Below are 226,959 nucleotides of genomic sequence, written 5' to 3'. Positions count from 1 at the left end.
CGCTACGGTTGGTGATAAAATCGTGGTTGCTATCAAGTCGGCAATTCCTTCGGGCAATGCCAAGAAAGGTACTGTTAGCAAGGCTGTTATCGTGCGCGTGAAGAAAGAAATCCGTCGTAAGGACGGTTCTTACATCCGCTTCGACGATAACGCTGCTGTACTGCTCAACAACAACGACGAGCCCCGCGGCACGCGCATTTTCGGGCCGGTGGCACGTGAGCTGCGCGAGAAGCAGTTCATGAAAATCGTATCGCTGGCCCCTGAAGTAATCTAAGCTATGGCAACTAAAGCAAAAGCTCCGGCCGTGCACTTGCACGTGAAAACCGGTGACCTCGTGAAAGTTATTGCTGGCGACGAGCGCACCAAGACCGGCATCATCAAATCGGTAAACCGCTCTACGCAGCGTGTTATCGTAGAAGGCCTCAACCTGGTAACGAAGCATAATAAGCCGAGTGCCAAGAACCCCCAGGGTGGCATTACCAAAATCGAGAGCCCGATGCACGTATCCAACGTGAAGAAGGTTGATTCGGCCAACTCTTAATTCGTTACGATAATGGCTCGACTTAAAGATAAATATCAGAAAGAAGTAGTACCAGCGCTCCAGGAGAAATTCCAGTTCAAGAGTATCATGCAGGTACCGCGCATAACCAAAATCTGTATCAACCGGGGCATCGGTGCCGCTGTTGCTGACAAGAAATTGGTTGACAACGGGGTAGAGGAGTTGACGACCATTACTGGTCAAAAGGCTGTTCCTACCATCGCTAAGCGCTCGGTTTCGAACTTCAAACTCCGAGAAGGTATGCCCATTGGTGCGCGCGTTACGTTGCGCGGCGAGCGGATGTACGAATTCCTTGACCGTCTTTTGACGGTAGCTCTGCCCCGCGTGCGGGACTTCAAAGGCATCAACGACAAGGGATTCGACGGTCGGGGTAACTATACCCTCGGCGTGAAGGAGCAGATTATCTTTCCCGAGATTTCTATTGATAAAATCAAAGGCATCTCCGGTATGGATATCACCTTCGTAACGACTGCCGAAAACGATGAGCAGAGCTACGAGTTGCTCCGCGCTTTCGGTATGCCCTTCGCTAACGCTAAAAAGGAAGTTGAATAATGGCTAAAGAATCCATCAAAGCCCGGGCTCGCAAGCGCATTGCCCTGGTAGCCCGCTACGCCGATAAGCGTAAGGCTCTAAAAGCAGCAGGCGATTACCTTGGCCTCGACAAGTTGCCCCGCAACTCTTCGCCCGTGCGCCTGCACAACCGCGACATGATTGACGGCCGCCCCCGTGGCTACATGCGCAAGTTTGGCATCAGTCGCGTTCGCTTCCGCGAAATGGCGCTGGCTGGTAAGATTCCCGGCGTGACGAAGTCGAGTTGGTAGTATAAATTGTCTCTAACATCGAAAGCCCTCAACTCTTGGAGTTGGGGGCTTTTTGCTTTTACGTAACAGACAAGAATTTTATTAGCTGGTCCTCTTGCATAAGTACCGCGCTTGCTGCTACCTTTGCACCCCGAAAGAGAGTACCCGTGGGCTTGCCCACCCTATTTGGCAGGTTGCCGAAAGAAACCATGGGCTGGCTCCGAAAGCCGAGCCCAGTAGTCTTAACCGAGATTTCGTTGTACGGCAGTAGCTAGTGCGTCGAAATTTTCTTATCTTTGTGGTCCCGTAACAAGGACCTACTTAAACTAAATGAATACTGACCCGATTGCTGATTACCTGACCCGGTTGCGCAACGCCCTCAAGGCGAACCACCGGGTGGTGGAAATCCCGGCCAGCAACATCAAAAAGGAAATCACGAAAGTGCTCTATCACAAGGGCTACATTCAGAGCTACCGTTTTGATGATACTTCGGCCCAAGGTGTGATTAAAATCGCCTTGAAGTACAACCCCACTACGAAGGCTCCGGCTATTACCAAGCTGGACCGTGTGAGCACGCCCGGTCTGCGCCAGTATCGCGCTGCCGATAACCTGCCCCGCGTATTGAGTGGTTTGGGCATCGCCATCCTGTCGACCTCGAAAGGGGTAATGACTGAGAAGGAGGCTAAAAACGAGAACGTGGGCGGCGAGGTGCTGTGCTACGTGTACTAACCGCTAAGCCCTAGTATCTATATGTCCCGCATTGGCAAACTACCGATTGCACTGCCCGCCGGCGTGCAGGTATCGGTCGACAACGAGAACACCGTAACGGTGAAAGGCCCGAAAGGCACCTTGACCCAGGCTGTAGACCGCGATATTGCGGTAGCTACGGAAGACGGCAACGTAGTGGTAACCCGCCCTACGGAACAGAAGCGTCACAAAGCCATGCATGGCCTGTACCGCTCGCTAATCAATAACATGATTACCGGCGTTAACACCGGCTACGAGCATAAGCTTGAGTTGGTAGGTGTAGGCTATAAGGCTACCGTGTCAGGTAAGTCGCTGGAGCTTTCACTCGGCTACTCGCACAACGTGTACTTGGCAATGCCTCCCGAAGTACTGGCCACTGCCGTTACTGAAAAAGGTAAAAACCCCATTGTAACCCTGACCAGCATCGATAAGCAGCTTATCGGTCAGGTAGCCGCCAAAATCCGCTCGTTGCGGAAAGTAGAGCCTTACAAAGGCAAAGGTGTGCGCTTTGTGGGTGAGATTGTTCGTCGTAAAGCCGGCAAGACTGCCGCTAAAAAGTAATCTAGTATCATGGCTTTCGATAAAGCAACTCGCCGGAAGCGCATTCAGCGCATCATCCGCACGAAAGTGTCTGGTACTTCGGAGCGCCCGCGTCTGTCGGTGTTCCGTTCCAACACAGGTATCTACGCCCAGATTATTGACGACTCGGCTGGCCGCACGCTGGCTGCTGCTTCGTCGAAAAAGGTAACGGCAGAAGGCGGTAACGGTGTGGCTCTGGCCGCTGCCGTTGGCCGCGAAATCGCCGCCAAAGCACAAGAGGCTGGTATCACGAAAGTGGTGTTCGACCGCTCGGGCTATCTCTATCACGGCCGTATTAAATCACTAGCCGAAGGAGCTCGCGAAGGCGGCCTCAATTTCTAAGCATCATGGCAGAGTATACTAACAACAACCGTGGTGGCGCTCCTGGTGGAAACGACCGCGGTGGCAACAATCGAGGTGGTAACGACCGTCGTGGCAACGACCGCGGTGGCCGTGGCAACGATAACTCTGTTCAGGGTGAGTCGGACCTCAAAGAGAAAGTAGTAGCTATCAACCGTGTAGCCAAAGTGGTGAAAGGTGGTCGTCGCTTCAGCTTTTCGGCTATCGTAGTAGTAGGTGACGGCAAAGGCAACGTAGGCTACGGACTAGGCAAAGCCAACGAAGTAACCGACGCTATTGCTAAGGGCATCGACGATGCTAAAAAGAATGTAGTGAAGGTGCCGCTGTACAAGCACACCGTTCCGCATATCATGGAAGGCCGTTACGGTGGAGGTTTCGTACTGGTGCAGCCTGCTGCGGCTGGTACGGGTGTAATTGCTGGCGGTGCCATGCGTGCCGTGTTTGAATCGGCTGGTATTAAGGATGTACTGGCCAAGTCAAAAGGCTCTTCCAACCCTCACAACGTAGTAAAGGCTACCTTTGCTGCTTTGGCTAAAATGCGCGACCCGTTGCAAATTGCACAGGCTCGTGGTATTTCTCTCGCCCGCGTTTTTAACGGTTAATTTGACTATGCCACAGATTCAAGTAAAGCTCGTGCGCAGCGCCATTGACCGCCCCGAGCGTCAGAAGCGCACCGTGCAGGCCCTCGGCCTGAATAAAATGAACAGCACTGCAACCCACGAAGCCAATGCCAGCATTTTGGGCATGGTAGCTTCGGTGAAGCATCTGCTGGAAGTAACCGAACTGTAAGCGATTATCACAGTCATGAATCTTTCCAATCTAAAACCCGCCGCTGGCTCGACGCGCAATAATAAGCGCCTTGGCCGTGGTGAGGGCTCCGGTGGTGGTGGTACTGCTACCCGTGGTCACAAAGGTGCTAAGTCACGTTCGGGTTACTCGCGTAAGTCGGGCTTCGAAGGTGGCCAAATGCCTCTCCAGCGTCGTGTTCCAAAATTCGGTTTCACGAACATTAACCGCGTTGAGTTTAAGGGTATTAATCTCGACGTGCTTCAGGGGTTACTCGAAAAAGGCACGGTAACCGCTATGGACCAAGCTTACTTCGTAGGAGCTGGTTTGGCATCGAAGAATGCCAAAATTAAAATCCTCGGCCGTGGTGAACTCACTACCGCTCTGGAAGTACACGCTCACGCTTTCTCAAAATCAGCCGTTGAGGCTATTGAGAAAGCCGGTGGCAAGGTTGTTACGTTGTAACTACTAAACACGAGCAATGAATAAGTTTATCAACACGATAAAGAATATCTTTGCGATTGAGGATTTGCGTACGCGAATCCTCAATACGCTTTTTTTCATTGCTATCTACCGGCTAGGCTGCTACGTTGTGTTGCCTGGTGTTGACCCTACTCGTCTTAAGGCGGGTACCGGCGGCGTTTTCGGTATTTTAGATACCCTGCTGGGTGGAGCATTTAGCCATGCTTCCATTTTTGCGTTGGGCATAATGCCCTACATCTCTGCTTCTATTGTATTGCAGCTGCTAACTATTGCGGTTCCATACTTTCAGAAATTGCAGAAAGAAGGCGAATCAGGTCGGAAGAAAATCAACCAGTATACGCGGCTGCTGACCATCCCAATTGTGATGGCTCAATCAGTTGGTTTCTTAGCAACTATTAATGCTGAGGCTATTGTATCTCCTGGTACCTTCTTCACCATATCTACCATGCTCATCATCACGGCGGGAACGCTTTTCTGCATGTGGCTGGGTGAAAAGATTACAGACAAAGGCATTGGCAACGGCATTTCCATGATAATCATGATTGGAATCGTCTCACGTCTTCCAGGCGCCCTTATTGGTGAAGCAGCTGCCAAAGGCATCAATAAATCGTTGATTTTCCTGTTAGAATTGGTCGTACTCTTCTTGGTTGTAATGGCAGTTATCGTGCTTACACAGGCTGTTCGCCGAATTCCGGTGCAGTACGCAAAGCAGGTTGGCGGCACTACGCAATTAGATGCCCAGCGCCAGTTTATTCCGCTTAAGGTGAATGCTGCTGGTGTTATGCCTATCATATTCGCGCAGTCGCTGATGTTCGTTCCGAGCATTGCTGCTTCTGCTTGGGACAAGAACAGTGATTTAGCAGCTACAATTGCTTCGTATTTCTCGCCTGAGCACTGGGTGTACAATACAGTCTTTGCGTTGCTTATTGTTGTTTTCACATACTTCTATACTGCTATTAGCGTCAACCCCAACCAGATTGCGGACGACCTTAAGCGGAGTGGGGGATTTGTTCCTGGTGTTAAGCCTGGGCGTGATACTTCGGAATTTATTGATGAGATATTGACCCGTATCACTTTGCCTGGCGCTGTAGCTCTTGCGCTGATTGCTGTTTTTCCTACTGCAGCATTGTTACTAGGCGTAACTCGCCCACTATCATTGTTTTATGGGGGGACATCGCTTATTATTATGGTAGGTGTAGTACTTGATACACTCAATCAAATTGAGAGTTATCTGCTAATGCGTCATTACGATGGCATGATGAAATCGAACAAGTTGCGTAGTCGCACTACCGAGCCGGTAGCGCTGGCTTCATAAGTGACTAGATATGGCAACAGGTACTATTCAGTTCAAAACTGAAGAAGAAATAGATTTGATGCGTGCCGCAGGTCAACTGCTGGCGCGAGCGCATGGTGAAGTGGCTGCCATGGTTCGCGAAGGAGTTACTACGCGTCAGCTAGACCGGCGCGCCGAAGAATTCATTCGCGACCACGGTGCTACCCCCTCTTTTAAAGGCTATAATAATTTCCCTTACAGTTTGTGTTTAAGCCCCAACTCAGTTGTGGTACATGGATTCGCTACTGATGAACCATTGAAGAGCGGTGATATTTTATCGGTAGATGCTGGAGTCTTTCTTAACGGTTACCATGCTGATAGTGCTTATACTTATCCAATCGGGGAGGTATCGCAAGAAATTAGACAATTGCTGAAGGAAACGGAAGCCTCTTTGTACAAAGGAATTGAGCAAGCCATTAGTGGTAATCGTATTGGTGATATCAGTTTTGCTATTCAGAATCACGTAGCTACCAAAGGTTACGGTGTGGTTCGGGAGTTGGTAGGTCATGGTGTAGGAGCAAAGCTGCATGAGAAGCCTGAGGTGCCTAATTACGGTAAGCGAGGTTCCGGGCCGATGCTCCAAACTGGTATGACAATTGCCATCGAGCCGATGGTGACACTGGGTAAGAAAGATATTGTGCAAGAGAAAGATGGTTGGACTATTCGCACGCGCGATAAGAAGCCAGCCGCGCACTTTGAACACACAATTGTTGTTAGAAAAGATAAGGCAGAAATTCTGACCTCGTTTGAATACATAGAAAAAGCATTGCAGTAGCCCCTATGGCAAAACAAGCCTCCATCGAGCAGGACGGTACCATCCTCGAAGCCCTGTCCAACGCCATGTTCCGCGTGGAATTGGAAAACGGGCATCAGCTAATTGCCCACATCTCGGGTAAGATGCGGATGCACTACATCAAGATTCTGCCCGGCGACAAGGTGAAACTAGAGATGTCGCCCTATGACTTGTCAAAGGGACGCATCAAATATCGTTACAAGTAATTTTTTCGTTCTTTTCAAGGTCATGAAAGTAAAAACCTCGGTGAAGAAACGTAGCGTTGATTGCAAAATCATCCGTCGCAACGGCAAACTCTACGTTATCAACAAGAAGAATCCCCGCTTCAAACAGCGTCAGGGCTAAATCAATTTTCAGAAACCCGGAGCCTTGGGTACTGACTTAACGAACTTTTTGTCGCTGAGTCGCCTTCCAAGCCGTTGCCGGGCTTTCTGGTCCGCAAACATCATACAACCACTATGGCTCGTATCGCAGGGGTAGACATCCCGGACAACAAGCGCGGCGAAATCGCCCTGACTTACATTTTCGGCATTGGCCGGAGCAACTCGGTTAAAATTCTTGCTAAAGCTGGCATTGAAGCCAACAAAAAAGTAAAGGATTGGACTGAGGCTGAAGCTGGTGAGGTGCGTAGCATCATTGCCGCTGAGCATAAAACCGAAGGCGCACTGCGTTCGGAAATTCAGCTCAACATCAAGCGTCTGATGGATATTGGCTGCTATCGTGGTCTGCGTCACCGCAAAGGCCTGCCAGTGCGCGGCCAGCACACCAAAAACAACTCGCGTACCCGTAAGGGCAAGCGCAAGACTGTGGCTGGCAAGAAGAAAGCAACGAAATAATCAATAGCGGCAATCAGCCCTGAAGGGGACCAGGAGCTGTGAGGTTTAGATAGACCGAAAGGAAATTCAAATCTCACAACTCCTGATTCGCCAAAGGCGCTAACACCTGCCGTGTTTTAGCGATAACTAAATGGCACAAAAAAGAAAAGACAAAGCCAAAAAGCGGCTTGTCGTAGTAGAGCAGGTGGGCCAAGTCCACATTCGCGCTTCCTTCAATAATATTATCATCTCGGTAACCAATTCCAACGGCCAGGTTATTTCCTGGGCTTCTGCTGGTAAAATGGGTTTCCGCGGTTCTAAGAAAAACACTCCTTACGCGGCCCAGATGGCAGCTACGGATTGCGGCAAAGTAGCTCACGATTTGGGCATGCGCAAAGCCGAAATTTTTGTAAAGGGTCCGGGTGCTGGCCGTGAGTCGGCCATCCGCGCACTCGGTAACGTGGGCATTGAAGTGACGACCATTCGCGACGTGACGCCGCTGCCGCACAACGGCTGCCGCCCTCCTAAGCGTCGTCGCGTTTGATTTTTCACTTCTGTTAGCACTATCCCATGGCACGTTATACTGGCCCTACCGCCAAAATTGCCCGTCGCTTTTCGGAGCCGATTTTCGGTCCAAGCAAGGCACTCAACAAAAAGAATTACCCCCCTGGCCAGCACGGCCGCGGCCGCCGAAAGAAGCAGTCTGAGTACTCCGTGCAGTTGATGGAGAAGCAGAAAGTAAAGTACATGTACGGTGTGCTTGAAAAGCAGTTCGAGAACCTCTTCCATAAGGCCGCAGTATTGCCCGGTATCACCGGTGATAACCTGCTTGGCTTGTTGGAGTCGCGCCTTGACAATGTAGTGTACCGTTTGGGCATCGCTAGCACGCGTCGTGCTGCGCGCCAGTTGGTGTCGCATAAGCACATTACGGTGAACGGTGAGGTGGTAAATATCCCTTCGTACAAGCTGCGTGCTGGCGACCAAGTAGGTGTGCGTGAGAAGTCTAAGTCGCTTGAGGCTATTACTACCAACCTGACGGTGCGCAACTCGCGCCAGTTCTCATGGCTGGAGTGGGATGGTAAAGAGATGTTGGGTGTTTTCACCAACATGCCGTCGCGTGAGTTGATTCCGGAGAAAATCACGGAGCAGCTCATCGTCGAATTGTATTCGAAGTAATAATAGATTGGCACTTGGTGCGGCCCGGACATTGTTCGGGCCGCATTTGTGCTAAGCCGGTATCGCTGGAGTTAGCTTGTGAGAGCGCGGCCCAAGCGACACTAAACGAGCCTGCTTACGGTTCTATTTGGCTACCAAGTACTAAGCAAGCTTCGGGCTTGCTTTTCCCGTTACATAATTAACTGCCCCACATATGTCAATCTTAGCTTTTCAGATGCCGGAGAAAGTAGTGATGGAGAAATCCGACGACTTTACCGGAACGTTTGAATTCAAGCCTCTGGAGAAGGGCTACGGCGTTACGATTGGGAACGCGCTACGTCGCATTCTGCTTTCGTCGTTGGAGGGCTTCGCCATTACGTCGGTGCGCACGACTTCGGTGCTGCACGAATTTTCGACGATTGAAGGGGTGATTGAGGACATGTCCGAAATCATTCTGAACCTCAAGCAGGTGCGCTTCAAGAAAATCAGCGACGCCATCGAGGACAAGATTACGGTGCGTATCAGCGGGCAGGACACGTTCTCGGCTGGTGACATCGGCAAGTTTGCCGTGGGTTTCCAGATTCTGAATCCCAAAATGGTTATCTGCAACCTCGACCCCGCTAAGGAGTTGGAGTTTGAGTTCACCATTGCGCGTGGTCGTGGCTACGTACCGGCCGATGAGAACAAGCCGACCGACCAGGTTTTTGGTCAAATCGCGATTGATGCTATCTACACGCCCATTAAGAACGTAAAGTATAGCATTGAGAACACGCGCGTAGAGCAGAAGACTGACTATGAGCGTTTGCTTATCGAGATTCAAACTGACGGTTCAATTCATCCGGAAGAGGCGCTGAAAGGTGCCGCTAACATCCTGATTCAGCATTTCATGCTGTTCTCGGACAGCACGATACAGTTGAGCGGTAACCGCCCGGCCGTAGCTGAGCCGATTGATGAGGAGACGCTGGCCATGCGCAAGGTGCTGAAAACATCGCTCGGCGAGATGGATCTTTCGGTGCGGGCTTACAACTGCCTGAAGGCGGCCGATATCAAGACGCTGGGCGAGTTGGTACAACTCGACATGGCTGACATGATGAAATTCCGCAATTTCGGTAAGAAAAGCCTCACGGAGTTGGAGAACCTTGTGGAAGAAAAGGGTCTGCACTTCGGGATGGACCTCGGCAAATACCGCTTGGACGAAGACTAGAAAAGCCTATGTTACTGGCTGCTGAATTTCTCACTTGAGGAAATTGGTAGCCAGTAATTTTTTATAAACACCCTTTCAATAACCCGCCGCGCCCTAGGGATTAGGGTTCTAATGAGGTTCTCGCGACCCGCCGTGGTCCTGGTCCGCAAGCGTAGCATTTAACCAATTTGTCCGATGAGACACGGTAAGAAAATCAACCACTTGGGCCGTACTACCGCCCACCGTCACGCGATGCTATCGAACATGGCTTCGTCGCTGATTATGCATAAGCGCGTAACCACTACGGTTGCTAAAGCAAAGGCCTTGCGTAAGTACATTGAGCCCCTACTGACCAAGGCGAAGGACGATACGACGCACTCGCGCCGGACAGTATTCGCCACGCTGCAAAGCAAGGTGAGCCTGAAGGAGCTGTACGGCGAGATTGCTGGCCGTATTGCTAACCGCCCCGGTGGCTATACCCGCATTCTGAAGCTGAGCGCCACCCGCGCCGGTGACAATGCTGATATGTGCATTATTGAGTTGGTTGACTTCAACGAGACGATGCTCGAAGCCAAGAACGCCACGGAAGCTAAATCGACCACTACGCGCCGCTCGCGCCGCCGTGGTGGCAAGGCTGAAGGCGCTGATAACGAAGCTGTTACGTCGGCTGTCGAAGTTACTTCGGACGCTCCGGCTGCTACCACTACGCAGGAAGCTCCAGCTGATACTACTACGGAGACGTTGACTAACGGTGAAACCCGTGAGGAGGCTGCTAAAGCTGAGTAAGTTAGCTAAATTTGTGAGAGGGGGATGCGTCGCAAGGCGCATCCCCCTTTTTGCGTGAATAGTGGCTGGCAGTAGGGCATCTTTTGTAATGTTTGCTGCTGCTAGGGTAACTGTGGGATGCGTGAGAAGTATGTATGAGTACGCTTACTACCATGGCACCTACTACGTTGGCGGGTGATGGGCGGTTGATTAACGGTTGGTGGGCTAACCGGATTTTAGATTGATTACTAGCATGGAAGAGCAACGACGCTTGGCGGAAGCCAATAACAAGACTGCTGATTGGCGGAAGTTCGGCCCCTATCTGACTGAGCGGCAGTGGGGTACTGTGCGCGAAGATTACAGCCCTGATAGCAATGCCTGGGACTTTATCACCCACGACATGGCACGCTCCTACGCCTACCGGTGGGGCGAGGAAGGGCTGGCGGGCTTGAGCGACGACCAGCAGCGGCTGTGCTTCTCGGTGGGCTTGTGGAACGGCGTTGACGCGCAGCTGAAGGAGCGGCTGTTTGGCCTCACCAACGGGCAGGGCAACCACGGCGAGGACGTGAAGGAGCAGTACTACTACTTGGATAGTACGCCCACGCACTCGTATATGAAAATGCTGTATAAGTATCCGCAGCAGGCTTTTCCGTACGAAGATTTGGTGGCGCAGAATGCTGCACGCACGCGGCTGGAGCCAGAATACGAACTGCTGGATACCGGCATTTTTGACGAGAGCCGGTACTTTGACGTGTTTGTTGAGTATGCCAAGGCGGGGCCCGATGATATGCTGGTGCGCATTACGGCCCACAACCGGGGGCCGGAAGCAGCGACGCTACACGTGCTGCCGCAGCTGTGGTTTCGCAATACCTGGGCCTGGGGCTATGATGATAGGCGGCCTGAGCTGACTACCCCACAGGCAAACCTGGTGCAGGCTCAGCACGCGACTTTGGGTGAATATCAACTCTATTGCGACCAGGATACGGAGTTGCTATTCTGTGATAATGAAACGAATACAGACCTTTCGGATGAGCTTAATAAAGAGGATGCGTACTTCAAGGATGGTATTAACGATTACCTGGTAGCGGGCCGGCTAAAGGCCGTGAACCCAGCCCAGCGGGGAACTAAGGCCGCTGCGCATTATGTGCTGACTATTGCGCCGGGTGAGGCGCAGGTGGTGCGCGTGCGGCTGAGCCAGCCTACACACGAGGCCCCGTTTGTGGATTTCGACCAAGTATTTGGAGCTCGGCAGGAAGAGGCGGATGTATTTTATGACTGCGTGCAGGAAAGCGTGACGGAGCCTGATGCGCGGGCCGTGCAGCGCCAGGCATTTGCGGGAATGCTATGGAGCAAGCAGTACTACTACTACGATGTGAGCCAGTGGCTCGATGGTGACCCCAAGTGGCCGGCCCCGACTGGCCCGCGGCAGGAGGGCCGCAACTCGACCTGGCGGCACCTGCACAACGCGGACATTATCTCGATGCCCGACAAGTGGGAGTACCCGTGGTATGCGGCCTGGGACCTGGCTTTTCATTGCCTACCACTGGCCATGGTGGATGCCAGCTTTGCCAAGCAGCAGCTGCGCCTGCTGTGCCAGGATGGTTACCTGCACCCCAACGGGCAGATGCCGGCTTACGAGTGGAAGTTTGAGGACGTGAACGCGCCGGTGCATGCCTGGGCCACGTGGCGCGTGTACCAGATGGACCGTAAGCTCAACGGTGGTGTCGGGGACCACGCATTTTTGGAAGCCGTTTTTCAGAAGCTGGTAATGACGTTTACGTGGTGGGTAAATCGCAAGGACCGCGATGAACGCAACATCTTCGAGGGCGGCTTTTTGGGGATGGACAACATTGGGGTGTTTGACCGCTCGGCACCGCTGCCCACGGGCGGCAAGATTGAGCAGAGCGACGGCACCAGTTGGATGGCCATGTTTGCCCTCAACCTGATGCGGATGGCCTTGGAGCTGGCCAAAACCAACCCGGTGTACCAGGAAATGGCCAGTAAGTTCTTCGAGCACTTCCTGTACATCGCCCACGCTATGACGCTAGGCGGCGGCGGTAAATTTAACCTCTGGGATGAGCAAGACCAGTTTTACTACGACGTGCTGCACATGCCCGACGACTCGCGCACGCGCCTGCGCATTCGCTCGATGGTGGGGCTTATTCCGCTTTTTGCTGTGGAAGTGCTTGAAGATGAATTACTCGATGCGGTGCCCGAATTTACGGCGCGAGCGCGGTGGCTGGTGCAGCACCGGCCGCACCTGGCCGAGCTGATATCGCGCTGGCAGGAACCAGGTAAGGGTGCCCGCCACCTGCTGAGCCTGATGCGCCGCAGCCGCCTGCATAGTGTGCTCACCCGCATGCTCGACGAGACGGAGTTTCTCTCCGACTACGGCATTCGGTCGCTATCGCGCTACCATTTGGAGCATCCTTACGAGTACCACACCGAGGAGGCATCTTTCGAGGTGGCGTATCTGGCGGGAGAGTCGGACTCCGATATGTTTGGGGGCAACTCCAACTGGCGTGGGCCAGTATGGTTTCCGGTTAACTACTTGATAATAGAGTCGTTGCAGCGTTTTCATTCGTATTACGGCGACTCTTTCACAGTAGAATACCCAACCGGCTCGGGTAAGTTGCACAATTTGAGCCAGGTAGCCGACGCGCTATCTGAGCGCATGGCACGGCTGCTGCTGCGCAATGCCGAAGGGCTGCGGCCAGCCTTTGGCCAGGCCGGGCTGCTGCAAACCGACCCGCACTTCCGCGATTACCTGCTGTTTCACGAGTACTTCGACGGCGACACGGGCAACGGGCTGGGGGCCAGCCACCAAACCGGCTGGACCGGCCTAGTGGTGCGGCTGCTGCACCAGCACGATAAAACACTGGCTTAATAAGGCTAGTGCAACCTAGCGCCCGCACACATTGTCTGTTAGCTATGGTTGCTTGGGCGGGCAACCTTGCCCTTTGCGCCTTACCCAAGCCGAGTTTGCCTATGGAAGCCGTTGCGTATATCGACATCAATGCCCCGCTGGTGGAGCGGTGCCGCGTCAACGACCGCCAGGCGCAGGCCGAGCTGTATCGGCGCTACTCGAAGGCCATGTTCAACGCAGCCCTGCGCATTACCGGCGACCACGCTGAGGCGGAGGATGTGTTGCAGGAGTCTTTTCTGAGCGCGTTTCGCGAGCTGAGCGGGTACAAGGGCGACTCATCGTTTGGGGCCTGGCTCAAGCGCATTGTGGTGAATAAAAGCATTAACTGCCTGCGGCAAAGGCGCTTGCAGTTGGTGCCGCTCGAAGACTTCCACCAGGATGCGGCCCCGGCCGAAGTACTATCGACCCACGCCCACGAAGATGCTGAGGAGCAGCAGTACCGCGCCGATGTGCTGCGGCGCTGCATTCAGGAGTTGCCCGACGGCTACCGCGTGGTGCTGTCGCTATACCTGCTTGAGGGCTACGACCACCTGGAAATAGCTGGTATTCTGGGCATTACTGAATCTACCTCAAAATCACAGTATAGCCGGGCCCGCACGCGCCTGCGCGAGTTGGCTATGCAGCGTGGCTTAAGCTAAGTAAGTAGTTGACCTACAAGTAGTTCTTCTCTTTACTACCCTCGCTACCAGCTTTGTTCGCCGGGACACTCGTATTAGTCTCACGCTCAATGCGCTATTCCGCTTCACCGCGGACCTCTATCTATTATGAAACCTATTCATCGTCATTCACTAGAAGAATACGCGGAGCGGCATCGGGCCGACTTCGACCTGCACGAGCCCCGGCCCGAACTGTGGGCTGCCCTCGAAAAGCAACTGCACAGCGACAGCCCGGCCGAAGCGGAGACTCCCCGTATGAGCATTGCGCCCGCTACGTTTATTGCGCCGCTTACTACCGAAATCCCCCTGCCTGCCACTCGCCTGCCAAAAGCTGCGCGCTGGCAGCCCTACGGCATCGCCGCCGCGCTGGCGGCGCTGGTTATTGCCGCTGGCATGGGCGAGGCTTGGAAAACCAGGCATAGCCCCGCCGTAGCCACGGAGCAAAGTGCTATTACGAACACTGCTACCGCCGATGCGGCGCTCTACCTGGGCACCGATGCTACCGTGCTGGCCGCCAGCCAGGGTGGTACCACTGCTGACGTTCGCCTCGACACGGCGGTGCATGGTATGGAGCGCTACTACATCGCGCAGCTCACCGACCGCAAAACGCAGCTTGGCCAGCTGGCCCCGGCCGCCACGGCCGAATGGGCCCGCGAGCTGGTGGGGCTCGATTCAAGCTACCAGCAGCTTAAGCGCGAGCTGCCCCGCCACCCCCAGCCCGAAGTAGTACTCACGGCCATGAACCGCAACCTGCAAATCAGGCTCGATATCCTGGACCGGCAGCTGGAGCTGCACGGCAACGACCAAACGGCCCTGGCTGGCAACGGCGGGCTAAATGGCGAATACGTGCTGGCCGATAGCCGCGGTATTGCCGATAACATTGTTCGCCGGAATGCTCGCTAGCCGCTATCTGGTGCTGATGGGGGTGTTAGGCCTTGCGGGGCAGTGCCAGGTGGCACTTGGGCAAGCTGTGCCCGAGCACCTACCGGGGGTAACCTATTATGTGGCCCCGGTGGGCGGCAGCAGTCAGGATATCCCTGCCGCCCAGCCGCAGCCCAGCCAGGAGCAGGCCAACCCACCCATTGAGCAGCGGCGGCGCATCAGCCGCAGCTTTCAGGTGGCAAAAGTGGGGCAAGTATTTGCCCTTGATACCCGCTATGGCCACGTGCGCGTAAGCACTTGGAACAAGCCCGAAATGAAGGTAGAGGCCGAGCTAATTGCCCGCGCCGAAACCACCCTTGGCGCCGAGCAGCTGCTCGGCAGCCTGGGCGTGCAGTGGCTTGACTACGACGCCCGCACGGGCGGTGTGGCCGTGAACTCGCAGTTTGGCCCTGGGCTCAAGGGCAAGTGTAGCGGCGCGGGCTGCCGCTACGAAATCAACTACACCGTATGGCTGCCTAGTACCACGGCCCTGCGCGTTACTACTTCTTTTGCCGATGTAGTGGTGGTCGGCGATTGGCAGGGCCCGGCCCAATTCACTGTGAATTACGGCACGCTGCGCACCGGCCGCCTCAACGGCGCGGGCAACGTGGTGCGCATCGCCAACGGCGATGCCACGCTACCCTACGCCAAGCAGGCCAGCTTCGAGGCCGACTACGCCCGCCTGCGCCTCGATGCGGGCGAAGTGATTGAGCTGCGCACCAACTACTCGGACGTGGACATGGGCACCGTGCACGACCTAACGGTGAACAGCAAATACGGCGGCGTGGCCTTGGGCTCGGTGCACACCCTGCGGGGCTCGTCGGGCTATTCGCACTTCAGCGTGGGTAAGCTGAGCGATGGCCTGGATATGGCCGTGCGCTACTGCCCCGATTTTGAGGTGCGCGATATGGGCGCCAACTTCCGCCAGATAACCCTGGACGGCGGCTACAGTACCATCCGGCTGGGGTTTGCCGAGGCCACGCCAAGCTTCCGCTTCGATGTGAGTACCGAGCAGGGCCAGTTGCTGGTCGATAAAAAGCAGGTCCGTGTTATCTCCTCGGGCGAAAACAGCCAGGGCATTGCCGATGTGCTGGGCGTGTACGGCGGCCGGGTGCCGGCACCCGGCGCGGGCAACGTCAACATCAAGGTGCGCTACGGCACGGTGCGGTTCAGCAAGTAGCTCACTGTCTGTCAAGCTTACCCAAATGCCTGGCTGCCACTCCGGCGGCCGGGCGTTTCTTTGTGCAGTGCTAAAACCTATTTTGTTGCTGGGCCTGGGGCTACTGGCCAGCCCTGCCCACGCCCAAACCCACGCCGCTATGGTGCCTTCGTCTGCGCTTACTGCCTACGCCCTGCGCCTGAAGCCCGGCGACGACTTGCGCCAGCAGCTCACGGCCTTCGTGACCGCGCATCACCTCGAAGCCGGGGCCATGCTTACCTGCGTGGGTAGCCTCACCGAGGTGAGCCTGCGCCTCGCCAATCAGGAAAACGCCACCCACTACCACGGGCACTTCGAGATTGTGTCGCTCGTGGGCACGCTCTCGGCTACGGGCGGTGGGCACCTGCACCTGGCGGTGGCCGACAGTACCGGCCGTACTCTGGGCGGGCACCTGCTGGATGGCTGCCGCGTGTACACCACCGCCGAAATTGTGCTGGGCGCGCTGCCCGCGCTGCAATTTGTGCGCGAAACCGACCCCACCTTTGGCTACCAAGAGCTTGTGGTGAAGCCCGCGCCGGCCGCGGCCGCCAAAAAGCGCTAGCTTCGCCGGGCGCGGCTGGTCCTTTCCAGCGAGCGCCCTTTGTATGGCTTCTTTTCCCCTGCCGGTAGCCGATTCGCCGGCGGCCGCTGCCTTTCGCCGCCAGGTGCTGAGCCCGGCCAAGCTGCGGCTTTTTATGCTGCGCAAGCTGCCCATGGCCTGGCTGGCCGGCCTGCGCCTGCGGGCACTCACGCCTGAAGCGGCCACCGTTACGCTGCGGTATAAGTACCTCACGCAGAATCCCTTCCGAAGTATCTATTTTGCTTGCCTGGCTATGGCAGCCGAGCTGGCATCGGGTATTCAGGCCATGATGCAGGTGCAAAGCGGCGGCCCGGTGTCGATGCTGGTGGTGGGCCTCACAGCCGAATTCAGCAAAAAAGCTGTGGGTACCGTCGCCTTCACCTGCCCCGATGGGCTGGCCATTGCGCAGGCCGTGGCCGAAAGCCGCGCCACCGGCGAAGGCCGCATGGTAGTGTGCACCAGCACGGGCCTGGACGAAGCCGGCGACGTGGTAGCGGTCTTCAAAATCACGTGGTCATTCCGGGCAAAAATGAAGTAGCGCGAAGTTTTCACTTCGTGTGCGCGCGCAACGTGTACCCTCGCGTTAGGGTCGGCCTGTGTCACATGCGCGCACGAAGTGGAAACTTCGCGCTACTGCCGGCTTTCGGCCAGGTTTTCCTTGGTGAGCACGTCCACCATACCATCTTCGCTCACTACTACTACCAGGCAGGGGTAGGGTGAGCTTTCGACGTAGCGCACGGCCGAGTTGTAGCGGGCACCGCGGGTGCTGGTACCGTTGCCGGTGGCTTTGCCATCGAGAATGACGCCAATGGAGTAGCAATAGCCCTCAGGGTCAAGCAGTACTGCGCCGTCGATGCTGGTGATGAGCTGGGTGATGAGCGGCGTGAGCGGCACTGGCTCAATGAGCGTGCATTGCAGCTTGAGGCGGTCGGCCTCGGCCAGGGCCTCGGTGGTGATGACGAGCAGCGTGCCCTTGGGCTGCTTGCTGGCTTCGAGCACCACGTCCCAGAGGTGGGCCACCTTGTCGGCCTGGTGCACGTCGAAGGTGCGCTTGAGGTCGCGCTTGAAGCGGGTGCGGTTGAGGCGGGGGCGCGGCAGCGTGGGCAGGCCGTAGCGGGCGCGCAGCAGTACCTGCCCGGCGTGCGAAAACTCCCAGGCGTAGTGCGTCACGAAGTGAATGTCGAACAGGTCCTCGCGGCTGGCATCGTAGTGGCCCACCTGCCGGCCCAGGGCATATACTTTTTCGGCGTCGGCCAGCAAGTGCACGTCTTGGCTGGTCATTTCGAGCAGCTTGCGCACGGCGCGGTAGTCGCTGAGCTCGGTGGGGCAGGTGAGGGCAAATACTTCCTCCACATTGGGGTGGCCGCGCTGCACCAGCAGTAGCCGCCCAATGCCCTCGGCCCCCTCGTAGCGCAGGCTGGAGATGGTATTGAACGTAAAAAAAAGCTGCGCCATGCTGGGGTCGGCCCCCAGGGCGTGGGCCGGCGTGTCGAGCAGACTTTTGCCGGCGGCGCGCAGCAGCTCGTCCGTTTCGCGGGGCCGGAACAGGAAGCCTGCGCCCGGCTCGGGCTCATTCAACGATTTTATGCACTCCTCGTTGAAGCGGTACACGGCCCCCACCAGCAGCGAATTGGCTAGCGGCTTGCCATCGGTGTAAAAACGGTCGGGCTGCAACGACGGGTACGTGCGCAACGGTTTACGCTGCACCCGCAGCAGGGTAAAAACCAGGAAGCCGCCAATGCGCACCGGCCAGCCAGTAAAATGCTGATAATGAGCATTTTCCTCCAATTCATCCAGCGCCCGCTGCACCAACGCGCGAATACTGCGGTTTTCGTAGCGCTGGCGCAGCTGGGCAGGGTTGACGTCGGAGTCGGGCAGCAAGGCCGCGGGGCGCACGCCCACGGCAGGGCAGGTCAGGCCCTGGGCTACCAGGCCGGCAAACAGGTCGGCCGGCAGGCTGCTGGCCACGGGCTCCTGGCATACGAGTAGCTCGCTCGCATCGTCGAGGGGCAGGGCTAGCAACTGCACGTAGGGGTGCAGGTCATCGTCGAGGGCATCGAATAGCGCCTGCGCGATGCTCTGCGCCCCTTCGAGGTAGCGACGCTGGTGGTTCCAGATAAAATTGGGCGAGCCGGCAGCGGCCAGCGTCGGGACGGGGGTAGGGGAGAGCGTGAGCAGCATGGCAGAAAGGCGCGGAAGCGGAGGCCACGCACGCCACTATGCCACGCGCGAAGCTCTACAGTTGAAAGATAACCGGCAAGGTCATCTTTTGCTTTATCGGTTTGCCCTGATACAGGGCCGGCTCCCACTTGGGCGCGGTTTTAATCAGGCGCAGGGCCTCCTCGTCCAGCCCCGAGCCGTGCTTCTGAATCACGCGCGCATCGGTGAGCGAGCCATCGGGCTGCACGGTAAATTCCACCGGCACCTTGGCCTGGATGTGGCGCTTGCGGGCCAGGTCGGGGTATTTCTGGTTGGCGGTAATCCAGGTGAAGAACGCGGCGTTGCCGCCCACCGGCTGGGCCGATTTCTCGGGGCGAATGATGCCCGCGCCGTTGGGGGCCGTGCCCACTACCGAGGTGGTGCCGGGGGCGGCGGCTACCGCACCGGGGGGCAGGGGGGCAGCGGCCTTGCCGCTGCCGGGGGCCGGCACCTCCACCGTTTCGCCCGAGCCGGGGGCCAGCACAAAGCTCACGGGCACCGTCACGCGCTGGCGCACTAGTTGGCCGCGCTGGCGCGCGGGCGTCCACTTGGGGCCCGATTTGATAACGCGGATAGCCTCAGCGTCGAGCAGCGGGGCCACGGGCTGCTTCACCTCCACTTCGCCCACGCTGCCGCTTTTTTCCACGATGAAGTTGACCAGCACGGTGCCTTCCTGGTTGGCGCGCAGGGCGGCGGTGGGGTATTTCTGGTGGCTCTGCAAGTAGTCGGCGTAGGCGGCGGGGCCGCCTTTGGGCACGGCGGGCTGTTCCACGGCGTCGTATACCTGCTTGGAGTCGTTGCCGGGGTACTTGAGCTTAGCAGGTTTCTGGGCCAGCGCGGGGGTGGCGGCGGCCAAGGCCAGCAGTAGGGGAAGGAAGCGCGGATTAAACATAGATTAAAAATATAAAGTCGGCCTAACAATCGGCGGGGCTCTGGGGTAATGGGGCGAGGTGCGCCGCACACCGGCCCCCACTACCAGGCAAAGAACGCGCCGCCCAGCGCGGTTGGCCCGTTCTTTGGTCGAAAAGAATGGTCCGCTCATTTTCTCTTTATGTACGTTCGCAAAAACCTTCGCTTCAGTTTCGTTTGGAAAGAATACGGCTGGCGGCCTCTGCTCACTTTCGCGCTGTACGACGCATTCATTTGCCTGCTCTATGGCCCGCTTGATATTCACTGGCTCGATATTCCGTGGCAGCCGGTGGCCATGCTGGGTACGGCGGTGGCTTTTTACATCGGCTTTAAGAGCAACGGTTCCTACGCCCGCTTCTGGGAGGGCCGGCAGTTGTGGGGCTCCATCGTGAATACCTCGCGCATCTGGTCGCTTCAGGTGTTTGACTTCGTGCAGCCCGTGTCAGGCGAAATTCTGCCCACCCCGGCGGCCACCCACGAACTGCACCGCCGCCTGCTGTACCGGCAGCTGGCCTGGTGCAACGCCCTGCGCTTGCACCTGCGCCGCCAAACGGCTGAGCTGTGGGAAACCGACGTAGTGCCCTTCCTCACTGACCCCGACGACCGTGCCCTCAATACCAAGGCCAACCCGCCCACCCACCTGCTACGCCACCAAAGCAAGGAAGTGCTGGACCTGCACCAGAACGGCATGCTCACCGAGTACCGCCACGTGGCGCTCATGGATACCATCCAGGACCTCTTCAACGCGCAGGGGGCCTGCGAGCGCATTAAAAACACGCCCTTTCCGCGCCAGTACGCTTACTTCAGCTACGTATTCGTGTGGATTTTTGCGGCCTTGCTGCCCCTGGGTCTGGTTGAGGAATTTGACCACCGTATTGCGCTGGGGCCGTTCCACGTCTGGCTCATGGTGCCCTTTGCGGCCACGGTAAGCTGGGTGTTCAATACCATTGAGCTGGTAGGCCACAACAGCGAAAACCCTTTCGATAACCAGGACAACGATGTGTCGATGCTGGCCATTTGCCGCAGCATCGAGATTGACCTGCGCGAGCTGCTGGGCGAAACCGACTTGCCCCAGCCCCTGCAACCCGAGGAAGACGTCCTGTACTAGCCACTCCGTAAAATAAAACGAGCCCCTAAGCGTCAGCCAGGATTGCGGCGGTGGCCCCGAAGGGGCCGCCCCGCCCTGGCCGTACCTTTGCGGCTCGTTATTTTATTTTTAGGTGATGTATAGATACCCCCGGCCCATTTCCGCATTTGGCCGCTTCGTGTTGTTGATGCAGATGATGGTGACCCGGCCCGAGCGCCGCCAGGTGCTGTGGCAGCGCACCCTCGACGAGGCCGTAGAGATTGGGACTGATTCGGTGTTCATCGTGGGCTTGGTTTCGACCTTCATCGGGGCCGTAACCTGCGTGCAGATTGCCTACAACATGGTCAACCCCCTGGTACCCATGAGCACGGTGGGCTTCATGGTGCGCGAAATGACCATTCTGGAACTCGCGCCCACTATTATTTCCATCGTGCTGGCCGGCAAGGTGGGCTCGGCCATTGCGGGCGGGCTGGGTACCATGCGCATCACCGAGCAGATTTCGGCCATCGATGCCATGGGCATCAACTCGGCGTCGTACCTGGTACTGCCGCGCATTCTGGCGTCCATATTCGTATTTCCGCTGCTCGTTATCCTGGCCATGAACCTGAGCATCCTGGGTGGCTACATTGCCACGCAGCTGGCGGGCGTGATGCCGGGGGCCGACTACATCGAGGGCATTCGCTACTCCTTCAAGCCCTACACGGTGGTGTTTTCGCTCATTAAGTCGGTGGTATTTGCCTTTTTGGTATCGGCCATTTCCTCCTACAAAGGCTACACCCTGAAGGGTGGTGCCCTGGAAGTGGGCCGGGCCAGTACGGCCGCCGTTACTAATTCCATTATATCTATCTTACTAGCTGACTACACGTTGGCTACTATCTTACTCTAGCAATTAGCAGGTATCACTTACCAATTATCAGGCATAAACCGAGTGCTGCTGGCAACGTATTGGTGCCTAGTTGATTGATAATTGATGATTGTTAACTGATAATCGAAAATGCCCCTGCCCCGCGTGTCGCGCCGCGACCTGTCGTACTTCTTATTCAGCCAGCACTTTTCCGATGGGCTGCGTATCACGCTGGCCATTTTGCTGCCCGCCTTGCTGGGCGCGCAGTGGGGGCAGCTGGCCGAGGGCATCACCATCTCTACGGGGGCCGTATGCCTGAGCGTGACCGATACGCCCGGCCCGCTGAGCCACCGGCGCAACGGCCTGCTGGCGGCCCTGGTTCTGGTGTTTTTGGGCGCGCTGATTACGGGCGCGGTGGCCCCGTACCGGCTGGGGCTGGGCGTGGTGGTAGTGGGCCTGAGCTTCGTGCTTACTATGTTGCTGGTGTGGGGCGCACGCGCGGGGGCCGTGGGCTCGGCCACGCTGCTGGGCATGGTGCTCACGCTGGCCCACCCGCCGGTAGGCTGGCTGGCGGTGCTGCTGCACGCGGGGCTGCTGGCGCTGGGCGGCGTCTGGTACCTGCTGCTGGCGCTGGTGCAGGGCCGGGTGCAGCCCTACCGGGCGGCGCAGCAGGCGCTGGGCGAGTGCCTGCACGCCGTGGCGGGCTTTCTGACCCTCAAAGCCGCATTTTATAACCCCGCTACCAACCTCGACGACGACTATCGCCGCCTCGTGGCGCAGCAAGTAATAGTGAGCGACCGCCAGGAGGCCGTGCGCGACCTCATTTTCCGCACCCGCCAGATAGTAACTGAAAGCACGAGCGCGGGCCGCCGGCTGGTGCTCACCTTCACCGAAACGGTGGACCTCTACGAGCACATCACGGCGGGTTACTACGACTACGCGGCGCTGCGTACGGCCTTCGGCGATACGGGTATTCTGTATGAAATACAGGCCTTTATTGGCCGCCTCGCCACCGACCTCGACTACCTGGGCAGCGCTGTGCTCGCAAACCGCGCCTACGGCAGCCCGCCGCCCGACCGCCTGCCCGAACTCACGCGCCTGCAAGCGCGCATCAATGCCCTGCCCGCGCCCGACCCCGGTGCCGGCGTTAGTGCGCTGGTATTGAAGAAGATACTAGTGAACCTGCGCGACCTGCACCAGCGCGTAACTAGCATCCGGCGCTACTTCGATGAGGCCCAGGCCGCCGATACCGCGCCCGACCCCGGCCGCGTGGCCAGCCACACGCAGTTTGTGGCCCGCCAGGAGCTGGAATGGAGCGCCTTTGCCCAAAACCTGACGCTCAGCTCGTCGGTATTCCGGCATGCGGTGCGCATGGCCGTGGCCTGCACCGTGGCCTACGCCGTGGCCGAGCTGCTGTGGCACGGCCAGCACAACTACTGGATACTGATGACGGTTACGTTCATGCTCAAGCCCGGCTTTAGCCTCACCCGAGAGCGTAATATTCAGCGTATTAGCGGCACGCTGGTGGGCGGCGTGCTGGGGGTGCTCATCCTGTGGGCGGTGCCCAGCGGCGATGTGCGCTTCCTGTTTCTACTGGTATTTATGGTGGTGGCCTACTCGTTTCAGCGCATCAAATACCTGGTTACGGTGGTGTTTCTCACGGCCTACCTGCTCATTATGTTCAGCTTTCTGGGACTGAGCTACTTGGGCGTCATTCAGGAGCGCCTCACCGACACGGCGCTGGGCTGCGCCATTGCGCTGGCCACGGCCTACGTGCTGTTTCCGCGCTGGGAGGGCGACCAACTGCCCACCCTGCTGGCGGCCACCCTGCGTGCCAACCTAGCCTACCTGCGCCAGCTGGCCGACCGCCTGGCCGGCCGCGAAGTAGCGCCCACCACCTATCGCCTGCTGCGCAAAGACGTGTACGTGGCCTCGGCCAACCTGGCGGCGGCCTTCCAGCGCATGCTTTCGGAGCCGCGCCGCACCCGCCGCCATCCCACCGAGGTGCACGAGTTTGTGGTGCTCAACCACATTCTATCGGCCAATATCTCGGCCCTCACCACCACCTGGCAGGACGATACCACCCCCAACCCGGCCGTGCCACCCGACGGCCGCCGCCTGCTCACCAGCGCCCAGGCCGCCCTCAGCAAAAGCTTGGGCTTGCTGGCTGCCGCCCCGCCCACCCTGGCCCCGCCCGACCCCACGGCCCCTACCGTGCCCCTCCTGAATGGAGTGAGCGCTGATGCCCAGGTCGATACTGTAACCCCCGACCGCACCCTGGCCGAGCAGCTGGCCTTTTTGCAAAAAGTAAGCGCCGACCTCAGCCGGGTAACGGAATCTCTGGCTGCGTAAAATGTTGCCGTGGGGTAGGTGCCCATCTGGCCCTACCCCGCGGCGTAGAGGGCTGCGAGCGCTTGAAAACGCCGCCGGGAGTGGATAGCTAACCAAGGCTTGCAACTGCCGGGGCTCACTGCGGCGTTAACGTCGGGTTTAACCAGCCGGGCCAGCCGCCGTATTATCTTCGGCCAATTCCATCTTGCTTTCTTCATGCGCCACGTTGCCGACATTCCGTATCCGCAAGTCAAAATCACCCTGCTGGCCTGGAACGGCAAATACTTGCTCAAGCTGGAGCAGGGCCCCCTGGAGCAAACCTACAAGGTGGCCGACCTCGACCTGAGCGGCGTGGTCCCGCCCGACGTGGAGATTCGCCAAATCCTCGACGATGAGTTTCTGGCCGCCGCCGTGGCCCGCTTTCAGCTGATGCAGCAGGATATGCGCGCCGCCTTTGCGCGCCACGACTTGCGCTAGCTCCACCATTACCTTTGCCAACATGCTCAATTTGCGATTAGTACTGCTCGGAGGAGCCCTTTTTGCCAGCGCGCCCGCCTGGGCCCAAAGCTACCAGGTGCGCCAGGGCCAGCTGCCCTACGCGGGCCACACCCAAGCCAGCGTCAACGTGGTGGTCGACGGTACCGAGGACGAAACCCGCGACTTCCTGCAATCCTACATGAAGAGCAGCCAGCGCCTCTCGTTCAGGGGTGGCTTGGCCGGTTTGCTGGGTAAGAAGCCCGTGCTTGCGGCCAAGCAGGTGAGCGGCACGTCTATCGCCAGCCGGACCGTCGATATATACGCGGCCACCACGGCCCTCACCGACTCTACCACCGAAGTGGCGCTGTTTGGCGGGTTTGGCGATAAAGTAACCTCCACCTACTTCTCGCCCGACCTCACGCCCGCGCCTTTTAAGCAACTGGAGAGTATTCTGACGAAGTACGCGCCCGCCGCCCGCACCAATTTCTACCGCCAGCAGGTAGCCGATGCCGAAGCTAAAATCGCGGCCATCGACAAGGAAAAGGAGAAGCTGAACCGCCACGCCGACGCCACCCGCGCCAATACCGCCGCCAACCTCAAGCGCATCGAAGAGCTGCTGCGTCAGAACGAGGCCAATGCCATCACCCTAAGCCAAGACAGCGTGCAACTCGTCAACAACGGGTTGCTGCGCGAAGCCGGGGTGAAGCTGTTGGAGCGCCGCCGCACGCGCCTTTCCATCGTAACGCCCTAATTGTTAGTTACTTATTGCTTTAGCTATGAATCCGTCCGATGCCCATTCGTCGCTCGCCGCCCTGCGGCAGCTCAAAGAAATGCTGGACGCGGGCACCATTACCCCGCAAGAATTCGAAATCCTCAAGCGCCAGCTGATTTTTGGCCTGGAGCCTGCCCTGCCAATTTCCCAGGAGGATAATAGTTCGGATTCGGTATTACCACTGGATAATGAGCTGCCAGACAGCATTTTACCCGAAGCCCCCGCGCCCATCCCCGAAGCCACGATAGCCGCCTACGACACAATAGCCCCCAACCCCGCTGAATTGGCCGCGCCGCCTCCGGCCGCCGCGCCCGACTGGCTGGCCGCGCCCGCCGCGAGCGCCCCGCCTGCTGGCCCCGACCCGCGTTTTGCCGAGGAGAGCCGTAACCCGCTTAATTTGGTATTTATCATCGGCGGGGCCCTGGTGGTGCTGGGCCTCGTGCTCTACCTGTTTATGAGCCGCCCCGCCGCGCCCGATGAGCACCTCGCCAGCGCCAGCCAAACCGCCGCCGACTCTACGGCCGTTGCGCCCGAAGTGGGCCCCCAAGCCGACCAGATAACCCTGCCGCCCGCCGTTGCGCCCGAAACTATTCGCGTAGCCCCCGTGGCCCGGCCAGTTGTGCCCGCCGCGGCCAGCCAGTTTAAAGCCGATTCGGTAGCCGCCCCAGTAGTAGCCCCGCCGCCCGCCAAAGTGCCGGCGGCCGTGGTGCCTACCACTACTATATCCACCGATTCGGCCACTAAAGCACCCTGACTTTGCCGGTTATTCGCTGGGCTTTGCTAGTGGCCAGTTTCAGCGCCCTGGGGGCGCTCAGTAGCTGCCTCACGCTATTGCAGCCTGTGCATTAGTTTTCGGTCAAGGCGGCCGGGCCCGCCCCCGATTATGCCGATTCGGCTAATTGGGCGGCGCTGCCCGGCCACTGCAGTGCTGCCCAGCAACGCCCGCCCTGCCTGCCCGCCACCCCGCCCGATACGGTAGCCGATGTGTTTTACGTGCATCCCACCACCTATTTCTGGCGGTTGGGCTACTGGAATGCTCCGCTCCGCCTGCGCCGTTTGCAGCGCTATACGGCCCGTGCTTCCCTGCGCAACCAGGCCAGCCTGTTCTACGATGTGGGGCGGCTGTACGCCCCGCGCTACCGGCAGGCCACGCTCTACACCTTCTTCGCCACCGAAGACCCCAATGCTCAGCCTGCCCTCGACCTGGCTTATGCCGACGTGAAGGCGGCCTTTCACTATTACCTCGCGCACTACAACCACGGCCGGCCCTTCATTCTGGCTGGCCATAGCCAGGGCACTACCCACCTCACCCGCCTCCTGCACGAACTGGTCGATGATAACCCGCAGTTGCGCAAGCAGTTAGTGGCGGCCTACCTGGTCGGCCGCCTGGTAAAGCCCAACGAGTACCAGCACCTGCCCGCCCTGCGCGACTCGCTCCAAACCGGTGGTATAATTGGTTGGAACACTGCCGTGCGCGGCACCGACTACCAGCCCTACCACGGCTTGCTCGTCACCAACCCCCTCACCTGGACGCTCGACTCGGCCAACGCCCCCGCCAGCCTGAATAGGGGAGGCGTGCCCCTCAACTTCCGGCGCATCGACCCGCACGTTACCACTGCCCAGCCCTACCGCGGCGTACTCTGGGTCGATGACCCGCACCGTTCCGGCTACCGCCGCCTGCATATACCGGGCCGCAGAGAGTTACGCGTTTCCTTCCACATTGTCGATTATAATCTGTTCTACCTCAATGTGCGCCAGAATGCGCGGGCGCGGGTACGGGCGTGGCAACACCGCGAGACTGATAAACAATAACGCTCATATTCAAGCAGTTTAAGTAGCATGAAACAATTTTTATTACTGCTAAGCGTGAGCAGCCTTGCGCTTCCCGTCACTGCGCAGACGGTAGTATACCCCAAACTGAGCAAAACGCTTGATAGCCTGGCTTACGTAGACCAGTGGCCTATGCAGCAGATGTTTAAGCAGTTGCCTGATAGTGCTGGCCGCGACTTGGTGCAAGTAGAAAAAGACAATTTCGCCCGCCATCAGCCTATTCTGGAAATGATTATAAAGCAGACTGGCTACCCTGGATTTAAGCAGGTGGGTGAAAAAAGCTCCAACAACTTTTGGCTGCTGGTGCAGCACGCCGACGCCCACCCAGATTTTCAGCGCCAGATACTGAAGCTCATGCTGCCCGAGGTGAAGCGCAAAAACGCCAGTCCAGTGAATTACGCCTATCTGACCGACAGGGTAGCCATAAACGCAAACCAGCCGGAAGAATATGGAACGCAAGTAGAATACAAGGGGCCAGGACTTGGTAAAGCAGTTCCTAAGTCGTTGCGCGACCCCAAGAGCGTGAACAAGCGCCGGGCGGCAATTGGAATGGAGCCGCTAGAAAACTACTTGGGCATGATGAGTAAAATGCACGAGGAGATGAACACTCCCCACCCGGCCAACAATTGAGAGCGAAATCAACGGACGTAAAAAAGCCCGCTGGCGCATTGCCAGCGGGCTTTCCTATACTAGGGCGAAGCAGGCTACAAACTAAGCGCCGATTGCTACGCGCTTGAAGTCCGATACCGTCATGCCTTTCGACATTTTATCGAGCAACTGCGCGATGGTCAGCGAGTTATCCTTTACAAACTCCTGGTTCAGCAAGGTGTTCTCCTTGTAGAATTTGTTGAGCTTGCCCTGGGCGATTTTCTCCAGCATAGCCTCGGGCTTGCCTTCGGCACGCGCCTGCTCCTTGCCGATTTCAATTTCGCGCTCTACCGTGCCAGCGTCCACACCGTCTTTGTCAACGGCAACGGGCTTCATGGCAACGATTTGCATGGCTACGTCGCGGCCTACGGCGGCGATGTCGGCATCACCTACGTTCTTCAGGCCCACGAGTACGCCCTTCTTGTTATCCGAGTGGATGTACGAAGCTACTTTCTCAGCGGTGAGGGTGGTGTAGATGAGGTCAAGCTTCTCGCCGATTTTGCCGGTCAGCTCGGTAATGTGCTCCTGCACGGTGCGGCCGTCGGCCTCCGTAGCGGCCAGCAAGTCCTCCTTGGTGCCCACGTTGGTTTTCACCGCCGTGTCCAGGATTTGCTGCACCAGCGTGCGGAAGTCAGCTACTTTCGCTACCGACTCCGTTTCGCAAGCGAGGGCTACCAGCTTGCCGGTAGTGCCATCGGCGCTCACGTTTACCAGTACTAAGCCTTCCGACGTAGCGTTGTCGGCGCGCTTATCAGCAATTTTCTGGCCCTGCTTACGCAGAATGTCGCGAGCGGCTTCGAAATCGCCATCGGCTTCGGTCAGGGCTTTTTTGCAATCCATCATGCCTGCACCGGTCATGGTGCGAAGCTTATTTACATCTGCGGCGGTGATAGCGGCCATAGTAGTAGCGTGGACTCTGCGAGTCCGCGAGTTGGTGAGTGAATGGAATCTTTGAACTATGCAAACGCGGACTCACAGAGTCTGCGCTACTCTTAAAAAAGAAAAAGGGAACCGCCAAGCATTTGCCTCGACCGTTCCCTTTTTCGTCAAGCTTTGACAGCGAGCGGCTTAGGCTTCTTTGTCAGCCTCAGTCTTTTCAGCAATGGCCGCCTCATCGGCTTCCTTGCGGTCGGCATCCTCCTTGTCAACCTTACGCTCCGACAGGCCATCTTCGATAGCCTTGCCAATCACGTTGATGATGAGCTGGATAGACTTCGAGGCGTCGTCGTTGGCCGGAATTGGGAATTGTACCAAATCTGGGTTCGAGTTGGTATCGCAAATCGCAAACACCGGAATGCCCAATTTCTGCGCTTCTTTCACAGCAATGTGCTCGCGCTTCACGTCTACCACGAACAAGGCAGCGGGCAGGCGGCTCAACTCTGAGATACCACCCATCACACGCTCCAATTTGTCGCGCTCACGCGATAGCATCAGCTTCTCGCGCTTGGCCAGGGCGGCGTAGGCGGTGTTCTCTTTCACCATCTTGTCGATGGTGCTCATCTTCTTCAAGCTCTTGCGGATGGTGGCGAAGTTCGTCAGCATCCCGCCCAGCCAGCGGTCCGTTACGAAAGGCATCTTGAGGCGCACTGCCTCCGTCTGCACAATCTCCTGGGCCTGCTTTTTGGTGGCTACGAACATGATTTTGCGGCCGCTTTTCGCAATGTTGCGAATAGCATTCGACGCGTAATCCAGCGAAGCCAGAGTCTTGTTGAGGTCGATAATATGGATGCCGTTCTTCTCCATGAAGATGTACGGCGCCATTTTCGGGTCCCACTTGCGCGTAAGGTGACCAAAGTGGGCACCTGCGTCAAGCAGCTCTTTGTAGGTGGTGGACTGAGCCATAATAGTCTGCTTCGAATATTAGCGTTTGGAGAACTGGAACGAGCGACGTGCCTTGCGCTTGCCGAACTTCTTACGTTCAACCATGCGGGGGTCGCGGGTCATAAAGCCTTCCTTGCGAAGGGCCGACTTCACTTCCTCGTTGTCGCTTACCAAAGCTTTCGAGATGGCAAGGCGGATAGCCTCGGCCTGGCCGGCGATGCCGCCGCCCTTCACGTTCACTTTGATATCGTACTGGCCCACCTGCTCAAGGGTAGCCAAGGGCTGGTTCACGATGTTCTCCAACAATTCGTTGGCGAAGTAGGACTTCATGTCCCGGTCGTTGATAGTGATATTCCCTTGCCCGGCCTGCATGTAAATGCGGGCCACCGAGGTTTTTCTTCTACCAGAGGTGTTAGTAGCTGCCATTTAGTGGGAAAAATATGCGGCCGAAAGTGGCCGTAATACAATGATTTACAGGTTCTTCAGCTCGTACGGCTTGGGCTGCTGAGCTTCGTGCGGATGCTCGGTGCCAGTGTACACGTACATGTTGCGGTACTGGGCAGCGCCGAGGCGGTTGCCTTGCAACATGCCTTTCACGGCGTGCTCAATAGCCTTACGCGAATCGCGGTTCATCTGCTCGCGCAAGGTGCGCTGCTTCTGGCCGCCGGGGTAGCCCGAGTGGCTGATGTACAGCTTCTCGGTCATTTTCTTGCCCGTCACGTGCAGCTTGTCCGCGTTGATAACGATTACGTTATCGCCGCAGTCGGAGTTGGGGGTGAACGAAGGCTTGTGCTTGCCGCGCAACAGGTTGGCGATTTGGCTGCACACGCGGCCCAGCGGGGCCACGCTGGCGTCTACGATAACCCAGTTTTTCTGGGCGTTGGCCTTGTTGACGTGGGTCGTCTTGAAGCTCAGGTGGTCCATAGGGATGGTAAATATTTACCGGCTAAACAATTGACAATAACCCCCAAGCCGGTTGGGGCTGGGGAAAAACGGACACAAAGGTACCTTTTTTCTGCTACATTACCAAATGCGACCAACTGATTTCTAGTGAATCAACGGGTAGCGTGGGGAATTACTCACCTAACTCATCGGCTGATACGATGCAGTCGTACTCTTCACTAAACACGTATTCCCCGGCTTCCAGGGCCGTTACGTACTGCGTAACCCACTCCGTAAAAGAGGGTGCCAGCATAGGGCGCTCGGCATCATCGTGCCACATCCGAATTATTTGGCCGTGCGTGCCGCCCGGCGCGGGCGACAGGTCGAGGCAGCAGTGGTTGCCCGCTCCGTCATAGGTGAGGGGCAGCCAGCGTGGGTTCCACCAATCGGCGCGCACGCCCGGGGCCGGGGTTGAGGTAGCCCCTTCAAAATCACCGCCTTGCAGCAGGTCATTCCAGATGGTCCACTCGGCTAGCATACGAGGTACGGAGAGCAGTTCCTCGCCCATGAACAGGGCATTGTCAAGATTGCGCTGCCCGTTGTGCACGCGGTAGAAAGCCAGGAAATCGGCTGGTAGCTCCGCACCGATTGCCGTGGCCAACGTGCGCAGTTCGGCGTCGGTGGCGCCAGGATTTAGCTCGTCTATCAACTGCGGCGCATTCGCGGCCAACCAGGCTTCAAAACGAGTCCAAATGCTTGACATGGTTCGTGATAGCTGCGCGCAGGTTAGCGATACTGCGCCAGGGTTTCGACTAATACCCTAAAGTCTTTGGGGTACGGGGCGTCTACCTGAATGGCAACGCCATCAAGCCCCGTAAACTCCAGTTCCTTGGCGTGCAGCGCAAAACGCTTGATGAAGGGCTGCTCAGTTTCGCCGTCCTTCAGGTTGAATTTCTTCTTGAGCGTGGACAGAAAAAAGTCTTCGCCGCCGTAGAGGTGGTCGCCCACTATAGGCGCTTGCACATAGGCCAGGTGCAGGCGAATCTGGTGCATGCGGCCGGTTACGGGCTCGCATTGCACCAGCGAGTGGCGGGCGTAGGTATCGAGGGTGGTGAAGCGCGTTTCTGCGGGCTTGCCCTTGAAGGCTAAGCGGGCCTTGCCGCTCTTGGTGGTTTCGATATTACGCTCTACCACAAACTGTTCCAGCGGCGGGGCGCCCCAGGTTACGGCGTGGTACACCTTGCGCACCTCACGGTTTTCGAACTGCATCGACACGTGGCGGTAGGCCTCCGGGTTTTTGGCTATCACGAGCGCGCCGCTGGTGTCGCGGTCGAGGCGGTGGCCCACCTGGGCATCGTCGGCGTATTCGCGGGCCATGCGCAACAGGCTGGCGGCCACGCCAATGCGCTCGTCGAGCGTGGAGAGGTACGGGGGTTTGTTGACGACGATGTAATCGTCGTTCTCAAACAGGATAAGGTCTTTGAACTTAGGTGGCTTCATGCGGACCACAAAGGTAGCGGGTAGCGTAGGCTTTAGCTTGCGGGGCGTTGGGGGCCAGACTAGGAGCGGTTGGCAGGGCGGCGCGGTTTCGGCTGCTCGCTGGCGCTCGCTCGCAAGCTAAAGCTACTTTGCTTCTTTGGGCCTGGGGAGCTTGAATTCCATCGTAGTGCCCTCGTCGAGGATGCTCTTGATGGAAATGGTGGATTTATGCGCCTCCACAAGGTGCTTGCTGATGGCCAGGCCCAGCCCCGAGCCGCCGGCCGAGCGTGAGCGGCTCTTGTCGACCCGGTAGAAGCGCTCAAAAATGCGGGCCTGGTGCTCGGGCGCAATGCCCGCTCCGTTGTCGCGCACCGCCACGCGCACGCCGCCGCGGCCCGGCGTGAGGGCCACTACTACCTGGCCGTTTTGCTCACGCCCGTATTTTATTGCGTTGTCAATCAGGTTGATAAGTACCTGGCGGATACGGTTGCGGTCGGCCACTACGAATAGCTCCTCTCCAGCTAGGTGCGGCGGAAACAGCTCCAGGGTGGTCCCGCGCCGCTGGGCTTGTTGCTCCAGCAACTCAAACAGCTCCTGCACCAGCGCCACGAGGTCGAAGCGCTGGCGGCGCATGCGGATAACGCCCTTTTCGAGTTGCGAAATGGTAACCAGGTCCTGCACCAGGGCATCAAGGGCGTCGAGGCTAGCAGCGGCGCGCTGCAAAAACTTGCGGCGGGTGGCCGGGTCCATGCCCGTTTCCTCGTTGTCCTCCTCCTCATCCAGAATGGTGTGCACGAAGCCTTGGGCGGCGAAAAGTGGCGTTTTGAGCTCGTGCGACACATCGGCCAGGAACTCGCGGCGCAGGGCTTGCAGGCGCTTGAGCTCATCGAGCTCCTGCTGGCGGCGCTCGGCCATCTCTACTATCTCGTCGCCGATGCGGCGCAGGGGCTCGGGCCGAAACAAAAACTTGTTGCTCAGTTGTTTAAACTCCTTGCGCTTGATGTGCTCCAGGCGTGAGTAGATACCGTTTATCTCCCGAAAAATAAGGGCCTCAAACGACAAATACACCAGTAGAAAGCACGCCGCCACCGTGATGCCCGCCACCAGAAAAGCCTGGTGTGAGGGCAGCGTGGGTGCCACGTAGGCAAACGTGGTGAGCACCCCCGCCACCAGCATCGCAATGAGCACGGCAATGGTGCGGGAGGAGAGGGTCATGAGGCAAATCAGGTATGGAAGCAAAAAGGAAAGCGGAACGTCATGCTGAACGCAGTGAAGCATCTCGTGTGGATTGCTAAACTCATTTAGTTGAAGTTAGTAACCACGCTAGATGCTTCACTGCGTTCAGCATGACGTTCCGCTTTTGCAGCAGCTAGTTAGTCAGCATTAAACTTATAGCCCACACCCTTAATGGTTTGGATGTGGTGGTCGCCCACTTTTTCGCGCACTTTGCGCACGTGCACATCCACGGTGCGGGCCAGCACAAAGACGTCGTTGCCCCAGATGTTTTGCAGCAACTCGTCGCGGCTGAACACCTTGTGGGGGGCGGCGGCCAGGAAGGCGAGCAACTCGAACTCCTTCTTGGGGAGCGTGATTTTGCGGCCCTCCTGGTACACGGCGAAGGCGGTGCGGTCGATTCGCAGGCCGTTGATGTCGATGGCTTCTACAGCGGCGTGGGGGTCTTGGTCGCGGCGCACAATGGCGGCCAGGCGGCTCAGTAAGGCCCTGGGCTTGATGGGCTTAGCCAGGAAGTCGTCGGCCCCGGCTTCGAAGGCGGCTACTTCCGAAAACTCTTCGGCGCGGGCCGTGAGGAAGAGAATGTAGGTGTCTTTGAACTTGGGTTGCTCGCGCAGCAGGCGGCAGGTGGCAATGCCGTCGAGGTGGGGCATCATCACGTCGAGCAGGATGATGTCGGGGTTGAACTCCTGGGCGGCAGCCAGGGCCTGGCGGCCGTCGCCGGCCGAGGCGGTGAAGTAGCCTTCTTTTTTGAGATTGAACTCCAGCAGCTCCACGATGTCGGGGTCGTCGTCAACGACCAGAATCTTGTAGGCAGCGGATTTCGCTGGCGCTGACCGTTGGTTGGCGGGGGTTGCCACGGCGGGTAGGGCAGAAGGGGTAAGGACTTCCGCGGTGCAAAATTACCCGCTTCGGCGCGGCGGCCATGTTACGTTTGTGTGACGCCCTGGTTACCAACCAAATAATTAACAGTAGCCGGCGGTTAACCAGCTGTTAGGTAGTGAGTTATTTGGCCAAGTTGAGTCGGTATTTCAACCCCTCATACTTGTACATATCCACCTTCACGGAGCCCACAAACAGCTCGGCCTGGAAGAGCACCGGAATCTTGTTGCGGTCGTCGGAGAGGTAAACCTTGATGGCTTCCTCGCCCCGAAAAATGCGGTTGGGCGGCATTTTGGGCACTAGTTTCAGGGCATGCACCACGCCGGCTTTGGTCTGAATTACCTCGCGGCCCCGGAAGGTAACGTCCAGGTTAAAAGTGGCTTCGTCGAAGAAGCCGCCCATGTGAATGACCTCGCCCACCTTCATGTGGTCGTAGTTGAGGGTGCGCAGGTAGTAGAAGCCGCTCACCAGCTCCTGCACATTATTGGGCACCTTAAAGGTGTAGCGAATGGGCTCCTTGGTGTGGGTTTGCAGCACGTTTACCAGGTTGTGCTCCTGGTCGAAATCCACCACTTCCTTCTTGCGGTAGGTGCTCTCCTCAATGTCGCGCGAGGAGCGCAGGGGCAAAATGCTGGCCGTGTCGATGTAGGAGCGCCACTGGTCCTTGACGTGCAGAAAAAAGTCGACCGAGCCGATGGTGCGGCCGCTCACGGTGGCTTTGTAACAGGGGCGGTTGGCAATGTGCTCCAGGCTGCCGGAGGTTTCGACGGTGGCCTCGGCCGCGTTGAGCATGCCGTAGTGCACCTTGTAGCGAATGGTTTCGCCGGCCCGGAAGCTGGCGTTGGGCCAAAAGCGCACCGGCTCGGCCAGGCCGCGGGGCTGCGTCCAGGCGGCACTCAGTAGGAGAAGCGGAACAAGTAGCCAGCGGCGCATACACTAAAAACGAAGCGGGAGCAGGAACAGATTTACAAACAAAGTGCCAGCCTGTAAAACTACGGGGCAATGCCGCCGCCCACCGCCTTGGCCGGATAGAAAAAATGCCCCGCTACCAGGTGGCAGCGGGGCACTCGTGCTAGAGGCAGCCGGGAGGCTTACAGCGTGTCGTCGCCGTCCTCGGGGCCGCTCATGTCCACGGGGATAACGTCGGTATCGCCCTTGGCCATGTTGCGGATTTTGGCTTCGATTTCGTCGGCCAGCTCGGGGTTGTCGAGTAGCAGGGTTTTCACGGCCTCGCGGCCCTGGCCAATCTTGTTGGCGCCGTAGTTGAACCACGAGCCCGACTTGCCGATGATGCCCATGTCCACGCCCAGGTCCACGATTTCGCCGACTTTGCTGATACCCTGGCCGTAGATGATGTCAAACTCGACCACCTTGAAGGGCGGCGCTACTTTGTTTTTCACCACCTTCACCTTGGTGCGGTTGCCGGTTACGTTGTCCTTATCTTCCTTGATTTGGCCGATGCGACGGATGTCGAGGCGGACCGAAGCGTAGAATTTGAGGGCGTTACCGCCGGTCGTGGTTTCGGGCGAGCCGAACATCACACCAATTTTCTCGCGCAGCTGGTTGATGAAGATGCACAGGCAGTTGGTCTTGTTAATCGTGCCGGTGAGCTTGCGCAGGGCCTGGCTCATGAGGCGGGCGTGCAGGCCCACTTTCGAGTCGCCCATGTCGCCTTCGAGTTCGCCTTTGGGCACGAGGGCCGCCACGGAGTCGATAACGATGATGTCGATGGCGCCCGAGCTGATGAGCTGGTCGGCAATTTCGAGGGCTTGCTCGCCGTTATCGGGCTGCGCGATGAGGAGGTTGTCCACATCAATGCCCAGTTTCTTGGCGTAGGCGGGGTCAAAAGCGTGCTCGGCGTCGATGAAAGCCGCCGTGCCACCAGCCTTCTGGGCTTCGGCGATGGCGTGCATTGTCAGCGTCGTTTTACCGCTCGACTCGGGGCCGTAGATTTCGACCACGCGGCCGCGGGGCAGGCCGCCGATGCCGAGGGCAATATCCAGCGAGAGCGAGCCGGTGCTGATGGACGGCACGTCGTTCACTTTCTGGTCCGAAAGCTTCATCACGGTACCTTTGCCGAAGGCTTTGTCCAGCTTCTCCAGCGTGAGCATGAGCGCCTTTTTCTTCTCAGCGATGGGGTCGCCGCCGGTGGTTTTTTCGGCTTTCTCGGCCTTTTCTGGTTTTTCGGCTTTGGTTGCAAAGGCCATAGACGTGGGAGGGGGGGTTGAAAAGAAACTTTGGTTTGTAAAACTACGGTATTTCGGTTCGTCACACCAGCATAGAGTAGCAGCCGACTAGGCTAACTACCGTTCTGTTTTTCGGTGGCCATTTGTAACGCAACGGCCCCCGGTTTTGTGCCGAACAATGCGCAAATTTATGAGGAAATTTCTAAAAATTTTAGTTAGCGTTGGGGCTGTGTTGTTTACGGCCGCGCCAGCGTGGGCGCAACTCGATAATCGGGCGTTTACAGCGCCTGACCCTGGCAATGTGAAATACCGCACAATACTGTCAGACGATGTGGGGCAGGCCCCCAGAACCCTCACGGCGCAGGATACCATTGGAATCGCCGCCGCCTCGCTCGCCCGCAATTACCACCGGGCCGGTGACCTCCACCTCTCGCTAAATGCCTTTACTTTCTTCAAAGACAATGAGTATTTCAACGATATCGTCCAGGGCTACACGCTGTTTGGCACGCAGCTGAACCCACAGCTCGTCTATTACCCCACCAAAAACCTCCGCTTAGAAGCCGGCATTTTCCTGTGGAAAGACTTCGGGACCCCGCAGCTGCGGCAGGTCCGCCCCACCTACCGCGCCACCTGGACGCACGGCAGCAGCCAGTTCATTTTTGGTAATATCAAAGCCAATCTTAACCACGGCTACATCGAGCCGCTGTTCGATTTTGAGCGCGTAATGCTAAAGCCGTTGGAGGAAGGCTTGCAGTACCGGCTAAACACCAAGCGCGTGGCGCTGGACGTGTGGGTGGACTGGCTGCGGCAGGAATACGCGGGCGTGAGCTACCAGGAGCAGATTGCCGGCGGCTTCACCAGCAGCTTCCAACTAACCGGCGATAATAGCCCGGTGCAAGTGTCTATCCCCCTGCAATTTACGGCCCGGCACGAGGGCGGGCAGATTGATACGCTGCACAAGCCCATCCAAACGCTGTTCAACTACGCCAGCGGCGTGGTGGCGCGGGTGTCGCTGGGTGGCGGCACCTTTCGGGCGGTGCGGCTCAACGCCTACGGCCTGCTGTTCGACGACCACTCATTTGCCAATTACCGGCTGCCTTTCCAAAATGGTAACGCGCTGTATCTCAATGGCACGCTCGAAACCCGCTACCTGGATGTGATGCTGAGCTACTGGCAGGGGCACCAGTTTTTTGCGCCGCTGGGGGGCAACTACTACCAGTCTGTTGCCTCCCGCTACGGCACGCCGGGCTTCACCGATGCCGAGCGCCGGCTGCTGCTGGTGCGCCTGCTGCGCGACTTCCGCATTGCGGACGCGGCGGCTATTACGGTGCGCGTGGAGCCGGCGTATGACTTTAATAAGCAGCTACTTGACTTCTCGTTCGGCGTGTACCTGAATTTCCGGCAGGAGTGGCTGCTGGGGAATGTGGGCCGGCGCGTGCGCGTGGGGCAGTAGGGTGCGCGTAGGGTAAGCTTTAGCTTGCCAATCGTTGCTTACCAATAACGACAAGCAACGATTGGCAAGCTGAAGCTTACCCTACATTTTAATCCCCGGCGGACCAGTGCCGTACGAAATGCAAAATGGCTGGGGACGGTGGCTTGCTATCCCAGAAGCTAAACCGGAACCACGCGGGGGCCTCCGGCTGTACGGGTGTCTGCAAGGCAAAGCCCAGCGCCCGCGCCACCGCCTGGGCCCGCGCATTGTCGGCATAGCAGCGGATGAGCAGGCGCTGCGCCTCCACCTGCCGCCCAAAGCCAAAGCGGCACACGGCGGCCAGCGCCTCGCGGGCATAGCCCTGGCCCTCGGCTTCGGCAGCCAGGTAATAGCCTATTTCGGCCTGCCCGTGGCGCTGGGGCATCAGGCAGATATCACCCAGGTAATCAAGGGTTTCACGCAGCCAGATGCCCAGCACGTAGAAGCGGCCGGCCTGCCAGTCATCGGTAAAAGCGGCTAACTGGGCGGGCGCGGCGGCTTGGTTGGGCACGGCGCGCAGGCGGTCAGGAAACGAAGTTTTCAGGCGCTCCCGGCTCTGGTCGAGCACAGTGAAGAAGGCTGCCGCATCGGCTGGCTCGTAGGGGCGCAGCAGCAGGCGGGGAGTCTCAAGCACCATAAGTAAAAGATAATGAGGTAGTTATGAAAAAAGCTATTGCAATAAAAGTCTTTTCCATAACTGCCTCATTCGTAAGTAAATATGCTGGTTAAACGTATTGCCGCGGGCTGCCCAAGGCTTGCTGCGTGCGCATCACGTTCACCTGCCGGGCAGCCTCATTGAAAAACTCCAGCCGGCGAATCAGCATTTCCTTGGTGAATACGCGGCCCTCGGGCGTGCGCATGATGGACTGCTTATCGGCCAGCACACGCTGCATGGCAGCCAGCGTCTGGTCCTCGTGCTTCATAAACTGCTGCTGAAACTCGGCTAGGCGGGCCACGCCGGTGGCGGTGAGCGTGAAGTGCTCGCCCGCGCCCTGGTTCAGCACCTCGCACAGCACGTACACCTCAATGGGCAGGCTGGTTTCGAGGGACGTAGTGCGCAAGTCGAGGCCAGCGGCCAGGGCGTCGAGGATGATGCGCACGTTGCGCTCAAATTGCTGGTAGTATTCTTGGGCTTCCATTTTACTCAATTAGGGAAGGTAGCTCGTCATGCTGAGCCTGCGAAGCATCTCTACCGCAGTAGCAATCAGTTACTCTCGTGGTAGAGATGCTTCGCAGGCTCAGCATGACGGGCTATTTCGTTCTATAACAACTCTTTAATAATCTGCTCCACCGTCATGCCTTCGGCCTCGGCCTTGAAGTTGCGCACGAGGCGGTGGCGCAGGATGGGCAAAGCTACGGCGCGCACGTCCTCGATATCGGGCGAATACTTGCCGGTGAGCAGGGCGTTGCACTTGGCGGCCACAATGAGGTACTGGCTGGCGCGGGGGCCGGCGCCCCACTCCAGCAATTGCTGGGCGCGGGGGGCGGTGCGGGCCGTGTTGGGCCGGGTTTTGTGCACGAGGCCCACGGCGTATTCGACTACGTTGTCGGCCACGGGCACGCGGCGCACCAGGGCCTGATATGCCTGAATATCAGCTGAATGCAGTATCTTGTTCACCACCGGCTTACGGTCGGAAGTCGTGTTCTTGACGATGTTCAATTCCTCCTCGTAGCTGGGGTAGCCGAGCTGGATGTTAAACATGAAGCGGTCGAGCTGGGCCTCGGGCAGAGGGTAAGTGCCTTCCTGCTCAATGGGGTTTTGGGTGGCCAGCACGAAGAATGGGCGCGCCAGCGGGTAGCGCTGCCCGGCCACCGTTACGGCGTATTCCTGCATACTTTCGAGCAGGGCGGCCTGGGTTTTGGGCGGCGTGCGGTTGATTTCGTCAGCCAAGATGATGTTGGCGAAAATCGGCCCTTTCACAAATTGAAACTCGCGCTGTTGGGTCAGCGTCTCCGAGCCCACAATGTCGCTGGGCATCAGGTCGGGGGTGAACTGGATGCGGTTGAATGAGAGGTCGAGCGAGTCGGCAATGGTTTGGATGAGCAGCGTTTTGGCCAGGCCGGGCACGCCCACCAGCAGGCAGTGGCCCTGCGCAAACACGGCCGTGAGCACCAGCCGCACCACCTCGTCCTGTCCCACGATGACCTTGCCGATTTCCTGGCGTAGCTGCTGGTAGGCTTGCTTCAGCGCGTCGGCCGCTTCTTTATCGTTTTGAAATTGAGTCATTTGGTAGATAAAAACGACGATAAAACCCCAAAGGGCATATCACTAAATAGAACGTCATGCTGAACGCAGTGAAGCATCTCACCCGCGTCGTTGGATTACTAAACCAGCGGCGCGAGCGAGATGCTTCACTGCGTTCAGCATGACGTTCTCTTTGTTAAAAAATAGCTACTCCGCGCTGGCCGTGAGTACTTTACACTGCGTGTACTCGGGGGCTACCTCTAGGTACACGGTGCTGCGGTTTTTCTCATACCAGGCATCGAGGGCCTTGTTTTTCTTCTGGCTGAGGGCGGCCTGCGATATCTTCTGATAGTCGTCGAGCAGGTTGGCCTGGTGGGGCGGAATGTTGCTTTTGAGGTAGAGAATGCGCATGGCCTCCTTACCGTCGTCGGTGCGGTAGGGCATGGGCGGGGTGATGTGGCCCACCTTCATGGTGTCGATAATGAAGAAGATGGCCGGGTCGAGCTTGTCGAGGGGCATGCGCGAGCCACCGTCCTGGCGGTTGGCGAGCAGGCCGCCGTTGCCGCTGGTGCCCTTGTCGGTGCTGAAATCCTTAGCCGCTTTGGCAAAGGAAATGCTGTCCTTCAAAATCTGGGTGCGAATGCGGGTGAGCTTGGTGGCGGCCACGCTGGCGTCGGCGGTGCCGGTGGCGGGCTTCAGCAGAATGTGGCGCGTGGAGTACGAATCGCCCTTGCGCTCAATGAATTGGATGAGGTGAAAGCCGAACTGCGATTCCACAACCGGCGACATCTGGCCGGGCTCCAGCTTGCGGGAAGCGGCTTCGTACTCGGGTACCAGCTCGCCCTTTTTGAAGAAACCCAGGTAGCCGCCCTGCGCCCCTGAGCCGGGGTCTTGCGAGAACTGCTTGGCCAGGGTTTCGAAGCTTTCGCCGGCCAGAATGCGGCCGCGCAAGTCATTAAGTTGGGCAATGGCATCCTGCTTGGCCTTGTCGTTGACCTGCGCCGGAATCACAATCTGGCCCACTTCCACCTCGGTGGAGAAGTACGGAATGCTGTCCTTGGGCACTTTATCGAAGTAGTCCTTCACTTCACGGGGCGTCACGGCTACTTTGCCCGAAATCTGCTCCTGCATTTTTTGCTGCACCAGCTGGTCGTGCACTTGGCCACGCAGGTCCTCCTTGAGGGCGCGCACGGGCTTGTTGTACATTTCTTCCAGCTTCTTCTCCGAGCCCACCTGCTGCACGAAGTAATTCATGCGGCGGTCGAGCTCGCTACCTACCTGGGCATCAGTCACGGTGACGGAGTCAACCTCGGCGCGGGCAATCATTAACTTATTGAGCACCAGGCTCTGCAATATTTTGCAGCGCAGGTCGGGCGGCAGGGGCTTGCCCTGGGCGCGCGACTGCTCCTGGGCCATGATGCTCTCCACGTCGGAACGCAGGATAATCTGGTTATCCACCTTCACGATGATACCGTCGAGTATCTGCTGGCCGGTGGCGCGGCTGATGCCGAGCTGGGCGTGGCTGGTGTGCGGCAACGCCATAATAGCGCCGAGCACGAAGAAGGATAGGGAGGCTAGGCGCCGGGAGATACGTTGCATAAAATAGAGAGGCACGAAGACGGTAGAGGGTTGCCGCTCGCCCGGCAATAACGTGAGATGGCGGGTAGAAAATTCGGCCCGGGGCTGGGGATGCGCATTTATTTAGTGACCAGCTTGCTCACCTCGGCGTCGTTGACCTTCACCGGATACTGCTGGCGCAACTGCTCAATCCACTGCTTTTCGAGGTAGTTCTGGTAGTCGCTGGTGGCCTGGCCGCGGGCATCGCCGAGGGCCTTAGGGCCGGCGGCCAGGTTTTGCTGCACCACCACGGCGTAGTAGCGCCCGTCGCGCTGCATCTTGTAGGTGCCCACGGGCTGGGTGAGGTAGTCGTCCATCACCTTATTATCGCCCTTCTGAAAAATGCGCTGCTGAATCTGCACCGCCAGCGGGTTTTGCTGGTTTAGGTTGGTTTCCAGGGTGCTGGCCGAGTTGCTGGAGAAGGTCAGGCGCGTATCGCCGGTGGCCGTGGTGGCTGCGCCGGTGGTAGCGGCCACGAGGCGGCGGCGCTCCACCTTGCCGGTTTTGGCCAGGTAGTCGATGGCGGCGTCGGCGCGCTGGCGGGCCAGCGCCTTGCTTTCGCCCCGGCGAATGTGGCCAGCCACGGTTACTGCAAGGGCCGTGTCCTGGGCCATGCGCCGGGCCACGTCGTCGAGCACGGTCGAGCCGCCAGTGTTGGCTGGCGTGGCGGTGCCCAGCTGGAAGTGCACGAGCGCCGAGCCCGCCTTGCCCGCCACGGGGTAGCGGCCGGCCGGCAGGGCGCGCTGGGCCTTGGCCAGCAACTGCGGCGAAGCGGCCGAAATAACGGTGCCCTGCACCCGCTGTCCAAACTGGTAGTTGGCCTGATTGGCCATGAAGTACTTCTTGAGGCCAGCGGTATCCTCAATGGCCTTGCTCCATACCTTGCTGTCCATCAGCTGGAATAACAGGATACCGTCGCGGTATTCCTGCACCAGCATGCGGTAGTCTTCGTACTTGGTAGGAAGGCTGGCTTTTTCAAATTCGGTCAGGCTCTGGTCCACGTACTGGTCGTAGAGCTGCTGCATGGCAAAGGCAGGCTGCGCGGTGGGGCGCGGGCGCTGGTTTTGCTGCGCAAAAGCCAGGAAACCGGCCACCGGGTAGGGCTTGCCCATGATGGTGAAGAGCGGCAGCTTGTCGCCGCCGGCCTTTTTGGTGGCCTTCGAGGCCTTGCCCCCGCTGGCCGTCATGGTGGCGGGGTTGAACTTGTAGCGGCCTTTCAGCAAAGCCGTATCGGCCTGGGCAAACGCCAGGGCCTTGGCCGCCGGAATCTCCACAAACTGGTCTTCCTGGCGCACGCGCTTGAGGAAGGCGGCGCGATTCAGCTCCGAGCGCGAGTCTTTGGCAACCTTGCTTTTTAGCGTGGGCTCCATTGAGGCGAAGGCGGCAATCGGCTGTTTTTCAACGAGTTTGATGATGTGCCAGCCGTAGGGCGTTTGCACCGGGGCCGCAATGTCGCCGGGCTTTTGCAGCTTAAAGGCCACTTCCTCAAACGAGGGAATCATGCGGCCGGTGCCGAACGCAGGCAGCTCGCCGCCGTTGGGGGCCGAGCCGGCGTCTTCCGAAAACTGGGCCACGAGCTTGTTCCAGTTTTCGCCCTTGCGCAAGCGGGCGTACAGCTCGTTGATTTTTTTGTGGGCCGCCGCCGAGTCGGCCTTGGGGGCCTGGGGCGTTACGCGCACCATGAGGTGGGCCACCTTGATTTCGCCCTGCGCGGCGCGGCGGTCATTCACCTTGATAATGTGGTAGCCGAAGCGCGTGCGAATGGGCTGGCTCACCTGCCCCACCGGCGTGCGGTAAGCGGCCGACTCAAACGGGTACACCATCTGCATGGAGGTGAAGTAGCCGAGCTTGCCACCGTTTTCGGCCGCCGAGGGGTCTTCGCTGGTGCTGCGGGCCACGGTGCCGAAGTCTTCGCCGCCGGTTACGCGCTGGCGCAGGGCCACCACTTTCTGGTAGGCGGCCAGGGTATCGGCCGGGGCGGCGTCGGGGGCCACCCGAATGAGAATATGCGAGGCGTTGACCTCCTGGCTCATGCGGTCGTAGGCTTCGCGCACCAGCTGGTCGGTCACGCCCTTTTCGGTGAGGTAGGGCTGGGCTAGCTGCTGCCGGTAGCCATCGAGCTCGCGTCGGAAGGCCTGGGTGGTATCGAGGCCCTGCTTCTCGGCATCGAGCACCTTGAGGCGGAAGTTGGTGTAGAGCGTGAGGTAGTCCGTCACGCTGGCGCGGGTGCCGTAATCGGGGGCGGTGCCGTTGTTCTTCTTATAAACGTAGGCAAACTCGCGGGCCGGCACCCGGTAGGTGCCCAGCGTTTCGATGGCGGGGCCGCTGGCCACTGGTGCGGCCCCGGGGGCCGTGCCCAGCACCGAGCTGGCGGAGGTAGTCGAGGCGGTAGTCGGCTTGCTGGTTTGGCAGGCGGCCAGCTGGAGCAGCGTGGCAGCAGCGGCACCGGCCAACGGGAGGCGGGAGTGCATAGAGAAAAGGAAGGAACCGGCCCAGTTAAGGTTGCAAGGCAAAACGCAACGCTTCAGGCACAATGCTGGTACAATTTTACGAAGAAAAGACTGGTTGAGCGCTGAAGCCGGCGGATGGCCGAAGTAGGCTGGCAGCCAGGCTCCACGTTGGGAATGGCCTGCCAAGCGGGGCTGGCCTCAAAAAGCGCGGGCGGACGGCCGCCAGGCCGCCCGCCCGCGGCGGATGCAAGTGGTGGGCAAAAGCTCAGGAAGCAAGCGTTTTTCTCAAGTGGCACACGGTGTGCGAATTGCGCTCAAAAAACTCCACCTGGTCCATAATGCGCGATACCAGGGCCATGCCCATGCCGCCCTTGCGGCCCTGCTGAATGTAGGCGCGCAGGTCGGGGTTGGCTACTTTGCCCAGGGGCAGGAAGATGGTGCTGCCGTGGTCCTCAATCTCGATGTCGAGGTGATGGTCGGCCAGTACCAGCAGCAGGTCCAGAAACTGGTTGGCGTCCTCCCCGTTGGCATGGATAATGAAATTGGCCACCACCTCATCCACCGCCAGCACTACCTGATTCACTAGCAGCTCGCTACGGTGGGCCGCCAGCAAAAAGCTACGCACGAAGTCGCGAACCTGCTGAAGGTTCTGGCGCGAGCAGCTAATGCGTATCTGGTCTTGCATGGGAGAGATAGACGATGACTTTACGAAGTAAAAAGTGGGGATTGAAACTACGGATGCGGAGGCATCTGCAGTTTCCTTTCTCAACTTAATAACTCCTAATGTCCACTTGAATTAGGCGGTTTGGGCTTCCTGTTCGGTAGTTACGATGGTCATGAGCGAGTCGAGGCCCAGGATTTCAAATACGTTGAATACCTTTTCCTGCATATTGAAGAAAACCATTTTTACCTTGGCATCCTGCAAGCGCTGTAAATGTGAGATAAACACGCCCAGGCCTGCAGAAGAGATGTAGCTAAGTTTTTGGCAATCAATAAGAACTCTTTTATAATGGAGCAGCTCGGGCTTGTTGAGCTCGGTATCGAGCACAACGGCCGAAGAGGCGTCCAGCTCCCCATCGAGGAGCAGGGTGAGGGTAGTGTCGGCGGGTTGAGCGGTTACTTTCATAATAGGCCCCATACGGGGTAGCTAGGCCTGGGGTTGGGAGGCTTTGAACTTGATGACGAGCAGCGTCTGGTCGTCGTGCAGCGGCAGGCCCTTGCTAAATTCCTGCACATCGCGGCGGATGTGCTGGTTTATTTCCTCCGCCGATTGGTAAAACGACTCGCCCAGCATGCGGGCCAGGCGGTCTTCGCCATACTCATTACCGTCGCCGTCACGCGCCTCCGGAATGCCATCGGTGTAAATCACCATCACGTCGCCGGGGTTGTAGTCCCAAAACTGGTTTTTTACGTGGCGGCCGTAGCTGGCATTACGCAAAATGCCCAGGCCCAGGCCCTCACTCTGAAAATAGCTAACTTCCTCTTTAATAGAGTGATAGTAGAGCGTGTGGCAGTGCCCGGCGCGGGCAAAGCTGAAGCCACCTGCCTCATAATCAATAAGATAAAAAGAGGCCGTGATGAACGACGAGCGCTCCAGGCAGTGGGTGAGGGCCTCGTTGGCCAGCACCATAAAGCGGTGGGGGTCGGGGTAGCGGTCGCGGTCCTTCTTGGCCAGCGGATTGGGCTGCATGAGGGCGTGAAAAATCCCCTTCATCTGGGCCGTGTGGAAGGCCGCCGTCACACCCTTGCCCGACACATCGCCAATGAGCACGGCCAACTGCTGGCCCGGCAGGTGCAGGAAGTCGTAGAAATCGCCGCCCACCTCCTTGGCCGCCTGGGCGTAGGTGGCAATCTCAAACCAGTTGTCGGTAGGCAAGTGCTTGGGAATGAGGCGCTCCTGCACCAGTGCCGCAATGCGCAGCTCATCCTGTGCGCTCTGGCTGACGCGCGCCTCCTGGGCCAGTTGGAGGTTTTCGAGGCTGAGTACGGTTTGGGTGGTGAAGGTGTGCAGAATACTCAGGTCTTCGGGGTCGAAACCGGCCTGCTCTTTCTTGAGCAGCACCAATACGCCGTAATCGTGCGTGAGGCTGCGCAGAGGCAGCATGGCCATGGAGCCGTAGGGCTGGCTGAGGCCGGGCAGGCGCTGCGAGCGCGCCAGGTCATTATCAATGAGCTCGGTCTGATTTTCTGAGAGCAGCGTCACTAGCTGCTCCTTCAGAGCGGTCCGGTCGGCAAGCGTTAGCTCGTGCAGCAGCGGGGCGGGCAGCGGGCTAACCAGCTCGGTGGGTTGCAGCTGGGCATCGAGAAAGGCGGCATCGGCCCGGATGGTTTGCACGGCTGAGGTGAAAAGCGCCTGGTAGATTTCGGGAGCCGTTTGGCCGCGCTGAATAATCTGGCTGAGCTGCTGCAAGCTCAGAATCTCGGCCCGGCGCTGCTCATACACATCGGCAATGGGCAGATTGAAAAGCGTGACCAACAAGCCCGCCAGGGCATAGAATACCGCAAAAAAGGCCGTAAGCACCAGAAAGGCCTGCTGCGTGGGCGGGGCGATGATAACGGCGTCGGCCTGGGCCCCACGCAGGTAGAGTAAAAATACTGTTAAAAAGCCTAATAGGCTCAATTGCAGCATAATAGCCTGTGCCTTTTGCCCCTGGCTTAGGTAGGCCACCCAGCGCTGGTGCCCGCTCAGGTATATCCCAAAAAGGCCCAGCCCGGTAATTACGGCAATATGCAGAAAATCAGGCGTTTGCCATGCAAATAGCTGCAATAGCAGTACCATGCCCAGCAGCAGCTCAAACGCCAGCCATTCGCGTTGCAGCCGCGCGCTACCCCGAAAGCTCACCAGCGCCCGCCAGACGTAGAGCATTTGGGCAAGCAGCACGATAAACAGCGCCAGGCTGACGGTATAGCCCGCCGCGGCCGTGGCATTGCCGGGCAGCGGCAGCTTGCGTGCGGCCGCCAGCTGCACCAGGGCTTGCACGCTCACCAGCAAAATGGTGAGCACCAGCCCGCGCCAAAACAAGCGCTTGAGCAGGGGCAGAAAGCCGTGCCCCACCAAGGGCTTGGGCTGCATGCGGGCGTAGAGAAACACGCCGGCCGCAAAGCCACCCTGCGCCAGCAGCAGCAGCCACTGGGGCCAGTTGGCCGGCAGGCCAAGAACGGAGTGGCCCTGGCTGAGCGTGCCGAGCAGCAGCACCAGCCAGCAGCCAGCCGCCAAGATAATCAGCCAAGCTGCGTGGCGAAATAGGGGCATAGTAGGGTAATCGAAGGCAAGAACAATGCGAAGCGGCCTCCTTTCCCAATGCGCACTCCCCGGCCAGCCAAGACAAAGCACAAAACTACGCAGAAGCTTGCCAGGTCCGGCTTAGTCATTAAATAAGGCTCCTAAGCAGTTGTCCCTCAGTTCTGGATAGTAGTTGAGTGCTATTCAGAACTGAGGGACAACCGCGTGCGGTGGGGATTAGCGGCTCGAATAGTTGGGCGCTTCGCGGGTGATTTGCACGTCGTGGGGATGGCTTTCGCGCAGGCCGGCCCCGGTGATGCGCACAAACTGCGCCGCTTGCAGCGCCGCTAGGTCGGGGGCCCCTACGTAGCCCATGCCGGCGCGCAGGCCGCCCGCCATCTGGTACAGCACCTCGCTCACGCTGCCCTTGAAGGGCACGCGGCCCACAATGCCCTCCGGCACCAGCTTCTTTACGTCGTCTTCGGCATCCTGGAAGTAGCGGTCTTTTGAGCCGTCTTCCATGGCTTCTACCGAGCCCATGCCGCGGTAGGTCTTGTACTTGCGGCCTTCGTAGATAATGAGCTCACCGGGCGACTCCTCGGTGCCCGCCAGTAGCGAGCCTACCATAACGGCGGCGGCCCCACCGGCCAGCGCCTTCACGATGTCGCCCGAAAACTTGATGCCGCCATCGGCTACCACGGTAGCACCGGTGCCTTCTACGCCGCGCGCGGCCTCCAGCACTGCCGAGAGCTGCGGCACGCCGATGCCGGCAATAATGCGGGTGGTGCAGATGGAGCCGGGGCCCACGCCTACTTTCACTACCTCGGCCCCGGCGTCGGCCAGGGCGCGGGCGCCGGCGGCGGTAGCCACGTTGCCGGCCATAATATCGAGGTTCGGGTATGCTTGCTTCAGCATGCGCACGGCGTCGAGTACGCCCTTGCTGTGGCCGTGGGCGGTATCGATGCTGATGATATCGACGCCGGCCTCCACGAGGGCGGCCACGCGCTGAAGCAGGTCGGCGGTGACGCCCACGGCGGCCCCCACGCGCAGGCGGCCTTGGTTGTCTTTGCTGGCCTGGGGCGAGCGGCGGCGCTTGCGAATGTCCTTGTAGGTCATGAGGCCGGTGAGGCGGCCCTCGGCATCCACGAGGGGCAGCTTGTCTACCTTGCGGTCTTGCAGCATGTCTTCGGCCGCTTGCTGGTCGATGCCCGCGGGGGCAGTTACGAGGCGGTCGAGCGGCACCATCACGGTGGTAACGGGCGCGTTGAAATCCTTCTCGAAGCGCAGGTCGCGGCTGGTGAGAATGCCCACCAGGCGGCGGTCGGCCTCCACTACCGGAATGCCCCCAATGTTGTGCTTGCGCATCAGTTGGCGGGCATCGGCCAGGGTGGCGGTGGGCGGCAGCGTGAACGGGTCCTGAATGAGGGCCGACTCGCTACGCTTAACGCGGCGCACCTGCTCGGCCTGCTTGTGGATGCTCATATTCTTGTGCACAATGCCGAGGCCGCCGGCCTGGGCCAGCGCAATAGCCATGTCGGCCTCGGTCACGGTATCCATGGCGGCCGAGATGAGGGGCAGGTGCAACCGAATGCGGGGGGTGAGCTGGGTGCCAGGGTCGCAGTCGCGGGGTAGCACCTCCGAGTAAGCGGGTAGCAGCAGTACGTCGTCGTAGGTCAGGGCCTCGAAAACGATTTTTGGGGCGGCGTGGTCGGCCATAGCAACAGGGGGTTTAGGCAGAAAACCTTATTGCCAGACAAATATACGGCGTAGAATCACGACGGAGAGCCAAAATATCTCGACCAGCCCGCCATCGCTCTACGGGGCCGGGGCATTTAATAACCATGCGCGCACCGCCTCTTTTCTTTCACTTCATCAAATTATGATGATTCTTAATATATTACTCCGCCGCGTTTTGCCGCTTGTTGTGCTCGGCTCCCTCACGCTTAGCTCGTGCATAGTGCACGCCCGCGGCCACGGACCAAGAGGCCCGCGCGCTCATCGTGGCCCGTGGCCGCGGGCGTTACTAGCCAGGCCCGCAAAACCCTGTAAAATCCAAGCGCCGTTGCCTATTCAGGTAGCGGCGCTTGGATTTTAGGCCAAAAAAAAGACTCGTCCCAAATGGGGCGAGCCTTTCCAACAGGTTCCTTTTCCACAAGAAAACCAAACTTTTTGCCCGGGTAAGCCCGGTGCGATACTGGTGGCCCGAGCGCGGCACCAAGTGCCGCTGCCAGAGCCAGTTGAGTTGCTGTTTATCCAGGTAGCGGACAATCAGCTGCTTAACATTTACAATACAAAATTAACATTAAATGCTTGTAATGCCACCAAAAGAATCGCTCAGCACGCAAGTATTCTCGCTGAACGCACACCTGGGCCTACCGAATGGAAGAAATTAACCGGGCAGTTCGGCGCTTTCGCCCGTGGCGGAGCGGCCCAACGCCGACGAATAGTGCCGGTGCAACCAGCTGCTGAGGCCGCCAAGCCCCGGCATGAGTACGCGCTCGGTGATGTTGGCCTGGTCGAGCTTATCGCGCACTTCCCACTTGAGGCGGGCCGGAATGCGAATGCGGAAATACAGTTCGGGGCGCTGGGCCAACCAGGTGTGCAGCGTGGCATCGGGGGTGCTCATGAGCGAGAACAGCGCATACTGGTGCACAATGCGCGCATCGAGCGAGGGCGGCTCCAGGAAGAGCACAAACGGCTCGGGCTGGAGGCTGCCCAGGCTGCTCAGGCTGGGCACGGTGGGGGCCAACAGCTCGGTAGTGAACACGTTGGAGCCTTCGGTGGCCAGGGCATCGCGCAGGGCGGGGGGCAGGTGCTCGGCAGCCTTCACGTAGTTGAAGGCCCAGATAATGCCGTCTTGGTGGTAAGCGTGCAGGTCGTCGGTGGCGAAGTGCAGCGCCACGTAGGGCGAGTACGTCCAGTCGAGCAGGCGCGTGGGCAGGCCGTGGTGCTGGGCCAGGGCCAGCCAGTCCCACACGGTGGCGCCGGGCGGGGTGGTGGTGTCGCGGGCGTACTTGCGGAAATTGCGCAGCAAGTGGTGCTCCAGGGTGGCATACTGGCCACCCAGCCGCTGCAAGCTGGTGCTAAGTGTGTAGCCAAAGCTGCGCATGCCGCGGTATACAAACGGCGAGCGGTAGCGCCCCAGGCGGGCATCCCAGGTGTCGTGAAACAGTAGGTCTTGCAGGTGCTGCCAACTCTGGGCTTCGAAGTCGTTGGCGGCGGGCGGGGTAGCAGTGGGCATAAAGTGAAGGTACGGCCGGGGGTAGGGTGGCGGCTATATGCAGGCATCGTTCATGCGCACTCCGGTCGGCCGGCTTCGCCGGCGGACCGGAGTGCGTTGGCGCTAATTAAAAAAGACCGTCCTGTCGACGACAGGACGGTCTACTTAACCTAAAATCAGCTGCTTAGCTAGCTCGGGAAGTCGGCGCCGTTGCCGATGTGGGCGTACTGCTCCACTTCCTTGGTAATGTCGGCAAATTTGGCCAGCGCGCCCTTCACGGCCGCCTTGCCCAGGGGCAGGTGCAGGGGCGGGTTGTCCATGCGCACAAGGTCGAACATGGCCTGGGCGGCGCGCTCGGGGTCGCCGGGCTGCTGGCCGCTATACCCTTGGATATCAGCCATGTTTTTGCCCGCCGTGGCGCGGTAATCGGCAATGGCGGGCTCGGTGAACGTGGCCGAGCGGCCGGCCCAGTCGGTGCGGAAGCCGCTGGGCTCCACGTTGGTCACGTGGATGCCGAGCGGGCCCACCTGCGCGGCCAGGCTCTCGCCAATGCCTTCGAGGGCAAACTTGGAGCCGTTGTAGATGCCCACGCCGGGGAAGGCGCGCAGCCCGCCAATGCTGGTGATGTTGAGGATGTGGCCGCTTCTGCGCTCGCGCAGGTGGGGCAGCACGGCGCGCAGCACTCGCAGCGGGCCAAACACGTTGATGTCGAACTGGCGCTGCACTTCGGCATCGAGCACTTCTTCGATGGGCCCCATCGAGCCATAGCCAGCATTGTTGACGATAACGTCGAGGTAGCCGAGGGCCTGGATGGCAGCAGCCACGGCTTGTTTAACGGCGGCCTCATCGGCCACGTCGGCTACCAGGCCAACGCCCATATCGCCAGCTTGTTGAGTGAACTCGTCGGCCTGGGCCTGCTGGCGGAATGTAGCGGCTACTTTGTCGCCCTTGGCGAGGGCCAGCTCGGCCAGGTGTTTGCCAAAGCCGGTGCTAACGCCGGTAATAAACCAATGCTTGGTCATAAAATCAGGAGGGGGTGAAAACGAAAACTATACGGGACAAGACGCGGCCGGTAGGGCGATTGTTTGACTGAGCTTCGAAGGCTGGTTTTTTCGGGCGTCTTTTCGTGGCCCGTGGCCGCTTGGCCCAGCCCGGCGCAAGGCGTTACATTTGGCAGGGGGCGGTGGTAAGAAGCAGTGCATAAAATATTGAAAATAAGCATGTTGAATTCAAAATTTACCAGCCGGTACCTGTTGCTGGCCGCTTGCGGCGTAGCCCTGGGCTGCGCCCCCGCCCGCGTGGCCGCTCCCCCAACTGATACTTTACCGGCAAATGCTTTGCAGCCCCTGGGCCGCTACCAGCTCACCAGCACGGGGCAGCTGGAGTTGATAAGCTCAGCCGTGCACTTTGGCTTCAGCTTTGAGGGTACCGAGTGCCAGGTTTTTGCCAATCTACCTACTAAGCAGGGCCATAGCTACTTGCAGTATGAACTGGATGGCGTGTACCAGAAGCGCCTGCGCGTGGAGGGCAGCTCGGCCGCCCCGCTGACCATTGCCGCCCCCGCGGCGGGCCGCCATACGGTCTGGATTTATAAAGCCACCGAGGCTAGCACCGGCCCCATCAATATCGAGAAAGTAACCGGCGCGAAGCTGAAGGCCTTGCCCGCGCCCACCGGCCCGCTTATCGAGTTTATTGGCAACAGCATTACCTGCGGAGCCGCCTCCGACCCCTCGGAGGTGCCCTGCGGCACCGGCGAGTACCACGACCAGACTAACGCCTACCAGGCCTACGGCCCCCGCGTGGCCCGAGGCTTGAAAGTCAACTACTTACTAAGTAGCGTGAGCGGCATTGGGGCGTACCGCACCTGGAGCCAAGCCGGCCCCACCATGCCGCAGGTGTATGAGAAATTTGATTTTCGGGTGGATAACCCGAAGCTCTGGGACTTTACCAAATACAAGCCCGCCGTAGTAAGCATTGCATTGGGTACTAACGACTTGAGCGACGGCGATGGTAAAACGCCGCGCCTGCCCTTCGACAGCGCCTCCTTCGTAAATAACTACGCGCTATTCGTGCGGCTAGTGAAGAGCAAGTACCCACAGGCGCGCATCGCGCTGCTGAGTAGCCCCATGGTCAACGGCAAAAACCGCATCAAGCTGCAAAACTGCCTGACCGCCATAAAGACGGCCACCGATGCCTCGTACCCGGCTGCTAAGCCGGTGGCCGTTTATTTCTTTCAGCCCATGACCCCGCACGGCTGCGGCGGCCACCCCGATGTGCAAGACCACGCCGCTATGGCGAAGGAGTTGACCCCTTTCTTTGCAAATCTGATGAAATAATATGTTGTAAAACAATTAGTTACGAGATAAAGAAGTGCTTTTTATTTTGTGCCGATAAAATTTATTTTGTACTAGCACTTGAACTTCTTGTGCTGACCCAGCGAACTCTAGGACGTTCCGAGGCGCTTTTTGGTGAGCTTAGTTGGGATGTGCTTCATAGGTTCATCGGGCCAGGGGTGGCGGGGATACTTGCCTTTCAGGTCTTTGCGCACCTCAAAATACCCCTTTTCCCAGAAGCTGCGCAGGTCGCGCGTTACCTGCGCCGGCCGGCCACCCGGCGACAGCAGGTGCAGCAGCAGCGGCACCCGGCCGCCGGCCACGGTGGGCGTTTCGGTGAGGCCGAATAATTCTTGCAGCTTCACGGCCAGCACCGGCGCGGCGGGGTCGGCGTAGTCGAGGGTGACGTGCGAGCCGCTGGGCACTTCGAGAGCGGCGGGCGCGAGGCGGTCCAGCTCCTGGCGCTGGGCCCAGCCGCCGGGCAGCCGGGCCAGCAGCGGTTCGTACAGGTCAAGGCGCTGCACCTGGTCGAGGCTTTTGAGGCCGGCTAGGTGCGGGCCCAGCCAGGTGGGCAGGTTGGCCAGCAAGTTGGCTTCGTCGAAGGCCAGCCACTCGGTGGGGGCCGCCTCGTCGGGGCCGGTGGGGGCGAGCAGCTGCCGCAGAAACTCCAGCCGCTGTTGCAATTGGAGGGCGGCGGGCGTCCAGTTCAGCTTTTCGAGGCCCGCTTCCTGCAAGTAGCCCAGCAGGGCTTGGGTTACCAGCTCCGCATTGGGCTGGCCAATGGCGTTTTCGGCCAGCAGCAGGGCGCCCAGGCGGCGCACCCGGCGGCCCATTACGCGCTGGGTAGCGGGGTCGAAACGCACTTCCTCGGTGGTGGTAATTTGCTCACCGAAAGCCAGCTCCAGCTCCTCGCGGTTGAGGGGCGCGGCGAGGGTAGCGCGGGGCGCGCCGGCCGCGCCCGCCAGGTGGGCCACGGCAAAAAACTCGGCTTGCGGGTCCACGTCCTCAGTGCGCAGGCTCACGCGCTGGCCGGTTACGAGCCGCAGGCGGTCGGGGGCTTCGCGCTGGGCTAGGCGGTCGGGGTAGGCGAGCGCCGTGAGCAGGCCCACGGGTGAATGAGTGAAGGAGTGAGTTGGTGAATTCTCTTTTTTGGAGCCCAAGCGGCTTTGCAGGTGGCGGGCCACGTCGCGCACGCGCTGGAGCGTGGCGTGGTGCAGGGCCAGGCCAGGCAGCGGGGCGCGGCCAGTGGCGAAGGCTTCGAGGCGCAGGCGCAGGTCGGGGGGCAGGGGGCGCGGGTCGGTGGGGGTGGCCCAGCGTAGCAGGTCGCGTTCGGCCAGCAGGGCGGCCAGCGCGGCGGCGGCCGGGCCGTGGCCCAGCGCCGCGCCGCGCACTACCAGGTGGCCCAGGCGCGGCGGCAGGCCCAGCTTGGCCAGCTGGCGGCCGTGGGCGGTGGGGGTTAATTTAGAAGTAGGAATAAGGGGTGAAGAATTGTCATTCGCTAATTCTTCACTCCTCATTTCCAATTCTAAATTCCCTTTTAATGCGCCCAGGCGCACCAAAAGGGAGCGGGCCTGGGCCACGGCGGCGGCGGGCGGTACATCGAGCCAGCGTAGGCTGGTGGGGTCGGTGGCGCCCCACAGGGCCAGCTCCAGCACGAGACCACTGAGGTCGGCGGTGTGGATTTCGGGCGGGCGGTGGGCGGGCAGGCTGTGGTGCTCGGCCTCCGTCCAGAGGCGGTAGCAAGTGCCGGGGGCGAGGCGGCCGGCGCGGCCCCGGCGCTGGTCGGCGGCGGCGCGGGCCACGGGCACGGTTTCGAGCGAGGTGAAGCCGGTGCGTGGCGCAAAGCGCGGCACTCGCGCAAAGCCGCCATCCACCACCACCCGCACGCCCTCGATGGTGAGGCTGGTTTCGGCGATGCTGGTGGCTAATATCACCTTGCGGCGGCCGGCCGGGGCGGGGCGCAGGGCGGCGTCCTGGGCATCGAGTGGCAGTTCGCCGTGCAGCAGATGCAGGTCGGTATCGGGGGGTAGGCTGTCGCCTAATTTTCTATCGACGCGCTGCAAATCGGCCACGCCGGGCAGGAACACGAGCACGTCGCCGGCGTGGGCGGCCAGGGCGGCGCGCACTTGCGCGGGCACCAGCTCGGCCAGGCGCTCGCCGGGCTTGTTGGGCAGGGCGGCGGCCCGGCGTGGGTCTAGGTAAACAGTCTCGACCGGAAACAGGAAGCCGGCGCTCGACACCACCGGCGCGGGCAGCCACTGCCCCAGCCGCTGCGCCTCCAGGGTGGCCGACATCAGCACGATGCGCAGCTCGGGCCGCAGCACGGCCTGGGCATCGAGGGCCAGGGCCAACCCCAAATCCGCATTCAGGCTGCGCTCGTGAAACTCGTCGAATACTACGCAGGCCACGTCTTCCAGGGCCGGGTCGTCTTGCAGCATTCGGGTCAGAATACCTTCCGTAATCACCTCAATGCGTGTGGCTTGCGATACCTTGCTGTCGAGCCGCACGCGGTAGCCCACGGTGCGGCCCACGGGCTCGCCCAGCAGCTGGGCCAGGCGGGCGGCGGCGGCGCGGGCGGCCAGCTGGCGCGGCTCCAGCACCAGTATTTTCTGGTTCTCGGGGCGCCACGCGGCGGCCAGCAGGGCCAGCGGCACCACGGTGGTTTTGCCCGCGCCGGGCGGCGCTTCGAGCACGGCGCGCGGGTGGTTTTCCAGGGCTGCCAGCAGCGCGGGCAGCGCGGCTACAACGGGTAAATCGGGGTAAGGAGGCAGACGAAACACGGGGTAGCTGTGCGGTAAGCTTCAGCTTGCCGGGAGTAGTGCGGTAGGCTTTAAACTTACTAATAGGAGTAGAAGAAAGATGGCGAAGGATGGCAACAGCAAGCTAAAGCTTACCGCACGGCTACACCCGCCGCAAGCGCCACAAGTCTACGCTGAGCGGGCCACCCGCGTGCAGCACGGGCGGGCCCACGGGCGTGGGCAGGCCGTGGCCCTCAATGAGGTCGGACTCGTAGTGCAGCAGCTCGGCGGCGCGCAGGGGCCAGGGCTGGTGGGCAATGCGGCCACGGTAGAGCTTTTCGCCGCGGCCCGGGCCCTGGCCGCCGGCCGCGTACAGGGCGTAGCGCTCGGTGAGAAAAAACGCCAGCGAGCCCGGCTCGGCGGGTGGCAGGGCTTCGCCCAGCCGCCAGGTGGCGTCGAAGTGGCCGGCGGGCGCGCCGTTGTGCACGCGGTGGCCGGTGTAGTGCAGCTGGTCGGGGGCGGGCCGGTCCAGGCTGAGCCGCGCCCGAAAGTAGGGCAGGTGAAAAAACGTGCGCGCCGCCCACACCGCCAGGGGGTTGCTGGCATCGAGTGAGAAAAACCACACGCCCGGTACGCCATCGAGGTGCACGTAGGTGCGCACATTCAGCTCCAGAAACTCGCGCACGCCGGGCACGGGCGGCGTTATGCGGCTGCGCACGTCCCACATCCGAAAGGGTACCACGGCTATCCAGGCCGTGCCGTCGTGAATATCGACTTGCAGGCGCGCCGGCAGCTGCGCCTGAATGAGCTCGGCCGGCACCGGCCAGTGCATAAATAGCAGGTCGCCCCACTCCTGGTGCATGAGGGGCCGGTCGGAGGGGCGGTCGCGCAGGGCCAGGCGGCCCGGTAGGGTGGGAGATAACATGGGCAAGAGAAGCTAGAGCAGGTACAAAATGCGAGAAAGCGCGCGCCGCTGGCCCCGTGGCCGCGCAGCTAACCAGCTAAACGTGCGCAGGCAAGAAACCGCACCAGTTCCAACGTAAAAGACGCTGCCTAGGCCACCGCCCCCGTGAGCCCCGCGCAAAAATCGGCGAAGGAATCGGCCAGGAAATAGGTGTCGCCCTCTTCGGCAGATGATTCGGGAAACTGCTGGTTACAGTCCCAGAAATAAATGCCCTGGTCCTCGCCGGCCATAAAGTACAGCAACAGCCCGTTGCTGGTATCCTTGCCAATAACCAGGGTTGTGGGCTCCAAATCCTCCTGGAACTCACGTAGCCAAAACGAGGCGTTCTTTGTGCGTTCGGGCTGATTGATACCAAATAAATATCTAATTTTCAGTGGTTTAGCTAATTGCTTAGTAGAAAACAACTGCTTGTCGAATACCGTGCAATCGGCTTGCCGTAAGAAAGCCTGGTAGTCGGGGGGCAGCGCCTGCCCCAATTGCTGCGTCAAGTCTTGCAGGGCTTGCTCGTTTTGCTGGAGCTGCTCGGCAACTGGCGCAACCAACGGCTCCCACTCATAATCAGTCAGCAAGCCGCAAAACTCGGTGAAGGACGCCGCCACCCGAAACGTGTTGGGAGCCCCTTTGGCGGCACCCGGGGAGAGGAAATTGTTGTGGTCCCAATAATAGATGCCCTGGTCTTCGCCCGAAACGGTGTACAGTATGAAATGCCCGCCGGGGTCACTGCCGATTAGCAGCGTTTGTTCTTCTATCTCGTCCTCGTATTCCTGCAGCCAGTAACGCAACGTGAGCGACCGCGATGCAAGATTGGTGAGCCCGAAAAAGACATTCATTAGTACATCCTGCGTCAAATCGCGCACGAAGAAAACCTGCTTGTTAACCTCAGCTCCATTGGTTTCCAGCAAAAACTGGCGGTAGTCGGCGGGCAGCTCAAACCCTATTTCCTCTTCGAAGGCCACTATTTCAGGCTCGGTCGTAGTACCCCAGGCGGTGACGTTCATGCGAATTAACTAGTTTGTTTTCAACATATTAACCACTAAACGTACTTAGCGTTTAGTGGCCGTGGAGCTCAGGCAGTAAAGCGGAATAAAAGTAGTACCTGCTCCAGCGGGGCCGCTTGGCCGGCTCGCAACTTAGGTTATTCAACAACTCATTGTGTCAGTACACCGCCACGCTGGGGTCTACTTGCAGGCTCCAGGCGTCGATGCCGCCTCTCAAATTAAGCAGGTTTTCGTGGCCCAGGCGGTGCTGCAAGTAGCCCAGCGCCTGCGCCGAGCGCACGCCGTGGTGGCAGATGAGCACTACCGGCCCGGTAGTGCGGATTTCGGCAGCGCGGCGCGGAATTTCGCCCAGCGGAATGAGCACGCTGCCCGCAATGCGGCAGTAGTCAAACTCCATTTCCTCGCGCACGTCGATGAGCAGGATGTCTTCGCCGGCGGCCAGGCGGGCGTGCAGGGCGGCGGGGGTGAGGTCGGGCAGCATGGGGCAAAAGTACCCCGGCCGGCTACCTTGCGCGGCTCTTTGTGCCTTCGCTATGTTGCTGTTTACCCTTGCCAGCCTCCCGGCTGATATCCTGGCCGCCGTGCGCGCCACCACCGGCCTGGAGTGGGTGGCGGTGCTCACGGGCTTTGCCTGCGTGTGGCTGGCGGCCCGCGAGTCGCTCTACAATTTTCCGGTGGCCATTGTGAGCTGCCTGCTCTACGTGGCCATCTATCACCGGGCGGCCCTGTATTCTGACCGCAACTTGCAGGGGCTGTTCATCGCGCTCAGCGTGTATGGCTGGTACGAATGGCTGTTTGGCGGCCGGGGCAAAACCCCGCTGGCCGTGTCGCACACCACGCCGGCCGAGTGGGCGCTGGCGGTAGCCTTCGCCGCCGCCTACACGCTGGGCTTTGGCTACTACCTGGCCCATCACACCGACTCCTCCTTCCCCTACCTCGATAGCTTTACCACGGGCGTGAGCCTGGTAGCGCAATTCTTGCTGATGCGTAAAAGACTGGAAAACTGGTGGTTGTGGATATTGGTGGATATTATTTACGTGCCCATTCTATGGGCCAAGCACCTGTATCCCACCAGCTTGCTCTACGCCCTGTACCTGGCGCTGGCAGCCTACGGCTACTGGCAGTGGCGCGCCGACATGGGCAAAAAGCCCAGCCTGCCCGCGGCAGCTTAAGCGGGCCCGCTAAACTGGAATGCTAGTTAAAAAATTGTAAATGAGCATTTTACGAATTTCCATTACCGGGCCCGAGTCGGCGGGCAAAAGCACCCTGGCCGCGCAGCTGGCGGCGCACTACGGCACCGTGTTCGTGCCCGAATACGCCCGCGAGTACTTCGAAGCCCACGGCCCCGCCTACACCCTGCCCGACCTCGAAGCCATTGCCCGCGCGCAGCTGGCCGAGGAAGACCTGGGTAGCTTGCAAAACCGGCAGCTACTCTTTTGCGATACCGATTTGTTGGTGATAAAAATCTGGGCCGAAAACGCGTTCGGCACCTGCCCGGCCTGGGTACTGGCCGAATTGAACAAGCCGCGCTACGTCCTCACGCTGCTACTGGCCCCCGACCTCCCCTGGGCCCCCGACCCCCTGCGCGAACACCCCGACTCGGCCCAGCGCTGGCATTTTTACGACTTGTATAAAGCTGAATTGCGGCAGCGTAGCTGGCCTTTTGCCGAAATTAGCGGCCCGCCGGCCCAGCGGTTCGTACAAGCGGTTGCCGCCATCGAAAGCGTGCGGTAAGCTTCAGCTTGCCGTGGGTAAACCCGTATCAAGCTAAAAAGGCAAGCCAAAGCTTACCCCACATTTCTATGCCTACCCTCACCTCCGCCACCGCCCGCGTCGAAATTGCTCTGCACGGCGCTGAGCTCACCAGCTTCATTGACTTGGCCAGCGGCCGCGAATACCTCTGGCAGGCCGACCCCGCGCAGTGGGCCCGCCACGCGCCGCTGCTGTTCCCCATCGTGGGCAAGCTGCCCGACGATACGTATCTGCATGAGGGACAGGCGTATGAGCTATCGCAGCACGGCTTCGCCCGCGACCAGGAGTTTATGGTTATCGAGCAGGATGCCCACAGCCTCACCTTGCAGCTCATGGCCAGCGCGGCCAGCAAGCAGGTGTACCCCTTCGAGTTTGAGCTGCGGGTGCGCTACGAGCTGCGCGGCCGCGTGCTCACCGTGGGCTGGCACGTGCGCAACCCCGCCGCCGCCAGCCAGGATTTGCTGTTCAGCCTCGGGGCGCACCCGGCGTTCAATTGCCCGTTGCAGCCCGCGGCGGGCGAGCAGTTCCGCGACTACGCCTTCCACTTCGACCACCCCGTGACCTTGCAGCGCCAGCTGCTGGCCAGCGGCCTGCGCACCGGCCCCCGTGCTCACCCAGCAAGCCGCGCTACCGCTTAGCTACGAGCTGTTTGCCAGCGATGCGCTGGTATTCAGCCACTTCGATTTTACCCGCCTCACCCTGCAAAAAGCCGACAAAACCGGCCCCTTCGTGCGCATACAGTTCGACGGCTTTCCCTACCTCGGCCTCTGGACCAAAGGCCCCGGTGCGGCCTTCGTGTGCATCGAGCCCTGGCAGGGCGTGGCCAGCCCCGTGGGCCCGGCGCAGGAGCTGCGCGACAAAGAAGGCATGCTGACCCTGGCCCCCAGCCAGATGTTTGATACCAGCTATACGATGGAGATTGGGTAAGGCGCTTGGGTAAAAAAGAACGTCATGCGCTACTGGGACAGCTAAGCCTCTACCGGGCGGCGGCGGTTGTAGTCGGGCTCCCAGTCGTTGATGGGGCGCGAAATGCCGGGCGGCAGGTCGATATCGGGCAGGCCGGGGTCGTGGGGCTCACCGCCGCCATCGTCGCCATCGGAGGAGGGCGGTGGGGGCGGCGGCACCCGCCGGCGCTTGGGCAGCACCAGAAAAAAGGTGAATAAAGCCAGCAAAAAAACGGCGCAAAGAAGCTGGTGCATAACAAGAAAGCCGATGGCAAGTACTGCGAAATAATGGGCGGGTGCCGCCCCTTCCCAACGCAGGAAACCGGGGATGCGTTGCTGATTGCCGCATCTGCTAAGATAACTGATAGCCAGCAAACCAACCCCGCCCGGCGGCCGGCGCGGGGCAGGCCGTATCTTTGCGCCATGTTTAGGGGTGCTGGCCAGGGAAACCCGGCCGGCTGAGATGACACCCATCGAACCTGAACCGGGTAATGCCGGCGCAGGGAACAAACAATCCGCGAACGTTTTTGCCTGCGCGCCGACCCCTGGCGGGCGGGCGCGTGGTTTTTTTCGTCGTTATTTTTTGAAAACTGTACGTATTGCGGGTACGGCGCTGCTGGCGCTGGCCACTGCATCGGCGTGGGCCCAGGGCCCCGTGGCGGGCACCATCACCGATGCCCAAACGGGCCAGGCGCTGCCCGGTGCCACCATTTTGCTCGATGGCGCGGCCATTGGCGTTACCAGCGCCGCGGGCACGTTTAACCTGGCCGCCGTGGCGGCGGGCAGCCACGAGCTGCGCATCACGTTTTTGGGCTACGAGCCGCTGGTGCGACAGGTGCAAGGACAAGTAGCTGAGCAGCAGATTAGTGCGAAGCTACTGCCGGGCGGCGTGCTCATGGGCGAGGCGCTCATCACGGCCACCCGGGCCAGCGACCGCACGGCCACGGTGTACACCAACCTCAGCAAGCAGGACATCAATAAGCGCAACTTCGGCCAGGACCTGCCCTACCTGCTCGACCAAACGCCCTCGGTAGTCGTGACTTCGGACGCCGGAGCGGGCGTGGGCTACACCGATATCCGCATTCGGGGCACGAGCAGCACGGGCATCAACACCACCGTGAATGGGGTGCCGCTGAACGACCCCGAAAGCCACGGCTCTTTTTTGGTGAATCTGCCCGATTTGTCGTCGTCCATCAACAGCATTCAGGTGCAGCGTGGGGTGGGCACCAGCCAGAACGGCAGCGCGGCCTTCGGCGCCAGCCTCAACATCTCGACCCTCGACAACCGCCGCGAGGCCTACGCCGAAAGCCAGAACAGCTACGGCTCCTTCAACACCTGGAAAAATAATGTGTCGTTTGGTACCGGGCTGATAGGCAAGTACTTCACCGTGGATGGCCGCCTTTCGCGCATCAGTAGCGATGGCTACATGAACAAGGCGGCCTCCGATTTGAAGTCGTATTACTTCGCCGCGGGCTACCAGCAGAAAAATACGCTGATTAAGTTTATCACCTTCTCGGGCCGCGAAAAAACCTACCAGGCCTGGAACGGCGTGCCCGAGCCCGCCCTCACCGGCAGCCAGGCCCTGCTCCAGACTTACATCGACAATGGCGAGCTAAGCCCCGCCGACGCGGCGCGGGTGCAGCAGGAGGGCCGCCGCTACAGCTACTACACATACGATAGCCAGACCGACAACTACCAGCAAAACCACTACCAGCTGCACCTCTCGCAGGGCCTGGGCAGCAGCTGGAGCCTGGGGGCGGCGCTGCACCTCACGCGCGGTTTTGGCTACTACGAGAGCTATCGCGCCCGCCGCAAGTTTGCCGATTATGGCCTGCAAAACGTGGTGATTGGGGGCGATACCCTCACCCGCACCAACCTCATCGACCGCAAGTGGCTCGATAACTATTTCTACGGCGGCACCTTCGCCCTCAATTACCAGCCCAAGGACAACGAGAAGTTTCAGGCCACGCTGGGCGGCGGCTGGAACCACTTCGACAACGACCACTACGGCGAGATAATCTGGGCTCAGTACGCCAGCACCAGCTTTCCGGGCCAGCGCTATTACTTCAACAACGCCCGCAAAACCGACTTCAACGCCTACGCCCGCGCCACCTACCAGGTGCTGCCCTGGCTAGGCCTCTACGGCGACGTGCAGGTGCGCCGCATTCTCTATCGCGTTGAGGGCGTGGAGGATAAGCAGAACAGCGTGGCCACCAGCGCAAACTATACCTTCTACAACCCCAAGGCCGGCGCTACCGTGGCCCTCGGCGCAGGCCAGCAGCTCTACGCCAGCGTGGCGGTGGGCCAGCGCGAGCCCGTGCGCGCCGATTTCACCGACCGCCAGGCCGGCTACCCGGCCGCCCAGGCCGAGCGCCTGCTCGATTTTGAGGCCGGCTACCGCCTCACCCGCGCCGACCTCAGCCTGCTGGGCCCGCGCACCGCCGTGCGCGTCGAGGCCAACTACTTCGACATGACTTACCGCAACCAACTGGTTGCCACCGGCCAGCTCAACGACGTGGGCACCGCCCTGCGCACCAACGTGGCCCGCAGCTACCGCCGCGGCGTAGAGCTCACCGGCTTTATCTCGGCCAATGACAAAATCAGCCTCAGCAGCACCGTCACGCTCAGCCGCAACCGTATTCTGGACTACCACGACGTGACGTATGATGCGAATTACGCGCCCGTAGTAGCCGCCCAAGGGCGCGCCACTACCATCTCCTACTCGCCCTCGGCCATCACGGCGCACACCCTCGAGGGCCAGCCGCTGCGAGGCCTGCGCCTGGCGCTGCTCTACAAAACGGTGGGCCGCCAGTACCTCGACAATTCGACTAATGAAGGCCGTAGTATTCAGTCGTATCAGGTGCTCGATTTCCGGCTGCGCTACGCCCTGCACCCCTCGTTTATGAAGGAAATCGAGTTTGCTTTGTTGGTCAGTAACCTGCTCAACCGTGAGTACGCAGCCAATGGCTACACCTACGGCTACATTGGCGCGAGCGGCCGCCAGGAAAGCTTCAACTGGTACTACCCGCAGGCCACCCGCAACTTCTTGGCCTCGGTGAACTTGCGATTTTAGGTAGGTAGCGTAAACTCTGTAGAGTCCGCGCGTGGGAACGTTGTTCAATGATACCACGCGCGGACTCACAGAGTACACGCTACACCCCACCGGGCAAGGGTCGTATCTTCGTGGCTATAACGGTGGCCGCGCGCTACCGGCTTTCGCTGCTTATGGTTCGCTTGTTTCTACTCCTGGCTGCGTTGCTGACCAGCCAGCTGCCCGCCGCGGCGCAGGCCGCCCCTGGCCCGGCCGCCCCCCTCACCATTGCCGCCGCCGCCGACCTCAAATACGCGCTCGACTCGCTGGTCACGATTTTCAAACGGCAGCACCCGGCGGCCAAAGTCACGGTGGTGTACGGCTCATCGGGCAAGTTCTACGAGCAGCTGCGCCACGCCGCGCCGTTCGACATGTACTTTTCGGCCGATAGCGAGTATCCGCGCCGCTTGCAGCAGGCGGGCCTCACGGCCGGCGCGCCGCAGCCCTACGCCCTGGGCCGCCTCGTGCTGTGGAGCAAGAAGCTGAACCCCAGCCTGAAAGGGATGAATACGCTGCTCGACCCGCAGGTCAAGCACCTGGCCATCGCTAACCCCGCCCACGCTCCCTACGGCCGCCTCGCCGAAGAAGTACTGCGCCGCTATAAGCTCTACGACCAGGTGCAGCCCAAGCTGGTACTGGGCGAAAACATCGGCCAGGCCGCCCAGTACGCCGCCACTGGCGCGGCCGATGCCGGCCTGCTTGCCTATTCGCTGGCCCTCAGCCCCGAGCTGCGCCGGGCGGGCAAGTTTTACCTCATTCCGGCCACTGCGCACTCACCGTTGCAGCAGAGCTTTGTAGTACTCAAGCAGGCTAAAGGCAACGCCAGCGCCGCCGCTTTTGCCACGTTTATGGGTAGCCCGGTGGCGCGGCAGGCGCTCAAAAAGTATGGGTTTGGGTTGTGAAAGCTTTGGCTTTTTGATATCTGAAAAACGCCCGTCATTGCGAGCATGTTGCGCAATATGCTCGCAATGACGATAACGTATTGATAACAAGTAACTTACTCAATGCCCCCCGACTATTGGCAAACCCTGCGCCTGACCCTGGCCCTGGCCGCCTGCACTACGGTGCTGCTGCTGCTGCTGGGCCTGCCGCTGGCCTACGCGCTGGCGCGGTCGCGCAGCCGGCTGCGTCCGCTGGCCGAGGCCGTGGTGAGCCTGCCGCTGGTGCTGCCGCCCACCGTGATTGGGTTCTACCTGCTGCTGGCCTTCAGCGACAGCACCGCGCTGGGCCGGTTTCTGATTAACCAGCTGGGGCTGAGCCTGAACTTCACGTTTCCCGGCATTTTGGTGGGCTCGCTGGTGTATAGCCTGCCGTTTATGGTGCAGCCGTTGCAGGCGGGGTTTCGGCAGCTGCCGCGCTCACTCAGCGAGGCGGCCTACACGCTGGGCAAGTCGCGCGGTACCACGCTGTGGCGCGTGCTGCTACCCAACATGAAGCCCGCTTTGCTCAACGGCGTTGTGCTCACGTTTGCTCATACGCTGGGCGAGTTTGGGGTGGTGCTGATGATTGGCGGCAGCCTGCCCGGCCGCACTCGCGTGGCCTCCATCGCCATCTATGACGAGGTGCAGAGCCTGCACTACGACCAGGCTAATGCGTACGCTATCACGTTATTAGTGGTAGCCTTTGTTATTCTGGTGGGGCTGTACTGGTTTACTAAAAAAGACGCGGCGCGCCTGTCATAATTACGAAATCCGTGTTAGATTTTCACCTCCTCAAAGCGCTGCACACCGCCGCCGGCCCGCGCACTCTCGACGTGCGCCTGACCCTGGCCCCCGGCGAGCTGCTGGCCATCAGTGGCCCCTCGGGCGCGGGCAAAACCACGCTGCTGCGCCTGCTCGCCGGCCTCGACCGGCCCGACGGCGGCTTCCTCACCGCCGACGGCCAGCCCTGGTACCGCCAGCAGCCCCGCCACTGGCTGCCGCCCCAGCAACGCCCGTTGGGCTTCGTGTTTCAGGACTACGCGCTGTTTCCCAACATGACGGTGCGCGAAAACCTGGCGTTCGCCACCGCCGGCCGTGCTGATGATAAAATATTGATTGACAAGCTATTAGAGGAATTGGAGTTGACCGAACTGGCCCAGCGCCGGCCGGCCGTGCTCTCGGGTGGGCAGCAGCAGCGGGTGGCGCTGGCCCGTGCCCTGGCCGCCCGCCCGCGCCTGTTGCTGCTCGACGAGCCCCTCGCGGCCCTCGACCTGCCCACCCGGCTGCGCCTCCAGCAGGTGCTGGCCGAGGTGCACAAGCAGTTCAGCCTCACCACTATTCTTATCAGCCACGACCCCGCCGAAATAGCCCGCCTCGCTGACCGCGTGCTGGAGCTGGACCTGGGCCAGGTGCGCCGCCTGGGGCCGCCCGTGGCCCCGGCCGCGCCCGCCACCGTGCCCGGCCGCGTGCTGGCCGTGCTGGCGGCCGGGCGGCTGCGGGTGCAATTGCCGGGCGGCGCGGAGGTCGAAGTTCCCGCGCCGCCCGGCCGCGAATGCGCGGTAGGGCAGAAGCTGGCGCTAACGGTGGGAGTAGGGCCTGGGTAATGCTACCTGTGCAAAGTTAAAAAAATGATTATGAGGCAGTTATTTTAAATCCCAATACACCACATACCGCTCGCGCTGGGCCTTGTAATAGGGCACCAGCCGGATGCCGGGGGCTTTGGTGGCGGCGGTGGTGGTGAAGGTGAGCGGCTGGCCAGGTACGGGTTTCAGCCAGTCGGTGACCTGGCCGCGGCCGGTGGCCAGGGTGTGCACGAGGTCGGCTGGCACGTGGTAGTCGTAGGTGTAGTACTGGTAGGGCTGCGTGGGGTCGTGGTAGGGGGCGGTGCCGGTGAGGCCGGCGGTGCCCATTTCGCCGGCCAGCACGATGGGGCCGTAGGCGAAAGCCGCCTTCTGGGGGTTGTCGGGGGTGGGCACCACGCGCAGGCTCATGGGATAGGTTAGCTCCACCTGGTCGCCGTTTTTCCACTGGCGGGCTACGGTAATGTAGCTGCCGGGCTGCTGCCGCACGGCCACGGTTTTGCCGTTTACCTTGAGCATCACGCCGTTGGTGGCCCAGGCGGGGTAGCGCAGGTGCAGGGGCATAGCCACCGGCTTTTGGGTTTCGATGGTCAGGCGGGTGGTGGCTTCTTCGGGGTAGCGGGTGCGCTGCACCACTTTCACGCCGCGTTCCTGCCAGGTCAGCTCTGAGGGAATGAATAGGTTGACGTACAAGTCTTTATCATCGTGATAGTAGATGGCCTCGCCGTACTTGGAGTGGCTCTCGAACCCCGTGCCCACGCAGCACCAGAACGACTCGGTGGGCGTGCTGTACAGGCGGTACGCGCCGGGCAGCATGGGCGAGAAGTAGCTCGACATGCCCGTTTTGGGGTCTTGCTGGCCCAGAATATGATTGTAGAGCGCCTGCTCGTAGTAGTCGGCATACTTGGCCTCGGGGCTCCAAGTGAAAAGGTGGCGCGTGAGCTTGAGCATGTTGTAGGTGTTGCACGTCTCGCCGGTGTAGCCGGTGAGGTGCGCGCCCAACTGGTCGGGCTTAAAGAAGTGCTCCTTGTCGCTGTTGCCGCCGTGGGCGTAGGTGTGGTGCTGCACCACATCGTTCCAGAAGAAAGTAGCCGCCGCCTTATCCTTGGGGTCGTCGGTCAGCTCGTAGGCGCGGGCCTCACCTACTATCTTTGCAATCAGGGTATTAGCGTGTAGGCTGTCGAGCTGGTCGCGCCCGTTTTCCAGGGGCTGAATCACCGCTTGGTGGTAGAACATCTGGGCTAATTTCAGGTGCTCGGGGTTGCCGGTGATGGCGTAGAGGTTATAAAAAGCGTCGTTCATACCCCCGAACTCGTTGGTCAGCATAACGGCCAACTGCGCCTGGCTTAGGGGTGCGAGCTTTTTATAGGCCCAACCGGCCATGTCTTTTTCCACGGCCAGCGCCTGCGGGTTGTGGGTTTGCCAGTAGGCATCGGTGAGGCCGGCAAAAAGCTTGTGCAGCGTATACCACGGGGCCCAAACCTTGGTGCCGGCAATATTGCGGTCAATCAGAGACTGAGGAAACGCGCTGAGGTAGCCGCCTTGCTTCAGGGCTTGCTGCACCTCGGCCAGCCCCGATACCAGGCTGTCGCTCTTCACTTTAAACACCGGGTTGCCGGTAGAGGCGTACTGAAACGCCAGCCCCGACAGCACGTGGCCGGTGCTGTGGCCGCGCAAGTCTATGTTCAGCGCTTCCCAGCCACCGAGGGGCTTGGGCGTTTTGACCGCCCCGTCCGGCTGGCCGGGCAGCAGGCCCGCATTCACCCAAAAGCTGTACAGCAGCCGGTCAACGGGCAGCGAGAGCAGCCACTGGCCTTCGCGGTCCAGGTTGTCCTTGAAAGGGCCAGGCAGCAGCCGCACATCAGCAAGGTCAAAGCTGGCCGCCTTGATGGGCGCGCGCACGGCCACGGCAGTTTTCTCCTGCGTTTCGCCGGGGTACTGCGCGTGGGCCAGCACGGGCAGCAGGCCAGCCACTGCCACTAGGCTATACTTAAAATAAGTGGGTAGGAAGGCCATAAAAGCAAAAGGGGTAATGCTGTGTTTGTAGGTAGCCGTGGCTTTCAGCAAATTGAGTTTTTTTCCGGGGACCAGTGTTGAGCAGCGATGAGGTAAAGTCCTTGCCCCTATTTATGGTAAAGCTCGCCTTGCTAAAGCGTAATGCTGAAAAGTAGCGCGGTCCTGGCGAGTAGTGCGGCCGCTGCGAGTTGGCTAGTGAACGCTCCTGGCGTTCCGACGTGCGGACTCGCAGAGTCCGCGCTACCCCCCGTTATCTTTGTTAACCATCCCGTTCCCCACCCCCGCCCATGTCCTCCATTGCCGACGTCCTCAGCCCCGAATCCAAAGCCCACACCGCCCAAAAAGGCAGCACCAACGCCAACGGCTTCACCGATTACTTTGACCTCGATGGCCTGCTCACCGAGGAGCATCTGCTCATCCGGCAGAGCATCCGCGACTTTGTTAAAAAGGAGATTTCGCCCAGCATCGAGAAGTGGGCGCAGGACGCGCATTTCCCGTCCGAAATCGTGCGCAAGTTTGGCGACGTGGGCGCATTCGGGCCTACCATTCCGCAGGAATACGGCGGCGGCGGGCTCGACTACATCAGCTATGGCCTGATTATGCAGGAGATTGAGCGCGGCGACTCGGGCATGCGCTCCACGGCCTCGGTGCAGGGCTCGCTGGTGATGTTCCCCATCTACGCCTACGGCTCGGAGGCGCAGCGCCAGAAATTCCTGCCCAAGCTGGCCAGCGGCGAGTGGCTGGGCTGCTTCGGCCTCACCGAGCCCGACCACGGCTCGAACCCCGGCGGTATGACCACCAACATCAAGGAGGAGGGCGACCACTTCATCCTCAACGGGGCGAAGCTCTGGATATCGAACTCGCCCGAGTGCCAGGTGGCCGTTGTGTGGGCCAAAAACGAGCAGGGCCGCATCAAGGGCGTGCTCGTGGAGCGCGGCATGGCCGGCTTCACCACCCCCGAAATCCACAACAAATGGAGCCTGCGCGCCAGCACCACCGGCGAGCTGGTGTTCGATAACGTGGTGATTCCCAAGGAGAACATTCTGCCCAATATCGACGGCCTCAAAGGCCCGCTCAGCTGCCTCGACTCGGCCCGCTTCGGCATTGCCTGGGGTGCCATCGGCGCGGCCATCGACTGCTACGAGTCGGCCCTGAAATACTCGCTTCAGCGCGAGCAGTTCGGCCAGCCCATCGGCGGCTTCCAGCTCCAGCAGAAGAAGCTCGCCGAAATGATTACCGAAATCACCAAGGCGCAGCTACTCGTCTGGCGCTTAGGGGTTTTGAAAAATGAAGGCAAAGCCACCAGCGCCCAAATCTCGATGGCCAAGCGCAACTCCGTCGAGATGGCCCTGCACGTAGCCCGCGAGGCCCGCCAGATTCACGGCGGCATGGGCATCACGGGCGAGTACCCCATCATGCGCCACATGATGAACCTGGAATCGGTGGTAACCTACGAGGGCACCCACGATATTCACCTGCTCATTACGGGCGCGGATATTACGGGTATTCAGGCGTTTAAGTAGTGGATAACTACCTGCCCTTTGAAGAAGTAAGGCAGGCTCCGGAATTTGCGGCGTACTACGAAGCAGCTGGCCACTTTTGCCTATTTCTGGAAGAAAGCAACGGCCTGACTACAAGCGGGTTTCTGAACAAAGCCCGCTTGCACTTATTGCGGCTCTACGCTGCCGCGTTGGCCATGCCAGCGGTTGATTTACAATCGAATAAGGAGTACGAGGATAAAGTATCGGTCGATGCTTTTCGAGCCGTTCTTTCCTCGGTAGCTGAGCAACTGGACAGCGCCCGCTATTACTGGCACGTGTTCGACCCAACAGACGACCTCGATACAACACCAAAGTGCGGCGACTTGCTCAACGACCTGGGCGATATCTACAAAGACCTGAAAAACAGGCTAATGCTGTTTAGCCTAGACAAAGAGGACTGCGAGGAAATTGCCCGGTGGAATTTGAAGTTTGATTTCGACGCGCATTGGGGCGCGCACTGCATAAACGCGCTATCAGCTATGCACTTCTACCTTAAAAAATAAGGAGCTACAAAGAGTAGCTTCTTACTGGAATTCTGTAAATCAACTTGGTTTCATGGGCCTTGATACGGTAGAGTTGGCTTACAGCTTCGAGCAGTATTTCCAGGTCGAAATACCCGATGCCGTATCTGAGAAGCTTTATACGGTCGGCGATGTAGCTCTTTGGTTCAGCCAGCAGCTGGGGGTAGCGGGGCGGCAGTCGGCAGGCAGTGGCCACACAGCTCATGCTGTCGCTACCGCCCGGCGCTGCTGAAACCATGCTGCTGCGCCACTTGCTGCCAGATGCGGCGGCGCTGAAAACCTACTGTTACACCCTGCGCGACCACTCTGGGCTGGTAATGCCGCCGCTATCGGCATTGCCTGCCGTGCCGGCTACCCCGTCGCTGTGGGAGCGCCTAAGCGGCCGCCAATTGCCTGGTGTTCCGCATTGGAGCACCCAGACGCTGGCCGAGCTAATCAACTGGGTAGTAGCTGCCAACTACGAAAAGCTACTGGTGCCGCCGCTGGCCAGCCACTACGAAGTGGCGCAGGCAATTATCGGCATCACAAGCTATTCGTCGGGGGTAGGCGTGGAAGAAATAACGTTGCAAAGCAGCTTCGTCAATGACCTGGGCATGGATTAAACCGCTCGCCGCGCGCGCGCTGCGCCGGCAACGGGGTGCCTTTAGCAGCGGCGCAAAAGCCCATCGTGCTCAGCACGATGGGCTTTTTTAGCGCCGGGTTTTCGGCCCTTTCCCGCGCTGGGCCGTAATTTGCCCGCATGAAGCCCGCCACGCCCCTCGTTTTGCTGGAATGCCTTGTTGCCGGCACTTCCCACCGCCCCGAACTTCCTGCCCAGGAAAAAAAGCTGAAAGTTGGCCAGGTACTGCGCCTCGTGCGCGAAGCCGACAGCAAGTACGACGACTGGGCTGTGCAGGTGCACTCGGGCGCCGCCGATGACAAAGCCAACTACTGGCTCGGCTACCTGCCCGAAACCCGCAACGAAACCGTGGCCCGCCTCCTCGACGCCGGCTACCCCCTCACCGCCCGCCTCGCCCACAAAGCCTGGGAAGACGACTGGCTGCACCTCGAAATAGAGGTGCTATGGGCCGATAAGGTATCATAGCTAAAGCGTTATGGACCAGCTAGCTGCGCAGCTCGACCGCATTAAAGCCAAATTGCCGCTCGCGCGTGCGGCCGATGAAAACCTAAAGCTATTCGGGGCTCGCAGCCACCGCTACCAGCTCGAAAGCCCGATTGCGGAAGCCGAGCTGCAAGATATGGAGGCCTGCTACGGCATCCAATTGCCCGAGCCGTACCGCCGCTTTCTGGGCGAGGTGGGCAACGGCGGCGCGGGGCCGGCGCACGGTATCTATGGGTTGGGCGAAGGCCTGGATGAACTGAGTAATGACCAGGACCTGTACCTGCGGCAGCCCTGCCGCCTAAATCCGGCCATGACGCTGGCGCAGTGGCAGGAGCTGACCCGCCCCGTTGATGAGAACGACGAAATATCGGACGAAGATTTTGACCGGGTAACGGGCGAGATGTACGCCGGCCTGCTGCCCGTTGGCACGCGGGGCTGCATGATAACGAATGCCCTCATACTGAACGGCCCATTTGTCGGGCGGGTCGTGATTACCAACTCAGAACGCGAGATACCCTATTTCTGCAAAGGGGCCACGTTTTTAGACTGGTATGAGCTTTGGCTCGATGAGGTAGCCGCCCGCGCCTTATAGTGATGTGAGGGCAATTTGTTGATTTACAACCAAGTCGGAGCGGTGGCGACGTTGCCGCACATGCTTCCAGCCACTATTAAATTCACTGCGCGAAAGCTAAAAAAGCGGGAGCCACTTGGCCACAAGGGTCTTGCGATGTTGTTAGCTAATAATACTGGCAAAATGCGCCGCATTGCCAGTATTATTTGCCAGCGCCCGGCACAAACGCCGCGTCGGCGGTGTTACCTTTCGACACGTTAACCACTTCCCTCTACCATGCGCGAAGCCTATCTCACTGGCGGCAACGAAAACTTTGATGCTACCGACAAGGATATCGACAAGGCCCTGCGCCCGCTGAGTTTCGACGACTTCACGGGCCAGGAAAAAATCCTCGAAAATCTCAAGGTGTTCGTTGCCGCTGCCAAGCAGCGCGGCGATGCCCTCGACCACGTACTGCTGCACGGCCCTCCTGGACTGGGCAAAACCACGCTCTCGCACATCATCGCCAACGAGTTGGAGGCGGGCATTAAAATGACCAGCGGGCCGGTGCTCGACAAGCCCAGCGACCTCGCTGGCCTGCTCACCAACCTGGAGCCGCACGACGTGCTCTTCATCGACGAAATCCACCGCCTCAATCCGGTGGTAGAAGAGTACCTCTACTCGGCGATGGAGGACTACCGCATCGACATCATGCTTGACTCGGGCCCCAACGCCCGCTCGGTGCAGATTTCGCTGTCACCTTTCACCCTTATTGGGGCTACTACGCGCTCGGGTATGCTCACGGCCCCGCTGCGGGCCCGCTTCGGCATCTCGGCCCGCCTGGAGTATTATGATTCCAAGTTGCTTACTACCATCGTGTTGCGCTCAGCCGAAATATTACAAACGCCCATTCACGAGGATGCGGCCTACGAAATTGCCCGCCGTTCGCGGGGCACGCCCCGCATTGCCAATAACCTGCTGCGCCGCACCCGCGACTTTGCCCAAATTAAGGGCAACGGCACCATCACGGTCGAAATCGCGCAGTTTGCTCTCAACGCCCTAGATGTAGATGCCCGCGGCCTCGACGATATGGACAAGCGCATTCTCACTACCATTATCGACAAGTTTAAGGGTGGCCCGGTGGGCATCAGCACCATCGCCACGGCCTGCGGCGAAGAGGGCGAAACCATTGAGGAAGTGTACGAACCCTTCCTTATCCAGGAAGGCTACATCAAGCGCACGGCGCGCGGCCGTGAGGCCACCGAGGCCGCCTACCAGCACCTGGGCCGTCTGCTGCCCAATCACTTACGCGGCAACAACGGCGACCTGTTCGGTGAGATTACGTCGTAGAGCTGCTGCGAGTCCGCGCGTAGGAACGCCTGGCTGCCATCACGCGCGGACTCGCAACGTCCACGCTACACCCAAACTGAACGCGCCGCTACTAGCGGCGCGTTCTTCGTTTCTTCGTGGTTCAATTGCCCCAGAAACTATGCTTCTACACGCCGAATGGACGCCCTATATCAAGCGCCGGGCCGCCGAACTGGGCTTTATGGCCTGCGGTATCTCCCAAGCCGGATTTTTGGAAGAAGAAGCGCCGCGCCTCGAAAACTGGCTCAAAAAGGGGATGCACGGCCAAATGACCTGGATGGAAAACCACTTCGACAAGCGCCTCGACCCACGCTTGCTCGTAGAGGGGGCCAAGTCGGTTATCTCGCTGCTGCTCAACTACTACCCGCCCGAAGAAGCACAGCAGCCCGATGATACGCTGAAAATCAGCAAGTATGCCTATGGGCGTGACTACCACTTTGTTATCAAAGACAAGCTCAAGACCTTGCTGGCCGATATGCAGGCTAACATCGGGGAGGTGGGTGGGCGCTGCTTCGTCGATTCGGCCCCGGTAATGGACAAGGCCTGGGCTAAGAAAAGCGGCCTGGGCTGGGTGGGCAAAAACTCCAACCTCATCTCGCCCAAGTCAGGCTCGTTCTACTTCATTGCCGAACTGATTGTGGATGTGGAGCTGGACTACGACGGCGCTATTCGGGACTATTGCGGCACCTGCACCAAGTGCCTCGACGCCTGCCCCACGCAGGCCATTACGGAGCCCTACGTGGTCGATGGCAGCAAGTGCATCAGCTACTTCACCATTGAGCTGAAGGACCAGCTGATACCCCAAAACGTGGCCGGGCAGTTCGGCAACTGGGTGTTTGGCTGCGATATCTGCCAGGACGTATGCCCCTGGAACCGATTTTCGAAGCCTACACAAGAGCCTCAATTTCAGGCCCATGCGGAGCTGAATAAACTGTCAGTGAGCGACTGGCAGGAGATAACCCACGAAGTTTTTCAGGCCTTATTCAAGCAGTCGCCCCTCAAGCGCACGGGCTACGAGGGGTTGAAGCGCAACATCCGGTTTGTGACCGGGCAGAGCCAGCTAGCTACCGGCCGCGAGGCGGGGCAGGGTGCTGTACTGGATAAAAACGCGCTTGAGCACCCGGCGGTAGAGCCGGGCAAACTTCTGGTAGCACCAAGTTTTGAAGCCGGCCAAGTCGTCGGGTAAAATTTGTTGCAGGGCTTTGCGCAACTCCTTTTCGAAAAGCGCTTTGCTGAAACTCACTTTCAGCAATATCATTTTCACGTAGTCTAACATAGCGGGTGGGTGGGGTAGTGAGCGAGTGCCGCGAGCGCAGCCAATATAGTACGCAATGCGCTGCAAACGGTTGCGGTGTTTTGAACAGGTTTTTGCCACCTGTTACGGCCATTTCAGGCCAGGTTTATCACGTTGAGCTTCGAGCCGGTAGCCAGAAAATTATTGGCGGCGGCGGCTACTTGGGCAGGAGTTTGGGCGCGTTCCAAGCTCGTCCCCTCGGTGAGGGTTACCACGTCGTTGGCCACGAAGGAATTGGGCGTAAGCAGGTCGCGGACCAGGGCCGCGTGGCGGGCTTTTACCGATACTATTTTGGCGGCCAGCAGCAAATAGGCGGGTACGGTAAAAAAGCGCGCTACGCCGTTGTAAGCCGCTACTGCCAAGTCTTCGAGCTGCGCCGCGGTACGCAGTATGTCTTGGCGGCTGCTGAAATTCACCGCGCTGAAATCTGCGGTCAGCGCCTGAATGGGAGCGGCTTTGCCCTGGATAATCGTGGCTTTGAGCAAGTCAACATAAATGCGCTGGTGCAAGGCCAGGGCTGCAAAGACTTGTTGCTCGGCACTACCCACCGCCAGGTTACCGAAGTAGGCTCCGGCTAGCACTTGGGCGTAGAAAGCTGCCTGTAGCTGTTCCTGGGCGTAAGCAAAGTTGAGCGCGCCGCCATCGGCGCTGCCAATGTTCACGGTGCCTGGCACCTCGTTATGTTTGGAGCAGCTGGCCAGGGTTAGCGTGGCGGCCACCGCCCCGGCGTACTTCACGAATGAGCGCCGCCCGGCATTGGGCAGGTGCGGTATGTAGTCGGCCGCAGCTAGTGGCGCAGCCGAAGAAGGAATAAGCATAAAACTAAAATAGAATAGAACATAAAAGTACGCCTTGCTTGGGTCCTACCCCACTTGTCGGTATTGGTATCGGCCAGTTACTGAGCAGCGCCAAGCGCAAAAAAAAACGTCGACCCCCGCATTGGGAGTCGACGTTTTATATGACAATTGCTTAGAAGCTATTGTTTTAACTACGCTCCTATGAGGGGCGTAGCCAATGCCAGTGTTTCCGGCTTGGTAAGGATTTCATCGAAAGAAGCAGCTACATCGGCGGCCGTGTACGTTACGCCGGGGGTGATGATACCGGCCGTCGTCAGGTTGAAGCCAGCCTGCGTCACATTGCTCTCGGGGGTAGCACCCTTGTAGTTATCAGCACCATCCAAGTCGCCACTGCCACTAATCCAGGCAGTCTGCATACGCATGGTGCGGATGTGAGCTGCGTGACGTGCTTCTACCGAGTGAATGCGCAGGGCAGACTCCAGGGGGTTGATAGTGCCCACGCCCGGAATGTTAACATCGGCAATGCCTTGTAGGTCAGTGGCGCGGCCTTTGTAGGCACGAACACCGGTGTCTTCCAGCAACTGCGCTATTTCTAGCTGTTTTGCAAACGAAGTCAAGGTAGCGAAGGTCGTAGTCTTAAAAGTAACACCAGCTGCGGGGGTACCACCAATGCCCTTAACAACCGTGGTCAGCAAGGATACGTGCGAGGCTTCGTGCTTGGCAATTTGGTTGATAGCAGCCTGGTCGGCCGCCGAAGCAGTGGCGAAGAAGGGCGAAGCCTGCATCTTCTTGTAGAAGTCCGACTCCAACAACTCCAGCGTTAAGGCGTAGTTGAAAATCTCTACTGGGTCGCCGGCATTAGTGCCTGCGTAAGCCTTCTGAAACATAGAGGCCAGCAGTACGGGGGTAGCGGCCATTGCTGAGCGCTTAGCTACCGTGCCGAGCGAGGAGAACACCGCGCGGCGCGGGTTGAGGCGGTCGAGGACATCGGGGTCAACTTCGGCCAGCTGGGTAAGGATATTGAGGAAATTCATGACGATGAGTTACTTATCTAGAGAGAAAGAATTACTTGCCTACCTGGCTGGCATCGATAGTCTGCTTGATGTACTTCTGCGCAGCCGTGATAACGGCAACCGGCGTCATGGACATATCAAGGCCAGAATCTTTGTCAACCTGGTCATCGGCGGCAAACGAGCCGGGCATAATCAGGTCACGGATATAGGCAGCGTGGCGGGCTTCTACCGACACAATTTTACCAGCCAGCGTGAGGTAAGCATCCCCACCGGCACCAGCCGTGATGAGCTTGCCAGCGCCATTGTAGGCAGCTACCCCCAGGTCCTCGAACGACTTGGCTGCGCCCAATACCGAGGCACGCTTGGTGAAGTCGATAGAACTGAAGTCAGGAGTCAGGTCCATTATCGGCGTGCCCTTGGCTACATTAACAATGGCCGCCTTAAAGAAGTCGCGGTGAATAGCCTCGTGGGCTGCTACCTGCGTGAAGTATTTCAACTCGATAGCAGCGAAGTCGGTAGCCGGGGTTTTAACTACCTGGGCATAGAATGCGGCTTCAAGCTGCTCCAGCGAGTAAGCATACTGCAATACGCTGAGGTTGCCATTGCCCAGGCTCACCGAGCCAGCAGGCGCTGGGTTGTTGTTGTCGTCCTTCTTGCAACCAGCTAGCACCAGCGCGGTAGCACCAGCGGTAGCGCCAGCGTACATGAAGAACGAGCGGCGCTTGATGGGCGCGTACAGCGGCTTATCTACTTGCGGCTCTTGCTGCAAATCAGAGATTTGGTTAGATGACATAAGAAAAAAGAAAAAAGGGAAAAAGAAATTCAAATAGGTTTTGCGCTACTTTGAGCCTCATACGGCCCGCTATACCGTTTAGGTTACCCTATCACACTAGTTATTAGAGAATAACTGCCGCTTAGGTTGCCAAACAGGCCGGTAGAGTTAGGCGCACGCGAAAGCGCCACCCTCCATAATACGGAGAGTAGCGCCTACCTGGATTTCGGAAATCCGAAACTTTAGTTGAATAAACCTAGCGCAATGCCCGCTGCGGAGCAAAAGCTGCGGGCAATTGCCCGGGCGGTTACGGTGCCAAGCGGCTCCTTGGCTTCTTCGAAAACTAGCTAAACAGGCCTTTGGCCTTGCCCGCTTGCGAAGTGAACAGCAAGGCAATGCTCCTGACAGTGGTTGCGCCGAGTGGTTCGGCAAGAGCTTCCGAAACTGCTGCGGCCGTGTAGGCGCTGTTAAGGCTGGTCAGGTTTACGCCAGCTTGCGAAACGTTATCATCGCCAGGGTAATACGTGTCGGCTGCCTTTGGGTCGGCACCCGTAGCTGGTGCACCGGGGCCATATACTTTGCTGGCTGGCTGGCTACCATCCGGGGCCGTAGGGCCACCGTTATCAACGAGGCTAATCCAGCTTTTGGGAGCGGCATTATAGGGCGCTACGGCCGGGCACCAGCCGAGCCGAGCGAGTTGGCTAACACGGCACGCCGTACAGTGCGGAAGTGCAAGTTGTGGCGCACCTCTACCGAGTAAACATTAAGGGTAGCCTCCAAAATATCTTTAGTAGCGGTAGTATTCAATACCGGGGCACCGCCGCTATAGGCACGCTGGCCGGTGTCGGAAAAAGCCTGGCCAGCCGCAAAAAACAAGGTACCATTGGGGTTGCCTGCTGCGCCAGAGATAAGCGCGTGTTTCAGGGGGCTGTTGCCCGAGCCGCTGCCCCCTGAGTAGTCAAAGTCAGCAACGAGGTGAGGCGCTGCCGAGCCCAGTACCACACGCAGTGCATTGATATGCAGTAGGCTTAAGCATACCGAACGAGCCGATTTTCACTCAATTAATTGAGTATTAAGCAGCGTTTCAACTTGGATAGCAAAGGTAATAAAGCCTAAAAAAGGCTGCCGCATGGCAGCCTTTTTTAGGTACTGAGGAGATTAGGGCGGAGCGTTGCTGGGGCGAGGGTACTGTACCAGGCCCTGCTCGCGATTCAGCGAGCAATAACTATCTGATAAACAAAAACTTGATAAGCGTAACGTCCAGGAGGGAAGTGGTGGTGTCAACCCAGGTAAAGAGTCAGTCTTACCTAGTAGCGCAAGAAAGCGTGGGCTAAGCCGCTGTTGGTGGGGGGCATTTTGACGAACTAAGCTACAAGGCTGCCAGACCCGCCAAAGGCAGCGCGTCACTGGTTGCTGAAAATAAAATAAAAGGAACGGTAGAAGTGAACAACAATGGGAATAGCAACTGAATAATAGTGCTTTTTAGAGGGTGAGCAAGAACCTGTCAGTTTCTGCGAACTTTGCACCCAACCTGGATTTTCTCAGTAAGTAAAAATTTGGCAGTTCGGCAGTGTATAGTGCGAATGGTGTGGGGTGCCTGGCTGCTGGCCGCGGGGCCACTGGGGGCCGGCCGGGCATGGGCCCAGGCCAGCCCGGCGGCGGCGGGCGGCACGGTGGCACTGGTACCACCCGCCGCCAGCGTGCCGCTGGCGGGGCCGTTTACGCTGGCGTTTCGGCTGCGCGGCGCAGCGCTGGCTAGCCACTCCGACTTTCCTGACATGGAGGGTTTTCGCAAGGCCACCATTGTCAATACCACTACTACGCGGCTACTGCCCGGCGGCCAGCGCAGCACCGAGCTAACCGTGGCACAGCGCTACTTCCCCTACACCGAGGGCGACTACGCGGTGCCCGCCTTCGTGCTCACTGTGAACGGGCAGGTGCTGCGCAGCCCCGCCGGCCGGGTGCACGTGGGCGGGGCTGCGCAGGCCCCCGATGCCAGCGCTGCTGGCCCCGGCACCGCGCCGCCCGACGTGGCCAGCGGCTCGCTCGACCAGCTGCTGGGTAAGCCCAAGCCCGCGTATTTCTACGAGCCGCCCGATGCGGGCGCGCTGGCCCTGGAGGCCGACCACGACCGCGTGTTTGTGGGTCAGGGCGTGCGGGTAAACCTGTATTTCTACCTCAGGCCCGCCGACCAGGCGGTGCTCAATTTCTATGATTTCAACAACCAGCTAACCGAGCTGCTGCGCCGGCTACGCCAGCCCACCACCTGGGAAGTGCCCGCCGCCGACCCCTCGGTGCTGCCCGATACCGTGCGCGCCGCCACTGGCGAGGTGCGGCTGCGGTTCCGGCTGGCTACCCACACCTACTACCCGCTCACGCAGGCAGCGCTGCAATTTCCGGCCTTGCAGCTCACGCTCACCAAATTTAAGCTACTCAAAAAGCCCCAGCCCGGCGACACCGAGCGCCTGGCCATGTACAAAACCTACACCGCCCCAGCCTTGCGCGTGGCCGTGCGCCCGCTGCCCCCGCCGGGCGCGGCCGTGGTGGGTGAGTACGCCCTGCAAGAGGGCGTGAGTGGCACGCGTTTCCGCACGGGCGAGGCGTTTACCTATACGTTTGGGGTGGAGGGGCGCGGCAATGCCTCGGCGCTGGTGCTGCCTGCGCCGCGGCCCCACGCCGGGCTAAAAGTATACGGCCCCGATATCCGGGAAGAGCAGTTGCCCGATGGGCGCTTCCGCAAGAGCTTCCGGTACCGGTTGGTGGTGCAGCGGCCCGGTACGCTGGCGTTTGACAGCCTGGTGCGGCTGCCGTTTTTCGACCCCGTGGCCGCCCGCTACGACACCCTGCGCCCCGAGCTGCGCGTGGTGGTGAGCGGTGCCGAAAAAGCCGTGGCCGCCGCCAGCCCGGCCGACGACCCTTTCTACGGCCCCGCCCTAGCCCGCGCCGATACCCAGCTGCAACCCCTCAACATGTACCACCAGGTGGGCCGCTACGCCACCTTGTTGGTAGCCCTGCTGCTGGGCGTGGCCGCCGTGGGCTGGTGGCGGGCGCGGTAACTTTGGTTTTTGGCTGGCAGCTTTTAGCTGGCAGCTTTTTTTAGGTATTGACCGACTCTGCAATACGTTGAGTGGCAAGGTGAAACCAAACGAACAGTGTATTCTCTGCAACTCATTATTAATCAAAATAAAAGCTAACAGCTAGTAGCTAAAAGCTAACAGCCCAAAATAGTATGTCAAATAGTTTCGGAACGCTTTTTCGCATCACCACCTTCGGCGAGTCGCATGGGGTGGGCATTGGGGTAATTATTGATGGCTGCCCGGCGGGGTTGGCCCTCGACCCGGCCGATATTCAGCGTGCCCTCGACCGGCGGCGGCCGGGGCAGTCGGCCCTCACCACGCCGCGCCAGGAGGCCGACCGCGTGCAGCTGCAATCGGGTGTTTTTGAGGGGGTTACTACGGGCACGCCCATCAGCCTGTTCATTCCCAACGCCGACCAGCGCTCCGACGACTACTCGCACATTGCCGGGGCCTACCGCCCCAGCCACGCCGACTACACCTACGACGCCAAGTATGGCCGCCGCGACCACCGCGGCGGTGGCCGCAGCTCGGCCCGCGAAACAGCCGCCCGCGTGGCCGCCGGGGCCGTGGCCGCCCAGCTGCTGGCCCACTTCGGGGTCGAGGTAAAAGCCTACGTATCGGCCGTGGGCGAGGTAGAGGTGGGCAAAAGCTACGAAGAAATGGACCTCAGCCTCATCGACAGCAACCCCGTGCGCTGCCCCGACCCCGCCGCTGCGGCTCTCATGGAAACCCGCATTCGGGCTGCCCAAGCTGCCCAAGATACCGTGGGCGGCGTGGTAACCGGCGTGGCCACCGGCCTGCCGCCCGGCCTTGGCGAGCCCGTGTTCGATAAGCTGCCCGCGGTGCTGGGCCACGCGCTGCTCAGCATCAATGCCGTGAAGGGCTTCGAGTTTGGCTCCGGCTTTGAGGGTACCAAGCTGCCGGGCTCGCAGCACAACGACCAGTTTTACACCGATGAGGCCGGCCGCGTGCGCACCCGCACCAACCACAGTGGCGGTAGCCAGGGCGGCATCAGCAACGGCCAGGACGTGTTTTTCCGGGTGGCGTTCAAGCCGGTGGCTACCATTCTGCAAACCCAGCAAACCATCAATCAGGCTGGCGAAACCGTGGCGCTGGCTGGCCGCGGCCGGCACGATGCCTGCGTGCTGCCCCGCGCCGTGCCCATTGTGGAGGCCATGACCCAGCTCGTGCTGGCCGACCTGCTGCTGCGCGCGCGGGCCAACCAGCTGTAGCTTGCGCCCAAACGGGGCAGCCTTTCGGGCGGGCATCAGCAGCCCTCAAACTTGCCATGAACTACGAAATAATCCGTGACGAAGGGCAGCTACGCGAATTCATCGCTTGGCTGCCCGACCTGGAAGCAGACGAAACCTATTTGCTGTGTTTACTGGCCCGTAAAAAATACGCTCCCCCCGGCGCGGCGCTCCGCGACGACAAGGCGCAGCTGAAGCGCGTGACTGCTACCAAGGAAAGCCTGCTGCAAAAAATCAGGCAGATGGAGGGGGCAATTGGGTCGTACGTGTTCAAGGGTGGCCCGGTGCCGCAGGAAGCCTTGGCGCTCTACATCACCCTCAACCCGCGCTCCCTTACCATAGCCGCCCGGCAGCTGCTTATCGAGTTGGCGCACCGCATCACGCAGCCCTACAACGGGTACAATCCCCAGTCGCTGGCCCTCACCGAAATCCAGAAAGCCGCCGGCCGCAAGCCCTATTTCGACTTCGACCTGGATGGGGTTGGTCCCGCAGAGGTGCTGGCCGCCGTGCGGGGCAATATCAACCTGGATGCGCTCACCGTGCTGCTCACTCGGGGCGGCCTGCACGTGCTGGTTGAAGTAGGCCGAATTCAGGAGGCTTACCGCAAGAACTGGTACCAGACCATGCAGGCGCTACCGGGCTGCGATGTGCGCGGCGACAACCTGATTCCGGTGCCCGGCTGCACGCAAGGCGGCTTTACCCCCAGCTTCCTACCGGCCTGGGCCTGAGGTATCGCTTGGCCGACCTGCTGCATGCGCACGCCACCCAGCTTTAGAACCAAGTAACCAATTTGTTGTTGTTGGTGTCTAGTTTAGAATGAATCCAGAATGCCGGGCTTACCCAGCCCGCACCTAAGTACCCTCCACGCTAACTACCTATTCTTATGGCTGCTGTTTCCATCTACGCCGAGGCGTCGCCCAACCCCGAGAGCATGAAATTCGTGCTCAACTCCACCCTGCTGCCCGATGGCGTGAGCGTGGACTACCCCAACGTGGAGGCGGCCCTCAACTCGCCCATCGCCCAGGAGCTGTTTGGCTTCGACTACGTGGGCCGGGTGTTCATTGCCCAAAACTTCGTCACCATCACCAAAACGCAGCCCGAGCTGGGCTGGACCAGCATCATTCCCGAGCTGCGCCAGTTTATTAAGAGCTATGTAGAGGCTGGGGGCCAGCTATTTACCGTGGACCCCGCCGCCGAGCAAAAGGCCGCCCAGGCTGCCAGCGCCGGCGACCCCACCCAGCAGGACGGCTTCACGAGCCAGAAAATTATCGACCTGCTCGACAATTACGTGCGCCCCGCCGTGGAGCAGGACGGTGGCAACATCACCTTCAAAAGCTTCCGCGACGGTATCGTGACCGTGAACCTGCAAGGCTCGTGCTCGGGCTGCCCCTCGGCTACGGTTACGCTCAAGTCGGGTATCGAAAACCTGCTCAAGCGCATGGTACCCGAGGTGCAGAGCGTGGTTGCCGAAGGCATCACGGTGTAATGGGTAGTTTCCGTTTAGCGATACAGGAAAGGCCGGGTAATCCCCGGCCTTTTTCTATGCTCTTATAGTTGATTTTCCCTTTCCTTTCTTATGTCAGAAACCTTACTCGCTCCCGCTGAAATTTTGCCCGCGCCCCCGGCTTACCCCACAATCACCGAGAGTTGGGGAGCCGTGGGGTGGTACCTGTTGGCCACGCTGCTGCTGGGTATTCCGGCGATGTTGGTAGCTGGTAGGACCGCCGGCCTGGCCCGGCTGGTGGCCGTGGCCAGTGCGGCGAGCTTAGGGCTCACCATCTGGTGGTTGCGGCGGCGGGCCGGGCCAGCCCGCTGGCACATGAGCGCCCTGCGGGGGCCGGGCGAAAAGTGGGGCTGGTACGCGTTGCTGCCCCTGCTGGTGCTGCTGCAAGGTATTTTGCTAAGCCCGCTGCACCTGCTGCACTTACCCAATTGGACGTCTGGCACGTTCAAGGAAATAGCTCATTATCCGGTATTTGCCTTCTTGTTTGGCTGCGTGGCGGCCCCGGTGTTCGAGGAGCTGCTGTTTCGGGGCATCTTGCTAAATGGCCTGCTGCGCAACTACTCGCCGGCGGTGGCCATTGGGCAGTCGGCCCTGCTGTTTGGCGTTTTCCACTTCAACCCCGCCCAAAGCCTTAATGCCGCCTTGATGGGCCTGCTCCTGGGCTGGCTGTACTACCAAACGCGCGCACTGGGTATGTGCATCGGCTTGCACGCGCTCAATAACTTGCTGGCTTTTAGCGCGATGAACTCTCCGCGCTTGGAGAATACGCCGGAGCTATCGCAAAGCATGGGCGGGGTCTGGTACCTAGTAGTTCTGGTGGTTGCTGCCCTGGCGCTGGCCGGCTGCCTGTGGTGGCTGCGCCGGCTGGCTGCGGGGATGGGTTTATCTAGGTAAAATTTTGATTAGCAGATAGTTATAGTATAAGCTAACAAAAAGATTCCGCCCGCTACTAAGTAGCGGGCGGAATCTTTTTGTTAGAGGACAAGATACTAGTAGCCAGGGTTTTGCGGTAGGCCCCAGGTCTGCGAGTCAACAAGGTCGATGGGTAGCAGCGGGAAGGGGTTCACGCTGGTTTCGGTGGCAATGTGGGTGAGGCAGCGGGCCCGCACGTTATTGGACGCATCGCTGGGCAACGTGCCCAGGTAGCGACCGGTGCGCACCAGGTCCCAGTAGCGCAGGGTTTCTTCTGCCAGCTCTACGCGGCGCTCGTGCCAGACGGCGTCGAGCAGGGTCTGGCCCGCGAGGCTGGCGTTGAGGTCGGGTAGCGTACCGGCCGGCGCGTTGGTGGGTTCGTAGGCAGTAGAACCCAGGACGGTGCCCGGCGGCTTAGTTGACATGCGAGCGCGGGCACGCACTTGGTTTACGAGGGCGATGGCTTCGCCATTCTTACCGAGCCGGGCCGCGGCTTCAGCCTTCATCAGCAACACGTCGGCGTAGCGCATCTTGCGGATGTTCTGGCCGCTGGCCTTGTTCTGGGGCGGGGGAATGATGGCTACTTTGCGGCTCAGGTAGCCCGTGTCGTTCTCAGAGAGGTCAATCTTGTTCGGTACCCCCAGCGCAATATCCTGGTCCTTAATAAAGGTCACGAGTTGGCGCGGGTCATTGGGCTCAAACTCGTTGAAGAGATTTTTGGTCGGGTTGTTGAAGCCGTAGCCGAAGGTTTTGCGGTTGTTCTGAAACACGTTGTTGGTCGTGCCCGTCTTTATTGGGCCGTAGCCCTCGGGCGAAACGGCAAACTGAATCTCAAAGATAGATTCCGTGCCGTTCTCGGCTATCTCCTGGTGAATGGCCGCGTAGTTCGGCTCCAGGCCGTACTGCCCCGACGTGATAACGGTGCTCGTCGCGTCGTACACGTCCTGCCAGGTGTGGTTGGCGGCGTTCACGGTGCCCAGCTCATACATGATAACGCGGGCCAAATAGGCGTTGGCCGCGCCCTTGGTTACGCGACCCAGGTCGGTGGCGGCGTAGGCCTTCTTCTCGGGCAGCAGGGCGGCGGCGGCCTTCAGGTCTTTCTCAATAAAAGCGTAGGTTTCGGCAATGCTAGCGCGCTTTACGTTGGCAGCATCGCCCGGCTGCACGGCTTGCTCAAACAGCGGCACGCCCCCAAACAGCCGCACCAGGTAGAAGTAGTTGTAGGCCCGAAAGAACAGCGCCTCGCCCTTCAGCCGGCTTTTGAGCGCATCGTCGATGGTGCCGCCATCCACGCTGTTAATGACCGTGTTGGCGCGGCCAATGCCCGTGAAGCTATGCGACCAGAGCGTGGCCGTGATGGCGTTGGAAGGCGTTGTGCTCCATTGTTTCAGGTCCTGCACCTGCGTAAAGTCGCTGGGCTGGCTACCCTTTTCGGCATCGTCGCTCATCACATCGCCAAACATCCACTCGTACATGTGCCCGATATAATCGCCGTAGCCCCACTTGGGGCCTTCGTCCCAGGAGGCCGCATCGTAGATGGCGTTCACGGCCTGCACCGCGTTTACGGGGTCCGAAAAGAGGCTACCCTGCGTAGTGGCCCCCAGAGGTTGCTTGTCCAGAAAATTCTTGCAGCCCTGCGATAGCACGACCAAGGCGGTCAGGGCCAGCAAGCGGGCGGGGTGGGTAAGTTTCATGGGTTAATAGCTGATTGTTGATAGTTGGTTGCTGGTTGGGGCCGGAAGAGCCAGCCGCGACTGCCGCGCTGGCTTGTCCCAGGTCCCAAGCACTAGGCAACAAGCACCAAGTTAAAAATTTACGTTAACGCCCAGGCGGTAGGTGCGCGGCTGCGGGTAGTTGCCAAAGTCCACGCCGTAGGCCAGCGGGTTGTTGTAGTAGCCCGAAGCCGAAATTTCGGGGTCGAGGCCCGTGTACTTGGTGATGGTGAACAGGTTATCCACCGAGGCGTATACCCGCAGGCTACCCACTTGGTATTTAGAGAGCAAGTCAGTGGGCAGGGTGTAGCCTAGCTGCACATTGCGAACGCGCAAGTAGCTGGCATCTTCCACGTAGCGGCTGCTGAACAGGTCGTTGTCAGTTTTCGCGGAGGTCATGCGGGGCTGGTCCGAGGTAGGGTTGCTAGGCGACCAGCGGTCGAGGCGCGAGGCGTAGAAGTTCGACCAGGAGCTACCGATAGAGCTGGATTTCAGCAGGTTAAATGACGGGGCATTTACGGCCTCCGCGCCCTGCACGCCGTAGAGCAGAACCTGGAAATCGAGGCCGCTGTACGTCAGGTTCAGGGAGGCCCCGTAGCTAAATCGGGGGGTAGCGCTACCCACGTAGGTGCGGTCGGTGGGGTCAATCTTGCCATCGCCGTTCACGTCCTGGTACTTCACGTCGCCGGGCTTGGCATTGGGCTGAATGAGGGAGCCATCGGCATTCTTGTAAGCGTCAACCTCCCCTTGGTTATGAAAGATACCCTTGTCCTCCAAGCCGTAGAAGTAGGCCACTTCGCGGCCCACGTCGGTGAGCGTGGTGTTGCCAAATTGCGCTAGCACGTTGCCGCTGGCGATGGGGGTAGCCCCACCCAGGCTAGTAATGCGGTTGTTGATGGTCGTGAGGTTGACGTTGGCCGTGTAGCCAAGCTTCCCAATCACGTCGCGGTAAGTCAGGGCCAGTTCTAAGCCACGGTTGCGCAGCGCGGCCACGTTGGCCGCGGGTGGTCCCTGGCCCACGTAGTTGGGCACCGGCAGCAGGGCAATCATGTCCTTGGTACGCCGCTCAAAGTAGTCAGCCGTAAACGAGAGCTTGCTTCCCAGCAGGTCCAGGTCCACGCCAATATCGCTGGTGATGGCCGTTTCCCACTTCAGATTGGGATTGTTTAGCTGCGCCACGGCTAGGCCAGGGGTCAACGTGTTGTTAAACACGTAGTTCTGCTGGTTTAGCGCCACCGACGCGAAGCCGTAGCTGGGGGCGGCGTTCTGGTTGCCTACGCCCCCGTAGCTGGCCCGTAGCTTGAGCAGCGAAATAGCGGTTACGTTCTTCAAAAACTCCTCGTTCGAGATGCGCCACCCGGCCCCCACCGATGGGAACACGCCCCGGCGCACCGACGGCAGAAACTTGGAGGTCTGGTCCAGGCGCACGGTGCCGGTCAGCAGGTACCGGTCCTTATACGTGTAGTTGGCCCTAGCAAAGTAAGACAGCAGCGAGTTGTCGGTGGGCAGCACCTGCCCAATGGAAGGCACCGAGTTGCGGGCGGCCGTAATATACTGAAGGTCAGCGTTGGCTGGCACATCGAAAGCCGTAATCTGGGTGCCGTTGAAGGTGGTCTGCTGCGCCTCCTGGCCCAGCGTGGCCGAAAACGAGCTGTTGTCGCCCAGGTCCAGGCTGTAGTTTAGAAAATTCGACCACACGTAGCCCACCGTCTCCGTCCGCGTGTCCTGGAGCGAGCTGATGGACCGCTGGTCGTTAGCTCCCAGGTAATACTTGGGCAGGTACACCCGCGGGTTGTTGTTGGTGTAGCGAATGCCGAAGTTAGAGCGGAACGACAGCCCTTTGATTAGCTTCACATCAACGTACGCGTTGGTAAACAGGTCGTTGGTGCTCGTCTTGTTGTATTGCTGCTCCTCAATAACCCGCGCCAGGTTGGGCGTGAAGCTCGTAATCTGGTCGTAGGCGTAGCTCCCATCGGCATTGTAGGGGCTCGAGATGGGGCTGGCCGTGATGGAGGAGTTGAAGAGCGGGTTGCCGCCGGCGCTGTTGGCCAGCAGCTGCGAGTGGGTGAAGGTGGCCGACAGGCCAGCTTTTATGCGCTCGCTCAGCACCAGGTCGTCGTTGAGGCGCACGATGTACTTCTTGAGACCCGAATTCTTCACAATGCCGTCCTGCTGAAAGTAGGCCCCGCTTACCAGGTAGCGGTTCTGTTCGGTGCCGCCCGCTGCCGAGAGGCTGTAGCTTTCAATAATGCCGCGCTGGCTCACCAGGTCCTGCCAGTTGGTACCCTGCGCGTTGGTGGCAATGGCGTTGGGTAGCTGGGCGGCCAGGTCGGCGGGCAGCGGTTTGTTCTCGTTGGCGTAGGCTTCGCTCACCAGCGTCGCATACTGGGCAGCGGTGGTCAGGTCTAGCTTCTTGCGGATTTGCTGAAAGCCTACGTAGCTGCTCAGGTTAAACTGCGCCTTGCCCTCCTTGCCGTGCTTGGTGGTAATCACCACCACCCCGTTGGCCCCGCGCGAGCCGTAGATGGCCGTGGCCGAGGCATCCTTCAGAATCTCAGTCGATTCAATGTTCTCCGGCAACAGAAAGCTGATGTCGGAGGTCAGGAAGCCATCCACCACGTAGAGCGGGTCGCTGTTGTTGATGGTGCCCACGCCCCGCACCCGGATGCGGGTGCCCGAGCCCGGCTGCCCGCTGTTGGAGGTAATGGTGACGCCCGCTACCCGCCCTTGCAGGGCCTGCACCGGGTCGGAAGTGGCCACCTGTGTCAGCTGTTTGCCCGTTACCGAGGCCACCGAGCCGGTGAGGTCGCTCTTGCGAGCCGTGCCGTAGCCAATAACCACTACGTCGTTGAGGGCCTGCTCGGAGGCGGCTAGAATTACGGCTACGGTACTGCGGCCATTAAGCGGCACTTCCTGGGTGGTCATGCCCGTGAAGCTGACGATAAGCGTCTCGTTCAGGCTGGGCACCGTGAGCTGGAAGTTGCCGTTGGCATCAACCGTGCTGCCGGACGTGCCCGCTTTTAGCCGAACCGTTGCGCCGATGGCGGGTTCGCCTTTGTTGTCCTTAACTGTGCCCTGAACTGCCTGCGCTTGGGCGGCCGCGCCAAACGGACGCAGCAGCAGCGTAAGCACCAGGAAGGCCGCGAGTAGAACGGTTTTCATATGGTAGGTTGGTGAGTGGGAAATACTACTAACAAATGTATTTTCCTGCTCAGCAACCGATTAATACTATTTTGGCCTTTGCTACTCCTGAATTTTTAGAATAGGTGTTAATTTGACAAAAAATGTAATAAAGCTACCAGGATTAGCTATTGCTAGCCAGCTTACCACGCATTTTATGGCTTAGCGGCCGGGGCCAAACCGAGCGCCGCACCACTAGGCTGGGCCAGGTAGGTATAGGGCAGCAACTTACTAAAAAAGACGCGATTGGCGCGGTTGCTTCGGGGGGAAGCAGCCGCGCCAATCGCGTCTTTTTTGGTGGGTAGAACCGGTTATATTTTGCGCTGCCGCTGCTTCACCGTGAAGTTGCGGTTGATGTTGAAGCCAAAATAAATGCCGCCATCAAACACCTTGTTGCTCGTTTCGCCGATAAACTGCTTTTCAATCATCCCCGGCGAGTTGGTCAGGTTGAGCTGAAAGATGTGGCCGCCAGTTTCGATGTCCACACCCAGCGCCACGGCATTGGTGTAGTGGTCGGCCGTGTATTTGCTCAGTACGTAGTAATATTCGGCATTGAGGGAAAAGCGCTTGCTGAGCTTATAGCGCCCGCCGCCGCCCAAGGCGTAAATATCGTTGTTTTCACCCTCGTTCATCACCAGGTTGCGGTGAATGAGCGTGGGCATGAGCTGCAACGACAAGTTGGAGCTGAATTTGCGCGCCAGCAGTGCCTGGTAAGTATAGGCCGTGCGCAAAGGCAGCGTGTGGTCGCGGCCATCGTCGTAACGCAGGGTAGTAATGGCCGCCGAGCTAAATAGCGTTACCGAAACCGGCATGGCGTGCGTGCCCGTGCTCTGCTGAAGGGCTTTGTACTTGAGAAAGCCATCGACCACCTTGTTCAGCGAGGAGCGTCCCACGCCCACTTCGAAGCGGTCGGTTACGGCGTACTCCAGCGCAATGCGGATGCGGGCCTGGTCGAGGCCAAAAAACTCGTACGACCCGCTGTTAAACGGCCCGATGCGGTGGGAAATCAGGAAGACAAGCGTGCCCTCGCCGGGCGTTTGCACGGTGTGGCCGTTGATGAGGCGGGTGCTTTTGAAGGTAGCATCGACTAGTTGGGAGGGGGCGTTCTTTTTGGTGTCCTGCTCCAGCTGACCTAGTAAGTCGGCCTGGGCGTGGGCGGCCGAAGTGGCCCCCACCGCCAGCAGCAAGCCCAGCTTCACGGCGCGGCCCCAAGTAGTAGTGGTTTTTTTCATAACAAAAGCTTTATAGTAGTAAAGAAGGAAAAATGAGGCTTTTTAGGGCTGCGCTACGAGCGCGGGCGTCACTGCGTCGCACGTGAGGTTGATGCGTACGCTCACCGACTTGGCAATGTGCTCGCGCACTAGCAGCGGAATGTCGATGGAGAAGTCGGCGGGCGCAATGTTGAAGTAGGCAAACACTACCAACTGGCCATCACGCAGCTGTAACGTGCCGGTTACTATGGCTTTATGCGTTACTCCGTGCATAGTCAGGTTGCCCTCCACCTCTACGGTTTGGGTGGCTGTATGCAGCTGCTTAAGCAACTGAGCCGCGTTGAGCAGCTGGCCAGTGAAGGTGGCTTTGGGGTACTTTTCCGATTCCATGTAGTTCTCGTTGAAGTGCTCCTGCATAAGGGTGCGCTTGAACTGAAACTCATGAATGGGTACCGAAAAAGCAACCTGGCCCGTACCCAGGTCAAACACGGCTGCCGCCTTGTCGTTGCGGGCCTCAATATCCTCCATAATGGAGGCCGAAAAGAAAGAAATGTGGCCGGCGCGGGTCATGTATTTGCTCTGCGCCCAGGCCCTGTTGGGGCTGGCCAGCCCCAGCAGGAGCCCTAGTAACAGCCCACTCAGCCGCTTCCCGCGAAGTAGTAGTTTAGGCATACCTAAGGTATTGAGCTGAAAAATAATGGGATACCTGATGGTGCTGGCACTGGTCAGTTGTTTTGCGCGCCAGCATCGACCCAGGCTTTGATAGTTGCGATTTCGCAAGCATCGAGCTTACCGCCATCGTAGGGCATGGCAATGAAGCCTGCGTCGTGCCGGATGCATCCTACCATGTAGCTCACCCCATTGATGCCCGTTTTGGGAGAAGTCCAGGTGCTGATGGAACTGAAGCTTTCCATATTCATGGCGCCGGACGACCCCTGCGGCGCAGGTAGCTGATAGTGGGCCGCATCATGGCAGCGGAAGCACTCTGCCTTAAATATGGGCAGTACGTCCAGCTTATAGCTCACCGTGGCCGGCACGGTGGTGCAGGTCACCGGCTCCGTGTACCCATTGGTGTAGGAGCAGCCGGTAGCCAGGGCCAGCCCCGCCATGGCTACTAGTAGACCGCTTGCCCGCCAGGTAGCCCGAAAAGTAGGGATTTTCACAGAAGTAGAGAATTTAGAAATGAGATGAATTCTTGAGAAATTTATGCTAAAACAAGATTTGAGCTGCGCTTTAGCTGAAGAAATCAGCGGGCTACCTAAGTCGTCTATCTCTGCCCTGAAGGGCAGCAGAGGTAAAACCGGCTGGGCTCAGTGTGGGCGGGGTAGCTCACTTGGGGAGGATTTAACTTCAGTTCTGTGTGTGCGGTAAACTTTTATGAGTGCAACCTACGCAGAGAGTCAAAACTAGGATTGAGCAGCAGATAAAAGTGTGATTTTCGCCCATCACGCCTTTTTGCTGGGTAAACGGCCCATTGCTCCCAGCCGTAAGCGGGCGGTAGCAGCGGCCTAGCCACAAAAGCAAAGAGCCCGGCTGGAGGGCCGGGCTCTTTGGGTAAGAAAAAAATGGGTTCGCTACACGGTGGTCGGGCGCAGCTTGGGTGCCGAGCCAGGCAGTTCGGTGATGGTTTCGCCGGCGGCTTTGCGCTCGCGCTCCTCCTTCTTACCGTAGGTATCGAGGATGATGGGCGTGGCGATGAACAGCGACGAATACGTGCCGATGACGATGCCGATAATCATGGCAAACGAGAACGAGCGCAGCGTTTCACCCCCGAAGATGTAGAGCACCACGACTACCAGGAAGATGGTGGTGAACGTAATCATGGTGCGCGAGAACGTCGAGTTCAGGGCCGGGTTCACCACCTGGGCGAAGGTCAGCTTGGGGTCGTTGCGCAGGTACTCGCGAATCCGGTCGTAGATAACCACCGTGTCATTCATCGAGAAGCCGATGATGGAGAGCACGGCCGCCACGAAAATCTGGTCCATTTCGTACTTCAGGCCGAAGGCCGCCGCGATGGGGTAGCAGGCAATTACCAGCAGCGCATCGTGGAAGAGGGCCACCACGGCGGCCATCGAGTACTGCCACTTATCGAAGCGGAACAGCACGTAGACGAAGATGCCGAGCAGCGTGAGCGCCAGGCTCAGGAACGAGGTGCGCTTGATGTCGTCGGCGATGGTAGCACCTACTTTGGAGGTCGATTGGATAACCGGCGCATCGGCCTTGTATTTGTCGAGGCCTTGGTTGAGGGCGTCGGCCACAGTTTTGTCGGCGGTCTGGCTTTCATCCTCGGCCAGGTAGCTGGTGGTGATGCGCAGGCGGTCGGGGCTGCCGTACTGCTTCACTTCGAGGCCCGTGCCTTTGAAGGTGGACTCCAGGGTGTTGCGCACGTCGGAGGCCACCATCTGCTTGTTGAAATCAACTACGTAGGAGCGGCCACCCTTGAAATCGACGCCCAGGTTGGGGCCGCCCTGGAAGTACATGAGTACGAAGCCCGTCACGATAATGACGGTTGAAACGGTGTAGGCAATTTTGCGCTTGCCCACGATGTCGAAGTTCACGTTCTGAAACAGGTTGCGCGAGAGGAAGGTCGAGAATGTAATGCTGCTCGTGGTCTTGCCCTTAATGAGTGCCTCAATAATAAGGCGCGATACATAAACTGCTGACAAAAAGGACGTTAGCACACCAATACCAAGCGTAACGGCGAAGCTCTGGACCGGGCCCGTGCCGAAGAAGCCCAGGATGATGGCGATGAGCATGGTGGTCACGTTCGAGTCGAAGATGGCCGAGAATGCGCGGTTGTAACCGGCGTTCACCGCGTCGTGCAGCGACAAGCCATGGTCAAGCTCTTCGCGTATCCGCTCAAATATCAATACGTTAGCATCCACCGACGAGGCGATTACCAGAATCAGACCAGCAATGCCGGGCAAAGTCAGGGCGGTGCCAAACTGCGCCAGCACGCCCAAAATCAGGAACATGTTGAAGAGCAAAGCAGCATCGGCCACGAGGCCGGCGCGGCCGTAGTACATAGCCATGAAGACCATGATAATCAGCAGGCCCGCCAGCGACGAGTACAGGCCCTGGTTGATGGCTTCCTTGCCGAGCGAGGGGCCCACTACGGCTTCTTCCACAATGCGGGTAGGGGCGGGCAGCTTGCCGGCTTTCAGCACTTGGGCCAGGTCCTGGGCCTCGTCGATGGAAAAGTTGCCCGAAATGCTGGTGTTGCCCCCCGAGATTTCGCTCTGCACCACGGGGTCCGAATAAACTACGTCGTCGAGCACCACGGCCACTTGCTTGCCGATGTTGGCACCGGTCATTTTCTGCCACTTGCGGGCACCGGTGGGGTTCATGCTCATGCTCACCTCGGGGCGGCCGGTCTGGTCGTAGTCCTGGCGGGCATCGCTCACCACCTCGCCGCTGATGGGCGCGGCAATGGTGCCGGTGCGGTCTTTCTTTACGGCCACGAGGCGCAGAAACTGCTGGCCGTTGGCGTCGATGGGCTTGTTGAGGTACAGCAGCGCCATGTTGGGGGGCATGATGCTGCGGGCTTCTTCCGAGCGCAGTACCACGTTCATGCGGGCGGTGTCGCTCAGGTTCACGCCCAGCGAGCCGGGCATGGTGAGCAAGCGGGCCAGCACGCCACCCTTCTGGGCCGCGGCCGAGTCGGTTTTGGCCGCAGTAGCGGGGGTTTTCTTAGCCAACTGAGCAGCTAGCGAAGTCGTGTCGCCGGCGGTAGCAGCGGCGGTCGGGGTAGCGGCCGTAGCTGGCGTAGCAACGGCAGCCTTCTCCTTAGCCGTCAGCACCTGGTCGAGCTGGGCCAGGTAGGGCGTCACCTCATTCTGGGGCCACACTTCATAAAATTCCAGCTTGGCTTGGCCTTGCAGCAGCTTGCGCACGCGCTCGGGGTTGTCTACGCCGGGTAGCTCGACCTGGATGCGGCCGGTGCCCTTCACACGCTGAATGTTGGGCTGGTTTACGCCAAACTTATCCACGCGCTTGCGCAGGATGTCAAACGAGCGGTCGATGGCGTCTTCTTCCTCTTTGTTGATGGCCGACAGCACTTTGCTGTCCGAGCTGTTGAGGTCGATTTTGCGGTCCTTGTTTACCGAGTTGGTAAAGATGCGGTTCAGTGGTACGTTGGGCGCGGTTTCCTGGTACGCCTGGTAAAACAGGGTGGTGAAGGCCGTGCCCGAGTTCGTCTTCTGGCGCTGCTGGGCCAGTTCGATGGCTTTGTTGAAAGCAGGGTCTTTGGAGTTGCCGGCCATGGCGCGCACGATTTCCACCGGCGATACTTCCAGCGTCACGTGCATGCCGCCCTTCAGGTCGAGGCCCAGGCCCAGCTCGCTCTGCTTCACATCGCGGTAGGTATAGGAGCCGAATACCGGCGCGCGCCACACCGAATCGAGGTAATGCTGGCGCTTGATTTCGCTAAGCTCGCCATTGCGCGTGGCGTAGTTCACCGCCTTCTGCTGCACCCCGCGCGAGACGTAGGTGAAGAAGAGGAAGTACGCGCACAGCACCGAAACGATGACTGTGAGCGTGATAATGAGTCCTTTGTAACGCATGGGGCAAAAAGTAAAAAAAAAATTAAAACGTGAGAACCGGGGGCGCGTGGGCCGCTGCCGGAGAAGTGAAAAAAGCAGCTGTTCGTACTAAAAAGCAGCTAATGGTTACTATTTTACTCGTTGGCAATAAGGCAGCGAAGGTAGGGCGGCCTTCACCAGGCGCGGGGCCAGGCGCGCCGGCCCCAGGGCATTGGCCCCCGTGCGGCCGAAGTCGAACTGCCACACCTGGCGGTTGCTGGCGCAGTCGTAGAGGGCCAGGCTGGCTTCCGTTTGGCTGGGGGGCACGGTACTGGGGCCGTAGAGCAGCGGCTCGTTGCTCATCATGCGCAGCGCCAGGGCCATGCTTTTCGGAATGGGCTGGTACAGCATCACCTGGCCCGTTAGCAGCGCATCTACCCCCAGCACCTGTTGCAGGCGGCTCAGCGGCTGCCGGGCCAGCTCGGCGTAGGTGATGCCGGCCGCATCCAGGCGGCGGTTGGTTTCCTCCACTGGCTGCCACTGCACGCGGTAGCCGTGGCGGGGTATTTTTTCTTGCAGCTGCATCAGGGTATAGGCCTGCATTTGATAAGCTACCTCCATCTGCTTCTGCTGCTGGGCCGCATCCGGGGGCACCGGCTGCTGCTGCCGGTTGGCAACGGAGGTGGCGGTGCTGCTGCCGTAAATCAGGTCGCGCATCTGCACCAGCTGCACCGTGGCCTCGAAGGGCAGCACGGCCACCGTGCGGTGGGCGGCCAGCAGTAGCGAATCGGTGGGCGGGGCCGTTTGCGCGAGCGCCCCCAGCGAGCTGGTTATCAGCACACCTCCCCACCAAATGCGTAAAAGCCGTGACAGTGCCATGATGCAAAAAATTAAGCTGATTATCAGCAACCTGCTTGAGGCTAAGTTACCGACTTCCCAGCAAAGCTGGCCCGCCTGGGGTGCTACGGGGCCTGCGGCGACAGCAGAAAGCTCAGCAGCCGCTGGCGGCACTGCTGCGCCACAAACGCCGCCGGCGTGCCCGCCGCCGCCCGGGCCACGGTGCGGCGCACGAGGCGCGGCAACCAGGCAGCAGGCAGCGTGCCCGGCAGCCAGCCCAGCGCAAAAGCCGGAGCCACGTAGCTACCCAGCGGCGAGGCCGCTTCGAGCGCTATTTTTTGCTTGACAACCGTGGCGCGCGGGGCCGCCACGAGCAGTGTGCCCGCCGGGCGGGTGGGGCGCAACAGGCTCACCATCCGGCCATTGAGGCCCAGCAACAGCAGTACCGGCAGGGCCACCAGGGCCACGCGGATAAACTGCTTAAACTGGGAAAAGGAATAGTGCATAACTCGGGCAGGGCCACAAATATAACCCGGGCAAGTAGTTGAACCTACGCCCGGGCGGCGGGCTACAAGTCGCGCAGCTCCTCAAAGGCGTACAGCGCGCTGCTCCAAAACTCGTCCAGAGCCAGCATACGGGGCTTGAAGAACGAAATCAGGGCCGGCCAGTCGTCGCGGTTGAACAGGTTAGCGGGGGTCAATTCAGCATAAATGCGGCTCAGCGGCTGGCCGTATTCGTTGGAAGCGGCGGGCTCCCAGGTCCAGGTTTCGCCCAGGGTTTCGTGCAGCATGGGTTGAAGCTCCAGAAACTGCTCGTAAAACAGCTCCCGCACGTCCGCATCGGCCTGCGTGAGCTCAATGGCGATGGTGGCGCGCCGGTTATCGGCCTGCATCCGAAACTGCACGCCCTTCACGTCGGTCTTGTAATTGACCCAGCTCACCGGCCAGCCATCGGCCGACTTTATGGGGGCCATGTACTGCCCAAAAGCGGTCCAGAACGCCTGGCGCAGCTGGGAGATTTCGGCTTTGCTATACACTACTACATTGCTGTTAATCAAGGAGAAAGCTGCGGAGCGAGCGCTAGCCAACATACGGCTGGCCCCGCCGTGCCACGAGTCGGCGCAAACGGCGCCCAGGCCACAAATACTCCGCGTGCCTCGGCGGTAGCTACCCAAACGAGCCGCTTAACGCCGCCTTATTGCGCGCCCTCGGCCACCTTGCCCCGCAGGTAGCCCGTGAGCACGGCCAGCCCGTTCTCAAAGTGGCGGTTATTCGGAATGATGATATCTGCCTCAACCTTAAATGGTTGAATGTACTTCTCGTAGGTAGGCGCTACGTGGTTGGTGTAGCGGTACAGCACGTCTTGCAGGTCGTAGCCGCGCTCGTCGCGGTCGCGCACAATGCGGCGGTGCAGCTTCACGTGCTCCTGGGCGTCGATGTACACTTTGAGGTCGAGCAGCTTGGCTATTTCCTCGAAGTAGAACACGAAAATGCCTTCGACCACCACAATGGGCGCGGGCCGAAACACCAGCTCGGCGGGCACCACATTAGGGTTATTGAAGGTGTATTCCTGGCGGCGCACCTCGTGGCCATCGCGCAATTGGCGCACATCGGCGGCGTAGGCGGCCGAGTCGATGCTCGAAGGCAGGTCGAAGTTTTCTACGCCCTGGTCGTCGCGAAACTGCTGGTCGCGGGGGTGGTAATAATTGTCCTGCGAAATCAAACAGATGTCGCGTTCGGGGAAAGCGGCCAGCAAACGGCGCAAAAACGTAGTTTTGCCCGATGCGCTGCCGCCCGTGATACCAACGAGGTAGGGATGCTGCATAACGGAGGGCAAAGGTAGGCGCTGGGGGGAATGGGTAATCAGGAATGAAGAATTGGGAATGAAGAATGAGAAATTACGGAGCGCGTAATTATTCATTCCTAACTCCTCATTCCGCCTTCAAAAACGCCACTAGCCCGGCCACTGCGCGGGCGCGGTGGCTGAGTAGGTTTTTCTCGGCCAGCGTCATTTCGGCAAACGTGCGGCCGTCGCCCTCGCTGGGCACAAACACCGGGTCGTAGCCAAAGCCGCCCTGCCCCGTGGGCGCGGCCGCGATGGTGCCGGCCACCTCGCCGCTGAACTCCTGCACATCGGCCGCGCCGCGCACCAATGACACCACTGTGCGAAAGCGGGCCGCGCGGTTGGGCTGCGCGCCTAGCTCGTGCAGCAGCTTGGCCACGTTGTCGGCGGCCTCGCGCTGGGGGCCGGCGTAGCGCGCCGAGTACACGCCGGGCTCGCCGCCCAGCGCCTCCACCTCCAGGCCGGTATCATCGGCAAAGCAGCCAACGCCGTAGTGGTCAAATACATACTGAGCCTTCTGGTGGGCGTTGCCTTCGAGGGTGGGCTGGGTTTCGGGCAGTTCTTCGTGGCAGCCGATATCGGCCAGGCTCAGGAGCTGCAAGCCGGCGGGCAGCAGCGGCCGGATTTCATCCAGCTTGTGGGCATTATTGGAGGCGAAGCACAGGCGCATAGGGAGGCGGATAAGGAAGACGCGGCGTAAAGTTGGGTCCAAATAACGCCCATTGGCAGCGGCCTGGCGCGGGTAGCCGACGCAACGGGCTGGCCCTGGGCCACCTGCGTTGGCGGCGGCGGGTTGACTTTGTGCGCGCTGCTGCGTACTTTTGCAGTCCCTTCCGCAAAAACGGCAGGGTTTAACAGGTAAATAGGCCCTCCCGATAATGAAAAAGGACACGCACCCCGAGTACCGCCAGGTAGTTTTCCAAGACACCTCTTCGGACTTCAAATTCATCACCCGCTCCACGATGACGTCGGCCGAGACGATTCAGTGGGAAGACGGCAACACCTACCCGGTGATTAAAATCGAAGTGAGCAGTGCTTCGCACCCCTTCTACACCGGCAAAAACATGTTCATCGACACGGCAGGTCGCGTGGAGAAATTCCGCACCCGCTACGCCAGCAAAGCGCAGAGCAGCGCCGGCAAAGAATAGCTTTTTGCCAAGCTATCAGCTTTTTTGGAGACTCCTTCCGGTGCGCCGGGAGGAGTTTTTTTGTGTTTGCCCCCGGTCGGGTGGCGTAAATTTGTCTTTTCCTGAATCGGTTGATATTGCCTGGTGCGCAACCTGCGCGCCCCGACAGCTACTTAATAGGGCCCCTATAAAAAAAGCTATAAGCTAGCAGCTATGAGCTAACAGCTATAAAACCATGCACTTACTGTTATTCGACGACCCGGCTATTCGGCCGTATTTGTTGCCCCTCACGTTTACGCGGCCGGTGGCTGCGCTGCGCTGCGGCATCCTGACCATTGCCGAAAAGTGGCAGCACCGCCTGGGCGCGGCCAGTGTAGGCTACCTCACGCAGCCGTATTTGCAGGCCAAGTTTCCGGCTGGTAACGTGGCCGGCCCCGCGCTGGTAGTCAACGGCGCCGTGTGCCCCGACGACCTGCTGGCCCGCCAGGTGCTGGCCCTCACGCCCGGCCAGGGCCTGTATTGCGACGACCTGCTGGTGGCCGCCCACCTGGCCGATGCCAGCCAGGTAGCCGAGCTCATTCAGGATGGCCTGCGCGAGCAGCGCGAAGTAGCTGAGCCGGTGGTAGTTATCGACCAGCCGTGGCAGTTGTTTCTGCGCAATGGCGTCGAGATTCGGCGCGATTTTGCCTTGCTCACGGCCGGGCGCACCTCGCAGCCGGTGGGCGATGCGCACACCATTGTGTACGCGCCCGAAAATATCTTTATAGAGCCCGGCGTAAAAATTCGCGCCGCGATTCTCAACGCCGAAGACGGCCCCATTTACCTGGGCAAAAACGTGCAGGTGCAGGAAGGGGCCATCCTGAAGGGCCCGCTGGCCGTGTGCGAGGGTGCGGTGCTGAACGCCAGCGTGCGCCTGCGCGGCGACAATACCATTGGGCCCTTCTGCAAGGTGGGCGGCGAAATAGGCAACAGTATCCTGATGGGCTACAGCAACAAAGGCCACGATGGCTACCTCGGCAACTCGGTTGTCGGCGAGTGGTGCAACCTGGGGGCCGATACCAACACCAGCAACCTCAAAAACAACTACGCCCCCGTGAAGGTGTGGAGCCACGCCACCCACCGCTTCGTCGATACCGGCCAGACCTTCTGCGGCCTGCTCATGGGCGACCACAGCAAGTGCGGCATCAACACCATGTTCAACACCGGCACGGTGGTGGGCGTGGGGGCCAATATTTTCGGGGCGGGCTTCCCGCGCCAGTTCATCCCGAGCTTTAGCTGGGGCGGCCCCGCGGGCTTCGAAACCTTCAAGCTCAACAAGGTAACCGAGGTAACCGAGCGCGTGATGAGTCGGCGCGGCTTAGCGTATGATGCACTGGAGCAGGAGATTATGGAAGAGGTATTTAAGCAGACTGAAGGGGATAGGGTTTGGGAAAAAGCGGTTAGTTAATACACTTGTTTCCAGAGTGAAATCTTTGTAAAAGGCTGTCGTCATGCTGAGCGCAGTGCAGCATGACGACAACCAACAATAAATGACTGATTAGCAAGCGATAGCAACTCTAATGACCTTCGCCGATATCCCCAACCAAACTGACCTCAAGCAGGTGCTGCGCCACTCGGTGCAACGCGGGCACGTGGCGCACGCGCAACTGTTTCGCGGAGCCGAAGGCTCGGCGGCGCTGGCGCTGACACTGGCCTACGCCCAGTACCTCAACTGCGAGGGCCGCGCCGCTGATGCCGACGACAGCTGCGGCCACTGCCCCGCCTGCCTGAAAATCAAGAAGTTGGCCCACCCCGACCTTAACTTCATTCTGCCCACTACCACCACCAAAGCGGTGCCCAAGGATGCCACTAGCGGCCGCTTTATGGCCGATTGGCGCACCTTTCTGGCCGAAAGCCCCTACCAGGGCTTCAACGACTGGATGCAGCACATTGGGGCCGAAAACAAGCAGGGTAGCATATCGAAAGAGGAAGCCGGCCAGCTGCTTAAGTTGGTGTCGCTCAAGGCGTTTGAGGCTGCGTATAAAATCGTTATCCTGTGGCTGCCCGAGCTGATGCACCCGGCCGCCGCCAACGCCGTGCTCAAGCTGCTGGAAGAGCCGCCGCCCACCACCGTGTTCCTGCTGGTAACCAACGAGCCCGAGCGCCTGCTGCCCACTATCCTCAGCCGGGTGCAATCGGTAGTAGTGCGCCCGTTTTCGGAAGATGATATAACCAACTATCTAACAGCGCATTACCACGTGCCCGAGGTGAAGGCCCGCCAGGTGGCGCAGCTGGCCGAGGGCAACCTGGGGGCCGCCATTGCCAGCCGCGAGCAAAGTGCCGACCACGACTACGCCGACTTCTTCATTAAGTGGATGCGTAAGTGCTACGGCCTGAAAATGAGCGATGTACTGGCGCTGGCCGACGAGTTTCAGAAGATGGGCCGCGAAAACCAGAAGGAGCAGCTCAGCTTTTCGCTGGGGCTGCTGCGCAAGGTGCTGCTCTACGGTCTCGACCCGCAGCTGGTGCCGCATCTGCCCAGTGGCGAGCAGCAGTTTGTGCAGGGTTTCAGCAAGTTTGTGACTGTGCGCAACGCCGACCAGCTCACCGAGGAGCTCAACACGGCCCACTACCACATCGAGCGCAACGCCAACCCCCGCATGGTTTTCGTAGATGCCTCGCTACGCATGGGCCAGCAGCTGCGCCAAGCGCAGTAGCACAACGTAGCGTAAGCTTCAGCTTGCGAACGAGCGCAGCGAGTAGGCGGTACCGGACGACCCGGGCGCGAGATGCTCGCTACGCTCGCTCGCAAGCTGAAGCTTACGCTACTCCTACCTTTGTATAATGCGTCGCCTTACCCCTTTTGCAGTAGCCGCCAGCCTGGGAGTCGGCCAACTAGCGCACGCGCAAATCGGGCCGCCGCTACCGCCGCCCACGCCCATGGCGGCCGACAATACGGGTATTCACCAAGGCCGCTTTATTGGCGTGGTGGTGGGCACGGCGGTAGTTTACGGGCTGACTTCCTACTTTTTAGGTAAAACCTGGTACACCAAGCGCGTGCCGTTTCACTCGTTCAACGACAACGGCGAGTGGCTGCAAATGGACAAGGTGGGCCACGCCACCACCTCCTACGCCATCAGCCGGGGCGAGTACGAACTGTTTCGCTGGAGCGGGGTCAACGAGCGTGCCTCGGTGCTCACGGGTAGCCTCATTGCGCTGCTCTACCAAACCACCATCGAACTGTTCGACGGCCGCTCCGAGGGCTGGGGCTTCTCGAAGGGCGACATGGCCGCCAACCTCACCGGCATCGGCTTATTCATGGGCCAGCAATACGGCTTTGGCGAGCAGAAAATGGGCCTGCGCTACGGCTGGCGCCAAAGTATTTACCCCAAGTACCGGCCCAATTTACTGGGTCCCAGTACGGGCAGCCAAATGCTCAAAGACTACAACGGCCAGCAGTACTGGCTGTCGCTGAACCTGGCCTCGGTGCTGCCGGTGGGGCCGTCGTTTCCGCGCTGGCTCAACCTCGACGTGGGCTACAGCGGCAGCGGCATGACGGGCGGCCATGCCAACCCGCCTTACTTTGGCCCCGATGGCAAGGAGGTGAAATTCACCCGTTACCGGCAGTTTTACCTTTCGCCCGATATTAACCTGTCGCGCCTGCCGGGCATCAACGGCCGCGGCGCGCAGCCGCTGGTGAGCGCCGGGCAATTCTTTAAAATACCCGCTCCCTCGCTAGAATTCAATCAGTTGAACGGTCTGCGCTTTCATCCGCTGCTGCTACCAAAAGACTAAGCGCGGAGTTTCGCAGAGGGGGCAGAGTTTCGCAAAGGCCAGCTCCAAACTTTGCGAGACTTTGCCCGCTCTGCGAAATTTTGCGTTAAAAAAGATATGCTTTCGACTCCCATTCGCCTCGCCACCCGCGCCTCCCGCCTCGCCCTGTGGCAAACTGAGCACGTTGCCAGCCTGCTCAACCAGGCCGGGCTACCCACCGAAATAGTGCCCATGCAAACCGTGGGTGACCAGGTGCTCGACCGCTCGCTGGCCAAAATCGGGGCCAAGGGCGTGTTTACCGAAGAGCTGGAAGAAAGCCTGCGCCGCGGCGAAACCCACTTGGCCATTCACTCGGCCAAAGACGTGCAAAGCACCATTCCGCCCGACCTGGAGTTGCTGGCCTTTCTGGAGCGCGAGCAGGTTAACGATGTGGTGGTCAGCTTTCAGGAAGATTTTGATATCAGCAAGCCCGGCATTTTGCTAGGTACCAGCAGCACCCGCCGCAAAGCCTTGCTGCGCCGCTTCTACCCGCTGGCCAACACCGCCGAGGCGCGTGGCAACCTCCAAACGCGCTTGCGCAAGCTGCAAGAGGGCCAGTACGATGCCCTGGTGCTGGCCTACGCCGGCGTGCACCGCATGGGCTACGATACCCTCATTCGGCACACGCTGCCCGCCAACAAGTTTGTGCCGCCCGTGGGCCAGGGCAGCATCGCGGTCGAAAGCTCGCGGTTTTTGGATAACGAGCTGAAAGCGAAGATAAAGCAGGCCCTCGACCACGCCGCTACCCACCGCTGCCTGCTGGCCGAGCGTGCCTTTTTGCGCACCATGGAGGGTGGGTGCAGCATCCCATCGTTTGCCCTGGCTACCTACGATGCGGCCGGCGACATTCGCCTGCACGGCGGCCTCATCAGCCTCAGCGGCGAGGAGTATATCGACTTTGTGCAAACTGCGCCCCCCGCGCAGGCTGAGGGCCTGGGCATGGCCGTGGCCGACTATGTGCTGAGCCACGGCGGCACGGCCATTCTGGCCAGCATTCGCGAGCAGCGCGGTGAGCTATAAGCCTCATTGTTTGCGTTATACGTTATCTTACTGTTTTCCTTAGCTATATTAGCTCCCCCACCCATGAACCGGAGTTTTCGTTTGTGCTACACCGCCGCCCTAGCCTTGGGGCTGCTAGCCAGTGGCCCGGCCCTGGCCGCCAAAAAGCCCAAGCCCAGCAAGAAAGACGAGGTCGTTACTATCAGCACCAGCCTGGGTAATATCCGGCTTATCTTGTTCAGCGACACGCCGTTGCATAAGGCTAATTTCCTGAAAAAAGCTACCAGCGGTTTCTACAACGGCACCACGTTTCACCGCGTCATCCCCAACTTTATGGTGCAGGGCGGCGACCCCAACTCCAAGGATGCCGACCCCACCAACGACGGCCAGGGCCTGCCCAACGAGGCTACCATTCCGGCCGAGCTGGTGCCCGCCCACAAGCAGGACTACGGGGCCATCGCTGCCGCCCGGCAAGCCGATTTTGTTAACCCGCAGCGTGCCAGCAGCGCCAGCCAGTTCTACATTGTGGAGAACCACCAGGGCACCCATTTTCTGGATGGACAGTACACGGTTTTCGGGCAAGTTATTCAGGGCCAGGAAATTGTTGATAAAATTGCGGCCCTACCCAAAGACGGCCGCGACCGCCCCCTCACCGACTTGCGCATGACGATGAAGGTGGAAAACCTGAAGAAGAAGAAAATCAGCCAGTTGTACGGCTATACTTACTGAGTAGTCAGGCAAAACAGAACTGATACTGCTTTTTGCAACGTACTGTTTATCAATGAAAAAACTAGTAGTCAACAGCTATTAGCTGACAACTCACTAGTTAGCGGTCCATGAAAATCCTTCTCACCGGCTCCAATGGCTTGCTGGGCCAAAAGCTGGTGGCCCTGCTGCACCAGGTGCCCGGCGTGGAGCTAGTGGCCACGGCCCGCGGTCCCAATCGCCTCGCAGCGTACTACCCGGCCCTGCGCTACCGGCCGCTTGATGTGACCGACGCCGCCCAGGTGCAGCAAGTGCTGGCCCAGGAGCAGCCCAGCCACCTCATCCACACTGCCGCCCTCACGCAGGTAGACGATTGCGAGCTGGACCAGGCCGCCTGCTGGGCCCAAAACGTGACGGCCACGGAGTACCTGGCTGCCGCCTGCGCCCAGCTCCACATCCACTTCACGCACCTCAGCACCGACTTCATCTTTAACGGCGAGGAGGCCCTATTGACCGAAGATGCGCAACCCGACCCCATCAGCCACTACGGGGCCAGTAAGCTGGCCGCCGAGCAGGCCGTGCAGCGCACCGCCGGGCTGCGCTGGGCCATTGCCCGCACGGTGCTCGTGTACGGTACCACCGCCGCCGGGGGGCGCAGCAACCTCGTGCTGTGGGTGCGCGACTCACTGCGCAACAGCCAAAAAATCAGGATGGTAGATGACCAGTGGCGCACGCCTACCTTGGCCGAAGACCTGGCCCAGGGTTGCTGGCTGCTGGCCCGGCAGTCGGCCCAGGGAATTTATCACCTCAGCGGCCGCGAGCTGCTCACGCCCTACCAAATGGCTCAGCAGGTGGCTGCTACCTTTGAGCTCGATGCATCACTGCTGGAGCGGGTTGATAGCCAGGTGTTTGTGCAGCCGGCCCGCCGCCCGCCGCGCACCGGCTTCCGCATCGACAAGGCTGAGCGGGAGCTAGGCTATCAGCCGCGCTCTTTTGCCGAGGGTTTGGCACTAGTGAAATACCAGCTTGACCACTAGCTGCGCAGGGTTTGGCAGAAAAACAACCCAAACAAAAAGCCCGCTGGCAGTGCCAGCGGGCTTTATTTGCTATAAGCCTTCCGCTTCTAAAATACTCAACAACTGATATGTGGACGCTAATAAGAGGACTTTTTTTGAGGTAGTAATAACGTAAGTAATTGTTAATAAGTTCTTTGTAAGAAAGGTCTTTTGATAAGGTGGCTTTTGAAATGGGTAAAGAATGCGGCTAGATAATTTCGGGCCACTCGCCGATGAGCAGGCCACCAACCAGCATCGCAGTACGTTGGCGCAGGGCCAGTTCGCCAAGGGCGCGGGGGACTACCTGGCCGTCAAGCGTGGTGAAATCGCGACCAGCTGCTAAGGTTGCGCAGGTGGCGGTTGAAGCGCCGCAAGAAGCTGCGCCTCGCCGGGAGGCATAGGAGGGTTTCATGTGCGAGGGGGTGGTGGTGTGAATAGTTAGGATAGGGAGTAGTACTAGGACATAAATCTTATACAAGATTAGTGGCCCCAGCTAACTTGCGAAAGGACAAAAACTGTGTTTGTGTGACATATAAAAAACGCGTTTATAACTAAAAAAAGATAAATTATACTAATAAAAATGCAATAAATATAAACCGTAGAATTTTACTTATAATCTAAGTAGCTAACTAATAGTAAATTGACTATTAAGCGAGATTATTTCGCTTGCTTAATTCTTAGTAAGCTTGTGACAACAGGAGCCTCACATTTAGTATTTGAGCACCTTTTTAAGCCATTTTTTTAGCTAGAAAACGGGCTATTTGCTGCAATGAGAGCAGCGTTAGGAGCAGCGCTAGGCCCGGCCCGGCCGCTACCCACCAGGCAGCAGGCGCCTGCCGCACCGAAGCCAGCATGCTCCCCCAACTTACTACATCGGGGGCCTGCCCAATGCCCAAAAAAGCCAACGCGCTTTCGAGCCCAATGAGCCCGCCCAGGCTGAGCGGAGTAAAAGCCCAAAGCGGCCGGCAAGCATGAGGCAGGGCATGGTGCCACCAAATGCGGCCCTCGGGCAGGCCACTGGCCCGGGCCGCTTCTAGAAAGGGCAAGGCGCGCACTCGCAGCATTTGGGCGCGCACCAGCCGGGCGGGCTCGGGCCAGGCAAGGAGGGCCAGCACGCCCAGCAACTGCGCTGGCGCGAGGGGAGTGCCCGCCGCCAGCGCAACCAGCAAAATGAGGCGGGGCACCGCACCCAGCAGCGTGGTGGCCCCCATCACCAAGCCATCGAGGGGCAGTGCCACCGTGAGCGCTGCTTGCCGGGCAGCTGCCCGCCGCCACTTTATAATAATTAGTAATAAAGTACTGATTATTAATAAAATAAAAATAAAATAGATGGGGAGTGACCAGCCCCACCAAGCGGCGGCGAGCAGCCCAGTAGCCGCCGCTAGTGGCACGCGCAGCCGGTTGCCCCAGAAGCCCGCCGTGGCCCCGGCCAGCGCCCCTAGTAGCGTGGCCAACCCCACGGCAGGCAGGCTGAGGGCCAGCAGCCGCCGGGCCCCCACTACCAGGCCAGCCAGCACATCGCGCCCCAGCGCATCGGTACCGAGGTAGTGGGCGGGCCCGGCCCCCAGCCAGGCAGGAGGAGTAGCTATGTGCAATAAATCGGGGGCAGCGGCGGGGTAGGGTAGGGGTAGCCAGGGGGCCAGTAGGCCCACTGCGGCCACTAGCCCCAGCCAGGCCAAGGCCAGCCAATAGCCCGGCTGCGCAAGGGGGGGCAGGGGGGAGGGCTTCATGCGGTGGGGCGCAGGCGGGGGTCGGCTAGAAAGTAGAGCACGTCGGCCAGCACGAGGCTAAGCAGGCGCACGGCCGCCGTGAGCAGTACCCCAGCTATTACGAGGGGATAGTCATGGGCCGCCGCGGCTTCGGCTAGCAGGCGTCCGCTGCCGGGGATGGTAAAAAGCACTTCCACTACCACGGTGCCAGCTACCAAGGTCGGTAGCAGCTCGGTGAGCGTGGTGAGTAGCGGCAGTAGGGCATTGGGGAGGGCGTGCCGCCAAAGCATAGCTTTTACCGTGAGGCCTTTGGCGCGCGCCGTGGTGGCGTAGTCCAGGGCGGCCTCATCGTGCAGGGCGGCCGCCAGCGGCAGCGTGAGGCTGGGCAGCACGGCCAGTACCAGGCTGAGTAGCGGCAAGGCTGCCCGAGCCAGCCAATAGCCCAAAGCAGGCAAGCCAGTGGCTGGTTCTCCATCCAACATGCTGTCTGGCAATAAGTTGAGGGCATCGGGGTTGGCAAATAACAGCACTACCACCAGCGCCAGTAAGAACAGGGGCGTTACTTGCAATGCAGCCAAGCCTGTGCGCACCAGCGCTGGCAGCCAGCCGTGCGGCGTGCGCGCCAGGTACAGCCCCAGCCCCAGTGCTACTGCCACCGCCAGCCCCGCTGCTGTAGCGGCCAATGGCAAGCTGTAGGCGATGGCGTGCGCCAGCAAGGTGGTTACAGGCTGACCATTACGGTACGACTGGCCTAAGTTGCCACGTAGCACTTGCGCCGCCCAGCGGTGGTATTGGTTGTGCAGTCCATTCCAGCGCCAGGTAACCGGCGGGCCGGCCACGCGTGACACGTAGAAAACCGGCTCGGCCAAGCCCAAGCGCTGGCGCAGCGCCTGCTGAGTAAGCGCCTGGCTGGCTGCCGACTGCCGGCCAGCCACTGGGCGGCTCAGGTCACCGGCTTCGGGCTGGGCCGCTTGCTCGGGGCCGCCGGGCAGCAGGCGGCTTAGCAGGAAAACCAGGGAGGCAATGCCCCAGGCCGCCAGCGCCGCGCGCCCAAGCCGCGCCAGTAGCCACCGCGCCATGCTAGTGCGGGGCAGGCTGAAGGGTGCCGGGCGTAGCCCACGATAGGGCGGTGGCTGCGTAGCCGGGTTTCAGCCCCGAGGCAACTACGTGCCGCAGCTGCCGGCTCACGGCCATGCGGTAGGGCAGAAAAAACAGCGGCACAATGGGCATCTCCACCTGCATCATCACCTGGAAGCGCCGGAGTAGCAGGCGCTTGCGGCGCTCGTTGCCTTCAGTTGTTAGGGTCATCAGCAGCTGGTCGGTGGCGGGTTGGCCAAAACGGCTCAGGTTACCGCTTCCTATTGCTGCCGAATGCAGGATGGGTGCAAAGTTGAAGCCCATAGGGCTGCCCTTCAGCATGCTGATATACAAGTCAAAATCACCCGCTTGCAGGCTGCTCGTGAGCACCGAGTTTTCGGTGGGCACCAACGTAACCGGGATGCCTACCTGCATCGCCGCCGCCTGAAACTGCAGGGCTACGGTAGCGTGAGTAGCATCGCCGGTGCGGTAACGCAAGCTGAGCGCAAGGGGCGCGGCCGTGCCCGGCCGCTGCCAGTGCCCATCGGGCCAGCGCTGCCAACCGGCGCGGCGCAGCAGCGCGATGGCCTGGGCCGGGGCATACGCAAGTAGCGGTAGGCTATCGTTATAAAAGGGGTTACTGGGGGGCAACAGGCCCACCGTGCGGTTGCCCTCGCCCAGCTGGGTAGCGGCCAGCAGCCCGGCGGGGTCAAAAAGCCGGCTGAGCGCTTGGCGCGTCTGTCGGTCATGCAGGGCGGGCCGCTGGGTATTAAAGCCAGCCATAAGCATAGTGTAAGAAGAGTTGGTGTAGAACACAAACTCCTGTTGCGCGGCTTTTGAGGCTTGCAATTGCTGAAAAAGGCGCGCGGGTATTTGCGCGTACACATCCAGCTCGTGGCGACGCAGGGCGAGCACCGCGGCCCCATCATCGGGTAAAATGACAAATACCAGTTGCCGGGGCCGTGCTTGCAGCACAAAAGGGGCGGGCCGCAGGGTGTCAGCCCACCAGTGAGCTTTGCGCTGAAACCGCAGGCGTTGGTTGGTTTCCCAGGCTGCCAAGCGGTAGGGGCCGCAGCCGGGCAGGTGCTCGGGCTGGCGCGCCAGGTTGGCCCGCTGGTAGCGGCGCACCAGGGCCGCCACTACGGGCGCGGGCGGGCGCGCAGTAGGCCAGTCTTGTAGCGCCGCCAGCGACAATTGGCGTAGCGTATGCGCGGGGTCAAGCGGGTTTTCGGGCAGGATAGAAAAATCACCCGAGGCATTAAGTACTTCGGTGCCCTGGCCCCGGCACACCAGCACAAAGTGGCGCGGGTCGGCGGGGTCGAGCCGAACTTGTCGAATAAAGCTGAACTGCGCGCGGCTATTTTCGATGGGTAGCCCGGGGCATTGAATCAGCTTTAGGGTGAAAGCCACGTCGGTGGCAAGCACCGGCCGGCCGTCGTCCCAGGTAGCGGCTGGCCGCAGCCGGTAGTCAATCAACGTTAAAGAGTCGCCGACTAACTGCGCTTTGGGTAGCTCTTGAGCCAAGGCTGGCGCGTAAGCATTGCGCTGATAATCAACCTGTAGTAGCGAAAGATGAAGTAAGTTAATGGCATCAATCGCACTTTGGTTGGGCAGGGTTAGCGGGTCGAGGGTTTCGGGGTCGTGGGCCCAGCGAATATGAATTGGGCTAGCTGCTTGCTTAGCAGTGGGCGTTGAGCAAGCGTTAAGTAGTAATACGAGCAAGCCACCAAGCCAGAGATATCTCATCTAACAACGGCATAAAGGGCCGTTGGCAAGTTAGGCAGGAGTAGCTTATTTGGTCATGCTAGGCAATGATGTCATTGCCCCAACCGCTGCCGCCCACATTGGCCGCGATGTCATTGCCCCAGCCGCTGCCGCCTACGATGTCGTTGCCCCAACCGCTGCCGCCCACGTTGGCCGCGATGTCATTGCCCCAGCCACTGCCGCCTACGATGTCGTTGCCCCAACCGCTGCCACCTACGTTGGCCGCGATGTCATTGCCCCAGCCACTGCCGCCCACGTTGGCCGCGATGTCATTGCCCCAGCCGCTGCCGCCCACATTGGCCGCGATGTCATTGCCCCAGCCGCTGCCGCCTACGATGTCGTTGCCCCAACCGCTGCCGCCCACATTGGCCGCGATGTCATTGCCCCAGCCACTGCCGCCTACGATGTCGTTGCCCCAACCGCTGCCACCTACGTTGGCCGCGATGTCATTGCCCCAACCACTGCCGCCTACGATGTCATTGCCCCAGCCGCTGCCACCTACGTTGGCCGCGATGTCATTGCCCCAGCCGCTGCCGCCTACGGTGAAGGTGAAGTCATTGCCCCAGCTATTGCCATTGGCTCTGGCTGATGGCGAACCCGTAGCATCATTGCCCCAGCCACTGCCACCCACTTTCGTGGCGGGTTGGCCGTTGATGTCGTTGCCCCAGCCACTGCCGCCAACATTGCTGGCTGGTTGGCTATTGTTGCTGCTACCGTTGCTTACGTTGCTGGCTGGCTGGCTGGTGAGGGTTACAAATTGGAAAAGGGCGAGGGTGACGAGCTCAAACATGGTGATGGAGAGGTAGAAAGGTGAATTGTTGATACAAATTTCTACGCTACTCACCCCCCCCAAAAGGAAAAAGCCATTGTGCCTGTGACAATGACTAATTCAAGTTTTTCTTGTATTTATACAATATATACCTAAAAAATCACCCTTAAGTAGTAGGCGGTTGTCGTAAGCGCCACGGTAGCTAGTGCGAAAAACGTGCGAAATGTGACATTCCATCGTGTAAATTGCGCGCACCTAGCCACAGTACAAAGGTTGACTAAGCTGAGAACCCTGACAAGGACAATTTGCCATTTTTTGATTTGTAGTTTTTACCTGTTCAAAAAATAAAAAACCTCATTTAAAAGACGAGAGGGCATTTTTTCAATGAAAGAAATTGCGAATTTGGCCCGAATTGTGACATTGCGTCGGGCGCGGCAGCGCCCCTTGCTCGATTTAGATGTTGCCCGATTGGGTAAAGAAGAACGGCTGATGCAGGAAGTAGCTACTAACCCGGAAGTTACTGCTATTCAGCTCACAAAGTCACTCTACGGGACAAATTCGGCTAGCAACCAGGCGGCTATGCGCCAGCTGCGGGCCCGGGTGCAGGATAAGCTGCTAAATCACCTGTTTTTTCTGGACCACTCCGACCCGCGCTTCTTGGTATCGCGGCGCTACGAGGTCGAGTGCCTGGATTTGCTGCACAAGGTGACTATTCTGTTTCTGGAAGGAGAATACACCCTGACCGAGCGCCTGCTGCGCCGCTGTGCGCGACTGGCTGCCCAAAGCGATTTTACGGCTTACGAGGAGCAGGCTATGCAGCGCCTGCGCAGTATCTACGCGGCGCAGCATCAGCAAAATAAGTATGATGAGGTGAATGCCCGGCTACTGGTGCTCCGCCAAATACTGGCCGTGGAGCAGGAGGCCGAACAAATTCACTTGGTAGTGGTGCTGGGTACCGAGCAAGCAGTGGCTAAGCGCCGGGCGGTGCAGCTCAAGCTACCCGCCTACCTGGCCCGGCTGGAGGAGCTCTATGAGCTGGCACCCACGTTCGCCACTTTTTTTGCCCGCTACCGCGTGCGCATAAGCGGCGCTGGGCTGGCGGGGCGCTATAAGGATATAATTGCGGAAACGGAAGCCGCCAATGCGCTGCTGCAACAGGGCAAGCTGAATGCCCGGCGCTTCGACCAGCGCTTCAACCAATTTATGAATGTGTATGCGCACTTACGCGGCCGGCAGCCCGAGGCGGGCCTTAAGCTGGCCGAGGCATTTGCGGAAACTATTCACCCTACTTCCAGCAACTGGTTCTACTTCTACGAGCACTACCTGCTGCTGGCCTTGCACGCGCGGGAGTACGACGCGGCCCTGACGCTGCTGCACACGGCCCAAAAAAACCCGTCGTATGGTAAGCAGCGGCAAGGTGCCCTTGAGCGTTGGGAGCTGCTGGAGGCCTACACCGAACTGGCACTGCCCGCCGAGCAGCTGCCACTGCGCCGGCGCAACCAGCTGGCCGTGTTCGCGGCTCTCACGGTGCCCGAGTATAGCCGCGATAAGCGGGGCTACAACGTGGCCATCCTCGTTTTTCAGCTGGTGCATTACCTCCAGCAGCGGCTGCTGGAGCCGGTGCTAGTGCGCCTGGAGCGGCTGCGCAAGTACCAGCAGCGCCACCTGCGCGATGCGGCCACGCTACGCAGCCGCACGTTTTTGCGGCTGCTACTGCTGCTGCCCGAGGCCGAGTTTAACCCCAAGGAGCTGGCCCAGCGCGACAAAGCATTGCTGGCCACGCTGCAACAAGCGCCCCTGGCCGGCGAGGCCGATGCGGAGGTAGAGTTTATCCCGTACGAAAACTTGTGGAAGCTGATAATGAACGTGTTGCGGCAGGGCGGCCCACAGTAGCACTGGCTACGGCTCCACTACCACTTCCTGGCTCACGCAGTTGCTGGCAGCGCACGCGCCGGGGCCATAGCCCCGCAAGCTCATGCGCACCGGAAAGCGCCCGGCTTTGCGAAAGCTGTGCTCGACGCGCCGGCCCTGTTGGGTGTAGCCATCGCGAAAATCCCAGATAACGACCACCGACTGGCAGTCGGGTAGCACCGAGTCGAGGGCGTCGAACGTCACGGGCTGGCCCACGCGGGCCTTGAGGGTGGGCCCGGCGCTAAAATTGAGCACTGGCTTAAGCAACAGGTTCACATCGAACGTTCTTTCGGCGTGGCGCACTTCGCCGGTGGCGGGCACCACCACATCGAGCACTACTTGGTAGCGGGCGCGGGCTTTGTAGCAGTGCGTAATAGTGAGCCCGGTGAGTGTGGTACCATCGCCCATATCCCAGCGGTATTCGAGGGGGCCGGCGGCGGGGTCTACCGAGCGGCTGGCATCGAAATCGACGCAGAGCTCGGCAGGTTGCAGCGGCCCGCACACGGCGGTAGTAGTATCGGTAGCAGCGGTTTGGGCGTGGGCCCCGGCGGCTGGCAGGGCCAGCGCCGCAGCCAGGGTGGCCGCACTCCGCAGCCGGCTCACCGCCGATAAAAGAATAGAAAAGGAGCGCACCAGAAAACGAGTTAGCGTGAGAGAAGTGGAGCCAGCTGCCCCGCTACAATTTGTTGAGACGCTGCAACAGCCCGCGCATGTAGGTTTGGCCCACTGGAATGTATTTCTCCTTGATAAGCAGGGAGTTGTCTTCCAGCGACTGCACGTAGTCGATGTTGATGATAAACGAGCGGTGCACCCGCACGAAGCGCTGGCCCGGAAATTTTTCCTCAATGGCCCGCATGGTGCTGTACACAATGAGCTTGCTGCGGCTCGTGACGAGGTGCACATAGTCGCCGAGGGCCTCCACGTAGAACACATCGGCAAAATCGACGCGTACCAGCTTGTTATCTACCTTCACGAACGTGAACTCGGGGTTGCTGTCGGCGGGCAGCGTGAGCACATCGGTGGCCTCGGTAGTGCGCTGGGCCGTAATGGTTTCGAGCACTTTATTGGCGGCCTGCAAAAAACGTGGGTAGGAAAGGGGCTTGAGCAGGTAGTCGGCCACGGCAAACTCGAAGGCCTGCACCGCATACGACTGGCTGCTGGTAATGAGCACCACCTGGGGCGGGTCGGGGAGGGCGCGCAGCAGGTCGAGACCCGACATCAGCGGCATCTCCACATCCAGAAACAATACGTCAAATGCCTGGGTGCGAAGGACTTCGGCAGCTTCAATGGCGCTGGTGCACGCACCGGAGTCTTCTAGAAAAGGGGTGTTGCTGATGCAGTTGCTTACTATTTGTACCGAAATGGGGTCATCATCGACCACCAGGCAGCGGAGCGGCGCAGCAGGCAGGGTATCGGTTTCAGTAGTGGAAAGAGGCATAGAGCAGAGAAAAGGTGGGCCAAACAAACTAAACAAATGTAGGCGCTGCATGCTACTCCGCCACTGCCGAAACACCCTCAACTGGTGAGCCATTGGCAACTTCCTGGCCCAGTGGCTTAGGCCCGGGCTTGCAGCTGCGGATAAAGCTGGCCCAACTGTTGCCGCACCGTTTGGAGCAGCGGCTCGCAGTAGGGGCAATCGGGCTGGCTGGCGCTGCGCTCCAGCTCATCGAGCTGGGCGTGCAGGCCCGGTACCCCAAAGTAGGCCACCTGCCCCTTTAGCTTGTGGGCGGTGGCCGCCAGGGCAGCCCGGTCGTGCGGGTAGGCGGCGGCCAACAGCAGCTCCTGGGCCGGTGCTTCGGTGAGGAACGTATTGACAATCTGACTTATAAAGCTGGCATTACCGCCCGATAGCTCTTCCAGCTGCTGCCAGTTGGGGTGCAGGGTGGGCGAGGCGGGCGGCAGCGGGGCGGGCGTGCCGGGTACCAACTCGGGCACCAGGCGGCCGGTGAAATGAGCCAGCCGGGCGTAGAGCATGGCCGGCTCGAAGGGCTTGGCCAGCAGGTCGTTCATGCCGGCTTCCAGGGCCATGCTGCGGTCTTCGGGCAGCACCGAGGCCGTGAGGCCGATGATGGGGAGCTGGGCCGCGTTGGGGTAGTGCTGGCGCAGGGCGCGGGTGGCCCCGTAGCCATCAAGCTCGGGCATCTGGATGTCCATAAACACGGCGTCGAAGGGCTCGGTAGCGGCGAGCACGCACGCCACGGCGAGGCGGCCATTTTCGGCTACCTCAACGTGTATATTCCACTTCTCCAGGGTTTTACGGGCCACCAATTGATTGAGGCGGTTGTCTTCGGCCACCAGCACGCGCAGGGCAGGCTCGAAAGGCGGCAGCGGCCCCGCCACGGTAGTGAGCAGCGCCTGCCGGGCGTCGGCCACGGGGTAGGTGAGCTCAAAGTAAAACTGCGAGCCCACGCCTTCTTCGCTGCGCACGCCCAGCTGGCCGCCGTGCAGCTGCACCAAGCTGCGGGCAATGCTCAGGCCCAGGCCGGTGCCGCCAAACTCGCGGGTGGTGCTGGCGTTGGCCTGCGAAAAGTCTTCAAAAATGGCCGACAGCTTATTGGCCGCAATGCCAATGCCGGTGTCCTGCACCTCAAACCGCAGGGCCGCGCGGCCAGCCTGGACCGCCGGGCCGGGGGCCGGGGCCACGCGCACCGTTACGCCGCCCTGGCGGGTAAACTTGAGGGCGTTGCTAACCAGGTTAACCAGTACTTGCTGGAGGCGCACGGGGTCGCCCACGACGGCAAGGGGCACATCGTCAGCTACTTCTACGCGCAGGCTCAGGCCTTTGCTATCGGCCGCGTAGCGGAAGAGGGTGCTCAGCCCCCGCACGGCATCAGGCAGCCGAAAGGGTACCTGCTCCAGCGTCAGCTTGCCAGCTTCCATCTTCGAGGAATCGAGGATGTCATTGAGAATCACCAATAGATTTTGCGACGACGAACCAATAGCCGTCAAGTACTCATGCTGCTCTGGGTTGGTAGGGGTTTGCTGTAGCAGGTTGGTAAGGCCAATTACGGCATTCATCGGCGTGCGGATTTCGTGGCTCATATTGGCCAGAAACTGGGCCTTGGCCCGGCGCGAGGCCTCGGCCGCGTCGCGGGCAATGAGCAGCTCGCCGTTCATCTGCTCAATATCGCTGTTTTTTTGGCGCAGCTCCCGCGTGCGCACCTGCACGGTGCGCTCTAGCTGCATTTTCTGGCGGCGCAGCACGCCTTCGCGGGTGCGTACCACGGCCACCAGCAGCGCCGCCAGGGTTAGCACTTCAAGTACCAGGGCCAGCGGCGTGCGCCACCAGGGCGTGGCAATGCCGAAGGTGCGCGTGGCCGCCGGGCTCCAGGGCGCGCCCGGCCCGTTGCGCCGTACCTGTGCCTCAAACACATAGCTGCCCGCGCCAAGGCCGGCAAACTGCGCCTCGCCCACGGCGCTGGGGCGGCTCCAGTCGTCGGACAGCCCGCGCAGGCGGTAGCGGTAGCGCAGGCCCGCTACACCGCCCGGCACCAGGCTAATACCTTGATACACAAAGCTAATGCGGTGCCGGCCGGCCGGTAGCTGGCCCAGCGCCGCGGGGCGGCTTTCGCCATTTACCTCCGTGGCTGTGAAGGCCAGGGTGGGTGCGAGCGCGGCGCTGGGTCGGTAGCGCGCCAGCTGGGTCAGGTCGAGGCGCAGCTGGCCCGTGCGGGTGGCTATCCAGGCCAGGCCGGGGCTCAGCGCTGCGGGGGGCAGCAAGTCGCGGGCCAGCGCGTTGTCGGGTGTCAGGGGGGTGGCGATGCGGCGGGCATCAAACAAGCTCAGGCCCTGGGGGTGCACTGCTAGCAGGCTGCCGGCCAGCGGCGCGGGCAGCGGCAGCAGGGCCGAGAGGTAGTCGTTGGGCAATGAGCCAGCGGCTTTGCTCAAGTGTTGCCAGTGGCCCTTAGTTGGGAGAAAATACAAGCCCTGCCCCTCCGTGCCCACCCAGATAGTGCCCGCCGCGTCTTCGGCCAGCGTGCTGGCATCGAGGCCGGCGGCATTCAGCTTGGTGTGGCTGAAGCGGCGCTGGGCCGGCTGCCAGGTAGCCAGGCCAGCATTGTGCGTGGCTACCCAAACGCGCCCGCTGTGGTCGGCCAATAAGGCGTATATACTATTGTGGAGCAAGCCATTAGCAGTGGTAAAATGTTGGGTTCCCGGCCTTGGTGCGGCCGCGTCTTTAGCAGGAAATACATATACGCCATCGGCGGCCGTGCCCACCCACAGGCCCGAGCCGGGCGCGTAGGCTAGTGCCGTCACGGCCGAGCCCAGGGGCTGGGAAGTGCCCGGCCAGGGTGGCCCCGGCTGGCCGGTGGCCAGCTGCACTCGCACGCCGGCCGGCGTGCCCACCCACGCGCCGCCGCCCAGCGCCGCTGGCCGCGCCAGCACTACGCCCGCGGCAGTACCCAGCGGGCCGCTTGCCCGGGGCCAATGGCTGAGGTACCGGTCGGCGTGCTGCCAGAGGCCCTGGCCGGCAGTGCCCAGCCAGGCGTTGCCTTCGCGGTCTTCGAACAGGCAGCTGACTACCACGCCGGCGGGCAGGGCCAGGTGGTAGCGGCGCTGGTAGGCCCCGAGGCGGGCGGTATCGGGGGCTGGTGCGCCAAGGCGGCCGGGCTGGGGGCCGCCCCGCTCACTGGCCGGTGCGGCCCGAAACGACTGCCCCGCTGCTGGCCGCACCGAGCGGCCACCTTGGTCGTGCGCCAGCCAGAGAGCCCCGCTGGCAGGGTCTTGCCAAAGGCCGGTAACGAAGTTTTCGGCGAGGCCGTCGTGGGTGGTGAAGGTGATGAAGCGGCTGCCGTCGTAGCGCACCAGGCCCTCGGCGGTACCCAGCCAGAGGTAGCCCTGCCGGTCTTGCAGCAGGCAGTAGATAAAGGGCTGGCTCAGCCCCTCGGCGGGCCCAAACTGCCGCACGAACGACTGGGGTAATTGGGGGCCGGCGAGCACCGCCGCCTGATTAAAAATCGGCAGTATCAACAGCAGCAGTAACCAGCGCTGGCAAAATGATTTAAAACAAGAACAAAAAGAAGGCAGCACGCAGAAAGAAGGCAGGGCTAAGTAATGGTAACGCCTGAAAGTTAGCCGTGACGATGCCAGCGAGGCAGAAGTATTGGTTAAAAGCAGCTCCTCGCGGGTTCAACTCACCTTATCAGGTGGCGGGCGTTTAGCATGCGGTTCAAAATGTTCAACTGCTAAGCTTGGCGAATAGCGAAAAAAAATTGACTGATATCGTATTATTAGTGCTTATACTGCGCTCAAACGCATGCAGCGTATGATAAAAGCAAGCTCAAGAGCTCATGTTTGTGCTGCTCATTATCGGCTATTAGTCCTATAAGCCCGGTGGTGCGCTGCTAGGCGGTGGCGGGTGGCTGGCCTGCTGGTTGCTGGCGCGTAGCACGAATTGCCCATCATGGTGGCCCAGGTAGCAGGAGTGCGCCGCATAAGGCCACCGCGTAGTTGGGCAAGGCCATGCGCGCTCAGTTTTTGGGACAGTATAGATGATAAATTGTTGATAGTCTGATGCTTGTTTTTAATCAGCCTTGTCAGAATGGCCTGCGCGGTAGCCCTCGGCCCCCGAACCTTTTACTAGCCTGGGGGTTTGACCAACTACCGCGGCAAATACCGTAAATTTGTAGTTGCCCTGGCGGTTGTTCTGCCCGGTATTATTTTATCCTTTTGCTGTAAAACGATGGCTGTTTATCCCGAATACATGGTTGCCCCCATCCGCCAGGACCTGACGGAAGTTGGCTTTGAGCAACTCATGACCCCCGAGGCGGTTGATGCGGCCCTGGCCGGCACCGAAGGCACCGTGCTGGTGGCCGTAAACTCGGTGTGCGGCTGTGCCGCCGGTAAGGCGCGCCCCGCCCTCAAGCTGGCCCTCGCCAACGCTGAGAAGAAGCCCACTAAACTCGTAACCGTTTTTGCCGGCATGGAAACCGATGCCGTAGCCAAAATGCGCGAGCACATGCTGCCCTATCCTCCCTCCTCGCCTTGCATCGGACTTTTCAAAGATGGCGAGCTGGTGCACATGATTGAGCGCTACCACATTGAAGGCTCCGATATGATGCGCATTGTGAACAACCTGCAAGGCGCGTTCGAAGAGTACTGCTAACCGCAGATTCAAACGGATTAAACGAATTTCGCAGCTACGTCCCTGCGGGGCTAACTAGCCAAAAAGCAAAGAAAGCCGCCTGTATAGGCGGCTTTCTTTGCTTTTTTTATATCCTGCTTACCCTGCAAAATTTGGCTAGTCAGACCCGTAGGGGCGTAGCTGCGAAATTCGTTTAATCCGTTTGAATCTGCGGTAGGGTTTAGTTGGCTACTTCGCTCAGGAACTTGATGCGGACCAGGCGAACTTCTTCTTCCGAGAAGTCGTCGGCGCCCAGCTCGTGCATGGCGGTGGCAATGTTGTCGGTGGTGGCCGTCATGAAGTAGTCAAAAATCTCGTCCTGCTTGTCCTCGTCCACCGCCTCGCGGATGTAGTAGTTCAGGTTGAGACGCGTGCCCGAGTAGCAGATGTGCTCGATTTCCTCTACCAGGTCGGTCATCGAAATGCCCTGGCTGCGGGCAATGCCCACCAGATCCATCTTCTTGTCAATCTGCTGGATGATGTAAATCTTTAGCTTCGAGCGATTTACCGTGGACTTGATAATGACATCGGCGGCCGTTTCGATGTCGTTGTCCTCCACATACTTCTTGATGGCCGTTACGAAGGGCGCGCCAAACTTCTGGGCCTTGCCCTGGCCCACGCCCGAAATGTGCGTCAGCTCGTGCAGCGTTTGCGGGTAGGTGGTGGCCATCTCCTTCAGGCTGGGGTCCTGAAAGAGCACGTAGGGCGGCAGGCTTTTCTGTTTGGCCACCTGCCGGCGCAGCTCCTTGAGCTGGGTAAACAGCGCCTCGTCGTGGCCGGCCGCCTGTTGAATTTTCTCGCCGTCTTCTTCCTCCTGCTTCTCAGCCTCGAAATCGTGGTCCTTGGTGAGCGTGAAGGGATGCGGATTCTCGATAAAATCAATCCCTTTGGGCGTGATGTGAATGAGGCCAATCGAGTCGATGTCCTTCTCCAGCATGCCGTTGAGCAGGCATTGGCGCAGCACCGAAAGCCAGTGCTGCATGTCGCCGCTCAGTGCCTTGCCCTGACCATACACCGGCAGGCCATCGTGGCCATAGCTGTCGATGTGCGGGTTGCGCAGGCCCAGCAGCACCTGCGCAATGTGGTCGAGGCCAAAGCGGGCCTCCGTTTGCACCACGGCGCGCAGGGCCAGGCCCACGTGCGCAGCCCCCTCAAATTTCTCCTTGGGGTGGCGGCAGTTGTCGCAAAAGCCACAGTCCTGGTCGAGCTGCTCACCGAAGTAGTGTAGCAGCTGCCGGCGGCGGCAAACGGCTGATTCCGAGTAGTTTGTCATTTCCAGCAAGAGTTGCCGGGCGTTATCACGCTCAGTAACGGGCTTGTCTTTGCTGAATTTTTCGAGCTTCAGAATGTCGTCGTAGCTGTAGAACATGAGGCAGTTGCCCTCCATGCCGTCGCGGCCGCCGCGGCCGGTTTCCTGGTAGTAGCCCTCAATGCTCTTGGGCGCGTCGTAGTGAATCACGAAGCGCACATCGGGCTTATCGATGCCCATGCCGAAGGCGATGGTCGCCACAATGACATCACAGTCCTCACTCAGAAACGCGTCCTGGTTGTGCATGCGGGTGTGCGGGTCGAGGCCGGCGTGGTAGGGTAGGGCGCGCACATCGTTAACGCGCAGTAATTCAGCTACTTCCTCCACCTTCTTGCGGCTCAGGCAGTAGATGATGCCCGCCTTGCCCTTGTGCGACTGCACGTACTGAATGAGCTGCTTCTTGGTGTTGCGCTTGGCGCGCACCTCGTAGTAGAGGTTGGTGCGGTTGAAGGAGGTCTTGAAGACGCTCGCATCGTCCATGTGCAGGTTTTTCTGGATGTCGAGCTGCACCTTGGGCGTGGCCGTGGCCGTGAGCGCGATAAGCGGAATCTTGCCTCCCAGGTTGTCGATTATACCGCGAATCTTGCGGTATTCGGGCCGGAAATCGTGGCCCCACTCCGAAATGCAGTGGGCCTCATCAATGGCTACAAACGAGATGCTGGCTTTTTGGAGAAAAGCAATCGTATCGTCCTTGCTCAGGCTCTCGGGAGCTACGTATAAAAGCCGCACCTCGCCCGAAATCACGTCTTTTTTAACGCGGTTCATCTCCGTCTTGGTCAGCGTCGAATTGTACACCTGCGCGTTTACCCCAAAAGCCGACAGCTGGTCGACCTGATTTTTCATCAGCGCAATGAGCGGCGAGATAACGATGGCTGTGCCCGGCAACACCAGCGCGGGCAACTGGTAGCACAGGCTTTTGCCGGCGCCCGTGGGCATGATAACGAACGTATTTTTACCAGCTAGAATATTCTGAATAACAGCCTCTTGCGTGCCTCTAAACTGGCCAAAGCCAAATACTTCCTTGAGCTTGGTTTTTAGCTCGACTTGCGCAACAACTGGTTCTTCAACGACGGTCAGTGACATAGACTGGCAAAATAAGGCGAAGCGGGGAGCGTGGGTTCTAAGCGAAGATAAGCAGGAAGTGATTTTTTTAGTAAAAAAATAGTCGCTTACACGTAACATTTTAAAAAGGTTCCCCTAATGGTTGGGGTTAATTGGGAAGGGACTGGCGGGGGGCGCCCCCGGCTGCGCGGCTGCGGTGCCGCCGCCGGGCGTATTTTTGGCTGTGCAACCAACTCCCCCCACCGTCCCCGCAGCTCCTATCGATGTGCTGGCCGTGGCCCGCCAAGTGCTGCTTACCGAGGCCGACGCCCTGCGCGACGTGGCGCAGGCCGTGGGGGCTACGCCCGATTTTGCCCGTTGCGTGGCCGCCTTGCTGGCCCTAAAGGGCCGCGTGGTGGTCACTGGCGTGGGCAAAAGCGCACACATTGCGGGCAAGCTGGTAGCCACGCTCAATGGCACCGGCACGCCCGCACTGTTTATGCACGCCGCCGATGCCATTCACGGCGACCTGGGCATGATTCAGGCCGACGACTTTGTGGTGGCCATCAGCAAGAGCGGCGACACGCCCGAGATAAAGGTGCTGGTGCCGCTGCTGCGCCGCAAGGGCGTGCCACTGGCCGCACTGGTCAGCAACGCCGATTCGTACCTGGCCAAGCAGGCCGATTACGTGCTGCATGCCCCCGTGCGCCGCGAGGCCTGCCCCCACGACCTGGCCCCCACCACCAGCACCACCGCCGCCCTGGCCCTAGGCGACGCCCTGGCCGTGTGCCTGCTCGAAAGCCGCCAGTTTACGGCTCAGGATTTTGCCCGCCTGCACCCTGGCGGCACGCTCGGCAAGAAGCTCTACCTTACCGTGGGCGACCTCAGCCGCCAAAACCAGCGCCCGCAGGTGGGCGAAGCGGCGTCGCTACAAGAAGTCTTGCTGGAAATATCGGGCAAGCGCCTGGGGGCCACCGCCGTGCTCGACGCGGCGGGCCACCTGGCCGGCATCATCACCGACGGCGACCTGCGCCGCATGCTGGGCCGCGGCCACCTGGCCGAGCTGGAAGCCCTGACGGCCCGCGATATTCTCACGCCCCACCCGGCCACCATCGACATTACCGAGTTTGCCGCCGAAGCCCTGGCCCGCATGCAAGCCCGCAACATCACGCAGCTTATCGTGACGGAAGGCGGTAGCTTCGCAGGGTTCATTCACCTGCACGACTTACTACGCGAAGGCTTGGTGTAGAAGCGACCAAGCCAACCAGCACCAAATTAACTTCTTCCATGAATCATACTTATCTCGTGGTGATGGCGGGCGGCATTGGTAGCCGCTTCTGGCCCTTTAGCCGCACGCAGCACCCCAAGCAGTTTCACGACGTAATGGGCGTGGGCCGCTCGATGCTCCAGCTCACGGTAGACCGCTTTCAGGATATTTGCCCGCCCGAAAACGTGTTCGTAGTCACCAACCGCGACTACATCAACCTCGTGCACGAGCACCTGCCCGAGCTACCCGCCGACCAGATTCTGGGTGAGCCCATTGGCCGTAATACGGCCCCGTGCATTGCCTACGCCAGCTACCGCATTGCGCAGCGCGACCCTGAAGCCACCATTATCGTATCGCCAGCCGACCACGCCGTGCTGCGCGAAGAAGAGTTGTGCCGCCTCATACGGGCGGCCGTGGAGGCGGCCCGCCAGCACCCGGTTCTTATCACGCTGGGTATTCAGCCCTCGCGGCCCGACACAGGCTACGGCTACATCCAGTACATGGACGGCGCATCGCACCGCCTACCCGGTACCGACCTGTATAAGGTGAAGACCTTCACGGAAAAACCTAATGCGGACCTCGCCCGCATGTTCATCGATAGCGGCGATTTTCTCTGGAACGCTGGCCTGTTTGTGTGGCGCGCCGACGTCATTATCGACGCTTTTCATCAATCGCTCAGCGATATTGCGGAGGTATTTGACGAGGGCAAGGAATTGCTGGGCACCGCCCAGGAGGCCGCATTTATCGACGAGGCCTATTCGCGCTGCCGCAATATCAGCATTGATTTTGGGGTAATGGAAAAGGCTGACAACGTGTACGTTATGCCAGCAAATATTGGTTGGAGCGACCTGGGCACCTGGGATTCGCTGCACCGTGTAAGTACCCCCGATGCCCACGGCAACGTGGTAGACGGCGACGCCATGCTCTACGACACGCGCGATTGCCTCATCAAAACGCCCCACGAGCGCCTAGTGGTAGTGCAGGGCCTGGAAGGCTATATCGTGGCCGAGCACGACAACGTGCTGCTCATCTGCCAGCGCTCAGAAGAGCAGCGGGTGAAGGACTTCGTGGCCGATGTGAAAAGCAAAAAAGGCAATGGCTATAACTAGGTAAGTTGCTCATAAATAGAAAGTCAACTATTTGCTTCGGTAACAGTAATCAATAAAGAAGCCCCCGTACCACTTGCCTGGTGCGGGGGCTTCTTTGCTGAAATTCAACTACTTGCTTCGGCGGGTAATGTGCGCAAAAAAGACGGTTAGCTTCGGCCTTTCGCTACTTCAAACAGCATGATGCCGGCGGCCACACCCACGTTGAGACTCTGAATCTGGCCGCTCATGGGAATGCGCAGGCGCTGGTCGCAGAGGCGCAGCAGGTCGGGCGAAATGCCGTCTTCTTCTGAGCCCATGAGCACGGCGATGGGGCCGGTGAGGCTGGCGGGCTCGGTATGGCCGAGGTCGGCGTCGGCTTTCTCGGTGCAGGCGATTACTGTTAACCCACTCTCTTTCAGAAAGATAATGGTTTGGCGCAAATCAGTCTCGCGGCATACGGGCAGGATGTTGAGCGCGCCGGCCGAGGTTTTTACGGCGTCGCCGTTGATTTGGGCCGCGCCGTGGGCGGGCACTACCAGGGCTTGCACGCCCATGCACTCGGCGGTGCGGGCAATGGCACCGAAGTTGCGCACATCCGTCACGCGGTCGAGCAGCAGTATGAAGGGCACTTTACCATCCTCAAACAAGCCGGCGAGCAGCGTGTCGAGCGGGGCAAAGTCGATGGGCGACACGAAGGCGACGGCACCCTGGTGGTTTTTGCGGGTCAGGCTTTCCAGCTTTTCGAGCGGCACCAGCGACACGGGCACATTGGCCTCGCGGGCCAGGGCCGAAATATCCTGCGTGAGCGAGTTTTTAGTGGCGCGCAGCAGGAAAATCTTGTCCAGGGTGCGCCCGGCGTTCAGCGCCTCCATAATGGGGCGCAGGCCGAAGAGCATGTCGATGCTGCGGTCGGCGGCGGGGCGGGTGTTGTGCTCGCGGTAAAATGGGGTGGCCCCGCGCTCGCCACCGTCGCGGCCGCCGCTGGCGGGCCGGTTGGGCGTTACCTGCCGGCCGCGCTCGTCGTAGAACGGGCGCTGGGGGCGGGCCTTGTTGGCCCCGTCGTTGCCGGCGGGGCGGCGGTCATCGCGGCCTTCGCCCCCGGTGGGGCGGCCAGCGCGGCGCTCGCTGCTGTCGGCGCCATCGCGGAAGCGGCGGGGCACGTAGTCGTCACTGAACCCGTCGTTTAGCGGGCGGTCGTCGTTCTTCTCCATTGTTCTACGGCGGCATACCAGAGCAGTTCGTACTCGGGCCGGCGCACCAGTTCGTAGTTATCAGGTGCTAAGGTACTAGGGCGGGGCCGGAAGGTGAAGGCCACGGCCTCGCCCTGACGGCCGGCCTGGTCGTAGTGCCAGCGCTCGGTGCCGTCGGGCAGGCGGCGCACGCTCTGGGGTGGGCCCAGCACCACGTAGAGCAAGCCGCGGTCGGTGAGCCAGCCAGCCTTGTGGGCCGTAAATATTTCATTGGCAGTGGTTACGCGGCTGTAGTAGCGGCGTATCATCTCGCGGCCGCGGGTTTGGTCGCCGCCCGCCGCATCGAGCCAAAAGCGGTCGATGGCCCGCTTGGGCTCGGGTGATTTGAGCAGCGTTTGGCGCTCGGCGGCGGTGGTGAGGTAGCGCAGCGGCTCGATGATTTCGGGGGCGGTGCTTTGGCCCGGAAAGCTGGCCGGTACTACCAGCAGTGGCACGGTGTGCACGGGCTCGCCGCCCGCGCCGCCTATTTTCAGCGCATACAAGCCGGTGGTAGCAAAATGCAGCAAATTGCCGCTCGCTACTGGCGCGGCCGACGAGTCGAGCACGCCCAGCGTGCGCGGGGCGGCCACCTGGGTGCGCGGGTCGGTGAAGGGCGGCAGGGCGGGCGCGCCCGTGGGGTAGCGCCGCCAGCGCACCGGCTGCGCCAAGCCAAACGTAGCCACGGCCACGCCTTCGCCGGCATTCAGATAAGGCCGGGCCAGCACCAGGCCCGCCGAGTCGAGCAGCACGAAGGGCCGCGCCAGCAACTCGGGCGTGAGGCGCAGCCAGGCGGTAATGGCAGCATCCTGGTCGGCGCCCGGGGGCTGGTTGGCGAGGGAGGGCCTGTCGAGGCTCACTTGCAGCACCGCGCCGGGCGTGAGGCGCGCCGCCGCCATGGCTACCGTGAGCACCTGCACCGGGGCGGCGGAGTTGCTGCCGGGGTAAGGGTGGGCGGCGCGCACCTCCTGCCACAGCGGCTGCTTGGCCTCAAATGTGGCCCAGCCGGTGAGCCGCAGGGCCGGCGCCGTGGAACCCGGCACGGTAGCGGCGTGGTTGATAAAGATGCGCAGGCTGTCGCCTTCGCGGCGGGTAGTGGGCAGCAGCCGGTCGGGCACCGGTCGGTAGAGGCCCGCAAAATCGGGGGTGGGCAGCAGGCGCGGGGCGGCCGCCAGCCCGGGCAGCCCAGCCAATAAAAGCACTGCCCAAAACTTAGCCCCCGGCCCGCCGTAAATTGCTTTTCTTTTCGAATAACTCATGGCCATTACGCTTTCGTTGCTGCTGGTTTTCTTACTTGTACGGTATGTGCTCCCGCAGGTGCTGCGCGCCGTGCTGGGCAACTTTGTGCGGCAGCAGGTGCACAAGGCCCAGCAAGGTGGCTTTTATCCGCCCAATGCCCAGCAGCCCGGTGGTTATACTACGCAGGGTCAAGGGCAGGGCCAGCGCCAAGGCCAGGGCTACCAGCAGGACCACCGCGAGCCCGCCACCAAGCCCGGCCAGGTGCGCGTGGAGTACGTGCCGCCCACCACTTCCGCCAGCGAGCGCAAGCACGAATTTCGCGGCGGCGAATATGTGGACTATGAAGAGCTCCCCTAACCGCAGATTCAAACGGATTTAACGGATTTCACAGATACGGGGCTGCGCCCCTGGCTAGCAGGGTTTGCAATTATCTGGTTTTTTGAGTTTTCCTGGTTACCCAGGCTTCTGAGTTTATTGGGTTATGCTTTTCAGGCAGTAAAGCGAAGGAGCCGGCTGCCCCATGAGGTAGCCGGCTCTTTCGTTTTACCGCTGGCTTAGCCCACAAAAAAGCCCTCCGGCTAGTCAGGGGCGCAGCCCCGTATCTGCGAAATCCGTTTGAATCTGCGGTCGGGTTAGAAGCCTAGCCCTACTCGCAGGCCGGTGCCCACGCGCTGCCCGCTTTGCAGGCCGGTGTAAAAATCGACCCGCGCTACTTTGAAAATGTGCTCGACGCCCGCACCCAGTTCCAGATAGTGACCTACTTGATTGGTGTGCAGATAGTTGAGCGAAATAACTTCCTGCCACTTGAGGGCGCGTAGCAGCGGCAGGCGGTTGAAGATAAAGCCGTTGAAGTGGTGGCTGAAATGGCCCTCGAAGTAGCTGGCGCGGGTGCTGTACTGGTAGTAATCGAGCAGCTGAAACTGCGTGAAGTCGGCAGCCAGCAGGGTGCGGTTACCCGAAAAATGGCGGTAGTCGGCGAAGGTCAGCCCCTCTTGCTTTCCCACGAAGCCACCCACAATAGCCTGCACCGAGGAGGTGCCCAGCAGCCCAAACTGCTTGCTGTGGCGCACCGAGCCTTGCAGCAGCAGGTAGCGCACATCGGCCCCCAGCATATGCGGCACGGCCAGCCGCGCCTGCGCCCCAAACGTGGGCCACTTCGAGCCCAGGTTGAACTTGGCGTCGGGCCGCGTGATGTAGCGCTGGCCGGGCTTGTAGCTTAGGTTGAGGCCCAGCACGGCCGCGTCGCTGCGGCCAAAGGCGGTGCCATCGGGCGATTCGTCGGCCACCGGCCGGTTGGGGGTAAAGGCCCGGTCCGGTACGTCGTGCCACAGGTAATCGGCTGTATTATAAAGCTCTACACGGCGGAAGTAGCTGGCCGCGCCGCGCACCGTGAGGCCATTTACCGGCTCCCAGAGGTAGCTGATTTCGGCCCCTTCGCGGCGATACAGCTTGGCGTAGTTGCGATTGGCCAGCAGCGAATAGGCCGAGTTGATGAAGGGCGTAAGCTGCGAGTTGCGGTCGAAGTTCTCGATGGTGCGGCCCGCCACCAGGCCCACCTGGCGCAGCTTCTGCGGGTCGAGCTGCCAGTTGAGGGTGAGGCTGGGTTGCAGTTGCTTGTTGCTGAAGCCGTAGCGTAGCGTGGGCGTGAGGCTGATGAAGCGGCGGTCGGCGGTGCGCTGGCGGTAGGTAGCCTCGGCATTTAGCACATAGCCCTCTACCGTGTTGTACTGCAGTTCATTAAAGATGGGCGCAACACTGAAGCTGCGCTTGGCGAAGGTGTTGCTGTAGGTGTAGCCGGTGAGCAGCAGCTTGCCCACGCCCAGCTCATTACGCTTGCGGTCGAGCGAATCCTGGTAGGGGCGCGACTTACGCACTACCTCACTGCTGTCTTTCTTATGATAATCTACTTTTTCTTCCTCCGTGAGCGGCACCGGGCGCACCTGGCTCCAGTAGGTAGTATCGCGCTCGTTCACGCCTTTTTCGACCAGCTGCACCTCGTTGCGTTTCATCTGCGACAGCGGGTCGTTGCGCAGCGAGTCGCGCTGCACCTGCTTCACCTGGCGGCGCACCTGCCGGCTCAGGCCGGCCAGGTTGGGCTTGTCGCGCTTGATTTGGCGCGTCAATTCCTTGGTAGTGACGGGCGCAATAACGGGCGCCGCCACGGGCGTGCCGCCAGCCACGGGCGCGGGCGCCTTTACCTCGGGCGGGGCCGGGTACGTGGGAACTACGCGGTTGTAGTTGGAAAAAACGGCTGTTACGAAGCCCGTACCCTTAAAGCCAAAGGCCGAAAAACTCACCGCCAGCTTCTGCGACTGAATAATCCAGGCGTGGGGCACGCCCGGCGCGGGGGCAAACAGCTGCTCAATGTGCAGGTCGTCGACGTAGTCGAGCTGGGCGTCTTTGGTGAGGCGCAGGTCCACGGAGTGCAGCCGCCACGAGCCATCTACCACGTAGATGAAGCCCGAGAAAACGGGGTCGGCGCGGCGGCGCGGGCTAACGCGGATTTTGTGCACCAGCTCGCCGTTTTGCTGGCTGCTGCCCACTAGCTCATATTGGTAAAATGACAACGCGTTGCCGGCAATCGGTGACACGAAGCCGCGCTCCGAAAAACCCGATTTCACCAGGTTATTATAGAAGCTGAGGCCCCGCCCGGCGCTGGCCCGGTTGAAGCTGATGCCGTGCGAGTCGCCGCTGACGCGGCTCGACAGCATGCGCTCCTTCACCACATCGGGCTGGGTGAAGGCAATTTCGGACAGGCTTTCGGAGAGGTAAAAAATGCCCGGCTTGAGGTCGGGCCCTACTTTCACGAGGCCAAAAATCTTGCTGGGCGTTTCGCTGAGGCGGCCCAGACTTTTGAGGTAGATGCGGGCCCGGAAGGCCGCCACCTCGCGCTGGTGGTAGGCACGCCACTGCTGCGCGTGCTGGATGATGGCGTAGGCAGGGTCGCGGTCGGAGCCGCGCACCGTCACTTCGGCCAGGCTAAACGATTCGGGGGCCAGCGTAACGTTGAAGGTGAGCGTGGAGTCGCCGGCCGGCACGCGCACGGCTTCGGTGCGCGGTTTATACCCAACGTATTGAAAGACAAATTGATAAGTACCAGCCTCCAGCCGCAGCTGGTACTGGCCCTGCTCATTGGAGCCGGTGCTGGTGGCCGAGCCGCGCACGGCCACGTTGGCAAAAGGCAGGCCGGTGCCGTCGGGCCCGCTCACCTTGCCCTTGATGGTGCCGGCGCGGGCGGCCGCGGGTAGCAGCGCGAGCAACACCAAACACCAGCGAAATAAACTAACTAAACTCATCAAACTACCTGAATAATAAAGCGGACGCGAAGTAGTGGCAAGTTAGGCGCAGCCAGTTGATATGGGCCCAAAAAAGAGCAGCCGGGCCGGCTGCTCTTTTTTAGATGCAAATACTGCGCAAAGGGTTGGTAGCTCAAGGCTAGCGCCATGCGCCCCGGTCTGCCAGCGCGAGCCGGCCAACCGGTTGTCGTTGCGCCGCAAGGCTGCGCTTTTCGGGGCGGTGAGCTACGACGCGGGTTAGCTGGCTTCTTTTTTGGCTCCCTGCCGGCTTGTGTACCAGGCATTGAGGACCACGCCCAGCAGCACCAGCGCAATGCCGGGGTACACGGCGGGTTTTATTTCATCGCCAAACACGAAGTAGCCCAGCGCCGTGGCGTAAAGGAGGCCTAGGTAGTCGAGGGTAGCTAAGTAATTGGCCTGGTGTTCGTTGAAAGCCCGCGTGACGCACCACAGCGCTACGTGGGTAAATACCCCGGCCAGCGCTAGCCAGGCCCAGTCGGTGCCGTGGGGCAGCTTTAGGTCAAACAGCATCCAGACGGCCGCGATGGCCAGCGGCACCAGGTTGAAGTAAAAAACCGGCACCAGCGGCGGTATGTCGTCACGCACCCGGCGCAAAAACACGCTGCTCAGGCCCGACGATACGGCCGCCCCCACGCCCAGCAGCACGCCCGCCGACAACAATCCCTCCGTGCCCTTAGCCAGTAGCACGCCGGTTACGGCCAGCGCGTAAAATAGCCATTGCCAAGGTTTTAGCGGCTCGCCCACCAGCCAGATGGCGGCCACTGCCGTTACCACCGGGGCCAGGTAGCTGAGCGCGCTGGCCCCGCCCAGCGGCAGCACTTTTAGCGCCAGAAACCCCAGCACCAGCGAGCCGGCCCCAAACACGCCGCGCCCCAGCAAATTGGCCCGCTCGGGCGGCGGGCCCCACACCGGCACGCCCGTGCGCCGCAGTTGCCACATCGTTAGGCTGAGCGAGATAAGGCAGCGGGCAAAAATAATTTCGGCGGTGGGCACGCCGTCGAGCTCCTTCACGGCTACGTTAACGACGGCTAGCAGGGCCGTGGAGGCCAGCATGTAGCGGATTCCGGGCGAGATGGACATAGAGGCAAAAGCGGGGGCGGCCCCGGCGCGGCGGCACGTTTGGGCCCCGCTGGTCGTTGAGGAGCGCCGGTGGGTTGCCCATACAACGCGCCCACTGCCGCTTCGTTTCCGTATTTTACGGCCGCTCCGTTACTACGCCATGTTCAAGAATCCCGACAAAGCCCCCAAAAGCTACACGCCCGGCGAGGCCCTGCCCAAAATTGCGGCCTACTGCGCCTACCAGGAACGCACCCACAAGGAAGTAGCCGAAAAGCTCAAAAGCTACGGCCTCGACGAGGACGAGGCCGGCGAAATCATCATTCGGCTGGGTCGCGAAAAGCTGCTCGATGAGGAGCGCTACGCCCAGTCGTATGCCCGCGGCAAGCACCGCACCAACGGCTGGGGTCGCCGCCGCATCAAGCTGGAAATGAAGGCCAAGGGCCTGAGTGACTACTGCATCAAAAGCGGCCTCAAAGAGCTGGATGGCGACGAGTACTACGCCAAGCTCAAACAGCTGCTGGGCCAGCGCGACGCCCGCGAAAAGGAAACCCACCCCATGAAGCGCAAAATGAAGCTCATGGCCTATCTCATTCAGAAAGGCTACGAGTCGGATTTGATTCAGGAAGCGCTGGGCGAGCTTGCCAGCGGCGAGGAATAGCGGCCCCGCGCGCTGCGTATTGGCGATGGACGGGCTTTTTACATTAAACTTCAATCGAAGAACTGAACTTGAGTAAAGCGTAAATTCTCAACCAAAGACCAAATTTTGCCTATTACTAATACGATGTTGGTGATAAGTACCCGTTGGCAAATAGTTTATGTTAAAAAAAGAATGTCATGCTGAACGCAGTGAAGCATCTTAGTCGCGTAACCAGCTCTAAACGTGAAGATTGCTCTTCTGATTAAGCTGCTTCACTGCGTTCAGTATGACGTTTTTGTATAGCAAACTAATGAGCAACGGGTACTTAGTTGTTATTAGTTAAGGAAGTGTTGACGTTATTGTCATTGAAAATAGATTATTATTCTTTAGACAATAAGCAATATTATATCCATCAGAGCCGTCACCTGCGTCAAATACTAAATAATATTCTCCTTTATTTCCTTTATAAACTTTAGTATCAAATGCGTTTATTCTAAACAAGTTTTTAAAAGATTCTTCTGGAAAGGAATACGTTTTATTCTTAGTTTTCAGTGTAATATTTTTAATTTCGGTAATATTTTCTTCTCCGTAATAGGGATATGCTTTCTTCCCATCAACCAAAAAAAATCCTTCTTTAGTTTGAGTTATTTTATGATTTAATTTTTTAAATACCTGGGTTTCAATTGAGACTTGCAAATCTTCGTTACTGTGAAATACTTTAGTATTGTCGATTTCTGTCATCTTTAGTTTTGTTAGACTTTCTAGGTTCACTAATCTGCTTTTATGAACGTAGCCTAAATTTTCTCCTCCATCAAATTTTAAAAAATTATTTTCACTCAAATTTTTTGTTAATGAAAAATTTATTGCAATCCAATCAATAGATTTGTTCTCTTCTTGTGTATATGTTGCGATTGAAAAAACCTGTCCTTCTATTATTTTGCTAACTAATTTGGAGTTTATAGAAGGTAGTTTTCTTGCGTTGGTGTACCCATCGCTGTCGTAGCAAACAGAAAGTTGCGCTATGCTAATCTTTGGAAAGAAGACAAGTAAGAAAAGTATGGTTTTATAGTATAATTTCATCGATTTTTTGCTATTAGATTTTGCTGTATAATTACCGCCAACGCGCTGGTATCCGCTACAGCTTGCGGGCCGGCCCCGGCGCTACCAGCCGCTGGCCCACCACCACGCGCCGCCCGGTGAGGGTGTGCAGCAGGGGCACCAGGATTTGCTGGGCGTTGCGCTGGGTTTCGGCCAGGATGCCCGATTGCAGGGCCGACTTCCGCACCTGGGCCTCGGCGTAGCGGTAGGCTTCGTCCACGAGGCTGGCATCCTGAAAGAAGTCGTTTTCGGTGCTAAACACGCGGCTCTGGCTGTGGTCTACCTGGAAGGCACACAGCTCGGGGGCGGGCAAGATGATGCGCACCACCGAGTCGCCCTCAAACGTGACGTCTTGGGGCCTGATTTTGCGCAGGTCGAGGCAGCCCACGGCTTCTCCGCCCACGATGAGGGCCGCCTTAGCATCGGGCAAAAATGGGTATTTGGCGGCGCGTTTGTACTCCACCACGTCCTTGAAGCGGTAGCGCACCAACTCCAGCTTGCCCAGGGCCTCTACCTGGGTGAGCACCGTGTTGTGGGTCACGGTTACCTGCGGCTCGCGCGGGGCCAGGGGGTTGAAGGCGGCCAGCGTAGGGCCGATTTTCTGCCACAAAAATACCCCCAGCGCTACCAGAATAAACAACGGAATGAGGCGGCGAAGGAGGCGGGGCAGCATAGCGGACGAAAGTGAGCCAGCCCCGGCCGGTAAGTAAGGCGGAGCTTATCGCTAATACCCCAAACCACGGGCTGGGGTTGGCCGGCGCGTAGCTTTGTGAGGGGGGTAGAACAAAAGGGACAATAATTGACCAATAAAAAATTCGCGAAAAATTCCGCGAAAACCCGTTCAACTGGCCCCAAATGACCTTTTAATGCACTACCCGGGAAAATTCGCGAAAAAACGGATGGGACAAATGGCCGTGACTCGCTTGGATACTGCTTTGACTGGTGGCCCTGGATAGGGTCTAAACTAGGTGGTAAGTAACAGAAACACCCTTTAAATGGCCTTGAAAGTGGTCTTTAATGGGTGTTTTTGGCGTTTTAAATGGCTTGCAGGCCCTTGTTGCTGGCTTCTATGGCCATCAGGCGGGCAAGGATTTCATCAACGTCAGCGCGGGTGCGGGATACCTCTTTAATGAGGTCATAACGTGGGTTGACGAACTGCCTGGATAGGCGGCCTACGGCTACCCATATTTCAAGCACCTCTTCAGCATGGATGAATTGCGCCGGGAAGGCAATATTATCGCTCTGTAAGGTAAGCTGGCCGCGTTCATTCAGGCGATTGAGCAGGCGCTTTACTACGGGCCTTTCTTGCGTTACGACAACGTGAACGTAGTTATCGGTGATTTCATGCGCCCAATTGTCTACGTAGCGGCAAATGACCCAATCGCCTTCATATAAGGTCGGTTGCATGGATTCGCCGGATACCTGGAAGGCGCGGAAAGTGCCGTTGCGGTAGGCTTTATCGGGTAGGCTGAAGGCAGGCAGGTTGCTCATGAACTCGGGTTCAATGAAGCCACCAGTAGCGTAGCCAGCAGCCACGCGGGTGCTAACCAGCGAGATGTTGTCATTACCCACAGAATCGACGGTGGTTACCAGGACTCGGGGGCTGGCAGCGTACTGGCCGCCTTTTTCCGCAACTAGAAAATTTGTCCCTTTTGTTTTGCTGGAAGGGGGTAGGTTAGCGGGTAGGTTAGCAGATAGGTTAGCACTTTCGGTCGGGGCGTGGTGGTGGTTTGCTCCATTTTGGAACATTGCTCCCCTTCCCGTTAGAATATAATCGGGGGCTACGTTCATCTTTTCAACCAGGAACGTGGCAATCTCTATGCTTACTCCCCGGCGGCCAGCTTCAATGTTGTTCAAATAGCCCCTGGATAGCTCTAAACGCTGGGCAAAGTCCAGTACGCTTACATTAAGTGCTTCACGCACTTTGGTAAGTCGCTCATTGATTGTACTGGCTTGCTTCATACGGTAGGGGGACACTTATTTATTCCTAAATGGAAAATATATGTGTCGTAACGCTTGCTTTTGTTCCGATTAGGATACACCTTTGTCTCATAATCCGGGACAAATATGAGCAACGCAACTGACATTCCAACCAAAGCCGACGCTGAACATCAGTCGATGGACGCGGCCGAAATAGCCCTTCGCGTGGGTGTCAGCGCAAGTTTGGTGCGCAAAGTCCTGAACGGGACGCGCCGGAATGACAAGGTTGTGCGGGCTTACAACGCGTTGCTCAAAGAGCGGGCAAAAGCGCAGAAGCAGTTTCAGGCAATCCAAAAAGGAACACAGCAGTGAGGATAATCGACCACCAACTTTTCTTGGAGGGCGATGACTTCACGGCGCTGGGCTATTCGGCCGGCACGGTGAAAGTGAACATCTCACAGCAGCGCGCTTCCTGGCGTGGCATCGTGTCGGTGAAAGACCCGGCCAATGGCCTACTGCGGGTTTACCCCTACGCCAGTTTCCCGGCTGAATGGAAAAAAACCATTCAGGAGAAGCTGGCCGATGGCCAGGAGCCATTGGCATGGGCACGCAGCCAGGAGCAATACGCGGTGCTACGGCAATTCTTGCCAGCGGTGCCGAAGGCTGATGTGGTGGCCCTGCGCAGCTACCGGATTGAGCGCGAAACGGCCGACCTGAACACGGGTGAGGTGCTAACTAAGCAACTAAGCGGGCTACCCGAAGACAAGATAAAAGCCTACGGCCAGGCGTGCCGCTGGCTGGCCCTGCTGAGCGATGCGAAGTGGAAAAAGAAGTCGGAGCGGGAAAAGGTGAGCCCTACGCTGGCTGCCATGCCCGACTTCATTGCGGCCTGCATCGTGCTTTTCACCGAAGACGAAGTGAAGCTGCCAACCAACTACAGCAAGCTGATGGCTAAGCTGCGGGACTATAAGTTGGAGGGTGCGGCCTGCCTTATTAGTAAGGCGCTGGGCAACACTACCACGCTGAAGGTGCGGGAAGAGCAGCTGGAATACCTTATTAAGCTGTATTCGGACAAGCGGAAGCCATCCTTTGAGCTGGTGACGGGCTGGTACAATGAAGCTGCTGAGCGCCGGGCGGGCCTCGGGCTGGAATTATGGCCCGAAATCACGGCTGGCACCACCAAAAACCACCTACTGGCTACCGATGTGCAGCCGGTGTGGTACATGGCGCGGCACGGGTACGATGCCTGGAAAGCCCGCTACGAATACACCATGCTGGCCCATCGGCCTTCCATGCGCGATGCGCAGTGGGTAATCGACGGTACCAAAGTGAACAAACGCTACCGCACTGCCAAGGGCGTGAGCGCGAAGCTGAAGATGATAGTGGTGATGGACGTGGCCACCGAACTGTTTTTGGGCTGGTCGTTTGCCGAAACTGAGGATTGGCGCGAAGTGGCCAAGGCTGTGCGGATGGCTCACCAGCGGGCGGGCGGGGTGCGGCCTTACCAGTTCCTGTACGATAACGACGGTTCCAACAAGCTCTTTTTCAAAGGTGCGCCGGGGTTACACTACCCCGCGATGCCTTATAACGGCCAAAGTAAGACCATTGAAGGGGCTTTTGGCCGCCTGCAACGGGGCATTATGCGGGCCGATGTGAACCACACGGGCCAGAATATTAAGGCCCGCGCCCTGGATAGCCAGGAAAACACTGATGGGCTGAAAGTGGCCGACCTACCTACGCTGGCTGAGTGTATTGCGCAAGCTGAGCTAGAGCTACATCAGTGGAACAACTACAAGGGCCGCAAAGGCGACCGCCTTTCGCCCAAAGAACTGTATGCGGCCAGCGAGAACCCGACCCCGCAGTACCTGACCGCCGCCGATGAAGTGGAAGCCTTCTGGCTGTGGAATGAGCAGCCCATCACCTACCGTCGCGATGGCCTACGCTTCAAAAAGCACGGCGTGGAAACGGTGTATGAGGTGGTGGAAGAGTCGGTGACCGGCGCGGGCATCACGCAAATGATACCCGACCTGGCCTTCCACAGCCGCTTCGTAGGGCAGAAGTTCTTGGTGAAGTACGACCCCGACAACGTGGGCGAAATGATTGCCTTGTACGTGGGCGATGATAAGCGCTTCGTTGAATTCGCCCACGCAAAGGAGGCCATGCCCCGCGCCCTGGTGGACCACCAAGCCGACAGCCGCGCCAAAATCAACGTGCGCCTCGACTTGAAAAAGCAGCAGCGCAGCCAGGTGCTGGGCAAGCAAGCCGACATCAACCAGCGCCTGGATGCGGAAGACATTCAGAAGCTCGGGCACCGCTTTATCAGCAAAGACGTGCTGGCTGCGGCCGAAGAAGACTTCCTGGCTGCTCAGGACGTGGCCGTGGTGCCTCGGGCGCTGCCACAGGCCCCGGCTACGCTGGCTGCGGCGGCCACCGCCGACGCGGTACGAACTGCAAAATGGGCCAAAATGAACGCTATAAACGCTGGCCAATAACCAAAAAAACCGCCCCGACTGCAATCGGGGCGGCCTATTCAAACACTCTCAATCCACCCAAAAGTAATGTTAGAATCTCAGAAAGAGCAAATTGCTCAGGCACTGGAAGCCTACATGGCTACCCACACCACCAGCCAGAACAAAGTGGCCACTGCCTCGGGCGTGTCGGCCGGCTACTTGTCGCAAATCCTGAATCGCAACTGGAACGCGGTGCCCGTGGCGGGCGGCAAAACGGCCGTGATTGGCGACCAGCACTTCCGCAAGCTGCAAATCCTGCTGGGCCTGTCGCTAGAAGTGTTCCAGACCAAGAACTACATGGACGTGCTGATTGCGCTGGATGAAACCCGCAAAACGGCGGGTGCCACGCTAATCGACGGAGATACGGGCGCGGGTAAAACCTTCGCCATCACGGAGTATGCTCGCCAAAACCCGGCTACGGTGTACGTAGTGAAGTGCTCTAATGCGATGACCGCAGCTAGCATGATTCGGCGGATTTGTGAGGTGGTGGGCGTGGGCCTGACCGGCCCGGTTGACGGGCGCATCCTGGCCGTGGCCAACAAAATGAACCGCGAAGGCCAGGCGCTGCTGGTGTTTGATGAGTCGGAAACGATGGTGAAAAAGTCGCGGGCTTTCGGCTTCATCAAAGACCTGTACGACCTGGTGGAAGGCCGCTCGGGTATCGTGATAGCGGGGGCCAACGGCATTCTCGACAAGCTGAAAGTGAAGGCCAGCTACAATGTGGAGAGCTTCCCGCAGGTGCTGCGGCGCTTTGGGGCCACGCCCGTCATGCTCAGCGCTGGTATTGACCTCGGTGATGCTACGGAAGTCTGTGCTGCCTACGGCATCACGGGTAAGCGCGATGTGAGCACGCTGGTGGCCGCCTGCGAGAACTACGGCACCTTCTTCAACAAGCTGAAGAAGCTGAAGGCCGACCAAGAGCTACTGGCCGCCGCTGCCTAAATGCTAGGTATTGAATCCGACATGAGGGGCTGGGCACAGGTGTCTGGCTCACTCAAATTCCACTACTTCCAGGGGGACGGAATGGCCTGCATGTGCAGCCGCTGGAAGCCGACCAACCTGCGACCAAGTGACTTCTACGACGGCAACCACGACTGCATTGACAACTGTGGCAGCTGCAATACCAATCGCAAAAAAAGCCTCAAAAAACCGACAATGGGAAAGCTGATTAGCGCACACACTGTGCATGACAATATTTACCGGACCCTGCCAATAGATGAGCGGTGGGAAGAGATTATCGGGTTGCCGGAAAGCAACTTCCGCATGATAATCTACGGTGAGTCGGGTGGAGGCAAAACCACGTTCGCAATGGAGTTAGCGGTAATGCTGACCACCCTTGGGAAAGTCTACTATAACAGTAGCGAGCAAGGGGAGGGTAAGTCTATACAAGATGCTTTCAAGCGTGCGGGAGTGAAAGAGAAATGTGCAAAAGGCTCCTTCATGCTGGCTGACCGCCACACGTTTGCTGAAATGGTGGAATACCTGGAGAAGAAGCGCAGTGCCCCCTTCGTGATTATCGACTCGCTCAACTACATGAAGTTGACCGAAGCGCAATACAAAGTGCTGATAGAAGCCTTTCCCAAAAAGGTATTCATCATCATCAGCTGGTCAGATGGTAAATCACCAAAAGGCGACCACGCCAAGGCCATCGAATACATGGTGGACATCAAGGTGCGGGTGAACGACGGGGAAGTGATAGCCCTGAGCCGCTTCGGGGCAACGGAGCCCTACCGGCTCTTCCCGAGCAAGAAGGTCAAGAAGGTGGCCACCGGGCAGCAACTCACACTTCTGGAAGGATAAGGCCATGCATACTACTCCCATGCGGGTGCCCGTGACGCACCTGGAAGCCCCCGAAGTTGACATGCCTAAGCGCCCGGTATTGGTCAAGCTGACCCCGAAGAATAAGGTGAAGCTGTCGCTGAACCTGATGGCCTACGATGAGGCGTGCGGCTGGTTTGGCGACACGATAGCCGCACTAGGCCAAGCCCTGCAAGATGACCCGTGGCCAGCGGCGCAAGACCTGGAACTAGCCAGCAAAGTGTACCTGCTACTCGACATCCACAACACGCAGCTAGAGCCCTACTACCTGCGACCTGCGGCGATGAAGCTGACCCTGACTCGTGCCGAAGCCTGCCTGCTGTGGCGCTGCTGGCGTGACAACGGGCTGGCCGCTAACCAGGCCCCTGCCCTCACCGAAGTGCTACACGCCTTACACCAACTCTTAGCCTAGCCATGAGCCAGATAACCCAACAAAAGGCCACTGATACGCAGGTGCGCCGCCGCATGGAAAAGCTACTGCGGTGGGATGCCGGCCGGCTGAATGAGTGCGAATACGAGCAAGGTATTCAGTGGCTGGATACGGTGTTTGGCCAGGTAGATGGGCCGCAGGGCCTGAACGTCGTGCGCCGCAAGCTAGAAGGCACCGTGGGCTTTTGGGCGTGGTGGAAAAACCAGTGGGCCAACCTGGATGCCCAGCTGAGCCCCAACCTGAAAGTGGCCCTGATAGGTGACGAATGGAAGCTGGGCTACTACGCCCCCAACATCGGGGCCACCTACTACACGCCCGACACCTGGAACGCCTACTACCAGCGCCGCCATGCGGAATACATGGCGGCGCTACGGCCCGATGATGACACCCTGCGGCACATCCTGAAAGCCGCCTGATTGCCCAGCCTGGAAGGTCACGCGCCGGGGTTCGACTCCCTGGCCAGGCGCACCACTTACCCATTTTTCACCCTTCAAACTCTTTTCAAATGGCCACTGTAGCCCTGAACCCCGCCACCAAAAAGGCCAGCAAGCTGCTGGAACGGTACGCCGACCTACACCAGCGTCAGCTGGAAATTGATGACGCAGCAAAAGAGGCCAAAGCGCCGCTGGATGCTGAATTAGCAGACGTGAAAGCCAAGCTGGAAGGCTGGGCAAACACCAACCCCGCAGCTTTCGGCGGCAAGAAAACGATGACGCTGGAAGGCGGTACGTTCGGCTTCAAGCTGGGCACCAAAGCGGTGTCGTTTCCGCTGGATGGGCCGGCTGAAATCAAGGATGCGTACCTGAAAATCGTGAAGACGGAAATGTCTGCGGCCATTCTCGAATCGGTGGACTCCAAAAAGGTGGCCGCTACCTGGGGCGATTACCCAAGGCTGGTGAGACGGCTGGGTACGCTGGGCATCACGGTGAAGCAGGAAGACAGCTTCTTTATCACTCCGAAGAAATAGTGAATCTGCTGGATAAAGTTGTGACCACCATCGGGATGATGGTGGTCACGGCGCTGCAACTGGCTGCGCTGAAACTGGTGGGCGTGGGTGTGGTGGCTGGGTGGAGCTGGTGGGCGGTGTTGTCGCCACTGTGGTTCCCGTGGCTGGTGATACTCATTGCGGCCTTCTGCCTGGGGTTTTATCTGCTACTCACACGGCTCGGGGAAGACTCGCTATGAGCCAGGACCAACCGCACGAGTCCATAAAAGACCTGGGAGAAGGCTCAGCAGTAAAGGTTACGCGGGGTGCTTATACAGGTGGCACAGGCACGATAGACCAATTCAGCCGCGAAGCACCTGGCTTCTATTGGGTGTGGATTACGGTGTATCAAACCTCATTGAACACCTTCAAAACCAAGCAAACAGCAAAGCGGGTGTTGCTCAGCGAAGGCCAGCTGGCCGCGAATTGAATACCCCAACCCGGCCGCGTGGCTTAGCGCGGATTCGCAATCCGCGCCGGGTGCCAATACTTCACTTTTAAGGTAAGATTTTATGCGAAAGCTACCCGCGTTTGCCGTGCCTGCGGCGGTTGAAAAGGCCCTGCGGGAAGGTGCTGATTGCGTGTGGAGCCTGAGCGGTGGCAAGGACAGCCAAGCGCTGGTTGAAGTAGGTTCGGCCTGGTTTCGGGCACAGGGCTATCCTGGTCAGCAGTACGTGATTCATGCCGACCTCGGGCGGGCCGAATGGCCTCAGACGGGCGCATTTGTGGCGCAGTTGGCTGAGGAAGCGGGCTTGCCGCTGGTCGTAGTGCAACGCCCCAAAGGCGACCTAATAACCCGGTTTGAAGAGCGTTTGCAGGCGGTGAAGGGCACGGCTACGCCGTTCTGGCCATCGGCCGAAAGTCGGTATTGCACCAGCCACTTAAAAGGTGGCCCAATAGATACAGTCCTACGTAACCCGGCCCCATTCTGGCCTTCATCGGATAGCCGCTATTGCACTTCTGACCAGAAGCGTGGGCCGATTGATACCCACCTACGCACGGCCGAAGTGGTAGTGTCGGCTGAAGGGGTGCGGGGTGATGAGAGCCGGGACCGGGCCAAAAAGCCAGTAGTGGAAATCCGCAAAAGCATCACGGCTAAAAGCACGGTAGCTAAAGCGCGTGACTTGGCCAGCATGACCCCGCGCCGGGCACTGGCCGCCCGAGAGCCGGGCAAGCGGGTGGCCCTGAATTGGCGGCCCCTCTTCCACTGGTCGGAAGAAGACATCTGGCAGGCGTGTGGTACTAGCCTGGCTGAGCTACAGCGCCGCCGTGCTTTATACAAGGCTGGCCAGGAAGCGGAAGCCCTAGATGGGTGGCCCGCCCACCCGGCCTACGTGTTCGGTAATCAACGGCTTTCGTGCGCCTTCTGTGTGCTGGGTAGTGCCAACGACCTACTAAACGGAGCCCAGCACAACCCCGAGCTATACGGGCACCTAATACAACTGGAAATCATCGGCCAGGCCACTTTCAAACACGGCTGGTCACTCACCGAATTGCCCGTGACGGGCGAAGCGGCCCGCGTTCGGGACGCAATCTTACTCAACAACTAACATGGGAAAAATCCGCACCCTACAACAGAACCAGCGGCTGCACACGCTGCTGGCTGAAGCTGGCCTGACAGCCGAAAAAGAAGCCCTAGCCAAGCAATTCAGCAACAACCGCACTGGCCGCACATCGGAGCTATTCACTACCGAATGCGGGGCGCTGATTGACCACTTGGAAGCCAGCCTGGGGCTTGCGCCCGTGGCCCCCACGCCTGAGCAGGAAGAAGAGTCCGAACGGATGCGCAACAAAATACTGAGCCTGGCCCACGAAATGCGGTGGGAATTGCCGGGTACAGAGAAGGTGGATATGGGGCGGGTGAATACCTGGTGCCAGACCTACACGAAGACCAAAAAGCACTTTAACCACTACACACATGCTGAGCTGGTGGCGATGGTCACGCAGTTCAAAGTCGTTTATCGGAAGTACCTCAAAGAATTGGAGAAATGATAAAGGACCGGCCGCTTAATAAGAGGGAGCAAAAGCTATTCGTCAGGCTGTACGCTGCTAGCCTTCTGCATAATGGCGTGATGCACATGATTCCTGCATCTGAGAAAGAAGAAGAAGGGATTGATGAGGAAGTAACCCTGCTGTGTGAAAAACTAATAGGAATTCATCAATCCTTCGCTACGGTCAGTCAAATTATTGAGTACATCAAAGGCCTGCGAAAATGAACACCAGCATCTACAAACTGACTTCGGCCAAAATACCGGGCGGGGCCATTTACATCCGCTACCGGGGCGGGCTGCTGCGGGGGCTCGACACGGCCGATGCCCAGCCCACGGCTGAGCAGTTGGAATACTTCCTTCACTTGCTACCCGTGCGGGAAGCGCAGCTGGCCTCGGGTGAAGTATCGCTGGGCAACATGAGCATCATCCCGTTGCCCGAGCGAACCACAAAGGATAAGATTGCCCACTACTGCGCAGCCTTTCAGGAATACCGGAACGTGAGCTACCGGCCCACGCAGAATGAAGCCAGCAACATCCGCACGGTGCCCGTGAGCCAGGAGCTACTGGCCATCTTCTTTGAAACCCCGCTGCTGCTGGATTTCAGTATCCGCAACTATATCCAGCGCATCAACATCACACGGGACATCCAGAAGAATGGGCGGAATGCGAAGGAGCGGTTTCCGAACCAATTTGACAAGGATTTCTTCCAAAAACTGCCCTCTGAGAAGCATGGGGCCTACTATGCTCACCTGCGGGCGCAAGGTTTGGAGTTCATTAAAGGCCGTGGCTGGGTAGTTCCAGACCGTTTATAGCTTAGTTTTTGTCCATATTTGGGGCTATAATCGCCTGTTAAGCACCCGTTAAACCCATGAAAAACGCACTTTTGGGGCTATTCCTAGTCCTTTCCGCAGGGGCGGTAGCCGCTCAGAATGCCCCAACGGCCACATTCCAGCAAGCTTTTGCCGCTGGCCAGGCGGCTGAAGAGTCTGAGCATTGGGAACAAGCCGAAGTCAGCTACGCCATCTGCCTGGTGCAAGCCCCGGCCGATACCACGGCCCTAAAAAACCACGCTTACGCGGCAACCAACAGCCTTAGCCGCCATACTCGCAAGCCTGATAGTGCCGCCCAACCCGATTATTTACCGCTTGCCGTGAAGGACTACGATGCGCTGGTGGCTGCGGGCCGGGTGCGCTACCTGCTGGATAAAGCGTTGGCCTACGGTACTCGGGCCGAAGCCAGTGACCCGGCCGAAGCCACGCAACTGGTGAGCCAGGCGCTGGCCGCAGTAGGTGAGTATGAGCAGCGGGGTAAGCCGGACGTTCATTCAAAAGAAGTGCGCAAAGCATTGCAGGCCATTCGTAAATAGCGCCATGAAAAAGCTACTTGCTGCCATGCTTCTTTCGCTTGCTGGCTGCCAGCCCGATGCCGCCGATGTGCCAAGTGGCAAGTCTGTTGAAATTACCCGAGCTGAGCTTGGTGAAGACTGGCCTTTTGCTGTGGAGAAAGTGACAGTGCATTGTACAGGTCACGGTATGTATCGGCTAGTAACCGACTCAGATGGGCATACCTACGGCCTGAATGGAACTTCCAAATCTGCGCGCAAAAGCGATGGCTCACCCAAATGGGAGGACATTGAAAAGATTTGGGTGCCAGGTAAAGACATCGGGCAAGTTCTGGAAATCGCAGCTAAAAACTGTAAATAAAAAAGGCCACCCAAGCGGGTGGCCTTTTTTATTGTAGCACTACCGTGGCTACCCCATCCAGGCCCTGGCCTGGCACCAGTTGTACCCGTGCATTCAGCCAACTGGCATCGGTGTACTTAATGTGGTACTCGCTGATGATGACTTCCACCGCGCCGTAGTTGGGGTCGGGGTAGATGGCTACCCTATCCAGGCCCGTGGTGATGGGGCCACCCTTCCACGCCTGCAAGGCCAGGTAGGTGGTGGCTTCCAGGTCTACACCTGTGAGCTGCGCACCCCGCAGGGCCTTCGCACAGTGACGGATGCGCAGGATGCCTTCGGCCTGCTGAATGCCCCGGCTGATGGTAGTGGTTTTGAGGCCATCCAACTGGTAGTACACGGCGGGGAAGGTTTGCACGCTTTCGGTGCTCTCGTTTTCCAGCTGGTTATTCCAGCGAGTGAGCGTGTTGAGGTCGGGTAGTTTGGTCTTCAGGAATGCCTTCACGGCTACGAATACTTCTTTCATGCGGCGTGTGCGGTGGAGGTGATGGCAGCCATTTTGGGCGCGGTGGCCGTGATAATAGGCTCAATGGTGCGCGGACTCAGGAAGAACATATTGCCCAGCATGGTCATTATTTGCTCGTAGTTGAGCTTCATCGCCACGCGCCGGCCCTTGAACACAGCGATGACTTCTTCCGCAGTGAGGCGATTGTAAGCGGCCCTGATTTCTTTGTTTCGTTTAATGAGTAGAGAATTATCGCGGGCCATATTTATTTGGTGAAGACTTTTAGAGGTCAAATATCTTACTCAATTGCCGTTCCAACAAGGATTCAATTGCATTATCTAGCTGAGGGTGTTCACCCGCAAATTGGCGCTGTGGAATGGTCGTATTGACCTGCCTGGTGTGTTCGCGCACCTGGTGAGCACCGCCCGCACCACGTTTCTTATTGGAACGTGAGTGGCTGGCCACCGTCACGGTTTCGGCAATGGTGCCACCTTCGTTGTGAATCTCAGCGTAGGGCACATCGGTGAATAGCACCACCGTGAAGCCGCTGTTTTGCAACTTAAACGACCGCCGCAACCGGCCCGATTGCACCAGCAGCGCCCGGCCATCATTGCCCTTCGTTACCACGCGGGGCTTCCACGGGGTGCCGAAAAACGACTGGCTGCGGAAGTTATCATCGATGCTTTCCAGAGCCAGGGCACCAATCTGGCCAGGAAGGGACTTGGCCAGGCCGTTCATCTGGCCAGCCATGATTCGGAGCTGGTTATTGAATTTATCCAGGCTATCCATCGGCGTTCTTCTTTTTAGGTTGGGGTGCGTCCTGGGTGGCCATCTTGTAGAGCAGCGGCTTCACGGTGGCCGGCACATCGTTGTAGGTGTGGCTGTCGGGAAAGATGACCCCGGTTTTGCCCGCGTTGTTGCCGAACTCGGGCGGGTGGCCCGTGAGGTTTTTCAGGCGGTCTTCGTCGGTGGCTTCCTTACCGGCCCGCAGCACACGCACCACATCACACCGGCACTTCCAGCCCAGCGGCGGGTAGCGCGTGTTCCAAAACGGATGCTCTACGGGTAGCGTGATGCCATCCAGTTCGGCGTGGGTAGGGCGCACGCGGTCATCACCCGCAGTCGAAAACCGCAGGAAGTAGCTGCCTTTATCCTCCTGGAAGGTGAGCCACTTGGCTGCCATCTGGCCGGTGGCAATGGCGGTATCATATTCGGTGCGCAACCAGCTCACGTTATACTGGTCGTGTAGCTTCAGGGCTTCGGCCTTGTACTCGGGAAAGGCGCGGATTTGCCCATCCTTTATAAGGAGTGCGTTCAGCTCAGTAAGCAGCTGGTAGTTTTTGTTGGCCGAAAAGACATACAGGTGCTGGCTGAACTTCCCGAGTAGCACGGCATCGGGGGTGCCGTAGGTCACTTCGGGTAGGGTTTGCCCCACGCCTTCTTCGGCCCCGGCCAGTAGCTGGCCGGCCACTTCCTGGTACATGGCCTGCCACTCGGGCGTTTTGAGCATCGCCTTCACCTTCGGCTGGTCGGTGTGCAGCTTAGCCACCACGTTGTTGAACAGCTTCAGCAGGCGGGTTTCGGCCGGGTCACTCAACTCAATTACTTCGGCGGTGTAGCCCCCGGCGCTGGTGTGCGCCGGGGGCTCAGGAAAATTTGGCGTGGACATTTTCATGCTACCCATACCTTCCTTTTTAGCCATATCCATCTTGCTCTTCGCGGGTGCTGCTTTACCCGTTAGTGCTGCAAAAGCGTTTTTCATCTGGGTCATCATCTCCATCTGGCTTTTCTCTCCCTCCTTGCCAGTAGTGGGGGCCGTGCCATTCATGTGCTTTTCGTGCAACTCTATGGCTTTGCGTAGCCACTTGGTAGCTTCTGCCACATCTTCTTTTGAGGCGGCAAGGGTGAACAGGTCAAACAAGTCGGCCATTTTCATTACCTTCTTCTTGCCCGCATTGGGCACGGCCGGCGTGTCGGTGGTGGGGTCGGGCGCGGGCGGCGCGGGTGGGTTCTTGGCGGCATTCTCTTCGGCAATCCACTTGCGCCACTTGAATTCCAGGCCCGCCACGGGGTAGCCGTGCTTCTTCAAAAAGGGCCACAGCGTGTAGTTGATGTACATGTGCAGGAAGCGCATCCGCGCCTGCACATAATGCTCTTGCACCCGCTCATGCACTTCGCCGCCCGAGCGGCTGCCCGTTTCCTGGCTGGTGGCTACCTGGCCCGTAATTAGGTAGGCGATTTCATCGTTCACAGTATCGACCAGGCCCTTGTACATGCGCCCGTCCTGGTTGGCGCTCGACTCCTTTATTTCCAAGGTTTCGTTTTCATCCAGAATCATCCAGCCATTGCTACCCATATTGCTGAGCGCATTGCGCTTGTCGGCCAGTAGGGCATCTTCCACGGCATCGGTTTTGAGCGAGATGAGGGGCATCCCGAACTTCTCGGAGCGGCGTGACCAGTCTACCCGGCTGTGCCGCTTCCAGAAGATTTCGGGCGCGGCCTTGTTGAGAATGCCCAGCCCGAAGCGGCCTTCTTCATCCATAAGGGCCACTTCCAGCAGCAGGTCGGTGTAGTCGTAGGCGGGGTCACGGAAGGGTACGCCTGTGCTGTCGTACTGGCTCAGCAGCACCTGGCCCAACTCGGGAATGACCTGGCCACGGGGTATCACGCTGATGCGGGTAAACTCGCCCGCGTGGTCGCCTTCGGTATCGGGGTAGTCGAATTGCAGCAGTGTGTGGCCGTAGAAGTCGGTGTCCAATACGCGATTCAGGAAATCCAGAAACCACGGGCGTTGCAGCAGCTTCAGCGCATCGACGTTTTCCTTGTTCTTGTCATCTACCACGGCAAAGCCTTCGCTCAGCACCTTGTTTTTCAAGGTAGTCATCTGGCCCGTGAGGTACAAATCTTTGGTTACCTGGTAGTAGATGGCGATGAGTCGGTCACGGCGGGGGCGTAGCGGGCTCAGGGCCTGCTCTTCGGCCTGTCGCCACTGCGCAATGTCAGCATCGGCCCGCACGCGGCTGGTAGTCGGTACCAGCTGGTCTTTCAGCGTGGGGTTCTTTTTGCCTTTGCGCGGGGTGATGGTGGCCGTGTTGCCTTCTTTGGCAGCGCGTTTTTTATCGGAGAGTAGGGCCATGAGCTTAGAAGGATTGGGCGCGGGTGGGATTGCTGCCCCACTGAAATAGCTTGTGACTTTGGGGACTGGCTGCATCTACCGGGTAGGCGGGTAGGTCGGGGTTGCTCTGGCCTTTTTGGGCCATCGTGAGCCACTTGATGGCGGCATCGTAGCGCAGCTCACGCACCTGGCTCACGTTCTTGAAGGCCACGCGGGGCACCAGGTGCCAGATGGCCACGTCCACACAAATCATGACGAGCTGCGCATTGCGAGCCTCCCCAACCAGGGCGTAGGCGGCCCCCATGTCGAACCGACCCCGTAAGTAGCTGGCCACTTCGGCCAGGGCGTTGGCTTCGGCGCGGTCCCGAATGGTGGGGCCAGTGGCCGGGGCCGGCGCGGGCGGGGCCGGGTCATCGGGGTCATCGCGTTGGGGAGAGTCGGCACGGCTCAGGGCTAGCAGGTCTGCCTGGTCGATTTGGGCCAGGTAGTCATCATCGGTTAAAAAGGCCATCTAAAAAGCGCGTGATTGGTTTTGGGTAAAGCCCCCGGTGGGCACTGAGCTACGGCCGCTGGCCCGGCCAATCTTTTCCAGCCGCCGCCAGGCCGATTCGTCGGCATCCGGCCCGTCATCGTGTTTCGCCCCATCGGTCCAACTGGTAAGCTGCTCAATGCTGAAAATCATATCCAGGTCGGTTTCTTCGTCCACACTGTAGAAAACATCGCCGTTTTCGTACTGCGTGGTCATGCTGCCGATGCGGTCGGCCTTGTCGCCTTTCTTCGATTTGTCGAACTGGATGAAGTTGGCGATGCCCGACTTGCGGGCCTGTTTATTGATGATGGGCCGCAGAATGACGCACTGGGTGGCGTTGGCTTCGATGTAGCAGCGCATCTTGGCCCGCACCTTCACTTCCAGGCTCATGTAGTATTTAAACCACCATTTAATGGCCTTGTCCACACTTTCGCGTTGCCGGAAGTAGGCTTTGAACTTGTAGAATTTTTCGCCTTTCTTACCCCACCCAGCGATGGCCGTGAAGTCAGATGTTTCGCTGGTGCTGTAGCTCGGGTCACAGTACATCACCAGGGCATCAAACCACGACCAGTCTTTGGGCAGCTTCGCCCATTGGATTTGCTCAGTGGTGAACACCCCGCCATCCACCTGCGGGTCGTTCATATACTCGGACTGGAATGCCTTGAAGCCGATTTTCTTCAGCAGCCCCGCGAAGAAGTCTTTCGTGTACTTCTGCCAGGTTACTTCCCCGGCTTCATCCAGGGCGTTCACCTCCGAAATAAACCAGTCGGGATGCAGCTTCAGCATCATGGCCATGATGCCTTTCTTGGTAATCAGGTTGTTGATTAGCATGAAGCGGGCAATACCGATGTCCATTGTGGGAATGACTTCGCGGTGAATCCACTCCACCGCTTCGCGCACGCGGGCCGGGTTTTTGGCCAGCTTGGTGCTATCCAGGTCATCCCCCGTGATGTAGTCGGGGCGGTTGGCCCCGAAGCGGGTGCCCCGCTGGGGCTGGCCCATGCCCATGCTTACAAACGCGCAACCGTCCTGCGTTTGGAACTGACCTTCGGCCCAGCTGCCATCCTTTATTTGGGGGCCAAAATCGTTGATGTACCGCTGGTTGTGAGCTAGTTCGGCCTGAATGTCTTGTATCAGGCGGGCGGCTGATGTGGCACTTTGGCCCAGCAGCATCATCACGTTCAGCTGTCGGATGGGCTCTTGAATTTTGAGCCACAGCGGAATGAAGATGTTGAAGTGGGTGGACTTAGCCGAACCCCGAAACCACTTCATCAGCCCCGTGAACATCGGATTAGCCAGGATGGCGTTGGCCGCATCAATGTGAAACGGTGCGCAGTGGCTCACTTCCCCGAGCTTGGTGCGGGTGTAGTGCGGGAAGTAGTAGGTGACGAAGAAATCATAATCGGCCCGCGCCCGCGCCTTGCGGGCTTCCTTCTCATGCTCGGGTTCACCCAGCCCAATAGAGTGCTCCGACTTGATGCGTTGCACCAAGCGGTCCCACCGTTCTTCCAGGCTTTTGGCCTTCACTTTTACAGCCATTGGCAAAATCGTTTTAAGGCCCGCTGTGGGCTTCGGGATAATTGAATCGCCCCGATGGGCACGCGCACGGGGGTGCGTGGCTTATCGGGGCGTTTGAACGGCGTTTAAATGGGGCGGCTAGTTCGACTGCTTGTTCAGCTCGGAGAACTTGCCTTTGATGAACCTATCCAGGAAGGGCAGCACCGCTTTGGCCAGCACCGAATCAGCACTGAAAAGCCAGGTGATGAATTCCTCCATGACCTGGATGTACAGGTCTATGCTCAGGCTCCTATCCAGCTCCCCGATGCTTTTGGTAATCATGCGGATGGACTGCGCTTCCTTGGTATCCAGGGCGCGGGGCCGGCCTTCGGCATCTTTCGCGCCCGACTGGATTAGCTCAATCTGCCGGTAGAAGCTGGTGATGAGCCGGGGGCGGGTAGCGGTCAGGGCTCCTTTCTCCACTTCCCAATTACCATCCTTCTTCCAGGTAGAAAGCGTGTTTTCGCTCACCTCTACCCGTGCGGCTATTTCCTGCTGGCTCATTTGTGAGTGCAGGAAGTAGCTCAATGCCAGCTCTTTTTTCTCTTTAATAGTCAGGGCCATAGGCGCGCTTTTTTGGACGGTGTGCCACAAAGAAAAAGGGCGCGTGAAAGGGTAGCCGAAGCAAGGTTTGGGGATGCGTACTAATCAGTACGTAGCATGAAAATCAGGGCTTTACGTGGACAAATTGGGGTAGTAGGTTTGCCCAACGATTCGCCACAACCACACCCAAAACCTGAATGCGCTTCATACTATCCGACGAGCGGGTAAACTGCTACGGCCTGCGATTTCTAACCGCTGGTATCGACATCAAGGACTTCGTGAAGAATCCGGTGATGCTCTATATGCACGGCCGGGGCCAGGTCATTGGCCGGTGGGAAGACATTAAGAAAGAGGGGGCGCAGCTCACAGCGGAAGCTGTCTTCAATATGAAAGATGAGTTTGCCGCTAGCAAGGCTCAGCAAGTTGAAGATGGGTTCCTCCAAGCTTGTTCCTCGGGCTTGCAGCCGCTGACCTGGTCGGAAGACCCGAAGCTGCTGGTGACTGGCCAAACCCGTCCTACTGCCACTCAAAGCACACTACTTGAAGCAAGCATAGTAGACATTCCAGGGAATAGAAACGCCCTGAAGCTATTCCTGGGCAATGGCCTGTGCCTGTCGGAAGACACCACCGCCAACGCCGAAACGCTCGACAAGCTTCTCCCAACACTTACACCCAAAAACGCACGAAGGATGAATCAAATCCTATTGGCCCTGAGACTCGGGGAAAATGCTACTGAGGCGGAAGCCGTAGCCGCCATCGGCCGCATTCAGAAGGATGCTGACAAGAAAACGGCCGACACCATCATTGCCCTGGCTGAGCAGGCCGGCCTGGTGACCGCTGACAACAAGGACCGCTTCGTGCAACTGGCCGCCGCCGCGCCCAACCTGGCCTTGTCGTTCCTCGACTTCGGTAGCCTGAAGCCCGCCGCTGGTGGGGAGAACAAAACCCCTGCTGAGCGCAAAACGCTGAAAGATGCCATAAACCTGGCTGCCCAGCAAAACAACGACAACCCCGCAGAGAAAACCGGCATCCTGAAGCTGGCCGACCAGCGCAAGGAGTGGACTATTCGCGATTGGGAAAAGAAGGATTCGGCGGGCCTGGTGAAGCTCAGGGCTCAGGATGCTGACAAGTACCAAGCGCTGTACACCGATTACTACGGCACCAAGCTGTAGCCCAAACGCCAGCCTGTAAATGGATTGGGGCTGTCCAAAAACCAATCTATAAATCTACTGCAACGACACTTTTGCTTTTCATAAACTGCATGAAATTGAATTTTAAAAACCTGGTCTACAACATTGTAATGGCGGTTTTGCTGGCCTTCATCGTGGCCCCGATGGCCGGGGCGGGTGCTGGGGTGGTAGCCGGTGCTGGTTTGTTCGCCGTGGGCTGCCTGTTGCCGGCCGCGCCGGCTACGGCCGCGCCGATGGCCTTCATGGCCATTCAGAAAGAAATCTGGGTTACGGATATTGCTGAGAACGTATTCCCCGACAATACTTTCCTGAGCCAGTGCCGTGATGACTCGGAATTCTTGTCGGGCAAAACGGTGCATTTGCCGCAGGCTGGCACTACGCCCAACACGGAGAAAAATCGCCAGACCTTGCCGGCCACCGCGCAAAAGCGCACCGACACCATCGTGGACTACGATGTGGATGAGCTGACCACCGACCCCGTAGTGCTTCAGATGACGGAAGCGATTGAGGCCAGCTACCCGAAGCGCCAATCCATTCTGCATGACCACGTTGAAAAGCTGGCTACCGACGCGGCCGACATCGCCTCCTACGTGTGGACTCCGAGCCTTGCCAAAAACATCGTGCCGACCACGGGTGATGCCCGCCCTGCCAACAAGGAGTTTCAGACGGGCAATCGCAAGGCTATGACCAAAAAGGATATTCTGACTGCCCAGCGCCTGCTGAACAATCAGAATGTGCCGCAGGTGGGCCGCTGCTGCCTCATTGACTCGGACATGCTGATGGATTTGTTGCTCATTCCCGAGTTCACGCAAGCCTATGCTATCGGCCAAAACTCGACTGTAATGGATGGTACCATTGCCAGACTCTTCGGCTTCAAGTTCTACGTGCGTAGCGAAACCACCCTGTTTACGGGTGCTGGTGCTAAGAAGTCGCCTGACGTAGCTAAAGCAGTCACGGACAACGTGTCGGCCTTGTTCTGGCACCCCAGCTTCGTGCGCTTCGCTAAGGGCTCGACTACCAACGGTGGCATCCAGGTTTTTGAGGACGCAGCCAACCCGCTCTACTACGGCGACGTGTTCAGCGCCCTGCTGCGGGTGGGTGGCACCACGGCCTACGCCAACCAGCGTGGCGTGGTAGCGGTGTACGAAGCCCCCGCCTAGCCTTTAAACACTCTTTAAACATTCGGGCATAAGCCAGCCAGGTGGGCGCATTGTGCTCACCTGGCCAGGCACCCGCTACCCAATTTTCACAGTCGCAAGTCTTCAAAAACAATGGCCTTACCTACCTCTCTTTTTAACAAGCTGTTTTCAGCCGGGTCAACTTCACATATGATGCGCCGGACCAAAACCCTTGTGGGCAAGTGGGGTGGGGTGGTCATTGTTTTGGTGGGCTTATCGCTGTGGTTCGGAGTGCCAGCCCTTCAGGGTTGGCTGGAAAACAAGAAATCGGATGACCCTACGGGGCCGGCCTGGATGGATTGGAGCGTGTTCCAAACGCTGCTGCTTTCAGGCATTCGGGCGGTAGCTCTCTACTGCTTTTCGGTGCTGCTGGTGCGGGTGTATATGCCCGTGGTAGCCCGATTCTGGAAAAAGCATTTTGCACGGGCATTTTATCGACTCACTGAATGGCAAAAGGTTATCGTTTCTTTTTGGGCTGTCTCGCTCTTTGTTTACATCTGTGTGTCACTGACGCACTAGGAGCCAGCCCAACCCGCGAAGACAGTATCCGCACCGCCGTGATGAAGGCGGGTGAAAGCCAGGTGGGCGTGATGGAAGTAGGCTTTAACGCCGGGCCGCAGGTAGAACGCTACCAGCGCAGCTCGGGCAACCGCCGGGGCCAGCCCTGGTGCGCCTCCTTCGTCACCTGGTGCTACAAGCTGGTGGGGCTACAGGTGCCCCGTGGCTCGGGCCTGGCAGCCAGCTGGTTTCCGGCCCCCAAAATCATCTACCGGCGCGGCGGCATCATTCGCCAGCCAATCAAAAAAGGCGACACTGCTGGCTACGCCTACGGCAACGGCATCCACCATATCGGGCTAATTCAAAGCTGGAATGATGATTTCGTCATCACGGTGGAAGGCAATACCGGGGGCGGCAACGGGGTACAGCGCGAAGGGGATGGAGTCCACCGGATGCGCCGCCTGAGAACTCAAATAGCCCTCGTTTCATCCTGGATTCCAAAATAATGACTTACCACGCCCGCTTCCGCATCACAGGCATCATCGCTTCCCTGAACATGGCCAAAGGGATGCCGATTGCGGGCGTGTTGCTGACCCTGGTGCTGGCCTGCGCAAGCTGTGCCAGCACCAGACTTCAGCCCAGCGAATCACTGGTGAGCGACACCACTGCCCTGCGGCAAGTGCAGCGCCTGGTGTCGGTGGCAGTGCCCGCCGATTCGGCCCGGCTCACCACCCGCATCGTGTTTGATGAGGCCACGCACCTGTTTCGGCCCGTCACCATTTTCAGCGCCTCGGGCCACACACGCCTGGCTTTTATGCTGGATGCCAGCGGCCGGGTAACTGCCACGGCCTTCACCGCGCCCTACGTGGCACAGGTGCCCGTGACGGATACCGACCGCATCCGCATCCGCACCACCAAGGAAACGAAGGTGGTGACCGTGAAAGCCCCGCTCGGGCGCTTCGTCAAATTCTGCATTTGGTTCACTGGCCTGACACTGGTAGTCGGGGCCGGGTGGGCCTATCTCCGTTTTTTCACGCCTTTACGCTTACTCTAAATGGGCAATTCTGAATATTCTGCCAGTGACCTGGTGGCGATGTCGGGCGACTATTTTGCCGCCAACCCCGATGTGGAACACCTGGTGGCTGTGGTGGGCACGGGCACCTTCTACCGCCCCGAGCGCGAAAGCATCGCCAAAGACGAAGCGCGGGTAGCTCAATCTACCACCATGCGCATTCTGCGCAGCCCGCTGGCCGCGCCCGCCGTGGCCCCCTCAGTTGATGCGGAAGTTCCCGAGTTCCCCGCCGTAGTGGGTACCCTGGAATTGCTGCTGGCCGAAGTGAAGCTGGTGGGTGCCTTGCCCCGCCAATTGGCCGAAGTGATTTACCAGGCCGCCCTGGCCGAAGCCGACCCCGCTGTGATGCTGGAAAACGTGGCGGACTTCCTGATGACTGCCCTGGCCAACGGCCTCGACACCATCACCTACAACCCGAAGCCCGTGCCGATGCTGACCGCCGCGCCCTTCGTGGCCATCGTCGACAACTCAGGTGCTCAGGTGGGCAAACTGGCCAGCCTGGCTAACCAGGGCTTGCTGAAGCTGGCCGCTGATGAGTCCGCCCCGAGCCTGGCCGATGTGGTGGCTGGTGGCAAGTTGTTCGTGTTCGCCCCGAGTGCCCCGGCTGCGGCTGCTAAAGCCGCCCCGGGCGCCAAGCCCGCCAAGGCTAAGCCCGCTCCCGCCGCCAAACCTGCCAAGGAAAAGGCCGCCCCCAAAAAGAAGGCTTCCACCGTTGCTAAAGCTGCCTAAGAAATGGCCTACGAACGCCCTAACGTAACAATTGACCTCGGGAACGGCCAGCTAGGCCGCCAGCTCGACAACGCCGATGGACTGGCCTTGCTGGTGGTGGGTGCCCCCTTGGGCTACGCCATGCTGGAAGCACAGGTGTACAGCCTGCGGGGCGCGGAAGTGGCCGGGGCCACCAGCGCCGCCGATGTAGTGCAGCAGTCCCTGGTGTGGGAGCACATCAAGGATTTCTACGAAGAAGCCGGTGACGGTGCCCCCCTGCGGGTACTGGCCGTGCCAGCCACTACCACGCTCACCAACTTGTTCACGTCCGGCCAGTCCGCCTACGTGGCCCTGCAAAACGAGCTGAAAGGCCAGGGTGGCAAGGTGAAGCTGTTGGGTGTGGTGCTCAACCCGGCTGCCGCCGAAGTGGCTGGCCCGGCCGGCATCACGACCGACTTGGCCACTGCCATTCCGCTGGCACAGGTGTTTGCGGATGCCGAATTCGCCGCCTTCCGCCCCGTTGATATGCTGCTGGAAGGCCGGCTGTTTTCTGGTACGGCCACGGCGGCGCTCGACTTGCGCACCCTGGCCAGCAAGAACGTGGCCGTGACCATCGGCCGGGACCAGCTGCGCAGTGCGGCCCTGGTCGCCTCGGGCATTGCGGTGGCCGGCAAGTATGCGCAAGTGGGCAAGGTGTTGGGCCGCCTGGCCGCCATTCCGGTTCAGCGCAGCATCGGCCGGGTGAAGGATGGCAAGCTGGCCAGCATCACGCAGGCCAGCCTGAGCGGCGGCGCGCTGGTAAGCAGCCTGAGCGATGGGCCGGGCGGTGACCTGAGCCTGCTCAGTGGCAAGGGCTACATCTTCCCGCTCATTCACCCTGGCAAAGACGGGTTCTTCTACAACGATGACCCGACGTGTGCGGCGGCCACCGATGACTACGCCTTCGTGAAGGATAGCCGGGTGATTAACAAGGCCGCCCGCATTGCTCGGGCCGCCTACCTGGAAGAGCTACTGGATGATGTGCAGATTGACCGCACCACGGGCTACCTGCCAGTCATTGAGGTGGCCCGCTTCCAGAACGTGCTAAAGAATGCGATTGAAGGCCAGATGCAGGCACAGGGCAACATCGTGAGCTGCGATGTCTATGTCAACCCCAAGCAGAACGTCACGGCCACGGCCAAAATCGTGGCCCTGCTGAAAATCGTGAAGACAGCCACGGGCGCGCAGATTGAAGCCACGGTGGAATTCTACAACCCTTTTACGACCATTTAAATGGCTTTTGACAGCAAAGAATTCGGGTGGGTAGACATCGCGATTGTGTTTGCGGGCCGGCCCATCGTGGGTTGCACCGAAATCAAGTACAAGGAAAAGGCGGAACGCGAATTCGTGTATGGCCTGGGCCGCAAGCCCGTGGCCTACGCCGATGGGATGCAGGTAGTAGATGGCACCATCACGCTGCTGCAATCGGAGTTTGAAGCCCTGGTGCGCTCGCTGCCCGCTGGCAAAACGCCTACCAGCCTGGCCCCCTTCGACATCATCATTGCCTACATCAATGAAGACGATTTGTCGGTGAAGGACATCGTGAAATCGGTGCTGCTGACTGAGTATGAAAAAGGTGGAAAGAAGGGTGACCTCAACATGGAAATCAGCCTGCCTTTCAAGGCCGCTGAAGTAGTGCTGAACGCCGCCTAACGGGTTCACGGGTCGGCTACTGGCCGGCCCGTGTCTTCCGCTTTTAAATAGGTTTTAAACAGTTTTTCTAATTTCTCTTTCCCCTCCTTTTATCATGGCTACCGCCGAAAACAACAACCCTACCGCCGAACAAATTACCCAATGGACTGAAGAGCATGGCAAGCTGAAAACGGTAGAAGTAGATGGCCTTCAAATTGTGTTCAAACAGCCTTCGCGTGACTTGGTGGCACAGGCCACCGATGCGATGGTTCGGGCTAAAGGCTCCGTGTCGAAGTACAATAACATCATCCTGAAGAACTGCCAGCTGAGCCACATCCAGGAAACGAAGGCTGATGATGAAATCTACTTCGCCTTGTGCCAAGTAGTGGATAGCATCGTCAGCAGCAAGGTAGCGGCCCTAAAAAACGACTAGAGGAAGCTACGGTCGGGAAAGACACGAGCTTCCTGCGGCTGATAGATGCCCAGCTGCGCTACTACTACCGAATGCCACAGTCGGAAGTGGCTGCCCTCAGTGATGACGAGTGGGCAGAACAATACGAAGACCTGGTGTGGATTCGCAAAACTGAAGCAGAAAAGGAGGGCGGGGGCTAGGCCGCCGCCCTCCTTTTTATTTTACCCTTAGCCCCATTCGCCCTACATGCGTAATTACCAGTGGGTTATCAACCTCATAGATAAGGCCAGCGGGCCGATGAAGACCATCTTGGCTAGTGGCGACAAGATGGCCGGGATGTACGAAAAGGTGAAGGCCGGGGCGAAGGCCGCCGCCGTGGGCATGGCCATCGCCAACCAGGCGGCGCAAGGCATCCAGACCGCTGCCACCGCCTTCAACAATGCGGTGGAGCCGGGCATCCGATACGAACAAACGTTGGCCGAAGTGTCGGCCATCACGGGAGTGGCCGGCGCTGGCCTCGACAAGATGGGGGCCAGCGCCCGCGCCGCCGCCAACACCTTCGGCGGGTCGGTAGTGCCGCAGCTCGAAGCCGCGAAGGGCATCCTGAGCGAACTCGGGCCGCAGATGGCCAAAGACCAGGCAGCGATGGACAGCACCACGGCCAGCGTGAACATCCTGGCCAAAAGCATGGGTGGCGACACGGTGGGCGCGATGAAGGCCCTCACCACGGGCGTTCAGCAGTTTGGGGTCGACACGAACAACACACAGCTGGTGGCCAAGGCCATGAGCTACGAAATGAACGTGATGGCCGCCGCCGCCAACGCGGGCGCTGCCGAAGTGCCGCAGATTGCGGAAGCTTTGCGGCTGTCTGGTATTGCGGCGGCCGGGGCCAAAGTCAGCTTCGTGGAAACCAACGCGGCTATCCAGGTGCTGGCACAGGGCGGGCTGAAAGGCGCGGAAGCGGGCACCGCCCTGCGGAACGTGCTGGCCAAGCTCGGGGAAGGCCGCTTCATGCCGAAAGACCTGCGGGCTGAGCTGAAGGCGGCCGGGGTGGACATCAACGTGATGGGCAACAAAAGCCTGACGTTGAACCAGCGCCTGACGGAGCTGAAGAAAGTGCAAGGTGATTCGGCCCTGGTGTCGAAAATCTTCGGCTTGGAAAACCAGAACGCGGCCAACATTCTGCTGCGGGGCACGGGCGCGATGGCCAACTACGCCACCGCCATTTCGGGCACCAACGCAGCCACCGACGCGGCCAACACCATTATGGATACCACGGCCGGCCGGATGGACCGGATGAAAGCGCTGTGGGAAAACCTGGGCATTTCGGTGTTCAACGCCACCAAGGAATACATTCCTTACATCCAGACTTCGGCGCAAGTAGCCGTAATGGCTTCGCAGATGCTACCGCTGCTGAGCATGATGGGGAGCGGCTTTCTGGTAGCAGCTGGAGCTACCTGGAAGTTCGTGCTGAGCCAGACCGCTTCCGGCTTGTCGATGCTGAAGAATGTCGGGCTGATGGTGAGCACCGGCATCCTCGGGCTTATTAGCTTTTCGGGTAGCCTGGTGGGGGCCACGGTGGCACAGTGGGCGCTGAACGCGGCCATGTCGGCCAACCCCATCGGCCTGGTTATCGCTGGCCTGGCCATCCTGGCCGGCGCGGTGTACCTCATTATCCGCAATTGGGATGTGCTGAAGGGCTGGATGTGGAACCTGACCCAGACCATCGTGAAGCTGAGCCCCTTCTACTGGCTGGTGAAAGGGGCGTTTGCCTTGTTTCCGCAGCTAGAGCAGTGGTTTCAAGGGCTGTGGGCGCGGTTCACGGGCTTCCTGCAAAACCTGGTGGGCAAGGTGAAAGCCGTGTGGAACCTGATTGCCCCGTTCCTCGGGCTGGGCAAGATGGGCGACATCGCCATTGATGCCAAAGTCATTCAGGCGGGCAAGAACGAAGACCCGTTTGCGGCGGGCACCAAGAGCCAGGGCCTGGCCGCCAACCAGCCCATAAAGTCGAAAGTGGATGGCGTGGCGAAAGGGGGCAGTAAGCCCACCACCATCAACATCGCCATCGCCAAGTTTCAGGACTCCATCAACATCCACACTACCACGCTGAAGGAAGGGGCCAACGATATGGTGGCTCAACTGGAAGAAGCTCTGACCCGAGTAGTAAACGGCGTGAGCCAAGGAACCGGCAACCTATGATAAGTGACCTCCCAACCAACACGGGCCGCACGGCGGGCCTGTCGTTCGACTTAGGCGACTTCCGCAAGGGGAAGGGCGTAGTAACTCACCTGCCCTTTCCCGATGCCAAGCGGCCGACCAAAACCAACGAAGCGGAGCTATTTAAGCTGCCTATTTCTTCGGTGCTGGGCACGCCCCGCTACTTCGCTATCAAGATTGCCGAAGTGACCCTGCCAAATGAGCCGCTCATAACTGTGAGCGGCTCAAAAACCATTGTAAAGACGCAGATAGCAGGTGGTGACTTCACGGTGAAAGAAATCATCGGGATGGATGATTGGAAAATCAACATCCAGGGCCGTGCCGTGCGAGAAGGGGCGGCCCGTGACCGCGCCTCGGGCGGCCTCGTGCCCGATGACTACCCCGAAGAATGGCTGCGCAGCCTGGTGAGCATCTACCGGCGCGGGTTTGCGCTGGATGTGCAGTGCCAGCTGCTCACCTACTTCAACATCAGCCGCATCGTGATAGAAGACATCAGCTTTCCGGCCGTGCCAGGTGCCCACGGCTTTTTCTACTATGAAATCAATGCCAGCAGCGACGAAAGCAGCCTGGCTAAACTCAAAATAGCCCGCACGAAATGAGCCTGTATCTTACTTGCCGGGTACGCATCGGGAATTTGGAGTTTTCCAAAATTTCGGCGTTTGAGGCAGAATCAACCTGGAAAAACCTTGGCGACACGGCCACGCTGAAGCTGTATGGCTTCGTGCAAGTGTTGCCCCCCGATGACCAGGCCACCGACGAGTCGGCCACCATAGCCGGAAAACTGGTGAAGGTGGAAGACCTGGTGAAAGTGGGTGATGCCGTGGAAGTGCGGTTGGGTTACGATGGTGAACTGCGCACTGAATTCAGTGGCTACGTGGCTGAAATCAAGCTGACCATACCGTTTGAACTGCGGCTGGAAGATGAGTTTTTTCACCTGAAGCGTACGCCCGTTAACCGGGCCTGGAAGGACACCACCTTGCGCAAGCTGTTGGCTGAGCTGGTGCCCACGGTGCAACTCAGTAGTACCGTGCCGCAGCTTCACATTGATAGCTTCCGGGCCGACCGTACCACCGTGGCCGGGGTCATCAACAAGCTGAAGGAAAACTACCTGGTGTGCGCCTATTTCCGCGCCGGCCGGCTATTCGTGGGCTTGCCCTACACCGAATTCAGCAGCACTTCCAACATTGATGGGGCCAGTAGCTACTACCACTTTCAGCAAAACGTGGTGGATGATGACCTGACCTACAAACGGAAAGAGGATGTACTTATCAAAGCCAAGGTGGTGGCTATACACCGCAATGGCAAGAAAACCACCGTGCCAGGCGTGGGCGATGTGGATGGGGAAGAGCGTACCATCACCCTGCGCACCGAAACCACCGACAAAGCTGAGCTGACCCGCATGGCTCAGGTAGAACTGGCCAAATACAAGTACGACGGATACCGGGGCACCCTGACGGGGTTCGGGGTGCCGTTCGTGCTGCACTCGGGCACGGCCGACTTGCACGATGGCCTACACCCCCAACGCGATGGGCGCTACCTGGTGGACAGCGTGAAAACGTCGTTTGGCCCGAGTGGCTTCCGGCGCGTGGTAGAACTGGGTAAGCGGGCCAACTCATGAGCGAAACGATACAGCGACTGCTGAAGCAGCTGGTGGCCGGCCCGGCTCAGGTAGTAACAGGTACCGTGACCGCCGTGGATAAGGCAGCCATGACCTGCGACGTGGCCCGCGATGATGAAGGTGCCGACCATGTGCAGGTGCGCCTGCGGGCCGTGGTGGACGGTGGCCAGGATGGCCTGGTAATCTTCCCGAAGGTGGGTAGCAACGTGACGCTGCTGCTGCTGGATGAGGATACCGCCCTGGTCATTCAGTACAGCGCCGTGGAAGTGTACAGCATCCGCACCGAAACCGAAAGCCTGAAAAGCATCCTGAGTGACTTCCTGGATGCTATCGGGCAAATGGTATTTACGACCAACCAGGGGCCAACCATCAAGCTGGTGAATGCCCCGGCTTTTGCGAAGATTAAACAACGTTTAAACGGCCTTTTGCACGAATAATGGCACTTAATAAACTATTGCTCAAAGAGCATTTAAATCGACTTTACGATGACCAGGCCACCCGCGAAGCTGACCCCGCCAAGGCGCGGGCCGACTTCGTGGATGGCCTGGCCGATGCCTTTGATGAGTACGTGCGCAGCGGCACGGTCACGGGCACCGTCACCACCACGGGTACAGCGGCGGCACAAAAAGGCATTATCACTTCAGCTAGCATCCAGTGAAAGTATTTGACTTACTGCTTAATGCAGACCTCGACCTAGCCATTGAAGGCGGCGATTTAGTAATTGGCGAAAGCACCGAGCAACATCAGCAACTGCTGATGCTGACTGAAAAGGGCGAATGGCGGGAACGCCCGTTCGTGGGCGCGGGCATCAACACGATGCTGCTGGATGACGCCCCGGCCGCCGCCATCATTCAGGCCATTCAAAGCCAGATGGAACTGGATGGCCAGGTGGTGACGCACCTGGCTTTGATTGATGACCGGGTAGAACTCATTGGCTATTACCCCGACTCCGATGGCTGAAATAATCGTGAGTGAGGGCCAAAGCCTGCTAGATGTGGCCGTGTGGTTACTCGGAGGTGCGGAGGGCGTTTGGGCGCTGGCCGACGCCAACGGGCTGGCCATTACGGATGCGCTGGCCGCTGGCCAGGTGTTAATAGTGCCCGACGGGGCCACGGTGTCGGCCGACATCGTGGCCTACTTCCAAAGCACCAGTATCCGCGTGAACACTACCAACCTACACCGCCCCGCGCCGCCCGTGGTGGATGAAGCCGAAGATTGGTTGGAAACTGATTTTAAAACTGAAACCGACTTTTTGTAATGGGATTTTTTTCTACTATGATTGACACGCTGGTGTCGGCCAACCTTATTTCAGGGCGGAAGAATTCGGCCCTGAACGTGCGTAATGTGCTGGCCGGCGTGTCAGATGCCATTGGCTTCCTGGAAGGCTTACAGCGCGGCGCTCGTATTCTGAGCGGCACAACGCCCCCGAGTGGGGCCGATGGCATGGAAGGGGACGCCTACATCTTGACCACCACGTCAGATTTCTACCTGCGGGACGCCACCAACGGCTGGCAGCTTCAGTTTCGGCTGAAAGGGGCCGATGGCAAGACGCCCAAAAAGGGTACGGACTATTTTGACGGGCGCACCCCCGTGAAAGGGACAGACTTCTTTGATGGCAATGATGGCAAAAATGCCTTCCAGCTGTGGCAAGCCGACAGCAGCGCCAACACGGGCACCGTGACGCAGTGGCTGGCCAGCCTCATAGGTAAGGCGGGCGACCCTGGCAAAGCCGGCAACGTAAATCAATGGAAGAGCTACGCGCCCACCACGGAACCGGGCCAACCTGGTGACGCCTGGTTCCACACGGTAAGCGCCACGAAACTGGCCATTTATGAGTGTGTGGCCTCGGGGACGTGGGGCCTGCGCTTTACCAGTCCTGATGCGGCGGCTTCCACGGTGGTAACGCAGCCCACCACGGGGGGTACTGGCACAGTGAAATCGGTTAACGGCACGCTGCCTGACGCAAATGGCAACGTCACCATCCAGGCGGGGGGCGGGGCCAGCTCGGTTACGCTCGTGCAGACCATTGGGGCGGGCAATGCTACGGACATTCCTTCTACGGCGGCCGTGGCGGGGGCGGTGGCTGGCATCCTGGTTAACCATGAAATTCTGGTGGCCGTCACGCAGACCACCACGCGCGTACCGCTGTACTTCCGGCGCAAGGTATTGGTGGTGGCTAGCGCCTACTCCTATAGTGTGGCCAGCTTGGTTTATACGCTTAGCTACTTAGACCAAAACGGCGACGAAACGAAGTATGGCCCCTTTAACTCTACGGGCGGCGGCTCCGGTTTGAACGCCGCCATTAATGCGCTTACGGACTCGGTGGTGGCCAATTACGGCTTTACCGTGTACGTAGACTATGTCCTCAAGCCGGGCCGCAGCAGCGCGGAAGCCAGTATCACGATTCAACCCACCGCCTAAGATGCTCAACCTAACTGATTATAAGCTGGTGCGGGGAGTTAACCCAAACCTGGCTGCTGGCCAGCGCAGTATGCGGGTGCCGGCTGAATACAGCCAGTATAGTATCTGCGAAATACCTAACAATGCGCAATATTACAATTTTGGGGATGGGCCATTTACTATTTTTATCCGGTATCTGGATTTAGGTGCCGACCGGGCGTACGACCAGACAATCCTAGTAGCAAAAAATGTAAGTGGCACGGGGTGGGATATTTCCAAGCAAAACAGCGTGGGTAATTTAACTTTTCGCACCAAAGCCGGGGGTGCTGTTCGCAGTAGTGTGCAGGATAGAAGACCTGCCCCAGTCGATGGCTTTTTTCATAGTGTTTGCATTACAAAAGGAATAGCTCCAACTGGAGTAGATTCCTCGGACGTAAGTCTAATAAGAATGTTTATTGACGGCGTAGAGCTGTCAGGAAATAACCGCAATGCTGGTGGTTCCACGGCTATTTCATTTGATAGCAACGACAGCGTGCAGATTGGGGGATACAGTGGATATTATCCGCGCGGATACATTGATGCTTGTGCGTTTTACACTACTGGTCTTACCGACCAAGAAATAAGCTTATTAGGTAGTAGTAATAGTCCGGACAGGGGTGCTAAATTCATCCAGAATTTTAACCAGTTATCTGGTACAATTGCCTACGATAGTTCGTCAGTAGGCCAAAACGGCACCATTAGCTTTAATGCGTTGGACGCGGCCGGCCGGGGTTGGGTGCTAAACGACGGCATTCGCACGTTTCGCCGCGCTTCGACTTTTCAGGCCCCTTTAAATGGTGATTTCACGCCCACTGTACGCAGCCGCGTTACCGGTATCGCACGCTTTGATACCGACCTAACGGATGCGCAATACAGCCTGGACGGTGTGCAATGGATTACGCTCACCTTCGACAGCAACAACCTCACCGTTGGCCTGCCCCCGCTCGACATCAACCCGGCTGGTATCAACCCCATTCTTTACCTGCGGGCTTCTAACGCGAACCCGAGTTACCTCAACGCCCTCGAAATCCAGTACTGAAATGGCCAGAACAATCCCCGTAATTAAACAAAGCATCTTAGATGCTATAGCAGCCAGCCCGATTTTGGGCGGGCTGCTTATTTCCACTTCAGCGGTGTCCGTGTTCGGGCTGCTGGCCTACGTGGTGGCGTTTGCCATCAACGTTCTGGAAACCATCTTTGACCGCCACATGGCGGATGTGGATGCCAAGCTGGCCGCGCCACAGGAAGGGACAACTGAATGGTACGCCAAAATCGTGAAGCTCTTTCAGCAGGGAGACCAGCTGGTGGTGGATGATGACGGAATCCACTATCCTGCGGGTAGCTCGGGGCTGCTGCTGGTCACACAGGCCACGGCGAAAGAGAATGACACCACGGGCCGGTTGTTCCTGAAAGTTGCCACCGATGACGCCACCGCGCCTGGTGGCCTGCGCAGCCTCACAGCTGCTGAGCTAGTCCAGGTGCGCGGCTACATTACCAGGCGCAAGTATCCAGGCACGAAACTGGAACTGGTAAGCCGGGAAGCCGATGCGCTGAAGCTCGGGGCGAATATCTACTATGACCCGTTGGTGGAACTGAACGACACCAACAGCGCCACGGGCCTGGTTCCTGGTCTGCGGTCCCGAGTGGCCAGCGCCATCACGTCCTACCTGCGCAACCTGAAGTTTGATGGCCAGGTGGTAGTGTCTAAGCTGGAAGATGCCATCCAGGCCGTGGTGGGAGTGGAAGACCTGGAATTCCTTTCCATATCGGCCCGCAATGGCCTGGCCGCGCCAAAAGTGTTCACCCGAGCCTACGAAACGGAAGCCGGCTATGTCATCATTGATACGGCCGCAGGTGCTACCCTTGCCGACACCCTGAACTTTGTTCCTTATGGCTCTTAGTAGATATGATTTTGACCTGGCCAACCTGGTGAAAGGGCTGAAGCCCTATTTGCTAAGGAAGCCCCGTTTTTTGACTTTGACCAACGCCGTGCTGGTCCCGCTGGCTGAAGTCCACTTCACCTTCCTGGCTTACACAAGGAAGGTGAAAACGCAGTTGAGCTACAACGGCCAAACGATGGCGTTTGAACGAGCATTGAACGACCTGTTTGACCCCGTTTTGGCCCGCATCCGCATCCTGGATTCACTGGTTGATGTCAGTGGTTCTTACGACAACTTTGTGGCGGAACAACAGCCCTGGCAATACATGACTTTCTTCCAAGAACAACCGCCTTATGAGTACGACTACAACTTCACCGAACTTTTAAACCAAGTGGGCTTCATCGTTCAGGTGCCCGCCTCACTCCAACCCAAAGAAGCCGCCCTGCGCGCCCGCATCCGTCAGCTGAAGCTGGCAATGGTAAAATACCGCATCCAATACATCTAACTCATGGAACTCCTTTTATTTGACAACGGTGGCCGCCCCCGCGCCAACGATGACTTGAATACGCTTCAGGCAGAAATGTATTACGCCATGTTCGGCCAGCTGCTGGACCTACCCAACTGTGTGGTGTCGGGCTGTGAGGTGTACCCCAACGGTAGCCTGGTCAATGTAGGCCACGGCCTGGTCTGGCTGGATGGCCAGATTCTACGCTTTGATGGTGCCTATGACCAAAGCTTGCCGGTGGAGTTGTACGCGCAAGCCAGGGTGGATACGGACTTCCGGCCTTACCAGGACGGGGTATCCCGCGCCTGCTTAGGGGAAGCCCTGGTGGGCGTTCGGCCGCTGGACGTGTCCACCACGGCCAGCAAAGTGATAGTGCGCTATGAGGGTGCCCTGCGGCTGTCTAAGGCTCGGGACGCGGCCACCAGGATGGTGGGCGAAACTAAGCAGATGGCTAAGCTCACAGCTGACTGGTTTGACCAGGACGGGCGCGGGAAGTACGGGACGCCCGCCAACGGGTGGCAGTTCAACAACGGCAAGAACAACGCCACCAATGGCCAGAATAAGTTTCCGGTGGCCGCAGGTAGCCAGTACACTGTTGGGTCTGCTGGTGGCAATGCTTCCGTGACGCTCGGGATGAACAACTTTCCCGCCCACAGCCACGGGATGGACAACGCAGGGGACCACACACACGGCACCAACGTTAAAGGATTTTATAACAGCCCGGATGGTGCGCTACCTGCCAATACTATTCAGTACAGTAACGGTGGGTCATCAAAGTATGGCGACCTCACTATTTCCAGCGCAGGCACACACAACCACAATATCCAGAACGCAGGCGGCAACGCCTCGGGGGCTGCTGACGCTGTGGCCATCATTCCGCCTTTTTTCGCTTACCAGGTTTTAGAGTGGATTGGTTTAGCACCAGGGTTTTAGGCTGGCTTCAGAAAATGCAAAAAGCCCGGTCATTTGGCCGGGCTTTTTTTGGCTTTAATTAGTTTTCAAGTACCTTTCAAATGCCTCTCAAGGGGCGTTGAAATTTTGTCCCTTTTGCTTTGTTTTTTTTGTCCCTGACGTTTTGTCGATTTCATTTGGCGGGTGATGCGTGCGCTCCCCCCCTCCGTTTTGATGCTGGCCCGGCGCTGGTGGCCCCGCCACCCGTGGCTGCTACTGGGCCTGTGGCTGCTGGTGCAGGCCGCGTTTTTGGTGAAGTTTCATGGCCCGCACTATGCCAACGACAGCGCCCGCTACCTCGACTACGCCACCAACCTGGCCCAGCACGGTTACTACCAGCAGGAGGCCGGCGCGCCCGTGGCCACCATCGCCAACAACGGGGCCGACAATTTTCAGTACGCGCACAACCAGCGCTACATCCTCTACCCGTGGTTTCAGAGCGTGTGGCTGCGGCTGGGGGCAGGCTGGTGGGGCATTGTGCTGGCGCAGCTGGCCATTGCGGGGCTGGCGGCCGGCGCGCTCTACGGCGCGGTGCGGCGGCTGGCCGGGGGGCGGCGCGGCGCGGCGGCGCTGGCTACTGGCTTATTTATTCTATGGCCTGATATTCAGCAGTTTAACTGCTACCTGCTTACCGAGTCGCTGTTTATCAGCTTATCGGTGCTGTCATTTTGGGCGCTGGTGCGGGTGCGTGGTGGGGGCTGGGGCGCAGGCCTGCGGCTGGCGGTGCTGCTGCTGCTCACGGCCCTGGTGCGGCCCAACGGCTTTGTGGTGGCGGCCGCGGTGGGCCTGGCCGGCCTGGCCCAGCTCTACGTAGTGCGTCGGCGGCTGTTTTGGCTGGCGGTGGGCAGCGGCGTGCTGGCGGTACCGCTGGCCGTGTGGTGGCTCAACTACCAGCTGGTCAGCTTCTTCATCGTCGAAACCTACCAGCGCGGCGAGCTGATGTTTGCCACCCCAGTGTGGGCCATCCACCCCAGCGCGCCGCTGGCGATGCCGCCGGCTGGCCTGGGCCAGATGTCGCGGGTGCTGTACTTCGCTGCCCACAACCCTGGTTTTTTGGCTAAATTAATGATGGGCAAGCTATTGGTGTTTTTTAGCAGCATCAAGCCCTATTACTCGCTGGGCCACCGCCTGATGAGCGTGCTGGTGCTCTGGCCGCTCTACTGGCTGGCGGTGCGCGGCGGGCGCCGGGCGGCGGTATGGCTGCCAGCACGGACGTTTCTGGCCGGCGTGCCGCTGTTGCAAGCCGCCATCGTCATGCTCACCGTGGACGACTACGATGTGCGCTTCCTGGCTCCCGTGCTGCCGTTCGTGTTTGCGCTGGCTTCGCTGGCAATGAGTGAATTGGCGAGTGAGCGAGTTGGTGAATTGGTGAAGGAGTGAGTTGGCGAATTGGCGAAGGAGTGAATTATTAGGTTTGAGTGCGCGTAAGGTCGTTTGCAAAACTCACTCCTTCACCAACTCACCCATTGACTGCCAGGCCTGCAAGCCGCCGGTATGCACGGCTACCACGGTGCTACCGCTTGCAAAGTGGCCTTTTTCGATTAAATCGAGCACGCCGAATAGCAGCTTGCCGGTGTAAATCGGGTCGAGTAGCACGCCATAATCAGCCTGAAAAACCCGGATGAACGCCCGCAATTCGGGCGGCAGCTTGGCGTAGCCGCCGAAGTGATAGCCGGTGTGCAGCTCGTAGCTGGGCAGGCGGCGGCCGGTGGCGGCCAGGGTCAGCGCATCAACCTCCTCACGCAGAAAATCAGCCCCTTTGAGGGCCGCCACGCCGATGGCGCGGGCGAGGTAGCCGCTCTCATCCAGGCCCAGCACGAGGCCGGCCAGGGTGCCGCCCGTGCCGGCCGCCACGGCTACGGCGTCGAAATCAGTGTGCTGGCGTAGCTCGGCTATTAATTCACCTACTCCTTTCAAGGCCAATACGTTGGTGCCGCCTTCAGGAAGCAGGTAGGCGGGGCCGAACTGCTGCTGCACGTTGGCCAGGAATGCGGGCTCGGCGCGGCGGCGGTAGGTGGTACGGTCGAGGTAGTGCAGGGCCATGCCATCGGCGCAGCAGCGGGCCAGGGTGGGGTTGAGGGGCTCGTGCGCCTCACCCCGCACCAGGCCGGTGGTAGCAAAGCCGTAGAGCCGGCCAGCAGTGGCCACGGCCGCCAGGTGGTTGGAGTACGCGCCGCCGAAGGTGAGCAGGTGCGCGAAACATTCGGCCTTGGCTTGCAATAGGTTATACTTCAGCTTGCGGGCCTTGTTGCCGGGTAATTCGGGGTGGCGCAGGTCGTCGCGCCAGAGCAGCAAGCGCACGCCCGCGCGTCGGGCAGCGGGGTGCGGAATAGCTTGCAGGAAATCGTCTGTCATTGCGAGCGCAACGCAGTGGAGCGCGGCAATCTCTCCTTGCCGTTCGCATCACTGAGTTAGTAATCCTAATGTGAAGGAAAGATTGCCGCGCTCCACTGCGTTGCGCTCGCAATAACAACTTTAAGCAGCGTCCTCTGCTTCAACTTCGTCGTTCTCTTGGCGGAAGCCAAACACGCCGGCGGCTACCACGGCCAGCAGCACGCCGATGCTGGAGAGCAGCGATACCGTGTTGCCAATCTTGTATTCCTTGGGCTCAAACACGAACTTGATTTCGTGCGAGCCGGCCGGCACCTGCATGGCCCGCAGCACAAAATCGGCCCGGAAATGGGGTGCCGGCTGGCCATCGAGCGTGGCCTGCCAGCCATCGGCGTAGTAGATTTCGGAGAAGACTACCGTGGCCGGCTGGGCGGCGGTGTAGCGGTAGGTGAGGGCGTCGGGCGCGTAGTCGGTGAGCGCAATGGTGGCCGACGAGTCAGCATAAGTAGCAGGCTTCACGGCCGGAAACTTCTGGCTATCGAACACCGCTACTTGCTTGGCGTTGAGGTTGGTGAGGGCCGCCATTTCGGCGTCGGGGGTGGGCACGGCCTTTAGCTCGCGCACAAACCAGGCGTTGCCAAGGGCGCCGGGGTTACGCTGCACCTGCTCGGTTTCGCCTTGTTTTTGGGGCGGCACTATCACGTAGCGGGTGTTCAGCATGTTGAGCACGCCGGTGTTGTTCTGCGAAATCTGGCGTTCTACCAGGTCCTGGTAGCGGCGCAGCTTGGCCCCGTGGTAGCCCCCGATGCTGTGGTGGAAGTACGAAGTGCGCGCCTCGTTAAACGGGTTGCCGAGGTTGAGCACCCGGAAATCGGCGCTGCTGTCTTGCAGAATCTGCTTGTCGGCCGGCGTTTCCTGGAAGCTTTCGGCGATGGTTTCGGGCTGAAAATTCTTCTCGCCGAGGTAGCGCTTGTCCACCGTCCAGAGGTCGAGCAGCACTAGCGCCGCCACCAGCGCGGCGGCCGGGGTGGCGGCAATTTTGCCCTTTAAGTAGAAGTAGAGCGCCGCCAGCGTGAGGCCCACGAAGAGCAGGCCGCGCCAGATGTCGTTGTGCAGCAGGTCGGCGCGGTCGGCGCGCAGGGCGCTCATCAGCGGCGGTGTGAAGCCGCTCTGCGTGAGGCCGGCATCTTGCGGCGAGGCGTAGTCGAAGCTCAGGCTGGCCACCCAGGTCAGCAGCAGAAAGCCCGCCGTAATGGCCCCGGCGTAGAGCAATTGCTTGGTGCGCAAGCGGTTATCGGGCGAGTCGACTACCACGGCCGTGGTGCCGGCCGCGGCCCGCGCCGCCTTGGCCAGGGCCGGGTGCAGCGGCTCGGTAGCCGGGGCCGGCGCCGTGCCAGCGGCCAGCAGCGCCGCGCGCGGCCGCAGCACGCGCGCCAGCGCCAGCGCCGCCAGCAGCGGCATGGCCAGCTGGGCTATCACGAGGCCCATACTTACGGCCCGGAAGCTGCGGTAGCCCGGTAAGTAGTCGAAAATCAGGTTGTTAATCGTTTCAAAATTCTTGCCCCAGGCCAGCACGAACGATACCAGCGTGCCCGCCAGCAGCCAGTAGCGCGTGCGCTTATCCACCACAAACAGGCCCAGCACAAACAGGAAGCACACTGTGACGCCCACGTACACGGGGCCAGCCACGTACGATTGGTCGCCCCAGTAGGTGGGCAGGCTGGCGAGGTACTCCTCGGGCAGGCCGGCGGCGGCAATGTGCGAGTCTTTGGGCAGCGGCATGGCGCTGCTGCCGCCGTAGAAGTTGGGCACGAGCAGGGTCATGGTCTCGCCCACGCCGTAGCTGTAGGCAAAGGCATAGTCGCGGTCCTGCTGCTTGGCGCTGGGGGCGGCCTGGCCGGGGGCCGCGGGCAGGGCCGTTAGCTCCGAAGGCGAGCGGTTGCTGTATTTGCTGTACTCATAGGTAGTGTAGAGGCGGCCGAAGCTCACGCCAATGGCCAGCAGCGCGCCCACGCCCAGCAGCAGCACGCGGCCCGCAAAATCGCCCAGGCGGCCGGCCCGTACGGCGGCCACCAGCTCAATAATGCCGTAAATAACTACCAGTAAACCAAGGTAATAGGTAATTTGTGGGTGGTTGGCCCGCACGTTCATCGTGAGGCCCAGCGTGAAGAGCGCCGCGCCCAGCCACTTGTTTTGCCGGAAGGCCAGCAGCAGCCCGCCCAGCACCAGTGGCGCGTAGGCCAGCGCCCACGACTTGGTGTTGTGCCCGGCCGCCAGAATGGCGAGGTTGTAGCTCGAAAAGCCCAGCGCCACCGCGCCCGCCACCGCTACCAGCGGGCGCACGCCGAGCGCCGCCAGCAGCACATAGCCGCAGAGCAGGGCCACAAACAGGTTGCTCACCGCGCTCGGCAGGCCCAGCGCCACGGCCTTCTGCACGTACACAAACAGGTCGCCGGGGAAGTGAATGGAAATCAGGTACGTGGGCATCCCCGAGAACATGGAGTTGGTCCACAGCGGCTCGTGGCCGTGCCGGGCGGCCCACTCCTGCGTTTCGCGCGCGCCCCCCTGAAACTGGGTAATGTCGTGCTGGGCCAGCGATTGGTGGTCGAACACGATGGGCGCGAAGTAGGCCACGGCCAGCACCACGAAGAATAACACGGCCAGCACGTGCGGCCAGGCCCGCTGCCACAGCGGCGCGGGAGGAGAAGAATAGGAAGCGGAAACGGCCATCGGGCGGCTTAAATACGAGTAGGCAATGAAGGCCCGAAGGTAGCGCCGGCGCGGGGAAGGGTAGGTGTCGGCGCGAGTTTGGCAGGGCGTAACTCGTGCCGGCTAGTGAGCTGACCACCGGAGCGGGAACAGCTGTAATTTCGACGGCATGTATAGAGTAGTAGAGATGTTGTTCGGCCTGCTGAGCATCGGGGGAGTGCTAGCATTCGGTGGGCTTGTTATGTATCTGGCAATCAATCGGTCAACTGACTTGCTGCGCGATAGGCTGCTGGAGGAAAAGCGCGCGTGGGCCAGTAAATGGCTCGGCCGAGTGGTTATCGGCCTGCTCATGGCCCTTGGGCTGCTTGTAGGAGCAAGCATACTGCACCTAGATTAGCCTTTCGGATAGTTGTCAGGTAAGCGCGGGGCGTGCAGCTACTAAAGGGCCGGCCGGCCCTTTAGTAGCTGCACGCCCCGCGCTTACCTGAAAATTAGTGTACTATAGAGAAAAGGGTGGCTTAACCTACTTCAGTACTACCTCGGCCACCACGGGGAAGTGGTCGGATGGGTAATGGCCGCGCATGGAGTCGGTGAGCACGGCGTAGGTGAGCACCTGATAGCCCGCGCTCACGAAGATGTAGTCGATGCGGTCGAGCAGCGGGGCATCGAGCTTGAAGCCGTTGAAGGTGCCCACCGGGCCGTAGGCGGGCTGGGCCGTGGTGAGGTAAGCATCGCGCAGCAGCGCTTGCAGAGTTTTAACCTGCTCGGTATCGGGGGTAGAGTTCAGGTCGCCCACGCAAATGACGGGCGCGTTCTTGGCGATGTCCTTGATTTTCTGGGCCATCAGCTGGCCCGACTGCCGCCGGGCTTCCACGCCCTGGTGGTCGAAGTGGACGCTGAAAAAGAAGAATTCGCGCTGGGTTTGCACGTCCTTAAATTTGGCCCAGGTGCAGATGCGGTTGCAGCAGGTGGCATCCCAGCCCAGGGATGGCCGGTCGGGCGTCTGGCTCAGCCAGAAGTCGCCGGTTTGCAGCAGCGTGAGCCGGGCTTTTTTGTACACAATGGCCGAGTGCTCGCCGGCCTCCTTGCCATCGTCGCGGCCCTTGCCCACGAAGGCATAGCCCGGCAGCTCGGTAATGTCGGTAAGTTGCCCCCGAAAGCCCTCCTGCGTCCCAAACACGTCGAAGTCGTGGTAGCGCACCAGGTTCTTAACCAGTTCTTTACGCTGGGGCCAGGCATCGGCCCCGTCGTTGGGGGTGTTCATGCGCAGGTTATAGGTAGCCACGCGCAGCGGCGCGGGCGCTTTTTGGGCCAGCACCGACTGGCCGAGCCAAAGGCTACTGAGCAAAATGCAGAGAATGAGGCGCATGGGCGGGGAGAGCTGAGAGGAAAAAGCTGAGCTGCGGGTAAAGTTAGAGGTGCCCGCTGCCCCGCCGGCTACCCCCGGCACCGCCAGCCGCCCCTTCCGCCCGACCTTTGCCGGGCCATGCCCATTCGCTTTCTCGACCTGCCCGCCCTGCTTGGTGGTACCCTGCTGCAAGCCCCCGCCCACCCGGCCACTGTAGCCACGCTGCTGCTCGATAGCCGCCGCGTGGGCCTGCTCGACGGCGCGGTGTTCTTCGCCCTGCGCGGGCCCAACCACGACGGCCACCACCACCTGGCATCTGCCTACGCCAAGGGCGTGCGGCTGTTTGTGTTGAGCCACCCGCCGGCCAGCCTGGCCCCGTTTGCCGGGGCTGGCTTCGTGCAAGTGCCTGATAGCCTGGCAGCTTTACAGGCGCTGGCGGCGCAGCACCGCGCCGCGTTCGGCGGGCCGGTGTGGGGCATCACGGGCTCCAACGGCAAAACGATTGTGAAGGAGTGGCTGGCCCAGCTGCTGGCCCCCGACGAGGATATTTGCCGCTCGCCCAAAAGCTACAACTCGCAGGTGGGCGTGCCGCTGAGCGTGTGGGAGCTGGCCCCCGGCCGCCACACGCTGGGCATTTTTGAGGCGGGCATTTCGGAGAGCGGCGCCATGGCCCGGCTGGCCGCTATCATCCAGCCCACGCACGGCATTTTTACCACCCTGGGCACCGCCCACGACGCGGGCTTTACCTCCGAAGCTGAGAAGCTGGCCGAAAAGCTGATTTTATTTGAAGGCGCTGATTTTAAGCAGCTTATCTACTGCGCCGACCACACCGCCGTGGCCGCCGCCGTGCGCGCCCGCGGCCTGCCCGCCCTGGCCTGGACCCGGCACGACGCGCCCGGCGCGGCCCTGCGTTTTCGGCTGCGGCCCACGGGCACGGGCAGCACCAGCGTGCGCGTGCGGCTGGGCGAAGGCGCGCTCGCCAGCCCGCTGCCCCTCAGCCAGCCGGCGCTGCGGGCGGCGGCCCGTTTCACGCTGCCCTTCGCCGATGAGTCGTCCGTAGAAAATGCGCTGCACTGCCTGGCCGTGCTGCTGGGCCGGCAGCTCGACCCCGCCACCGCCCTGGCCCCGGCCGAGATGCAGCGCCGGCTGCTGCGCTTGCAGCCCGTGGCCATGCGCCTCGAAATGAAGGCCGGCCGCCACGGCTGCTACCTCCTCGACGATGCCTACAACAACGACCTCGCCGGCCTCTCGCTGGCCCTCGACGCGCTCAGCCGCCAGGCCCGCCCTGGTGGCCGTACCCTCATCCTCAGCGACGTACTAGAATCGGGCCTCAGCGGCCCCGAGCTCTACGCCCGCGTGGCGGCGCTGGTGCGGGCCCACGGCGTCACGCGCCTCATCGGGGTGGGGGAGGCAATAAGCAGTGATGAGTTAAAAGTTAAAAATTATGAGTTAAAACTGGGGGGCGCCGCGTGGCCTCCAGTTGAGGCAAGCAAAGGGGTTTTAACTTTTAATTCCTCACTTTCAACTCAATTCTACCCCACCACCGAAGCCCTGCTGGCCGACCTGCGGCCCGGCGATTTTCAGAACGAAACCATCCTTATTAAAGGTGCCCGGCGCTTTGGGTTCGAGCGGGTGGTAGCGGCCTTGCAGCAGCCCCAGCACGGCACGGTGCTGGAGGTGAACCTCGACGCCCTCACCCACAACCTCCAGCACTACCGGCAGCGGCTGAGCCCCGGCACCAAGCTCATGGTAATGGTGAAGGCCTTCGCCTACGGCAGCGGCTCGTACGAGGTGGCCAGCCTGCTCGAATTTCAGCGGGCCGCCTACCTGGCCGTGGCCTACGCCGATGAGGGCCAGCAGCTGCGCGACAACGGTATCAGCCTGCCCATCATGGTGTTGAACCCCGGGCCCGACAGCTTCAGCCAGCTGCGCCGCTACCGCTTGGAGCCCGAAATCTACTCGCTGGAGCGCCTGCACGACTACCTGCAAGCCGCCCGTGAGGCCACCGCCGATGGCGCTGGCCCCCTGCCGCCGCTGCACCTCAAGCTCGATACCGGCATGCGCCGCCTGGGCTTTTCGGAGGAAGAATTGCCCGGCCTGCTCACGTTGCTGGCCGCCCACCGCGCTGCCTTGCCGGTGGCCGGCATCATGACGCACCTGGCCGCCGCCGACGACCCCGCCCACGACGAATTCACGTGCCAGCAGCTGGCCACCTTCCGGCGCATGGCCGCCGCCATCGAGGCCGTGCTGGGCTACCCGGCCCTCAAGCACGCGCTCAACTCGGCCGGCATCCAGCGCTTTCCCGAGGCGCAGCTCGACATGGTGCGCCTGGGCGTGGGCCTCTACGGCGTGGAGGCCGGAGCTGAAGATGGTGCTAACCTATTGCCAGTGAGTACGTTGAAAACGACCATCTCGCAGATAAAAACGCTGCCCGCCGGCAGCACCGTAGGCTACGGCCGCCGCGGGGCGGCCACCAGCCACGAGCGCCGGCTGGCCACCCTAGCCATTGGCTACGCCGACGGCTACGACCGGCGCTTCAGCAACGGTGGGGGCGTGGTGCTGCTGCACGGCTGCCGCGCGCCGGTGGTAGGCTCGGTATGCATGGATATGGTGATGGTAGACGTGACCGACATTCCCGAAGCCCGGGCCGGCGATGTGGCCGTAGTATTTGGCGAAGGATTGAGCGCCAGTGAGTTGGCGCAGCGCATCGGCACCATTCCCTATGAGCTACTGACCAACGTGAGCGAGCGCGTGAAGCGCGTGTTTGTGAGCGAATAAGCGGCCCGGAATTAAAAAAAAAGGCGGGTAATGCGAAGTTTTTGGGGCAGTAGCAAGCAGGTGCTGGCAGCCGGCGATAACTTAGCGTTTTTGTTAGTGCCCGGCCATTTGGCGCAGCGCATTTTATTTAGGATTGTACGAAAATGAGAGTGGCTCGAAATGCGGTTTATGGGTGCCTGGCGCTGATGCTATTGCTGGTGTTGCCGGGCCGTGCGGCCCACCACGCGGCCGACGTGCCGCCGCTCGATGGCCTGTGGAAAGGCCCCCTGCAAATGCCTGGGGGTAAGTTGGAAGTGATATTTCGACTAGTTAAGCTTAGCAGCGGCGAGTACTTTGCCAACCTCGATGTGCCCCTGCAAAAAGCCAGTCACCTGGCCGTAACGGTCGAAACCCGCGCCGATACCGTAATCTTTACCTCGGCCGAGGCCGACAGCCGCTACGTAGGCCGCCTTTCGGCCGATGGGCAGACGATGCAAGGCGTGTGGCGGCAAACGGGCTTCCAGGTACCGCTGACGCTTACGCACAGCGCCCTGCCCGTTGAGGCGGCGGTTGCGGCCACCAAGTCGCGCTTTGCCCCGCCCTACCGCGAGGAAGAAATTGCCTTCCCCAACCCAGTGGCCAACTTGCAGCTGGCGGGCGTGCTTACGGTACCGGCCGGCCCGGGCCCGTTTCCGGCCGTGGCCCTGCTCTCCGATGAGGGGCCGCACGACCGCAATGGCACCGCCAGCGGGTTTGGGCCGCTGGGTCAGCTCGCCGATTACCTCACGCGGCGCGGCGTGGCCGTGCTGCGCTTCGACGACCGCGGCACGGGCCACTCTACCGGCCCCGCCCCGGCCACCCCGGCCGCCTTAGTGAGCGATGCCCAGGCGGCGCTCGCCTACCTGCGCCAGCGCCCCGAGGTTGATGCCGCGCACCTGGGGCTCATTGGCATGGGCGAGGGCAGCAATGTGGCGCTGCTAGCTGCCGCCCAGCCGCTGCCACCAGCTTTTTTAGTGGGCCTTTCGGCCTATGGCGAGCCGGGCACCAGCTTGGCTATGCAACAGCGCGAGGCCACCCTGCGCGCCCAAAAAGTCGATCCTAAAATATTGGCTGCCAGCTTAAAGCGCCAGCAACAGATGCTGGAGGTCATCCGGCAAACCGTGGTGAAGTCTCAGGCCCAAACCATTGTGGCTACAATATTGAAGCAGGACAGTACCGGCCTGAGCCCCGCCGCCGCCCAGGCCCGCGCGGCAGCGCTGGTAACTACCCGCTACCGCGACTTCCTCAAGTTTGACCCTACCGAAACACTGGCCAGCGTAAACTGCCCCGTGCTGCTGCTCTATGGGGCCGACGATGCGTTTCTCAACCCCGACACTAATTTGGAGGCTCTTCTCAAAGGGTTGAAAAACAATAAATTAGCAACGGGCCGCAAATTTCCTGGTGTCAATCACAGCTTTCAGGCGGCCCGCAGCCAGTGGCCCATTGTGGGGGGCGAGGCGCACCCCATTTTTTCGCCCGCCGCCGAAGAAGATATCCGGGTCTGGATAGTGGAGCAAACCAAAAAGTAAGCGCCGTGTGCGTGGCTAGTAGGCGCATATTGCGGGCTGAGAGGAAGGCAGTGCCTCAGCTACTTTGGTGGCTGGGGCACTGCGCGTTGGCACTGGGGCCAGCGCGCTACGGCCGGGGTTACTGTGCCTGTCTGGGGCTGGCAGCAGGGCCGGGTTAGCCAACTCGCTGCTCCTGTTTAGCGTAAGAGGGCGGCACTGCTGGTCTAATGCCGGCAGGCTTACCAACCCACCCTTCTTTCCATGCGTATTCTTCCCTACACCCTGCTCACCGCCGCCGTACTTCTAGGCGGGTGCAACGACTTGAAAAAGTCGGACGAAAAAAATACTCTCGGCGAAGCTACTGCCGACACCGCCGTGGTAGCCCGCACCGGTGCTACCGTGGGCGATGTAGCGGCTGGTGCCGCCAACGCCGTTGATAGTGCCGCCAGCAAAACGGGCAGCGCCATTAGCGATGCCTTCGACCTGACCAAGGCCAAGCTGGCCGATGTGAAGCTGCCTGAGGTGAACCTGAGCGGCATTACGGTGCGCGGCGATGCTGACTACCAGGTATATGACATTGATGAGCAAGTGCTGTTCGATACCGATAAAGCTGTCATCAAGCCTACCGCTGCCGAGGCCCTGAAGCAAATCAGTGAGTCTATCAACAAGCGCTATTCGGGCAAAGACGTGCGCGTACTCGGCTTTGCAGACTCGCGCGGCGACAAGAGCTACAACCGCGACCTGAGCAAGCAGCGCGCCGAGGCCGTGAAAAACTACCTTGTCACTACCAATAAGATGCCCGCTGACCGCCTCAGCACCGAGGCTTTTGGCGAAACTATGCCCGCCGCTACCAACGCTACTGCCGCCGGCCGCAAGGAAAACCGCCGCGTAGAAATCGCCGTCCGCGTTAAATAATAATCGCAGATTTAGACAGATTGCGCTGATTCGAACGTCAGCAATCTGCCGCTTTATTGGTAATTGATTGACTACAAAAAAGAAAGGCCACTCCGCGGAGTGGCCTTTCTTTTTTGTAGTCAATCAATTATCGCGAAATAAAAAACTAGAATGCTGTCGTTTGAATCAGCGCAATCTGCGCAATCTGTCTAAATCTGCGATTATTATTTATAGGCGTCTACTTCGGCGCGCATCATAGCGTTGAAGCGCGAGCCGTTGTTGGCGAGCGTCACCAGGTTCCAGCCGCGGCCGATGGCGTAGCTCCAGGTGCGGCTGTCCTTGAATTCGAAGGTGGGACGCAAAATCTGGCCGTAGGGCGTGTAGTTGTCCATAAAGTTGGTGGTGTAAAACTTGTCGCCGCTCACAATCCACTCCATAGCCACGTAAAAGCCTTCCTCGGGGGCCACCAGGTTATAGGGCGATAAATCGACCGTGAACCACTCGCCGCCGCGCGCTGCCGACACAATCACGCTCTCGGTGAGCATGTCCTCGTTGGGCGCATTGTAATTACCGTTGGCCTTGTAAATGCGCACCCGGAACGGCTCACGTGGGAAGCCGTTTTCACCAATGTAAAACGATACAGTGCGGATTATGCCCAGCTTCTTGGCCTTGTCGTTTTTGCACATAAACGCGTATTGGCTACCTGGCATGCCCTGAATCATACCCGCACCCGGCGAATTAGAGTGAGCACCCAACATCGTGGGTTTCAGGCCTTTGGTTATTACGTCTACGTTGGCCAGCTCGATGGCCTGCTTGGGTAGCTGAATGATGATTTCCTCCATATTGGTGCCCCGCTGCACAAACAGTGCCGTGCGCTTATAGCCCAGCGCCATCACGACAATCGAGTCTTCGGTCACCTTGGTGGGCATGGCCAGCTGGAAGTAGCCGTATTCATTGGTGAGGGCCCCGGTTTGCTCCTCGCGCAGGTTAATGGACGCGAACGGAATGGGTTCCTGCGTTTTTTCGTCCACCACGCGGCCCGTAATGCGGCCTTCCTGCTGCGCCCAACCCAGGGCCGGCAGCAGGCTACCCATAATTAGTAAGAATAGTAAACGCTTAATCATAACAGAAAAAAGAAAATGAACAAGAACCTAGCCCACAAATTTAATCGTTGCCGGGCGCATGTCAGGTAGCCTCAAGATAAAATTTTCAAGCAATTTGATGCGAAAAGTCCCGCATCCGGCCCCTTTTTGTTTCGTAACTATTCAAATGGTATTATCCCAATAACTTGCTGCATGTAACGGGGGCAAAAAGCGCTCGCTCGTGCCTCTCTGTACTACTGCCCATTGACGGCGGTAAGGACTGTGTCACTACCTTCTAAATAACCGTTTGCTCACCCGCCGCTCGGCCGATGGCCAGCAATAGGGTAGCTGTCCGGCAGGCTGTCTCTAGCAGCTTGTGTTACTGTTTGCTGGGGTTGCTGGCCGGCTCCTTAAGCACCACAAGTAAATGCTTGAATAGGAAACTAGCTAAGGGCCAGCGCATTAGCCAATCCGAATTTCTGAATTAACTAATGTGATGACCCTTAGCTAGTTATATTATATCCGGTTGCTCACTTAATCATGTCTACTTCGGCCTTAATCATGGCGTTGTAGTGCTGGCCGGCGGCGGTGGCCATCGTGAGCAGCGTCCAGCCCTTGGCGATGCTGTAGGTCCAAGTGCGGCTTTCCTTGAATTCGAAGGTGGGACGCATAATCTGGCCGTAGGGCGTGTAGCTGTCGTCCATAAAGTTGGTGTTGAAGAACTTATCACCGCTCACAATCCACTCCATAGCTACGAAAAAGCCTTCTTCGGGGGCAGTTACATTGTAGGGCGTCAGGTCTACCGTGTACCACTGGCCGCCTTTGGGAGCCGATACTACCACGTTGTCGGTGAGGATGTCGGTGTTGGGCGAGCTGTAGTTGCCATCGGGCTTGTAGAGGCGCACCCGGAACGGTTCGCGCGGGAAGCCATTTTCGCCGATGTAGAATGATACCGAGCGGATGTTGCCCAAGCGCTTATTCTTGTCATTCTTCACAAAGAAGGCGTACTGGCCGCCGGGCTGGCCTTGCAGCAGGCCCTCGCCGGGGCGGTTGCCGTTGGCGCCCAGCTCCAGGTTTTTCACCTTGCCACCCTTCACGGTTACCGTGCCCAGCGCAATGGCGCGGCGGCTCACTTCGAGCACCATGTTGGCAATGGGCTTGCCGCGCTGCACGGCAATGGCCAGGTGCTCGTAGCCCAGCGCCATCACGATGAGCGAGTCGGTTTCGTTTTTTAGCGGCCCGGGCAGCTGAAAAACCCCGAACTCGTTGCTCAGCGCGCCCGTCTGGTCGTCCTTCAGGCTGAGGGAGGTGAAGGGCAACGGCTCTTTCGTTGCCTTGTCGATGATTTTACCGGCCAGCATCGCCGGGGCCGGCGGGGTGGTTGTCTGGGCCTGGGCATTTATGCTGACGCCACACACGAATAGTGCAAAATAAAATAAACGTTTAAACATTTGTTGGTAGAAAAAGGCGTAGTTAGTGCAAAACTAAGGGTGAAAAAGCAAGTATTAATACAGCTAGGCTAGGCTAATTGTGGCGGGCCCAAATACGTAGCCGGCAAAGGGTTCAGATTGCGCATTCCGAGGTTAAAAAGCCCCGAAAAAATGCTGATTTTGTGGCCCCGCCAACCAAACGGCCGTATCTTTGTTTGAATTCAATCTAAATAACCAATCCCCTCCGCTCGTGGCTCTCTTTCGTCGTTCCGCCGCCGTGGCTGCTCCGCAGCCGGCACCTGCCCGCCGCACCGCCAACGACCTGCGCAAAGGCGAAACCGCTACCGTCTGCTGCTTGAAAGACCCCCAAATGGCCCTCAAGCTGCTCGAAATGGGCTGCATCCCCGGTACGCAGGTGCGCCTGGCCGGCCGCGCCCCCCTCGGCGACCCGCTCATGCTGGTGCTGGGTGATGAGGAATACACGCTGTCGCTGCGCGTAAGCGAGGCCCTTACTATTCAGTTAAAAGACTAACTATCAAGCTTATGGCGGGCGCTACCAAGCAGGATATGCGGCCAGCTTTGCCGCAACCCGGCACCGGGGGTGGTGCGCCGGCTCTCGGCCGCCTGCCCCGCCTGGCCCTCATCGGCAACCCCAACTCGGGCAAAACGTCGCTCTTCAACCAGCTCACGGGCCTCAACCAGAAGGTGGGCAATTTTCCGGGCGTAACGGTAGACCGCAAAACGGGCATTGCCCAGCTCGGCGGCCAGCGCCGGGCCGAGGTCGTGGACTTGCCCGGCACCTACTCGCTCTACCCCAAGAGCCTCGACGAGCGCGTGATTGCTGACCTGCTCTACAACCCGCTCTCGGCCGACTACCCCGATTTTGTGGTGGTGACCGTGGATGCCAGCAACCTGCGCCGCAGCCTGCTGCTGTTCTCACAGCTCGCCGACCTGGGCCTGCCCGCCATCCTGGCCCTGAACATGACCGACGTGGCCGCCGACCGCGGCATTCAGCTCGACACGGCGGTGCTGGAGCGCGAGCTGGGCGTGCCCGTGGTGCCGATGAATGCCCGCAAGGGCGTGGGCCTGGCCGCCCTCCGCATTCTAATGGCCGACCGCCTGGCCGCCGCGCCGCCCGCCGGCCGCTTCTGGCAGCCCACCCCCGAGCTGCAACCGCTGCTGGCCAGCATCCGGCAGCATTTCGACTTGCCCAACGACTACCTGGCGCTGCACTACGCGCACCAGTTTCGGCAGCTCCACTTTTTGAGTGAGGCCGACCGTGATTTCTTAGCACAACTTACTGAAGAATACAAGTTTGACTCGACGGCCCAGCAGGCGGCCGAAACGGTGAGTCGCTACGCCCACATCAATGAGCTGCTGCTGGAGGTAGTGACCGTGACGCGCACCGAGCGCCGCGAGCCAGCCTCCAACCGCATCGATAAAGTGCTGACGCACCGCGTGTTTGGCTACGCTATTTTCCTGGCTATTCTGTTCCTGCTGTTTCAGGCCATCTTTGCCTGGGCGCAGTACCCGATGGACTTGATTGACCAGGGTATTTCGGCACTGAGCGGGGCCATTCAGGCGCGCTTTAGCGGGCCGCTGGTGCGCCTGCTCACTGAGGGCGTTATTGCCGGCCTGGGCGGCGTGCTCATCTTCATCCCCCAAATTGCCCTGCTCTTCGCCTTTTTGGCGGTGCTGGAAGAAACGGGCTACATGGCCCGCGTTACTTTTCTCATGGACAAGCTGATGCGGCCCTTTGGGCTGAGCGGCAAGAGCGTGGTGCCGCTCATTTCGGGGCTGGCCTGCGCAGTGCCAGCCATCATGGGCGCGCGCACCATTGAGAGCTGGAAGGACCGGATGCTCACCATCTTCGTGACGCCGCTGATGTCGTGCTCGGCGCGCATTCCGGTGTACACGGTGCTGGTGGCGCTGGTGGTGCCCGACGAGGCGTGGCTGGGCATCTTCAACATGCGCGGGCTGGTGCTGATGGGCCTCTACCTGCTGGGCCTGGGCTCAGCGCTGCTCTCGGCGCTGGTGCTGAAGGCGGTGCTCAAGGCCCGCGAGCGCAGTTACTTCATTATGGAGTTTCCGGTGTACCGCTGGCCGCGCTGGAAAAACGTAGGCCTCACCATCGTGGAGAAGGTGAAGGCTTTTGTGACGCAGGCGGGCAAGGTGATTATCGCTATCTCGGTGCTGCTGTGGGTGTTGGCTAGTTACGGCCCCGGCCAGCGCCAGGCCCGAGCCGAAGCCCAGGTGCAGCAGCAAGCTACCGCCCAGCGCTGGCCCGCTGCCGAAACCGAGCGCCGCGTGGCCTCGGCCCGCCTCGAAACCTCCTACGCTGGCACCTTTGGCCACGTCATCGAGCCGGCCATCCGGCCGCTGGGCTTCGACTGGAAAATCGGGATTGCGCTGCTAACGTCCTTTGCCGCCCGCGAGGTATTTGTGGGTACCATGAGCACCATCTACAGCGTGGGCCAGGATGCCGACCTCGGCACGGTGCAGCAAAAGCTGGCCAGCGAAAAAGACGCTCAGGGCCAGCCGTTCTTCACGCCGGTGCGCGCCCTCTCGCTGCTCGTATTCTACGTGTTTGCCATGCAGTGCATGAGCACGCTGGCCGTCACGTACCGCGAAACCAAAAGCTGGCGCTGGCCCCTGGGCCAGCTCGTGTACATGACCGGCCTGGCCTACGCCGCCTCGTTGTTCGTGTGGCAAGTATTCTCCTGAGTTGGAGAATCGTTGTCATTGCGAGCGCAACGCAGGGGAGTGCGGCAATCCTTCCTTGTCGCTCGCTTTCAATGGGTTACTAACCCAAGCGTGAAGGAAAGATTGCCGCGCTCCCCTGCGTTGCACTCGCAATGACAACGATTCTCCCCTTCTAAATCTTTTTATGACAGCCTACGAAACCCTGCTCCGCCTCGCCTTCCGCACGCCCGAGGACCAGGCTACTTACCTCACGCCGGCCACGCTAGACGTGCACGCGGGCTTTGAGCGGGCTACGGCGCGCGAGCAGCCCTTTCGCTTCGAGCAGTGGCGGCTGGGCATAGCGACCAGCCTGCTGCGGATGCTGGCCGACCTGGGCGAGCACGACGAGGCCCGCCGCGCCGCCGATGTGTTGCACCGCGCCCTCAACACGGCCCAGTCGCCGGCCGATATCGACAAGCAGATTCATAAGGAAAACAAGCTCTTCGAGCAGATATACACTAACCTCTACGTCAATGATGAAGGGGAAGCGCTACTCGACCTCTTCGCCCGCACCCTCGACGCCGACGCGCCCGACCTGCTGGCCCAGATAGAATACGAGGCCGTGGACCTGGCCCGCGAGCTGGACTTTGAGGCCCGCCACGAAAACGAAGACGACCAGGACGAATAAAAAAAGGCCGCCCCGATACCCGGGGCGGCCTTTTTGGTACTCAGCGGCGCGGGTTAGTAGCCGGCGTTCTGCGTCAGCAGCGAATTGTTGTTGATTTCGCGCTGCGGAATAGGTAATATAAAGCGCTGGTCGCTAGCCAGTACGGCGGGCACGGCCGGTGTGGCTGGCGCGTCGGCCGTGGCGGGTTTCGCCGCTATGGCGGCAATCACAATGCGATTGGTGCGCCGCAGGTCGTGGATGCGGAAGCCTTCGAAAGCCAGCTCCAACTGGCGCTCACGCAATACGATGTCGAGGGTAGCAGCCTGGTAGGGAGTGGCACCTGAGCGGGCGCGAATGGTATTCACATCGCGGGTAGCGGAGGCGGTGTTACCGGCGCGTACGTCGCCCTCGGCCCGGATAAGGTACATCTCAGCCAGGCGAACGACGGGGATGTTTTGGCCGTAGGTGCGCCACTTCAGCGTGCGCAGGCGGCCCGAGCGGTTGTTACCATCACTACGGTAGATAAGTTTTTTGGTGGTGATGGCCGATAGCGTATCGGGGCCACGCACATCAAGAGAATCGTAAAGGGCGGCAAAGCCAGTAAACCTATCATAATAAGACTTACTGTAAAAAGGGTCGGGTGCTACAATGCCTCGAATGCTCACATCGCCGCGGCCATACAGTACGGTTTGGTCGCCATTGGGGCTGTAGCCGGCGAAGTACGTGGCCAGGCCGTCGTTGCTGGTGCCGGCGTTGTTCTGGTCGTTTTGCTGAATCTCAAACAGGCTTTCGGCGCTGTTGCGGTTGGCAAACACGGCGGCTACCGAGCCCACCAGCGTAGAGCCGCTGTTGGTAATCACATCGTTGGCGGCGGTGCGGGCGGCGGCGTAGTTGCCCTGCTGCAAATACACGCGGGCCAGCATGGCCTCGGCCGAGTACTTGGAGGCGCGGGAGACATTTTGGGCCGGCAGCTTGGTAATGGCATTCTGCAAGTCTTTGATAACCTGCGCGTACACCTCTTGCACGGTGCTGCGAGCCAGCTTGATATCGGCCTGCTCGGTGGTGGTGACGGGCACCAGGTTGATGGGCACGCCGGGCTGGGCGTTGGCCCCGCCGGCCTGGTACTGCTGGGCGTAGAGGCGCACCAGCTCGAAGTACATGGTGCCCCGAATGAACGAAACCTCGCCCTCATACTGGCTTTTCTGGCCGGGGTCGGTTACCACGTCCAGGTTGGCGAGCACGAGGTTGCACTGGTTGATGGCCGCGTAGGCCTGCGTCCAGATGCCTTCGGCGTTCGAGAGGGTGGCAATCTGGGTGTGCGCCCGAATCTGGCGGTAATTCTGAAACGAGCCATCCCAGTTAACGTAGCCATCGCCGGCCAGCAGCTCGGGCACCAGCACCAGGTCGGAGCCGTAGAGGCGCGCATTGTCGAGGCGGGCATAGGCGCCCACCACGGCGGCGGCTACTTTCTGCGACGTATTGTAGCCGGTGGCGGCGTCGATGCTTTGCAGGGGCGCAATGTCCAGCGCGTCTTTGCAGCCCGCCAGGCTCAGGCCCAATGCCAGCACGCAGGCTGGCCAAATAAAATTATTTTTCATATCGCGTAGTAAGTCAGCTGATTAAAAGCCCAGGTTCACGCCCAGCAGGAACGTCTTGGCCAGCGGCGGGGTGTAGAAATCATGGCCCAGCAGGTAGTTGGCCGTGCCCAGGCCGTAGGTACTCACTTCGGGGTCGTAGCCGGTGTAGCTGGTGAAGGTGGCCAGGTTCTGGGCCGTGAAGTACACGCGCACGGTTTGCAGGTAGCCCTTTTTCACAAGGTCGGCGGGCAGGTTGTAGCCCAGCGTCACGTTCTTGATGCGGAAAAATGAGCCGTCCTGAATCCAGCGCGACGACGTGTTGGTGCCGTTGCTTTCCAGGTAGCGGGCCTGGGGTACGCTGGTGATGTCGCCGGGCTTCTGCCAGCGGTTGAGCTGGTCAACAGTCTGATTATCAAAGTAATCGGCGTTGGCCGACTGGTACACGCCGGCCGCGTTATAGATGTCGTTGCCGTAGGTGAACTGGCCCAGCGCGCTCAGGTCGAAGCCCTGGTAGCTGAAGTTGGTGTTCACGCCGCCCGTGTACTTGGGGTTGGGGTTGCCCACCTTCTGGATGGGGGCCGCCGCGTAGCTCTTGGTGGTGCCGCCGTCGGCGGTGTAGTAGAGGGCGTCGCCGTTGGCGGCGTCTACGCCGGCGTAGCGCTTGGCGTAGAACACGCCCAGCGGCTGGTCCTGCATCACGCGGCTCAGGGTGTTGCCGGTGGGAATAATGGGCTGCGGCAGGTTGGTGATGAGGTTGCGGTTGAACGAGATGTTGCCGCCCACACTCCACTTAAAGTCGCCGTCGAAGACGCGCGCGTTCAGCGCAATTTCGAGGCCCTTGTTGCGCAGCGCGCCCACGTTTTCGGTGATGGTGGTGTAGCCGCTGGTGAGGGGCAGCTGGCGGTTGAGCAGCAGGCCGGTGGTGTTCTTCTGGTACACGTCCACCTCACCCGAAATGCGGTTGTTGAGGAAGCCGAACTCCACGCCCAAATCCACTTGCTTGGTTGTTTCCCAGCTCAGGTTGGGGTTGCCAATGTTGGCCACCACAACCCCGCCAATTACCGAGCCGGGCGCAGTGCCCGACTGGTCGGCGTAGGGCAGGGCCGACACGAAGCGGCGCGAGTCGAAGTTGCCGATTTCGCCGTTGCCGGTTACGCCGTAGCTGGCGCGCACCTTCAGCAGGTTGATGGTGGTGTTGCCTTTCAGGAAGCTTTCCTCCGAAATGAGGTAGCCCACCGAGCCGGCCCCGAAGGTGCCGTAGCGGTTGTTGGCCCCGAAGCGCGACGAGCCATCGCGCCGCACGCTGGCCGAAGCCAGGTACTTGCCCTGGTAGTTGTAGTTGAGGCGGCCGAAGTACGACAGAAACGAGTAGCCCGTGCCAAACGACGAGTTGCCGCCGGTTTTGATGGCCGCGCTGGCAATGCGCGTAAACTCGGTGGTGGGAAAGCCCCGGCCCTCGGCGCTCGTCACCTTGGTGTCGGAGCGCTGGTACGACTCGCCCACCAGCACGTCGAAGTGGTGGTCGTCGGTAAGATTGTAGTTGTAGGTGGCCGTGTTGGTGTTAGTGTAGTTAACCGTCTGGGTTTGGGCGTTGTAGGCGTAGCCAGTGGCGCCGCCATCCTGGGTGCCCGCGCCGCGCACCAGGTCCTCGTTGAGGTTGAGGAAGTCGCCCCCGATTTCTGAGCGCAGCGTGAGGCCCTTCACGGGCGTCACGTTGATATAGCCCGACGTAAACGAGCGGTACGTGCCCGCCCGGTTCGAGCCCAGCTGCTGGTCAATCAGGTTGTTGTAGTAAATGGTGGCGGCATTGAGCAGCCCGGTAGTGGGGTCAAACTGCGGCTGAATCGGCGTGAGCGCGTTGAGCTGCAAGGGGTTAGAGAACGCATTATCGCCCGATACCCGCTCGTTGACGGTGCGCGCCAGCGAGCTGTTCAGCCCCACCCGAATTTTATCGGTGATGCTGTGGTCGAGGTTGAGGCGCAGGCTACCGCGCCGGAAGCGGTTGCCCACCACAATGCCCTTCTGGTCGTTGAAGGTGCCGCTCAGGAAAAAGCGCGTCTTGGCATCGCCGCCCGCCGCGCTAAAATCGTACTGCGCCACGTTGGCCCCGTTGCTGCTAAAGGGCTTGTACTTGCCGTTGTTGCGGAACGCCAGCCGGTCCCAGGGCGTGTTATAGGTCGAGTTGTAGTCGAGGCCGCCTTCCTGCGCAAAGGCTTCGGTGAGGTCGGCGTAGCCAGTGGCTGGGTCGATAAGGCCGGCGTTGGTAATCGACTCGCCCAGCAGCGTTTTGTACTGGTCGGCGTTCAAAAACTGCCGGAAGCGGGTGGGGGCGCTGGTGCCGTAGTAGTAGCCGGCCGTTACCTTGGTTTGGCCCTGCTTGCCCTTGCGGGTCGTAATGAGCACCACGCCGTTGGAGGCCCGCGAGCCGTAGATGGCCGTAGACGAGGCATCCTTCAGAATGCTGATGCTCTCGATGTCGTTGGGATTGAGGTCGGCCAGCGGGTTGAGCGGCTCGTCGCCGGCCTGCGACTGGTCCTGAAACGTAATTGGCACGCCATCAATTACATACAGCGGGCGGTTGGAGGCCGTTACCGACGACGTGCCGCGTATCTGAATGTTGATACCCTGGCCCAGCTTGCCGCTGCCCTGGTTGATAACCACGCCCGGCGTGCGGCCCTGAATGGACTGCTCAAAACTCGTAACCGGCTGGTTCTGAATGCTATTACCCGAAATCTGGGTTACTGCGCCCGTAAGGTCGGCCTTGCTTTGGGTGCCATAGCCTACCACCACGGCCTCGTCGAGGTTGGTGGCGCTGGCGGCCAGCGTCACGGTTACGCTGCTGCGGCCGCCCACCGCCACGTTCTGCGTGGTGTAGCCAATGGAGCTGATAATGAGTGTGGCCTGCGGCTGCGCCGACAGCGAGAAGTTACCATCGGCCCCGCTGCTCACGCCGTTGGTGGTGCCGCGCTCCACTACCGTGGCCCCCGGAATGGCATTGCCGTCGGCCCCCACCACGCGGCCGCTGACCACCTGGGTCTGCGCCAGCGCCGGCAGGGCCGCCACCACCAGTATTGGTGTTAAAAAGTTTCTCATAGGGTAAGGAAAAGGGTAAAAAGAAGGGAACTGCAAGCAGGTAGTGAAAATCAAAAGTAGGAGAAGAGGGTCATAAATTTAAAGAGAAGCCAACAAAAATTTACAGTGTGGGCGCGAAGGGGGGGCGATTATGTGAAAAAAGCGGTGTAAAACACACTGATTATTCATAAACACCCTTTTCAGTGGTTCTGAATTTGGGCCGTTAGGGCCGGCCTTTGCTAGCCCGCTATCTTACGCCCGCGCCGCCCCCTACCTTTGCTGCCACGCATGAAGCCAACCATTCACTACCTTACCACGGCGGCCCAGGTGGCCGACGCGGCCGCCCACTTCGCCACGCTACCGCGCATTGGCATCGACCTAGAATTTGATGATAACCGCTACCGCTACGGGCGGCATTTGGCTCTCATTCAAGTATTTGACGGTTCTGAAGTTTATCTGATTGACCCGCTGCCCCTGGAGCCCGAGATGGCCGCCGGCCTTGCCCCGCTGTTCGCGGTGCTGCGCGACCCCGCCGTGGCTAAAGTGTTTCACTCCTGCAAGTCAGACATTCTGCTGCTCGACGAGCTGTTTGGCGTCACCTGCCGCACCATCGTCGATACCAGCGTGCAGTTCACGCTGCTGGCGTTGGAGGATAATAATATCTCGCTCGGCCGCCTCATTCAAAGTGAGTTAGGCTTCGAGGTAGATAAGGGCGAGCAGAAGTCGAACTGGCTCAAGCGCCCCCTCACCGAGGCCCAGAAAGAGTATGCCGCCAACGACGTGCTCTATTTATTTGAACTCACCGACCGCCTCACCGTGCGCCTGCAAGAGCAGGGCCGCGCCCAGTGGGCCGCCGAAGAAAACCACGCCCTCGAAGCCGTGCGCTACGGCCGCGACGAGCTGCGCCCGCACCTGCGCCTGGCCGGCAAGTTTCGCATTGGCCCGGCCGAGCTGCCGTTATTTCGGGAGCTGTACGCGCTGCGCGACCGCCTGGCGCGGCAGCTCGACCGCCCCAGCTACATGGTGCTCAGCAACGACCGGCTGGCCGAAATCACGCACCAGCCCATTGGCACGCCCAATGAGCTGCGCGCCGCCGGCGGCCTGCACCCCGAGCTAAGGCGCGCTCCCTACGCCGACGAACTGCTGGCCTTGGCCACCGCCGACCTCGCCCCCGATGGCCCCCTGCCCCTCGACCAGCGCCGGCCCACGCCCTTCAAGCGCCGTTTCGGGGGCCCCATCGCCGCCAAAGCCGAGGCCCGCGAGCTGCTGCTCACCACCCTCAAAAACCACTTGGCCACCGACTACAACCCCACACTGGCCAACACCGTGCTCAGCAACCGCCTCATCGGCGACGTGGTGGAGCAGGGTAGCCTGGCCGCCCTGCGCCCCTGGCAGCGCCAGCTGCTGGGCGAAACCGCCAGCCAGCACAGCCTGACCATCGGGGAGCTGGAAACGCCGCTGCAAGGTTAGCGCGCAAGGTTACGCAAGGTAAAAAGAGGTTTCGCAAGGTTGTGTCGGTAGTGATGCACCTTGCGAAACCTCTTTTTACTTTGCGTAACCTTGCGCTTATGAAGCTGCTTTCGTTGCTGCTAACTCTGCTAACGCTACTGGCCCTGCCCGCGCTGGCCCAGGAAAGCCCGCTGCTGCGTGGTCGCGTGCTCGACGCCGATACCCACCAGCCCATCCCCAATGCCCAGGTAGGTATTGAGGATAACCGGCTGGGCACCAGCACTAATCTCGACGGCCGCTTTGCCCTGCGGGTGCCGACCGCCTACCAGGCCAGCGAGTTAACCGTAGCGCTGCTGGGCTACCAACGGTTCAGCCGCGCCTTGCCATCGCTGCCCAGCGCCGAGCTGGTTATTGAGCTGAAAATCAGCCCCGCCAGCCTGGGCAACGTTAGCGTTACGGCCTCGGCTGAAGGTATCATCCGGGAGGCGGTGGCGCGAATTCCGCGCAACTACCCGGTGCGGCCGATGCAGCTCACGGGCTTCTACCGCGAGTCGGACGATGAGGCGGCCGGCCAGCGCTACGACTACCTAGCCGAGGGCCAGCTGCGCGTGACCAAGCCCGGCTACCAGCACCCCCGCGACCCCGGCTACGTGCAGGTGCTGGAGGCCCGCCGCGTCGACCTGCGGCCCGCGCAGCCGGGCGCGGTGCTGGCACCCATCGACTGGGTAGCCGGTGCGCTGGTGCCCCAACGCTTTGATTTTGTGCACACCAGGGCCGAATTTATCAACCCGGCCCGCTTCAGGGATTACCAATACCGCTTCAGCCCCCAAACCACGTTTCAGGGGCGCGCGGTGTACGTCATCACCTTCGCGCCCCGGCCGGGCACCAACCGGGCCAATTTTGCGGGCGAGGTGTACATCGACGAGCGCAGCTACGCCTTTTTGGGGGCGCGCTGGCACCGCACGCCGGCCGGCATCCGGCGCGAGCGGGTGTTGGTTTTTGCGGCCACCGAACGGGCCTATCGTACCAATTATCAGCTATATGCGGGCCGGTATTATTTGAAAAGCATCTGGTATAACACCCTGGGCCAGCCGCTGGCGGGGCAGGTCCGCCACCACCTGGCCGAGTTCGTAACCACGGCCATCGACACGGCCCAGGCCCCGCCGCCCAGCTACCTGGCCCGCAGCCGGTTTGCCGACATTTTTTTGCAAAATCCGGTGGCCTACGACTCCGCGTTCTGGCAGCACGCCACCACGCTGCTGCCCCCGCAGGCACTACTGGACCAGGCCCGCCAGCACGCCGCCGATACGCTGTTGCGCCGGCCGGCGGCCGTAGCCCCCGCCGCCGCGCCCGCGCCCAAAAAGTGGCGGCCGTTCCAGCACGTGCGCTACACCTACACCGGTGGCCTGCTGGCGCTGACGGCCCAAGAGGCCGACTTGCGGGCGGTGCTGGTCCCTGGTGGCAGCACGCTGCGGGCTGATGTTCAGGCTACTACCAGCCGCCAGCAAGTAGCCGCGCACTACGGCTTCGGCATCCAGCTCGACCTGCCGGCCCACCTGGCTGCCTACGTCACCACGCGCCAGCTGCTGGGCCAGTTGTCAGGCATGGGCTGGGAAGCCGGCCTGGGCTACGCCCGCAACCTGCACCCGCGCGGCCGGCCGCTGCTGGCCCGCGCCAGCCTGGGCTACCTGCGCCAAAGCACCGGCCGCCGCCTGGGCACCGTAAACAACCCCGATGCCGACCTGCATCTAGCCGGCACCCCGTTGGCCGCCGACCAGCTCACGCTCTCGCTCCAGCGCGTAACCAGCGCGCTGCTGCCCAAGTTGGGTCTGGGTTTGGAAATCAGCCACCGCTGGGAAGCCGTGGCCGACCTGGGCTATTTAGTGTTGTTGGGCTCTCATAATCAACTGTTAGTCGAGGAAAAGCGCGGCTTTTTCAGCTTCAATCAACACGCGGCCGAGCTGGCCCTGCCCGCCACCGAGGCGCAGGTATTTGTGAATGGTCAGCCCGCGGCGGCGGGCCCCTGGCAGCTGCGCCATTTGCTGCTGAGCGTGGGCGCGCTGTACCGGCTGGGGCAGTAGGCGCGGGGTGGGCCGGCCGGCCGGCGTTAATTTTGACAATGCGCCGCCGGTTTATCGCGGCGTTTTTACTGAATAAATGACCGAACCTCTTTCACCCCTGCCCGCGCCATTGTCCCAGGTGCCCAGGCGCCGCTGGGGTTGGTGGGTGGCTAGCGGGCTGGTAATCATAGTATTGGCAGGTGCTGGTTTGGCTTGGCACCTGCTGTACCGCGCCAATGTGCCGGTTGCCGTAGACGGCCCCGCCTACCTCTACATCCGGCGCGGGGTGGGGCTGCGGGCCGTGCTCGACTCGTTGCGGCGGCCCGGCCAGCTGAGCCGGCCCGCCACCTTTGCCCGCGTCGCGGGCTGGCGCGGCTACGGCACGCCCGCCCGCCCAGTGCAGCCTGGCCGATACACGCTGCCCGCCGGCCTGGGCAACCTGGCCCTGGTGCAGCTGCTCGCCAGCGGCCAGCAAGACACGCTGGCCTTCACCCTCAAGCCCGTCAACTACCTGCCGCAGCTGCCGCGCCAGGCCGGCCGCCAGCTTAACATCGACACCGCCCAGCTGCATAAGCTGCTGACCGACAATGCCTACCTGGTGGGTCGCTACGGCCTCGATACGGCTACCATCCGCACGCTGTTTATCCCCGGCAAGCTGCGGCTGTTCTGGCCCACGCCGGCCCCGGTTTTCCTCGATTCGGTAGCGGCGCGGCACCGCCGCTTCTGGACGCCTAGGCGCCTGGCCGAAGCCGACTCGCTGGGTATGAGCAAGATACAAGTATCGGTGCTGGCCAGTATTGTGCAGCGCGAAACTGCCCAGCCCACCGACAAGCCCCTCATCGCCGGCGTGTACCTCAACCGCCTGCGCCGTGGCCAGCCCCTGCAAGCCGACCCTACGCTGCTGTGGCCCCTGCACGGCCTGGGCACCCGCAAGCGCGTACTCAACGTGGACAAAAAAGTGGATTCGCCCTACAACACCTACCGCCATAAAGGCCTGCCGCCCGGTCCCATCACCACGCCCTACCCGCAGGCCCTCGATGCAGTGCTGCGCCCCGCCCACCACGACTACGTATTCTTCTGCGCCCGCCCCGACGGCAGCGGCTTCTCCGATTTTGCCGTCACCTTTGCCGAACACAAGCTCAACGCCCGCCGCTTTCAGCATCATTTGGATAGCCTGAAAATCAAGCGGTAACCGCCCGTCATTGCGAGCGCAACGCAGTGGAGCGCGGCAATCTTTCCTTTGTCGTTCTCAGTGTTAGAGATACTGACCTACGCGTGAAGGAAAGATTGCCGCGCTCCACTGCGTTGCGCTCGCAATGACAAACGGCTCACTTACTATTACTTAACCTAATGCGTCTCGTCATCCAGCGCGTCCGCGAAGCCTCCGTCACCGTGGAGGGCACCATTACCGGCCAGATTGGCCCCGGCCTGCTGGTGCTGGCTGGCTGCGCTCCCACCGACGACGAAGCCGCCCTGGCTTGGATGGCGCGCAAGCTGGTGGGCCTGCGCATCTTCAACGACGACAATGGCCAGATGAACCGCAGCGTGCGCGACGTAGCCGGCGAAGTGCTGGTAGTGAGCCAGTTTACACTGCTGGCCGATGCGCGCAAGGGCAACCGTCCCAGCTATATCGGGGCCGCGCCGCCCGCCGTGGCCGAGCCGCTCTACGAGCGCTTTGTGGCGCTGGTGGCCCAGGAGTTGGGCCGCCCGGTGCCCACCGGCATCTTTGGGGCCGACATGCAGGTGCGCCTGCTCAACGACGGCCCGGTTACCATCGTGCTCGATTCACCCACCCCAGCTACTTAACTGCTTATCATGACGATTGAACAAGCCCAAACTACGGTAGATGAGTGGATTAAGACCACCGGCGTACGCTATTTCAGCGAGCTCACCAATATGGCCATGCTCACCGAGGAAGTGGGGGAGGTGGCCCGTCTCATTGCCCGGCAGTACGGCGAGCAGTCGTTCAAGGAGTCGGACAAAGGCCGCGAACTGGGCGACGAGCTGGCCGATGTGCTGTTCGTGGTTATTTGCCTGGCCAACCAAACCGGCGTAAACCTCACCGAGGCCCTGGCCCGCAACCTGGCCAAGAAAACCCAGCGCGACGCCACCCGCCACCACAACAACCCCAAGCTAAAGGACCTGTAGGGTAAGCTTTAGCCTGCCGCCAGCAGAACGAGTTAACATGCATCCAGCTAAAAAACAAAGCCTTACAAGCAGTTATGCTGGCAAGCTAAAGCATGCCCTACACCCTATTCCTCCCAGTGAACTACCAGCTAACCAGGCTACTAGCCATTGCCGCGCAGCCCAGCCGCCGCATCATCGGCCTCATGTCGGGTACTTCCCTCGATGGCCTCGATGTGGCGCTGTGCCGCTGCACCGGCCACGGCGCGGCGCTGCAAGTAGCGCTGGAGCAGTTTGTTACGATACCCTACGAGGCCGATTTCCAACAGCGGCTGCGGGCGCTTAGCCAGCCCACCATTCAGCTCGAAGACCTGGTGGTGCTCAACGCTGAGCTGGCCCGCTACCATGCGCAGCTGGTACTTAAGTGTCTGGCTGAGTGGCAAGTATCAGTAAATGAGGTAGATATATTAGCTAGCCACGGCCAAACCATCTGGCACGCGCCGCGCCACCAGCACGGGCGGGCCGACTTCCCGCACCATGCCACGCTGCAAATCGGCGATGGCGACCACCTGGCCCGGCTCACGGGCCTCGTCACGCTCTCCGATTTTCGCCAAAAGCACGTGGCCGCCGGCTACGAGGGCGCGCCGCTGGCCCCGTTTGCCGACGAGCTATTGTTCAGAAAACCCGGCGTTAACCGGCTGCTGCTCAACCTGGGGGGCATTGCCAACTTCACGCTGCTGCCCGCCGATGGCGGCCCTGCCCAGGCCACCGACACCGGCCCCGCCAACACCCTGTTCGATGCCGTGGTGCGCCAGCACGACCCCAGCCGCGCCTACGATGCGGGCGGCCTGCTGGCGGCGCAGGGCCAGCCGCACGCGGGCCTGCTGGCCGCGTTGCGCAGCCACGATTTCTTCGCTGCGCCCTTCCCCAAAACTACCGGCCCCGAGTTGTTCTCGCCCGCGTACCTGGCCGAAAACCAGCGCCTTACCGCTACCGAAAGCCTGCCCGTGCCCGACGTGCTGGCCACCCTCATCGAACTGACGGCCGGCGCGGTGGCCCAGGCGGCGCGTCACTACCTGGGCCCCGAGCCAAGGGCCGAAATACTGGTGAGCGGTGGCGGAGCGCACAACGCGACGCTGCTGGCGGCGCTGGCCCGCCACCTGCCCGCCGCCCACCTAGGCAGTACCGCCGCGGCCGGCGTGCCACCCGATGCCAAGGAAGCTGTGCTATTCGCAGTGCTGGCCAATGAGGCGCTGGCGGGTCACCCGGCCCTTAGTCTGGGTAAAATCTCGCTGCCCGGCTGAGATTTGTAAAATTCCGTAGGGGAAGCGCAGATGATGTTTCTTTTCCGTAGCCTCTTGCTGGTAGCTGGCCTGCTGGCGCTGGCTGCTACCCCCGTAGCTGCCCAAAACACCCGCCTTGTTGACCGCAACTCCCTGGGTTGGTTTACTTACAACGGCGACCATAAGGTGGCTGAGAAGTGGGCAATCCATACTGAGGCCCAGGTGCGCCGCGTGCACTTCGGGGCCGACCCGCAGCAGCTTTTGCTGCGCCTGGGTGGCATTTATACGCTGCAAAAAGACGTGAAATTTGGCGGGGCCTACACCAATTTTACTACCTACACCTACGGCCAGCACCCCTCGGCCGAGCTGGGCGAGCCCACGCCCGAGCACCGCGCCTACGAAGACGTGACGCTGGGGGCCGACTATGGCCGCCTGCACCTCGCGCACCGCCTGCGCCTGGAGCAGCGCTGGCTGGGCCAGCTCGACCCCGCCCGGCCCACCCGCGTGGCTAGCTGGCAGTACCAGAACCGCGCCCGCTACCAGCTGGCCGGCGAGATGGCGCTGCAAGGCCCCACCATCGACGACGGCGAGGTGTATTTCACCTTTTTCGATGAACTGTTTATCGGCTTCGGGCCCAACGTGAACCAGAACGTGTACAACCAGAACCGGATTTCGGGCGGCCTGGGCTACCAGTTTACCAAAGCCTTTCAGCTAGAGCTTAACTACCTCAATCAGTGGACGCTGCAAGGTGACCTCGACGCGGCCACCGGCCGGCAAGTGTTCGAAAACAACAACGGCTACCGCCTCAACGTGGTCTATAACCTGGACTTTACCAAGTAGGGTACTACGGCCGCTGGCGCAGCCCGAAGCCCAGCACGGCCCGCGCCGCCGTGTCGCGAAACGTGACTTCCAGTAGCACCGACGGCGGCAGCCGGGCCGAGTCGCTGGCAAACGAGAACCGGCAAAACCACTGGCTGCCGCCCCGGCCGGTGCCCAGCCGCGCCCCAATCTGGTACAGCTCCACGGCTGCGCCGCGGGCTTGGCCCTGCTGCCACAGCGGCTGCGCCGCCCCCGCAAACGCGGCCAGCGGCACGCCGGCCCGCACCTCGGGGGCTAGCCGGCGGTAGGCGGCCGGGTACTCGGCCCGCAGCACCTCGCGCAAAAACCGCCGCGCCACCTGCGCCTGGGTAGGGCGCGGCAGTCGCGGCGGGCGAGCGGGTTGCCCGGCAGCAGCCAGGCCGGCCGCCGCCACGAGCAGGAAAATGAACAGGCGCAGCTTGGAAGCTGACGCTGATTTAATTAACTGATTGATAAGGGGTTATTCCTCTTCCTTGGGCACCAGTACAAAAACGTCTTCGCCGGGCCGCTTCATGAGGTATTTCTCGCGGGCAAACTTTTCGAGCAGGGCCGGCGAACTGAGCAGCTCGGCGCGGTCTTTTTTCACGCTGGCGATGTTGGCCTCGTAGTACTCTTTTTCCGACTTCAGCTCGCGCCATTTGTGGTACATGTCGTACTGCTTGCCGAGGTCATTGGAGTCGAACACGGCCATCCAAACCACAAAGCCGGCGGCTGTGAGGAAGTAGAAATTGCGCAGCACGCGCAATATGGGCGTGAGGATAGGGGGCAGCTGCATGGGCGTGTGGGGTAAGCTCTAGCCGGCCGTGAAAAATGTAGGGTAAGCTTTAGCTTGCCGGGGAAGTAAGCCGTTTCGCCGAGCTCCTCCTCAATGCGGAGCAGCTGGTTGTACTTGGCCATGCGGTCGGAGCGCGAGGCCGAGCCGGTTTTGATTTGTCCAGTGCTCAGGGCCACGGCCAGGTCGGCGATAGTGTTGTCTTCCGTCTCACCCGAGCGGTGGCTCATGATGGACTTGTAGCCGTTGCGGCGGCCCAGGTTCACGGCGTCGATGGTTTCGGAGAGCGTCCCAATCTGGTTTACCTTGATGAGGATGGCGTTGGCAATATGCTCATCAATGCCCTTTTGAATGCGCTCCACGTTGGTCACAAACAGGTCGTCGCCCACGAGCTGCATTTTCTTGCCCAGCCGTTCGGTCACCATTTTCCAGCCCGCCCAGTCGTCTTCGGCCAAGCCGTCTTCGAGGCTGATGATGGGGTACTTATCGGCCCAGTCGGCCCAGTAGTTCACCATCTGCTCCGGGGTGAGCTTGTCGCCAGTGCTCTTTTTGAAGTGGTAGTGGCCGTCTTCGAAGAATTCCGAAGCGGCGGGGTCGAGGGCAATCATTACCTGCTCGCCGGGCTTGTAGCCGGCCTGCTCAATGGCTTGCAGCACAATCTGGATGGCCTCCTCGTTGCTCTGGATGTCGGGAGCAAAGCCGCCTTCGTCGCCCACGTTGGTGCTGTAGCCCTTCTTTTTCAGCACGCCCTTGAGGGTGTGGAAAATATCGGTGCCCCAGCGCAACGCCTCGCTGAACGAGCTGGCACCCACGGGCATTACCATAAACTCCTGAAAATCAATCTTATTGTCGGCGTGCGAGCCGCCGTTCAGGATGTTCATCATGGGCACGGGCAGCGTGTTGGCACCCACGCCGCCTACGTAGCGGTACAGCGGCTGGCCCAGCTCCTGCGCGGCGGCGCGGGCGGCGGCCAGGCTCACGCCCAAAATGGCGTTGGCGCCGAGGTTGCCCTTGTTGGGGGTGCCGTCGAGCTCGCGCATGATTTTGTCAATCAGGCTCTGCTCGTACACCGAGAAGCCAATCAGCTCTTCGGCGATGGTGGTGTTCACGTTTTCGACGGCCTTCAGCACGCCTTTGCCCTGGTAAATGGCCTTGTCGCCGTCGCGCAGCTCCACCGCTTCGTGCACGCCGGTGCTGGCGCCGCTCGGTACGGCGGCGCGGCCCACGGTGCCCGAATCGGTGGTTACGTCTACCTCAATGGTTGGATTGCCGCGCGAATCGAGAATCTGGCGGGCATGAATGGCTGCGATGTAGCTCATGTTTTTTAAAGGAAATGAGAAGTGCAAATGTAGGCTGTGCGGTAAGCTTTAGCTTGCTGGGGGGACGAAGTAAGGTATCTCGCCCACAGCCCCGCCCCAGCAAGCTAAAGCTTACCGCACTTCTTCCAGCAGCTCGGCCAGGCGGGCAAACAATACCTCGTTGCCGCTTTGCGCATACCCAACTAGTGCCGCCTCAAACTGCGGTAAATCAGTGAGAAAGACCTGTACATTGTCGGCCGTAATCTCCTCAAAGCGCCGGCCGTAGCCCAGCTTTTCAATCTCGGCCGCGTTCAGCCACTGCTCGAATTGCGCCGGAATGGGCACCGCGCACACCGGCTTGTGCAGGTAAACGGCCTCCGAAATCAGCGAGAAGCCGCCGTTGGTGAGCACGGCCCGGCTGCCCGCCAGCTCGGCAATAAAGCCCGCCTCGGAGAAGGGCCGCAGCAGCACGTTGCCGTGCGCCTCGTCTTTATTGAAGCCGTAGACCCGAAATTCCTGCTCGGGTAGTTGCTGTAAAATCTCGACTAGATTGGTTTGGTTGGTGGCCGTTTGGTACACCAGTATGTAGTTGCCCTTAGTGGGCTGGGCGGCCTGAATCTCGGGGCGGATAATGCTGGGCACCAGCGTAGTACGCTCAGCGTAGCGCAGGCGCAGCGGCAGCTCAAAAAAGGTAGTAATCAGGTAGTGCCGGGCGCGGGGCAGCTTGGCCCGCACGAGGTAGCGCGCCACATCGTAGGGCTCGCGCTCGGCGGCGGGCACCGTCACGTTGAGGTGGGCGCGGCTGATAATCTGCATGTTATCGATGCTGATAACCGGCACCCGCAACAGCTTGGCAAAGAAGTAGCTAAACGACTCAAAGTCACTAATCACCACCTCGGGCCGGAAGCCGTGCAGCAGCTGCCGGTACTGCCGGAAGTTGGTTTGCAGCGCCTCGGGCGCGCTGCGCAGCGTGAGGCCAATGGTGCGCGACTTCGACACCGCCAGCCCTTCGTAGGCAATGTGAAAGCCTGCAATTTCGAGCACCCGGCCCGGAAACGTCTTATCGAGCAGCGTAAAGGCCCGCGAGCTGCTGACCACGCGCACGTCGTGCCCCTGGCCTAACAGCCAGGAAATGAGAACTTTGCTGCGGGTGGCGTGGCCGAGGCCTTCGCCCGGCACGCCGTAGAGGATGGTCATGGGAAGAGTACGAAAAGGCGGAACAAGCGGCAAGTACGCCCCCAGCCGCCACTGCCCGCGCGCCGCCCAGGTCGCTGCCAGGTCGATGCGCGGGCGGCGTTAGCCGATGAAATGGTAATTTGAGCCGGCCGCCGGGCGTTTCTTGCGCACTGGTTGGGGCGGTTGGCCCGGTTTTCGTTTTGGCCCCCTCATCGCTGTTTAACCCCTTTTCTATGCTGATTTCTCTTCTCCCCGTGGCGCGCCAGCGCCGGTTGCTGGCTGGCCTGGCGGCGCTGGTCCTGGTGGGCACTGGGGCCTGCACGGCCCCACGCAACATTACTACTTCGGGCAAGGTGACGCCTCAGGGCGAGTTTCGGCTGGCCTACAACCAGGGGTTCAACGTGGGCTCGGCGCCCATCAGCAAGGCGGGCTCAGCGGTGAAAGACGCGGCGGGCCAGCTCGGCAGCCAGGCCGCCCGTGGCGATACCGTGCGCTACTCGGGTACCGTCAGCAGCCTGCAAACGGCCGCCCTGGCCTACCTGCTCGACCCCTTGCAGCCCACCGCCGACCTCAGCATCCGCTACGGCGTGGTGCCGCGCCTCGACGTGGGCTACAAGTACGCCTTTGGCTCGCACGTGTTCGATACCCAATACCAACTGCTGGGGCCCACCGGTTCTATCGAAAACCCCGAGCGCGGCGCGGCCAGCGGCACCACCTACGCCAGCATCGGCCTGCAATACGCCATTCAGCGGGCCTCTTTACCCAGTATCTCCTTTGCGAGCGACCTCAACAACTTGCTGGGGCTGTCGGCCTCGCGCCACGACGTGCTTATTCCGCTCACCGTCAGCCAGTCGTTTGGGCCCGAGGAGAGCATCGGGGCCATCAGCTACGGGGCGGTGTACGCGCACTCGTGGGTGAGCTATGGCTTCACGCCCAGTAACTTATACAACCGCTCAGGCGGCGCCAAGCTGCCCAACCTGCCGAAGCAGAGTCGCAATTTTTCGTCCTACGGCCTGTTTCTCAACCTCAAGCTGGGCTACAAATACGTGTACGTGGTGCCCGCCGTCAGCGTGTACTACCAAAACTACGGCGACTACACGCTGCTCGATGGCAGCACGGCGTCGCTCAGTGGGGTTACGTTCATTCCCTCGCTGGGCGTGCAGTTCCGCATTCCTAATCTTAGTAACTAATTGTGAATGAGTGAATGAGTGAATGAGTAAGGGGAGGCCGTCATTGCTTCGCAGGCTCGCAATGACGGCCTCCCCTTACTCATTCACTCATTCACAATTAGTTAACTCGCCGCGCCGCCGGCCACTATGGTTAGCATATCGCTGGGGCTGAGGTAAGTACGGGCCAGGGTCAACAACTCCTCGGCAGTGGCGGCCTGGGTGCGGCGCACCAGTTCGGTATAGTAGTCGGGGCGCAGGCCTTGCAGCAGCACGTAGCGGTAGCGGTCGGCCTGCTCAAACACGGTAGTGGTTTCGCCCAGCAGCTTGCCCAGGGTGTAGTTTTTCACGGTTTCGAGCTCGTCATCGCCCAGCGGCTCGGTTTGGAGGCGGGCCAGTTCAAAATCGATTTCACGGCGCGTAGCGGCGGCGCTTTCGCCGTTCACATCGGTGCCGATAACCAGCGATGCCGCCCGCTCGCGGGCCACTACGCTGGCCTGAATGCCGTAGGTAAAGCCCTTGTCCTCCCGGATGTTACGCATCAGGCGCGAGCCGAAGTAGCCGCCCAGTATTTTCACCAGCAATAGCAGCTCGGGCGTTTGGGCCTCCGTGAGGGCGGGCCAGCGCCGCCCCACCCGCAGCGAAGCCTGAATGCTGCCTTCTACCGGCACCGTTAGCACATTGGCTGGGGCGGCAGCTGGGGCGGCAGCCGGCGGGGCGGGGGCCACCGGGGCGGCACCAGCCACCGGCTGCCACTGGCCTAAAGTAGCCGCTACTTCCGGCCCGTGGGCCAGTACGTCGCCACTCAAAAATAGCTCGGCCCCAGCCGGGGCGTAGGCCGCCGCGTGAAAGGCGCGTAAGTCGTCGGTGGTGAGCTGGTTGAAGGCGGCTTCGTCGAAAGGCTTGCCGTAGGCTGAGTCTTCCCCAAACAGCTGGCGGTTCATTTCCTCGCTGGCGCGGTAGCTGATTTTCTGGCGCTCTACGCGCATATTCTGGCTGATGCGGGTTTGCAGCTGGCGCATTTCTTCGGCCGGGAAGGTGGGTGCGGCCAGCACTTCGGCCACCAGCGGCAGCAGCGTGGGCAGGTGGCGGGCCAGGCAGTAGAGCGTGAGCGTGGCGCGGTCGGGGCCCGCCTCGCAGTCGAGCGACGCGCCGTAGAAGGCCACCATGTCGGCCACCTGGCGGGCGGTGCGCGTGGCGGTGCCTTCCGTTAGCATGCGGGCCGTGAGTTGCGAGAGGCCAGGCAGTGGCTCCTGGCGCTTGCCGGCCGGCAGCACCACTTGCAGCCGCAACACGGGCTGGGCATCGTTGGCCAGCAGGTGCAGGCGCGCGCCGTTGGGCAGCCGCTGCACAGTAGGCGTGGGTAATGCAATGTTGGTAAGCGGGTGGGTAGGCGGGGGAGAAAGGCGGTTTAACACTGGTAGATAGGTATAGGGGAGGTAGTGCCGGATACGCAAAGAGCGTCATGCTGAACGCAGGGAAGCATCTCGCCCGCAGCATTTGGTAGGGTAACCAACGAAACGGGGGAGATGCTTCACTTTGTTCAGCATGACGTTCTATAAAGAACGTTGCCGGCAACAAAATTTAGTTGGGCAGCGAGCCGCGGGTGCCGCCGGCGCCCTGCTCATCGAAGGCATCGGCGAGCTTGTTGAGGTTGAAATGCAGCGATACCCGGATGGTGTTGGCCACTGGGTTGGCTTGCGAGTTGGGCACCAAGTAGGTGCCATCGACCCCAAATACCGAGAGCTTGGCACCCAGGCCGAAGCTCAGGTACTGGCGGTCGCCATTCTGCGGGTTTTCATAGAAGTAGCCCACGCGGGCCGCAACGGTATTGTTGTACCAGTATTCGAGGCCAGTGTGCAGGTTGATTTTCTGTAACTCACCCTTGAAGCCGTTCGACCCATCGCTGAAGGAGTTGAAAATGCCCGATACGATGTTTGCCTGCTGACGCTCACGATTGGTCTGGCTCACCCGGTTTAGTTGAGCCAGCTTATCAGCCTGTGAAGCGGAAGCAGGCAAAGGCTCTTCATAGTAAGGCGACGGAACAAGCAGCTTAGTAGCATCAAAAACCAGCGTAATCTTATTGTAGGAGTCTATTTCGCGGGTCAGAGCCGTGCCCAGCCGCAGCTGCGTGGGTAGAAAGCTGGATGTGTTGGGGTCAACGTACACCATCTTGTTGCCAATGTTGGTGAGGGCAGCCCCAAAAGCCATGTTATACACGCCGGTACCGATGGTTACATCCTTGCTGTAATAAGTGCCGAGGTCAACAGCGAAAGAGTTGCCAGCCTGCGCATCACTGCCGTTCGCAGCGCCGATAAGGTTGGAGCGCACATAGCGCGCCGAGATACCAACGCCAAAATTTTCACCCAGCTTCTGGCCGTACGATAGCGCGAAGGCGTATTCCTTGGGATTGAATGAGGGGCCGGCTATGTTGTTGCCGTCGCGGTAGTCAATCTGGCCCAGGCTGAAGTACATCAGCGAGGCCGCGATGGCCCCGCGTTCGCCCACCTTGCCGTAGCCCGATAGGTAGCTCACGCTCATATCGTCGGTAATCTGGCGTAGCCAGGGCGAGTAGGAAGGCGAGATAGAATACTTATAATCCACAAAACCCAGTTTGCCGGGGTTGTAGAAGGCCGCGTTGGCATCGGGCGAGGTAGCGACCCCCGCATCACCGAGCGCCGCCCCGCGGGCATCGGGGCTCAGCGTAAGAATGGGCACCGCCGTAGTAATAGTGCGCTGAGCCAGCGCGGCCGGGACCGCCAGCAGCAACAACGCCGGCGCAAAGCTTAGCGTACGAAAAAAATTCATAGGATTTAGTAAAGTGCTAGTTGCAAGAGGGTTGGCTACTGGTAAAGCGTTGCAGGGAAAAACGATGCGCAACTAAAAAATGCTATTTTGAAGAGACCTACGAAAACGAAGCCCGGATTAGTTTAGCAAAACTAGCTTCTCAAACTTGGTGGCGGCCTGGCCATCGGGGGTGCGCACGCTCACGCGGTACACGTATACGCCCCGCGCCAGCTGGTCGTTGTAGTCGTCGCGGCCGTTCCAGCTCAGCGTGCCGTCCTGCATGGTGCTGGGTACGTGGCTGGTACTCACGGGGATAGTGGCGCGCAGGGTTTTCACGAGGCGGCCCGCTACCGTGAATATCTGCACCTGCACATCCAGCTCCGAACCCGGCCGCGACTGGTCGAAATGGAACGTGGTGATGTTGCTGAACGGGTTGGGATAGTTGAGCACGTGCGCCAGGGCCAGCTGAGCCGATTGCTCCGCGATGAAGTCAACCGTGCCTTCTGCCGAATTATTGTAGGTGTCCCAGGCTTTGAGGCGAATTGTGTGAGGGCCGGGCGCGAGGTCTTTGTACAAGTACCGCAGGCGGCCGGCCATAAAGTTATCAACGTCAGAAGTATAGGCATCGTTGACGGTCACCAGCTTGCTGGGGTCATCATCGAGCGTAACCGTAATATCATGCCCAATGCCGGCGCTGGACGTGTTGATGCCCGACTTGTCGGTGAGGCGCGCCAGCAGCAGCGGGCTCAGGTCGGTGCTGCCGCCCGACACAAACGACTCGTCAGTCATGTAGAGCTGCACCACGGGCGGCGTGGTGTCGGTGGGGGCCAGGCGCGAAGCCCCGCCAATGAGGGCCGGCTGGTAGCCCTGGGCATCCACCTTATGGGCCAGGTCCTGGGCGTAGAGGCTGATTTTGCCCAGGCCCACGTTGTAAGCAATGTCTTTGGGCACCACAAACTTCACCGCAAAGCGCCCGCCGCTTACTGTAGCCTGCCCGCCGTAGATAACGTTTTCCTGGGTTTCGACGGGTACCTGTGCCGAAAGTGCGTCGCCCAGGGTGGTCACGGTCACGGGCTTGTCGTAAATGGTAACGTCGGCCGTGCCGCCGAAGGTGGTATTCAGCACGCCGGCGTTTTCGATGTGGCCGCTCAGCCGCACCTGGCTCAGGGCCTTGAGGGTGTGCAGGCTATCGGTGCTGGCAAAGGTGCGGTTTACCTTGCTGTCCACCTGAATCGAGTCGAGTACCACGCGCTGGGCGGGGTAAGCCAGGCGGGTGGTGGGGTCGGCAAGCAAGGTATAGTTGCGGTTGTTGAGGTCGCCGCTGGGCGACTGGTTTTTGGCCGTGCTGGCCGCGAAGCCCAGGTAGGGCAGGGCCCCGGCCGCGTTGCGGGCCAGCACCTGGGTGTAGAAGTTGTTGACTACCTCCGTGTTAAAGTTGGAGTATACAACCCGCGTGGTGGTAAACAGGCCCACCGCGCCGCCCGTGGCGTTATCGGTGAGCACCTGCTCGCCGGCCGAGGTCAGGTCGGGGTTGTCGTAGGTGCTCAGGTCGCAGGTGCCCGTAACCAGGAAGGTGAGGCGATGCTGATTGCGCAGGGACAGCAGCGAAGCATTGGTGATAATCTGCTCATCGGTGAGGCCGCGCGGGCCACCGTGGCCGGTGTAGCCAATCAGCAGGGAGCCCTGCTCCAGGGCCTCGTCAATGGCCGCCATGGCCGCCGGTGAGCGCTGCCCGGCCGCCTGGCTCACCTGCGGAAACAGGTCGAGGTAGTCTTTGCGAATGTTGTAGGCCGGCTCGCTGCGCTTGATGTTGGCGGCGAAAATCGTTTCCGACTCGGTGGCAAACTCGTTGCTTTTCTCCGCGTCCGTGTCGTCGGCCGTGAGGGTGATGGTATTGCGCCACTTGCCAAAGCTGGTGGTGGCATCGTAGTCCATAATCTTGGCTACCACTTGCTGGGCCTGGCTGGCATCGGCCCGCTGCCCCACAATGGTGCGCACCGGTAGGCGGCCCACGCCGATGTCGGTGGCCTCAAAGGTGGCCCCGTACGACTCCGTCCAGTCGCCCTCGCTGTCGTCCAGCAAGCCGTAATAATCCTCTGAGGAATAGCTGCTCTCGCCCTCCACGTTATCGCGGCTCGGGCCAAACTGCTGCACCGGAAAAAACGACTCGCGCGACTCGTAAGTCGGCACGAAGTTCTGGTTGGCCGCGTCAAAGTTGAGGTTAGTAGCAAAGGGCTTGCGGGTGGCCCACCACGCGGGCTCCTTGCTGGCATCGTTGAAGGCCGACGACTTGTAATCGAACGAGGCATCGCCCAGCAGCAGCAGGTAGCCACGGTGGTTCACCGGGTCGGGGTTGCGGTCATACACCTGCTTCATTAGGTCGCGGATGGCCGTGGCGTCCTGCCCACCCGAGCTGTACTCGTTGTACACCTGCTGGGTAGTTACTACGGCCACGTTCAGGCCGTTGTAGTCGCGGCGGTGCTTGGCCAGCTGCTCGGCCTGCTCTTTAAACGGCGCATAAGTCACAATCACCAAATCGAGCTTGCCGTCGGTGTTGAGCGCGTGCAGGTTCTGGTTCGCGATTTTGCCAAAGAGCCGGGGTGCCTCAAACGTGCCGCCGGGCTGCACGGCTACAAACTCGCGCAGCGAGTCGGTGTAGGCCGCAAAGCTGCCACTGGCATCGAGGGCCTGGCCCTGGGGCCGGCGCGGGTTGGTAACGTCCCACACCAGCGCGCCGGTGGCCGCGTTACTTACCGTGAAGGTACCCACGGTATTCGGCCCCCGCTTGTAATTCAGTGAGTTAAACTCCAGGTAGGCGGCGCTGAGCCGCAGCTGGCGCTTCACTACCAGCTCCAAGTAATCGAGGTAGCCGGTGCCCTGCGGGTCGAAGGAAGCGTAGGTAAGCGTGATTTTGGGGTCGGTGAGGCCGGCCGGCGTAAGCGTCGCGAACGTACGGAAGTCGTTGTTGGCCACCGTAGTGAAGGAGCCGACAGGCAGGCCGGGCAGCGACTGGGAACCCAGCCGGACGGTGCCCAGCGTGGCGTCGAAGGTGCTGTTTTGCTTGGCAGTGCTGGCGGTGGCCACGGTCAGGCGTAGCGTGTCGCCGGCCACGAGGTCGGCCAGCGGCTGGTTGCCATCGCCGCTGAAAACAAAGTCACGCGCCGGGGCAGTGCTGCTGAACGCCTCGCCCAGCCAGCGCCGGCCCGAGTGCAGGATATTAACCAGGTCGTGCTCGTAGAAGCGGCGGTCCAGAAACGTGGTTATGGGTGCGCCGGTGGCGGGCCGGGTCGGGGCGGCCACCGTGGGTACGCGCCGCCCGTCGCGGCCGCCCACGGTCAGGAAGTAGTAAGCTGTATCGCAAAAAAAGTTATTGAGGTGCTTGAAGCGCCCGCCCTCACCCAGCAGGTCGTAGAGGCCCGGCTGCACCGCCCGCGCCGCCCGGCCCGGCTGGCTGGCCCGCCAGGTGTGCGGCCCTTTCGCATAAAACAGGAAGTACTCGTCGGCGCCAAAAGTCGCGTCGTTGTTGCCCACAAAGTGCAGGTTATTCTCGGCCAGGTCGTCGGGCCGGGGCGTGGCATTGGCCTGGGGCAGCAGCCCTACGGCGTTGCCAAACAGCTGCACCCGGCGCGGGTCGAGGGTTTGCACGGGCAGGCCCAGGCTGCGCAGCGTAGCCATATCGAGCTTATACACGCCGTTGTGCGGCACCCCGATTTTATACCAGTCGCCGCTGTTCAGCACCGAAGTGCTCACGTGGCTGCGGGCCGTAGTGCGGCTGGCCGAAGCCCCGGCCGCCGTCTGGTAGGCATAGGTGAACGACAGCAGCCGCTCGGCCTGGCCGGTTTGGGGGTTGCGGCGCACGGGCTTCAGCAGCACGTAGGAATACACCTGGCGGGCCTCGGTGCCTGTGCGAATCTGAATTTCGGGCGTATTCGGCAACGTAGTGGTGCCCAATAACTTAACATCGGCCGCCGGAAAGGCTTCGTACACCGCATCGCGCAGCTCGCCGCTGGCCACGGTGCCGGGCAGGCGCAGGGTGTAGGTGCCCAGCACGTCGTTGGGGCCGTGGTAGGCACCCCGGAAGCTGGGTACCCGGCGCGGTGCGGCATCGGGGCTGGCGGCGGGGTTGCGCAGGCTGGCGTAGCTGGTCCAGCTGAGGCTAACGGGTGCTGTTTGGGGGCTGCTTTGGGCTTGCGCCACCACGCCAACGCCCAGCAGCAACCCCAGCAACCATATCGAGAAAAGGTTTCGCATAAATACAACCAGCTAAGGCCCACAGGCACCAATCAAAAATACGTCGCCTTCAGTTCACTCCCGCGCAGGTTAACTGCCCGGCCGCCTAAGTTATTGCGGCGCGACAGGGTTGGGTTCGAGCGGGTCGCGGCTGCGCACCCGGCCCGGCACCGATAGCAGCACGTACAGCAGCACCGCCACCGGAATGCCCGCCGCCCGCAGCGTACCCACCAGCACCAGCGTGAGGGCCATAAAAGTGAACCGCCGGCGGTTGCCAAGCCAGCGCAGGTTCTTGAACTTCAGGGCAAACAGCGGCAGCTCGGCCACCAGCAGGCCTGACAGCAGGAAGGTGAGCCCCAGCAGCAGCCACGGGTTGAGGATGAAGTTGTGCAACTCAAACTCGTTGGTGGCCAGGATGAGCGGCAGCGACGCCACCACCAGCGTGCAAGCCGGCGTAGGCAAGCCAATGAAGGAGGTGGATTGGCGGGTATCGTTGTTGAACTTAGCCAGCCGCAGGGCGGAGAAGATGCTGATAGTGAAGCCTAAGCCGCCCAGCAGCTGTAAGCTGGCGGGCAAGCCCACTTGCTCCAGCAGCTTATACATAATGGCCCCCGGCACCACCCCAAACGACACCATGTCGGCCAGTGAATCCAGGTCCTTGCCGATGGGCGTCGATACGCGCAGGGCGCGCGCCAGCAGCCCGTCGAAGAAGTCGGCGATGGCCGCCGCGCCCACCAGGTAGGCTCCCAGCACCAGCTCGCCCCGAAAAATAAACGTGAGCGCCAGGCACCCACACAGCAGGTTGAGACAGGTGACGGCGTTGGGAATATGTCGTTTCAAGTGGTTGGCGGCTTGAGGGTTACGCTAAAGGCGAGGTTGGGAAACGGGCTACGTCAAAAACGGATTGCTGCGCCGCTCCGCGCCGATGGTAGTAGCCGGGCCGTGACCAGAGTGCACCACCGTAGCATCGGGCAGGGTAAGTAGCTCGCTCACAATGCTTTGGATGAGCGTGGCGTGGTCGCCGCCTGGCAGGTCGGTGCGCCCCACGCTGTCCTTAAACAGCACGTCGCCGCCAATGAGCTGCCCGCCCGCCGCATCGTACAGCACCACGTGGCCCGGCGCGTGGCCCGGCGCAAACCTTACTTGTAATTCGCTTTCACCCAGCGCGATAACCTGGCCGGCCGCCAGCTCGCCCGTGGGCTCGGCCCCTTCGTAGGCTGGGAAGCCGTAGGGGCCGGCGTAGGTACCCACGGCCCGCAGCGTGGGCAGGTCGAGGGCGTGCAGCCAAAACGGCACGCCCGGGTAGGTGCGCAGCACAAACGCATTGCCCAGCACGTGGTCGATGTGGGCGTGCGTGTTCAATAAGTACTTAACCTCCAGTTTATTATCAGCAATGTAAGCCCGTAGCTTCTGCTGCTCGGCGGCCGAGTACATGCCGGGGTCCACGATGGCCGTAGCCCGGGTGGCCTCGTCGATGAGCAGGTAGGTGTTTTCGGCGAAGCCGTTGAAGGTGAAGGAGACAATACGCAGCATGCGGCAAAGGTAACGGCAGGGGCGGTGGTGAGGGGCCGGCGCCTGGCGGGCCTGCCACCGGTCCGTACTTTGCCCCCAATAATGACTGATTACCTTGATTACGACTACCTGCTCATCGGCCACGGCATTGCCGGGGCGGTGCTGGCCCGCGAGCTGCGCGGCCGCGGCCATAGCGTGCTGGTCTACGACGAGCCTCGGCCCGACGCCGCCTCCCGCGTGGCCGCCGGCCTCATGAACCCCGTGGCCGGCAAGCGCTTTGCCCTCACCTGGCGCGCCCACGAAACTTTGCCTACGGCAGTGGCTTATTACCAAGGTCTTAACGAAGAGCTGGGCGAAGATTTTTTCCAGCCCAGTCCCATTCTCAAAGTGTTTGGCTCGCTGCCAGAGCAGGAGCAGATGCTGGCCCGCGCCGCCGACGACCCCTGGCAGGGCTTCGTCGAACGCATCGACCCCGCGCCCATTGCGCGGCCCGGTTTGCTGGCCCCGTTTGGCGGGGCCTGGCTGCGCGGGGGCGGCCACCTGCGCGTGGCGGCGCTGCTGGCCGCCCTGGCCCGCCAAGGAAAGGCCGCTGGCTGGCTGCGCGAAGAAACTTTTAGCTGGGAGCACGTCGTTGCCGACGGCACGGGCGTGGCCTACGCGCCGGGCCAGCTGCGGGCGCGCCACGTGGTGTGCTGCCAGGGCGCGGCCGCGCTGGCCTGCCCGCACTTTGGCTGGCTGCCCCTCACGCCCAACCAGGGTGCGGTGCTCGACGTGGCAGTGCCCGGCCTGAGCCCGGCGCAAGTCCTCAATCGGGGGGCTTACGTGGTGCCGAGCGTGGTGCCGGGGCAGTTTCGGGTGGGGGCCACCTACCGCTGGCCGCCCTTCGCTACCGAGCCCGGCGACGCCGACCAGCGCGAGCTGGCCGGGCGGCTGGCCGGCCTCACGGCGCTGCCGTTTGAGGTGCTGAGCGAGCAGCGCGGCGTGCGGCCCGCCGTGCGCGACCGCCGCCCGCTGCTGGGTCGCCACCCCGCCCTGCCCTGGCTCAGCCTCTTCGGCGGCTTTGGCTCGAAGGGCGTGAGCATGGCCCCACGCCTGGCCACGCTGCTGGCCGACCATCTCGCCAGCAGCGGCGAGCTGTGGCCCGATGTTAACTTAGCCCGCTACTACGCGCTTTACCCGGCCTTAGAAGGAATTAAAAAATGAAAAATTAAAAATGAAGAATTAGAAAATGACTAGCTGATTTTTAATTCTTCATTTCTAATTTTTAATTCGGCTCCTGAACTTCCGAGCCGCCTTAACCCCGCCGGATACCAAGCCGGCCCCGGCCGGCGTTAAGGTTACTAGTTGTTTGTCCTCTTATTGCTCGCTACTTGTGTTTGTTGTTAACTCACTGTTTGATAGTTGGTTATCATCAAAAACGAACAACGAAAAGCGAGTAACAAAAAACGAATACCTACCCCTCGTTCTTCCCATAATCTGACGCTATTTGCTGTGAATTTTCTCCAATTGGTAGGCCGGCATCCGGCTGGCTCCCGGGTAGGGCGGGGCATAGGTTTGGTGCTGGTAATGTGGGGGTTGCTGGTGGCCGGCCCCGCCCGCGCCCAAACCGCGCAGGAGCCGTTTGGCCGGGTGCGGATTCAGTATAAGAAATTTGAGTGGCAGCAGTTTTCCACCCAGAATTTCAATGTGTACTTCTACGCCGGGGGCGAGGCCAGCGCCCGCCGCACGGCCGCCTACGCCGAGCAGGAGCTCCAGCGCATTACGGCGCTGGTGGGGTACTTCCCCTACAGCAAAACCACGCTGATGATGTACAATTCGGTGGGCGACCTGCGGCAGAGCAACATCAACCTGCCCGTGGCCAACGCCGTGAGCGGCGGCGAGGCCCAGCTGGCCCGCCAAACCAAGGTAGAAGTAGCCTTCACGGGCCGCCAAACCGACTTCAAGCGCGAGCTTAGCTACCAGATTACCAAGGTGTTGCTCGATGACATGATGTACGGCGGCTCGCTGCGCGAGGTGCTGCAAAGCAACTACCTGCTGCAACTGCCCAGCTGGTTTGTGGACGGCGCGTCGGCCTACGCCGCCGAGGGCTGGAGCGTGGACATGGACGCCTACATGCGCGACATGGTGCGCCAGTACCCCACCGGCAACCGCACGGCCCCGTTCTTTTTGCGCAACCCGCGCCTGGCGGGCCACAGCGTGTGGAACTACATTGCCGAGCGCTACGGCTATGGCGCGGTGCAGAACGTGCTGAACCTCACGCGCATAACCCGCGATGTGGAAGTCGGCATCTCGTCGTCGCTGAACGTGCCGTTCAAGGTGTTTTTGCGCAACTGGGTGGGCTACTACCGTGATATTAACACGGGGGCCTCTATGGCTTCCCTCACGGTGCCCACCGAGGCCAATCGCATCAGTGGCCGCAATAAGCGCGGGCTCGACGTGTTTTCGCAGCCCGTGTTCAGCCCCGACGGCCAGCACTTGGCCTACGCCGTGAACGACCAAGGACGCTACCGTGTGGTGGTGGCCAACCGCGATGGCACCCACCGCCGCACCCTGCTGCACGGCGGCTACCGCACCCCCGACCAGCAAATCGAAACCCGCCTGCCCGTGCTGGCCTGGCGCGGCAACTCGCAGTTGGCCGTGGCCGAGCTGCTGCGCGGCCGCATGGTGCTGCGCCTGCGCGAAGCCCTGAGCCTCGACCTGCCCGGCCGCCTCGGCCGCACGCTGCGCCTGCGGCCGCCCACTACCGTATTTGCGCCCTACGACCAGGTACTGGATATGAACTACTCGGCCGATGGCAAAGCCCTGGTATTCACGGCGGTGCAAAATGGGCAGAACGATATTTACCTGCTGCGCGCCGGCAGCCGGCAGCCCGAAAAGCTCACCAACGACCTGTTCGACGACCAGCAGGCTGTGTTCATGCCTGGCGGCCAGGCAATTGCCTTCAGTTCGAACCGCTACCTCGACTCCACGGGCCGCGCCCGCCCCGCCATATTCCCCAACGTGGTGAATAACTACGACTTGTTCATTTGCCACCTCGATGGCCGGGCCATCCCCATCGAGTCGCTGGTGAGCACTATTTCGAACGAAACCCGGCCCCGGCCCATTTCCGACGACGAGATTCTGTACCTGGGCGAGGAAAACGGCATCCGCGGCCTCTACCGCTACTCGCGCAAAACGGGCCAGCACCAGCCGGTGAGCAGCTTCGCCACCAACATGCAGGATTTCGACTACAGCGCCGCCCAGGGCACGCTGGCGTTCATTCCGCAGGTGCAGGCCCGCGACCTGCTCTACCTCTACCCGCAGTTTCCGCTGCCTACCAACCTGGTGCTGGGCAAAACGTCGCGCCAGCGCATTCTCGAAAATCGCTCGCAGCCCGCCCCCGTGCGCCCGGCCGCTACTGTGCCCACCACGCCGGCCGTAACTGCCGCCCCCGCTACTACCGACCCGGCTACGGCCGCCGCCGCCAAGCGCCGCAGCACGGCCCCGCTCAACCCCAACAACTACCAGTTTGAGGAAGATGAGGACGTGACGCCCGCGCGCGCCCGGCGCAATGCCAAGGCGACTACCGCCGCGGCTACCAATGCCCGCATGGCCTCCAGCACCATTGCCGGGCCGTACCGCTACGATACGCGTTTCATGGCCGACAACCTGGTAACGGGCATCGCCATCGACCCGCTGCTGGGCTTCGGCTTCTCGCTGCAAGCCAACTTATCGGATGCCTTTGAGAATCACCGCTTTCAGGCCAGTATTTTCGGGCAGCTCGACCTGCGCACCAGCAACATCAACGTGTCGTATACCAACGTGACGCGGCGCTTCGACTGGACGATTGCCTACCAGAAGCAGGCCTATTTCTTCGATGCGGGCGGCGCGGGCGAGCAGTTTCGCTACGGCCGCCACTCGGTAGCGCCCACCATTGCCTATCCGCTCACCCACAGCCTGAGCCTGCGCGGCGGCCCGCGCTACGATAATATCTCGCGCTCGCTCACCGGCGTATCGTCTACTACTGAGGATATTACCCGCAACTACGCTGGCTTCAACGCCGAGCTGGTGTTTGACAACTCGCGGGCCACGGGCGTCAATATGCTGCTCGGCACCCGCCTGAAGGTGGGCGTGCTGCAAATGAATGACGTGGCCAACAAGTCCAACGCCTTCGGCAAGTTCTACATCGACCTGCGCCACTACCAGAAGCTGCACCGCCAGCTGGTGTGGGCCAACCGCGTGAGCTACGGCCAGTTCTTTGGGGCAGCCGAGGGCGGCGGCAATCCGCAGCAGGTGTTCCGCCTCGGCGGCATGGACAACTGGGTGGGCCAGAGCTACGCCGACCAGCAGCTACTGGCTCCCGCCGGCCAAAACCCCGACCCCACTAGCATCTTCTATCAGCAGTTCGTCACCAACCTGCGCGGCTTCAACCTGAGCCGCCAGAAGGGCACCCGCTACGTGCTGCTCAACAGTGAGGTGCGCCTGCCCATTGTGCAGTACTTCTCCAACAAGCCCATCTACTCGGGCTTCTTCCGCAACCTCCAACTCATCGGTTTCTTCGACGCCGGCACGGCCTACGAGGGCACCAACCCCTTCGGCGAAAATAACTCCAACACCACCATCAAATTTGGCGGCAACGGCAACATCTTCAACGGCACGGTTACCAACTTCACCAACCCCTTCCTTATCGGCTACGGCCTGGGCATCCGCTCCACGGTGCTGGGCTTCTACACCAAGTTCGACGTGGCCTGGGCCCAGGAAAATTACGTGACTTCCAAGCCCAAGCCCTATTTCACGCTGGGCCACGACTTTTAGACAATGAGTGAATTGGTGAAGGAGTGAAGGGGGAATGATGAACGTGCGCCAGCATTGCCTGACGCGCTCATCATTCCCCCTTCACCACTTCATTCCTTCACCAACTCACTCCTTCACCACTTCACCCATTGTACCTTTGCGGCTGTGTCACTGCTTGCTGAAATCTGGCTTTTATTGCTGAAAGACCTGCGCCTGGAATGGCGGCAGCGCAGTGCGCTGGGCGGCTTGCTGCTCTACGTGGGCGGCACGGTATACGTGAGCTACCTCAGCTTCAGCTTTCGCGGGGGCGCGCCGCCGGCCCCGGCCTGGAACGCGCTGTTCTGGATAATTCTGCTGTTTGCGGCGCTGGGCGCGGCCGGGCGCGGCCTAGCCCAAGAGTCGGCCGGCCTGCGGCTGTACTACTACACCGTGGCGCGGCCCGAGGCCGTGGTGCTGGCCAAGATTTTGTATAATGCGCTGTTGCTCATTACGTTAGCTATTCCTGGGTTATTACTGTACACGCTACTGCTCGGCAACCCGGTGCAAGACTGGCCGGTGTACCTGCTCAGCATTGGGCTGGGGGCCGTGAGCCTGGCCTCGTCGCTGACACTGGTGGCGGGCATTGCGGCGCGGGCGGGGCAGGCGGGGGGCGGCACGCTGCTGGCCGTGCTGGGGCTGCCGGTGCTGGTGCCCGTGCTGCTACTACTGGTAAAAGTGAGCAAAAACGCCCTCGACGGCCTGCCCTGGGACGCCAGCCAAAGCTCCGTTATCACGCTGGTGGCGCTGAACTTTATCGTGGGCGCGGTGTCTTATCTGTTGTTTCCGTTCCTGTGGCGCAGTTGAGTTATTTAACAGGTATCAATTAGTAGTTGCCAGCTCTTTAGAGCACACCAACGATTTATTTTTAACTGCTAATCAGCTGACTGTTACGTGCTAACTGATGATTGTTAAATGATAGCTGACCTTCCCCCGCAGGCATTTGCCCGGCACAACGAAGCACCCGACGACGAGTTTTATAGCTTCGAGCGCCTGGTCACGCACATCGACCCGGCGGCCGTGGCGGCCGTTACGCAGCTCTACCGGCAGCACTTTCCGGCCGGGGGCCGCATCCTCGACCTCATGAGCAGCTGGGTTAGCCACCTGCCCGCTGAGGTAGCCTACGCCCGCGTGGCCGCCCTGGGCATGAACGCCAAAGAGCTGGCCCACAACCCCCGCCTCACCGAGCCGGGCATCGTCCAGAATCTCAACGAAACCCCGCGGCTGCCCTACGGCGACGCCGAGTTCGACGCGGCCGGCATTTGCGTGTCGGTGCAGTACCTCACGCAGCCGGTCGAAGTCTTCAAGGAGTTGGCCCGGGTGCTGCGGCCGGGCGCGCCGCTGGTCGTCACGTTCTCCAACCGCTGCTTCCCCGACAAAGCCGTGTACGCCTGGCAGGCGCTTGACGACGCGGGCCACGCCGGCTTGGTCAAGCACTATTTTGAAGCCGCCGGCTTCGGCCCCGCCGAAGTGTACGCCCATCGCCCGCATTATGGCGACCCGCTCTTTGGCGTGGTCGGCCACGTGCCAGCCAACTGAACTGATACTTGCTCACTATTAATTGATACTTGCTATGAAATGGTGGAAATATCTGACCATTGTACTGCTGCTCTACACAGCGGTGATGGGTCTGCTGGGCCACGTACCGCGCCTGGCTATTCTCAACGAAACGGAGCGTAACCTGTACTTCCACGTGCCGATGTGGTTTGGCATGACCATCATCCTGCTGGCGTCGGTGGTCAACTCCATTCGCTACCTGCGCGACCCTAGCCCGCGCCTCGACACGCTGGCCCACGAGTCGGCCAAAACGGGCATCCTGCTCGGCACCCTGGGTCTGCTCACGGGCAGCCTGTGGGCCCGCTACACCTGGGGCACTTGGTGGACCACCGACGTGAAGCTCAATGGCGCGGCCGTAACCATGCTTATATACCTGGCTTACTTGGTGTTGCGCGGGGCAGTGCAGGACGAGCAGCAGCGTGCGCGCCTCTCGGCCATCTACAATATCTTTGCGTTTGCGGCGGCCATTCCGCTGCTGTTTATCATGCCGCGGCTGGCGTCGGCGTCGCTGCACCCGGGCATGGGCGGCAACCCCGGCTTCTCGAAGTACGACCTTGACAGTGCCATGCGCCTCGTGTTTTACCCGGCCGTAATCGGCTGGACGCTGCTCGGCGTCTGGATTACGGAAGTAGCTTGCCGCCTGGCCTTTGTGAAAGAAAAGATTTATGAAAAACAAGACAAACAACTTGCTTAGCCGGGCCATGGCCCTGCTGCTGCCCCTGTTGCTGCTGGCTGGCGCGGCCCTGGCCCAAACCGGGGCCGCCGACCAGCCCGAAATGGCTGATGCCCTGCGCGCCAACGGTAAAATTTACGTCGTAGTGTTGGTTATCGTCATCATTCTGAGTGGGTTGTTTGTTTACCTGGTGCGCCTCGACCGCAAGGTGAGCCGCCTGGAGCGCGAAGTAGAGGGCCGCTAAGCCGGCACCTCTTTCGCAGCAATTTTGTTAGCTACATACCTTATGAAAAAGTCGCACATTTTTATCCTGGTGGTTATCGCGGCCGCGGTGGGCATCATTATGAGTACCATGGCGGATGCCAGCACGTATTCGACCTTCACCATTGCCCGGCAGCAGGCGGCGGCTGGCAACCCGGCCAAAGTACATGTGGTGGGCACCCTGCCCCGCGACTCCGATAAGCGCCCCGTGGGCCTGGAGTACGACCCGGTGGTGAACCCCAACTACTTCGCCTTCACTATGGTAGATACCCTGCACGTGGCCCAGCGCGTGGTGTACCGCAACCCCAAGCCCCAGGATATGGATAAGTCGGAGCAGGTGGTAATTGTGGGGGCCATGAAGGATGGCGTGTTTGAAGCCGACCAGATTCTGACCAAGTGCCCCAGCAAATACGTGGAGAAGGACTTGGGCAAAACCGGCCCCCCTGCCACGGCCATGAACAATTAGCTGTACCTGTTTTTGCCCAAGCCCGCCGTACCTAGCCAGGTGCGGCGGGCTTTTTGCTGCTAGCTGTGGGTAACTTAATTGAAGAAATATAATTGAGGTTTTTGGGTATTAAGTAGTACTACTATGCTATTATAAGTGTTGCCGGCGGCAAGTGCGCTGTGGGCAAGCCAGTTGAGTTGAGCTAGTTGTGCTGGTTGTGGAACTGGAAAAAACCTACTGGCTAACTTAACTCGTATGTGCGGTAAGTTGCCTCGCTAGCAGCTAGCGTAGTGAGCACATTCTGAGGGCTTGGTGTACTGGCTTTCCCGCCTATCTTTCAGGCTGTTTCTGTTAATTAACTCGTCTGCCTCTATTTATGAGTTCCGCCGCCCCTTTGTCTCAGCTGACCTGCGTGGTGGTGGATGACAACGAGATGAACCGGCTCACGCTGGAGCATTACGTTGGCATTACGGAGGGCCTCATGCTGGCCGGCGCATTTGCCGACGGTGTGGCGTGCCTCAACTACTTCCGCTCGGGGGGCACGGCCGATATTCTGCTGCTCGACATCAATATGCCCGAGCTCACGGGCCTCGACTTGGTGCGCATTCTGCCCGAGCCGTTGCCCGAAGTAGTGCTCGTGACCTCGCACCGTGACTACGCCGTAGATGCCTTCGAACTGCGCGTGACCGACTACTTGGTGAAGCCCCTGGACTACGCCCGCTTCAGCCGCACCGTGGACCGCATTCGCAGCCAGCGGGTGGCCCTGGCCGTGCCTGTTCTGGAAGAAGGCCCCGAAGCAATGTTTGGGGCCGAAGGCCACACACTGTTCCTGAAAATTAATAACCGCCTCACCCGCGTCAACTTCGACGATGTGCTCTACATCGAGGCCATGTCGATGTACTCGGTGTTGGTAATGGCCAAGCACAAGCACATTGTGTATGCCACGCTCAAAACCTTTGAGGAGCGGCTGCCCTTTGCTAATTTTGTGCGCGTACACCGCTCTTATATGGTCAATACCAACCTCATAGAAGCCGTGGAGGACAACCAGCTGCAGCTGCCCGGCGGCCACGAGGTGCCGGTGGCCAAGGCTTACCAGGAGGCATTTTTCCGCCGCCTGCGGGGGATATAGCCAGGATAGTTTCCGGGTTGCTACACCCGCTCCGGTCCACCGGCGCAGCCGGCCGATCGGTTGCCGGGTGCGCCGCCTGCGCCAGTCACGCAAGCATCGTTGCCACGACCTCAGAACCGCTATAGCGTAGGTTAGCAAGCAGTTTATTCAGTTAACTACTTGTTTACTAATAACTTACGCCTCATTTGGTAATTCCCGTAGCGCGTGCTCCACGGCGGCCAGCAGCTGGGCCACGGCTACTTGCCGCAACGGCTCGTCGGGGGTAGGCATGAGGGTCGGCAGTTCCTCCAGGGTATGCATGGCGGGGATAGCTGCTTCAATGCTGAGGGTGAGCAGGTTGGGCTTGATGTGGTGGGCCAGGTCGGCCACGGCCAGCCAGTCGCGGGCAGCGGTGGCCTCCCGGATTTTTTGCAGCATGGGCGGCATGTGCGTCAAAAAAGACTGCACCATGCTTGCCACAAAGGCGGTGTGGCCTTTGGCATCTTGGCGCAGGCGGGTGAGGTCGTAGGCGGGCAGTGGGGCCAAGGCTAGGCCAGGGGCGGGTTGCCGCAACAGCGCCACCAGCTTGGCATACAGGTCCTCCTCGGCGAATGGCTTGGCGAGGTAATCGTCCATGCCGGCGGCCAGGTACTTCTCGTTGTCGCTCTTGAATACATTGGCCGTGAGGGCCAGCACGGGTAGGGAAGCCTGCGTGGCGTCGGCAAACTGGCGTAGGTGCTGCGTCACCTCAATGCCGCTCATGTGAGGCATCTGGATGTCCATGAGCACCACGTCATAGGGGTTGGCACGCAGCTTTTGCAGGGCTATCAGGCCATCCTCGGCCTCATCTACCACCACGCCCCATTGCATGAGGTGCAGACGGGCCACCATGCGGTTGATGGGGTTGTCTTCGGCCAGCAGCACCCGCACGCCGCGCAGCAGGCCGGTATCGAAGGCATCGGCTACCACGGGGGCGGGCTCATCGGTTTTGCGCAGCGGCAGGGTGAAGGAAAAGGTGCTGCCCTTGCCGATGGTGCTGGTCACGCCTAGCTCGCCGCCCAGCTGCGTTACCAGCGCCCGGCTGATGGTGAGGCCCAGGCCGGTGCCGCCGTAGCGCCGCGTGGTATCGGCGTAAGCCTGGGTAAAGCTCTCAAAAATGCGTTCCAGCGCGTCGGCCCCAATGCCGATGCCGGTGTCTTGCACCGCAAAGCGGACGAGTAGCTCCTCCTCGGTTTCGCCCACCAAAAAGCTGCGCAGCCACACGCTGCCGCTGGTGGTGAACTTAATAGAGTTAGATAATAGATTGAGCAATATCTGGTTAAGCCGGAAGGGGTCGCTCAGCACCCAGGGGGCCTCGTCGGTGGCGAAGGGCTTGAAGCCAAACGTCAGCCCTTTTTCCTGGGCCTGCATGGCCAGCGTGGCCACGGCCTGCTGCATGGAGTCGTGCAGGTGAAAGGGCGCGGCTTCTATTTCCAGCTTGCCCGAGTGAATTTTCGACACGTCGAGCACGTCGTTGAGCACGCCCAGCAGGTGCGCGCCCGAGCTGCGGATGGTGCGCACAAACTCCTGCTGCTGCGGGTTGAGGCGGGTTTTGGCCAGCAGGGCAGCCATGCCCAGCACGCCGTTCATGGGCGTGCGAATCTCGTGGCTCATGTTGGCCAAAAAGTTTTCGCGGGCCTGGGCGGCTTGCTCGGCAGCCAGCTGGGCGGCCTTCAGGTCGGTGATGTCGGTGCTCACGCCCAGTACCTGCACAGTGCCATCGGGCCGCACCAGGGGGCGCTTGATGGTGTAGAACCAGCGTTCCTCCCCGGTGGGCGAGGTAGAGCGTTCCTCAGCCGTGACTTCCTGGCCGGTGGCCAGCACCTGGGCATCCACGGCGGCATACCCGGCAGCATCGCGGGATTTGGCCTGCTGTACTTCGGCCGAAAGGATAGCCTGCGTGTTTTGCTCTTCGAGCCGCCGCATGGCCCGGTTGCCAAACACCACTTCGCCGGCAGCATCGCGCACAAATACCAGGCTGGGGTTGGTGTCGAGCACTTGCTGCATAAACTCCTGCTGCTCGCGGCGGGCGGCTTCGCTGGCCTGGCTATTTGCCTCGGCCTGCACCCGGGCCGTTACGTCGAGGCCGCTGCCCAGCATGTAGGGCAGCCCTCGCCCGGCCCCCGACAGCAGCTTGAACTGCCGCTGGTGGTACACGGCATCGCCGGTGGGCAGCGGCGTGCGGTCGTCCCAAAAAATGGGCTTGGTGCTTACTTCAGCCTGCTCAAACATGAGGTCGCGCTGCGCGGCCAGCTCCATGGGGAAGCCGTAGCGCGCGCAGTACTCGGCCAGGGTGCGGCCGGGTAGCCACTCGCGGTGCGCGGGGTCGGGCACGGCCTGAGGGTTAGTGTACACGTAGCGGCGCTGCTCGTCGAGCACGGCAATCTCCACCGGCACCTCGTCGAGAATGGTTTCGTAGAATTTGCGCTGCGCATCGCGCTGGCTTTCGGCCTGGCGGTGGGCCGTTACGTCGCGGTAGCTGAACAGCCACCCGGCCGCCTCACCCAGTGCGACGGGCCGCATGTTACGCTCTAGGGTGCGGCCATCGCGCAGGGCTAGCAGCGTATTAGCGGGCGCACCCACCGGCCCGTTGGCTACTTCGGCCGCGTAAGCTACGGGGTCGGCTACCTGCTCCAGCATAGGCCCGGTTAGCTGCTGCAGGGGCACGCCCAGCCACTGGCTAGCAGGTAGTGGCAGGCCCAGCAGGCGGCAAAACTGGTCGTTGATGAGGAGGATGCGCAGTTCGGCGCTCAGCAGCAGCAGCCCTTCGCGCAGTGAACTGGTGAGGGCGGCCAGGTGCTGGTGAGCCAGGTTGGCTTCGGCGTGAGCCTGCTGCACCTCGCGCGTTAGCTCGGCCAGGCGGTCGGGGCTGGTGGGAGTATCAAGAGTGGGCAAGGAACCAGGAGCGAGCATGGAATGTAGCAGATAAAGGGCCGTCAAGGTAAACAATAAAGCCCGCCGCTGGGTCGTAACTACGTCGCCCGGCCCGCCCGCCAGGCGGTACCTTTGCCAAAAAAATAGTTAGCCTGTGAATTTATTCGTTGGAAACCTGGGTCAGGCCGGTATCATCCTGGCATTCGTAGCGGCGGCCGTGGCTGCCTACGGCTACTTTCAGGCCGCCCGCGGCCGGGCGCTGGGCGAGGCCGATGCCAGCTGGCTGCGGCTGGCCCGGGGCGCGTTCTTCGTGCACGGCGCGGCCGTGCTCACGGTAGTGGTGTGCTTGTTCAACATCATTTACCTGCACCGCTACGAGTATTACTACGCTTGGGCGCACTCCAGCAACCACCTGCCGGTGCAGTACATGATTTCCTGCTTCTGGGAGGCCCAGGAGGGCAGCTTCCTGCTCTGGATATTCTGGCACGTGGTGCTGGGGCTAGGCATTATGAAGTTTAATAAGCAGTGGGAAGCCCCTGTACTGGCCGTGTTTGCCACGGTGCAAACCTTCTTGGTAAGCATGATTTTGGGCGTAGTAGTGGCCGGTGTGAAAATCGGCTCGTCGCCCTTCATCCTGTTGCGCGACTTCATGGTGGACCTGCCCGTGTGGAAAACCAACCCCGACTTTGTGCCCAAGGATGGCTCGGGCCTCAACCCGCTGCTCCAGAACTACTGGATGGTGATTCACCCGCCCACGCTGTTTCTGGGCTTTGCCCTCACGCTGGTGCCGTTTGCCTTTGCCATTGCCGGCCTCTGGAAAAAGGAGTTGACGACTTGGGTAAAGCCCGCCCTGCCTTGGACGGCCCTCGGCGGCGCGGTGCTGGGCGTGGGTATTATGATGGGCGCCTACTGGGCCTACGAAACGCTCAACTTCGGTGGCTTCTGGAACTGGGACCCGGTGGAAAACGCCGTGTACATTCCCTGGCTGGTGCTCATTGCGGCCCTGCACGGCATGGTGCTGTGGCAGCGCCGCCGCACTGGCCTGCGCACCGCCTTTGCGTTGGTGGTGGCCACGTTCGTGCTCATTCTTTACGCTACTTTCCTCACCCGCAGCGGTGTGCTGGGCAATGCCTCGGTACACTCGTTTACCGACCTCGGCCTGTCGGGTCAGCTCATTATCTACCTGGTTTTCTTTGCGGTGGGGGCCATCGCGCTGCTGGCCTACCGCTGGAAAAGCATCCCAATTTCGGAGAAAGAGCTAACCGCGTACAGCCCCGAGCTGTGGGTGTTTATTGGCGCTACGGTGCTGTGCCTGGCGGCTTTTCAGGTGGTGGCTACCACCAGCATTCCGGTGTACAATGCCTTCCTGGGCTTCATCGGTATCAAGTCGAATCTGGCTTTGCCAGCCGACCAGATTCAGCACTACACCCGCATTCAGTTGTGGGCGGGCGTGCTCATTGGCATTGTGTCGGGCATTGCGCAGGTGCTGTGGTGGCGGCCCGCTAAAGAGCCGGTTATCAATTCATTAGCTACGCCTACTATGTTGGCCCTGCTGACTACGGCGCTCGTGGTGCTGCTCACGCGTTACTTTGGGCACGCTATGTCGGTACCCTACGTGATACTGCTGCTGGCCGGCCTGTTCGCCATTATGACCAACGTGAGCGCCATTTTTGGGCTGTGGCGGCGCGGGGTGCAGCTGAGCGGCGGTGCGGTAGCCCACTTGGGCATCGCGCTCATGCTGCTGGGTATTCTGGCCTCGGCGGGCTACTCCAACACCATATCGCGCAACGTGAGCGGCAAGCTGATTTCGCGCGAAATGTCGGACACTGACAACGAGAACAACGTGTTGCTGTGGCGCAACGAAACCGGGGCCATGAACGGCTACGACGTAACCTACGCCGGCCAGTACCTCGACGTGCCCGGCGTGCCCGGCTACGTGAACACGACCCTGCTCTACCGCACCGACGACGAGTACAAAGCCGTGGCCCGCGGCGAGGTAAAGGCCGGCGATAAAACGTACTACCACACCGGCGATACGCTCGGCATCCTGCCCGAGAACACCTACTACCGCGTTGACTACAACGATAAGAAAACGGGCCAGAAGTTCACGCTCTATCCCCGCGCCCAAGTAAACGAAGAGATGGGCGGCCTGTTGGCATCGCCCGCCTTGCAGCGTTTCTGGGACCACGATATCTACTCGCACATCTCGTCGGTGCCCGACCCGCGCAAGGAGATTCCGTGGAGCCCCGCCATTCCGCACGAGTTGAGCGTGGGCGATACGCTGTTTCTGAACGACTACTTCGCCGTATTTCGGGCCATTGAGCAGGCGCACGAGGTGCCCGGTATCAAACTGCTGCCCGGCGATATTGCTTTGCAGGCCGACATGATTGTGACCGGCGAAAAGGGCCGCCAGTACCATGCGCACCCTGTATTTCTGCTGCGCGACCACCAGGTGGGCCACATTCCCGAAATCGTGGAAGACCTGGGCCTCAAGCTCACCCTCGACCAGATTGACCCCGTGAAGGGCAAATTTACCTTCGCCATCAGCACCACCGGCAAGGACTATATCATTCTCAAAGCTACCGAAAAGCCCTTCATCAACCTGCTGTGGGGCGGCACCCTGCTCATGGGCTTCGGGCTGGTGCTGAGTATGCGCCAGCGCAAAGCTGCTCGCGCAGTAGCCGCCGCCCAGCCGGCTGGGCGTACGGGTACTGCTCATCAGCAAGTAGCTGTTAGTTAGTAGATTGCATTTATAGAAAAGGGGCTGCTTCGGTTGGAGTAGGCCCTTTTTTTGTTTATAATAACAGCAGGCTTTGCCTTGCGCTTTACGTAGAGCTACGCTGTGCGTCTCTCTGTCTGATTAATATTAAGGCATTGGTATCCAGATTATTATAGCTTGTGGTGTGTAGGTAGGCGCCCGTGGAGGGCGACTGCCATCTCGGCGCCTGATGCACTGCCACCATCAAGCACCTGAAAATCAATTAAATAAAAAAGGCCACCCCAATGGGGTGGCCTTTTGACTAAACGAGCTTCGGTAGCTACTTAGCTTACTTCACAATGGCAATCTGGCGGGTCATGGTCTCATCACCGTTGCGCACTTGCAAGTGGTAGAGGCCGGCGGCCAGGTTGCTTAGGTCGAGCTTGGTGGTGTAGTTGTCACGGGCGTTGCCCGTATACACCTGCTGGCCGAGGGTATTGGTTACCAATATGCCGAGGTTGCCCTTGGCGTTGGCACCTTGGATGGCCAGCTCAAACACGCCCGTCGAAGGGTTCGGGAACACCGTTACGGCGCGCAGCAGGGCCTCCGAAGTGGTGGCAGTTACGGTCACGGCCGTTACGCTCACATCATCAATGTAGAGGTTGCCCTGGTTGGCCGCACTCTTGATGTGGAAGCCCACGAAGCGGGTACCCGCACCGGCGGGCAGCAGCGCCACGGCGGGTGTCGAGGTGCCGTTGGCCAGCAGGTAAGTCGTGTTGGTGATGGCGGCGTTGGTGTAGAGCAGGTTGGTCTGGGAGGCTACGGTAGCAGCCGTGCCCGACTTCACTTCCAGGCTCTCGATGCCCGTGGCGGTAGCGCCCACGCCCGACGTGCGGTAGCGGAAAGCCACCTGGTAGCGGGTGGTGGTAGTAGCCGGGGCCAGCGTTAGGGCAGGCGTGAAGAACCAGTCGTCAGCGGCCACGTTGCTAACCACAATACCGTTGTAACGAATAGAGTTGATGCCCGAGTTGGGGTTCTCAGTCGAAACGCGCCAGGTAGCGCCATCGGCGTTGGCATCCAGGAAGGTGATGCCGCAGGGCAGGCCGGTAGCCACGTTCTCAAAACCTTCTGAATAGGGAAAGGTGCTGATTGAGGTTATACTGTTGCAGGAAGTGCTGAAGGCCACTGGGCCGGTCAGCAAGCTATTGCCACCGGCCGTGCAAACACTCTGCACATACAGCTGGTAATTGGCCCCGGGCTGCAAGCCCGTGAGGGTAGCCGGCGAGCCCGTTGCGGTAACCGTGGTGCCACCCGTAGCCGGCTGAAACCCCACCGGGCCATAGATGAGCTGGTAGCTGCTGGTGCCGCTGGCGGCGGGGGTGAAGGTAACGTCTGCCGTAGTAGGCGTAGTGCTGGTTACGGCTAGGGCCGTGGGCGCGGCACAGGTCGGGGTAGGCGCCAGGCCTACCTCAATAGCCAGGCGGCGTGGGTACGACACGGCCATGTCAACCCAGCCAATGTTACCATCGGGGGAGAAGAGGAAGGTGCCCGTTCGCGACGGGTTTTCCGATTGTGTAGCAATGGTAATACCTGCATTGCTGGCTTCGCGCACCCCAATGTAGAAGCTGCCACCCGTGAGCTGAAGCGCTGGCAGGGGCACAGTGGCGGTGCTAGCGGCGGCCGGCCGGCTCAGCAGGGCCGAGGTATAGAGGATTTTGCCGGGTAGTCCGTTGCCGCCGGTGGCATCATACACCAGCACCTGGTAAGGGCTGGCAGCATCCGAGGCCGCAAACGAAACCTTCGCGTCGGTTGGCACCACGGTGCCCGGCACGTTATACTTGACGGCGAAGACAGTGGAAGAATTGCCATAGCCGCTGAAACCTTGGCTAGCGTCCTTGCTGGGGTCGATATAGCTGAGGCGGTCGGGCGTAACGAGCTGCGTCACGCTCACCGAGTTATTAGTATTATCCTGGTCATCCGCCACGCTCACCGTTATCACGTTGGTACCGGGGTTGAGCGTAGCAGGCAGGTTGGCAATAGTGAGCGGGCCACCCGCGCCGGCTGCCAGCGTCGGCAGCGTAACGGTGGTAGTGAGCGTGTTAGCTCCGGTAATACTCAGCGTTATATTGATGTTAGATTGGGCGGCCGTGCCGAGATTGGCAATATTGATGCGGATGGGCTGCGGCAAAACTCTGGGGGCGGCAATCTTACTCAGGGTATATACAGCCCGGATGGCGATGTCTTTGGCGGGTGCCAGCGAGGGCGTGAAGCGAAACGTGCGGCCCGCGTCGGGCAGCGCGACCGAAGCAATAGCCAGCACGTTGAGCTGCCCGGTAGATGAAACCGAGTAAAAGTTAGCGGGCGTGGCGGCGCTCCAGGCAGCGTCGGGGTCCTTGGCCAGCTGCACTAGTTGGCCCGTGCTGAAGCCCGAGCCCTTTATACCCACCTGGGTGAGGCGCCCGGCGGGGTCGGTGCCCGGCGTAGCCGTGTCGTACACCAACTCCACCACGTTAGTGGTTTCATAAAGCCGCACCTGAAAGCTAATGTTGGCAAACTGAGTAGGCGTCACCTTCGCTTTATCCTGTACGTTCTTCCACTGAATGGTACACACCCGGTTGGGCGCGGTACCCGTGGTGCTCATCCGGTACTCGGTGCCGCCCGCCGTGCCCGCCGCCAAGTCAAGGTTGAGCGGGGCAATAATGTACGGGTCGGTAGCGCTCTGGAAAGGGTCTTCTATTTTTTGGTTACCTGCCTCATCCACAAACATGGCTGCCGCGGTCGGCGCGGTGCTGCCCAGCTTAATAAAGCCGTTGGTATTCAGGAAAAACTGCGTAAAGCGGCTTCCATTAAAAACAAAGGGAAAACCAATAGTCTGAACGTCCGAGTTAGCATCGTCCGAGTTGGCAGTCAGTATAGTAGTGCCCGTGCTGGCTAAATCAGTGTAGGTGGTAGTAGTATTGCTTGTAGCGCCCACGGTGTAGTTCAGCGTCTGCGCCTGGGCTGCTACCGTAGCCCCACCCAGCAGCGCAGCCGTTAGGCCCAGCTGCCGCAAGCGGTGGTTCCAGGAGTTTACCCGAGTGTAAGGGTTTGTCATCTGAGGAAATTGAAGGTGAAAAGGAAAAGCGAAAAAGTATTTCTAAAGCAAACGCAAGGCATTAATAGGCAATAAGTCCGGAGAGAACTCAAAGCCTAGCATTTGCGCCCACAAGATGCTACTTTTTTGGTAAACTCCCACTGTATAATTGACAAACTTTTCGCTTTAAGTAGGCTAGCCTCAGGCTGATTTGGCCCCGGCTGCGCTGGGCCCGACCTTTGGCTCCTATGCTACCTTCTGTTTCTGTGGCGTTGCGGGTTGGGTTATTCGGAGCCGGGCGCGTAGCGGCCGCCCTGGGGCCCGCGTTGGCGGCAGCCGGGCACCATGTGGTTTTTGTGGCGGGCCGCACGCTGGGCCCGGCCCAGGCCCTGGCCACGCAGCTGCCCGCCTGCCAGGCGTGGGCCCCGCCCGCTGCCCTGCCCCCCGCCGATGTGTACCTGCTGGCCGTGCCCGACGCGGCCGTACCCGAGCTACTTGGCACAGTACCCTGGCCTGCGGGTGCCGTGGTGGCTCACCTGGCCGGGGCAGTGCCGCTGGCCGTGTTTGAAGCCGCGCCGCGGGTGCGGGGTGGGGTGCTATACCCGCTCCAGACCTTTAGTGCGGGCCGGGCCATCGACTGGCCCGTGGTGCCGCTTTTTGTGGAGGCGACCAGCGCGCCGGCCGAGGCCCGGCTGCTGGTGCTGGCGCGCAGCCTCAGCCAGCAGGTGGCCCTGCTGGGCTCGGCCCAGCGGCTGCGGCTGCACCTGGGGGCCGTGTGGGCCAGCAACTTCACCAACCACCTGCTGGGCGTGGCCCAGGCGCTGCTGGCCGAGGCCAGCCTGCCGTTTGAGCTGCTGCACCCGCTGGTGCGCGAAACCGTGGCCAAGGCCCTGGCGGCCCAGCCCTCGCCCTTTGGCGTGCAAACGGGCCCCGCCGTGCGCCGCGATGCGCCCACGCTGGCGGCTCACGAGGCGGCCCTGGCGGCCCACCCGGCCTGGCAGGCACTCTATGCCCAGCTATCGGCAAGCATTGCGGCAACTGAGGAAATGAGAAGGGGGCAAAAGCAATAAAGAGCTGCTAGCCAGTAAATTCCGCATTCCTGCTGCGCGATTCTTAATTCCCAAACAGGGGGCCTTAACTTTGTGCCTTGCATCAGGCCCAGCGGGCAACTTTATTTTGACTCCTTCCACTATTATTTTTCAGTTTCAGGACGGCCAGCCCGCCCAAACGCACGTGGCGGCCAGCGGCGAGTCGGTGCTCGACGTGGCCCTCAACAACGGCATTCAGCTGCAGCACAATTGCGGCGGCGTGTGCGGGTGCAGCACCTGCCACCTCTACGTGGACCAGGGCGGCGACGACTTGCCCGAAATTTCCGATAAGGAAGAAGACTTCATCGACCGCGCCATCAACCCGCGCATCAGCTCGCGCCTGGCCTGCCAGTGCGTGCTGCCCAACGAAAGCCTGCAGCTGGTGGTGACGCTGCCGCCCCAAAACTTTCTGGGCCACTAATTTTTAAGGGTAGGAGGGTGTGGGGGCAGGAGGGTAAGAGGGGGCTAGTGCCTCCCACCTGCCCCCTCTTACCCTCCTGCCCCCACACCCACCAACCCACTTAATAAATGAACCAATACGAGCCGCCCAATCAGTGGGCCCACC

General features: G+C 60.2%; 214 protein-coding genes, 1 pseudogene and 1 riboswitch (1 of these 216 only partly in view). Of the genes and pseudogenes, 130 read left to right on the top strand and 85 right to left on the bottom strand.

From position 1 onward, the window contains the following. From rplN to QMK33_RS00950, 25 genes are all read left to right on the top strand, one after another. Positions 1-274: the 3' portion of a 50S ribosomal protein L14 gene (rplN, locus tag QMK33_RS01070; protein ID WP_068340463.1), read on the top strand. 95 nt of this gene lie to the left of the window's left edge; 274 of the gene's 369 nt are visible here — the last part of the coding sequence; its start codon lies off the left edge, out of view; its stop codon occupies positions 272-274. Positions 275-277: 3 nt separating this feature from the next. Beyond that, entirely contained in the window at positions 278-541 is a 264-nt protein-coding gene (gene rplX, locus QMK33_RS01065) for a 50S ribosomal protein L24 (RefSeq protein ID WP_283562701.1), read from the top strand. 12 nt (positions 542-553) lie between these two features. After that, complete coding sequence (rplE, locus tag QMK33_RS01060) at positions 554-1,111, top strand: 50S ribosomal protein L5 (RefSeq protein ID WP_283562700.1); 558 nt, start codon at positions 554-556, stop codon at positions 1,109-1,111. After that, entirely contained in the window at positions 1,111-1,380 is a 270-nt protein-coding gene (gene rpsN, locus QMK33_RS01055; RefSeq protein ID WP_283562699.1) for a 30S ribosomal protein S14, read from the top strand. Before rplE ends, rpsN begins: the two co-directional genes overlap by 1 nt. Before the next feature lie 309 nt (positions 1,381-1,689). Next, positions 1,690-2,088 carry a 30S ribosomal protein S8 gene (gene rpsH / locus QMK33_RS01050; protein WP_157564854.1) on the top strand — a complete coding sequence of 133 codons (399 nt, stop codon included), beginning with the start codon at positions 1,690-1,692 and terminating at the stop codon, positions 2,086-2,088. Positions 2,089-2,109: 21 nt separating this feature from the next. Further along, positions 2,110-2,667, top strand: coding sequence for a 50S ribosomal protein L6 (gene rplF, locus QMK33_RS01045; protein ID WP_283562698.1), 558 nt, complete (start codon positions 2,110-2,112; stop codon positions 2,665-2,667). A 9-nt stretch (positions 2,668-2,676) separates the two neighbouring features. Beyond that, a complete protein-coding gene (gene rplR, locus QMK33_RS01040; protein WP_283562697.1) occupies positions 2,677-3,027 on the top strand; it encodes a 50S ribosomal protein L18 in 351 nt (116 codons plus the stop codon). Positions 3,028-3,032: 5 nt separating this feature from the next. Then, positions 3,033-3,647 carry a 30S ribosomal protein S5 gene (gene rpsE / locus QMK33_RS01035; protein ID WP_283562696.1) on the top strand — a complete coding sequence of 205 codons (615 nt, stop codon included), beginning with the start codon at positions 3,033-3,035 and terminating at the stop codon, positions 3,645-3,647. 7 nt (positions 3,648-3,654) lie between these two features. Continuing rightward, the gene (gene rpmD / locus QMK33_RS01030) at positions 3,655-3,834 is read left to right on the top strand and encodes a 50S ribosomal protein L30 (protein ID WP_283562695.1); all 180 of its coding nucleotides are present in this window, start codon (positions 3,655-3,657) and stop codon (positions 3,832-3,834) included. 15 nt (positions 3,835-3,849) lie between these two features. Further along, the gene (gene rplO / locus QMK33_RS01025) at positions 3,850-4,296 is read left to right on the top strand and encodes a 50S ribosomal protein L15 (protein WP_283562694.1); all 447 of its coding nucleotides are present in this window, start codon (positions 3,850-3,852) and stop codon (positions 4,294-4,296) included. A gap of 16 nt (positions 4,297-4,312) precedes the next feature. Then, the gene (gene secY, locus QMK33_RS01020) at positions 4,313-5,629 is read left to right on the top strand and encodes a preprotein translocase subunit SecY (RefSeq protein WP_283562693.1); all 1,317 of its coding nucleotides are present in this window, start codon (positions 4,313-4,315) and stop codon (positions 5,627-5,629) included. 10 nt (positions 5,630-5,639) lie between these two features. Beyond that, positions 5,640-6,422: a type I methionyl aminopeptidase gene (gene map, locus QMK33_RS01015; RefSeq protein ID WP_283562692.1), complete on the top strand. Its 783-nt coding sequence runs from the start codon at positions 5,640-5,642 to the stop codon at positions 6,420-6,422. Positions 6,423-6,427: 5 nt separating this feature from the next. Beyond that, positions 6,428-6,646 (top strand): translation initiation factor IF-1, encoded by a 219-nt coding sequence (gene infA, locus QMK33_RS01010; RefSeq protein ID WP_035567874.1) that lies wholly within the window; start codon positions 6,428-6,430, stop codon positions 6,644-6,646. A 22-nt stretch (positions 6,647-6,668) separates the two neighbouring features. Beyond that, positions 6,669-6,785 (top strand): 50S ribosomal protein L36, encoded by a 117-nt coding sequence (rpmJ, locus tag QMK33_RS01005; protein WP_068340511.1) that lies wholly within the window; start codon positions 6,669-6,671, stop codon positions 6,783-6,785. A 113-nt stretch (positions 6,786-6,898) separates the two neighbouring features. Then, positions 6,899-7,276: a 30S ribosomal protein S13 gene (gene rpsM / locus QMK33_RS01000; RefSeq protein ID WP_283562691.1), complete on the top strand. Its 378-nt coding sequence runs from the start codon at positions 6,899-6,901 to the stop codon at positions 7,274-7,276. 130 nt (positions 7,277-7,406) lie between these two features. Continuing rightward, positions 7,407-7,799, top strand: a complete 393-nt coding sequence (rpsK, locus tag QMK33_RS00995) for a 30S ribosomal protein S11 (protein WP_068340513.1) — start codon at positions 7,407-7,409, stop codon at positions 7,797-7,799. Positions 7,800-7,825: 26 nt separating this feature from the next. Next, the gene (gene rpsD / locus QMK33_RS00990; protein WP_283562690.1) at positions 7,826-8,431 is read left to right on the top strand and encodes a 30S ribosomal protein S4; all 606 of its coding nucleotides are present in this window, start codon (positions 7,826-7,828) and stop codon (positions 8,429-8,431) included. Positions 8,432-8,624: 193 nt separating this feature from the next. Continuing rightward, on the top strand, positions 8,625-9,614 hold the full coding sequence (locus QMK33_RS00985) for a DNA-directed RNA polymerase subunit alpha (RefSeq protein WP_283562689.1): 990 nt from the start codon (positions 8,625-8,627) through the stop codon (positions 9,612-9,614). Positions 9,615-9,788: 174 nt separating this feature from the next. Next, the gene (gene rplQ, locus QMK33_RS00980) at positions 9,789-10,379 is read left to right on the top strand and encodes a 50S ribosomal protein L17 (protein ID WP_283562688.1); all 591 of its coding nucleotides are present in this window, start codon (positions 9,789-9,791) and stop codon (positions 10,377-10,379) included. 232 nt (positions 10,380-10,611) lie between these two features. Next, the gene (locus QMK33_RS00975; protein ID WP_283562687.1) at positions 10,612-13,245 is read left to right on the top strand and encodes an MGH1-like glycoside hydrolase domain-containing protein; all 2,634 of its coding nucleotides are present in this window, start codon (positions 10,612-10,614) and stop codon (positions 13,243-13,245) included. Positions 13,246-13,346: 101 nt separating this feature from the next. Beyond that, a complete protein-coding gene (locus QMK33_RS00970) occupies positions 13,347-13,922 on the top strand; it encodes an RNA polymerase sigma factor (protein ID WP_283562686.1) in 576 nt (191 codons plus the stop codon). A 126-nt stretch (positions 13,923-14,048) separates the two neighbouring features. After that, positions 14,049-14,843: a hypothetical protein gene (locus tag QMK33_RS00965; RefSeq protein WP_283562685.1), complete on the top strand. Its 795-nt coding sequence runs from the start codon at positions 14,049-14,051 to the stop codon at positions 14,841-14,843. A gap of 67 nt (positions 14,844-14,910) precedes the next feature. Next, positions 14,911-16,041 carry a hypothetical protein gene (locus QMK33_RS00960; RefSeq protein WP_283562684.1) on the top strand — a complete coding sequence of 377 codons (1,131 nt, stop codon included), beginning with the start codon at positions 14,911-14,913 and terminating at the stop codon, positions 16,039-16,041. A 67-nt stretch (positions 16,042-16,108) separates the two neighbouring features. After that, a complete protein-coding gene (locus QMK33_RS00955; RefSeq protein WP_283562683.1) occupies positions 16,109-16,621 on the top strand; it encodes a PPC domain-containing DNA-binding protein in 513 nt (170 codons plus the stop codon). Positions 16,622-16,664: 43 nt separating this feature from the next. Then, positions 16,665-17,177 (top strand): DUF4442 domain-containing protein, encoded by a 513-nt coding sequence (locus QMK33_RS00950; protein WP_283562682.1) that lies wholly within the window; start codon positions 16,665-16,667, stop codon positions 17,175-17,177. Between the two features lie 92 nt (positions 17,178-17,269). Here QMK33_RS00950 and QMK33_RS00945 read toward each other — a convergent pair whose 3' ends face one another. Continuing rightward, the gene (locus tag QMK33_RS00945; RefSeq protein ID WP_283562681.1) at positions 17,270-18,820 is read right to left on the bottom strand and encodes a diadenylate cyclase; all 1,551 of its coding nucleotides are present in this window, start codon (positions 18,818-18,820) and stop codon (positions 17,270-17,272) included. Positions 18,821-18,875: 55 nt separating this feature from the next. Beyond that, the gene (locus QMK33_RS00940; RefSeq protein ID WP_283562680.1) at positions 18,876-19,730 is read right to left on the bottom strand and encodes an energy transducer TonB; all 855 of its coding nucleotides are present in this window, start codon (positions 19,728-19,730) and stop codon (positions 18,876-18,878) included. A gap of 159 nt (positions 19,731-19,889) precedes the next feature. On the opposite strand from QMK33_RS00940, the gene QMK33_RS00935 reads away from it, so the two are divergent. From QMK33_RS00935 to QMK33_RS00900, 8 genes are all read left to right on the top strand, one after another. Then, complete coding sequence (locus tag QMK33_RS00935; protein WP_283562679.1) at positions 19,890-20,855, top strand: bestrophin family protein; 966 nt, start codon at positions 19,890-19,892, stop codon at positions 20,853-20,855. A 115-nt stretch (positions 20,856-20,970) separates the two neighbouring features. Next, on the top strand, positions 20,971-21,720 hold the full coding sequence (locus tag QMK33_RS00930; RefSeq protein ID WP_283562678.1) for an MlaE family ABC transporter permease: 750 nt from the start codon (positions 20,971-20,973) through the stop codon (positions 21,718-21,720). Between the two features lie 108 nt (positions 21,721-21,828). Then, positions 21,829-24,030, top strand: coding sequence for an FUSC family membrane protein (locus QMK33_RS00925; RefSeq protein ID WP_283562677.1), 2,202 nt, complete (start codon positions 21,829-21,831; stop codon positions 24,028-24,030). Between the two features lie 195 nt (positions 24,031-24,225). Then, complete coding sequence (locus QMK33_RS00920) at positions 24,226-24,486, top strand: hypothetical protein (protein WP_283562676.1); 261 nt, start codon at positions 24,226-24,228, stop codon at positions 24,484-24,486. A 22-nt stretch (positions 24,487-24,508) separates the two neighbouring features. Further along, a complete protein-coding gene (locus QMK33_RS00915; protein WP_283562675.1) occupies positions 24,509-25,237 on the top strand; it encodes a hypothetical protein in 729 nt (242 codons plus the stop codon). A gap of 25 nt (positions 25,238-25,262) precedes the next feature. Further along, positions 25,263-26,012, top strand: coding sequence for an SHOCT domain-containing protein (locus QMK33_RS00910; protein WP_283562674.1), 750 nt, complete (start codon positions 25,263-25,265; stop codon positions 26,010-26,012). A gap of 230 nt (positions 26,013-26,242) precedes the next feature. Further along, positions 26,243-27,070 (top strand): DUF3089 domain-containing protein, encoded by an 828-nt coding sequence (locus tag QMK33_RS00905; protein WP_283562673.1) that lies wholly within the window; start codon positions 26,243-26,245, stop codon positions 27,068-27,070. Between the two features lie 27 nt (positions 27,071-27,097). Continuing rightward, positions 27,098-27,718: a DUF6624 domain-containing protein gene (locus tag QMK33_RS00900; RefSeq protein WP_349361659.1), complete on the top strand. Its 621-nt coding sequence runs from the start codon at positions 27,098-27,100 to the stop codon at positions 27,716-27,718. Between the two features lie 81 nt (positions 27,719-27,799). Here the strand turns inward: QMK33_RS00900 and tsf are convergent, their stop codons facing one another. The 10 genes from tsf to recA form a co-directional block, all read right to left on the bottom strand. Next, the gene (gene tsf, locus QMK33_RS00895) at positions 27,800-28,636 is read right to left on the bottom strand and encodes a translation elongation factor Ts (RefSeq protein WP_283562671.1); all 837 of its coding nucleotides are present in this window, start codon (positions 28,634-28,636) and stop codon (positions 27,800-27,802) included. Between the two features lie 168 nt (positions 28,637-28,804). Further along, positions 28,805-29,578 carry a 30S ribosomal protein S2 gene (rpsB, locus tag QMK33_RS00890; RefSeq protein WP_283562670.1) on the bottom strand — a complete coding sequence of 258 codons (774 nt, stop codon included), beginning with the start codon at positions 29,576-29,578 and terminating at the stop codon, positions 28,805-28,807. An 18-nt stretch (positions 29,579-29,596) separates the two neighbouring features. Further along, entirely contained in the window at positions 29,597-29,983 is a 387-nt protein-coding gene (gene rpsI / locus QMK33_RS00885) for a 30S ribosomal protein S9 (RefSeq protein WP_283562669.1), read from the bottom strand. Between the two features lie 45 nt (positions 29,984-30,028). Then, positions 30,029-30,481 carry a 50S ribosomal protein L13 gene (gene rplM / locus QMK33_RS00880; protein WP_283562668.1) on the bottom strand — a complete coding sequence of 151 codons (453 nt, stop codon included), beginning with the start codon at positions 30,479-30,481 and terminating at the stop codon, positions 30,029-30,031. A 151-nt stretch (positions 30,482-30,632) separates the two neighbouring features. Continuing rightward, positions 30,633-31,202, bottom strand: a complete 570-nt coding sequence (locus QMK33_RS00875) for an SMI1/KNR4 family protein (RefSeq protein ID WP_283562667.1) — start codon at positions 31,200-31,202, stop codon at positions 30,633-30,635. A 23-nt stretch (positions 31,203-31,225) separates the two neighbouring features. Continuing rightward, positions 31,226-31,939 (bottom strand): RluA family pseudouridine synthase, encoded by a 714-nt coding sequence (locus tag QMK33_RS00870; protein ID WP_283562666.1) that lies wholly within the window; start codon positions 31,937-31,939, stop codon positions 31,226-31,228. Positions 31,940-32,062: 123 nt separating this feature from the next. Further along, positions 32,063-33,133 carry a sensor histidine kinase gene (locus QMK33_RS00865; RefSeq protein WP_283562665.1) on the bottom strand — a complete coding sequence of 357 codons (1,071 nt, stop codon included), beginning with the start codon at positions 33,131-33,133 and terminating at the stop codon, positions 32,063-32,065. A gap of 158 nt (positions 33,134-33,291) precedes the next feature. Next, positions 33,292-34,011, bottom strand: a complete 720-nt coding sequence (locus tag QMK33_RS00860; protein ID WP_283562664.1) for a response regulator transcription factor — start codon at positions 34,009-34,011, stop codon at positions 33,292-33,294. A 145-nt stretch (positions 34,012-34,156) separates the two neighbouring features. Then, positions 34,157-34,966: a DUF3108 domain-containing protein gene (locus tag QMK33_RS00855; protein WP_283562663.1), complete on the bottom strand. Its 810-nt coding sequence runs from the start codon at positions 34,964-34,966 to the stop codon at positions 34,157-34,159. A gap of 158 nt (positions 34,967-35,124) precedes the next feature. Then, entirely contained in the window at positions 35,125-36,240 is a 1,116-nt protein-coding gene (gene recA, locus QMK33_RS00850) for a recombinase RecA (RefSeq protein ID WP_283562662.1), read from the bottom strand. Between the two features lie 280 nt (positions 36,241-36,520). On the opposite strand from recA, the gene QMK33_RS00845 reads away from it, so the two are divergent. Beyond that, positions 36,521-37,672: a lipid A deacylase gene (locus QMK33_RS00845; RefSeq protein WP_283562661.1), complete on the top strand. Its 1,152-nt coding sequence runs from the start codon at positions 36,521-36,523 to the stop codon at positions 37,670-37,672. A gap of 88 nt (positions 37,673-37,760) precedes the next feature. Here the strand turns inward: QMK33_RS00845 and QMK33_RS00840 are convergent, their stop codons facing one another. The 11 genes from QMK33_RS00840 to QMK33_RS00790 form a co-directional block, all read right to left on the bottom strand. After that, positions 37,761-38,327 carry a GNAT family N-acetyltransferase gene (locus tag QMK33_RS00840; protein WP_283562660.1) on the bottom strand — a complete coding sequence of 189 codons (567 nt, stop codon included), beginning with the start codon at positions 38,325-38,327 and terminating at the stop codon, positions 37,761-37,763. A gap of 88 nt (positions 38,328-38,415) precedes the next feature. Beyond that, positions 38,416-38,829: a hypothetical protein gene (locus QMK33_RS00835; protein ID WP_283562659.1), complete on the bottom strand. Its 414-nt coding sequence runs from the start codon at positions 38,827-38,829 to the stop codon at positions 38,416-38,418. A gap of 122 nt (positions 38,830-38,951) precedes the next feature. Further along, positions 38,952-39,917 (bottom strand): AAA family ATPase, encoded by a 966-nt coding sequence (locus QMK33_RS00830; RefSeq protein ID WP_283562658.1) that lies wholly within the window; start codon positions 39,915-39,917, stop codon positions 38,952-38,954. A gap of 165 nt (positions 39,918-40,082) precedes the next feature. Further along, positions 40,083-41,474: a peptidylprolyl isomerase gene (locus QMK33_RS00825; RefSeq protein WP_283562657.1), complete on the bottom strand. Its 1,392-nt coding sequence runs from the start codon at positions 41,472-41,474 to the stop codon at positions 40,083-40,085. Between the two features lie 98 nt (positions 41,475-41,572). Then, the gene (locus QMK33_RS00820) at positions 41,573-43,963 is read right to left on the bottom strand and encodes a peptidylprolyl isomerase (RefSeq protein WP_283562656.1); all 2,391 of its coding nucleotides are present in this window, start codon (positions 43,961-43,963) and stop codon (positions 41,573-41,575) included. A 244-nt stretch (positions 43,964-44,207) separates the two neighbouring features. Continuing rightward, positions 44,208-44,627, bottom strand: coding sequence for an ATP-binding protein (locus QMK33_RS00815; RefSeq protein WP_283562655.1), 420 nt, complete (start codon positions 44,625-44,627; stop codon positions 44,208-44,210). A gap of 111 nt (positions 44,628-44,738) precedes the next feature. Continuing rightward, entirely contained in the window at positions 44,739-45,068 is a 330-nt protein-coding gene (locus QMK33_RS00810) for an STAS domain-containing protein (RefSeq protein WP_283562654.1), read from the bottom strand. 21 nt (positions 45,069-45,089) lie between these two features. Beyond that, on the bottom strand, positions 45,090-47,195 hold the full coding sequence (locus QMK33_RS00805) for a PP2C family protein-serine/threonine phosphatase (protein WP_283562653.1): 2,106 nt from the start codon (positions 47,193-47,195) through the stop codon (positions 45,090-45,092). A gap of 207 nt (positions 47,196-47,402) precedes the next feature. Beyond that, entirely contained in the window at positions 47,403-48,881 is a 1,479-nt protein-coding gene (guaB, locus tag QMK33_RS00800) for an IMP dehydrogenase (RefSeq protein ID WP_283562652.1), read from the bottom strand. Positions 48,882-49,554: 673 nt separating this feature from the next. Next, entirely contained in the window at positions 49,555-50,406 is an 852-nt protein-coding gene (locus tag QMK33_RS00795; protein ID WP_283562651.1) for an FRG domain-containing protein, read from the bottom strand. A gap of 167 nt (positions 50,407-50,573) precedes the next feature. Then, positions 50,574-51,407 (bottom strand): oxidoreductase, encoded by an 834-nt coding sequence (locus QMK33_RS00790; protein WP_283562650.1) that lies wholly within the window; start codon positions 51,405-51,407, stop codon positions 50,574-50,576. Positions 51,408-51,605: 198 nt separating this feature from the next. On the opposite strand from QMK33_RS00790, the gene QMK33_RS00785 reads away from it, so the two are divergent. Beyond that, positions 51,606-52,721 (top strand): SGNH/GDSL hydrolase family protein, encoded by a 1,116-nt coding sequence (locus QMK33_RS00785; RefSeq protein ID WP_283562649.1) that lies wholly within the window; start codon positions 51,606-51,608, stop codon positions 52,719-52,721. Between the two features lie 107 nt (positions 52,722-52,828). Here the strand turns inward: QMK33_RS00785 and hrpB are convergent, their stop codons facing one another. From hrpB to QMK33_RS00765, 4 genes are all read right to left on the bottom strand, one after another. Beyond that, a complete protein-coding gene (gene hrpB, locus QMK33_RS00780) occupies positions 52,829-55,498 on the bottom strand; it encodes an ATP-dependent helicase HrpB (protein ID WP_283562648.1) in 2,670 nt (889 codons plus the stop codon). 121 nt (positions 55,499-55,619) lie between these two features. Beyond that, positions 55,620-56,381 carry a YqjF family protein gene (locus QMK33_RS00775; RefSeq protein WP_283562647.1) on the bottom strand — a complete coding sequence of 254 codons (762 nt, stop codon included), beginning with the start codon at positions 56,379-56,381 and terminating at the stop codon, positions 55,620-55,622. Positions 56,382-56,509: 128 nt separating this feature from the next. Next, positions 56,510-57,418, bottom strand: coding sequence for an SMI1/KNR4 family protein (locus QMK33_RS00770; RefSeq protein WP_283562646.1), 909 nt, complete (start codon positions 57,416-57,418; stop codon positions 56,510-56,512). 157 nt (positions 57,419-57,575) lie between these two features. Then, complete coding sequence (locus tag QMK33_RS00765; RefSeq protein WP_283562645.1) at positions 57,576-57,899, bottom strand: rhodanese-like domain-containing protein; 324 nt, start codon at positions 57,897-57,899, stop codon at positions 57,576-57,578. Positions 57,900-57,951: 52 nt separating this feature from the next. On the opposite strand from QMK33_RS00765, the gene pnuC reads away from it, so the two are divergent. From pnuC to QMK33_RS00745, 4 genes are all read left to right on the top strand, one after another. Then, on the top strand, positions 57,952-58,590 hold the full coding sequence (pnuC, locus tag QMK33_RS00760; RefSeq protein ID WP_283562644.1) for a nicotinamide riboside transporter PnuC: 639 nt from the start codon (positions 57,952-57,954) through the stop codon (positions 58,588-58,590). Between the two features lie 40 nt (positions 58,591-58,630). After that, positions 58,631-59,152: an AAA family ATPase gene (locus tag QMK33_RS00755; RefSeq protein ID WP_283562643.1), complete on the top strand. Its 522-nt coding sequence runs from the start codon at positions 58,631-58,633 to the stop codon at positions 59,150-59,152. Positions 59,153-59,220: 68 nt separating this feature from the next. Beyond that, complete coding sequence (locus tag QMK33_RS00750; RefSeq protein ID WP_283562642.1) at positions 59,221-59,808, top strand: aldose epimerase family protein; 588 nt, start codon at positions 59,221-59,223, stop codon at positions 59,806-59,808. Continuing rightward, entirely contained in the window at positions 59,777-60,097 is a 321-nt protein-coding gene (locus QMK33_RS00745) for an aldose epimerase family protein (RefSeq protein ID WP_283562641.1), read from the top strand. Before QMK33_RS00750 ends, QMK33_RS00745 begins: the two co-directional genes overlap by 32 nt. Before the next feature lie 41 nt (positions 60,098-60,138). On the opposite strand, the gene QMK33_RS00740 is transcribed toward QMK33_RS00745, so the two are convergent. After that, positions 60,139-60,369, bottom strand: coding sequence for a hypothetical protein (locus QMK33_RS00740; protein ID WP_283562640.1), 231 nt, complete (start codon positions 60,367-60,369; stop codon positions 60,139-60,141). Between the two features lie 164 nt (positions 60,370-60,533). Further along, a riboswitch (TPP riboswitch) is annotated at positions 60,534-60,639 on the top strand. Between the two features lie 58 nt (positions 60,640-60,697). On the opposite strand from QMK33_RS00740, the gene QMK33_RS00735 reads away from it, so the two are divergent. The 4 genes from QMK33_RS00735 (at position 60,698) to QMK33_RS00720 (ending at position 65,729) form a co-directional block, all read left to right on the top strand. Then, complete coding sequence (locus QMK33_RS00735) at positions 60,698-63,187, top strand: TonB-dependent receptor (protein ID WP_283562639.1); 2,490 nt, start codon at positions 60,698-60,700, stop codon at positions 63,185-63,187. A gap of 152 nt (positions 63,188-63,339) precedes the next feature. Further along, entirely contained in the window at positions 63,340-64,107 is a 768-nt protein-coding gene (modA, locus tag QMK33_RS00730; protein ID WP_283562638.1) for a molybdate ABC transporter substrate-binding protein, read from the top strand. Between the two features lie 102 nt (positions 64,108-64,209). After that, positions 64,210-64,887 carry a molybdate ABC transporter permease subunit gene (gene modB, locus QMK33_RS00725; RefSeq protein ID WP_283562637.1) on the top strand — a complete coding sequence of 226 codons (678 nt, stop codon included), beginning with the start codon at positions 64,210-64,212 and terminating at the stop codon, positions 64,885-64,887. An 11-nt stretch (positions 64,888-64,898) separates the two neighbouring features. Then, complete coding sequence (locus QMK33_RS00720) at positions 64,899-65,729, top strand: ATP-binding cassette domain-containing protein (RefSeq protein ID WP_283562636.1); 831 nt, start codon at positions 64,899-64,901, stop codon at positions 65,727-65,729. Between the two features lie 39 nt (positions 65,730-65,768). Here the strand turns inward: QMK33_RS00720 and QMK33_RS00715 are convergent, their stop codons facing one another. Then, positions 65,769-67,721, bottom strand: coding sequence for a glycoside hydrolase family 127 protein (locus tag QMK33_RS00715; protein ID WP_283562635.1), 1,953 nt, complete (start codon positions 67,719-67,721; stop codon positions 65,769-65,771). Between the two features lie 287 nt (positions 67,722-68,008). On the opposite strand from QMK33_RS00715, the gene QMK33_RS00710 reads away from it, so the two are divergent. From QMK33_RS00710 to queG, 7 genes are all read left to right on the top strand, one after another. Next, positions 68,009-69,244 carry an acyl-CoA dehydrogenase family protein gene (locus QMK33_RS00710; RefSeq protein WP_283562634.1) on the top strand — a complete coding sequence of 412 codons (1,236 nt, stop codon included), beginning with the start codon at positions 68,009-68,011 and terminating at the stop codon, positions 69,242-69,244. Beyond that, complete coding sequence (locus tag QMK33_RS00705) at positions 69,244-69,765, top strand: DUF5063 domain-containing protein (RefSeq protein ID WP_283562633.1); 522 nt, start codon at positions 69,244-69,246, stop codon at positions 69,763-69,765. The genes QMK33_RS00710 and QMK33_RS00705 overlap by 1 nt, the downstream gene beginning before the upstream one ends. A gap of 221 nt (positions 69,766-69,986) precedes the next feature. Further along, on the top strand, positions 69,987-70,385 hold the full coding sequence (locus QMK33_RS00700; protein ID WP_283562632.1) for an acyl carrier protein: 399 nt from the start codon (positions 69,987-69,989) through the stop codon (positions 70,383-70,385). A gap of 137 nt (positions 70,386-70,522) precedes the next feature. Beyond that, entirely contained in the window at positions 70,523-70,867 is a 345-nt protein-coding gene (locus tag QMK33_RS00695) for an HIRAN domain-containing protein (RefSeq protein WP_283562631.1), read from the top strand. A gap of 10 nt (positions 70,868-70,877) precedes the next feature. Further along, on the top strand, positions 70,878-71,477 hold the full coding sequence (locus tag QMK33_RS00690) for an SMI1/KNR4 family protein (protein ID WP_283562630.1): 600 nt from the start codon (positions 70,878-70,880) through the stop codon (positions 71,475-71,477). A gap of 255 nt (positions 71,478-71,732) precedes the next feature. Continuing rightward, entirely contained in the window at positions 71,733-72,785 is a 1,053-nt protein-coding gene (gene ruvB, locus QMK33_RS00685) for a Holliday junction branch migration DNA helicase RuvB (RefSeq protein ID WP_283562629.1), read from the top strand. 139 nt (positions 72,786-72,924) lie between these two features. Beyond that, positions 72,925-73,989, top strand: coding sequence for a tRNA epoxyqueuosine(34) reductase QueG (gene queG / locus QMK33_RS00680; protein ID WP_283562628.1), 1,065 nt, complete (start codon positions 72,925-72,927; stop codon positions 73,987-73,989). 203 nt (positions 73,990-74,192) lie between these two features. Here the strand turns inward: queG and QMK33_RS00675 are convergent, their stop codons facing one another. The 4 genes from QMK33_RS00675 to QMK33_RS23550 all read right to left on the bottom strand — a co-directional run bounded on the left by QMK33_RS00675 (position 74,193) and on the right by QMK33_RS23550 (position 77,687). Next, positions 74,193-74,915, bottom strand: coding sequence for a ferritin-like domain-containing protein (locus QMK33_RS00675; RefSeq protein WP_283562627.1), 723 nt, complete (start codon positions 74,913-74,915; stop codon positions 74,193-74,195). A 170-nt stretch (positions 74,916-75,085) separates the two neighbouring features. Next, complete coding sequence (locus QMK33_RS00670) at positions 75,086-75,928, bottom strand: ferritin-like domain-containing protein (RefSeq protein ID WP_283562626.1); 843 nt, start codon at positions 75,926-75,928, stop codon at positions 75,086-75,088. Positions 75,929-75,959: 31 nt separating this feature from the next. Beyond that, a complete protein-coding gene (locus QMK33_RS00665; protein WP_283562625.1) occupies positions 75,960-76,700 on the bottom strand; it encodes a ferritin-like domain-containing protein in 741 nt (246 codons plus the stop codon). 645 nt (positions 76,701-77,345) lie between these two features. After that, the gene (locus QMK33_RS23550; RefSeq protein ID WP_502867038.1) at positions 77,346-77,687 is read right to left on the bottom strand and encodes a hypothetical protein; all 342 of its coding nucleotides are present in this window, start codon (positions 77,685-77,687) and stop codon (positions 77,346-77,348) included. A 575-nt stretch (positions 77,688-78,262) separates the two neighbouring features. Here QMK33_RS23550 and QMK33_RS00660 point away from each other — a divergent pair. The 5 genes from QMK33_RS00660 to QMK33_RS00640 all read left to right on the top strand — a co-directional run bounded on the left by QMK33_RS00660 (position 78,263) and on the right by QMK33_RS00640 (position 83,404). Beyond that, positions 78,263-79,735, top strand: a complete 1,473-nt coding sequence (locus tag QMK33_RS00660) for a BatD family protein (RefSeq protein WP_283562624.1) — start codon at positions 78,263-78,265, stop codon at positions 79,733-79,735. A 173-nt stretch (positions 79,736-79,908) separates the two neighbouring features. Then, on the top strand, positions 79,909-80,988 hold the full coding sequence (aroC, locus tag QMK33_RS00655) for a chorismate synthase (RefSeq protein ID WP_283562623.1): 1,080 nt from the start codon (positions 79,909-79,911) through the stop codon (positions 80,986-80,988). Between the two features lie 56 nt (positions 80,989-81,044). After that, positions 81,045-81,734: a hypothetical protein gene (locus QMK33_RS00650; protein ID WP_283562622.1), complete on the top strand. Its 690-nt coding sequence runs from the start codon at positions 81,045-81,047 to the stop codon at positions 81,732-81,734. Positions 81,735-81,889: 155 nt separating this feature from the next. Beyond that, the gene (locus tag QMK33_RS00645) at positions 81,890-82,492 is read left to right on the top strand and encodes a NifU family protein (protein WP_283562621.1); all 603 of its coding nucleotides are present in this window, start codon (positions 81,890-81,892) and stop codon (positions 82,490-82,492) included. Positions 82,493-82,582: 90 nt separating this feature from the next. Further along, positions 82,583-83,404 (top strand): CPBP family intramembrane glutamic endopeptidase, encoded by an 822-nt coding sequence (locus QMK33_RS00640; protein ID WP_283562620.1) that lies wholly within the window; start codon positions 82,583-82,585, stop codon positions 83,402-83,404. A 95-nt stretch (positions 83,405-83,499) separates the two neighbouring features. Here QMK33_RS00640 and QMK33_RS00635 read toward each other — a convergent pair whose 3' ends face one another. The 11 genes from QMK33_RS00635 to rdgB all read right to left on the bottom strand — a co-directional run bounded on the left by QMK33_RS00635 (position 83,500) and on the right by rdgB (position 97,394). Then, complete coding sequence (locus QMK33_RS00635; protein WP_283562619.1) at positions 83,500-85,116, bottom strand: RagB/SusD family nutrient uptake outer membrane protein; 1,617 nt, start codon at positions 85,114-85,116, stop codon at positions 83,500-83,502. A 111-nt stretch (positions 85,117-85,227) separates the two neighbouring features. Beyond that, on the bottom strand, positions 85,228-88,296 hold the full coding sequence (locus QMK33_RS00630; protein ID WP_283562618.1) for a SusC/RagA family TonB-linked outer membrane protein: 3,069 nt from the start codon (positions 88,294-88,296) through the stop codon (positions 85,228-85,230). Between the two features lie 329 nt (positions 88,297-88,625). Beyond that, entirely contained in the window at positions 88,626-89,546 is a 921-nt protein-coding gene (locus QMK33_RS00625; RefSeq protein WP_283562617.1) for a DUF5777 family beta-barrel protein, read from the bottom strand. A 42-nt stretch (positions 89,547-89,588) separates the two neighbouring features. After that, entirely contained in the window at positions 89,589-90,197 is a 609-nt protein-coding gene (locus QMK33_RS00620; RefSeq protein ID WP_283562616.1) for a YceI family protein, read from the bottom strand. Between the two features lie 53 nt (positions 90,198-90,250). Next, complete coding sequence (locus QMK33_RS00615) at positions 90,251-90,688, bottom strand: hypothetical protein (protein WP_283562615.1); 438 nt, start codon at positions 90,686-90,688, stop codon at positions 90,251-90,253. A gap of 411 nt (positions 90,689-91,099) precedes the next feature. Then, positions 91,100-94,087 (bottom strand): protein translocase subunit SecDF, encoded by a 2,988-nt coding sequence (secDF, locus tag QMK33_RS00610; RefSeq protein WP_283562614.1) that lies wholly within the window; start codon positions 94,085-94,087, stop codon positions 91,100-91,102. A gap of 108 nt (positions 94,088-94,195) precedes the next feature. Continuing rightward, positions 94,196-94,924, bottom strand: coding sequence for a hypothetical protein (locus QMK33_RS00605; protein ID WP_283562613.1), 729 nt, complete (start codon positions 94,922-94,924; stop codon positions 94,196-94,198). Positions 94,925-95,007: 83 nt separating this feature from the next. Further along, positions 95,008-95,388: a hypothetical protein gene (locus QMK33_RS00600; protein WP_283562612.1), complete on the bottom strand. Its 381-nt coding sequence runs from the start codon at positions 95,386-95,388 to the stop codon at positions 95,008-95,010. Positions 95,389-95,450: 62 nt separating this feature from the next. Further along, positions 95,451-95,939 carry a DUF4268 domain-containing protein gene (locus QMK33_RS00595; protein ID WP_283562611.1) on the bottom strand — a complete coding sequence of 163 codons (489 nt, stop codon included), beginning with the start codon at positions 95,937-95,939 and terminating at the stop codon, positions 95,451-95,453. A gap of 137 nt (positions 95,940-96,076) precedes the next feature. Next, on the bottom strand, positions 96,077-96,706 hold the full coding sequence (locus QMK33_RS00590; protein ID WP_283562610.1) for a uridine kinase family protein: 630 nt from the start codon (positions 96,704-96,706) through the stop codon (positions 96,077-96,079). Between the two features lie 106 nt (positions 96,707-96,812). Further along, positions 96,813-97,394 carry an RdgB/HAM1 family non-canonical purine NTP pyrophosphatase gene (gene rdgB, locus QMK33_RS00585; protein ID WP_283562609.1) on the bottom strand — a complete coding sequence of 194 codons (582 nt, stop codon included), beginning with the start codon at positions 97,392-97,394 and terminating at the stop codon, positions 96,813-96,815. A gap of 208 nt (positions 97,395-97,602) precedes the next feature. On the opposite strand from rdgB, the gene QMK33_RS00580 reads away from it, so the two are divergent. The 7 genes from QMK33_RS00580 (at position 97,603) to QMK33_RS00550 (ending at position 104,384) form a co-directional block, all read left to right on the top strand. Then, positions 97,603-97,872 carry a type B 50S ribosomal protein L31 gene (locus tag QMK33_RS00580; protein ID WP_283562608.1) on the top strand — a complete coding sequence of 90 codons (270 nt, stop codon included), beginning with the start codon at positions 97,603-97,605 and terminating at the stop codon, positions 97,870-97,872. A 214-nt stretch (positions 97,873-98,086) separates the two neighbouring features. Beyond that, positions 98,087-99,298 carry a GlmU family protein gene (locus QMK33_RS00575; RefSeq protein ID WP_283562607.1) on the top strand — a complete coding sequence of 404 codons (1,212 nt, stop codon included), beginning with the start codon at positions 98,087-98,089 and terminating at the stop codon, positions 99,296-99,298. 112 nt (positions 99,299-99,410) lie between these two features. Next, entirely contained in the window at positions 99,411-100,547 is a 1,137-nt protein-coding gene (locus QMK33_RS00570) for a DNA polymerase III subunit (protein ID WP_283562606.1), read from the top strand. A 127-nt stretch (positions 100,548-100,674) separates the two neighbouring features. After that, positions 100,675-101,625, top strand: a complete 951-nt coding sequence (locus QMK33_RS00565) for a DUF2279 domain-containing protein (protein WP_349361657.1) — start codon at positions 100,675-100,677, stop codon at positions 101,623-101,625. 96 nt (positions 101,626-101,721) lie between these two features. Further along, positions 101,722-102,663: a hydroxymethylbilane synthase gene (gene hemC, locus QMK33_RS00560; RefSeq protein WP_283562605.1), complete on the top strand. Its 942-nt coding sequence runs from the start codon at positions 101,722-101,724 to the stop codon at positions 102,661-102,663. A 63-nt stretch (positions 102,664-102,726) separates the two neighbouring features. Continuing rightward, complete coding sequence (locus tag QMK33_RS00555) at positions 102,727-103,371, top strand: peptidylprolyl isomerase (RefSeq protein ID WP_283562604.1); 645 nt, start codon at positions 102,727-102,729, stop codon at positions 103,369-103,371. Between the two features lie 107 nt (positions 103,372-103,478). Next, positions 103,479-104,384, top strand: a complete 906-nt coding sequence (locus tag QMK33_RS00550) for an SDR family oxidoreductase (RefSeq protein WP_283562603.1) — start codon at positions 103,479-103,481, stop codon at positions 104,382-104,384. A 226-nt stretch (positions 104,385-104,610) separates the two neighbouring features. On the opposite strand, the gene QMK33_RS00545 is transcribed toward QMK33_RS00550, so the two are convergent. From QMK33_RS00545 to QMK33_RS00525, 5 genes are all read right to left on the bottom strand, one after another. Continuing rightward, a complete protein-coding gene (locus tag QMK33_RS00545) occupies positions 104,611-104,814 on the bottom strand; it encodes a hypothetical protein (RefSeq protein WP_283562602.1) in 204 nt (67 codons plus the stop codon). Between the two features lie 316 nt (positions 104,815-105,130). Then, the gene (locus QMK33_RS00540; protein ID WP_283562601.1) at positions 105,131-106,132 is read right to left on the bottom strand and encodes an ABC transporter permease; all 1,002 of its coding nucleotides are present in this window, start codon (positions 106,130-106,132) and stop codon (positions 105,131-105,133) included. Next, complete coding sequence (locus QMK33_RS00535) at positions 106,129-107,190, bottom strand: ABC transporter permease subunit (RefSeq protein WP_283562600.1); 1,062 nt, start codon at positions 107,188-107,190, stop codon at positions 106,129-106,131. Before QMK33_RS00535 ends, QMK33_RS00540 begins: the two co-directional genes overlap by 4 nt. Position 107,191: 1 nt before the next feature. After that, positions 107,192-108,934, bottom strand: coding sequence for an ABC transporter substrate-binding protein (locus tag QMK33_RS00530; protein ID WP_283562599.1), 1,743 nt, complete (start codon positions 108,932-108,934; stop codon positions 107,192-107,194). 58 nt (positions 108,935-108,992) lie between these two features. Then, positions 108,993-109,796 (bottom strand): hypothetical protein, encoded by an 804-nt coding sequence (locus QMK33_RS00525; protein WP_283562598.1) that lies wholly within the window; start codon positions 109,794-109,796, stop codon positions 108,993-108,995. 393 nt (positions 109,797-110,189) lie between these two features. On the opposite strand from QMK33_RS00525, the gene QMK33_RS00520 reads away from it, so the two are divergent. Next, a complete protein-coding gene (locus QMK33_RS00520; protein WP_283562597.1) occupies positions 110,190-111,614 on the top strand; it encodes a hypothetical protein in 1,425 nt (474 codons plus the stop codon). A gap of 6 nt (positions 111,615-111,620) precedes the next feature. On the opposite strand, the gene QMK33_RS00515 is transcribed toward QMK33_RS00520, so the two are convergent. From QMK33_RS00515 to QMK33_RS00505, 3 genes are all read right to left on the bottom strand, one after another. Continuing rightward, complete coding sequence (locus QMK33_RS00515; protein ID WP_283562596.1) at positions 111,621-112,265, bottom strand: PKD domain-containing protein; 645 nt, start codon at positions 112,263-112,265, stop codon at positions 111,621-111,623. Between the two features lie 43 nt (positions 112,266-112,308). Beyond that, on the bottom strand, positions 112,309-113,070 hold the full coding sequence (locus tag QMK33_RS00510; RefSeq protein ID WP_283562595.1) for a LytR/AlgR family response regulator transcription factor: 762 nt from the start codon (positions 113,068-113,070) through the stop codon (positions 112,309-112,311). A gap of 116 nt (positions 113,071-113,186) precedes the next feature. Next, positions 113,187-116,603: a hybrid sensor histidine kinase/response regulator gene (locus QMK33_RS00505; RefSeq protein WP_283562594.1), complete on the bottom strand. Its 3,417-nt coding sequence runs from the start codon at positions 116,601-116,603 to the stop codon at positions 113,187-113,189. Between the two features lie 712 nt (positions 116,604-117,315). Here QMK33_RS00505 and QMK33_RS00500 point away from each other — a divergent pair. Continuing rightward, positions 117,316-117,738 carry a BrxA/BrxB family bacilliredoxin gene (locus QMK33_RS00500; RefSeq protein WP_283562593.1) on the top strand — a complete coding sequence of 141 codons (423 nt, stop codon included), beginning with the start codon at positions 117,316-117,318 and terminating at the stop codon, positions 117,736-117,738. A 199-nt stretch (positions 117,739-117,937) separates the two neighbouring features. On the opposite strand, the gene recQ is transcribed toward QMK33_RS00500, so the two are convergent. After that, on the bottom strand, positions 117,938-120,148 hold the full coding sequence (gene recQ, locus QMK33_RS00495) for a DNA helicase RecQ (protein WP_283562592.1): 2,211 nt from the start codon (positions 120,146-120,148) through the stop codon (positions 117,938-117,940). 202 nt (positions 120,149-120,350) lie between these two features. Between recQ and QMK33_RS00490 the strand changes: the two genes are divergently transcribed. Beyond that, a complete protein-coding gene (locus QMK33_RS00490; RefSeq protein WP_283562591.1) occupies positions 120,351-121,355 on the top strand; it encodes a KpsF/GutQ family sugar-phosphate isomerase in 1,005 nt (334 codons plus the stop codon). Positions 121,356-121,393: 38 nt separating this feature from the next. Continuing rightward, complete coding sequence (locus QMK33_RS00485) at positions 121,394-122,482, top strand: mannose-1-phosphate guanylyltransferase (RefSeq protein WP_283562590.1); 1,089 nt, start codon at positions 121,394-121,396, stop codon at positions 122,480-122,482. A gap of 146 nt (positions 122,483-122,628) precedes the next feature. On the opposite strand, the gene rlmB is transcribed toward QMK33_RS00485, so the two are convergent. Both rlmB and QMK33_RS00475 read right to left on the bottom strand, forming a co-directional pair. Next, positions 122,629-123,672 carry a 23S rRNA (guanosine(2251)-2'-O)-methyltransferase RlmB gene (gene rlmB, locus QMK33_RS00480; protein WP_283562589.1) on the bottom strand — a complete coding sequence of 348 codons (1,044 nt, stop codon included), beginning with the start codon at positions 123,670-123,672 and terminating at the stop codon, positions 122,629-122,631. Continuing rightward, positions 123,645-124,889, bottom strand: a complete 1,245-nt coding sequence (locus tag QMK33_RS00475) for a GWxTD domain-containing protein (RefSeq protein ID WP_283562588.1) — start codon at positions 124,887-124,889, stop codon at positions 123,645-123,647. Before QMK33_RS00475 ends, rlmB begins: the two co-directional genes overlap by 28 nt. Before the next feature lie 55 nt (positions 124,890-124,944). Between QMK33_RS00475 and QMK33_RS00470 the strand changes: the two genes are divergently transcribed. Next, positions 124,945-125,283, top strand: coding sequence for a DUF4834 family protein (locus tag QMK33_RS00470; protein ID WP_283562587.1), 339 nt, complete (start codon positions 124,945-124,947; stop codon positions 125,281-125,283). Positions 125,284-125,558: 275 nt separating this feature from the next. Here QMK33_RS00470 and QMK33_RS00465 read toward each other — a convergent pair whose 3' ends face one another. Beyond that, on the bottom strand, positions 125,559-128,189 hold the full coding sequence (locus tag QMK33_RS00465) for a DUF5686 and carboxypeptidase regulatory-like domain-containing protein (RefSeq protein WP_283562853.1): 2,631 nt from the start codon (positions 128,187-128,189) through the stop codon (positions 125,559-125,561). A 270-nt stretch (positions 128,190-128,459) separates the two neighbouring features. Next, complete coding sequence (locus QMK33_RS00460) at positions 128,460-129,323, bottom strand: DMT family transporter (RefSeq protein ID WP_283562586.1); 864 nt, start codon at positions 129,321-129,323, stop codon at positions 128,460-128,462. Positions 129,324-129,462: 139 nt separating this feature from the next. Between QMK33_RS00460 and QMK33_RS00455 the strand changes: the two genes are divergently transcribed. Continuing rightward, entirely contained in the window at positions 129,463-129,960 is a 498-nt protein-coding gene (locus QMK33_RS00455; RefSeq protein WP_283562585.1) for a regulatory protein RecX, read from the top strand. A 318-nt stretch (positions 129,961-130,278) separates the two neighbouring features. Here QMK33_RS00455 and QMK33_RS00450 read toward each other — a convergent pair whose 3' ends face one another. The 3 genes from QMK33_RS00450 to QMK33_RS00440 form a co-directional block, all read right to left on the bottom strand. Next, a complete protein-coding gene (locus QMK33_RS00450; protein WP_283562584.1) occupies positions 130,279-131,019 on the bottom strand; it encodes a hypothetical protein in 741 nt (246 codons plus the stop codon). Positions 131,020-131,074: 55 nt separating this feature from the next. After that, complete coding sequence (locus tag QMK33_RS00445; RefSeq protein WP_283562583.1) at positions 131,075-131,710, bottom strand: DUF4230 domain-containing protein; 636 nt, start codon at positions 131,708-131,710, stop codon at positions 131,075-131,077. Positions 131,711-132,072: 362 nt separating this feature from the next. Next, entirely contained in the window at positions 132,073-132,999 is a 927-nt protein-coding gene (locus tag QMK33_RS00440; RefSeq protein WP_283562582.1) for a LexA family transcriptional regulator, read from the bottom strand. A gap of 105 nt (positions 133,000-133,104) precedes the next feature. Between QMK33_RS00440 and QMK33_RS00435 the strand changes: the two genes are divergently transcribed. From QMK33_RS00435 to QMK33_RS00365, 15 genes are all read left to right on the top strand, one after another. Next, positions 133,105-133,329 carry a hypothetical protein gene (locus QMK33_RS00435; RefSeq protein ID WP_283562581.1) on the top strand — a complete coding sequence of 75 codons (225 nt, stop codon included), beginning with the start codon at positions 133,105-133,107 and terminating at the stop codon, positions 133,327-133,329. A 23-nt stretch (positions 133,330-133,352) separates the two neighbouring features. After that, positions 133,353-135,449 (top strand): hypothetical protein, encoded by a 2,097-nt coding sequence (locus QMK33_RS00430; protein WP_283562580.1) that lies wholly within the window; start codon positions 133,353-133,355, stop codon positions 135,447-135,449. Positions 135,450-135,515: 66 nt separating this feature from the next. Continuing rightward, the gene (locus QMK33_RS00425) at positions 135,516-136,409 is read left to right on the top strand and encodes an AAA family ATPase (RefSeq protein ID WP_283562579.1); all 894 of its coding nucleotides are present in this window, start codon (positions 135,516-135,518) and stop codon (positions 136,407-136,409) included. Then, positions 136,410-137,267 (top strand): KTI12 family protein, encoded by an 858-nt coding sequence (locus QMK33_RS00420; RefSeq protein WP_283562578.1) that lies wholly within the window; start codon positions 136,410-136,412, stop codon positions 137,265-137,267. 4 nt (positions 137,268-137,271) lie between these two features. Next, entirely contained in the window at positions 137,272-137,697 is a 426-nt protein-coding gene (locus QMK33_RS00415) for a hypothetical protein (RefSeq protein WP_283562577.1), read from the top strand. A 2-nt stretch (positions 137,698-137,699) separates the two neighbouring features. Continuing rightward, a complete protein-coding gene (locus QMK33_RS00410; RefSeq protein ID WP_283562576.1) occupies positions 137,700-138,131 on the top strand; it encodes a hypothetical protein in 432 nt (143 codons plus the stop codon). 89 nt (positions 138,132-138,220) lie between these two features. Further along, positions 138,221-138,682 (top strand): host-nuclease inhibitor Gam family protein, encoded by a 462-nt coding sequence (locus QMK33_RS00405; RefSeq protein WP_283562575.1) that lies wholly within the window; start codon positions 138,221-138,223, stop codon positions 138,680-138,682. Further along, positions 138,682-138,900, top strand: a complete 219-nt coding sequence (locus tag QMK33_RS00400; RefSeq protein WP_283562574.1) for a hypothetical protein — start codon at positions 138,682-138,684, stop codon at positions 138,898-138,900. The genes QMK33_RS00405 and QMK33_RS00400 overlap by 1 nt, the downstream gene beginning before the upstream one ends. Further along, complete coding sequence (locus tag QMK33_RS00395; RefSeq protein ID WP_283562573.1) at positions 138,897-139,130, top strand: hypothetical protein; 234 nt, start codon at positions 138,897-138,899, stop codon at positions 139,128-139,130. The genes QMK33_RS00400 and QMK33_RS00395 overlap by 4 nt, the downstream gene beginning before the upstream one ends. Before the next feature lie 82 nt (positions 139,131-139,212). Then, a complete protein-coding gene (locus QMK33_RS00390) occupies positions 139,213-140,250 on the top strand; it encodes a phosphoadenosine phosphosulfate reductase domain-containing protein (protein WP_283562572.1) in 1,038 nt (345 codons plus the stop codon). 1 nt (position 140,251) lies between these two features. After that, on the top strand, positions 140,252-140,692 hold the full coding sequence (locus QMK33_RS00385) for a hypothetical protein (protein ID WP_283562571.1): 441 nt from the start codon (positions 140,252-140,254) through the stop codon (positions 140,690-140,692). After that, positions 140,689-140,916, top strand: coding sequence for a hypothetical protein (locus tag QMK33_RS00380; RefSeq protein ID WP_283562570.1), 228 nt, complete (start codon positions 140,689-140,691; stop codon positions 140,914-140,916). Before QMK33_RS00385 ends, QMK33_RS00380 begins: the two co-directional genes overlap by 4 nt. Continuing rightward, positions 140,913-141,503: a hypothetical protein gene (locus tag QMK33_RS00375; RefSeq protein ID WP_283562569.1), complete on the top strand. Its 591-nt coding sequence runs from the start codon at positions 140,913-140,915 to the stop codon at positions 141,501-141,503. Before QMK33_RS00380 ends, QMK33_RS00375 begins: the two co-directional genes overlap by 4 nt. Before the next feature lie 56 nt (positions 141,504-141,559). Next, positions 141,560-142,057 carry a hypothetical protein gene (locus tag QMK33_RS00370; protein WP_283562568.1) on the top strand — a complete coding sequence of 166 codons (498 nt, stop codon included), beginning with the start codon at positions 141,560-141,562 and terminating at the stop codon, positions 142,055-142,057. 4 nt (positions 142,058-142,061) lie between these two features. Continuing rightward, on the top strand, positions 142,062-142,394 hold the full coding sequence (locus tag QMK33_RS00365) for a DUF2511 domain-containing protein (protein ID WP_283562567.1): 333 nt from the start codon (positions 142,062-142,064) through the stop codon (positions 142,392-142,394). Positions 142,395-142,422: 28 nt separating this feature from the next. Here QMK33_RS00365 and QMK33_RS00360 read toward each other — a convergent pair whose 3' ends face one another. From QMK33_RS00360 to QMK33_RS00330, 7 genes are all read right to left on the bottom strand, one after another. Then, positions 142,423-142,896 carry a hypothetical protein gene (locus QMK33_RS00360; RefSeq protein ID WP_283562566.1) on the bottom strand — a complete coding sequence of 158 codons (474 nt, stop codon included), beginning with the start codon at positions 142,894-142,896 and terminating at the stop codon, positions 142,423-142,425. Continuing rightward, complete coding sequence (locus QMK33_RS00355; RefSeq protein ID WP_283562565.1) at positions 142,893-143,138, bottom strand: hypothetical protein; 246 nt, start codon at positions 143,136-143,138, stop codon at positions 142,893-142,895. The genes QMK33_RS00360 and QMK33_RS00355 overlap by 4 nt, the downstream gene beginning before the upstream one ends. Positions 143,139-143,157: 19 nt before the next feature. After that, positions 143,158-143,625: a phage virion morphogenesis family protein gene (locus tag QMK33_RS00350; RefSeq protein ID WP_283562564.1), complete on the bottom strand. Its 468-nt coding sequence runs from the start codon at positions 143,623-143,625 to the stop codon at positions 143,158-143,160. Between the two features lie 31 nt (positions 143,626-143,656). After that, entirely contained in the window at positions 143,657-146,011 is a 2,355-nt protein-coding gene (locus QMK33_RS00345) for a phage portal protein family protein (RefSeq protein WP_283562563.1), read from the bottom strand. 4 nt (positions 146,012-146,015) lie between these two features. Beyond that, positions 146,016-146,501: a phage protein Gp36 family protein gene (locus QMK33_RS00340; protein WP_283562562.1), complete on the bottom strand. Its 486-nt coding sequence runs from the start codon at positions 146,499-146,501 to the stop codon at positions 146,016-146,018. Beyond that, complete coding sequence (locus tag QMK33_RS00335; protein WP_283562561.1) at positions 146,502-148,058, bottom strand: hypothetical protein; 1,557 nt, start codon at positions 148,056-148,058, stop codon at positions 146,502-146,504. A gap of 117 nt (positions 148,059-148,175) precedes the next feature. Further along, a complete protein-coding gene (locus QMK33_RS00330) occupies positions 148,176-148,640 on the bottom strand; it encodes a hypothetical protein (protein ID WP_283562560.1) in 465 nt (154 codons plus the stop codon). Positions 148,641-148,816: 176 nt separating this feature from the next. Between QMK33_RS00330 and QMK33_RS00325 the strand changes: the two genes are divergently transcribed. The 22 genes from QMK33_RS00325 to QMK33_RS00220 all read left to right on the top strand — a co-directional run bounded on the left by QMK33_RS00325 (position 148,817) and on the right by QMK33_RS00220 (position 166,338). Beyond that, positions 148,817-149,791, top strand: coding sequence for an HK97 family phage prohead protease (locus QMK33_RS00325; protein ID WP_283562559.1), 975 nt, complete (start codon positions 148,817-148,819; stop codon positions 149,789-149,791). 89 nt (positions 149,792-149,880) lie between these two features. Continuing rightward, the gene (locus QMK33_RS00320) at positions 149,881-150,969 is read left to right on the top strand and encodes a phage capsid protein (RefSeq protein ID WP_283562558.1); all 1,089 of its coding nucleotides are present in this window, start codon (positions 149,881-149,883) and stop codon (positions 150,967-150,969) included. 168 nt (positions 150,970-151,137) lie between these two features. Further along, a complete protein-coding gene (locus tag QMK33_RS00315) occupies positions 151,138-151,506 on the top strand; it encodes a hypothetical protein (RefSeq protein WP_283562557.1) in 369 nt (122 codons plus the stop codon). 41 nt (positions 151,507-151,547) lie between these two features. Continuing rightward, positions 151,548-151,991, top strand: a complete 444-nt coding sequence (locus QMK33_RS00310) for a CHAP domain-containing protein (protein ID WP_283562556.1) — start codon at positions 151,548-151,550, stop codon at positions 151,989-151,991. After that, positions 151,991-152,539: a hypothetical protein gene (locus tag QMK33_RS00305; protein WP_283562555.1), complete on the top strand. Its 549-nt coding sequence runs from the start codon at positions 151,991-151,993 to the stop codon at positions 152,537-152,539. Before QMK33_RS00310 ends, QMK33_RS00305 begins: the two co-directional genes overlap by 1 nt. Next, complete coding sequence (locus tag QMK33_RS00300) at positions 152,540-153,286, top strand: hypothetical protein (protein WP_283562554.1); 747 nt, start codon at positions 152,540-152,542, stop codon at positions 153,284-153,286. It begins immediately after the preceding gene. Between the two features lie 3 nt (positions 153,287-153,289). Further along, positions 153,290-154,537 (top strand): DUF2586 family protein, encoded by a 1,248-nt coding sequence (locus QMK33_RS00295; protein ID WP_283562553.1) that lies wholly within the window; start codon positions 153,290-153,292, stop codon positions 154,535-154,537. Beyond that, positions 154,538-154,957 (top strand): protein-tyrosine phosphatase family protein, encoded by a 420-nt coding sequence (locus tag QMK33_RS00290; RefSeq protein WP_283562552.1) that lies wholly within the window; start codon positions 154,538-154,540, stop codon positions 154,955-154,957. Between the two features lie 94 nt (positions 154,958-155,051). Further along, positions 155,052-155,369, top strand: a complete 318-nt coding sequence (locus QMK33_RS00285; RefSeq protein ID WP_283562551.1) for a hypothetical protein — start codon at positions 155,052-155,054, stop codon at positions 155,367-155,369. A gap of 225 nt (positions 155,370-155,594) precedes the next feature. Further along, complete coding sequence (locus tag QMK33_RS00280; RefSeq protein WP_283562550.1) at positions 155,595-157,547, top strand: phage tail tape measure protein; 1,953 nt, start codon at positions 155,595-155,597, stop codon at positions 157,545-157,547. Continuing rightward, positions 157,544-158,164: a DUF6046 domain-containing protein gene (locus tag QMK33_RS00275; RefSeq protein ID WP_283562549.1), complete on the top strand. Its 621-nt coding sequence runs from the start codon at positions 157,544-157,546 to the stop codon at positions 158,162-158,164. The genes QMK33_RS00280 and QMK33_RS00275 overlap by 4 nt, the downstream gene beginning before the upstream one ends. 35 nt (positions 158,165-158,199) lie before the next feature. Continuing rightward, the gene (locus tag QMK33_RS00270; protein WP_283562548.1) at positions 158,200-159,183 is read left to right on the top strand and encodes a hypothetical protein; all 984 of its coding nucleotides are present in this window, start codon (positions 158,200-158,202) and stop codon (positions 159,181-159,183) included. Then, the gene (locus tag QMK33_RS00265; protein WP_283562547.1) at positions 159,180-159,620 is read left to right on the top strand and encodes a hypothetical protein; all 441 of its coding nucleotides are present in this window, start codon (positions 159,180-159,182) and stop codon (positions 159,618-159,620) included. Before QMK33_RS00270 ends, QMK33_RS00265 begins: the two co-directional genes overlap by 4 nt. After that, positions 159,620-159,841, top strand: coding sequence for a hypothetical protein (locus QMK33_RS00260; RefSeq protein WP_283562546.1), 222 nt, complete (start codon positions 159,620-159,622; stop codon positions 159,839-159,841). The genes QMK33_RS00265 and QMK33_RS00260 overlap by 1 nt, the downstream gene beginning before the upstream one ends. Further along, positions 159,838-160,143, top strand: a complete 306-nt coding sequence (locus QMK33_RS00255; RefSeq protein ID WP_283562545.1) for a hypothetical protein — start codon at positions 159,838-159,840, stop codon at positions 160,141-160,143. The genes QMK33_RS00260 and QMK33_RS00255 overlap by 4 nt, the downstream gene beginning before the upstream one ends. Then, positions 160,136-160,441 carry a hypothetical protein gene (locus QMK33_RS00250; protein ID WP_283562544.1) on the top strand — a complete coding sequence of 102 codons (306 nt, stop codon included), beginning with the start codon at positions 160,136-160,138 and terminating at the stop codon, positions 160,439-160,441. Before QMK33_RS00255 ends, QMK33_RS00250 begins: the two co-directional genes overlap by 8 nt. 17 nt (positions 160,442-160,458) lie before the next feature. Next, positions 160,459-161,604 (top strand): hypothetical protein, encoded by a 1,146-nt coding sequence (locus tag QMK33_RS00245; protein WP_283562543.1) that lies wholly within the window; start codon positions 160,459-160,461, stop codon positions 161,602-161,604. Position 161,605: 1 nt separating this feature from the next. Beyond that, positions 161,606-162,661: a LamG-like jellyroll fold domain-containing protein gene (locus QMK33_RS00240; protein ID WP_283562542.1), complete on the top strand. Its 1,056-nt coding sequence runs from the start codon at positions 161,606-161,608 to the stop codon at positions 162,659-162,661. Position 162,662: 1 nt separating this feature from the next. Next, on the top strand, positions 162,663-163,523 hold the full coding sequence (locus QMK33_RS00235) for a hypothetical protein (protein WP_283562541.1): 861 nt from the start codon (positions 162,663-162,665) through the stop codon (positions 163,521-163,523). After that, positions 163,513-164,007 carry a hypothetical protein gene (locus tag QMK33_RS00230; protein ID WP_283562540.1) on the top strand — a complete coding sequence of 165 codons (495 nt, stop codon included), beginning with the start codon at positions 163,513-163,515 and terminating at the stop codon, positions 164,005-164,007. The genes QMK33_RS00235 and QMK33_RS00230 overlap by 11 nt, the downstream gene beginning before the upstream one ends. A 3-nt stretch (positions 164,008-164,010) precedes the next feature. Beyond that, complete coding sequence (locus QMK33_RS00225) at positions 164,011-164,940, top strand: hypothetical protein (protein WP_283562539.1); 930 nt, start codon at positions 164,011-164,013, stop codon at positions 164,938-164,940. A gap of 165 nt (positions 164,941-165,105) precedes the next feature. Beyond that, positions 165,106-166,338, top strand: coding sequence for a hypothetical protein (locus tag QMK33_RS00220; RefSeq protein WP_283562538.1), 1,233 nt, complete (start codon positions 165,106-165,108; stop codon positions 166,336-166,338). Between the two features lie 63 nt (positions 166,339-166,401). Here the strand turns inward: QMK33_RS00220 and QMK33_RS00215 are convergent, their stop codons facing one another. The 3 genes from QMK33_RS00215 to QMK33_RS00205 form a co-directional block, all read right to left on the bottom strand. Further along, positions 166,402-167,313 (bottom strand): 1-aminocyclopropane-1-carboxylate deaminase/D-cysteine desulfhydrase, encoded by a 912-nt coding sequence (locus QMK33_RS00215; RefSeq protein WP_283562537.1) that lies wholly within the window; start codon positions 167,311-167,313, stop codon positions 166,402-166,404. 120 nt (positions 167,314-167,433) lie between these two features. Beyond that, complete coding sequence (locus QMK33_RS00210) at positions 167,434-170,019, bottom strand: YfhO family protein (protein ID WP_283562536.1); 2,586 nt, start codon at positions 170,017-170,019, stop codon at positions 167,434-167,436. A gap of 502 nt (positions 170,020-170,521) precedes the next feature. Continuing rightward, positions 170,522-171,367 (bottom strand): endonuclease/exonuclease/phosphatase family protein, encoded by an 846-nt coding sequence (locus QMK33_RS00205; protein WP_283562535.1) that lies wholly within the window; start codon positions 171,365-171,367, stop codon positions 170,522-170,524. Positions 171,368-171,484: 117 nt separating this feature from the next. Here QMK33_RS00205 and alr point away from each other — a divergent pair, with 117 nt between their 5' ends. From alr to QMK33_RS00190, 3 genes are all read left to right on the top strand, one after another. Next, positions 171,485-174,124, top strand: coding sequence for an alanine racemase (gene alr / locus QMK33_RS00200; RefSeq protein ID WP_283562534.1), 2,640 nt, complete (start codon positions 171,485-171,487; stop codon positions 174,122-174,124). Positions 174,125-174,267: 143 nt separating this feature from the next. Beyond that, positions 174,268-175,671, top strand: a complete 1,404-nt coding sequence (locus QMK33_RS00195; protein ID WP_283562533.1) for an alpha/beta hydrolase family protein — start codon at positions 174,268-174,270, stop codon at positions 175,669-175,671. 240 nt (positions 175,672-175,911) lie between these two features. Further along, positions 175,912-176,565: an OmpA family protein gene (locus QMK33_RS00190; protein WP_283562532.1), complete on the top strand. Its 654-nt coding sequence runs from the start codon at positions 175,912-175,914 to the stop codon at positions 176,563-176,565. Between the two features lie 203 nt (positions 176,566-176,768). Here the strand turns inward: QMK33_RS00190 and QMK33_RS00185 are convergent, their stop codons facing one another. Together QMK33_RS00185 and QMK33_RS00180 are read right to left on the bottom strand one after the other, a co-directional pair. After that, positions 176,769-177,668 (bottom strand): carboxypeptidase-like regulatory domain-containing protein, encoded by a 900-nt coding sequence (locus QMK33_RS00185; protein WP_283562531.1) that lies wholly within the window; start codon positions 177,666-177,668, stop codon positions 176,769-176,771. Positions 177,669-178,156: 488 nt separating this feature from the next. Then, a complete protein-coding gene (locus QMK33_RS00180) occupies positions 178,157-179,077 on the bottom strand; it encodes a carboxypeptidase-like regulatory domain-containing protein (RefSeq protein WP_283562530.1) in 921 nt (306 codons plus the stop codon). A 229-nt stretch (positions 179,078-179,306) separates the two neighbouring features. Between QMK33_RS00180 and QMK33_RS00175 the strand changes: the two genes are divergently transcribed. The 3 genes from QMK33_RS00175 to QMK33_RS00165 all read left to right on the top strand — a co-directional run bounded on the left by QMK33_RS00175 (position 179,307) and on the right by QMK33_RS00165 (position 182,426). Then, positions 179,307-179,588, top strand: a complete 282-nt coding sequence (locus QMK33_RS00175; RefSeq protein ID WP_283562529.1) for a FeoA family protein — start codon at positions 179,307-179,309, stop codon at positions 179,586-179,588. A gap of 11 nt (positions 179,589-179,599) precedes the next feature. Then, positions 179,600-181,780 carry a ferrous iron transport protein B gene (gene feoB / locus QMK33_RS00170; RefSeq protein ID WP_283562528.1) on the top strand — a complete coding sequence of 727 codons (2,181 nt, stop codon included), beginning with the start codon at positions 179,600-179,602 and terminating at the stop codon, positions 181,778-181,780. A 163-nt stretch (positions 181,781-181,943) separates the two neighbouring features. Further along, positions 181,944-182,426, top strand: coding sequence for a hypothetical protein (locus QMK33_RS00165; protein WP_283562527.1), 483 nt, complete (start codon positions 181,944-181,946; stop codon positions 182,424-182,426). Positions 182,427-182,479: 53 nt separating this feature from the next. Here the strand turns inward: QMK33_RS00165 and QMK33_RS00160 are convergent, their stop codons facing one another. Continuing rightward, positions 182,480-184,003, bottom strand: a complete 1,524-nt coding sequence (locus tag QMK33_RS00160; RefSeq protein ID WP_283562526.1) for a RagB/SusD family nutrient uptake outer membrane protein — start codon at positions 184,001-184,003, stop codon at positions 182,480-182,482. A 21-nt stretch (positions 184,004-184,024) separates the two neighbouring features. After that, the gene (locus QMK33_RS00155; RefSeq protein ID WP_283562525.1) at positions 184,025-187,075 is read right to left on the bottom strand and encodes a SusC/RagA family TonB-linked outer membrane protein; all 3,051 of its coding nucleotides are present in this window, start codon (positions 187,073-187,075) and stop codon (positions 184,025-184,027) included. A gap of 267 nt (positions 187,076-187,342) precedes the next feature. Between QMK33_RS00155 and QMK33_RS00150 the strand changes: the two genes are divergently transcribed. The 7 genes from QMK33_RS00150 to QMK33_RS00120 all read left to right on the top strand — a co-directional run bounded on the left by QMK33_RS00150 (position 187,343) and on the right by QMK33_RS00120 (position 194,810). Then, complete coding sequence (locus QMK33_RS00150; RefSeq protein WP_283562524.1) at positions 187,343-188,524, top strand: ribonuclease D; 1,182 nt, start codon at positions 187,343-187,345, stop codon at positions 188,522-188,524. 98 nt (positions 188,525-188,622) lie between these two features. Beyond that, positions 188,623-190,584 carry a carboxypeptidase-like regulatory domain-containing protein gene (locus QMK33_RS00145; RefSeq protein ID WP_283562523.1) on the top strand — a complete coding sequence of 654 codons (1,962 nt, stop codon included), beginning with the start codon at positions 188,623-188,625 and terminating at the stop codon, positions 190,582-190,584. Between the two features lie 76 nt (positions 190,585-190,660). After that, positions 190,661-191,755: an endolytic transglycosylase MltG gene (locus QMK33_RS00140; RefSeq protein WP_283562522.1), complete on the top strand. Its 1,095-nt coding sequence runs from the start codon at positions 190,661-190,663 to the stop codon at positions 191,753-191,755. Positions 191,756-191,913: 158 nt separating this feature from the next. Further along, on the top strand, positions 191,914-192,369 hold the full coding sequence (gene dtd / locus QMK33_RS00135; RefSeq protein WP_283562521.1) for a D-aminoacyl-tRNA deacylase: 456 nt from the start codon (positions 191,914-191,916) through the stop codon (positions 192,367-192,369). A gap of 9 nt (positions 192,370-192,378) precedes the next feature. Further along, a complete protein-coding gene (locus tag QMK33_RS00130) occupies positions 192,379-192,711 on the top strand; it encodes a nucleotide pyrophosphohydrolase (protein ID WP_283562520.1) in 333 nt (110 codons plus the stop codon). Between the two features lie 92 nt (positions 192,712-192,803). After that, positions 192,804-193,991: an anhydro-N-acetylmuramic acid kinase gene (locus QMK33_RS00125; RefSeq protein ID WP_283562519.1), complete on the top strand. Its 1,188-nt coding sequence runs from the start codon at positions 192,804-192,806 to the stop codon at positions 193,989-193,991. 30 nt (positions 193,992-194,021) lie between these two features. Further along, positions 194,022-194,810 carry a DUF2490 domain-containing protein gene (locus QMK33_RS00120; protein WP_283562518.1) on the top strand — a complete coding sequence of 263 codons (789 nt, stop codon included), beginning with the start codon at positions 194,022-194,024 and terminating at the stop codon, positions 194,808-194,810. A 4-nt stretch (positions 194,811-194,814) separates the two neighbouring features. On the opposite strand, the gene QMK33_RS00115 is transcribed toward QMK33_RS00120, so the two are convergent. The 4 genes and pseudogenes from QMK33_RS00115 to QMK33_RS00100 form a co-directional block, all read right to left on the bottom strand. Continuing rightward, a complete protein-coding gene (locus QMK33_RS00115) occupies positions 194,815-195,222 on the bottom strand; it encodes a hypothetical protein (RefSeq protein WP_283562517.1) in 408 nt (135 codons plus the stop codon). Between the two features lie 66 nt (positions 195,223-195,288). Continuing rightward, the gene (locus QMK33_RS00110) at positions 195,289-195,513 is read right to left on the bottom strand and encodes an FtsB family cell division protein (protein ID WP_349361655.1); all 225 of its coding nucleotides are present in this window, start codon (positions 195,511-195,513) and stop codon (positions 195,289-195,291) included. A gap of 146 nt (positions 195,514-195,659) precedes the next feature. Continuing rightward, a pseudogene (eno, locus tag QMK33_RS00105) lies at positions 195,660-196,919 on the bottom strand (phosphopyruvate hydratase); the annotation flags it as partial. Between the two features lie 111 nt (positions 196,920-197,030). Next, a complete protein-coding gene (locus QMK33_RS00100; protein WP_283562515.1) occupies positions 197,031-198,095 on the bottom strand; it encodes a glycosyltransferase family protein in 1,065 nt (354 codons plus the stop codon). Between the two features lie 212 nt (positions 198,096-198,307). On the opposite strand from QMK33_RS00100, the gene QMK33_RS00095 reads away from it, so the two are divergent. Beyond that, on the top strand, positions 198,308-199,264 hold the full coding sequence (locus tag QMK33_RS00095) for a hypothetical protein (RefSeq protein ID WP_283562514.1): 957 nt from the start codon (positions 198,308-198,310) through the stop codon (positions 199,262-199,264). Between the two features lie 101 nt (positions 199,265-199,365). Here the strand turns inward: QMK33_RS00095 and QMK33_RS00090 are convergent, their stop codons facing one another. The 5 genes from QMK33_RS00090 to QMK33_RS00070 form a co-directional block, all read right to left on the bottom strand. Continuing rightward, positions 199,366-200,658, bottom strand: a complete 1,293-nt coding sequence (locus tag QMK33_RS00090; RefSeq protein ID WP_283562513.1) for a M16 family metallopeptidase — start codon at positions 200,656-200,658, stop codon at positions 199,366-199,368. Positions 200,659-200,824: 166 nt separating this feature from the next. Continuing rightward, positions 200,825-202,048, bottom strand: coding sequence for a type IX secretion system outer membrane channel protein PorV (gene porV, locus QMK33_RS00085; protein WP_283562512.1), 1,224 nt, complete (start codon positions 202,046-202,048; stop codon positions 200,825-200,827). A 117-nt stretch (positions 202,049-202,165) separates the two neighbouring features. After that, a complete protein-coding gene (gene porU, locus QMK33_RS00080; protein WP_283562511.1) occupies positions 202,166-206,278 on the bottom strand; it encodes a type IX secretion system sortase PorU in 4,113 nt (1,370 codons plus the stop codon). Between the two features lie 90 nt (positions 206,279-206,368). Next, complete coding sequence (locus QMK33_RS00075; RefSeq protein WP_283562510.1) at positions 206,369-207,097, bottom strand: CDP-alcohol phosphatidyltransferase family protein; 729 nt, start codon at positions 207,095-207,097, stop codon at positions 206,369-206,371. Positions 207,098-207,145: 48 nt separating this feature from the next. Then, a complete protein-coding gene (locus QMK33_RS00070; RefSeq protein ID WP_283562509.1) occupies positions 207,146-207,790 on the bottom strand; it encodes an MBL fold metallo-hydrolase in 645 nt (214 codons plus the stop codon). Positions 207,791-207,871: 81 nt separating this feature from the next. Here QMK33_RS00070 and QMK33_RS00065 point away from each other — a divergent pair, with 81 nt between their 5' ends. From QMK33_RS00065 to QMK33_RS00030, 8 genes are all read left to right on the top strand, one after another. Continuing rightward, positions 207,872-208,972: an NAD(P)/FAD-dependent oxidoreductase gene (locus tag QMK33_RS00065; RefSeq protein ID WP_283562508.1), complete on the top strand. Its 1,101-nt coding sequence runs from the start codon at positions 207,872-207,874 to the stop codon at positions 208,970-208,972. A 288-nt stretch (positions 208,973-209,260) separates the two neighbouring features. After that, on the top strand, positions 209,261-212,563 hold the full coding sequence (locus tag QMK33_RS00060) for a hypothetical protein (RefSeq protein ID WP_283562507.1): 3,303 nt from the start codon (positions 209,261-209,263) through the stop codon (positions 212,561-212,563). Between the two features lie 144 nt (positions 212,564-212,707). After that, entirely contained in the window at positions 212,708-213,385 is a 678-nt protein-coding gene (locus tag QMK33_RS00055; protein ID WP_283562506.1) for a heme exporter protein CcmB, read from the top strand. 108 nt (positions 213,386-213,493) lie between these two features. Continuing rightward, a complete protein-coding gene (locus QMK33_RS00050; protein ID WP_283562505.1) occupies positions 213,494-214,117 on the top strand; it encodes a methyltransferase domain-containing protein in 624 nt (207 codons plus the stop codon). Positions 214,118-214,151: 34 nt separating this feature from the next. After that, complete coding sequence (gene ccsA, locus QMK33_RS00045; protein ID WP_283562504.1) at positions 214,152-214,829, top strand: cytochrome c biogenesis protein CcsA; 678 nt, start codon at positions 214,152-214,154, stop codon at positions 214,827-214,829. Next, positions 214,801-215,052, top strand: coding sequence for a CcmD family protein (locus QMK33_RS00040; protein WP_283562503.1), 252 nt, complete (start codon positions 214,801-214,803; stop codon positions 215,050-215,052). Before ccsA (QMK33_RS00045) ends, QMK33_RS00040 begins: the two co-directional genes overlap by 29 nt. A 42-nt stretch (positions 215,053-215,094) precedes the next feature. Further along, complete coding sequence (locus QMK33_RS00035) at positions 215,095-215,535, top strand: cytochrome c maturation protein CcmE domain-containing protein (RefSeq protein WP_283562502.1); 441 nt, start codon at positions 215,095-215,097, stop codon at positions 215,533-215,535. Positions 215,536-215,890: 355 nt separating this feature from the next. Next, positions 215,891-216,643, top strand: a complete 753-nt coding sequence (locus QMK33_RS00030; protein ID WP_283562501.1) for a LytR/AlgR family response regulator transcription factor — start codon at positions 215,891-215,893, stop codon at positions 216,641-216,643. A gap of 174 nt (positions 216,644-216,817) precedes the next feature. Here QMK33_RS00030 and QMK33_RS00025 read toward each other — a convergent pair whose 3' ends face one another. Further along, a complete protein-coding gene (locus QMK33_RS00025; protein ID WP_283562500.1) occupies positions 216,818-219,574 on the bottom strand; it encodes a response regulator in 2,757 nt (918 codons plus the stop codon). 115 nt (positions 219,575-219,689) lie between these two features. On the opposite strand from QMK33_RS00025, the gene ccsA (QMK33_RS00020) reads away from it, so the two are divergent. After that, on the top strand, positions 219,690-222,275 hold the full coding sequence (gene ccsA, locus QMK33_RS00020) for a cytochrome c biogenesis protein CcsA (RefSeq protein WP_283562499.1): 2,586 nt from the start codon (positions 219,690-219,692) through the stop codon (positions 222,273-222,275). A 307-nt stretch (positions 222,276-222,582) separates the two neighbouring features. Here the strand turns inward: ccsA (QMK33_RS00020) and QMK33_RS00015 are convergent, their stop codons facing one another. Next, positions 222,583-225,327: a T9SS-dependent choice-of-anchor J family protein gene (locus tag QMK33_RS00015; RefSeq protein ID WP_283562498.1), complete on the bottom strand. Its 2,745-nt coding sequence runs from the start codon at positions 225,325-225,327 to the stop codon at positions 222,583-222,585. A gap of 227 nt (positions 225,328-225,554) precedes the next feature. On the opposite strand from QMK33_RS00015, the gene QMK33_RS00010 reads away from it, so the two are divergent. Both QMK33_RS00010 and QMK33_RS00005 read left to right on the top strand, forming a co-directional pair. After that, positions 225,555-226,376, top strand: coding sequence for a Rossmann-like and DUF2520 domain-containing protein (locus QMK33_RS00010; protein WP_283562497.1), 822 nt, complete (start codon positions 225,555-225,557; stop codon positions 226,374-226,376). A 106-nt stretch (positions 226,377-226,482) separates the two neighbouring features. After that, entirely contained in the window at positions 226,483-226,815 is a 333-nt protein-coding gene (locus tag QMK33_RS00005; RefSeq protein ID WP_283562496.1) for a 2Fe-2S iron-sulfur cluster-binding protein, read from the top strand. Positions 226,816-226,959 lie beyond the last annotated feature (144 nt).

This window comes from Hymenobacter sp. H14-R3, assembly GCF_030063445.1.
Taxonomy (GTDB): Bacteria; Bacteroidota; Bacteroidia; order Cytophagales; family Hymenobacteraceae; genus Hymenobacter.
The sequence above is the reverse complement of the archived record's forward strand: the minus strand, read 5'-3'. Positions and strand labels throughout refer to the sequence as shown.

What these genes read in the sequence shown, in the direction of transcription:
- QMK33_RS00770 (WP_283562646.1), bottom strand. Translation starts at nt 57,418, where the DNA reads ATGAACGTCACCGCCTGGGGTACTACGACCGAGCCTGAAATAGTGGCC.
- QMK33_RS00050 (WP_283562505.1), top strand. Translation starts at nt 213,494, where the DNA reads ATGATAGCTGACCTTCCCCCGCAGGCATTTGCCCGGCACAACGAAGCA.
- QMK33_RS00840 (WP_283562660.1), bottom strand. Translation starts at nt 38,327, where the DNA reads ATGGTGCTTGAGACTCCCCGCCTGCTGCTGCGCCCCTACGAGCCAGCC.
- QMK33_RS00550 (WP_283562603.1), top strand. Translation starts at nt 103,479, where the DNA reads ATGAAAATCCTTCTCACCGGCTCCAATGGCTTGCTGGGCCAAAAGCTG.
- QMK33_RS00345 (WP_283562563.1), bottom strand. Translation starts at nt 146,011, where the DNA reads ATGGCCCTACTCTCCGATAAAAAACGCGCTGCCAAAGAAGGCAACACG.
- QMK33_RS00130 (WP_283562520.1), top strand. Translation starts at nt 192,379, where the DNA reads ATGACGATTGAACAAGCCCAAACTACGGTAGATGAGTGGATTAAGACC.
- QMK33_RS00935 (WP_283562679.1), top strand. Translation starts at nt 19,890, where the DNA reads ATGTACGTTCGCAAAAACCTTCGCTTCAGTTTCGTTTGGAAAGAATAC.
- QMK33_RS00985 (WP_283562689.1), top strand. Translation starts at nt 8,625, where the DNA reads ATGTCAATCTTAGCTTTTCAGATGCCGGAGAAAGTAGTGATGGAGAAA.
- QMK33_RS00900 (WP_349361659.1), top strand. Translation starts at nt 27,098, where the DNA reads ATGAAACAATTTTTATTACTGCTAAGCGTGAGCAGCCTTGCGCTTCCC.
- rpsK (WP_068340513.1), top strand. Translation starts at nt 7,407, where the DNA reads ATGGCACAAAAAAGAAAAGACAAAGCCAAAAAGCGGCTTGTCGTAGTA.
- secY (WP_283562693.1), top strand. Translation starts at nt 4,313, where the DNA reads ATGAATAAGTTTATCAACACGATAAAGAATATCTTTGCGATTGAGGAT.
- QMK33_RS00040 (WP_283562503.1), top strand. Translation starts at nt 214,801, where the DNA reads ATGAAAAACAAGACAAACAACTTGCTTAGCCGGGCCATGGCCCTGCTG.
- QMK33_RS00455 (WP_283562585.1), top strand. Translation starts at nt 129,463, where the DNA reads ATGTTCAAGAATCCCGACAAAGCCCCCAAAAGCTACACGCCCGGCGAG.
- feoB (WP_283562528.1), top strand. Translation starts at nt 179,600, where the DNA reads ATGGCGGGCGCTACCAAGCAGGATATGCGGCCAGCTTTGCCGCAACCC.
- QMK33_RS00245 (WP_283562543.1), top strand. Translation starts at nt 160,459, where the DNA reads ATGATTGACACGCTGGTGTCGGCCAACCTTATTTCAGGGCGGAAGAAT.
- rpsE (WP_283562696.1), top strand. Translation starts at nt 3,033, where the DNA reads ATGGCAGAGTATACTAACAACAACCGTGGTGGCGCTCCTGGTGGAAAC.
- QMK33_RS00250 (WP_283562544.1), top strand. Translation starts at nt 160,136, where the DNA reads ATGGCTGAAATAATCGTGAGTGAGGGCCAAAGCCTGCTAGATGTGGCC.
- QMK33_RS00195 (WP_283562533.1), top strand. Translation starts at nt 174,268, where the DNA reads ATGAGAGTGGCTCGAAATGCGGTTTATGGGTGCCTGGCGCTGATGCTA.
- rplR (WP_283562697.1), top strand. Translation starts at nt 2,677, where the DNA reads ATGGCTTTCGATAAAGCAACTCGCCGGAAGCGCATTCAGCGCATCATC.
- QMK33_RS00395 (WP_283562573.1), top strand. Translation starts at nt 138,897, where the DNA reads ATGAGCCAGGACCAACCGCACGAGTCCATAAAAGACCTGGGAGAAGGC.
- map (WP_283562692.1), top strand. Translation starts at nt 5,640, where the DNA reads ATGGCAACAGGTACTATTCAGTTCAAAACTGAAGAAGAAATAGATTTG.
- QMK33_RS00750 (WP_283562642.1), top strand. Translation starts at nt 59,221, where the DNA reads ATGCCTACCCTCACCTCCGCCACCGCCCGCGTCGAAATTGCTCTGCAC.
- queG (WP_283562628.1), top strand. Translation starts at nt 72,925, where the DNA reads ATGCTTCTACACGCCGAATGGACGCCCTATATCAAGCGCCGGGCCGCC.
- QMK33_RS00305 (WP_283562555.1), top strand. Translation starts at nt 151,991, where the DNA reads ATGACTTACCACGCCCGCTTCCGCATCACAGGCATCATCGCTTCCCTG.
- QMK33_RS00295 (WP_283562553.1), top strand. Translation starts at nt 153,290, where the DNA reads ATGGCCTACGAACGCCCTAACGTAACAATTGACCTCGGGAACGGCCAG.
- QMK33_RS00210 (WP_283562536.1), bottom strand. Translation starts at nt 170,019, where the DNA reads ATGGCCGTTTCCGCTTCCTATTCTTCTCCTCCCGCGCCGCTGTGGCAG.
- QMK33_RS00580 (WP_283562608.1), top strand. Translation starts at nt 97,603, where the DNA reads ATGAAAAAGGACACGCACCCCGAGTACCGCCAGGTAGTTTTCCAAGAC.
- aroC (WP_283562623.1), top strand. Translation starts at nt 79,909, where the DNA reads ATGTCAAATAGTTTCGGAACGCTTTTTCGCATCACCACCTTCGGCGAG.
- QMK33_RS00815 (WP_283562655.1), bottom strand. Translation starts at nt 44,627, where the DNA reads ATGCAAGACCAGATACGCATTAGCTGCTCGCGCCAGAACCTTCAGCAG.
- QMK33_RS00450 (WP_283562584.1), bottom strand. Translation starts at nt 131,019, where the DNA reads ATGAAATTATACTATAAAACCATACTTTTCTTACTTGTCTTCTTTCCA.
- QMK33_RS00710 (WP_283562634.1), top strand. Translation starts at nt 68,009, where the DNA reads ATGTCCTCCATTGCCGACGTCCTCAGCCCCGAATCCAAAGCCCACACC.
- pnuC (WP_283562644.1), top strand. Translation starts at nt 57,952, where the DNA reads ATGTTGCTGTTTACCCTTGCCAGCCTCCCGGCTGATATCCTGGCCGCC.
- QMK33_RS00290 (WP_283562552.1), top strand. Translation starts at nt 154,538, where the DNA reads ATGGCTTTTGACAGCAAAGAATTCGGGTGGGTAGACATCGCGATTGTG.
- QMK33_RS00765 (WP_283562645.1), bottom strand. Translation starts at nt 57,899, where the DNA reads ATGCTGCCCGACCTCACCCCCGCCGCCCTGCACGCCCGCCTGGCCGCC.
- rplM (WP_283562668.1), bottom strand. Translation starts at nt 30,481, where the DNA reads ATGGACCACCTGAGCTTCAAGACGACCCACGTCAACAAGGCCAACGCC.
- QMK33_RS00355 (WP_283562565.1), bottom strand. Translation starts at nt 143,138, where the DNA reads ATGGCCCGCGATAATTCTCTACTCATTAAACGAAACAAAGAAATCAGG.
- QMK33_RS00230 (WP_283562540.1), top strand. Translation starts at nt 163,513, where the DNA reads ATGGCTCTTAGTAGATATGATTTTGACCTGGCCAACCTGGTGAAAGGG.
- modA (WP_283562638.1), top strand. Translation starts at nt 63,340, where the DNA reads ATGGTTCGCTTGTTTCTACTCCTGGCTGCGTTGCTGACCAGCCAGCTG.
- QMK33_RS00620 (WP_283562616.1), bottom strand. Translation starts at nt 90,197, where the DNA reads ATGCCTAAACTACTACTTCGCGGGAAGCGGCTGAGTGGGCTGTTACTA.
- QMK33_RS00190 (WP_283562532.1), top strand. Translation starts at nt 175,912, where the DNA reads ATGCGTATTCTTCCCTACACCCTGCTCACCGCCGCCGTACTTCTAGGC.
- QMK33_RS00975 (WP_283562687.1), top strand. Translation starts at nt 10,612, where the DNA reads ATGGAAGAGCAACGACGCTTGGCGGAAGCCAATAACAAGACTGCTGAT.
- QMK33_RS00410 (WP_283562576.1), top strand. Translation starts at nt 137,700, where the DNA reads ATGAGCCAGATAACCCAACAAAAGGCCACTGATACGCAGGTGCGCCGC.
- QMK33_RS00855 (WP_283562663.1), bottom strand. Translation starts at nt 34,966, where the DNA reads ATGCGCCGCTGGCTACTTGTTCCGCTTCTCCTACTGAGTGCCGCCTGG.
- QMK33_RS00215 (WP_283562537.1), bottom strand. Translation starts at nt 167,313, where the DNA reads ATGACAGACGATTTCCTGCAAGCTATTCCGCACCCCGCTGCCCGACGC.
- QMK33_RS00545 (WP_283562602.1), bottom strand. Translation starts at nt 104,814, where the DNA reads ATGAAACCCTCCTATGCCTCCCGGCGAGGCGCAGCTTCTTGCGGCGCT.
- QMK33_RS00835 (WP_283562659.1), bottom strand. Translation starts at nt 38,829, where the DNA reads ATGGAAGCCCAAGAATACTACCAGCAATTTGAGCGCAACGTGCGCATC.
- rpsB (WP_283562670.1), bottom strand. Translation starts at nt 29,578, where the DNA reads ATGGCTCAGTCCACCACCTACAAAGAGCTGCTTGACGCAGGTGCCCAC.
- QMK33_RS00145 (WP_283562523.1), top strand. Translation starts at nt 188,623, where the DNA reads ATGAAGCTGCTTTCGTTGCTGCTAACTCTGCTAACGCTACTGGCCCTG.
- QMK33_RS00950 (WP_283562682.1), top strand. Translation starts at nt 16,665, where the DNA reads ATGGCTTCTTTTCCCCTGCCGGTAGCCGATTCGCCGGCGGCCGCTGCC.
- QMK33_RS00435 (WP_283562581.1), top strand. Translation starts at nt 133,105, where the DNA reads ATGAGCAACGCAACTGACATTCCAACCAAAGCCGACGCTGAACATCAG.
- infA (WP_035567874.1), top strand. Translation starts at nt 6,428, where the DNA reads ATGGCAAAACAAGCCTCCATCGAGCAGGACGGTACCATCCTCGAAGCC.
- QMK33_RS00605 (WP_283562613.1), bottom strand. Translation starts at nt 94,924, where the DNA reads ATGGCACTGTCACGGCTTTTACGCATTTGGTGGGGAGGTGTGCTGATA.
- QMK33_RS00180 (WP_283562530.1), bottom strand. Translation starts at nt 179,077, where the DNA reads ATGTTTAAACGTTTATTTTATTTTGCACTATTCGTGTGTGGCGTCAGC.
- QMK33_RS00335 (WP_283562561.1), bottom strand. Translation starts at nt 148,058, where the DNA reads ATGGCTGTAAAAGTGAAGGCCAAAAGCCTGGAAGAACGGTGGGACCGC.
- QMK33_RS00910 (WP_283562674.1), top strand. Translation starts at nt 25,263, where the DNA reads ATGAATCCGTCCGATGCCCATTCGTCGCTCGCCGCCCTGCGGCAGCTC.
- QMK33_RS00415 (WP_283562577.1), top strand. Translation starts at nt 137,272, where the DNA reads ATGCATACTACTCCCATGCGGGTGCCCGTGACGCACCTGGAAGCCCCC.
- QMK33_RS00535 (WP_283562600.1), bottom strand. Translation starts at nt 107,190, where the DNA reads ATGGCGCGGTGGCTACTGGCGCGGCTTGGGCGCGCGGCGCTGGCGGCC.
- QMK33_RS00940 (WP_283562680.1), bottom strand. Translation starts at nt 19,730, where the DNA reads ATGTTTAATCCGCGCTTCCTTCCCCTACTGCTGGCCTTGGCCGCCGCC.
- QMK33_RS00570 (WP_283562606.1), top strand. Translation starts at nt 99,411, where the DNA reads ATGACCTTCGCCGATATCCCCAACCAAACTGACCTCAAGCAGGTGCTG.
- secDF (WP_283562614.1), bottom strand. Translation starts at nt 94,087, where the DNA reads ATGCGTTACAAAGGACTCATTATCACGCTCACAGTCATCGTTTCGGTG.
- QMK33_RS00010 (WP_283562497.1), top strand. Translation starts at nt 225,555, where the DNA reads ATGCTACCTTCTGTTTCTGTGGCGTTGCGGGTTGGGTTATTCGGAGCC.
- QMK33_RS00865 (WP_283562665.1), bottom strand. Translation starts at nt 33,133, where the DNA reads ATGACCCTCTCCTCCCGCACCATTGCCGTGCTCATTGCGATGCTGGTG.
- QMK33_RS00565 (WP_349361657.1), top strand. Translation starts at nt 100,675, where the DNA reads ATGCGTCGCCTTACCCCTTTTGCAGTAGCCGCCAGCCTGGGAGTCGGC.
- QMK33_RS00030 (WP_283562501.1), top strand. Translation starts at nt 215,891, where the DNA reads ATGAGTTCCGCCGCCCCTTTGTCTCAGCTGACCTGCGTGGTGGTGGAT.
- QMK33_RS00875 (WP_283562667.1), bottom strand. Translation starts at nt 31,202, where the DNA reads ATGTCAAGCATTTGGACTCGTTTTGAAGCCTGGTTGGCCGCGAATGCG.
- QMK33_RS00500 (WP_283562593.1), top strand. Translation starts at nt 117,316, where the DNA reads ATGGCTGTTTATCCCGAATACATGGTTGCCCCCATCCGCCAGGACCTG.
- QMK33_RS00380 (WP_283562570.1), top strand. Translation starts at nt 140,689, where the DNA reads ATGATAAAGGACCGGCCGCTTAATAAGAGGGAGCAAAAGCTATTCGTC.
- QMK33_RS00690 (WP_283562630.1), top strand. Translation starts at nt 70,878, where the DNA reads ATGGACCAGCTAGCTGCGCAGCTCGACCGCATTAAAGCCAAATTGCCG.
- recA (WP_283562662.1), bottom strand. Translation starts at nt 36,240, where the DNA reads ATGGCCTTTGCAACCAAAGCCGAAAAACCAGAAAAGGCCGAGAAAGCC.
- QMK33_RS00915 (WP_283562675.1), top strand. Translation starts at nt 24,509, where the DNA reads ATGCTCAATTTGCGATTAGTACTGCTCGGAGGAGCCCTTTTTGCCAGC.
- rpsM (WP_283562691.1), top strand. Translation starts at nt 6,899, where the DNA reads ATGGCTCGTATCGCAGGGGTAGACATCCCGGACAACAAGCGCGGCGAA.
- QMK33_RS00360 (WP_283562566.1), bottom strand. Translation starts at nt 142,896, where the DNA reads ATGAAAGAAGTATTCGTAGCCGTGAAGGCATTCCTGAAGACCAAACTA.
- QMK33_RS00375 (WP_283562569.1), top strand. Translation starts at nt 140,913, where the DNA reads ATGAACACCAGCATCTACAAACTGACTTCGGCCAAAATACCGGGCGGG.
- QMK33_RS00100 (WP_283562515.1), bottom strand. Translation starts at nt 198,095, where the DNA reads ATGACCATCCTCTACGGCGTGCCGGGCGAAGGCCTCGGCCACGCCACC.
- QMK33_RS00485 (WP_283562590.1), top strand. Translation starts at nt 121,394, where the DNA reads ATGAATCATACTTATCTCGTGGTGATGGCGGGCGGCATTGGTAGCCGC.
- QMK33_RS00790 (WP_283562650.1), bottom strand. Translation starts at nt 51,407, where the DNA reads ATGACCAAGCATTGGTTTATTACCGGCGTTAGCACCGGCTTTGGCAAA.
- QMK33_RS00945 (WP_283562681.1), bottom strand. Translation starts at nt 18,820, where the DNA reads ATGCTGCTCACGCTCTCCCCTACCCCCGTCCCGACGCTGGCCGCTGCC.
- QMK33_RS00425 (WP_283562579.1), top strand. Translation starts at nt 135,516, where the DNA reads ATGTTAGAATCTCAGAAAGAGCAAATTGCTCAGGCACTGGAAGCCTAC.
- QMK33_RS00530 (WP_283562599.1), bottom strand. Translation starts at nt 108,934, where the DNA reads ATGAGATATCTCTGGCTTGGTGGCTTGCTCGTATTACTACTTAACGCT.
- QMK33_RS00440 (WP_283562582.1), bottom strand. Translation starts at nt 132,999, where the DNA reads ATGAAGCAAGCCAGTACAATCAATGAGCGACTTACCAAAGTGCGTGAA.
- QMK33_RS00590 (WP_283562610.1), bottom strand. Translation starts at nt 96,706, where the DNA reads ATGCAGCATCCCTACCTCGTTGGTATCACGGGCGGCAGCGCATCGGGC.
- QMK33_RS00920 (WP_283562676.1), top strand. Translation starts at nt 24,226, where the DNA reads ATGCGCCACGTTGCCGACATTCCGTATCCGCAAGTCAAAATCACCCTG.
- rplX (WP_283562701.1), top strand. Translation starts at nt 278, where the DNA reads ATGGCAACTAAAGCAAAAGCTCCGGCCGTGCACTTGCACGTGAAAACC.
- QMK33_RS00185 (WP_283562531.1), bottom strand. Translation starts at nt 177,668, where the DNA reads ATGATTAAGCGTTTACTATTCTTACTAATTATGGGTAGCCTGCTGCCG.
- QMK33_RS00870 (WP_283562666.1), bottom strand. Translation starts at nt 31,939, where the DNA reads ATGAAGCCACCTAAGTTCAAAGACCTTATCCTGTTTGAGAACGACGAT.
- rpsH (WP_157564854.1), top strand. Translation starts at nt 1,690, where the DNA reads ATGAATACTGACCCGATTGCTGATTACCTGACCCGGTTGCGCAACGCC.
- QMK33_RS00670 (WP_283562626.1), bottom strand. Translation starts at nt 75,928, where the DNA reads ATGAATTTCCTCAATATCCTTACCCAGCTGGCCGAAGTTGACCCCGAT.
- QMK33_RS00310 (WP_283562556.1), top strand. Translation starts at nt 151,548, where the DNA reads ATGAAGGCGGGTGAAAGCCAGGTGGGCGTGATGGAAGTAGGCTTTAAC.
- QMK33_RS00650 (WP_283562622.1), top strand. Translation starts at nt 81,045, where the DNA reads ATGAACTACGAAATAATCCGTGACGAAGGGCAGCTACGCGAATTCATC.
- QMK33_RS00235 (WP_283562541.1), top strand. Translation starts at nt 162,663, where the DNA reads ATGGCCAGAACAATCCCCGTAATTAAACAAAGCATCTTAGATGCTATA.
- QMK33_RS00925 (WP_283562677.1), top strand. Translation starts at nt 21,829, where the DNA reads ATGCCCCTGCCCCGCGTGTCGCGCCGCGACCTGTCGTACTTCTTATTC.
- porV (WP_283562512.1), bottom strand. Translation starts at nt 202,048, where the DNA reads ATGAATTTTTTTCGTACGCTAAGCTTTGCGCCGGCGTTGTTGCTGCTG.
- QMK33_RS00555 (WP_283562604.1), top strand. Translation starts at nt 102,727, where the DNA reads ATGAACCGGAGTTTTCGTTTGTGCTACACCGCCGCCCTAGCCTTGGGG.
- QMK33_RS00755 (WP_283562643.1), top strand. Translation starts at nt 58,631, where the DNA reads ATGAGCATTTTACGAATTTCCATTACCGGGCCCGAGTCGGCGGGCAAA.
- QMK33_RS00025 (WP_283562500.1), bottom strand. Translation starts at nt 219,574, where the DNA reads ATGCTCGCTCCTGGTTCCTTGCCCACTCTTGATACTCCCACCAGCCCC.
- QMK33_RS00120 (WP_283562518.1), top strand. Translation starts at nt 194,022, where the DNA reads ATGATGTTTCTTTTCCGTAGCCTCTTGCTGGTAGCTGGCCTGCTGGCG.
- rplO (WP_283562694.1), top strand. Translation starts at nt 3,850, where the DNA reads ATGAATCTTTCCAATCTAAAACCCGCCGCTGGCTCGACGCGCAATAAT.
- QMK33_RS00625 (WP_283562617.1), bottom strand. Translation starts at nt 89,546, where the DNA reads ATGAAAAAAACCACTACTACTTGGGGCCGCGCCGTGAAGCTGGGCTTG.
- QMK33_RS00970 (WP_283562686.1), top strand. Translation starts at nt 13,347, where the DNA reads ATGGAAGCCGTTGCGTATATCGACATCAATGCCCCGCTGGTGGAGCGG.
- QMK33_RS00390 (WP_283562572.1), top strand. Translation starts at nt 139,213, where the DNA reads ATGCGAAAGCTACCCGCGTTTGCCGTGCCTGCGGCGGTTGAAAAGGCC.
- QMK33_RS00300 (WP_283562554.1), top strand. Translation starts at nt 152,540, where the DNA reads ATGGGCAATTCTGAATATTCTGCCAGTGACCTGGTGGCGATGTCGGGC.
- QMK33_RS00165 (WP_283562527.1), top strand. Translation starts at nt 181,944, where the DNA reads ATGACAGCCTACGAAACCCTGCTCCGCCTCGCCTTCCGCACGCCCGAG.
- QMK33_RS00700 (WP_283562632.1), top strand. Translation starts at nt 69,987, where the DNA reads ATGCTGTCGCTACCGCCCGGCGCTGCTGAAACCATGCTGCTGCGCCAC.
- QMK33_RS00330 (WP_283562560.1), bottom strand. Translation starts at nt 148,640, where the DNA reads ATGGCCCTGACTATTAAAGAGAAAAAAGAGCTGGCATTGAGCTACTTC.
- rpsN (WP_283562699.1), top strand. Translation starts at nt 1,111, where the DNA reads ATGGCTAAAGAATCCATCAAAGCCCGGGCTCGCAAGCGCATTGCCCTG.
- QMK33_RS00160 (WP_283562526.1), bottom strand. Translation starts at nt 184,003, where the DNA reads ATGAAAAATAATTTTATTTGGCCAGCCTGCGTGCTGGCATTGGGCCTG.
- QMK33_RS00785 (WP_283562649.1), top strand. Translation starts at nt 51,606, where the DNA reads ATGTTGAATTCAAAATTTACCAGCCGGTACCTGTTGCTGGCCGCTTGC.
- dtd (WP_283562521.1), top strand. Translation starts at nt 191,914, where the DNA reads ATGCGTCTCGTCATCCAGCGCGTCCGCGAAGCCTCCGTCACCGTGGAG.
- rpmJ (WP_068340511.1), top strand. Translation starts at nt 6,669, where the DNA reads ATGAAAGTAAAAACCTCGGTGAAGAAACGTAGCGTTGATTGCAAAATC.
- QMK33_RS00640 (WP_283562620.1), top strand. Translation starts at nt 82,583, where the DNA reads ATGTCAGAAACCTTACTCGCTCCCGCTGAAATTTTGCCCGCGCCCCCG.
- QMK33_RS00600 (WP_283562612.1), bottom strand. Translation starts at nt 95,388, where the DNA reads ATGCACTATTCCTTTTCCCAGTTTAAGCAGTTTATCCGCGTGGCCCTG.
- QMK33_RS00645 (WP_283562621.1), top strand. Translation starts at nt 81,890, where the DNA reads ATGGCTGCTGTTTCCATCTACGCCGAGGCGTCGCCCAACCCCGAGAGC.
- QMK33_RS00070 (WP_283562509.1), bottom strand. Translation starts at nt 207,790, where the DNA reads ATGCTGCGTATTGTCTCCTTCACCTTCAACGGCTTCGCCGAAAACACC.
- QMK33_RS00240 (WP_283562542.1), top strand. Translation starts at nt 161,606, where the DNA reads ATGCTCAACCTAACTGATTATAAGCTGGTGCGGGGAGTTAACCCAAAC.
- QMK33_RS00630 (WP_283562618.1), bottom strand. Translation starts at nt 88,296, where the DNA reads ATGAAAACCGTTCTACTCGCGGCCTTCCTGGTGCTTACGCTGCTGCTG.
- rlmB (WP_283562589.1), bottom strand. Translation starts at nt 123,672, where the DNA reads ATGGAGAAGAACGACGACCGCCCGCTAAACGACGGGTTCAGTGACGAC.
- QMK33_RS00510 (WP_283562595.1), bottom strand. Translation starts at nt 113,070, where the DNA reads ATGCCTCTTTCCACTACTGAAACCGATACCCTGCCTGCTGCGCCGCTC.
- recQ (WP_283562592.1), bottom strand. Translation starts at nt 120,148, where the DNA reads ATGTCACTGACCGTCGTTGAAGAACCAGTTGTTGCGCAAGTCGAGCTA.
- QMK33_RS00035 (WP_283562502.1), top strand. Translation starts at nt 215,095, where the DNA reads ATGAAAAAGTCGCACATTTTTATCCTGGTGGTTATCGCGGCCGCGGTG.
- QMK33_RS00660 (WP_283562624.1), top strand. Translation starts at nt 78,263, where the DNA reads ATGGTGTGGGGTGCCTGGCTGCTGGCCGCGGGGCCACTGGGGGCCGGC.
- rpsI (WP_283562669.1), bottom strand. Translation starts at nt 29,983, where the DNA reads ATGGCAGCTACTAACACCTCTGGTAGAAGAAAAACCTCGGTGGCCCGC.
- QMK33_RS00365 (WP_283562567.1), top strand. Translation starts at nt 142,062, where the DNA reads ATGAAAAAGCTACTTGCTGCCATGCTTCTTTCGCTTGCTGGCTGCCAG.
- ruvB (WP_283562629.1), top strand. Translation starts at nt 71,733, where the DNA reads ATGCGCGAAGCCTATCTCACTGGCGGCAACGAAAACTTTGATGCTACC.
- ccsA (WP_283562504.1), top strand. Translation starts at nt 214,152, where the DNA reads ATGAAATGGTGGAAATATCTGACCATTGTACTGCTGCTCTACACAGCG.
- QMK33_RS00385 (WP_283562571.1), top strand. Translation starts at nt 140,252, where the DNA reads ATGGGAAAAATCCGCACCCTACAACAGAACCAGCGGCTGCACACGCTG.
- QMK33_RS00830 (WP_283562658.1), bottom strand. Translation starts at nt 39,917, where the DNA reads ATGACTCAATTTCAAAACGATAAAGAAGCGGCCGACGCGCTGAAGCAA.
- QMK33_RS00285 (WP_283562551.1), top strand. Translation starts at nt 155,052, where the DNA reads ATGGCTACCGCCGAAAACAACAACCCTACCGCCGAACAAATTACCCAA.
- QMK33_RS00805 (WP_283562653.1), bottom strand. Translation starts at nt 47,195, where the DNA reads ATGCCCCTATTTCGCCACGCAGCTTGGCTGATTATCTTGGCGGCTGGC.
- QMK33_RS00930 (WP_283562678.1), top strand. Translation starts at nt 20,971, where the DNA reads ATGTATAGATACCCCCGGCCCATTTCCGCATTTGGCCGCTTCGTGTTG.
- QMK33_RS00260 (WP_283562546.1), top strand. Translation starts at nt 159,620, where the DNA reads ATGGCACTTAATAAACTATTGCTCAAAGAGCATTTAAATCGACTTTAC.
- QMK33_RS00095 (WP_283562514.1), top strand. Translation starts at nt 198,308, where the DNA reads ATGCTGATTTCTCTTCTCCCCGTGGCGCGCCAGCGCCGGTTGCTGGCT.
- QMK33_RS00125 (WP_283562519.1), top strand. Translation starts at nt 192,804, where the DNA reads ATGCCCTACACCCTATTCCTCCCAGTGAACTACCAGCTAACCAGGCTA.
- QMK33_RS00420 (WP_283562578.1), top strand. Translation starts at nt 136,410, where the DNA reads ATGCTAGGTATTGAATCCGACATGAGGGGCTGGGCACAGGTGTCTGGC.
- QMK33_RS00265 (WP_283562547.1), top strand. Translation starts at nt 159,180, where the DNA reads ATGAGCGAAACGATACAGCGACTGCTGAAGCAGCTGGTGGCCGGCCCG.
- QMK33_RS00275 (WP_283562549.1), top strand. Translation starts at nt 157,544, where the DNA reads ATGATAAGTGACCTCCCAACCAACACGGGCCGCACGGCGGGCCTGTCG.
- QMK33_RS00370 (WP_283562568.1), top strand. Translation starts at nt 141,560, where the DNA reads ATGAAAAACGCACTTTTGGGGCTATTCCTAGTCCTTTCCGCAGGGGCG.
- rplQ (WP_283562688.1), top strand. Translation starts at nt 9,789, where the DNA reads ATGAGACACGGTAAGAAAATCAACCACTTGGGCCGTACTACCGCCCAC.
- QMK33_RS00460 (WP_283562586.1), bottom strand. Translation starts at nt 129,323, where the DNA reads ATGTCCATCTCGCCCGGAATCCGCTACATGCTGGCCTCCACGGCCCTG.
- QMK33_RS00405 (WP_283562575.1), top strand. Translation starts at nt 138,221, where the DNA reads ATGGCCACTGTAGCCCTGAACCCCGCCACCAAAAAGGCCAGCAAGCTG.
- modB (WP_283562637.1), top strand. Translation starts at nt 64,210, where the DNA reads ATGCCCCCCGACTATTGGCAAACCCTGCGCCTGACCCTGGCCCTGGCC.
- QMK33_RS00065 (WP_283562508.1), top strand. Translation starts at nt 207,872, where the DNA reads ATGACTGATTACCTTGATTACGACTACCTGCTCATCGGCCACGGCATT.
- QMK33_RS00575 (WP_283562607.1), top strand. Translation starts at nt 98,087, where the DNA reads ATGCACTTACTGTTATTCGACGACCCGGCTATTCGGCCGTATTTGTTG.
- QMK33_RS00350 (WP_283562564.1), bottom strand. Translation starts at nt 143,625, where the DNA reads ATGGCTGGCCAGATGAACGGCCTGGCCAAGTCCCTTCCTGGCCAGATT.
- QMK33_RS00150 (WP_283562524.1), top strand. Translation starts at nt 187,343, where the DNA reads ATGAAGCCAACCATTCACTACCTTACCACGGCGGCCCAGGTGGCCGAC.
- QMK33_RS00320 (WP_283562558.1), top strand. Translation starts at nt 149,881, where the DNA reads ATGAAATTGAATTTTAAAAACCTGGTCTACAACATTGTAATGGCGGTT.
- QMK33_RS00775 (WP_283562647.1), bottom strand. Translation starts at nt 56,381, where the DNA reads ATGTTATCTCCCACCCTACCGGGCCGCCTGGCCCTGCGCGACCGCCCC.
- rpsD (WP_283562690.1), top strand. Translation starts at nt 7,826, where the DNA reads ATGGCACGTTATACTGGCCCTACCGCCAAAATTGCCCGTCGCTTTTCG.
- QMK33_RS00695 (WP_283562631.1), top strand. Translation starts at nt 70,523, where the DNA reads ATGAAGCCCGCCACGCCCCTCGTTTTGCTGGAATGCCTTGTTGCCGGC.
- QMK33_RS00140 (WP_283562522.1), top strand. Translation starts at nt 190,661, where the DNA reads ATGACCGAACCTCTTTCACCCCTGCCCGCGCCATTGTCCCAGGTGCCC.
- QMK33_RS00220 (WP_283562538.1), top strand. Translation starts at nt 165,106, where the DNA reads ATGCGTGCGCTCCCCCCCTCCGTTTTGATGCTGGCCCGGCGCTGGTGG.
- hemC (WP_283562605.1), top strand. Translation starts at nt 101,722, where the DNA reads ATGCTTTCGACTCCCATTCGCCTCGCCACCCGCGCCTCCCGCCTCGCC.
- QMK33_RS00340 (WP_283562562.1), bottom strand. Translation starts at nt 146,501, where the DNA reads ATGGCCTTTTTAACCGATGATGACTACCTGGCCCAAATCGACCAGGCA.
- QMK33_RS00315 (WP_283562557.1), top strand. Translation starts at nt 151,138, where the DNA reads ATGATGCGCCGGACCAAAACCCTTGTGGGCAAGTGGGGTGGGGTGGTC.
- QMK33_RS00445 (WP_283562583.1), bottom strand. Translation starts at nt 131,710, where the DNA reads ATGCTGCCCCGCCTCCTTCGCCGCCTCATTCCGTTGTTTATTCTGGTA.
- QMK33_RS00470 (WP_283562587.1), top strand. Translation starts at nt 124,945, where the DNA reads ATGGCCATTACGCTTTCGTTGCTGCTGGTTTTCTTACTTGTACGGTAT.
- QMK33_RS00715 (WP_283562635.1), bottom strand. Translation starts at nt 67,721, where the DNA reads ATGGCCTTCCTACCCACTTATTTTAAGTATAGCCTAGTGGCAGTGGCT.
- tsf (WP_283562671.1), bottom strand. Translation starts at nt 28,636, where the DNA reads ATGGCCGCTATCACCGCCGCAGATGTAAATAAGCTTCGCACCATGACC.
- QMK33_RS00795 (WP_283562651.1), bottom strand. Translation starts at nt 50,406, where the DNA reads ATGCCCACTGCTACCCCGCCCGCCGCCAACGACTTCGAAGCCCAGAGT.
- rplF (WP_283562698.1), top strand. Translation starts at nt 2,110, where the DNA reads ATGTCCCGCATTGGCAAACTACCGATTGCACTGCCCGCCGGCGTGCAG.
- alr (WP_283562534.1), top strand. Translation starts at nt 171,485, where the DNA reads ATGCCCATTCGCTTTCTCGACCTGCCCGCCCTGCTTGGTGGTACCCTG.
- QMK33_RS00635 (WP_283562619.1), bottom strand. Translation starts at nt 85,116, where the DNA reads ATGAAACTTACCCACCCCGCCCGCTTGCTGGCCCTGACCGCCTTGGTC.
- guaB (WP_283562652.1), bottom strand. Translation starts at nt 48,881, where the DNA reads ATGGCCGACCACGCCGCCCCAAAAATCGTTTTCGAGGCCCTGACCTAC.
- porU (WP_283562511.1), bottom strand. Translation starts at nt 206,278, where the DNA reads ATGCGAAACCTTTTCTCGATATGGTTGCTGGGGTTGCTGCTGGGCGTT.
- rpmD (WP_283562695.1), top strand. Translation starts at nt 3,655, where the DNA reads ATGCCACAGATTCAAGTAAAGCTCGTGCGCAGCGCCATTGACCGCCCC.
- QMK33_RS00540 (WP_283562601.1), bottom strand. Translation starts at nt 106,132, where the DNA reads ATGAAGCCCTCCCCCCTGCCCCCCCTTGCGCAGCCGGGCTATTGGCTG.
- QMK33_RS00825 (WP_283562657.1), bottom strand. Translation starts at nt 41,474, where the DNA reads ATGCAACGTATCTCCCGGCGCCTAGCCTCCCTATCCTTCTTCGTGCTC.
- QMK33_RS00740 (WP_283562640.1), bottom strand. Translation starts at nt 60,369, where the DNA reads ATGCACCAGCTTCTTTGCGCCGTTTTTTTGCTGGCTTTATTCACCTTT.
- QMK33_RS00675 (WP_283562627.1), bottom strand. Translation starts at nt 74,915, where the DNA reads ATGCTTATTCCTTCTTCGGCTGCGCCACTAGCTGCGGCCGACTACATA.
- QMK33_RS00965 (WP_283562685.1), top strand. Translation starts at nt 14,049, where the DNA reads ATGAAACCTATTCATCGTCATTCACTAGAAGAATACGCGGAGCGGCAT.
- rdgB (WP_283562609.1), bottom strand. Translation starts at nt 97,394, where the DNA reads ATGCGCCTGTGCTTCGCCTCCAATAATGCCCACAAGCTGGATGAAATC.
- QMK33_RS00665 (WP_283562625.1), bottom strand. Translation starts at nt 76,700, where the DNA reads ATGTCATCTAACCAAATCTCTGATTTGCAGCAAGAGCCGCAAGTAGAT.
- QMK33_RS00015 (WP_283562498.1), bottom strand. Translation starts at nt 225,327, where the DNA reads ATGACAAACCCTTACACTCGGGTAAACTCCTGGAACCACCGCTTGCGG.
- QMK33_RS00225 (WP_283562539.1), top strand. Translation starts at nt 164,011, where the DNA reads ATGGAACTCCTTTTATTTGACAACGGTGGCCGCCCCCGCGCCAACGAT.
- QMK33_RS00820 (WP_283562656.1), bottom strand. Translation starts at nt 43,963, where the DNA reads ATGCACTCCCGCCTCCCGTTGGCCGGTGCCGCTGCTGCCACGCTGCTC.
- QMK33_RS00280 (WP_283562550.1), top strand. Translation starts at nt 155,595, where the DNA reads ATGCGTAATTACCAGTGGGTTATCAACCTCATAGATAAGGCCAGCGGG.
- QMK33_RS00325 (WP_283562559.1), top strand. Translation starts at nt 148,817, where the DNA reads ATGCGCTTCATACTATCCGACGAGCGGGTAAACTGCTACGGCCTGCGA.
- rplE (WP_283562700.1), top strand. Translation starts at nt 554, where the DNA reads ATGGCTCGACTTAAAGATAAATATCAGAAAGAAGTAGTACCAGCGCTC.
- QMK33_RS00155 (WP_283562525.1), bottom strand. Translation starts at nt 187,075, where the DNA reads ATGAGAAACTTTTTAACACCAATACTGGTGGTGGCGGCCCTGCCGGCG.
- QMK33_RS00205 (WP_283562535.1), bottom strand. Translation starts at nt 171,367, where the DNA reads ATGCGCCTCATTCTCTGCATTTTGCTCAGTAGCCTTTGGCTCGGCCAG.
- QMK33_RS00810 (WP_283562654.1), bottom strand. Translation starts at nt 45,068, where the DNA reads ATGAAAGTAACCGCTCAACCCGCCGACACTACCCTCACCCTGCTCCTC.